Origin of the sequence: Natrinema sp. 74 (assembly GCF_046097095.1) — an archaeon.
Lineage (GTDB): Archaea > Halobacteriota > Halobacteria > Halobacteriales > Natrialbaceae > Natrinema.
In genome coordinates this window covers 1,897,885-2,127,035 of record NZ_CP175698.1, presented here as the reverse complement: position 1 = coordinate 2,127,035, position 229,151 = coordinate 1,897,885, and the positions used below count along the sequence as shown (strand labels likewise).

Annotated in this window: 201 protein-coding genes, 3 tRNA genes, 3 rRNA genes and 6 pseudogenes (2 of these 213 only partly in view); 112 read left to right on the top strand and 101 right to left on the bottom strand. The window is 64.6% G+C overall.

Annotation, left to right across the window (positions count from 1 at the left end):
• From ACJ70B_RS10515 to ACJ70B_RS10505, 3 genes are all read left to right on the top strand, one after another.
• Window positions 1–487 carry the final stretch of an ATP synthase subunit A gene (locus ACJ70B_RS10515; protein WP_408956938.1) on the top strand. 1,277 nt of this gene lie to the left of the window's left edge, so only the last 487 of its 1,764 coding nucleotides appear in the window; its start codon lies off the left edge, out of view; the stop codon is at window positions 485–487.
• Between the two features lie 2 nt (window positions 488–489).
• A complete protein-coding gene (locus ACJ70B_RS10510; RefSeq protein WP_408956937.1) occupies window positions 490–1,905 on the top strand; it encodes an ATP synthase subunit B in 1,416 nt (471 codons plus the stop codon).
• 147 nt (window positions 1,906–2,052) lie between these two features.
• On the top strand, window positions 2,053–3,666 hold the full coding sequence (locus ACJ70B_RS10505; RefSeq protein ID WP_408956936.1) for a class I adenylate-forming enzyme family protein: 1,614 nt from the start codon (window positions 2,053–2,055) through the stop codon (window positions 3,664–3,666).
• A 22-nt stretch (window positions 3,667–3,688) separates the two neighbouring features.
• Here the strand turns inward: ACJ70B_RS10505 and ACJ70B_RS10500 are convergent, their stop codons facing one another.
• Window positions 3,689–3,976 carry a hypothetical protein gene (locus ACJ70B_RS10500; protein ID WP_408956935.1) on the bottom strand — a complete coding sequence of 96 codons (288 nt, stop codon included), beginning with the start codon at window positions 3,974–3,976 and terminating at the stop codon, window positions 3,689–3,691.
• A 64-nt stretch (window positions 3,977–4,040) separates the two neighbouring features.
• On the opposite strand from ACJ70B_RS10500, the gene ACJ70B_RS10495 reads away from it, so the two are divergent.
• The 3 genes from ACJ70B_RS10495 (at window position 4,041) to ACJ70B_RS10485 (ending at window position 5,516) form a co-directional block, all read left to right on the top strand.
• Window positions 4,041–4,244, top strand: a complete 204-nt coding sequence (locus ACJ70B_RS10495; RefSeq protein ID WP_408956934.1) for a zinc ribbon domain-containing protein — start codon at window positions 4,041–4,043, stop codon at window positions 4,242–4,244.
• 102 nt (window positions 4,245–4,346) lie between these two features.
• Window positions 4,347–5,063, top strand: a complete 717-nt coding sequence (locus ACJ70B_RS10490) for a V-type ATP synthase subunit D (protein WP_408956933.1) — start codon at window positions 4,347–4,349, stop codon at window positions 5,061–5,063.
• 33 nt (window positions 5,064–5,096) lie between these two features.
• Window positions 5,097–5,516, top strand: coding sequence for a DUF6276 family protein (locus ACJ70B_RS10485; protein WP_408956932.1), 420 nt, complete (start codon window positions 5,097–5,099; stop codon window positions 5,514–5,516).
• Window positions 5,517–5,566: 50 nt separating this feature from the next.
• Here the strand turns inward: ACJ70B_RS10485 and ACJ70B_RS10480 are convergent, their stop codons facing one another.
• The 3 genes from ACJ70B_RS10480 to pan2 all read right to left on the bottom strand — a co-directional run bounded on the left by ACJ70B_RS10480 (window position 5,567) and on the right by pan2 (window position 8,168).
• Entirely contained in the window at window positions 5,567–5,965 is a 399-nt protein-coding gene (locus ACJ70B_RS10480) for a DUF5811 family protein (protein ID WP_408956931.1), read from the bottom strand.
• Window positions 5,966–6,025: 60 nt separating this feature from the next.
• Window positions 6,026–6,505: a pyruvoyl-dependent arginine decarboxylase gene (locus ACJ70B_RS10475; RefSeq protein WP_408956930.1), complete on the bottom strand. Its 480-nt coding sequence runs from the start codon at window positions 6,503–6,505 to the stop codon at window positions 6,026–6,028.
• Between the two features lie 430 nt (window positions 6,506–6,935).
• Entirely contained in the window at window positions 6,936–8,168 is a 1,233-nt protein-coding gene (gene pan2 / locus ACJ70B_RS10470; protein ID WP_408956929.1) for a proteasome-activating nucleotidase Pan2, read from the bottom strand.
• 702 nt (window positions 8,169–8,870) lie between these two features.
• On the opposite strand from pan2, the gene ACJ70B_RS10465 reads away from it, so the two are divergent.
• From ACJ70B_RS10465 to ACJ70B_RS10435, 7 genes are all read left to right on the top strand, one after another.
• The gene (locus ACJ70B_RS10465) at window positions 8,871–10,244 is read left to right on the top strand and encodes a diaminobutyrate--2-oxoglutarate transaminase (RefSeq protein WP_408956928.1); all 1,374 of its coding nucleotides are present in this window, start codon (window positions 8,871–8,873) and stop codon (window positions 10,242–10,244) included.
• A complete protein-coding gene (locus ACJ70B_RS10460; RefSeq protein WP_408956927.1) occupies window positions 10,241–11,725 on the top strand; it encodes a pyridoxal phosphate-dependent decarboxylase family protein in 1,485 nt (494 codons plus the stop codon). Before ACJ70B_RS10465 ends, ACJ70B_RS10460 begins: the two co-directional genes overlap by 4 nt.
• Window positions 11,722–13,536: an IucA/IucC family protein gene (locus ACJ70B_RS10455; RefSeq protein ID WP_408956926.1), complete on the top strand. Its 1,815-nt coding sequence runs from the start codon at window positions 11,722–11,724 to the stop codon at window positions 13,534–13,536. The genes ACJ70B_RS10460 and ACJ70B_RS10455 overlap by 4 nt, the downstream gene beginning before the upstream one ends.
• The gene (locus tag ACJ70B_RS10450) at window positions 13,533–14,189 is read left to right on the top strand and encodes a GNAT family N-acetyltransferase (protein WP_408956925.1); all 657 of its coding nucleotides are present in this window, start codon (window positions 13,533–13,535) and stop codon (window positions 14,187–14,189) included. Before ACJ70B_RS10455 ends, ACJ70B_RS10450 begins: the two co-directional genes overlap by 4 nt.
• A complete protein-coding gene (locus tag ACJ70B_RS10445) occupies window positions 14,182–15,552 on the top strand; it encodes a lysine N(6)-hydroxylase/L-ornithine N(5)-oxygenase family protein (RefSeq protein WP_408956924.1) in 1,371 nt (456 codons plus the stop codon). The genes ACJ70B_RS10450 and ACJ70B_RS10445 overlap by 8 nt, the downstream gene beginning before the upstream one ends.
• Window positions 15,553–15,554: 2 nt before the next feature.
• On the top strand, window positions 15,555–17,396 hold the full coding sequence (locus tag ACJ70B_RS10440; protein ID WP_408956923.1) for an IucA/IucC family protein: 1,842 nt from the start codon (window positions 15,555–15,557) through the stop codon (window positions 17,394–17,396).
• A 197-nt stretch (window positions 17,397–17,593) separates the two neighbouring features.
• Window positions 17,594–18,826 (top strand): MBL fold metallo-hydrolase, encoded by a 1,233-nt coding sequence (locus tag ACJ70B_RS10435; RefSeq protein ID WP_408956922.1) that lies wholly within the window; start codon window positions 17,594–17,596, stop codon window positions 18,824–18,826.
• Window positions 18,827–18,969: 143 nt separating this feature from the next.
• On the opposite strand, the gene ACJ70B_RS10430 is transcribed toward ACJ70B_RS10435, so the two are convergent.
• From ACJ70B_RS10430 to ACJ70B_RS10420, 3 genes are read right to left on the bottom strand one after another with little or no spacing between them, the layout of a single operon-like run.
• Entirely contained in the window at window positions 18,970–19,599 is a 630-nt protein-coding gene (locus ACJ70B_RS10430; RefSeq protein WP_408956921.1) for an HPP family protein, read from the bottom strand.
• A 6-nt stretch (window positions 19,600–19,605) separates the two neighbouring features.
• A complete protein-coding gene (locus ACJ70B_RS10425; RefSeq protein ID WP_408956920.1) occupies window positions 19,606–20,061 on the bottom strand; it encodes a hypothetical protein in 456 nt (151 codons plus the stop codon).
• 2 nt (window positions 20,062–20,063) lie between these two features.
• Window positions 20,064–22,553, bottom strand: a complete 2,490-nt coding sequence (locus ACJ70B_RS10420) for a molybdopterin-dependent oxidoreductase (RefSeq protein WP_408956919.1) — start codon at window positions 22,551–22,553, stop codon at window positions 20,064–20,066.
• 385 nt (window positions 22,554–22,938) lie between these two features.
• On the opposite strand from ACJ70B_RS10420, the gene ACJ70B_RS10415 reads away from it, so the two are divergent.
• The gene (locus tag ACJ70B_RS10415; RefSeq protein WP_408956918.1) at window positions 22,939–23,379 is read left to right on the top strand and encodes a hypothetical protein; all 441 of its coding nucleotides are present in this window, start codon (window positions 22,939–22,941) and stop codon (window positions 23,377–23,379) included.
• A gap of 140 nt (window positions 23,380–23,519) precedes the next feature.
• Window positions 23,520–23,948, top strand: a complete 429-nt coding sequence (locus ACJ70B_RS10410) for a PKD domain-containing protein (RefSeq protein WP_408960101.1) — start codon at window positions 23,520–23,522, stop codon at window positions 23,946–23,948.
• A gap of 189 nt (window positions 23,949–24,137) precedes the next feature.
• Here ACJ70B_RS10410 and ACJ70B_RS10405 read toward each other — a convergent pair whose 3' ends face one another.
• Entirely contained in the window at window positions 24,138–25,445 is a 1,308-nt protein-coding gene (locus ACJ70B_RS10405) for a hypothetical protein (protein ID WP_408956917.1), read from the bottom strand.
• A 228-nt stretch (window positions 25,446–25,673) separates the two neighbouring features.
• Between ACJ70B_RS10405 and ACJ70B_RS10400 the strand changes: the two genes are divergently transcribed.
• From ACJ70B_RS10400 to ACJ70B_RS10370, 7 genes are all read left to right on the top strand, one after another.
• A complete protein-coding gene (locus ACJ70B_RS10400) occupies window positions 25,674–26,768 on the top strand; it encodes a double zinc ribbon domain-containing protein (protein WP_408956916.1) in 1,095 nt (364 codons plus the stop codon).
• 176 nt (window positions 26,769–26,944) lie between these two features.
• On the top strand, window positions 26,945–28,150 hold the full coding sequence (locus ACJ70B_RS10395) for a vWA domain-containing protein (protein ID WP_408956915.1): 1,206 nt from the start codon (window positions 26,945–26,947) through the stop codon (window positions 28,148–28,150).
• Between the two features lie 44 nt (window positions 28,151–28,194).
• The gene (locus tag ACJ70B_RS10390; RefSeq protein WP_408956914.1) at window positions 28,195–29,469 is read left to right on the top strand and encodes a serine/threonine protein kinase; all 1,275 of its coding nucleotides are present in this window, start codon (window positions 28,195–28,197) and stop codon (window positions 29,467–29,469) included.
• Window positions 29,466–31,163 carry a protein phosphatase 2C domain-containing protein gene (locus tag ACJ70B_RS10385; RefSeq protein ID WP_408956913.1) on the top strand — a complete coding sequence of 566 codons (1,698 nt, stop codon included), beginning with the start codon at window positions 29,466–29,468 and terminating at the stop codon, window positions 31,161–31,163. The genes ACJ70B_RS10390 and ACJ70B_RS10385 overlap by 4 nt, the downstream gene beginning before the upstream one ends.
• A gap of 17 nt (window positions 31,164–31,180) precedes the next feature.
• Window positions 31,181–32,392: a protein kinase domain-containing protein gene (locus ACJ70B_RS10380; protein WP_408956912.1), complete on the top strand. Its 1,212-nt coding sequence runs from the start codon at window positions 31,181–31,183 to the stop codon at window positions 32,390–32,392.
• A 331-nt stretch (window positions 32,393–32,723) separates the two neighbouring features.
• Entirely contained in the window at window positions 32,724–33,350 is a 627-nt protein-coding gene (locus ACJ70B_RS10375; RefSeq protein WP_408956911.1) for a DUF308 domain-containing protein, read from the top strand.
• 10 nt (window positions 33,351–33,360) lie between these two features.
• A complete protein-coding gene (locus ACJ70B_RS10370) occupies window positions 33,361–33,486 on the top strand; it encodes a hypothetical protein (RefSeq protein ID WP_408956910.1) in 126 nt (41 codons plus the stop codon).
• A 5-nt stretch (window positions 33,487–33,491) separates the two neighbouring features.
• On the opposite strand, the gene ACJ70B_RS10365 is transcribed toward ACJ70B_RS10370, so the two are convergent.
• Complete coding sequence (locus ACJ70B_RS10365; protein ID WP_408956909.1) at window positions 33,492–34,412, bottom strand: LLM class oxidoreductase; 921 nt, start codon at window positions 34,410–34,412, stop codon at window positions 33,492–33,494.
• A 143-nt stretch (window positions 34,413–34,555) separates the two neighbouring features.
• Window positions 34,556–36,529, bottom strand: a complete 1,974-nt coding sequence (locus ACJ70B_RS10360; RefSeq protein ID WP_408956908.1) for an aconitate hydratase — start codon at window positions 36,527–36,529, stop codon at window positions 34,556–34,558.
• 259 nt (window positions 36,530–36,788) lie between these two features.
• Between ACJ70B_RS10360 and ACJ70B_RS10355 the strand changes: the two genes are divergently transcribed.
• From ACJ70B_RS10355 to ACJ70B_RS10325, 7 genes are all read left to right on the top strand, one after another.
• Complete coding sequence (locus ACJ70B_RS10355; RefSeq protein ID WP_408956907.1) at window positions 36,789–37,271, top strand: deoxyuridine 5'-triphosphate nucleotidohydrolase; 483 nt, start codon at window positions 36,789–36,791, stop codon at window positions 37,269–37,271.
• A gap of 68 nt (window positions 37,272–37,339) precedes the next feature.
• Window positions 37,340–37,894, top strand: a complete 555-nt coding sequence (locus tag ACJ70B_RS10350; RefSeq protein ID WP_408956906.1) for a metal-dependent hydrolase — start codon at window positions 37,340–37,342, stop codon at window positions 37,892–37,894.
• Window positions 37,895–37,982: 88 nt separating this feature from the next.
• Window positions 37,983–38,447: a copper resistance protein CopD gene (locus ACJ70B_RS10345; RefSeq protein ID WP_408956905.1), complete on the top strand. Its 465-nt coding sequence runs from the start codon at window positions 37,983–37,985 to the stop codon at window positions 38,445–38,447.
• 91 nt (window positions 38,448–38,538) lie between these two features.
• Window positions 38,539–38,973 (top strand): hypothetical protein, encoded by a 435-nt coding sequence (locus tag ACJ70B_RS10340; protein ID WP_408956904.1) that lies wholly within the window; start codon window positions 38,539–38,541, stop codon window positions 38,971–38,973.
• A gap of 79 nt (window positions 38,974–39,052) precedes the next feature.
• A complete protein-coding gene (locus ACJ70B_RS10335; protein WP_408956903.1) occupies window positions 39,053–41,038 on the top strand; it encodes an ATP-binding protein in 1,986 nt (661 codons plus the stop codon).
• 69 nt (window positions 41,039–41,107) lie between these two features.
• Window positions 41,108–42,007 carry a phosphogluconate dehydrogenase (NAD(+)-dependent, decarboxylating) gene (gene gnd, locus ACJ70B_RS10330; protein ID WP_408956902.1) on the top strand — a complete coding sequence of 300 codons (900 nt, stop codon included), beginning with the start codon at window positions 41,108–41,110 and terminating at the stop codon, window positions 42,005–42,007.
• A 165-nt stretch (window positions 42,008–42,172) separates the two neighbouring features.
• On the top strand, window positions 42,173–42,478 hold the full coding sequence (locus ACJ70B_RS10325; protein ID WP_408956901.1) for a HalOD1 output domain-containing protein: 306 nt from the start codon (window positions 42,173–42,175) through the stop codon (window positions 42,476–42,478).
• Window positions 42,479–42,884: 406 nt separating this feature from the next.
• Here ACJ70B_RS10325 and ACJ70B_RS10320 read toward each other — a convergent pair whose 3' ends face one another.
• The gene (locus ACJ70B_RS10320; protein WP_408956900.1) at window positions 42,885–43,973 is read right to left on the bottom strand and encodes an NADH:flavin oxidoreductase; all 1,089 of its coding nucleotides are present in this window, start codon (window positions 43,971–43,973) and stop codon (window positions 42,885–42,887) included.
• Window positions 43,974–44,373: 400 nt separating this feature from the next.
• Between ACJ70B_RS10320 and ACJ70B_RS10315 the strand changes: the two genes are divergently transcribed.
• Complete coding sequence (locus tag ACJ70B_RS10315; protein WP_408956899.1) at window positions 44,374–45,105, top strand: DUF2270 domain-containing protein; 732 nt, start codon at window positions 44,374–44,376, stop codon at window positions 45,103–45,105.
• 69 nt (window positions 45,106–45,174) lie between these two features.
• On the opposite strand, the gene ACJ70B_RS10310 is transcribed toward ACJ70B_RS10315, so the two are convergent.
• The gene (locus ACJ70B_RS10310; protein ID WP_408956898.1) at window positions 45,175–45,381 is read right to left on the bottom strand and encodes a helix-turn-helix transcriptional regulator; all 207 of its coding nucleotides are present in this window, start codon (window positions 45,379–45,381) and stop codon (window positions 45,175–45,177) included.
• A gap of 12 nt (window positions 45,382–45,393) precedes the next feature.
• A complete protein-coding gene (locus ACJ70B_RS10305) occupies window positions 45,394–45,792 on the bottom strand; it encodes a hypothetical protein (RefSeq protein WP_408956897.1) in 399 nt (132 codons plus the stop codon).
• A gap of 414 nt (window positions 45,793–46,206) precedes the next feature.
• On the opposite strand from ACJ70B_RS10305, the gene ACJ70B_RS10300 reads away from it, so the two are divergent.
• A complete protein-coding gene (locus tag ACJ70B_RS10300; protein WP_408956896.1) occupies window positions 46,207–47,634 on the top strand; it encodes an HNH endonuclease in 1,428 nt (475 codons plus the stop codon).
• Between the two features lie 596 nt (window positions 47,635–48,230).
• Here ACJ70B_RS10300 and ACJ70B_RS10295 read toward each other — a convergent pair.
• Both ACJ70B_RS10295 and ACJ70B_RS10290 read right to left on the bottom strand, forming a co-directional pair.
• A complete protein-coding gene (locus tag ACJ70B_RS10295; protein WP_408956895.1) occupies window positions 48,231–49,475 on the bottom strand; it encodes a hypothetical protein in 1,245 nt (414 codons plus the stop codon).
• A 55-nt stretch (window positions 49,476–49,530) separates the two neighbouring features.
• Window positions 49,531–49,725 (bottom strand): hypothetical protein, encoded by a 195-nt coding sequence (locus ACJ70B_RS10290; RefSeq protein ID WP_408956894.1) that lies wholly within the window; start codon window positions 49,723–49,725, stop codon window positions 49,531–49,533.
• Between the two features lie 124 nt (window positions 49,726–49,849).
• On the opposite strand from ACJ70B_RS10290, the gene ACJ70B_RS10285 reads away from it, so the two are divergent.
• Window positions 49,850–50,236: a DCC1-like thiol-disulfide oxidoreductase family protein gene (locus ACJ70B_RS10285; protein ID WP_408956893.1), complete on the top strand. Its 387-nt coding sequence runs from the start codon at window positions 49,850–49,852 to the stop codon at window positions 50,234–50,236.
• A gap of 7 nt (window positions 50,237–50,243) precedes the next feature.
• Here ACJ70B_RS10285 and ACJ70B_RS10280 read toward each other — a convergent pair whose 3' ends face one another.
• The 7 genes from ACJ70B_RS10280 to ACJ70B_RS10250 form a co-directional block, all read right to left on the bottom strand.
• Window positions 50,244–51,704, bottom strand: coding sequence for a lipase maturation factor family protein (locus tag ACJ70B_RS10280; RefSeq protein ID WP_408956892.1), 1,461 nt, complete (start codon window positions 51,702–51,704; stop codon window positions 50,244–50,246).
• A gap of 87 nt (window positions 51,705–51,791) precedes the next feature.
• Window positions 51,792–53,030 carry a CynX/NimT family MFS transporter gene (locus ACJ70B_RS10275; RefSeq protein ID WP_408956891.1) on the bottom strand — a complete coding sequence of 413 codons (1,239 nt, stop codon included), beginning with the start codon at window positions 53,028–53,030 and terminating at the stop codon, window positions 51,792–51,794.
• A 136-nt stretch (window positions 53,031–53,166) separates the two neighbouring features.
• On the bottom strand, window positions 53,167–55,320 hold the full coding sequence (locus tag ACJ70B_RS10270) for a PAS domain S-box protein (RefSeq protein ID WP_408956890.1): 2,154 nt from the start codon (window positions 55,318–55,320) through the stop codon (window positions 53,167–53,169).
• A 198-nt stretch (window positions 55,321–55,518) separates the two neighbouring features.
• A complete protein-coding gene (locus tag ACJ70B_RS10265; protein ID WP_408956889.1) occupies window positions 55,519–58,041 on the bottom strand; it encodes a heavy metal translocating P-type ATPase in 2,523 nt (840 codons plus the stop codon).
• Between the two features lie 90 nt (window positions 58,042–58,131).
• A complete protein-coding gene (locus tag ACJ70B_RS10260) occupies window positions 58,132–59,259 on the bottom strand; it encodes a GNAT family N-acetyltransferase (RefSeq protein ID WP_408956888.1) in 1,128 nt (375 codons plus the stop codon).
• A gap of 211 nt (window positions 59,260–59,470) precedes the next feature.
• Window positions 59,471–60,685: a PQQ-binding-like beta-propeller repeat protein gene (locus ACJ70B_RS10255; RefSeq protein WP_408956887.1), complete on the bottom strand. Its 1,215-nt coding sequence runs from the start codon at window positions 60,683–60,685 to the stop codon at window positions 59,471–59,473.
• Between the two features lie 81 nt (window positions 60,686–60,766).
• Window positions 60,767–62,167, bottom strand: a complete 1,401-nt coding sequence (locus ACJ70B_RS10250) for a WD40/YVTN/BNR-like repeat-containing protein (RefSeq protein ID WP_408956886.1) — start codon at window positions 62,165–62,167, stop codon at window positions 60,767–60,769.
• A 204-nt stretch (window positions 62,168–62,371) separates the two neighbouring features.
• Between ACJ70B_RS10250 and ACJ70B_RS10245 the strand changes: the two genes are divergently transcribed.
• A complete protein-coding gene (locus ACJ70B_RS10245; RefSeq protein WP_408956885.1) occupies window positions 62,372–62,794 on the top strand; it encodes a DoxX family protein in 423 nt (140 codons plus the stop codon).
• 194 nt (window positions 62,795–62,988) lie between these two features.
• Here ACJ70B_RS10245 and ACJ70B_RS10240 read toward each other — a convergent pair whose 3' ends face one another.
• The 6 genes and pseudogenes from ACJ70B_RS10240 to ACJ70B_RS10215 form a co-directional block, all read right to left on the bottom strand.
• The gene (locus ACJ70B_RS10240; RefSeq protein ID WP_408956884.1) at window positions 62,989–63,660 is read right to left on the bottom strand and encodes a hypothetical protein; all 672 of its coding nucleotides are present in this window, start codon (window positions 63,658–63,660) and stop codon (window positions 62,989–62,991) included.
• Between the two features lie 166 nt (window positions 63,661–63,826).
• Window positions 63,827–64,429 (bottom strand): annotated as a pseudogene (locus ACJ70B_RS10235) (DUF4157 domain-containing protein); the annotation flags it as partial.
• A gap of 240 nt (window positions 64,430–64,669) precedes the next feature.
• Window positions 64,670–65,659 (bottom strand): hypothetical protein, encoded by a 990-nt coding sequence (locus ACJ70B_RS10230; protein ID WP_408956883.1) that lies wholly within the window; start codon window positions 65,657–65,659, stop codon window positions 64,670–64,672.
• Between the two features lie 655 nt (window positions 65,660–66,314).
• A pseudogene (locus tag ACJ70B_RS10225) lies at window positions 66,315–66,933 on the bottom strand (DUF4157 domain-containing protein); the annotation flags it as partial.
• An 11-nt stretch (window positions 66,934–66,944) separates the two neighbouring features.
• A complete protein-coding gene (locus ACJ70B_RS10220) occupies window positions 66,945–67,865 on the bottom strand; it encodes a hypothetical protein (protein WP_408956882.1) in 921 nt (306 codons plus the stop codon).
• Window positions 67,866–68,567: 702 nt separating this feature from the next.
• Window positions 68,568–69,239 (bottom strand): annotated as a pseudogene (locus ACJ70B_RS10215) (DUF4157 domain-containing protein); the annotation flags it as partial.
• Between the two features lie 226 nt (window positions 69,240–69,465).
• Here ACJ70B_RS10215 and ACJ70B_RS10210 point away from each other — a divergent pair.
• The 8 genes from ACJ70B_RS10210 to ACJ70B_RS10175 all read left to right on the top strand — a co-directional run bounded on the left by ACJ70B_RS10210 (window position 69,466) and on the right by ACJ70B_RS10175 (window position 80,027).
• Window positions 69,466–71,910: an ATP-binding protein gene (locus ACJ70B_RS10210; protein WP_408956881.1), complete on the top strand. Its 2,445-nt coding sequence runs from the start codon at window positions 69,466–69,468 to the stop codon at window positions 71,908–71,910.
• A gap of 108 nt (window positions 71,911–72,018) precedes the next feature.
• Entirely contained in the window at window positions 72,019–72,486 is a 468-nt protein-coding gene (locus ACJ70B_RS10205; protein WP_408956880.1) for a bifunctional nuclease family protein, read from the top strand.
• Window positions 72,487–72,771 (top strand): phosphoribosyl-ATP diphosphatase, encoded by a 285-nt coding sequence (gene hisE / locus ACJ70B_RS10200; protein ID WP_408956879.1) that lies wholly within the window; start codon window positions 72,487–72,489, stop codon window positions 72,769–72,771. It begins immediately after the preceding gene.
• A gap of 143 nt (window positions 72,772–72,914) precedes the next feature.
• Window positions 72,915–75,137: a DUF4129 domain-containing protein gene (locus ACJ70B_RS10195; protein ID WP_408956878.1), complete on the top strand. Its 2,223-nt coding sequence runs from the start codon at window positions 72,915–72,917 to the stop codon at window positions 75,135–75,137.
• Complete coding sequence (locus tag ACJ70B_RS10190) at window positions 75,134–75,970, top strand: hypothetical protein (protein ID WP_408956877.1); 837 nt, start codon at window positions 75,134–75,136, stop codon at window positions 75,968–75,970. Before ACJ70B_RS10195 ends, ACJ70B_RS10190 begins: the two co-directional genes overlap by 4 nt.
• Window positions 75,967–77,427 (top strand): DUF58 domain-containing protein, encoded by a 1,461-nt coding sequence (locus tag ACJ70B_RS10185; RefSeq protein WP_408956876.1) that lies wholly within the window; start codon window positions 75,967–75,969, stop codon window positions 77,425–77,427. Before ACJ70B_RS10190 ends, ACJ70B_RS10185 begins: the two co-directional genes overlap by 4 nt.
• A complete protein-coding gene (locus ACJ70B_RS10180) occupies window positions 77,428–78,879 on the top strand; it encodes a hypothetical protein (protein WP_408956875.1) in 1,452 nt (483 codons plus the stop codon). It abuts the gene before it with no gap.
• A 62-nt stretch (window positions 78,880–78,941) separates the two neighbouring features.
• Window positions 78,942–80,027, top strand: coding sequence for an AAA family ATPase (locus ACJ70B_RS10175; RefSeq protein WP_408956874.1), 1,086 nt, complete (start codon window positions 78,942–78,944; stop codon window positions 80,025–80,027).
• A gap of 15 nt (window positions 80,028–80,042) precedes the next feature.
• Here the strand turns inward: ACJ70B_RS10175 and ACJ70B_RS10170 are convergent, their stop codons facing one another.
• Both ACJ70B_RS10170 and ACJ70B_RS10165 read right to left on the bottom strand, forming a co-directional pair.
• Window positions 80,043–80,165: a hypothetical protein gene (locus ACJ70B_RS10170; protein WP_408956873.1), complete on the bottom strand. Its 123-nt coding sequence runs from the start codon at window positions 80,163–80,165 to the stop codon at window positions 80,043–80,045.
• 110 nt (window positions 80,166–80,275) lie between these two features.
• Window positions 80,276–80,647 (bottom strand): DUF5518 domain-containing protein, encoded by a 372-nt coding sequence (locus ACJ70B_RS10165; protein ID WP_408956872.1) that lies wholly within the window; start codon window positions 80,645–80,647, stop codon window positions 80,276–80,278.
• Window positions 80,648–80,729: 82 nt separating this feature from the next.
• On the opposite strand from ACJ70B_RS10165, the gene ACJ70B_RS10160 reads away from it, so the two are divergent.
• On the top strand, window positions 80,730–81,713 hold the full coding sequence (locus tag ACJ70B_RS10160; RefSeq protein WP_408956871.1) for an NOG1 family protein: 984 nt from the start codon (window positions 80,730–80,732) through the stop codon (window positions 81,711–81,713).
• A gap of 23 nt (window positions 81,714–81,736) precedes the next feature.
• On the opposite strand, the gene ACJ70B_RS10155 is transcribed toward ACJ70B_RS10160, so the two are convergent.
• Window positions 81,737–82,189: an archaeal flagellar protein G gene (locus ACJ70B_RS10155; protein ID WP_408956870.1), complete on the bottom strand. Its 453-nt coding sequence runs from the start codon at window positions 82,187–82,189 to the stop codon at window positions 81,737–81,739.
• Between the two features lie 94 nt (window positions 82,190–82,283).
• The gene (locus ACJ70B_RS10150) at window positions 82,284–83,573 is read right to left on the bottom strand and encodes a TIGR00341 family protein (protein ID WP_408956869.1); all 1,290 of its coding nucleotides are present in this window, start codon (window positions 83,571–83,573) and stop codon (window positions 82,284–82,286) included.
• Between the two features lie 129 nt (window positions 83,574–83,702).
• Here ACJ70B_RS10150 and ACJ70B_RS10145 point away from each other — a divergent pair, with 129 nt between their 5' ends.
• Both ACJ70B_RS10145 and engB read left to right on the top strand, forming a co-directional pair.
• Entirely contained in the window at window positions 83,703–84,176 is a 474-nt protein-coding gene (locus tag ACJ70B_RS10145; RefSeq protein WP_408956868.1) for a hypothetical protein, read from the top strand.
• Between the two features lie 99 nt (window positions 84,177–84,275).
• The gene (engB, locus tag ACJ70B_RS10140; protein ID WP_408956867.1) at window positions 84,276–84,893 is read left to right on the top strand and encodes a GTP-binding protein EngB; all 618 of its coding nucleotides are present in this window, start codon (window positions 84,276–84,278) and stop codon (window positions 84,891–84,893) included.
• Between the two features lie 249 nt (window positions 84,894–85,142).
• On the opposite strand, the gene ddh is transcribed toward engB, so the two are convergent.
• Window positions 85,143–86,072, bottom strand: a complete 930-nt coding sequence (ddh, locus tag ACJ70B_RS10135; RefSeq protein WP_408956866.1) for a D-2-hydroxyacid dehydrogenase — start codon at window positions 86,070–86,072, stop codon at window positions 85,143–85,145.
• A gap of 146 nt (window positions 86,073–86,218) precedes the next feature.
• Window positions 86,219–87,619: an NUDIX domain-containing protein gene (locus tag ACJ70B_RS10130; RefSeq protein WP_408956865.1), complete on the bottom strand. Its 1,401-nt coding sequence runs from the start codon at window positions 87,617–87,619 to the stop codon at window positions 86,219–86,221.
• A 61-nt stretch (window positions 87,620–87,680) separates the two neighbouring features.
• Here ACJ70B_RS10130 and ACJ70B_RS10125 point away from each other — a divergent pair, with 61 nt between their 5' ends.
• The 8 genes and pseudogenes from ACJ70B_RS10125 (at window position 87,681) to ACJ70B_RS10090 (ending at window position 95,965) form a co-directional block, all read left to right on the top strand.
• Window positions 87,681–88,181, top strand: a complete 501-nt coding sequence (locus ACJ70B_RS10125; RefSeq protein WP_408956864.1) for a metallophosphoesterase family protein — start codon at window positions 87,681–87,683, stop codon at window positions 88,179–88,181.
• A gap of 71 nt (window positions 88,182–88,252) precedes the next feature.
• Window positions 88,253–88,798: a ribbon-helix-helix protein, CopG family gene (locus ACJ70B_RS10120; RefSeq protein WP_408956863.1), complete on the top strand. Its 546-nt coding sequence runs from the start codon at window positions 88,253–88,255 to the stop codon at window positions 88,796–88,798.
• A 117-nt stretch (window positions 88,799–88,915) separates the two neighbouring features.
• Window positions 88,916–90,121: an Nramp family divalent metal transporter gene (locus tag ACJ70B_RS10115; protein WP_408956862.1), complete on the top strand. Its 1,206-nt coding sequence runs from the start codon at window positions 88,916–88,918 to the stop codon at window positions 90,119–90,121.
• Window positions 90,122–90,171: 50 nt separating this feature from the next.
• A complete protein-coding gene (locus ACJ70B_RS10110; RefSeq protein ID WP_408956861.1) occupies window positions 90,172–92,202 on the top strand; it encodes a hydantoinase/oxoprolinase family protein in 2,031 nt (676 codons plus the stop codon).
• Window positions 92,199–93,791, top strand: coding sequence for a hydantoinase B/oxoprolinase family protein (locus ACJ70B_RS10105; protein WP_408956860.1), 1,593 nt, complete (start codon window positions 92,199–92,201; stop codon window positions 93,789–93,791). The genes ACJ70B_RS10110 and ACJ70B_RS10105 overlap by 4 nt, the downstream gene beginning before the upstream one ends.
• 15 nt (window positions 93,792–93,806) lie before the next feature.
• Window positions 93,807–93,962, top strand: a pseudogene (locus tag ACJ70B_RS10100) (maleate cis-trans isomerase); the annotation flags it as partial.
• A gap of 144 nt (window positions 93,963–94,106) precedes the next feature.
• Complete coding sequence (locus tag ACJ70B_RS10095; protein ID WP_408956859.1) at window positions 94,107–94,877, top strand: coenzyme F420-0:L-glutamate ligase; 771 nt, start codon at window positions 94,107–94,109, stop codon at window positions 94,875–94,877.
• Window positions 94,874–95,965, top strand: a complete 1,092-nt coding sequence (locus tag ACJ70B_RS10090) for a 5,10-methylenetetrahydromethanopterin reductase (RefSeq protein WP_408956858.1) — start codon at window positions 94,874–94,876, stop codon at window positions 95,963–95,965. The genes ACJ70B_RS10095 and ACJ70B_RS10090 overlap by 4 nt, the downstream gene beginning before the upstream one ends.
• An 18-nt stretch (window positions 95,966–95,983) precedes the next feature.
• Here ACJ70B_RS10090 and ACJ70B_RS10085 read toward each other — a convergent pair whose 3' ends face one another.
• The gene (locus tag ACJ70B_RS10085; protein WP_408956857.1) at window positions 95,984–96,178 is read right to left on the bottom strand and encodes a hypothetical protein; all 195 of its coding nucleotides are present in this window, start codon (window positions 96,176–96,178) and stop codon (window positions 95,984–95,986) included.
• A gap of 86 nt (window positions 96,179–96,264) precedes the next feature.
• Between ACJ70B_RS10085 and ACJ70B_RS10080 the strand changes: the two genes are divergently transcribed.
• From ACJ70B_RS10080 to yciH, 6 genes are all read left to right on the top strand, one after another.
• Window positions 96,265–96,477 carry a hypothetical protein gene (locus tag ACJ70B_RS10080; protein ID WP_408956856.1) on the top strand — a complete coding sequence of 71 codons (213 nt, stop codon included), beginning with the start codon at window positions 96,265–96,267 and terminating at the stop codon, window positions 96,475–96,477.
• A 95-nt stretch (window positions 96,478–96,572) separates the two neighbouring features.
• Window positions 96,573–96,767, top strand: coding sequence for a cold-shock protein (locus tag ACJ70B_RS10075; RefSeq protein WP_049991716.1), 195 nt, complete (start codon window positions 96,573–96,575; stop codon window positions 96,765–96,767).
• Window positions 96,768–96,991: 224 nt separating this feature from the next.
• On the top strand, window positions 96,992–97,972 hold the full coding sequence (locus tag ACJ70B_RS10070; protein WP_408956855.1) for an AAA family ATPase: 981 nt from the start codon (window positions 96,992–96,994) through the stop codon (window positions 97,970–97,972).
• Window positions 97,969–99,027 carry a DUF58 domain-containing protein gene (locus tag ACJ70B_RS10065; protein ID WP_408956854.1) on the top strand — a complete coding sequence of 353 codons (1,059 nt, stop codon included), beginning with the start codon at window positions 97,969–97,971 and terminating at the stop codon, window positions 99,025–99,027. The genes ACJ70B_RS10070 and ACJ70B_RS10065 overlap by 4 nt, the downstream gene beginning before the upstream one ends.
• A complete protein-coding gene (locus tag ACJ70B_RS10060; protein WP_408956853.1) occupies window positions 99,024–101,327 on the top strand; it encodes a DUF3488 and transglutaminase-like domain-containing protein in 2,304 nt (767 codons plus the stop codon). Before ACJ70B_RS10065 ends, ACJ70B_RS10060 begins: the two co-directional genes overlap by 4 nt.
• Window positions 101,328–101,469: 142 nt before the next feature.
• Window positions 101,470–101,763, top strand: a complete 294-nt coding sequence (gene yciH / locus ACJ70B_RS10055; RefSeq protein ID WP_006183677.1) for a stress response translation initiation inhibitor YciH — start codon at window positions 101,470–101,472, stop codon at window positions 101,761–101,763.
• 147 nt (window positions 101,764–101,910) lie between these two features.
• Here yciH and ACJ70B_RS10050 read toward each other — a convergent pair whose 3' ends face one another.
• From ACJ70B_RS10050 to ACJ70B_RS10020, 7 genes are all read right to left on the bottom strand, one after another.
• Window positions 101,911–102,285: a rhodanese-like domain-containing protein gene (locus ACJ70B_RS10050; protein ID WP_408956852.1), complete on the bottom strand. Its 375-nt coding sequence runs from the start codon at window positions 102,283–102,285 to the stop codon at window positions 101,911–101,913.
• A gap of 89 nt (window positions 102,286–102,374) precedes the next feature.
• Window positions 102,375–102,959 carry an NUDIX hydrolase gene (locus ACJ70B_RS10045; protein WP_408956851.1) on the bottom strand — a complete coding sequence of 195 codons (585 nt, stop codon included), beginning with the start codon at window positions 102,957–102,959 and terminating at the stop codon, window positions 102,375–102,377.
• 233 nt (window positions 102,960–103,192) lie between these two features.
• Window positions 103,193–103,612, bottom strand: a complete 420-nt coding sequence (locus ACJ70B_RS10040) for a DUF5809 family protein (RefSeq protein ID WP_408956850.1) — start codon at window positions 103,610–103,612, stop codon at window positions 103,193–103,195.
• A 24-nt stretch (window positions 103,613–103,636) separates the two neighbouring features.
• A complete protein-coding gene (locus tag ACJ70B_RS10035; RefSeq protein ID WP_408956849.1) occupies window positions 103,637–104,074 on the bottom strand; it encodes a DUF5810 domain-containing protein in 438 nt (145 codons plus the stop codon).
• 43 nt (window positions 104,075–104,117) lie between these two features.
• A complete protein-coding gene (gene rimI / locus ACJ70B_RS10030; RefSeq protein WP_408960100.1) occupies window positions 104,118–104,585 on the bottom strand; it encodes a ribosomal protein S18-alanine N-acetyltransferase in 468 nt (155 codons plus the stop codon).
• Between the two features lie 115 nt (window positions 104,586–104,700).
• On the bottom strand, window positions 104,701–104,832 hold the full coding sequence (locus tag ACJ70B_RS10025; protein WP_408956848.1) for a hypothetical protein: 132 nt from the start codon (window positions 104,830–104,832) through the stop codon (window positions 104,701–104,703).
• A gap of 5 nt (window positions 104,833–104,837) precedes the next feature.
• On the bottom strand, window positions 104,838–105,332 hold the full coding sequence (locus ACJ70B_RS10020) for a ferritin-like domain-containing protein (RefSeq protein ID WP_408956847.1): 495 nt from the start codon (window positions 105,330–105,332) through the stop codon (window positions 104,838–104,840).
• 847 nt (window positions 105,333–106,179) lie between these two features.
• Between ACJ70B_RS10020 and ACJ70B_RS10015 the strand changes: the two genes are divergently transcribed.
• The 3 genes from ACJ70B_RS10015 (at window position 106,180) to ACJ70B_RS10005 (ending at window position 107,206) form a co-directional block, all read left to right on the top strand.
• Window positions 106,180–106,320, top strand: coding sequence for a hypothetical protein (locus tag ACJ70B_RS10015; protein WP_408956846.1), 141 nt, complete (start codon window positions 106,180–106,182; stop codon window positions 106,318–106,320).
• Window positions 106,321–106,376: 56 nt separating this feature from the next.
• Window positions 106,377–107,072: a hypothetical protein gene (locus tag ACJ70B_RS10010; RefSeq protein ID WP_408956845.1), complete on the top strand. Its 696-nt coding sequence runs from the start codon at window positions 106,377–106,379 to the stop codon at window positions 107,070–107,072.
• A gap of 60 nt (window positions 107,073–107,132) precedes the next feature.
• Window positions 107,133–107,206, top strand: a tRNA-Lys gene (locus ACJ70B_RS10005).
• Window positions 107,207–107,457: 251 nt separating this feature from the next.
• Here ACJ70B_RS10005 and ACJ70B_RS10000 read toward each other — a convergent pair.
• The 5 genes from ACJ70B_RS10000 to ACJ70B_RS09980 all read right to left on the bottom strand — a co-directional run bounded on the left by ACJ70B_RS10000 (window position 107,458) and on the right by ACJ70B_RS09980 (window position 112,759).
• Window positions 107,458–107,533 (bottom strand) — tRNA-Cys (locus tag ACJ70B_RS10000).
• A 144-nt stretch (window positions 107,534–107,677) separates the two neighbouring features.
• Window positions 107,678–107,799 (bottom strand): 5S ribosomal RNA (gene rrf, locus ACJ70B_RS09995).
• 127 nt (window positions 107,800–107,926) lie between these two features.
• Window positions 107,927–110,847 (bottom strand): 23S ribosomal RNA (locus tag ACJ70B_RS09990).
• 230 nt (window positions 110,848–111,077) lie between these two features.
• A tRNA-Ala gene (locus tag ACJ70B_RS09985) sits at window positions 111,078–111,149 on the bottom strand.
• Between the two features lie 135 nt (window positions 111,150–111,284).
• Window positions 111,285–112,759 (bottom strand): 16S ribosomal RNA (locus ACJ70B_RS09980).
• The 16S, 23S and 5S rRNA genes sit together here with 2 tRNA genes alongside, the layout of an rRNA operon.
• Window positions 112,760–113,651: 892 nt before the next feature.
• Here ACJ70B_RS09980 and ACJ70B_RS09975 point away from each other — a divergent pair.
• Both ACJ70B_RS09975 and ACJ70B_RS09970 read left to right on the top strand, forming a co-directional pair.
• Window positions 113,652–114,029: a helix-turn-helix domain-containing protein gene (locus ACJ70B_RS09975; RefSeq protein ID WP_408956844.1), complete on the top strand. Its 378-nt coding sequence runs from the start codon at window positions 113,652–113,654 to the stop codon at window positions 114,027–114,029.
• Window positions 114,026–114,322 (top strand): hypothetical protein, encoded by a 297-nt coding sequence (locus tag ACJ70B_RS09970; protein ID WP_408956843.1) that lies wholly within the window; start codon window positions 114,026–114,028, stop codon window positions 114,320–114,322. Before ACJ70B_RS09975 ends, ACJ70B_RS09970 begins: the two co-directional genes overlap by 4 nt.
• Window positions 114,323–114,476: 154 nt before the next feature.
• Here the strand turns inward: ACJ70B_RS09970 and lpdA are convergent, their stop codons facing one another.
• From lpdA to ACJ70B_RS09920, 10 genes are all read right to left on the bottom strand, one after another.
• Window positions 114,477–115,940 (bottom strand): dihydrolipoyl dehydrogenase, encoded by a 1,464-nt coding sequence (lpdA, locus tag ACJ70B_RS09965; protein WP_408956842.1) that lies wholly within the window; start codon window positions 115,938–115,940, stop codon window positions 114,477–114,479.
• Window positions 115,941–116,066: 126 nt separating this feature from the next.
• Window positions 116,067–118,268, bottom strand: a complete 2,202-nt coding sequence (locus tag ACJ70B_RS09960) for a phage tail protein (protein ID WP_408956841.1) — start codon at window positions 118,266–118,268, stop codon at window positions 116,067–116,069.
• Between the two features lie 3 nt (window positions 118,269–118,271).
• Window positions 118,272–120,233 carry a putative baseplate assembly protein gene (locus ACJ70B_RS09955; protein WP_408960099.1) on the bottom strand — a complete coding sequence of 654 codons (1,962 nt, stop codon included), beginning with the start codon at window positions 120,231–120,233 and terminating at the stop codon, window positions 118,272–118,274.
• Window positions 120,234–120,281: 48 nt separating this feature from the next.
• On the bottom strand, window positions 120,282–123,569 hold the full coding sequence (locus tag ACJ70B_RS09950; RefSeq protein WP_408956840.1) for a putative baseplate assembly protein: 3,288 nt from the start codon (window positions 123,567–123,569) through the stop codon (window positions 120,282–120,284).
• Entirely contained in the window at window positions 123,566–123,964 is a 399-nt protein-coding gene (locus ACJ70B_RS09945; protein WP_408956839.1) for a GPW/gp25 family protein, read from the bottom strand. Before ACJ70B_RS09945 ends, ACJ70B_RS09950 begins: the two co-directional genes overlap by 4 nt.
• 2 nt (window positions 123,965–123,966) lie before the next feature.
• Window positions 123,967–124,257 carry a PAAR domain-containing protein gene (locus ACJ70B_RS09940; RefSeq protein WP_408956838.1) on the bottom strand — a complete coding sequence of 97 codons (291 nt, stop codon included), beginning with the start codon at window positions 124,255–124,257 and terminating at the stop codon, window positions 123,967–123,969.
• A 7-nt stretch (window positions 124,258–124,264) separates the two neighbouring features.
• Window positions 124,265–125,002: a phage baseplate assembly protein V gene (locus tag ACJ70B_RS09935; protein ID WP_408956837.1), complete on the bottom strand. Its 738-nt coding sequence runs from the start codon at window positions 125,000–125,002 to the stop codon at window positions 124,265–124,267.
• Window positions 124,999–126,027 carry a phage late control D family protein gene (locus ACJ70B_RS09930; protein ID WP_408956836.1) on the bottom strand — a complete coding sequence of 343 codons (1,029 nt, stop codon included), beginning with the start codon at window positions 126,025–126,027 and terminating at the stop codon, window positions 124,999–125,001. Before ACJ70B_RS09930 ends, ACJ70B_RS09935 begins: the two co-directional genes overlap by 4 nt.
• Window positions 126,028–126,029: 2 nt before the next feature.
• Window positions 126,030–126,707 (bottom strand): LysM peptidoglycan-binding domain-containing protein, encoded by a 678-nt coding sequence (locus tag ACJ70B_RS09925; RefSeq protein ID WP_408956835.1) that lies wholly within the window; start codon window positions 126,705–126,707, stop codon window positions 126,030–126,032.
• Window positions 126,708–127,109 (bottom strand): hypothetical protein, encoded by a 402-nt coding sequence (locus tag ACJ70B_RS09920; protein WP_408956834.1) that lies wholly within the window; start codon window positions 127,107–127,109, stop codon window positions 126,708–126,710.
• A gap of 2,498 nt (window positions 127,110–129,607) precedes the next feature.
• On the opposite strand from ACJ70B_RS09920, the pseudogene ACJ70B_RS09915 reads away from it, so the two are divergent.
• Window positions 129,608–129,697, top strand: a pseudogene (locus ACJ70B_RS09915) (5-formyltetrahydrofolate cyclo-ligase); the annotation flags it as partial.
• Window positions 129,698–131,595: 1,898 nt separating this feature from the next.
• Here the strand turns inward: ACJ70B_RS09915 and ACJ70B_RS09910 are convergent.
• From ACJ70B_RS09910 to ACJ70B_RS09880, 7 genes and pseudogenes are all read right to left on the bottom strand, one after another.
• Window positions 131,596–132,660 carry a hypothetical protein gene (locus ACJ70B_RS09910; RefSeq protein ID WP_408956833.1) on the bottom strand — a complete coding sequence of 355 codons (1,065 nt, stop codon included), beginning with the start codon at window positions 132,658–132,660 and terminating at the stop codon, window positions 131,596–131,598.
• A gap of 318 nt (window positions 132,661–132,978) precedes the next feature.
• Window positions 132,979–133,428: a phage tail protein gene (locus ACJ70B_RS09905; RefSeq protein WP_408956832.1), complete on the bottom strand. Its 450-nt coding sequence runs from the start codon at window positions 133,426–133,428 to the stop codon at window positions 132,979–132,981.
• 45 nt (window positions 133,429–133,473) lie between these two features.
• On the bottom strand, window positions 133,474–133,719 hold the full coding sequence (locus tag ACJ70B_RS09900; RefSeq protein ID WP_408956831.1) for a DUF6760 family protein: 246 nt from the start codon (window positions 133,717–133,719) through the stop codon (window positions 133,474–133,476).
• A 5-nt stretch (window positions 133,720–133,724) separates the two neighbouring features.
• Window positions 133,725–134,285 (bottom strand): hypothetical protein, encoded by a 561-nt coding sequence (locus tag ACJ70B_RS09895; RefSeq protein ID WP_408956830.1) that lies wholly within the window; start codon window positions 134,283–134,285, stop codon window positions 133,725–133,727.
• A complete protein-coding gene (locus ACJ70B_RS09890) occupies window positions 134,282–134,443 on the bottom strand; it encodes a hypothetical protein (RefSeq protein WP_408956829.1) in 162 nt (53 codons plus the stop codon). Before ACJ70B_RS09890 ends, ACJ70B_RS09895 begins: the two co-directional genes overlap by 4 nt.
• Window positions 134,440–134,898, bottom strand: coding sequence for a phage tail protein (locus tag ACJ70B_RS09885; protein WP_408956828.1), 459 nt, complete (start codon window positions 134,896–134,898; stop codon window positions 134,440–134,442). The genes ACJ70B_RS09890 and ACJ70B_RS09885 overlap by 4 nt, the downstream gene beginning before the upstream one ends.
• Before the next feature lie 50 nt (window positions 134,899–134,948).
• Window positions 134,949–136,688: pseudogene (locus tag ACJ70B_RS09880) on the bottom strand (phage tail sheath family protein).
• A gap of 304 nt (window positions 136,689–136,992) precedes the next feature.
• Here ACJ70B_RS09880 and ACJ70B_RS09875 point away from each other — a divergent pair.
• Window positions 136,993–138,237, top strand: a complete 1,245-nt coding sequence (locus ACJ70B_RS09875; RefSeq protein WP_408956827.1) for a hypothetical protein — start codon at window positions 136,993–136,995, stop codon at window positions 138,235–138,237.
• A gap of 49 nt (window positions 138,238–138,286) precedes the next feature.
• On the opposite strand, the gene ACJ70B_RS09870 is transcribed toward ACJ70B_RS09875, so the two are convergent.
• The 4 genes from ACJ70B_RS09870 to lipA form a co-directional block, all read right to left on the bottom strand.
• Window positions 138,287–139,927: a 2-oxo acid dehydrogenase subunit E2 gene (locus ACJ70B_RS09870; protein WP_408956826.1), complete on the bottom strand. Its 1,641-nt coding sequence runs from the start codon at window positions 139,925–139,927 to the stop codon at window positions 138,287–138,289.
• A gap of 1 nt (window position 139,928) precedes the next feature.
• Window positions 139,929–140,924, bottom strand: a complete 996-nt coding sequence (locus ACJ70B_RS09865) for an alpha-ketoacid dehydrogenase subunit beta (protein ID WP_408956825.1) — start codon at window positions 140,922–140,924, stop codon at window positions 139,929–139,931.
• A 6-nt stretch (window positions 140,925–140,930) separates the two neighbouring features.
• The gene (pdhA, locus tag ACJ70B_RS09860) at window positions 140,931–142,037 is read right to left on the bottom strand and encodes a pyruvate dehydrogenase (acetyl-transferring) E1 component subunit alpha (protein WP_408956824.1); all 1,107 of its coding nucleotides are present in this window, start codon (window positions 142,035–142,037) and stop codon (window positions 140,931–140,933) included.
• 213 nt (window positions 142,038–142,250) lie between these two features.
• Window positions 142,251–143,234: a lipoyl synthase gene (lipA, locus tag ACJ70B_RS09855; RefSeq protein WP_408956823.1), complete on the bottom strand. Its 984-nt coding sequence runs from the start codon at window positions 143,232–143,234 to the stop codon at window positions 142,251–142,253.
• 191 nt (window positions 143,235–143,425) lie between these two features.
• Here lipA and ACJ70B_RS09850 point away from each other — a divergent pair, with 191 nt between their 5' ends.
• The 3 genes from ACJ70B_RS09850 (at window position 143,426) to ACJ70B_RS09840 (ending at window position 147,035) form a co-directional block, all read left to right on the top strand.
• On the top strand, window positions 143,426–143,941 hold the full coding sequence (locus ACJ70B_RS09850; protein ID WP_408956822.1) for a PH domain-containing protein: 516 nt from the start codon (window positions 143,426–143,428) through the stop codon (window positions 143,939–143,941).
• A 57-nt stretch (window positions 143,942–143,998) separates the two neighbouring features.
• Window positions 143,999–144,598, top strand: a complete 600-nt coding sequence (locus ACJ70B_RS09845) for a hypothetical protein (RefSeq protein ID WP_408956821.1) — start codon at window positions 143,999–144,001, stop codon at window positions 144,596–144,598.
• A gap of 79 nt (window positions 144,599–144,677) precedes the next feature.
• On the top strand, window positions 144,678–147,035 hold the full coding sequence (locus ACJ70B_RS09840; protein ID WP_408956820.1) for a DEAD/DEAH box helicase: 2,358 nt from the start codon (window positions 144,678–144,680) through the stop codon (window positions 147,033–147,035).
• Window positions 147,036–147,260: 225 nt separating this feature from the next.
• Here the strand turns inward: ACJ70B_RS09840 and ACJ70B_RS09835 are convergent, their stop codons facing one another.
• From ACJ70B_RS09835 to ACJ70B_RS09825, 3 genes are all read right to left on the bottom strand, one after another.
• The gene (locus ACJ70B_RS09835) at window positions 147,261–148,088 is read right to left on the bottom strand and encodes a DUF6498-containing protein (RefSeq protein ID WP_408956819.1); all 828 of its coding nucleotides are present in this window, start codon (window positions 148,086–148,088) and stop codon (window positions 147,261–147,263) included.
• A gap of 323 nt (window positions 148,089–148,411) precedes the next feature.
• Window positions 148,412–149,062 (bottom strand): HAD family hydrolase, encoded by a 651-nt coding sequence (locus ACJ70B_RS09830; protein ID WP_408956818.1) that lies wholly within the window; start codon window positions 149,060–149,062, stop codon window positions 148,412–148,414.
• Between the two features lie 51 nt (window positions 149,063–149,113).
• Window positions 149,114–149,740 (bottom strand): DJ-1/PfpI family protein, encoded by a 627-nt coding sequence (locus ACJ70B_RS09825; RefSeq protein WP_408956817.1) that lies wholly within the window; start codon window positions 149,738–149,740, stop codon window positions 149,114–149,116.
• Window positions 149,741–150,048: 308 nt separating this feature from the next.
• Between ACJ70B_RS09825 and ACJ70B_RS09820 the strand changes: the two genes are divergently transcribed.
• The 7 genes from ACJ70B_RS09820 to endA all read left to right on the top strand — a co-directional run bounded on the left by ACJ70B_RS09820 (window position 150,049) and on the right by endA (window position 155,803).
• Window positions 150,049–150,591, top strand: coding sequence for a hypothetical protein (locus ACJ70B_RS09820; protein WP_408956816.1), 543 nt, complete (start codon window positions 150,049–150,051; stop codon window positions 150,589–150,591).
• A 10-nt stretch (window positions 150,592–150,601) separates the two neighbouring features.
• Window positions 150,602–150,976 (top strand): hypothetical protein, encoded by a 375-nt coding sequence (locus ACJ70B_RS09815; RefSeq protein WP_408956815.1) that lies wholly within the window; start codon window positions 150,602–150,604, stop codon window positions 150,974–150,976.
• A 142-nt stretch (window positions 150,977–151,118) separates the two neighbouring features.
• Window positions 151,119–152,264, top strand: coding sequence for a hypothetical protein (locus ACJ70B_RS09810; protein WP_408956814.1), 1,146 nt, complete (start codon window positions 151,119–151,121; stop codon window positions 152,262–152,264).
• Window positions 152,265–152,460: 196 nt separating this feature from the next.
• On the top strand, window positions 152,461–153,180 hold the full coding sequence (locus ACJ70B_RS09805) for a hypothetical protein (protein ID WP_408956813.1): 720 nt from the start codon (window positions 152,461–152,463) through the stop codon (window positions 153,178–153,180).
• A gap of 108 nt (window positions 153,181–153,288) precedes the next feature.
• Window positions 153,289–153,519, top strand: coding sequence for an Lrp/AsnC ligand binding domain-containing protein (locus ACJ70B_RS09800; protein WP_408956812.1), 231 nt, complete (start codon window positions 153,289–153,291; stop codon window positions 153,517–153,519).
• Between the two features lie 166 nt (window positions 153,520–153,685).
• Window positions 153,686–154,456, top strand: a complete 771-nt coding sequence (locus tag ACJ70B_RS09795) for a DUF91 domain-containing protein (RefSeq protein WP_408956811.1) — start codon at window positions 153,686–153,688, stop codon at window positions 154,454–154,456.
• 279 nt (window positions 154,457–154,735) lie between these two features.
• Window positions 154,736–155,803: a tRNA-intron lyase gene (endA, locus tag ACJ70B_RS09790; RefSeq protein WP_408956810.1), complete on the top strand. Its 1,068-nt coding sequence runs from the start codon at window positions 154,736–154,738 to the stop codon at window positions 155,801–155,803.
• Between the two features lie 20 nt (window positions 155,804–155,823).
• On the opposite strand, the gene ACJ70B_RS09785 is transcribed toward endA, so the two are convergent.
• On the bottom strand, window positions 155,824–156,750 hold the full coding sequence (locus ACJ70B_RS09785) for an ornithine cyclodeaminase family protein (protein ID WP_408956809.1): 927 nt from the start codon (window positions 156,748–156,750) through the stop codon (window positions 155,824–155,826).
• Window positions 156,751–157,030: 280 nt separating this feature from the next.
• On the opposite strand from ACJ70B_RS09785, the gene ACJ70B_RS09780 reads away from it, so the two are divergent.
• From ACJ70B_RS09780 to pheT, 4 genes are all read left to right on the top strand, one after another.
• A complete protein-coding gene (locus ACJ70B_RS09780; RefSeq protein ID WP_408956808.1) occupies window positions 157,031–158,662 on the top strand; it encodes a tryptophan--tRNA ligase in 1,632 nt (543 codons plus the stop codon).
• Between the two features lie 138 nt (window positions 158,663–158,800).
• A complete protein-coding gene (locus ACJ70B_RS09775; RefSeq protein WP_408956807.1) occupies window positions 158,801–160,111 on the top strand; it encodes a hypothetical protein in 1,311 nt (436 codons plus the stop codon).
• 287 nt (window positions 160,112–160,398) lie between these two features.
• The gene (locus ACJ70B_RS09770) at window positions 160,399–161,925 is read left to right on the top strand and encodes a phenylalanine--tRNA ligase subunit alpha (protein WP_408956806.1); all 1,527 of its coding nucleotides are present in this window, start codon (window positions 160,399–160,401) and stop codon (window positions 161,923–161,925) included.
• Window positions 161,925–163,637 carry a phenylalanine--tRNA ligase subunit beta gene (pheT, locus tag ACJ70B_RS09765; protein WP_408956805.1) on the top strand — a complete coding sequence of 571 codons (1,713 nt, stop codon included), beginning with the start codon at window positions 161,925–161,927 and terminating at the stop codon, window positions 163,635–163,637. Before ACJ70B_RS09770 ends, pheT begins: the two co-directional genes overlap by 1 nt.
• A 232-nt stretch (window positions 163,638–163,869) precedes the next feature.
• On the opposite strand, the gene ACJ70B_RS09760 is transcribed toward pheT, so the two are convergent.
• Window positions 163,870–164,067: a hypothetical protein gene (locus ACJ70B_RS09760; protein ID WP_004215684.1), complete on the bottom strand. Its 198-nt coding sequence runs from the start codon at window positions 164,065–164,067 to the stop codon at window positions 163,870–163,872.
• Between the two features lie 238 nt (window positions 164,068–164,305).
• Here ACJ70B_RS09760 and ACJ70B_RS09755 point away from each other — a divergent pair, with 238 nt between their 5' ends.
• From ACJ70B_RS09755 to pheA, 3 genes are all read left to right on the top strand, one after another.
• Entirely contained in the window at window positions 164,306–164,614 is a 309-nt protein-coding gene (locus ACJ70B_RS09755) for a non-histone chromosomal MC1 family protein (RefSeq protein ID WP_408956804.1), read from the top strand.
• A gap of 475 nt (window positions 164,615–165,089) precedes the next feature.
• On the top strand, window positions 165,090–166,394 hold the full coding sequence (locus ACJ70B_RS09750; RefSeq protein ID WP_408956803.1) for an MFS transporter: 1,305 nt from the start codon (window positions 165,090–165,092) through the stop codon (window positions 166,392–166,394).
• Between the two features lie 84 nt (window positions 166,395–166,478).
• Window positions 166,479–167,294 carry a prephenate dehydratase gene (gene pheA / locus ACJ70B_RS09745; RefSeq protein ID WP_408956802.1) on the top strand — a complete coding sequence of 272 codons (816 nt, stop codon included), beginning with the start codon at window positions 166,479–166,481 and terminating at the stop codon, window positions 167,292–167,294.
• A gap of 25 nt (window positions 167,295–167,319) precedes the next feature.
• On the opposite strand, the gene ACJ70B_RS09740 is transcribed toward pheA, so the two are convergent.
• Complete coding sequence (locus ACJ70B_RS09740; RefSeq protein ID WP_408956801.1) at window positions 167,320–167,484, bottom strand: hypothetical protein; 165 nt, start codon at window positions 167,482–167,484, stop codon at window positions 167,320–167,322.
• A 187-nt stretch (window positions 167,485–167,671) separates the two neighbouring features.
• Here ACJ70B_RS09740 and ACJ70B_RS09735 point away from each other — a divergent pair, with 187 nt between their 5' ends.
• Window positions 167,672–168,130: a peroxiredoxin gene (locus ACJ70B_RS09735; protein WP_408956800.1), complete on the top strand. Its 459-nt coding sequence runs from the start codon at window positions 167,672–167,674 to the stop codon at window positions 168,128–168,130.
• A gap of 62 nt (window positions 168,131–168,192) precedes the next feature.
• Complete coding sequence (locus ACJ70B_RS09730; RefSeq protein ID WP_408956799.1) at window positions 168,193–168,615, top strand: Hsp20/alpha crystallin family protein; 423 nt, start codon at window positions 168,193–168,195, stop codon at window positions 168,613–168,615.
• A gap of 71 nt (window positions 168,616–168,686) precedes the next feature.
• Here the strand turns inward: ACJ70B_RS09730 and ACJ70B_RS09725 are convergent, their stop codons facing one another.
• Window positions 168,687–169,457, bottom strand: a complete 771-nt coding sequence (locus ACJ70B_RS09725; protein WP_408956798.1) for an SDR family NAD(P)-dependent oxidoreductase — start codon at window positions 169,455–169,457, stop codon at window positions 168,687–168,689.
• A gap of 253 nt (window positions 169,458–169,710) precedes the next feature.
• Here ACJ70B_RS09725 and leuS point away from each other — a divergent pair, with 253 nt between their 5' ends.
• From leuS to ACJ70B_RS09700, 5 genes are all read left to right on the top strand, one after another.
• Window positions 169,711–172,359 carry a leucine--tRNA ligase gene (gene leuS, locus ACJ70B_RS09720; RefSeq protein ID WP_408956797.1) on the top strand — a complete coding sequence of 883 codons (2,649 nt, stop codon included), beginning with the start codon at window positions 169,711–169,713 and terminating at the stop codon, window positions 172,357–172,359.
• Between the two features lie 752 nt (window positions 172,360–173,111).
• Window positions 173,112–175,364, top strand: a complete 2,253-nt coding sequence (locus ACJ70B_RS09715; RefSeq protein ID WP_408956796.1) for a methyl-accepting chemotaxis protein — start codon at window positions 173,112–173,114, stop codon at window positions 175,362–175,364.
• Window positions 175,361–176,125, top strand: coding sequence for a bacteriorhodopsin (locus ACJ70B_RS09710; protein ID WP_408956795.1), 765 nt, complete (start codon window positions 175,361–175,363; stop codon window positions 176,123–176,125). Before ACJ70B_RS09715 ends, ACJ70B_RS09710 begins: the two co-directional genes overlap by 4 nt.
• Before the next feature lie 135 nt (window positions 176,126–176,260).
• Window positions 176,261–177,034: a YqjF family protein gene (locus ACJ70B_RS09705; protein ID WP_408956794.1), complete on the top strand. Its 774-nt coding sequence runs from the start codon at window positions 176,261–176,263 to the stop codon at window positions 177,032–177,034.
• 228 nt (window positions 177,035–177,262) lie between these two features.
• On the top strand, window positions 177,263–178,708 hold the full coding sequence (locus tag ACJ70B_RS09700; RefSeq protein WP_408956793.1) for a sugar porter family MFS transporter: 1,446 nt from the start codon (window positions 177,263–177,265) through the stop codon (window positions 178,706–178,708).
• An 87-nt stretch (window positions 178,709–178,795) separates the two neighbouring features.
• On the opposite strand, the gene ACJ70B_RS09695 is transcribed toward ACJ70B_RS09700, so the two are convergent.
• The 3 genes from ACJ70B_RS09695 to thsA all read right to left on the bottom strand — a co-directional run bounded on the left by ACJ70B_RS09695 (window position 178,796) and on the right by thsA (window position 182,763).
• Window positions 178,796–179,788, bottom strand: a complete 993-nt coding sequence (locus ACJ70B_RS09695; protein WP_408956792.1) for an ornithine cyclodeaminase family protein — start codon at window positions 179,786–179,788, stop codon at window positions 178,796–178,798.
• 133 nt (window positions 179,789–179,921) lie between these two features.
• Window positions 179,922–180,695: a class I SAM-dependent methyltransferase gene (locus ACJ70B_RS09690; protein ID WP_408956791.1), complete on the bottom strand. Its 774-nt coding sequence runs from the start codon at window positions 180,693–180,695 to the stop codon at window positions 179,922–179,924.
• A 403-nt stretch (window positions 180,696–181,098) separates the two neighbouring features.
• Window positions 181,099–182,763, bottom strand: a complete 1,665-nt coding sequence (thsA, locus tag ACJ70B_RS09685) for a thermosome subunit alpha (RefSeq protein WP_408960098.1) — start codon at window positions 182,761–182,763, stop codon at window positions 181,099–181,101.
• Window positions 182,764–183,281: 518 nt separating this feature from the next.
• Between thsA and ACJ70B_RS09680 the strand changes: the two genes are divergently transcribed.
• On the top strand, window positions 183,282–184,514 hold the full coding sequence (locus ACJ70B_RS09680; RefSeq protein ID WP_408956790.1) for a polysaccharide deacetylase family protein: 1,233 nt from the start codon (window positions 183,282–183,284) through the stop codon (window positions 184,512–184,514).
• Window positions 184,515–184,594: 80 nt separating this feature from the next.
• Here ACJ70B_RS09680 and ACJ70B_RS09675 read toward each other — a convergent pair whose 3' ends face one another.
• A complete protein-coding gene (locus ACJ70B_RS09675; protein WP_408956789.1) occupies window positions 184,595–185,152 on the bottom strand; it encodes a KH domain-containing protein in 558 nt (185 codons plus the stop codon).
• A 33-nt stretch (window positions 185,153–185,185) separates the two neighbouring features.
• On the opposite strand from ACJ70B_RS09675, the gene ACJ70B_RS09670 reads away from it, so the two are divergent.
• The 3 genes from ACJ70B_RS09670 (at window position 185,186) to ACJ70B_RS09660 (ending at window position 187,034) form a co-directional block, all read left to right on the top strand.
• On the top strand, window positions 185,186–185,551 hold the full coding sequence (locus ACJ70B_RS09670) for a hypothetical protein (RefSeq protein WP_408956788.1): 366 nt from the start codon (window positions 185,186–185,188) through the stop codon (window positions 185,549–185,551).
• 9 nt (window positions 185,552–185,560) lie between these two features.
• On the top strand, window positions 185,561–185,983 hold the full coding sequence (locus tag ACJ70B_RS09665) for a hypothetical protein (RefSeq protein WP_408956787.1): 423 nt from the start codon (window positions 185,561–185,563) through the stop codon (window positions 185,981–185,983).
• 73 nt (window positions 185,984–186,056) lie between these two features.
• Window positions 186,057–187,034 carry a hypothetical protein gene (locus ACJ70B_RS09660; RefSeq protein ID WP_408956786.1) on the top strand — a complete coding sequence of 326 codons (978 nt, stop codon included), beginning with the start codon at window positions 186,057–186,059 and terminating at the stop codon, window positions 187,032–187,034.
• A 354-nt stretch (window positions 187,035–187,388) separates the two neighbouring features.
• Here the strand turns inward: ACJ70B_RS09660 and ACJ70B_RS09655 are convergent, their stop codons facing one another.
• From ACJ70B_RS09655 to rio1, 3 genes are all read right to left on the bottom strand, one after another.
• On the bottom strand, window positions 187,389–187,889 hold the full coding sequence (locus tag ACJ70B_RS09655) for a metallophosphoesterase (protein WP_408956785.1): 501 nt from the start codon (window positions 187,887–187,889) through the stop codon (window positions 187,389–187,391).
• 73 nt (window positions 187,890–187,962) lie between these two features.
• A complete protein-coding gene (locus ACJ70B_RS09650; protein ID WP_408956784.1) occupies window positions 187,963–189,201 on the bottom strand; it encodes a tryptophan--tRNA ligase in 1,239 nt (412 codons plus the stop codon).
• Window positions 189,202–189,417: 216 nt separating this feature from the next.
• On the bottom strand, window positions 189,418–190,287 hold the full coding sequence (rio1, locus tag ACJ70B_RS09645; RefSeq protein ID WP_408956783.1) for a serine/threonine-protein kinase Rio1: 870 nt from the start codon (window positions 190,285–190,287) through the stop codon (window positions 189,418–189,420).
• A 171-nt stretch (window positions 190,288–190,458) separates the two neighbouring features.
• On the opposite strand from rio1, the gene ACJ70B_RS09640 reads away from it, so the two are divergent.
• The 4 genes from ACJ70B_RS09640 (at window position 190,459) to ligA (ending at window position 194,939) form a co-directional block, all read left to right on the top strand.
• Window positions 190,459–190,839: a 2Fe-2S iron-sulfur cluster-binding protein gene (locus ACJ70B_RS09640; RefSeq protein ID WP_408956782.1), complete on the top strand. Its 381-nt coding sequence runs from the start codon at window positions 190,459–190,461 to the stop codon at window positions 190,837–190,839.
• A gap of 60 nt (window positions 190,840–190,899) precedes the next feature.
• Window positions 190,900–192,354 carry a selenium-binding protein SBP56-related protein gene (locus tag ACJ70B_RS09635; RefSeq protein ID WP_408956781.1) on the top strand — a complete coding sequence of 485 codons (1,455 nt, stop codon included), beginning with the start codon at window positions 190,900–190,902 and terminating at the stop codon, window positions 192,352–192,354.
• Between the two features lie 16 nt (window positions 192,355–192,370).
• Entirely contained in the window at window positions 192,371–192,760 is a 390-nt protein-coding gene (locus tag ACJ70B_RS09630; protein ID WP_408956780.1) for a 2Fe-2S iron-sulfur cluster-binding protein, read from the top strand.
• A gap of 94 nt (window positions 192,761–192,854) precedes the next feature.
• The gene (gene ligA, locus ACJ70B_RS09625; protein ID WP_408956779.1) at window positions 192,855–194,939 is read left to right on the top strand and encodes an NAD-dependent DNA ligase LigA; all 2,085 of its coding nucleotides are present in this window, start codon (window positions 192,855–192,857) and stop codon (window positions 194,937–194,939) included.
• 16 nt (window positions 194,940–194,955) lie between these two features.
• Here ligA and ACJ70B_RS09620 read toward each other — a convergent pair whose 3' ends face one another.
• The 5 genes from ACJ70B_RS09620 to ACJ70B_RS09600 form a co-directional block, all read right to left on the bottom strand.
• Window positions 194,956–195,144 (bottom strand): multidrug transporter, encoded by a 189-nt coding sequence (locus tag ACJ70B_RS09620; RefSeq protein ID WP_408956778.1) that lies wholly within the window; start codon window positions 195,142–195,144, stop codon window positions 194,956–194,958.
• 58 nt (window positions 195,145–195,202) lie between these two features.
• Window positions 195,203–196,189 carry an ArsA family ATPase gene (locus tag ACJ70B_RS09615; protein WP_408956777.1) on the bottom strand — a complete coding sequence of 329 codons (987 nt, stop codon included), beginning with the start codon at window positions 196,187–196,189 and terminating at the stop codon, window positions 195,203–195,205.
• Between the two features lie 78 nt (window positions 196,190–196,267).
• A complete protein-coding gene (locus ACJ70B_RS09610) occupies window positions 196,268–197,218 on the bottom strand; it encodes an ABC transporter permease (RefSeq protein ID WP_408956776.1) in 951 nt (316 codons plus the stop codon).
• Complete coding sequence (locus ACJ70B_RS09605; protein WP_408956775.1) at window positions 197,215–198,147, bottom strand: ATP-binding cassette domain-containing protein; 933 nt, start codon at window positions 198,145–198,147, stop codon at window positions 197,215–197,217. Before ACJ70B_RS09605 ends, ACJ70B_RS09610 begins: the two co-directional genes overlap by 4 nt.
• Before the next feature lie 122 nt (window positions 198,148–198,269).
• Window positions 198,270–198,539: a hypothetical protein gene (locus tag ACJ70B_RS09600; protein ID WP_408956774.1), complete on the bottom strand. Its 270-nt coding sequence runs from the start codon at window positions 198,537–198,539 to the stop codon at window positions 198,270–198,272.
• 135 nt (window positions 198,540–198,674) lie between these two features.
• Between ACJ70B_RS09600 and ACJ70B_RS09595 the strand changes: the two genes are divergently transcribed.
• Together ACJ70B_RS09595 and ACJ70B_RS09590 are read left to right on the top strand one after the other, a co-directional pair.
• Window positions 198,675–199,415, top strand: a complete 741-nt coding sequence (locus tag ACJ70B_RS09595) for a hypothetical protein (protein ID WP_408956773.1) — start codon at window positions 198,675–198,677, stop codon at window positions 199,413–199,415.
• Window positions 199,416–199,441: 26 nt separating this feature from the next.
• On the top strand, window positions 199,442–201,199 hold the full coding sequence (locus ACJ70B_RS09590) for an excinuclease ABC subunit C (RefSeq protein ID WP_408956772.1): 1,758 nt from the start codon (window positions 199,442–199,444) through the stop codon (window positions 201,197–201,199).
• A gap of 178 nt (window positions 201,200–201,377) precedes the next feature.
• Here ACJ70B_RS09590 and ACJ70B_RS09585 read toward each other — a convergent pair whose 3' ends face one another.
• Window positions 201,378–202,031 (bottom strand): ribonuclease HI family protein, encoded by a 654-nt coding sequence (locus ACJ70B_RS09585; protein ID WP_408956771.1) that lies wholly within the window; start codon window positions 202,029–202,031, stop codon window positions 201,378–201,380.
• 450 nt (window positions 202,032–202,481) lie between these two features.
• Here ACJ70B_RS09585 and ACJ70B_RS09580 point away from each other — a divergent pair, with 450 nt between their 5' ends.
• From ACJ70B_RS09580 to ACJ70B_RS09560, 5 genes are all read left to right on the top strand, one after another.
• Window positions 202,482–202,778 (top strand): translation initiation factor, encoded by a 297-nt coding sequence (locus ACJ70B_RS09580; protein ID WP_408956770.1) that lies wholly within the window; start codon window positions 202,482–202,484, stop codon window positions 202,776–202,778.
• A 114-nt stretch (window positions 202,779–202,892) separates the two neighbouring features.
• Window positions 202,893–203,369, top strand: a complete 477-nt coding sequence (locus tag ACJ70B_RS09575; protein ID WP_408956769.1) for an N-acetyltransferase family protein — start codon at window positions 202,893–202,895, stop codon at window positions 203,367–203,369.
• A gap of 133 nt (window positions 203,370–203,502) precedes the next feature.
• Window positions 203,503–204,030, top strand: coding sequence for an N-acetyltransferase family protein (locus ACJ70B_RS09570; RefSeq protein ID WP_408956768.1), 528 nt, complete (start codon window positions 203,503–203,505; stop codon window positions 204,028–204,030).
• A 95-nt stretch (window positions 204,031–204,125) separates the two neighbouring features.
• Window positions 204,126–205,448 (top strand): NrfD/PsrC family molybdoenzyme membrane anchor subunit, encoded by a 1,323-nt coding sequence (gene nrfD, locus ACJ70B_RS09565; RefSeq protein WP_408960097.1) that lies wholly within the window; start codon window positions 204,126–204,128, stop codon window positions 205,446–205,448.
• Between the two features lie 189 nt (window positions 205,449–205,637).
• Window positions 205,638–206,864: a putative manganese transporter gene (locus ACJ70B_RS09560; protein ID WP_408956767.1), complete on the top strand. Its 1,227-nt coding sequence runs from the start codon at window positions 205,638–205,640 to the stop codon at window positions 206,862–206,864.
• Between the two features lie 3 nt (window positions 206,865–206,867).
• Here ACJ70B_RS09560 and ACJ70B_RS09555 read toward each other — a convergent pair whose 3' ends face one another.
• The 6 genes from ACJ70B_RS09555 to ACJ70B_RS09530 all read right to left on the bottom strand — a co-directional run bounded on the left by ACJ70B_RS09555 (window position 206,868) and on the right by ACJ70B_RS09530 (window position 214,739).
• Complete coding sequence (locus tag ACJ70B_RS09555; RefSeq protein ID WP_408956766.1) at window positions 206,868–208,067, bottom strand: PQQ-binding-like beta-propeller repeat protein; 1,200 nt, start codon at window positions 208,065–208,067, stop codon at window positions 206,868–206,870.
• 75 nt (window positions 208,068–208,142) lie between these two features.
• Window positions 208,143–208,967 carry an Imm49 family immunity protein gene (locus tag ACJ70B_RS09550; RefSeq protein WP_408956765.1) on the bottom strand — a complete coding sequence of 275 codons (825 nt, stop codon included), beginning with the start codon at window positions 208,965–208,967 and terminating at the stop codon, window positions 208,143–208,145.
• Window positions 208,968–209,392: 425 nt separating this feature from the next.
• The gene (locus ACJ70B_RS09545; protein WP_408956764.1) at window positions 209,393–210,217 is read right to left on the bottom strand and encodes an Imm49 family immunity protein; all 825 of its coding nucleotides are present in this window, start codon (window positions 210,215–210,217) and stop codon (window positions 209,393–209,395) included.
• A 519-nt stretch (window positions 210,218–210,736) separates the two neighbouring features.
• Window positions 210,737–212,800, bottom strand: a complete 2,064-nt coding sequence (gene uvrB, locus ACJ70B_RS09540; protein ID WP_408956763.1) for an excinuclease ABC subunit UvrB — start codon at window positions 212,798–212,800, stop codon at window positions 210,737–210,739.
• A gap of 122 nt (window positions 212,801–212,922) precedes the next feature.
• On the bottom strand, window positions 212,923–214,278 hold the full coding sequence (locus ACJ70B_RS09535) for a sodium/calcium exchanger protein (protein ID WP_408956762.1): 1,356 nt from the start codon (window positions 214,276–214,278) through the stop codon (window positions 212,923–212,925).
• A 266-nt stretch (window positions 214,279–214,544) separates the two neighbouring features.
• Window positions 214,545–214,739, bottom strand: coding sequence for an HVO_2922 family protein (locus ACJ70B_RS09530; RefSeq protein ID WP_408956761.1), 195 nt, complete (start codon window positions 214,737–214,739; stop codon window positions 214,545–214,547).
• Between the two features lie 187 nt (window positions 214,740–214,926).
• Here ACJ70B_RS09530 and ACJ70B_RS09525 point away from each other — a divergent pair, with 187 nt between their 5' ends.
• A complete protein-coding gene (locus ACJ70B_RS09525) occupies window positions 214,927–215,196 on the top strand; it encodes a hypothetical protein (protein WP_408956760.1) in 270 nt (89 codons plus the stop codon).
• Between the two features lie 32 nt (window positions 215,197–215,228).
• Here the strand turns inward: ACJ70B_RS09525 and ACJ70B_RS09520 are convergent, their stop codons facing one another.
• The 4 genes from ACJ70B_RS09520 to ACJ70B_RS09505 form a co-directional block, all read right to left on the bottom strand.
• Window positions 215,229–215,645 carry a DUF2267 domain-containing protein gene (locus tag ACJ70B_RS09520; RefSeq protein WP_408956759.1) on the bottom strand — a complete coding sequence of 139 codons (417 nt, stop codon included), beginning with the start codon at window positions 215,643–215,645 and terminating at the stop codon, window positions 215,229–215,231.
• Window positions 215,646–215,718: 73 nt separating this feature from the next.
• Window positions 215,719–216,117 carry a DUF2267 domain-containing protein gene (locus ACJ70B_RS09515; RefSeq protein ID WP_408956758.1) on the bottom strand — a complete coding sequence of 133 codons (399 nt, stop codon included), beginning with the start codon at window positions 216,115–216,117 and terminating at the stop codon, window positions 215,719–215,721.
• Window positions 216,118–216,243: 126 nt separating this feature from the next.
• A complete protein-coding gene (locus ACJ70B_RS09510; protein ID WP_408956757.1) occupies window positions 216,244–218,106 on the bottom strand; it encodes a multicopper oxidase family protein in 1,863 nt (620 codons plus the stop codon).
• Window positions 218,107–218,591: 485 nt separating this feature from the next.
• On the bottom strand, window positions 218,592–219,722 hold the full coding sequence (locus ACJ70B_RS09505; protein WP_408956756.1) for an ORC1-type DNA replication protein: 1,131 nt from the start codon (window positions 219,720–219,722) through the stop codon (window positions 218,592–218,594).
• 132 nt (window positions 219,723–219,854) lie between these two features.
• Here ACJ70B_RS09505 and ACJ70B_RS09500 point away from each other — a divergent pair, with 132 nt between their 5' ends.
• Window positions 219,855–220,178 carry a hypothetical protein gene (locus ACJ70B_RS09500; RefSeq protein ID WP_408956755.1) on the top strand — a complete coding sequence of 108 codons (324 nt, stop codon included), beginning with the start codon at window positions 219,855–219,857 and terminating at the stop codon, window positions 220,176–220,178.
• Window positions 220,179–220,210: 32 nt separating this feature from the next.
• Here the strand turns inward: ACJ70B_RS09500 and ACJ70B_RS09495 are convergent, their stop codons facing one another.
• Window positions 220,211–220,378: a hypothetical protein gene (locus tag ACJ70B_RS09495; RefSeq protein WP_408956754.1), complete on the bottom strand. Its 168-nt coding sequence runs from the start codon at window positions 220,376–220,378 to the stop codon at window positions 220,211–220,213.
• A gap of 64 nt (window positions 220,379–220,442) precedes the next feature.
• Window positions 220,443–222,500, bottom strand: coding sequence for a MutS-related protein (locus ACJ70B_RS09490; RefSeq protein WP_408956753.1), 2,058 nt, complete (start codon window positions 222,498–222,500; stop codon window positions 220,443–220,445).
• Between the two features lie 152 nt (window positions 222,501–222,652).
• On the opposite strand from ACJ70B_RS09490, the gene ACJ70B_RS09485 reads away from it, so the two are divergent.
• The 5 genes from ACJ70B_RS09485 to ACJ70B_RS09465 all read left to right on the top strand — a co-directional run bounded on the left by ACJ70B_RS09485 (window position 222,653) and on the right by ACJ70B_RS09465 (window position 228,091).
• Entirely contained in the window at window positions 222,653–223,531 is an 879-nt protein-coding gene (locus ACJ70B_RS09485) for a hypothetical protein (protein ID WP_408956752.1), read from the top strand.
• Window positions 223,532–223,608: 77 nt separating this feature from the next.
• Complete coding sequence (locus tag ACJ70B_RS09480; protein ID WP_408956751.1) at window positions 223,609–225,189, top strand: SagB/ThcOx family dehydrogenase; 1,581 nt, start codon at window positions 223,609–223,611, stop codon at window positions 225,187–225,189.
• Window positions 225,190–225,395: 206 nt separating this feature from the next.
• The gene (locus ACJ70B_RS09475; RefSeq protein WP_408956750.1) at window positions 225,396–226,355 is read left to right on the top strand and encodes a DUF368 domain-containing protein; all 960 of its coding nucleotides are present in this window, start codon (window positions 225,396–225,398) and stop codon (window positions 226,353–226,355) included.
• Between the two features lie 111 nt (window positions 226,356–226,466).
• A complete protein-coding gene (locus ACJ70B_RS09470) occupies window positions 226,467–226,796 on the top strand; it encodes a hypothetical protein (RefSeq protein WP_408956749.1) in 330 nt (109 codons plus the stop codon).
• 185 nt (window positions 226,797–226,981) lie between these two features.
• The gene (locus ACJ70B_RS09465) at window positions 226,982–228,091 is read left to right on the top strand and encodes a glutamate-cysteine ligase family protein (RefSeq protein ID WP_408956748.1); all 1,110 of its coding nucleotides are present in this window, start codon (window positions 226,982–226,984) and stop codon (window positions 228,089–228,091) included.
• 1 nt (window position 228,092) lies between these two features.
• Here ACJ70B_RS09465 and ACJ70B_RS09460 read toward each other — a convergent pair whose 3' ends face one another.
• Complete coding sequence (locus ACJ70B_RS09460) at window positions 228,093–228,662, bottom strand: DUF6789 family protein (RefSeq protein WP_408956747.1); 570 nt, start codon at window positions 228,660–228,662, stop codon at window positions 228,093–228,095.
• 264 nt (window positions 228,663–228,926) lie between these two features.
• On the opposite strand from ACJ70B_RS09460, the gene larE reads away from it, so the two are divergent.
• A protein-coding gene (larE, locus tag ACJ70B_RS09455) for an ATP-dependent sacrificial sulfur transferase LarE (RefSeq protein ID WP_408956746.1) crosses the window boundary here: on the top strand, window positions 228,927–229,151 show its 5' portion. The gene runs 630 nt beyond the window's last position; 225 of the gene's 855 nt are visible here — the first part of the coding sequence; the start codon lies at window positions 228,927–228,929; its stop codon lies beyond the right edge, outside the window.

Sequence of the window (229,151 nt, the reverse complement as noted above, 5' to 3'; positions counted from 1 at the left end):
GCGTCGGCACTTCCCCTCGATCAACTGGAACGAGTCCTACTCGCTGTACAAGGACCAGCTCGACCCGTGGTGGGAGTCGAACGTCGCCGGCGACTGGGCGGAGACCCGCCAGTGGGCGGTCGACGTCTTAGACGAGGAAGACGAGCTCCAGGAGATCGTCCAGCTCGTCGGGAAGGACGCGCTGCCGGAAGACCAGCAGCTCACGCTCGAGGTCGCCCGCTTCCTGCGTGAGGCGTGGCTCCAGCAGAACGCGCTCCACGACGTCGACACCTACTGCGAACCCGAGAAGACCTACCGGATGCTCGAGGCGATCAAGACGTTCAACGACGAGGCCTTCGAGGCGCTCGAGGCCGGCGTCCCGGTCGAGGAGATCCAGGACGTCGACGCCGCACCGCGTCTCAACCGGATGGGCACCGCCGAGGAGTGGGACGAGTTCATCGACGAGATCGAAAGCGACCTCGAAACGCAACTGCGCGCACTGTACTAACAATGAAAGAGTACCAGACTATCACGGAAATCAGCGGTCCGCTGGTGTTCGCCGAGGTCGACGAACCGGTCGGCTACGACGAGATCGTCGAGATCGAGACACCACAGGGCGACACCCTCCGCGGACAGGTGCTTGAATCGAGCGAAGGGATCGTCTCGATCCAGGTGTTCGAAGGGACGGGCGGGATCGACCGCAACGCCTCCGTTCGCTTCCTGGGCGAGACGATGAAGATGCCCGTCACCGAGGACCTCCTTGGGCGGGTGCTCGACGGTTCCGGGAATCCGATCGACGGCGGCCCGGAGATTGTCCCCGACGAGCGCCGCGACATCGTCGGCGAAGCGATCAACCCCTACTCCCGGGAGTATCCCGAGGAGTTCATCCAGACCGGCGTGTCGGCCATCGACGGCATGAACACGCTGGTTCGGGGCCAGAAGCTGCCGATCTTCTCCGGCTCCGGGCTGCCCCACAACGAGCTCGCGCTCCAGATCGCCCGGCAGGCGACCGTGCCCGAAGAAGAGGAAGGCGAGGGCGAAGGCTCTGAGTTCGCGGTCATCTTCGGCGCAATGGGGATCACGGCCGAAGAGGCAAACGAGTTCATGGACGACTTCGAGCGCACCGGTGCACTCGAGCGCTCGGTCGTCTTCATGAACCTCGCGGACGACCCCGCAGTCGAGCGACAGGTCACCCCGCGACTCGCCCTGACGACGGCCGAATATCTGGCCTTCGAGCAGGACTACCACGTGCTGGTCATCCTGACGGACATGACCAACTACTGTGAGGCGCTGCGCGAGATCGGTGCCGCACGTGAGGAGGTCCCGGGACGGCGTGGCTATCCCGGGTACATGTACACCGACCTGGCACAGCTCTACGAGCGCGCGGGTCGAATCGAGGGCAAGGAAGGGTCGGTCACGCAGATTCCGATCCTGACGATGCCCGGTGATGACGACACGCACCCGATTCCGGACCTGACCGGCTACATTACCGAGGGCCAGATCATGATGGATCGGGACCTCAACAGTCAGGGGATCGAGCCGCCGGTCAACGTCCTCCCCAGCCTCTCCCGGCTGATGGACGACGGGATCGGCGAGGGCCTGACCCGCGAGGACCACGGCGACGTCTCCGACCAGATGTACGCCGCCTACGCAGAAGGTGAGGACCTGCGCGACCTCGTGAACATCGTCGGTCGCGAAGCGCTCTCCGAGCGCGACAACAAGTTCCTCGACTTCGCCGATCGCTTCGAGACGGAGTTCGTCCAGCAGGGCTATGACACCAACCGCTCGATCGAAGAGACGCTCGAGATCGGCTGGGACCTGCTCTCGAACCTGCCGAAGACGGAGCTCAACCGGATCGACGAGGAACTCATCGAAGAACACTATCGCGAAGACGAGTCCGAAGCCGTCGAAGTCGAAGCCGAATAACGTCGCCGAGCTTTTTCTCGCCGCGGTTCAGCGCTAAGGTAAGCCATCCGTCTCGGCGGATACGGGGAGATCGGTTCGTCCGGCGAACTGTCAGCGTGTGCAACCGATGGAAACTATCGTATACGCCGTCGGTGGAGTATGGTATGTATGCACAAGCCACTGCTAGTCCCGGAGTTCTTAGACCGGGCGCGAACGCACTACGGCGACGACGAGGCGGTCGTCGCCACCACGGGCGAACGGTTCACGTACGACGAACTCGGCGACCGCGCCGATCGGTTTTCGGCAGCGCTCGAGCAACGAGGCATCGAGAAGGGCGACCGCGTGGCCGTGCTCGACCCGAATACGCACTACCACCTCGAGGCGGCCTACGGAATCATGCAACTCGGTGCGATCCACACGCCGCTGAACTACCGACTCACGCCCGACGACTTCGAGTACATCTTGTCGGACGCAGGCGTCGACGCGATTTACGCCGACTACGACTTCGCTGACAGGATCGAGGCGATCCGCAACGAGGTACCGACGGAGATGTTCGTGACGAACGACGCCGATGCGGTCGACGGAGATTGGGAGGACTTCGACGCCGTGCTTGAAGAGGCCGGCACCGACTACGACCGGCCGGCGATGGCCGAGGACGAGATCATCACGATCAACTACACCTCGGGGACGACCGGCGACCCGAAGGGGGTCTGTCGAACGCACCGCTGCGAGACGATCCACGCCTATCTGCTGGTCGGCCATCAGGAGATTACCGACGACGATGTCTACCTCTGGACGCTGCCAATGTTCCACGCGAATGGCTGGGGACACATTTTCGCGGTGACCGGAATCGGGGCGACACACGTCTGTACGCGCGGCGTCGACGCGGGGGATATCTTCGAGGCCGTCCGCGAGGAGGACGTGTCGTACATGTGTGGCGCGCCGACGGTGCTGAACATGCTGGTCGACTACTACGAAGAACACGAACCCGAGACGACCGGTGAGAGAGATGTTCAATTGGCGACCGCCGGTAGCGCGCCGCCGGAGGCGACCATCCGGACCGTCGAGGACGAGTTCGGCTGGTACCTGAAACACGTCTACGGCGCGACCGAGACCGGCCCGCTGATCACCACGTCCGACGCCCGCCGACACTTCGATGACGACAGCGACGACCGGTTTCGGATCAAGAAGCGCCAGGGGCTGGCCTTCCTCGGGACCGAAATTCGCGTTGTCGACGAGGACGGCGAGGACGTCCCCCGCGACGACGAGACTATCGGCGAGGTCGTCGTTCGGGGCAACCAGATCATGGAGAAGTACTGGGAGAAACCCGAGGCGACCGAAGAAGCGTTCACCGACCGCGTCGAGGGCTACTACCACACGGGCGATCTGGCGACGATCGACGAAAACGGCATGATCGCGATTCAGGACCGCAAGAAGGACATTATCATCTCCGGCGGGGAGAACATCTCGAGTATCGAACTCGAGGACACGCTGTTCGACCACCCCGAGGTGTCGGACGTGGCGGTGATCCCCGCGCCGAGCGACGAGTGGGGCGAGACGCCGAAGGCGTTCGTCGTCCCGGCCAGCGGCGATCCCGACGACCCGGGCGTGACCGAGGGCGACCTCGAGGCGTTCACCCGCGACAACCTGGCGAGCTACAAGGCCGTCCACCGAGTCGAATTCGTCGACGAACTGCCGACGACAGCGACGGGCAAGGTCCAGAAGTACGAACTCCGCCAAGAGGAGTGGGAGGACGAAGAGCGACTGGTCGGGCAGGGGTGATCCGGCGGTCCAGCAAGTCTCTTCAGAACCCGCGTCGTTCGTCCCTTTCGTCGCCGTCATTGCTCTCTTCGGTCGTCGACCGCCGGGCATCCCAGCCGAACTCGTCATGTCGGTCGCCGCGGCCGGATTCGTCCAACGGAGCGGTCGAACGCGACGATCCGCGGCCGCCACGTTCTTTCGCGATTCGCTCCGCCTCCGCGCGATCGACCACGGTCGGGTTCGACGTCTCCTCGCTGATCGCCGCCCAGAGTATCAGCGGGATCACGAGCGCTATCGCGACGAGGAAGACGAAACCGACGGTGGCGGACATGGCTCGGGAACGATTTGACGGCCCGAACAGAAAAGTTTTCTGTATTGACACGAAAGACTACCGTATGAGAGACGACGAACACGGCTGTCCGAAGTGTGGCAACACGGAGACGGAGATCGACGAGATCGCGACGACGGGAGGCGGGTTGTCGAAAATGTTCGACATCCAGAACCGGCGTTTCCACGTCGTGAGTTGTACGAGCTGTGGCTACTCGGAGCTCTACAAGGGTCAGTCGTCGGGCGACATGGTCGATCTGTTCCTCGGCTAGAGCCAAGTTGCTTCGACGGACTCGATTGCCACCACAACGGGCGTACGCAGCGCGCGGAAACTGTAAACAGTTATCCGACTGGGGGCGCTAGCCCCCCACAAGATGGCCAACGACGTCAAGCCCACCCGCAAGAACTTGATGGCGATCGAAGATCGCATCGAGCTCTCCGAGCGGGGACACGGGACGCTCGAGAAGAAACGCGACGGGCTGATCATGGAATTTATGGACATTCTGGACAAGGCCCAGGACGTCCGCGGTGATCTGGCCGACGACTACGAGGACGCCCAACAGAAGATCAACATGGCTCGGGCGATGGAAGGCGACGTCGCGGTCCGCGGTGCCGCAGCGGCGCTGCAGGAACACCCCGAAATCACCACCGAGTCCAAGAACATCATGGGCGTCGTCGTCCCCCAGATCGAATCCTCGCGCGTCTCGAAGAGCTTAGATCAGCGCGGCTACGGGATCATGGGTACCTCCGCGCGTATCGACGAAGCTGCCGAGGCCTACGAGGACCTCTTAGAGAGCATCATCCTCGCCGCCGAGGTCGAGACGGCGATGAAAAAGATGCTCCGCGAGATCGAGACCACCAAGCGTCGCGTCAACGCCTTGGAGTTCAAGCTGCTGCCGGAACTCTACGAGAACCAAGAGTACATCGAGCAGAAACTCGAGGAACAGGAGCGCGAGGAAACGTTCCGCCTGAAGAAGATCAAGGAGAAAAAAGAAGCCGAAGAGAAAGCGGAACGCGAGACCGACACGGAGCCGGAAGACGAGTCGGAAGACGAGACCGAACTCGAGCACGCGACCGCGGACGACGACTGATCGATCGCAGCGCCCACCACGGCCGAACGAACCATGGCCTGTTCCGAGTGCGGTACGTCGACGATTTCGTTTTCTCTCCCCGACGAGTACCGCGAGTACGCGCCGTCGGCGGCCGCGGTCGTCACCGTCTGTCCTCGCTGTCTGACTCTCGAACCGGCCGCGGAGTCAGAGACAGTTCCGAACGAGGCCACCGCAAGCGAGCGCCCGGCGTTCGACCGAATCAGCGACGCGTTTCCAACTCAGCCCGAGCGCGCGGTCCCACTCGCGCTCGCAATCGGCCTATGTACGTCGCTGGCGACGAACCGCACTGAAATCGAACTCCTGCTCAGGGAGGTCGAACGCGTCGGTACCGACCCGCTGCTCGTCCTCGATCGACTCATCGCCGACCCGTCAGTGGAGCCGGCGATCGACCTTAAGCGCAGGCGCCATCAGCTCGAGCAACTGTTGTACTAACGGGTCGATCGCGGACTCGAGTGAATCCGAAGCGGAAAACGGTCTGTTTGTTACTTACCGGTCGGCCGGACGCCGTCGCTGACGGCCTGTTTCACCTGCAAAGCGGCGCTCGCCGCCAGTCCGCGAGCGACTTCGTCGCGTTCGTCGGCGGTGATGACCTCCTCGGAGGCACCGCCTTCCTCTAAATCCGGCGTGAAGCCGGCGCTGACGGCGTGGCCGACGGGCGGGCGGACGGCGACGGTGACCTGTGGCCCGGTCATGCCGCTCGAGACGTCCGCGTCGACGACGTATTCGCTGGGGAGGAACTCACGCGTGCGGGCGGCGATTCTGGAGACGTCGCGATGGAGCAACCGCTTCTGTGCGCTCGAAAGATCCGGAACGTCCGCCGCGGCGCGCTGCCCAGCACCAGTCTCGCCCGGTAGCCCTGCGTACGGCGTATTTCCGTTCATGAGAAGTGTGTGCCCGGAGCAATGGGTCCCCGGGTGAAAAGGGTTCGCATTCGGGAGATCCTAGATAATCGGCTCGCTGTCGCCGTAGACGGCGAGGACGACAGCGGTCGTGTGCCGTCCAGACTCGGCTTGCCGGCTCTCGACGGCGACCCGCGGCTCGGCGAACTCCCAGTCGCGCAGTTCTTGGCCGGCGGCCAGTCCCTCGCGGACGCGGCGCTCGACGTCGGCGCGGTCCATCTCACCGGCCGTCTCGTAGAACAGTCCTGGGCCGTCGTCGGCCGACTGGGACCACGCGAGCGCTGCACTGGCGCGACCCGGACCGGCGGTGGTGGCCCGCGCTTCGACGACCGTCAGGCGCTCGCCGGCGGGGCCGAGATCCGGCGCGGTGCCGACGGCCTCGACGTCGACGCCTGCGGGGATCACGGACGAGACGGAGACGAGGTTGTAGTTCTCGACGCCGGCTTCGGCGAGTGCGGCGTCGTAGGAAGCCATCGCCGTGGGGGCCGATGCCGTCCCCCAGACGACGCGGATCAGACTCATATCCGTCCTCGGGGACGAACGGCGTAAGGCGTTGCGATCCGGGATCGAATCGAGAAACAGCGTTCAGTGGCCGCGACGCTACGGAAGAGGTTGCTCTTCCGAGCATCGCGGACACTACGCGTCCGCTCAGCGGAGGCGGACAGGCTATTACCCAATACGTACCGCGAGTGAGTGCAGCGAACGAGCGGGCCGACGACCGATGTAAGCGAGAGCGCAGTACGACGTGCCGCGGGCAACGAGTGAACGGAGAGAGGAGTGCTGTTACTCAATTTTTGCCGAGGGTGCGCCTTCGGCGCACCCGCGGTTCGAAGGGCGCTTCGTGCCTTTCATCATCAAACGAGAGCTTCGATCTCACGGACCTCGTGAATCTCCGATTCGCTCAGTCACGAGAGAGCGAAGCTCTCTCGAACGACAGCACAAAACTTCGTGCTTACTGGTAGAAGTAGCCTGCCGACGAAACCACGTCGCTCGAGTCGTCGTTTTCGATCTTTGCTAAGGCTTCGGTGAAGTCCGAATGGGCGACCTCGTCGCGATCGTTTCGGATGGCGAACATGCCCGCCTCGGTGGCGAGGCTCTCGATGTCGGCCCCAGAGTAGCCGTCGGTGTCGTCGGCCAGCGCGGCGAAGTCGACGCCGTCGGCGATGTTCATGTTGCGAGTGTGGATCTCGAGGATCTGCTCGCGACCGGATTCATCGGGTTCGGGCACCTCGATGAGGCGGTCGAAGCGGCCGGGTCGGAGGATGGCGCGGTCGAGCATATCGAAGCGGTTGGTAGCGGCGATGATCCGAATTTCGCCGCGGGCCTCGAAGCCGTCCATCTCGGAGAGCAGTTGCATCATCGTCCGCTGGACCTCGGCGTCGCCGGAGGTCTTCGACTCGGTGCGGCGGGTGGCGATGGCGTCGATCTCGTCGATGAAGATGATGGCGGGTTCGCGCTCGCGGGCCATCTCGAAGAGGTCGCGGACGAGCCGCGAGCCTTCGCCGATGAACTTGCGGACGAGCTCGGAGCCGGCCATCTTGATGAAGGTGGCGTCAGTTTCGTTGGCGACGGCTTTCGCGAGCATCGTCTTGCCCGTTCCCGGTGGGCCGTACAGCAACACGCCACTCGGCGGGTCGATGCCAACTTCGTCGAATAGTTCGGGCTCGGCGAGGGGTTGTTCGACGGCCTCGCGGACTTCGCGGACCTGCTCGTCGATCCCGCCGATGTCGGGGTAGGCGACTTCGGGCTTCTCGGTAATCTCCATCGACTGGGCGCGTGCGTCGGTCTCGGCGTCAAGGATCGTCTGGATTGCAAAGGAGTCGTTGACGGCGACGCGGTCGCCGGGTTCGACGCGGTCGACCATCCGGGACGAGACCTCCGTAAGCACCTCCTGGTTGTTGCCGTGTTGTTTGACGATGACTTCCTCGTCTGCGAGCACATCTTCGACCGTGGCGATGTACAGCGAGGAGCTCTTCAGCGTCTCGTTTTCGCGCTCGACGCGGTCGACTTTCTCCTGCAGACGCGTTCGGCGGTCCTCGGCGTCGTCGAGTTGGGCCGAGAGCTGCTCGTTGACGTCGACGAGTTCCTCGTAGTGCCCGCGAAGCGCCTCGAGCCGCTCGTCGTCTGGGAGATCGGGGTCGATATCGCGGTGAGGTCGGTCGGGGATAGACGGGCTTCGAGACATCCTGATGTACGCCGTTAAGATATCGACAGTAAATGTGCCTTTGGGTCGCGGAGGGATTTCGGACGCCATATCAGTCGAGCGACCGTTCAGGGGAAACGGGAATCGATGCCACTAGCACGCGTTGAGAGTGGCGATACGAAATGGCTCGAGTGATATAGTCGTCCCCTGACACTCGTCCCGTCGATCGAACGTGCTCCGAGTACCGTCTCCGCGTTATGGGGTGAGACGAGCCGGCGTGTATCGATCGGATCGACCGACTGCGTGCCGGTAGCAACGAACGGAGACGAGGGAGCCAGCAGAACCGCCGGCACAAAGCCGGAACCGTCGGCGAGAGCAGTGGAAGTCCTCCGGAGCGACGAGACGGCCCGCAAGACGACTGGCAAGTCAATTAGTCCGGTGCGTCGAGTCCCATCGAGGTGTTCCCCGTCGACCTCGAGCGATCGCTCGAATGCTGATCTCTCACGGTGTAACCGGGCTCCGGGACCCACATATTATTTTAGGTTGGCCTAAATAGTTAGCGTTGGAGGAACGACTGCTACTATCTCACTGTCACCGCGAGCGTCGACCTCGTGTTTTAGGCTGGCCTAAAAATCGACGGCTTTATGTTGCTTTAGGTGAGCCTAAAACCTGCATGCGGCGATCAAATACGCGAGCATCCGACGACCGTGTAGCGGTTCCGACTCGTCGTGGAGGTGGAGCGCAATGAGCTATCTCGAGCAGGACGCCAGCGCCATCCTCTCCCAGCAAGCCGGGCGCGAATCGAACGCGCGAACGTACCCCCGCCGTCTCCCACTGGCCATCCAAGAGGCACAGGGAGTCACCGTGACGGACGTGGACGGGAACGAATACTACGATTGTCTCGCCGGGGCGGGGACGCTCGCGCTCGGTCACAATCACCCGCAGGTCGTCGAAGCGATGGAGCACACGCTAGAAGCCGACCGACCGCTCCACACGCTCGACCTCACCACGCCCGCGAAAGAGCAGTTCGTCGATTCGCTGTTCGAGAGCCTCCCCGACGAGTTCAGCGAACGAGCGAAGATCCAATTTTGTAGCCCAGCCGGAACCGACGCCGTCGAAGCAGCCCTCAAACTCGTCAAGACGGCCACCGGGAATCGGAGCATCCTCGGATTCCAGGGTGCCTACCACGGGATGACGAGCGGAGCGCTCTCGCTGATGGGCGATACCGGTGCCAAAGAGCCAATTTCGGGGCTGATGAACGACGTCCACCACCTTCCCTTCCCGTACGACTATCGGTGTCCGTTCGGCGTCGGCGGCGAGGCCGGCCATCAGATCGGAAGCGACTACGTCGAGAACCTCCTCGATGACGACGAAAGCGGAATCACCGACCCCGCCGGGATGATTCTCGAGCCCGTACAGGGGGAAGGTGGAGCGATCCCCGCACCCGATGCGTGGCTTCAAGAGATCCGTCGTCTCACGCGCGAACGCGATATTCCGCTCATCTTAGACGAGATTCAGGCGGGCCTCGGGCGGACCGGCGAGACGTACGCCTTCGAGCACGCCGGAATAACACCCGACGTAGTCACGCTCTCGAAAGCCGTCGGCGGTGGGCTCCCGCTCGCCGTCGTCGTCTACGACGAGGATCTCGACGTCTGGGAGCCGGGCGCGCATGCGGGAACGTTCCGCGGAAATCAGCTTGCGATGGCGGCCGGCGAAGCGACCATCGACTACGTACTCGAGCACGATCTCGATGACCACGCCGCCGACGTGGGCGCACAACTCCGAGAGCACCTCGAAGCAACAGCCGAGCGGTTCGATCCGATCGGCGACGTCCGAGGGCGGGGGCTGATGCTGGGCGTCGAGTTCGTCGACACCGACGCCGACTGGCAGGGGCCGGGTCCGCACGCTCCGGATGGCGATTTCGCAGCGGCAGTTCAGACCGAGTGTTTCGACCGCGGCCTCATCGTCGAACTCGGCGGTCGCAAGAGCGCAACCGCCCGGTTCCTCCCGCCACTGATCGTCTCCGAGTCACAGATCGACGAGATCGCCGCCATCTTCGAAGCGGCCGTCACCGCCGTCACCGAGACAGACACGGAACCGGCCGAGGTGGCCGCATGACCGGGGATGACCTGTTTCTCGGCTCCGAGGCGGGTGCTACCGCGTATCGGGAGGCCATGCAATTGGCGACCGACGCCGTCGTGAACGACTTCGCCGACGCTGAGAACCCCTACTCCGGACGATCGCCGGAAGCGCTCGCCGAGGACTTCGATGAGCCCGTCATCCCCGAAACCGGGACGGGCCTCGAGGCCGCGATCGACGAGGCCGCCACGAGGGTCCTCGCCCACTCCGTCGGGACCTCGAACCCGCAGTGTGCGGCACACCTCCAGTGTCCGCCGATGATCCCGGGGCTCGCCGCAGAGGCGATGCTCACCGCGGCGAACCAGTCGCTCGACTCCTTCGATCAGGCGCCCGCCGCGACCGTCCTCGAAGAGGAGGTCGTCGATGCGCTCTGTGACCTGTTCGACCTTCCGGCCGCCTCGGACGGCGTCTTCACGAGTGGTGGGACGCAGTCGAACTTCCAGGCGCTGCTGTTGGCCCGCGATCGGTACTGTCGTCGGCGGTTCGGCCGTGACGTGCAGTCGGGCGGACTTCCGCCAGCGGCTGAGTCGCTTCGTCTTCTCTGTTCGGAGGACGCCCACTTCACGGGCGAGCAGGCGGCCCATCACCTCGGACTCGGTGAAGACGCGGTCGTCACCGTTCCGACCGACGAGGACCGACGGATGGACACGGACGCGCTCGACGCGATACTCGCCGACCTCGAGACCGGCGACGCGAACCCCTTCGCGCTCGTCGGAACCGCCGGAACCACGGACTTCGGCAGCATCGATCCGCTGGACGAACTCGCCGACCGGGCAGCCGAGTACGACCTCTGGTACCACGTCGACGCCGCATACGGCGGTGCCCTCGCGCTGACCGGCTACGACGACGTACTAGGCGGTATCGAGCGCGCCGACTCCGTCGGCGTGGACTTCCACAAGCTGTTCTATCAACCGATCAGTTGCGGCGCGTTCCTGCTGGGCGACGGGGACGATTTCGAGTGGATGGCGCGCAACGCCGCCTACCTCAATCCGGCGGACCACGACGAAACCGGCGTTCCGAACCTCGTTGCGAAGTCCGTCCAGACGACGCGCCGGTTCGACGCGCTGAAACCATACGTCGCGTTCCGCGCCATCGGTCGCGAGGGAATGGCTGCTCTCGTCGAGGAAACCCTGGATCTGGCTCGAGACGCCGCATCGCTCATCGAGGGGGCGACCGACTTCGAACTGTTACACGAGCCGACGCTGAACGCGATCGTCTTCCGCTATCGTCCGCGCGAGGCGATGGACGAACGGGCCGTGAGTCGGTTGAACGCGGACGTTCGAGAACGGTTGCTCCGCGACGGGCGCGCCGTCGTCGCCAGGACGGACGTCGCGGGCGTGACCAGCCTGAAGTTCACGTTACTGAATCCGACCGCGACGCTCGACGACGTCGCGTCGATGTTAGACGTCGTCCGCGACTGCGGCGCGGCGGTCGCCCGGGAGCAGGAGGTGGTCACATGACGCTGGCGTTCGACGGCCACACGGACCGGGACGTCGGTCCCGATGAGCGGGCCGACGAAGCCACCGTACACGCGTTCCTCAACTGCTACCTCCGCGAGACCGGCGACTACACGGTCTCCGACGACCCCGTTGCAGACGTCACACCCGGTCCCGACGGCCTGCTTCGGACGCGGCTTCCCGAACAGGGGATCGACGTCCTGGCACCCCTCGAGTACCGGTCGCCGACCGAGCGCCATCTGTTCGACACGCCCGTTCGGTATCGGCTTCCCGACGGGGTGGTCCAGCGGGCCGACGCCGCGACGCTCGCCTCGCTCGTGGTGAAAGACCTCTCGCTGGAGCGAGCGGACGGCTCCGTTCCGGACGAACTCCTCGAGCGGGTCCTCCGGAGCAAACGAAACGTCGAGATCTTCGTCCGGGCGCGTGAACGTGACGAAGCGCGGCTCTACGACGAGCAACTGTCGTTTCGCGATGCGGAGCAGGCGCTCGTCTTCGGCCACCACCGCCATCCGACGCCCAAGAGCCGTCAGGGTATCGCCGCCCGGAACCGGGAAACGTACGCACCGGAGCTCCGCGGGTCGTTCCCGCTCCACTACTTCCGCGCCGATCCCGACCTCGTCGCGTCGGACTCGGTCCTCGATCGGCGCGCCACGACCTGGGTGAAAGACGCCCTCCGCGACGACGACAGCGTGTCCGCGTCGTTCGTCGAAGAACATGTCGACGACGGGGACGCCCTGCTGCCGGTCCATCCCTGGCAGGCGGAGTACCTCCTCGACCAGCCACACATCCGGCGACACCTCGGAGACGGGATCGAATACCTCGGCGGCGTCGGGCGGGAGTTCTATCCGACGACCTCGGTCCGAACGCTCTACGCACCCGACGCCCCGTTCATGGTGAAATCGTCGTTACACGTGAAGATCACCAACTCCGTGCGGACGAACAAACGCCCGGAACTCGACCGCGGCGTGGCCGTCGCGGAACTCCTCGACACCGCGTTCGGCGACGAACTCGCCGACGCGTTCCCGAACTTCGACATCGTTCGCGACCCCGCCTTCCTCGCGCTCGACGTCGGCGACGAACGCGAGTCCGGATTGGAAACGATTCTCCGAGCCAACCCCTTCCGCGGCGATCTGGCAGAGCGGTCGACGCCCCTGGTATCGCTCTGTCAGGACGCTATCGCGGGGCAGTCCCGTCTCGGTCGTCTCGTCACGACCATCGCCGAACGCGAGGGACGTGACACCGACGCGGTCAGCGAAGCGTGGTTCCGCAAGTATCTGCAAATCGCGATTCGCCCGGTGCTGTGGCTCTATCTCGTCCAGGGCGTCGGTGTAGAGGCGCACCAACAGAACTCCGTGCTCACACTCGACGAGGACGGGTACCCGAGCGAGTTCCGCTATCGTGACAATCAGGGGTTCTACTTCCCCGAATCGCAGTATTCCGACGTCGACGCCTATCTCCCGGGCGTCGGCGAACGCGCCGATACCGTCTGTGCCGATGCCATCGCCGACGAGCGGCTCCGCTACTACGTCGTCCTGAACAACGCGCTCGACGTCATCAACGCCTTCGGGAGCGCCGGACTCGTCGACGAGCGTCGCCTATTGGCGCTCCTCCGCGAAGAACTCGAGCGGGCCCGCGATCGCTACGACCGGCCCTCGTCGGACTTTCTCGCCCCGCTGTTGGAGTCGCCGACCGTTCCCTGTAAAGCCAACCTGCTGACGCGCTTCCGAGGACTGGACGAACTAGAGAACGACCTCGAGAACCAATCCGTCTACGCGGATGTAAAGAATCCGCTCGTCACCGAACTCGATCTATGACCGGACCCGACGCGACCATCGCGACCGACTACGACTATCAGACCTACGATCAGACCATCGAGAGAACCGTCTCGCTCCGGCAGGCGACGCTCGACCGCGACCTCGGTCGGCTCCACGCCTGGCTGGCGAGCGACCACGTGAAACCGTACTGGGAGCTTGACCTGCCGTTGCCGGCGTTTCGCGATCGCTTCGCCGGGAAGGTCGCAGACGACCATCTGACGCCCTACGTCGGGTGTCTGGACCACGTTCCGATGAGCTACTGGGAGTGTTACTGGGCGGCCGAGGACGACGTCGCGAACCACTACGACGCCGAGCCGACCGACCAGGGCGTGCACCTGCTTATCGGACCGCCGGCGTACCTGGGCCAGGGCTACGCGGTACCGCTGTTGCGAGCCGTGGTCGGAATGCAGTTTCGCCACCCGGAGACGGACCGCATCGTCGCGGAACCGGACGCTCGCAACGAGCGCGTCATCCACGTCTTCGAACAGTGCGGGTTCGAACCGCGCCGAGAGTTCCGCTTCGACGAGGCCGAGAAGGACGCCGTACTGCTGATCTGCGAGCGAGAGCGGTTCGAGACCGACGTGCTCGCTGATAGGACCGTCACACCGCAGTCGGGGGCGGACGACGGCGACGAGGTGAGCGCCGATGGCTAACTCAGACGGCGTCTACGACGTTGTCGGCGTCGGATTGGGGCCGTTCAATCTCGGTCTCGCAGCCCTGTTAGACGACGTCGAGGAATCCGTCGATGCCGCGTTCCTCGAGCGAGAGCCCGAGTTCAACTGGCACGAGGGCATGCTGCTCGAGGGAACGACCCTCGAGGTGCCGTTTCTCGCCGATCTCGTGTCGCTTGCGGACCCGACGAACCCACACAGCTATCTCAACTACCTGCGGGAGACGGGGCGCATCTACGAGTTTTACTTCTACGAGACGTTCCAGACGCCCCGCCGCGAGTACAACGACTATCTGCGGTGGGTCTGCGAGAACCTCGACAGCTGTCGGTTCAGTCGCGAGGTTCACGCAGTCCGGTGGGACGAGGAGCGCGACCACTACGTCGTCACGGCCCACAACCCCGAAACCGGCGACCGGTTCGAGTACCGAAGCGAGAACGTCGCGCTCGGGATTGGGTCGCGGCCCCAGATCCCGGAGCCGCTCCGGGGACAGCCGGACGAGGACGTCTTCCACACGGCACGGTATCGCTCCAACCGCGATCGCGTACTGGACGCCGAGTCGGTCACCGTCGTGGGCTCGGGACAGAGCGCCGCCGAGGTGTTTCAGGACCTGCTGGAACGCCGTCCAGAGGGAGGCTATCGACTGGACTGGGTGACGCGCTCGGACGGGTTCTTCCCGATGGAGTACTCCAAACTGGGGCTGCAACACTTCACGCCCGAGTACGAGCAGTACGTCTACGACCTCCCCCAAGCGGTGAAAGACGATCTCATCCCGAACCAAGAGCTGCTCTACAAAGGAGTCGATCCGGAAACGAGCGCGGACATCTACGACCTCCTCTATCGGCGCTCGATCGGCGACCGCGATCCCGATATCGGTCTCTTCGCGATGACGGAGGTGCGAGACATTGCCGACGTGGGCGACGCGTATGCCCTCGACTGCCACCAGTGGCAGGCAGAGGAATCGTTCGTACACGAGAGCGAAGTCGTCGTCCTCGGGACCGGATACGAGCGCCCGATTCCGGACTTCCTCGAGCCCCTCAAGGAAGCGATCAACTGGGACGACGAGGGGCGGTTCGAGGTGACGCCGGACCACCGACTCGACATCGACGTGGCGGGGGACGTGTTTCTCCAGAACGCGGAACTCCACACCCACGGCGTCGGCGTCCCCGATCTCGGCCTCGGCTGCTATCGGAACACGACGTTCGTCAACCGCCTCGTCGGCCGCGAAGCCTACCCCGAAGACACCGACACGGTCTATCAGGACTTCGCAGTGGAGCAGTTCATCGAACACGCACCGTCCGCTTCCCGACAGCCCGGGAGCGAAGCGATCCCGACCGACGACGACTGATGATGAATCCGAACGACACGACGCGACAGCGCGCACTGGACAGCGAAACGTGGGAGACGGTCGAACGCCGCCTCCTCACGAAGATGCTCGAAGAGTTCACGTACGAAGAGATACTCACACCGCGGGCGGTCGATGACGACGGCGAGCGCACTACCTACCGCTTCGATCTCGGCGAGACGTCGTACCGATTCGAGGCCGCGGAGCGGCTGCTGGACAGCCTCCACGTCTACGGCGACACCGTCGAACGCCGCGACGGGAGCGACGACTGGACCGCGTTCACGGATCCGCTCGCACTCGTTCGCAACCTCGGCGAAACCACCGATCTCGACGGGCTGACCGAAGGGAACCTCGTTCGCGAGTACAAGCGGACGCTTCTCGCCGACGCCCACGTCGAGGCTCGCAAGCGACACCGCGACGACGTCGATCTGCTCGAGCTCGATTACGCCGAACTCGAGGGCGAGATGGAAGGCCACCCCTGGATCACGTACAATAAAGGCCGCCTCGGTTGGGGGTACGACGACTACCGACAGTTTGCGCCCGAACAGAAAACCCCCGTGGCGCTCTCGTGGGTCGCCGTCCGCAGGGAAACGGCGACCTTCGTCGCTACCGAGGACGTCGACCACGACTCGCTCGTCCGGCGCGAGCTCGGGTCCCGGTATGGGGAGTTCCGCGACCGGCTGACCGAACAGGGCCTCGATCCGGACGACTACTACTTCCTGCCGGTCCACGACTGGCAGTGGGAGAACAGTATCGTCCCGCTGTTTCCCGATCACATCGCGGCCGAGGACATCGTGCCACTCGGAGAGGGGCCGGACGAGTACCTGCCACAACAGTCGGTACGTACCTTCGTCAACGTCGACGACGAGGAGAAACACCACGTCAAAGTCCCGATGCGGATCCTCAATACGCTGGTCTGGCGCGGTCTCCCCGGAGAACGGACCGAGATCGCTCCTGTCATCACCGAGTACATAAAGGGCATCTACGAGCAAGACGCGTTCCTGCAAGCACAGGGACTCGTCCTTCCCGGGGAGATCGCAGGGATCAACTACGACCACTCGGATTTCACCGACATCGAGGGCTCGCCCTACCAGTACCACGAACTGCTCGGCGCTGTCTGGCGAGAGTCCATCTACACGTTTCTGGACGACGACGAGGAGGCGGTCACGCTCTCCTCGCTGATGCACGTCGACGGCGAGGGCGAGCCATACATCTCGCAACTCGTCGCGGAGTCGGGGCTCACGCTCGACGAATGGCTCGCGGAGTTTTTCGAAACCGTGTTGCCGCCGCTCTTGCACTTCCTCTATCGCTACGGCACGGTCTTCTCCCCGCACGGACAGAACACGATCCTGCTCGTTGAAGACGGAGTTCCCTCCCGCCTCGCGATCAAGGACTTCGCCGACGACGTGAACGTAAGCGACCGCCCGCTTCCCGAACTGGACGGGCTCTCCGACGAGTTGCGTGACGTGCTCCGAAGGGAACCCCCGGAAGGGCTCTGTCAGTTCATCTTCTCCGGGCTGTTCGTCTGTGTGCTCCGATACGTCGCGGACCTCCTCGTCGAGCACGAGGGGTACTCCGAAGCGCAGTTCTGGACCCACGCTCGAGAGACGATACTCGCGTACCAATCGCAGTTCCCCGAACTGGAAGAGCGGTTCGAGCTCTTCGACCTGCTTCAGCCCGAGTTCACGAAGCTCAGTCTCAATCGGAACCGAATCTTCGAGTACGGCTACGACGACGCGCCCGGTCGTCCCCACGCCTCCGAGCATGGCACGGTGACGAACCCCCTCTACGAGGTCGCAACCGATCCAGTGGAGTACGCGAATCGGCCGAATCCCGCCGACGACTAGGGGGTCCGACACAGACTCGCTCTCCTGTCTTCAGGGAGGGGCGCTGAAATCCATTGTCGGAATACGACCTAGCGGGTTTCAGAGCGAGTGGTCCCACCGCCGATACCGTATTCAATCGGTTCGACATCATCGGGTGCTCGCACCCGGGTATCGGGTAAACCGACGAAGAAAAGCGGATGGCGAGTATAACGCCGGTAATGGATATTCAGTTTCTCGGCGGCGCCCGCGAAATCGGCCGCAGTGCCGTTCTCGTGGACGATTCTCTCCTCCTCGATTTCGGGATGTTGACGGGCACCCCTCCGCAGTTTCCGGTCGAGACACCGACCCCCGACGCGGTCGTCGTGTCGCACGGACATCTCGATCACGTCGGGACGATACCGTCCCTGCTTTCCGGTGACTCGCGGCCGCCGATCCACTGGACGCCGCCGACGTACGAGCTGACGCTGACGCTCGCGCGGGACACGCTCAAATTACACGGGGGATCATACAACTGTCCGTTCACCGAGACCGATCTCAAGCGCGTCACGCAGGTGTCGAAAACGCACGGGTATCGGGAATCCTTCGAAGCGGCCGGCTACGACGTGACGTTTTACAACGCGGGACACATCCCCGGAAGCGCCCACGTGCTCGTCGACGATGGGGACACGCGCTTGCTCTATACGGGTGACTTCCACACTGACGATCAGCGGCTGGTCTCGGGGACCACTGCACGACCCGACGCTGACGTCGTCATCTGCGAGAGCACCTACTCCGACGTCGAGCATACAGACCGGTCCGTGGTGGAAGAGCGATTCGCCGAGAGCGTCGAGACGACGCTCTGGGAGGGCGGCACGGTCGTCGTCCCTGCGTTCGCGATCGGACGGACCCAGGAGCTAATGCTCGTCTGTGACGCCTACGACATCCCGTGTTACGTCGACGGGATGGGAAAGCGGGTGACCGAGATGCTTCGACAGTATCCCGCGTTCGTTCGCGACGAGGACGCATTTCGACGGGCGAAATCCCACGCGCGGTTCGTCACCGGTCGTAACGGTCAACGAAAGCGAATCGCCGACCAGAAGGCAGCGATCATCACCACCAGCGGAATGCTGTCCGGCGGCCCCGCTATGACCTATATCCCGGAAATTCGGGCGAATCCGATGAACAAGATCACCATGACCGGCCATCAGGTCGAAGGGACACCCGGTCGTGACCTCGTGGAGACGGGCAGCGCCGAGATCGACGGCCAAACGATGCCGGTCAGCGCACAGATCGAGCAGTATGATTTCTCTGCGCACGCTGACCGAGACGGGCTTCTCGAGTTCCTCGGCTCGTACGAGGACAGCACGATTCTGATAAACCACGGAGACCGGTGTGAGCGATTCGCGTCTGGGCTCCGAGAAGAGGGGATCGAGGCTACGACACCGCGGCTGGGCTCTGTACATAGCGTTTGACTCCCGATACGTTCGGTCCATCGGCTCGCAGAGTTCGTCTCTATCGACGACGTCGTTCTCGAGCGTGATCGCGGGACGTCGCCGCGAACCGTCCGCAGACCCTCCGACTCGAGTCCCGGCTACCGATTGAGAGAGCGCATGGCTCAATCGGATTCAGTCGAGTCCGGACGGGAGGAGTTGGGTTTCCACAGGGGATAGTCAAGGCCGGCCGCTCGGTTGATGAGGAGTGCTTGCAGCGTCAGCAAGACGACGGCCAACAGTAACACGCCGAGCGCGACGGGGCGGGTGAGTAGTCCGAGGCTGACCATGAGAGTGGTGGCTCCGGCCGGCGGGTGCGGGACGTGCAGCCAGACCATGACTCCGGCGGTGAGCGCTAAGGACAGCGCAGCGGCTCCCACTCTGGCACCCGAAATCCCCCCGGGGAGCGCCGGGCCGGCACCCAGCAAGCCGAACGCGGCTAGAGGGAACCAGCCTGCCAAGATACCGATGAGGTGTCCGTAGACGGTGTTTCGCGGAGAGGCGGCGTTCTCGAGCGGTGTGTGAAAAAACAGGAACGCAGTCGGGCCCAGTGACGGGAAGATGAACGGCTCTCTCGTCGCTAGAGCGGCCGCCCCCATGAGGGACATCGAAATCAGCCCGTTGACGAAGGCGAAAGCGCCGAGTACAACCGTGTGGTCGTGGTGGGCTTCGAGGGTCGACAGATCGAAGCGCCGGGCCAACCCGATCACGATATCGGACGTCCGGTTACCGATGGAGTCGCGAGAGCGATCCATTTCGATCTATCCGACAACCAGCGCCTGCGGAGCGTCCGTGCTCAGTTGGGTGCGCAACCAGGATAGCTGCGTCTCGGTCTGATCGTCGCAGGCGGTAACCGTCTCGATCAGCTCTTCGTCGGGCACTGCTCGAGCGGCTTGGCCGACCAGCGTCCACGTGATATCCACGAGGCTGGCGAGCATGTACAGATCCTGTAGGTCGCGTAATAATCCGGCCGGTCCCGATCGGGGTTCGGATATCCCTTCGGGGTGCAATCGTTCGGGCTCTTCGGGGTTATCTTTGCCGTAGCGACGCGCCAGCGGAGTGAGCTGCTCGACGTGAGCGTCGCATTGCTCGGCGAAGTTCTGACAGCGGTAATGTATCCCTGCGTCCGAAGTGTGTTCGTCGGCCACCTTGCGGAACGAATCGGCGAGAGTTCGTTCGGCTTCGTGCAGCATATCCAGATAGACCGGTAGGTGCATGCTCAATCCCCTCCGTTCTCCGTTTCGGGCTGTGCCTTTTGCTCTGCTTCGGGTTGTTCTCCGTCCTCCGCTTCGGGCTGTGCCTCTTGCTCCGTGTCGGACTGCTCTTCGTCCTCCGTTTCGGGTGGAGGGCCGACGAAGGGTGGATCGCCACGGGATCGGTCAGGCTGCGTCTCTTCGTCTTCACGTCCGGGACCGACTCGCTCGACGCGAGCGCCGCACACTTTGAACTGCGGCTGTTTCGATACCGGGTCCCACGCGGTGAGAGTCAACTCGTTTGCCGTGCCGTCACCACCGCCGTAATGGAACGGCACGAACACCGTGCCGTCTCGGCTGGAGGTCACCCTCGCAGGGACCTCGATGCTTCCCCGTGGTGTGCTCACCCGTATTTGGTCGCCCTCGGTGATGTCGAGTCGCTCCGCGTCGGTGGCAGAGAGCTCCGCCCACGGGTCCGGTGCCGCGTCGTGTAACTGTTGAGCGCGGCCGGTCTTGGTGCGCGTGTGGAACTGGTAGACGGTGCGTCCAGTGGTCAGACGGAACGGATACTCTGAGTCCGGCGCGCCCGGCGGATCGGTGTAGTGAATCGCCTTGAGGATAGCGCGGCCGTCGGGATTCCGAGCGCGGAATTCGGTCTCCGTAACGGTGGCTCCGGTAGCCAAATCGTGTCCGTAGGTTTCGCAGTAGTCGGGGTGGGTACCGAACTCCGCGTCGGTGTAGAGTCGCTCGGTGCCTTCCGGGTCGTCTTCGGTACACGGCCACTGAACTCCGTCTGAATCGCGCAGCATGTCGTAGCTCATGCCGCTGTAGTCACACAGCCGCCCCTCACTGGCTTTCTTCCACTCGTCGAAGGCTTCCTCGGGGGTCGACCACCACGGTAGCGGCCGGCCTGACTGCGTCTCGAATCCCATCCGATCGGCGTAGTCGAGCCAGATGTCCAGATCGCTCCGGGCCTGTCCGGGCGGTTCGACCGCTTGCTCGGCCAGATGCACCGTACGGTCGACATTAGTGGCACAGCCAGTCTTTTCTCCCCACAGTGCCGCGGGTAGCACCACGTCGGCTAACTCGGTGGTTTCGGTGCGGTAGCCGTCGTTGACCACCACGAAGCACTGGTCGCCGGAGAGGATGCGCCGAACTCGGCTCAGTTCGGGCAGGGACACCGCGGGATTAGTCCCGGCGATCCACAAGAATCCGATCGAGCCTTCCTCGGCATACCGGAAAATCTGCATCGCGTGGGTGGGTGACGACCAGTGCGGGATCATGTCTCGCTCGACGTCCCACAGCTCGGCGAGTTCGGCGACGTGTTCGGGATTGTCCCAATTGCGAAAGCCGGTCAGTTTTCCGTCGGCCCCCGTTTCTCGGTTGTTCTGGGCGGTTGGCTGTCCGTTCATCTGCAAAATGCCAGCACCGGGTCGACCGATCGCGCCGCGCAGCAGGTGGAGGTTATTGACCCCACAGGAAGCCGCGGTGGCCTGATGCGACTGGTAGAACCCTTGCAACACTGTCGATAACGGTCGCTCGGCAGTCCCGAACAACTCGGCTGCATCCCGTATGTCCTGTGCGTCGAGTTCACAGATCTCCGCGACTCGGTCCGGCGGATACTCGTCCACGACAGCGCGCAGGTCATCGAATCCGATGGTATGCTGATGCACGTAGTCTTCGTTTATCCAGCCGTGCTCGATGAGTTGCTGCGTTAGTCCGTTCATCAGCGCCTGGTTGGTACCCGGTCGGATGGGGAGATGCACGGTGGCCTCCTCGGCTACCTCCGTACGGCGTGGGTCTACGCACACGAGCGCCGGCGGATCGTCGCCGTGCAATCGGTCCAACATCCGCGCCCATAGCACGGTCTGGGTCTCGGCCACATTGTGGCCGAAACAAAAGAGCGCGTCAGTGTGTTCGATGTCGCTGTAACTGGCGGGCTGTCCATCCGTTCCGAAGCTTTCCATGAACGCCGACGCGGCCGTCGCGGTACAAAGCCGGGTGTTGCCGTCCATATGCGGCGTCCCCAGCCCGGCTTTGCCGATCACCGCGAGCGTGTAGTACTCTTCGGCGGTGAGTTGGCCGGACGTGTAGAACCCGTGCGAGAGCGGCCCGCGCTCGTCGAGCAACTGCTGTGAGTGCTCGACGATCGTATTCATCGCCGTGTCCCAGTCGACAGCCTCTAACTCACCGGCGTCGTTACGGACTAACGGTTCGGTCAGCCGGTCGGTCTTCTCGCCTTGCCACCCGTAGAGACCCTTCGGGCCCAGCCGTCCCTTACTGACTCGGTCGGTTTCGCGGCCGCGTACCCCGACCATCTCGCCGTCGGACACCGCGATGTCGATGCCACAGCCGTTACTACAGAGGAGGCAGACCGACGATACCCACTGGTCCACGTCGCTTTCCTCCACGGCATCCGACTGTAGGTAGGAGTCGACTCGAGACGGCCATTCTGATCCGGCATCATGCGGGGTTCGCGGGCCCCAGACGTCCTCGATTCTATCGTTATCGGACATCGAGATCACTCCGGGCAGCGCCACACCGCGTCTCGTCGTGGTGGACGTTTGCGTTCATCAGGTTTCGAATCCTCCTACGATCGGTATGCGGAACGTCGGTTTAGTAGCCGACCCTTGGTGAGACGGGGCGGTCTGGAGCGATCGAAACCGATCTCGACGGCGTGGATTTCGAGCGGGACTGTGCTCGTTTCGCGAGGCCGATGTGGGCAACGGTGTCTCGATCACGGCGATCGGTGACCAGCATTCGCGGCAGAGCCGTGCGACGACGGTGTCGACGCGAGCGCGCCTCGACGTGACCGAGTGGCTCTGGTCCGAGTGTAGCAGGCGGACGGCGGTCGGCAGGTTCAACGCGGACGGTTTTGCCTCGAGCCGGAGTAGCGTTCCCGTGACCGATATCGATTCGAACGCCGACTCCGACGCCGGTACGGACGTCGATCCCGACGATCTCTCGCTGAGCGACGCCGAACGGGACGCGCTCCACGAACTGCAGTTGGGAATCGAGCACGTCCACCGGGCCTACGGCTCCTTGCTCGAGTTCCACCACGAACTCGGTCATGCGATGGACCGGATGAGCGACGCCGAGGCGCGACTCCGAGAGGCCGACCACGAGGAGTGGGCGACCGAACTCCGGGACGACCACCTTCCGACCGGCGCGATCAGCGATCAGTGGACGTTCGAACTCGTCGAGGAGTTCTCGACCGAGTTTCTCGAGGAGGTCGATACGTTCGAGGCGAGCGTCAGAGCGGAGTTGGCCGACGGCGTCGATCACGTGACCGAGCGCCGGCAGAAGCGTCGAGTTCGTGAGCGCGCCGAGACCGACGAGTGACCGGCCAACCCCGCGCTCGAGCGTTTCCGCAACGCACTGGCGCGGACGGCTGCGGTCCCTGCAGTAGACGGGGGGCCGGCTATTCGTGTGAGTTTCTAACGTAACTTGTGACACAAGATAACGGCGTGTCCAGACGGCGGATGCTCGCGCTGACAGGTGCCGCGACGTCGACGGCGTTCGTCGCCGGCTTCGCTGACACCGATACTGGCGATAGCGACGGCGTAGAGATCGAGCCCGACACGCAGATCGAGTTCTACGGGCAAACGTCCGGTTGGATCGGCATCGCGCCCGACGCGATCGCCGACGAGCGGAACCCGACGCTGATCCTTCAGGAGGGAGAATCCTACGAGATCGGCTGGACACGGGGCGACGGTGCACAACACAACATCGCGATCCAAAACGAAAACGACGAGGTCGTCGACGATCTCGCGACCGAAGTCGTCACCGACCCCGAAGATCAGTGGCTCGAGTTCGAGGCCAGTAGCGAGATGGTCTCGTATCTCTGTGAAGTTCACCCGACGTCGATGGTCGGCGATATACAGGTCGAAGGTGGCGGCGACAACGCCTGACGTCCGGTCGAAACTACAGCCCATCCTTTTTGACGAACCGACGCTATCACCGTGTCGGCTACTCAGCGATCGTGCTCGGCTGTGCGATCCGGACGTCACCTGTAGAACGTGGTCGTCGCGGCTTCCCGAATACCGACACCGCGCTACGATCTACAGATCCGGACGATCGCCGGGCGAGGTTTCGACCGCTCAGAGCTCACCGCCACAGAACGGACAGAAGTTGTAGACGCCGTCGGACGGGATCTCTTTGTCGCAGTCTGGACACCGGTCGACGGGCGTTTCGTCGGCGACGTACTGATCGAAATCGTCGACGAAGATCTGCGTGTCGGAGCCGGTTCCGTCGGGACTCGAGCCAGCGGTCTCGTCGGGGCTCGAGTCAGCGGCCTCGCCGGCGTTTTCGGCCGGTTCGGAGGCGTCCGCGCTGTCGTTTTCTCCGGACTCTGGCACGTCCGTGCCGGTGTGGTCAGGTTCCTCGCTCGCTGGTCGGTCGTCTCGCTCCGTCGCGTCCGCACTGTCGGCGGCTCGATCGCCGGTCGACTGCGACGCCGCAGTGTCGGTCGACGACCCCGAATCGTCGTCGGGACTCGCATGTCCGCCCCGGGCGGCCTGCGTTCCCGGGCTAGACGGAACGACTGCGTTCGAGGGTCGGTGACGGTCGGGCCGGGCCGATCCGCTGGACGACCGGTCCGATTCCGACGACGCTCGGCCGGCGCTCGTTCCGGCGGGCTGTCGACCGGACGGCTCCGATCGGTTCCAAAGTGGGTGGTCGAACCGCGAAAGTCGGGGTCGAGGAATCGACCAGTCGGGGACCTTCCACTGCGATCGCACGCCGGAAAGCGACCCGATGCCGTAGAGCGTCGCGACGAGCAGCGGGACGGCGATCACGGCGGTTCGTACTATCGGGGACCCCGTTCCGGCCACGACTCCCTCGAGCGTCCGCCCGATCGGTCGATTCGGACCGAGCGCTCCGTTGGCGAGGTCGACGAGCGTCACGACGGCGGGGAGCGCCGTGAGGGAGCCGACCACCAGACTCGCCGGCCCGCGGTCTTCGCGAAGCGAATCGAGTGCGATCGTTCGGTACGCCAACGCGTGCGCCGCGATCGCGACGGGAACCAAGAGCCACGATGGGAGCCACAACGCGCCGGTGTTCCAGACCGCGTACCCAATCGGAGCGACGACCCCGATCACCGGCACGAGCAACAGGGGCAGCGGACTGACGTCGTCAAATCGGGTAGCGACGTAGCGACGATAGCCGGCGACGAGGAGTCCAGCACCGGTGGCGAGCGCCAGCAGCGCCCCGAACGCGAGGATGGCCGGCCCGAGATCCACGACCGCGTGACCGCCACCCGCGGCCGCGACCGCGGCCCGCAAGGCGACGAAGCCGATGTCGGCGAGGGCCAGCGTAAGAACCGTCGTCAGTGCCGCGACTGGGACCGCGACCAGCTCTATAAGAGCGAGGGTCGCGTGATCGGTCCCCGCTCGGCTCGAGAGGCGCATGGTTGTCCGGATATATCCTGTCTGACGTAAATAAGTAGTGTTCGTCGGCATCGGCCCGACAGCGGTCGATTGCCGCTGGCCTCGACCGGATCAAGTATGGCATTTTGCTGACTGATTGGCCGAAATCCGGCCAGCGACAGCCGCGGAACGGGTCACGACAGACAGATTAGAATACGCCAGATCTGGCATACTTTTTTCTATTATGACTGAGAAAGTGCGCTGAATACCATGGCAGAACAGATCGAATTCAGCTGCGTCTCGTGTGAAACGACGTTCGATCCGACACCGAACGGCGGCTTCTGTCCGAGTTGTGACACGCCTCATCCGGACTACGAAGCGCCGGCCGACGACAGCGCCCCGGAAGACGGTGACGGCGACGAAGCCGAGACCATAGACGAAAGCGGCGACGGCGGCGACGAGTCGGCCGAGTCGGAACACGACGAGGGCGAGGCGGACGAAGCCGCCGACGAAGACGACCCTGTCGTCGAGGACGCCGAAGACGAGGCGGCGGACGACTCCGGCGGCGGAGACGCCGACGCTACAGCGGACGACGCGGCCGACGACGAAACAGGAGGAGACGGAGAAAACGCGGGGGAAACCGACGCCGACGACGAACGCGAGGGCGACGAGTCGGCGACGGTCGAGTGTCAGTCGTGCGAATCGTCGGTCAACGCCGATGCGTCGTTCTGTCCGAACTGCGGCGAGGAACTCGAGGACGACACCGAGGACGAACCGGTGGAACTCGAGGCCTGTCCGGACTGCGGGAACTCGGTCGACGAGGAATCGTTCTGTCCGAACTGCGGGACGGATCTGGACGCGGTTCGTGAGGCCGGTGGGGCCGACGACGATGCGGCAGAGAAAGAAGACGAGAGCAGCGTAGACGACGCCGAAGCCGACGATGCCGAAGCCGATGACGCCGAAGCCGACGACGCCGAGGTTGACGATGCCGAGGTCGACGATGCGGGCGAAGACGAGGTGGACGAAGACGATGCCGACGAAGACGACGCCGACGACGTGCCGACGGAGGTCACCCTCGAGATCGACGGCGAGTCGTACACGTTCGGCGACGGCGACGTGTTCGGCCGGCGGGACGAGGCGTGGCTCGCCGACCTCGTCGCGGCCAGTGGCGGCCGCGAGGAAGCGCGCTATCTCTCGAGCGAGCACCTCGAGTTCGCGGTCGAGGACGACGGCGTCTACGTGACGGACGTCAGTACGAACGGGACGGCGCTCAACGGCACTGCCATGGACGGCTCCGAGGCGAAACTCGAGGACGGCGATACGCTGACGCTCGCCGACCGCGCGGAGCTCACCGTGACACTGTAACCCGGAGATGCGATCGCCCGCAGCGGGCGGCACGCGGCAGTTCGACTCGACCGATCGGGACGGCGAGACGCCGGCTTTTATCCCTGCATCGCTTCCGCCGGAATTCGTGTCATTTCTGAGTAAATATTGGCGAAAAAGTTATCAGATCATCCTGAGACATACGAGCAGTTACCGCAATGACGACCGACCTCTCAGTCGAACTCAATCGGCCGTACGTACCGGAAAACGGTGGCGGAATTAGCTGCGAGCTAACGATCGAACCGGACGATGTACAACGCGACGAGCCAGCCGAGCGACACATCGCGCTCTGTATCGATAGTAGCGGTTCAATGTCCTACAAGAAGATGGACCAGGTCCGGGACGCGACGAACCTCGTCTTCGGCCTGCTGAACGACCAGGACTATCTGAGTATCGTCACGTTCGACACCGAAATCGACGTCATCATGGAGGCGACCCGATGGGGCGATATCGAGCGAAGCGAGGCCGAGGCGAAGCTCGACGATATCGAAACGCGGGGCGGGACCGACATCTACGCGGGCCTCGAGGAGGCACGAAAGTCCCTGCGCGGCCTCGACGAGGGCGAAGGAATCGCAAAGCGGATCCTGTTGCTCTCGGACGGACGCGACATTCGACTCGAGGAGCCGGACTTCGAGCCGCTGGCGAAGGCGACCGCCGACGGCGGGACCTCGATCTACTCCGCCGGGATCGGCTCGAACTACGACAAGGGGATTATTCGCACGCTTGGCGAACACTCCCAGGGTCAGTGGGCCCACGTCGAGAACCCGACGGACATCCGGTCCTTCTTCGGCGACGTCGTCCAGGAGGCGTCGACGGTCGTCGCGAACAACCCCGAACTGGTGATCGACCTCGAGGAGGGTTGCGAGGTCGGCGACGTCTACCGTCGGCTCCCGCAGGTTCAGGCGGTCGACGTCGAGTACGCGGGCGGCCGCGCGATCGTCGGGCTCCCGGACCTGCTCGACCGCGAGAAACAGCAACTCGTCCTGACGATGGACGCTCCGGCGGGCGACCTCGAGACGACGGCGGCGATCGCGGACGTGGAACTGCAGGCCGGGTCGGCCTCGGCGACGACTGACATCTCGGTGACGTACACCGACGATGAGTCGAAGCTGGCGACCCAGAACGAGGGCGTCACCCTCAGCTATCACGAGACCGATCTCCGCACTCGCATCGCCCACGCCGAGGACGACGACTTAGACGACGTCAAGGACCTGATCGACGAGACCGAGGTCATCACCGGCGAGACGGAGATCACGGACGCGCTCCGGGAGAACGTGACTCGGATCGAGGAGGGCGACGAAGAGGAGGTCCGCGAGGTACAGGAGGACACGACGGTCGTCTACGACGCCGGTCGGTTCGACTGATCGCGGACGATCTTCAGCGGACGCTGTGAATATATCAGCTATCAATGAGTATGTCAGAGCCAACAGTCGGTGACGAACTCGCCGGCCGGTACGAGATCCGCGAACAGCTCGGGCGAGGCGGGTTCGGCGTCGTCTGGAGTGCCGACGACGCCGAAACGGGTCGCCCGGTCGCACTGAAACACCCCAATTACAACGGCAGCGCGCCGGACGACCTCGTCGACAAATACTTCGAACGAGAGACGGACGTCCTGGAGGACATTCGCGATGCGGGCGGTCACCCGAACATCATGGGATACCACGGGACAGAGCGCGGGTTCGGGATGCCGGTCCTCGTCGTCGAGGCGATCGACGGCGAGGAGCTCGGCACCGTCGTCCGGAACGACGATCCGATCACCGACGACGACGAGGTCCGCGAGATCGGCATTGGGGTCTGCGATGCGCTATCCTTCCTTCACGATCACGACCTCATCTACCGGGATTTAAAGCCCGACAACGTCATGATCGACGGGACCGGGACGCCGAAAATCATCGACTTCACCACGGCCAAGGGCTTCGTCCCCGAGCGCGGCGGGGCCGAGTTCACGACGGGCGAGGCCTCGAGCAGCGCGGCCGGGGAGCCGAACGCGGACTCGACCGTTCCGGGTGAGTTCAAGCCGCCGGAACTGAATCAGGGCTCGGAGCAGCGCCAAGGCCCGTGGAGCGACGTCTACTCGATCGGGAAGATTCTCTGCTTTCTCAAGGTCGGCTGGGTACCCGACGACGACGGCGTCGCGCCGTCGGACTTCGGCATCGAGACGGCACCATACATGGACGAGATCATCGAGCGCTCGACCCGCCACGACACCGTCGACCGCTATCCCAACGCGTCCGTGCTCAAACGGTCGCTCGAGGAGCGCGACGCGACGATGCCGACGCAGGCGTCAGTCCGTTGGCTCGGTCGCGACGAGCGGTGGACGATCAGCCCGGGCGACACGATCGGCCGGAAGACGGCGGACGGACCGCGGCCCTCGATCATGCTCGCGGACGACCGCCACAAGGCGCTGTCGGCGGTCCACTGCCGGTTCGACACCGACGAGGCCGGCAACTGGCGCGTGATCGACACCAGCCTCAACGGCACCTACATCAGCAAACACGACGAGCGGGAGTGGCACCTCCTGCTTTCGGAAACCGGACAGGAGCGCCAGCGCCGACGCGGCGAGTCGGTCCCCGACGATCTCGAGGCCGAAAGCGCCCTCGAGTCGGGGGATACCATCGCGTTGGTCAGTCCCTCGTATCCGGAACGGTTCTACGTTCAGTTCGACCACCAACCCGCGGAATGACTATGGAATACGCGAGCACCATCGATATCGGCGCGCGAAAGCAACGACGCGACGGAATCAACGAAGACGCGATCGCGACGGCAGTCTTCGAGAACCATCATCGGCAGACCGACCGGCCAGTCGGAATCTTCGTCCTTGGCGACGGGGTCGGCGGCGAGGCCTGTGGCGACGTGGCCGCCTTCCTGGCGACGACTGTGGTCAGAAAGCGACTCACGGACGAACTCCTCGGCCCCGGAACGGACCTTCCGGAGGAGTTCGACATCGACTCCTACGAGCCGACGCCGCCGACGGTCGACGCCGCCGACGGGTCGGACGGGGCCGTCTCCGAAGAGCGAATCCGGGCCGCGATTCAGGACGGCATCGACGCCGCCCAGCGACACGTCCAGGAGTTCGCCCGGACCATCGGGGGCCGTCCGGCGACGACGCTCGTCGTCGGCGTCTATATCGACGGCTCTCTCCACTACGGCTGGGTCGGCGACAGCCGAATTTACGTCATCAACGAGCGCCACGAGGAAACCAGACAGCTCACGCGCGATCACGCCGTCACGAACGACCTACTCGAGCGCGGCGAGATCGACGACGAGGTGTACGCTCGTATCCACCCCGACGCGACGGCGATCACGAACGCCGTCGGGGGCTCTGCACACGGCCAGCCGAGCGTCGACGTCGAGTTCGGTTCCGCGGAGATCTACCGCGACGATATCGTCCTGTTCACCAGCGACGGGTTGATCGACGCGTTCCCGGACACTCGCTCGCTTCGGCAGGCCTACCAAGGGGCGACGGATTTGGACGCCGTCCGCGAGGAGATCCGCGAGTCTCTGGTGACGGACGACGAGCTCAGAGAGATTGTTCTCGAGGCCGAGGATCTTCACGACGCCGTCGAACGGCTCGTCTCCTTCGCCAACGAGCGCGGCGGCAAAGATAATCTCTCGGTCACGCTCGCCCGAGATCCCGGCACGACGCCTTCGCCGGACGCGCCGCCGCTCCGAGGCGATGTCGACTCCCAGGAGCTGACCGATCGGGAAACGGTCATCGAGCCGGCCGGAAGTGACGATGACACAGGGGCGGAGCCGGAATCGGAGGGCGGCGCGGATTCGGCGGACACCGAACGTGAGTCGACCGAGTCGGACGGCTCGAATGCCGACGGATCGAGCAACGCGCCGAGAGAGGGCGGCACCGCGAAGGTCGTTTCGGCCGGTGAGGGCGACCCGCCGTCGGCGGCGGTCACGATCGCAGGCGACGAAACCATCTTCGAGATCGTCGACGGCGTCACCATCGGCCGGACGACGGACGACCGCGACCGGAACCCGAACATCGGCCTCGTCGTCGACGACGACGACGATCCCGTCGAGTCCACACACGCCAGACTGGAGTTCGACGACGGCGGCTGGCGCATTCGCGACGTCAGCGCCGTCGGGACGTTCGTCGAGGAGACCGACGGGGAGTGGGCGGTGCTTCTCTCGAGCGAGGGAGCGGCGCTGCACCGAGAGCACGGGTTCGATCCGACTGCCGCCGCCGACGGCGAGCTCGCCGAAACGTCTCGATTACAGGACGGAACGGCGTTTACGCTCGAGGACCCGCGGAAGGAGGACCCGATCACGTTCCGGTTTTTCTCGTCGGTCGACCACGCCCGGAACCGGACACGCTGGAGCGACCCGACCGACGGGAGGCCCTTCGGCGGGTTCCGGACGTAGTCGCGGAGCCCGACGGAATGACGGGTGACGCACGTCCCGGAACGGTCATCGACGATCGGTTTCGACTCGAGGAGCGAATCGACACCGGCGGACTCGCGACGGTCTGGCGGGCGAGCGACCGCGAGCGAGAGCGACCGGTCGCGCTCAAGTGCGAACCCGACGGTGCGAGCGAGCGAGAGCGGGTCCGAGCGCACTTCCGGGGAGAATTGCGGTGGTTCCGTCGGTTCGAGGGCGGACCGGTCCCGGGGTCGCTCGTCCGCTTCATCGACGGGTCGGTCGGCGAGGGGACGGCGTATATCGCGACGGAACTGATCGGCGGCGGCTCGGTCGCCGATCGCTTCGACCGCGAGGATCGGGACTCCTCGCTCGAGGCCATTCGCGAGATCGGCGGCCCCGTCTGTCGGACCCTCGCGTTCCTCCATCACAACGGCGTCGTCCACCTCGATCTAAAGCCGAGCAACGTCCTCGTTCGCCACACCGGACGGCCCGCAGTGATCGATCTGAACGCCGCGGTGTCGACCGAGGCGGAGCCCGACGTACGCTTCGGTACGGACCCGTTCAAAGCGCCCGAACTGACGCGGCCGGACGCCAGCGAGGCACCGATCGGGCCGCGAGCCGACGTCTACGCGCTCGGCGCGTTCCTCTCCGCGCTCCTGACTGGATCGGCGACGGCCGCATCGAGTGTGACACGGGCAGTCACCGAACTGCGAGCGCACGACGCGGAGCCACCGGCCGCCCTCGCGGCCCTCGTCCGACGAGCGACCGCGCCGGACCCACACGATCGGTTCGACGACGCTGGTGATCTATACGACGCCCTCGTCCCGGTCCTCGAGGCGTCGGAACAGACGGCCCGCCTCGTCCACGACCCGTCCGGTCGGGCCGTTCGCGTTCGCCCCGGCGACACCGTCGGCCGCTGGGCGGTAGACCGCCGGGTTCCGACGATCGTCCTTCCCGACGAGGAGCAGTTTCTCGATCCGGACCACGCCGTCCTTGAGCACGACGGGACGGCCTGGCACCTGCGAGACCGGAGCCTCAACGGCACCTACGTCCGGAGAGACGCCGACTGGGAGTATCTCCTCTCTCGAGACGGACGCAAACGCCGACGCAGCGCCGATGCGCCGCTTCCCCGCCCCGAACCGCCGACGTCGACCCGGCTCTCGGACGGCGACCGGATCGCACCCGTTTCCCCCGACTACGGCTGTCGGTTGACGTTCCGAACCGAACGGTGATCGAGCCGGCCCGCGTCGGTAGTTCCGACGCAGTCCTCGAAGCGAGATCTCCCCCTGCGGTCGACTGCTGCCGCGTGAGGGCGACTATTACCACCCTCCGATACTCCGCCAGTAAAGCACGGAACCGGAGCCGCCGTTCGTCGGCTTCGAACAGACCGTTCATATGTTGTGATCGAGATCCCATATCGAATTCAGACAGTGATTGACTCGAGTACCGGTCCGACGCTGCCGACATCGCGGGTACAAACATCCGGTTGAATGTTGTAATTTCAACGTTTCTCAACGTCTCATACAACAGATTTATCTGCGGAAGCGACCACTGTGCAAGGTAATGGGGGGTCGTTACGCACGGACGCAGTCGGCCGGCGATATCGACGTATCACAGCCAAACCGAAGCACAGTGACCGAAGACGAACTCTTCGAACTGCTGTCGAACCGGCGGCGACGCCATATCCTGCGCGTGCTTATGCGCGAAGGCGAGCGAGTCGATATCGGCGACCTCTCACAGGAGATCGCCGCTCGCGAGGACGATATCGCGTTCGATGAGGTTGCGAGTGCCGATCGAAAACGGGTGTACACGGCCCTCCAGCAGTCGCATCTGCCGAAGATGGATAAAATCGGCGTCATCGAATTCGATCGCGACCGCGGCGCGGTCGAAGCGACGCCGACGCTCGAGGACGTCGAGATCTACATCGATATCGTTCGCGGGCGCGAGATGCCCTGGAGCGATTACTACCTGGGACTGACGGGGATGACCGGCCTGTTGGTGGTCGCGTCGGCACTCGAAGTAGTGCCGTTCGTCGGTCCTCCGTCGCCCGCGTGGGCTGTCTTCGTCATCGTTACCTTCGGCAGTTCTGCCCTCGCCCACCGCTTTTACGCGCGGCGGAACCGACTCGGGATCGCAAACGATCCGCCGGCCGTGGAACTCGAGTACCGCGGACATCCGAGCGACGACTAATGCACGCTCTATGAAACGAACGAGACGCGGAACACTGGCGCTGATGGCGGGGGCAAGTAGCGTCATCGCCGCCGACACGAGCGGGTTCTCGAGCGCGGTCAGTGCCCGCGTCGAGGGTATCTGGGACCGGTCGTGACGGGGTTACAGCCGGTCGATGACCGCATCGGCGAACGTCGACAGCGCCTGCGCCGGCTCGTCGCTTTGTAGGCCGACGATGACGTGATCGACGCCCAGCGCCTCGAGGTCGCGGAAGTACTCACGGAACCACTCGAGGCCGGCGCGATAGCCGAGATGCAGCGGTTCCGGTTCCGCATCGGGGTCGTCGGCCAGTTCGACGCGGACGGCCATCGCGTAGGGTTTCTCGGCCGCCGCGTCGCGCCAGTCGGCCACGTAGTTCTCGAGCGTGCGCTCGGGCAGGTGATAGAACAGCCAGCCGTCGCCGTGCTCGGCGATCCACTCGCGGGACTGGCGGGCGTGGCCGGTTGGCAACAGCGGGATCGTCTCTGCCGTCGGTTTCGGGACCACGTCGAGGTCGCCCTCGAGCGATCCCCACCGCCCCTCGAGTTCCGGGAAGTCCTCGCGCCAGACCGTCCGGAGGGCCTCGACCGCGTCACGAAACAGCGCGCCGCGCTCGTCGCGGTCGACGTCGAAGGCGGGGTACTCGGGGTCGCGGTCGCCGGAGGCGACGCCGAGGACGAGCCGGCCGTCCGAGAGCCGGTCGACGGTCGCGGCCGACTTCGCGACGTGGATCGGGTGACGGAGCGTGAGGACGATACTCGCGGTGCCGAGCGCAATCTCGTCAGTGTGAGCCGCGACGTGGGAGAGCCACGGCCAGGGGTCGAACGTCTGGCCGGCATCGCCGAATTTGGGCCAGTAGGTCGGCACATCCCGCGCCCAGAGGCCGTCGAAGCCGACCGACTCGGCGTGGGCCGCAAGCCGTAACTCGTCGTCGATCGACGGCGTCGAGCGGGTGGCTCCCGTCAGCGGGAACCCGGTGCCAAACGTCATTCCGTCGCCCGAAAACAGTCGCCGATACCCGGGATTCTCGTGTCCGTCGGCCATTCGATCGTGCTACCGGTCGCTCGGCCATGACGGTGACGGTGTCTGTTCGACCGTCTCCGCCGCGGTCGAGTCGACACCGTCGCTCGTCGGCGAATCGAAAAAACGGACAATCGAAGTGAGAGTCGTCGGTGGTCTCGAGCCGATTAGTCGTCGGCGGGTGCAGCGCCGGCGCCGTCCTCGGCCTGCTCTTTCGTCCACGAGAGCTTGCCGCCGGCCGCGAGGATGGCGCGCTCGCGCTCGGAGGCGTCGAGCGTCGCCGTGTACTCTTCGTCGCCGTTGATGCGGACGGTGAACTCCTCCTGTCCGCTGGTGACGGCGTCGTAGACGTCGTCGACGATCTCGACGTCGTCGCCCTGATCGATGTTCTCGTAGGTGTCTTCGTCGATCGTCAGCGGGACGATCCCGAAGTTAAAGAGGTTCGCGCGGTGGATCCGGGCGAAGCTCTGTGCGAGGACGCCCTCGATGCCGAGATACATCGGACAGAGGGCGGCGTGCTCACGAGAGGAGCCCTGCCCGTAGTTCTCGCCGGCGACGAGGAAGCCACCGTCGGCCTCGAGCGCGCGATCGGCGAAGGTTTCGTCGACGCGGCTCAGGGTGAACTCGCTGAGCTTGGGGACGTTCGACCGGTACATCAGGATGTCCTGGGTCGCGGGGATGATGTGGTCGGTCGTGATGTTGTCCTCCATCTTCAGCAGGGCCTCGCCCTCGACGTCGGTGCCGAGCTGGTCTTTCAGCGGCACGTCGCCGATGTTGGGGCCCTTGATGAGTTCGTCGTCGACGGCCTCGTCGGGGCTGATGAGGTCCGTCTTGGAGCCGTCGTACTCGTCGGGGAGCTCGACTCCGGGGGCCTCGAGGTCGCCGAGTTCGTCGGCGAGGTCTCGCGGATCGACGATTTCGCCCTTGATCGACGCGGCGGCGGCGACCTCCGGCGAGCAGAGGTAGACGTTGTCGTCTTCGATGCCCGAGCGGCCCTCGAAGTTGCGGTTGAACGTCCGCAGCGAGACGGAGTCCGAGGAGGGGACGTGACCGATGCCGATACAGGCACCGCAGGTCGCCTCGGAGAAGTTGACGCCGGCGGCCATCATTTCGGCGACCCAGCCCTCGCGGGCGAGCATCTCGGAAGCCTGCTTTGAGCCGGGGGCGACGATGGTGTCGGTCTCCATCGAGGTTTCGCGGCCCTCGAGCATCTTGGCGACGGGGAGGATGTCCTCGTAGCCGCCGTTGGTACAGGAGCCGACGATGACTTGTTCGACGGACTGGCCGGCGACTTCGCTGACAGGAACGACCTTGTCCGGCATCGAAGGCTGGGCGATCAGCGGCTCGAGGTCGGAGAGGTCGACGACGATCTCGTCGTCGTAGTCGGCGTCGTCGTCGGGCTGGAGCTCCTCGTACTCGTCGCCGCGGCCGACGCGCTGGAGGTAGTCCTCGGTCTGCTCGTCGGTCGGGAAGATCGACGTCGTCGCACCGAGTTCCGTGCCCATGTTGGTGATCGTCATCCGCTCGGGCGCGGTCAGGGTCTCGACGCCAGGCCCGGTGTACTCGAGGATCTTGCCGACGCCGCCCTTGACGGAGAGGCGACGCAGGAGCTCGAGGATGACGTCTTTCGCGGTGGCCCACTCGGGGAGTTCGCCCTCGAGGCGGACGTTGACGACTTCGGGCATCTCGATGTAGTACGGTGCGCCGCCCATGGCGACGGTGACGTCGATCCCGCCAGCGCCGATAGCGAGTTCGCCGAGACCGCCGGGCGTGGGCGTGTGGCTGTCGGATCCCAGCAGGGTCTTGCCGGGGGCCGCGAAGTTCTCGCGGTGGACGTTGTGGCAGATGCCGTTACCGGGACGAGAGAAGTGAGCGCCGTATTTACCGGCCGCAGAGCGGAGGAAACGGTGGTCGTCAGTGTTTTTGAAGTCGAACTGATAGGTCTGGTGGTCACAGTACTGTGCTGCGATCTCGGTCTGAACCTCGTCCAGTCCCATCGCTTCGAACTGGAGCCAGACCATCGTACCGGTCGTGTCCTGAGTGAGTACCTGATCGATCTCGATCCCGATCTCCTCGCCGGTCTCGAGGTCGCCCTCGACGAGGTGGTCGTCGAGAATCTTCTCGGTGAGAGTCTGTCCCATAGCATCCCGAACTCGGCCTTCCGTCGTGATAAATCCAGCGTGTTTCTGTGAGTTAGAACCGCCCGAAACCGTCCGTAACGAGACGGTTCGTGAAAATATTGCCGGTCTGGCGACCGTTCATCGACCGGAGCGCGGTCGGACATCGCATTCCGCGAACCGTCGATTCGATCGCGGTTTGCCGACGCATGACGGCTGGTAGCGAGTCGCCGACCCGTCGTGAACGGACACGCTTTTGCCGTCGCCGCGGCCTTGGCACCACATGTTCCGTTCCGGTGCCTTCGTCGCCGACCACGTCTCGCCGACGACCGACGCACAGGTCCAGCCAAACGGCGTAGACCTCACCGCCGATGTCGTCTTCGAGCAGCTCGAACCGGGCTACATCGGCCGAGACGGTAAGCAGATTGGTGATCGCATCGCCCGCCCGCTCGAGGAGCTCGAGGAGGCAGACCCCGATACCTACTACCTGCCGGAGGGGGCCTACGTCGTTCGCTACGGCGAACGGATCGCGATTCCGGAGGGCCACATCGGCTTTGTCTACCCGCGCTCGTCGCTCATGCGCAACTCCTGTATGCTCAACACGGCGGTCTGGGACGCCGGCTACGAGGGACGCGGCGAGGGACTGTTACAGGTCCACCACGACATCCAACTCGAGCGCGGTGCCAGAATCGCGCAACTGGTCTTCGCCGAGGCCGATCACGAGGACGTCTACGAGGGCAGCTATCAGGGCGAGAACCTCGAGTAACCGAGCGTATCGACCGCCGGGTTGCACATTGTTTTGTCGCTCCTTCTCCTACGCTCGAGCGAGTCCCGATGATGGCGACCACCCACGTGTTCACCGGGCTGGCAGTCGTCGCGCCGATTGCCTATTTCGTCCCCGAGTTCGCGGTCGTACTCGGGGTCGGTGCGATACTGGGCGGGCTCGCTCCCGATTTCGATCTCGTCTTCGCCCACCGACGAACGCTGCACTTTCCGGTCGCCGGCCTCGCGGTCGCCGTTCCCGCAGTCGCGGTCACTGCGGCTGCCCCCTCGAGTCTGACCGTCGGGCTCGCGGCCTTCGCCGTTGTGGCCTGGCTGCACGCGGCCAGCGACGCGATCGGCGGGGGGCTGGAGATGGACCCGTGGAACGACCGCACCGAGCGCGCGGTCTACGATCACGTCCGCCGCCGGTGGATCCGACCGCGGCGGTGGATCCGCTACGACGGTGCGCCCGAGGACGCCGCCGTTGCGGGCACGCTCGCGGTGCCAGCGCTGGTCGTCTTCGAGGGCTGGCTCGCCGCCGCGATCACCGGCGGACTAGTTGTCTCGCTGGTCTACGCGCTGCTCCGACGGCGACTGATCGCGTGGACGCCCGACTGGCTCGAGTAATCGATTCACAGCGAACGGGTCTCGGGCGACGACTGTCACGTGATGCGAAGTCGGAACGCTGATACGCGCGGTGGTCGAGCGACCCCGTATGGTCGACGCGCTCGTCGCTCGAACGACACATCTGGTCTTCGCTGCTCTCTGGGCCGGCAGCGTCTGCTTTGTCGCCGCCGTCGTCCTGCCGCTGGCCCGCGACGGAGCGTTCAATACGACCCGGCCGCTCGAGGTCATCTCGGGGAGACTCACGACGATCTCGCGCGTGAGTTCGCTCGTTCTCTTTCTGTCCGGAAGTTATCTGGCCGGCACTATCTATACAGCCGAGAAGCTCTTTGGATCGACGAGTGGGCGGCTGGTGCTTGCGATGGTCGCACTCTGGCTCGTCCTAACCGGACTCGTCGAGATCGGTGCAAAGCGGTTCGAGACGGGGCTCACCGGGAAGAAAATCCGCGAACCCGCTCGCGAGGCACTGCCGGTGTTCCGGGCGGCGGCGTTGGTCGCGATCGGCCTACTCGTCGTCGCCGGCCTACTGTCGGCCCACGTCGGTCAGCTCCTCTGAGACGAGCGCCGATTAGATTCCCAATGTGAACGTGTCGGAAATGAACATTCTTGCGAAAGATACTTAGTCAGTTACTATAAGGTAGTGGCTAATGATCAGGGGTAAAGACATGGCCATCTCGCTGCTCGCAGTGGGAACGGCCGCCGTGGCCGGCTATGTCCTGCAGTCGGAGCAGTCGACGTCTCGCCTATCACGATCGAAAGCGAACCTCGGCGCGCGTCTCATCGGGCCAGAAGCCGTGCCGAACGACGCGACCGTCGTCGACGCCTCCGCACAGCGCCTCGGAGAGATTCCCGGCGCGCGGCGGGCGCTCGACCGGGCGGTCCGCAACGGCGCACGGAACGAGTGGGAACACGTCACGCTCGAGCGCGACGGTGCCTGGTCCGTCGTCGACCGCATTCGAGAATCGCTTCCATACTACGATGCCGACGACGGCGCGTACAACGGCGTCTACGTTCGATACGACGAGCGGATCGTCATCCTCGACGCGATCGGCTGGGCGCGTCTCGAGGAGCCGATTCGGTAGGAACGGCCGCAATCACGTCGCTATCCTGGATAATCCGCCATAACATTAATTTCGAACGACTTCCTCGGTTGGTCCGACGGTGACTCGAATCGGACGGGCAGTCGTCTTCGTCAGCGACGACCCGACGCCGCCGCGGGTCCTCGAAGACGCGTTCGACGTGGAGGTGCTCCGAGACCGCGCGGCGGTCGTCGACCGGGTCGACACGACCGCCGTTAGTGGTATCGTCGTCGACGGGACCGACGCCGACCGCATCGAGACCGTAGCCGCGATCCGCGAGGCGGCTCCCGCGGTGCCCATCATCTATGCGACGGCGACACCGGACGGTGCCGTCGCGGCCGCAGCGACGCGAGCAGGGGCGACCGAGTACTTCGCGGATACGACGGACGAGACGCTCGCCGATCGTCTCGCGGCCGTCTCGGCCACCGAGCGGACGGCCACACGGCCCGTCGCGACCGAGGTCGTACGCGGCGATCCAACGGACCGGAACGCCGACGACGCGGCCGTCGATGTCGGCCCGTCCGGCGGCGAGCGGTCCGACGGCCCCGGCGGCGCACCCGTTTGGAGCCGCCACGTCGACGTCGTTGCCGAGTTACTCGAGACGACGCAGGCGTTGTTCTCCTGTGAATCGCAGGCGGACGTTGCGACGGTCATCGTCGACGCCGCCGAGCGCGTCCTCGGGTTCGATGTCGTTACCGTCCGTCTCTACGATCCCGGGACCGAAGCGGTGGTTCTGACGGCCGCCTCCGACGCCGTCAGCGAACTGTTCGACGAGCGGAAACGCGTCGGACTCCACGAGAGCAAGATGGGCGAAGCGTTCCGACGAGGTGAGCCGATCGTCTTCGAGGACGTCGCGATCGAATCGCCCTACGACTACGGGACGCTCAGTGGCGCGATGAGCATCCCGCTTGGCGACCACGGCCTTCTCAACGTCGGTTCGCCGGAAAGCAACGCGTTCGACGAGCACCACGTCCAGCTCGCGCAGCTACTGACCGCGAGCGCCACCGCGGCGCTCGAGCGAGCCGACCGCCGCGAGGACCTCCTCCGACACGAACAGGTTCTCGAGACCGTCGAGGGAATGGTGTACGCGACCGACGAGGACGCGCGCTTTTCGCTCGTCACGGATCCGCTCGCCGAGCGGTTGGGATACGACCGCGAGGAACTACTCGGCGAACACGTCTCGATGGTCTTCGGCGAGCAAGCACACGACCGCGCGATCGAGCACGTCGACCGGTTGCTCGCTGACTCGGAACGGGACAGCGCCCCGTTCGAAGCCACCTATATCACCGCCGACGGTGACCGATTTCCGGTCGAGATCGAGTGTTCGCTTCTCCCGCGCAGCGAGCGCGAGATTGAAGCCGAGGCGTTCGGCGGGACGGTCAGCGTCGTCAGGGACATCACCCAACGCAAGGAGCGCGAGCAGTACCTGCAAGTGCTGAACCGCGTCCTCCGACACAACCTGCGCAACGACCTCACGGTCGTCATCGGCTACGCCGAACTCCTCTGTGAACGACTCGAGGACCGGGATCTTGCGGCCGCCGCGAGCACCCTTCAACAGACCGCGACCGACCTCGCCGCCACCAGCGAGAAGACGCGCGCGATCCAGTACGCCCTCGAGCGCGACGACGAACTGGAGCCGGTCGACGTCACCGCGGTCGTCGAGGAGACCGTCGCCGACTGCGACGCCGACGGGGCTATGATCTCCGTCTCGACGACGGGATCCCACCGAGCCCTTGCCGACCCCGGCCTCGAGCTCATCGTCGAGAACTTGCTCGAGAACGCGATCCGACACGCGAAACCGGAGCCGACCGTCGAGGTGTCGGTCGCACGCGACGGCGATCTGATTCGGCTCGCCGTCGCCGACGACGGGCCCGGCATCCCGCCCGCCGAGATCGACGTCGTCACCGGCGAGAGCGACATCACGCAACTGACCCACAGCAGCGGCCTCGGGCTCTGGCTCGTCCGCTGGATGGTCGATAGCTACGACGGCACCGTCTCGTTCTCTCGGTCGGCCGCCGGCGGCAGCCGCGTCGAGGTCGTGCTCGAGGCCGCACCGGCGAACGCGTAACGCACCTGCCTTCGGCGTTCCCATCGCGGAACCGCAACCACTACCACACCGGCCGGCCGACGCCTACCCATGCAACTGGGCCTGATCGGACTCGGGCGGATGGGACAGATCGTCGTCGAGCGAACTCTCGCGGCGGGCCACGAGGTCGTCGCCTTCGACCTGGACGAGGATGCCGTCGCGACGGCGGCCGACGCCGGTGCCGAGCCGGCCGACTCGATCGGTGACTTCGTCGACCGACTCGGTGCGGACAAACGCATCTGGCTGATGGTTCCCGCCGGCGAGGCAGTCGACGTTACACTCGAGGAACTCGAGTCGTTCCTCGACGGCGACGATATTGTCGTCGACGGCGGCAACTCCTACTTCGAGGACTCCGTCCGTCGGGCCGAGTCCTGTCCCGCGGCCTACCTCGACTGTGGTACCTCCGGCGGCCCCGCCGGTGCCGAACTCGGCTTCTCGCTGATGGTCGGCGGTCCACAATGGGCCTACGACGAACTCGAGCCGGTCTTCGACGCCGTCGCGACCGGCCCCGACGGCCACGAACGAATGGGGGCTGCAGGCTCGGGCCACTACGTCAAGATGATCCACAACGGCGTCGAGTACGCCCTGATGCAGACCTACGGCGAGGGCTTCGAACTGCTTCACGAGGGGCGATACGATCTTGACCTCGAGAACGTGGCCTCGGTCTGGAACAACGGCGCGGTCATCCGCTCGTGGCTGCTCGAGCTCTGCGAAGAGGCCTTCCGCGAGGAGGGAACCGATCTCGGGACCGTCGCCGACCGCGTCGAAGGCGGGTCGACGGGTACCTGGACCGTCCAGGAGGGGCTCGAACAGGAGGTTCCCCTACCGCTGATCTACACGGCACTCGCAGAGCGGTTCGGCTCGCGGGCCGACGACGGCCGATTTTCGCGACGGCTCGCGAACCGACTTCGGTACGGCTTCGGCCGCCACGAGGTCCCACGACGCGAGTGAGCGCTTGATCGAATACCGTAACGCGTATATCCACCATCGGAATACTCGGCGTCAGTCGCGGTGTTTCGTCCGCGTAAGTCGGCGTGCTGAACCGTTCTTTTCTCCGAACGCACACGGTTGAAATATTGGAACATCTTCTTTACTCCCGGCCGCCCACCGGCAGTTATGAACTCGTTCGAGTCAACATCGGTCGCGGCCGACGGATCGCTCAGTATGACCATTATCGACCTTGTCGCCCGCACCGACGACGCCGACCCGGTCGCGCTTGACCCGCTGTACAATGCGATCGATCCTGACCTCCTTGACTCGCTCCCCGATTCGGACGGCTTTACCAGCCTCGAGTTTTCGTATCACGGCTATACCGTCACGGTCGAGGACGGGGCCGACGGCGTCGAAGTGACACTCGCGGATGCGGCGGTTTCGACCGACGGCGCGGGCACCGACCTCGTCGACACTAGCTCGTCGACGTAACCCGACCGCGGGAATCGCCAACGGCTACTCGGAAACGGAACCTGTTGTGTGTTCGTTGACACTATCGTAGCCACTGAACGTCACTGCACACGTGTCGGGGTGAGCAGCCCCGAAGGGACTGCGAGCGCTGCTGACACTTCTCTCTAACGAAGCGAGCGGGAAACGTCAGGAATGGTTCGAATCCCTCCGCGCCCGTGCAGCGACGGTGTGACGAGCGAACTGGCACGGCGGATTTGACGGAGAAAGCGGCGGGAAACGGGCCGTTCCTCGGTGAGTACATCGCCGCGGTGAACGCGTCGGTATCGGCCGGGGTTCCGGCCACCTGCGCCGTGAGTGTCGCGCGACGGTCAGTGACGGAGTTGTCCCGTGCTTACGAGCAGGGAGCTCGACCGGCGGTCGTTCGTCGTCAGTCGTCAGCGGGTGATTCGGCCGGAATCTCGCTGCTGTTGAGTGTCGCCTCCGGTAGTAGCGTGTCCTCGAAGTCGAACTCGGTCAACTCCTCGCCGGCCGCAACGCGGGTGGGCCAGTCGGGGTTGGCCAGCGCACTCCGAGCTACCGTGATGAGGTCGGCACCCGATTCGATAGCATCGCGGGCGTCTGCGGGGTCACCCAATCCACCGTTCGCGAGGATCCGTGTCTCTGCATGGTCAGCGGCCAGTTCTGCCAGCGTCTGGTCCGTCTCCGGAAACGCCGCCGTCGTAATGTCCGGGTCAGTGACGTGGACGTAGTCGCCGTCGTCGAGCGTCGAGAGATAGCTCTCCGCTTCGTCGGCGTTCCAGCGGTGGTCCTCGTCATTGACCTTCGTTTGCGAGAGGCGGATACCCACGACGAAGTCGTCCGGCGTCGCCTCGATGACGGCATTGAGGACCTCCGTCGGGAACCGGGCGCGGGCCGCAGGTGAGCCACCGTACGCGTCGGTGCGGTCGTTGAGGTGGCGTGAGAGGAACGTGTCGAGCAGATAGCCGTTCGCACCGTGTATCTCGACACCGTCGAAGCCAGCGTCGGCGGCGCGCTCGGCCGCCGCGACGAACGACTCACGAACGTCGTCGAGTTCGTCCGTCGTCAGCTTCCGGGGCGTCGAGAACGGGCCGTCCCCGCCGTACAGTGGGAGCTGTTCGCCCTTGGGCGTGACCGGCGAGGGTGCAACTGGCTCACCGCTCTCGGCCTGCGTGAGCGGGCCAGCGTGCATGAGCTGGGCGATAATCGGTGATCCGGCGGCGTGGACAGCCTCAGTAACCGTCTCCCACTCGGCAGCCTGCTCGTCAGTTGCGAGACCGGGTTGATTGTCGTAGCCCTGTCCGCGGACCTCGGGGTACGTGCCTTCGGTAATGAGGAGGGAAAAGCCTCCTTCGGCGAATTTCGCGTAATAGCGAGCCATCTCGGTCGTCGCCGTCCCGTCGGCGTTCGCAGAGGTTCTCGTCATCGGTGCCAGTCCGACACGGGAATTGAGTCGAAGTTCACCGAGCGACGTGTCGTCGAAGAGTGAAACAGACATCAGCGGTTGTAACGGGGGACGCCATATAACTGGCCGGCGGATTGGCATGGCGTATGCACAAAACGTGTGGTAATACCAAACACCACGATCAGCCGACGCGCTCATTGGACGGAACGGCGCTCAAGTCACCGTACGTTCCTGGCCGTCCCTCCGCGACGAGCATAATATTGTTCCATTCAGGATTTTCTGGATGGTGAAAGTCACACTCGATAGATATTCCTCGAGTCGGCGGCGTCGTGCTCTAGCAGCCACTGAAACGAGTTATACACTAATCGTAGTGCCGTCCAGCGATCAGTTATGCAGTGACGTTCGCTACTCTCGGCCAGAAGTTCCGACCCCCGTTGGAGAAAGTATGGTGCGATCGTTGGATGATTATGCACGCGCCACGTAGAACAGCGCGATGAGTGAGAACTCGAGCAACGATGTCGAGACACCCGGCCGAGAATCCCGGGATATCGACGCGACTGACGAGGACCATCGGGAAGTCGGACGAGGCCTCCTTGACGAGGAGATGGGGCCCAGCGGAGCGATGGCCCACCTCTACCGCGGCGAGATCCATCGCATGCGGTTCTGGCGCGAGCGACTCGATCGTACGACCAACTGGGCCGTCATCGTCTTGGCGGCCATTCTCACCTGGGCGTTCTCGAGCGAGTCGAACCCCCACTACGTCCTGTTGGCGGGAGCGGCCGTCCTCGGCGTCTTTCTGGTCATCGAGGCGCGACGGTATCGGGGCTACGACATCTGGCGATCGCGCATGCGGACGTTACAGAAGAACGTCTTCGCGTACGGGCTCGATCCGTCCCAGGGGCTCGAGGACAGAGACTGGCGGGCGAAGCTGAGCAAGGACTACCGCCAGCCCCGGCTCAAGATCTCACGGACGGAGGCCCTCGCTCACCGACTCCGGCGCGTCTATCTGCCGCTGCTGAGCGTCTTGCTCGGCGCGTGGGTCCTGCGCGTGACGGCGTTTGCGGACACGCCGTGGCCGGCCAGTGCGGCGATCGGTCTGATCCCGGGAACGATAGTCACGGCGCTCGTCGTCCTGGGCTACGGGGGACTGCTCCTCGTCGCGCTCAACCGAGAGACGTGGCACGCCGAGACGGAACTCATGACCGAGGACCTCCGCGAACGGTAGCGGAATCGCCTCGGTCGATCGGACCGGTGTTGGTTGCTCGATTCCGACTGCATGTCGGTCGACTCGAGACTATGCCGCTTCGTCGGGGTCGTACGTGAAGATATCCTCGATTCGACAGTCGAAGAAGGTCGCCAGTTCGAACGCCAACCCCAGACTCGGATCGTAGCGCCCTCGCTCGATGGAGTTGATCGTCTGCCGTGTGACGCCCACTTCATCCGCGAGTTCTCCCTGCGTGAGGTCTGCTTTGGCGCGCCAGACCGTGAGATTGTTCTCCATGGATTGGTGCGGTCAGAACTGCCGCTTGTACCATAGTCTCGTGACGACGACCGTGAGGGTTCCGAAGAGCCACAGCGCGGCGACGACTCCGTAAGGGTCGACGGGAAGTTGGGACACTCCGGATTCCTGAATTCCACCGATCGTGAGCAGAAATAGCAGCCAGTACACCGTCCAGAACGCGATGTACCCCGAACGGTAGTGAATTTGCAGGCTCCGCTCGTCGAACTGCCTAGTGCTTTTATCGTGTTGATACCAGCCAAACGCCGTGGCCGAGATGAATCCACCGCCAAGCAAGACCACAGTGCTCGCGCCCGACTCTAACCCCAACCGGCCGTAAAGCGCAGCCATCGAAACAACCATCCCAACCAGTGCGACCGCAACGATCGCGTACCGTTTGACCGTTGACACCATATGTAAAGTTACTACGACAATATGTATTAATTACGTTACGGATTGGAAAAGTTCGATGCCAATAGGTCGTTGGGCAGTGACGGATATTGACGCCGGAGAGTTCGGGTCGAGGAGACCATCCGTCGGGCATACACGAGTTACCTCAGTAGGTCACCACGGCGCTCGAGCGATAGTTCCTATCGCGGTCTCGAGATGGACTCTCGTAGTCATATGCTCATCAAATACACGGCGAACCAGGCGGAATCTATCGTCTCTCCGACCGTGGCCGCTCGTTTCTCGAGGGTGATTTCGATGCCAACGAGCTAGAGAGACATAGCTCAACGGACGGTGATCTCGGATCGAATCGAGTGCCGCGGCGATGGCACTTGGTTTATAACTATCTCGGCATAACAGGTCGGATAGTAACTAGCAGCGATGGGACAAGGGAAACGCAACATAGCGGTCCGTTTTTTCGGCGGAGCGGGGAACTATACGGATGTACTCGCGGAGTTGTGTCAGTACGTTCTCACCGAGAACCCGACCGAAGCGGCGGTGTTCGAGTGGCTCACATCGAATACACGGGCGACGAGCGATGACGGAATTCAGGATCGAATCGGCTTTCTCGAGTCGATCGAGCTACTCGAACTCGAGTCGGATCGCGTTCGGCTCACACAGCAAGGGATCGAGTGGCTGGCAGAAACAGATCCGGAGTATCTCTACGGGCTGCTCGCGAGCAATGTCCACGGGTTCGATACGATACTGCAGACACTGCTCGACGGTCCGAAGACTGACGCTGAATTGGGGGCCGTGATTACATCCGAACACGCCGAGTTCGACTGGAACGATTCCGCCGGCCCTGCCCAGCACCGAGGGTGGTTGCAGAGTCTCGGCTACATCGAACGATCTAACGGCGTGAACGCGCTCACGAACGATGGACAGGAACTGGCTCGGCGACGATCGGCCGAGTATCCGTACTTCGAGCGGGACGAATTTTACACGCAGACCGAACTCGAGGAAGAACTCGGAACCAACTTCGGCGCATACATCAAGGGCATCAATCCCCGGACGGACGAGAACGGTAACCTCGACTTCGTCGTCATCAAGGCTCGAGAGGACGGGCCGTATAGCGATGAGTTCGGGAAGGAGCAGTTCACCTACATCGGTGAAGGGCTGCCAGAGAAGGGTGACCAACGCCGGACAGCCGCGAACGGGGCGCTTCTCGACCAGGCTGACCGATCGACCGCTCCGGTATACTTCTTCTATCAGCCGGTAGACAGAGACGACCTCCGGTACGAGGGAATGGTCGACATCGTCGACGCCGAATACGTCTCGCATGGCGGACGGATGGTCTACAAGTTCACGATGGAACGCCTCGAGATAGAGCCAGCGCAGTTCGAAGCGTTCTCGGAATCGGTGTCCGACATCGATGCCGACGAACCGTCACTCACCGACGACGAGGAGGAGTTCACCGAGGTCCAGCGACGAATTCGCTCGAGTGCGTTCCCGAAAACAGTCAAGTCCGTTTACGACTCTCGGTGTGCGATCTGCGGAAACGCACGGGAATCGCCGGACGGAACGATCGATATTGAGGCTGCACATATCTATCCGAAACGAGAGAACGGCCGTGACAACGTCCAGAACGGACTTGCCCTCTGTCGACTCCATCACTGGGCGTTCGACACCGGCTGGCTCGCTGTCAGCGACGACTACCGAATTTTGGTCGCCGACCGACCTGATCTCGAGGGCTACGAAGAATTTGCAGCGCTCGAGAACGAACCGCTGACGCTCCCCGCAGACCAAGACCACCACCCCCACGCGACGTTTCTCGCGGCGCACCGGGAACGGCATGGGTTCGATCCGTAACACCAGTGACCGCTGAGCCCGATTTGATGACCAACGACGGCGCTGCAGGGGCCATATTACCGCTATCGTGCGCGAACGGGCAGATGATGCGGTCGTTATAGGGGAAGATCGGTCGTTGCGACCGACCTCGTCGAACTGGATGATTCCAAGCGCCTCGAGCATCGTCAGTTCTTCACGTCGCAGCCGACGAGTCGCGCGGTCCCGCAGATGCTCGCTGGTTCCTCGTGGTTCTCCGTGACGGGGACCTCGATCGACTGGGCTGCTGGATCTGGGACGACGTGGCATTCGTATCCTCGTGGGCGTTATCGTACCGCCGGATCGTGCCATCGTCCAGGATTGCTGGGCCCGACACGAGTGTGCCGTCGTGGAGCGGATACCGCCACCCCGACGGGTGCGCCTCGTCATCCGTCCGGCGAATCGAGATTCGAACCAGCGTTCCGTTGTCAGAGACGTGCGATCGACTGTCCCCGTCGAGGCCGTCGGCCGTCGGTACTATCCGCTACTATATCGGGTCGAGAACCAACGATAAACGGGAGATAGTCGCTCGAGCAACGGAGAGCGCGGCTGATCGTCCCTCGGAGACCGAACCAACGAGCCTACACTGGTTCACGAAGCGCCCAAACGTCCTCGAGCGGCTCGAGCCGGTGTGGTTCGCTCCCGCGGTCGGTCAGGAGCCCGGTGTGATAGAGCATCGCCTTCAGTTGAAACACCGTCGGCGAGTGATACACCGATCCGTCCTCGAGCGCCGAGTGCCGGAGGTCGCCGTCGTCGGTCAGGACGCGACTGCGGATGCCGTCGTCACCTCGAACGAACAGTTCGACGGTGAACGAGGGGTGAAGTTCGTGCAGGTACACGACGAGGTCCACGAGCGACGGCTCGGCAATGTCGTCGTCGTGCATAGCCTGTAGCTCCGTCACCAGCAGTTCGGTTGCCGGATAGGCACAGATCACCCGGCGAGCCAACTGCCCCCACGCGGGCGCGAGGTCGACGAACCGTTTCGGCGATCGGTACCAGCTCTCGAATTCCTCGAGTGCCCCCGTGACGGACCCGTACCGACTCCGCGCGAATCGGACGACCTCCCGTCCGAGCCCCGTCAGGTCGACCCCCCGCGGCCCGTCCTCGATCAGCCCCAAAAACGCGGCACCCTGTCGAGCGTCGTCTACCGCGCTCACGACCTTGTACTCGGACAGCAGGGCCGCCGTCTCCCCGTCCGCGTAGTGGGCCAGGGGATAGCCGAGGTAGTTCTTCGGATGGTTCAACCCGAACGAGCTGTCCGCGACGCCCTGTGTGCCGGCCTGGAATCGCAGCGCCGTCGCCTCGGTCGTCGTCCGATTACCGACCACGCGGGGCACCTCGAGGGGCTCGACGGTCCCCGCGGAATCGACGCCAAGGACGCCGACGTTCAGCTCCCGTGCGAGCGTCCGGTCGGTCTCGGAGATCGCGGCCGCCGGCGCGGCGAGATAGGCCGCGTTGGCCTCATTAAGCCGATCGTACGCCTGAACGATGCCGCGTCGGGTGTCGACGCCGCCACTGGCGTATCCTTTCGCCTCGATGGCGATCAGCGGCGGCTCGTCGCCGAGTCGCTCGACGGCAAGCAGGTCAGACTCGAGGGTCCGAACGCCGACGAGATCGGGATAGCCGCCGCCGATCCGGACGTGGTTGAATGGCGAGAGACGGTCTCTGACCTCGGGATCGACGGGCTGGCCGGGGAGCCATTCGGCCTGTGAGAACTGCGTGTCGGCCACCGCGTAGGCCGTCGACTCATCGTCGTCCGGGAAGAGTCGCCGTTTGGTGTGGGCCAGCACCTGCGGTTCGGAAAGCGACCGGGCCGCGCTGCTCATGGCTCAGCATCGGACAGCGGTGACAATAATGTTCTGGCGACGGTCGGCCGAGCGGTCACTCCTCGCCGACCGCGAACGCCCCCGACTCGAGTTCCCTCCCGATTCCGGCGAAAACGGCACCCGTTCCGAGCAGCGCGAGGCCGACACCGCCCCACCACGGGGCCGAGCCGTACTCGACGAGCGTCACCAGCCAGAGCGCACCGACCAGCACCACGCCTCCGGCGACGATCATCCGGACGAACCGCTCCATACGGCTCGGTTGGGCATCCCGGGCCAAGTATCTCGGCACTCGAGTCGGTCACCATCCGCCGCCTCGCTCTCAGCAGAGCGCAACCGAGAACAAGCGTTTGTGTCTCGAGTTCGTTCACGGTACTATGACAGCGCCGACGCTCGTTTACGACGACGACTGCGGCTTCTGTACGTGGTGGGCGGAGTACTTCGACAAGCGGACTGACGTCCGAATCGTCGGCTTTGCCGACCTCACGGACGACCTGCGCGAGCGCCTGCCCGCCGATTACGAGGACTGTGCGCACTTGGTGACCGACGACGGCGTATATTCCTGTGGCGCGTCGATCGAGCAGGCGTTCGTCCGGACCGACCTCGCCGAACCGGCAGACGAGGTCGTCGCGTTCCTCCGGCAGTTCGACGACTACCAGCGCCTCCGCGAGCGCTCGTACCGCTGGGTCGCAGACCGTCGCGACACGTGGGGCGAGTTCGTTTCGCGGACGCCGCCGGCGCGCGAGAAGTCGGACGACGGCTGAGGCGTCCTCAGCTGAGCCGCGGCTGGCGACCCCGTAGCTCCTCGAGCGAGACCGGCTGTACGTACGTCCCGACACGTTCACGCTCCCACCAGCGGCCGGTTTCGGCGCGCTCCTCGGGCGTCGTGTACCGATAGCGATAGCGCACCGCGCGGACGCGGGCCGGCGGCTCGCCGTCGAACGGATCTGCGGCGAGCAGTGAGCGCGTCTCCGCGTCGGCCTCGAGCAGTTTCGCCAGCAGTCGGAGGAACCACGGCTGTCGGCGCGGGCTCGGCGACATGGCGGCGAACCAGAGCTGCCAGTCGAGCCGGAGGTGGTAGGGGGCGACCTGCGGCGGCCGGCGCTCAGGATCCGTCGGCTTTCCCTTGAACCGATACGCCTGCCACGCCGTGTCCGCCGTCACGTCCTCGTCGGTCGTCCCCTCGACGACGATCTCGTAGCGGTCCCGCGTGATCGAGCCGAAGGCACCGTAGGTGTTGACGAGGTGGAGGGGATCGAACGCGGTGTTCATGATCTGGCGCTCCGAGAGGGTGTTTCGCACCGGCCGGACGCTCAGTGCGATGACGAGGAGGGCAACGAGCGCCGCCAGCACCTCGAGGAAGAACGGCGTCGGTGCCACCGCGGGCACCGAAATCGGGAGCACGGCGGTGAGGACGCCGTCGCTGACCGTCGGGATCGCCAGCACGATCGTCAGCGCGTTCAGCCAGGCGAAGTTGCCCGTCACTAGCAGCCACCCCTGAAAGCCGATCGTCGCGAGGCCGGCCAGCGCCGAGATCGGTTGGGGCGCGAAGTAGAGGAACGGAACCAGCAACTCGAGGACGTGATTTCCGAAGGTCTCGACTTGATGGAACCGGTCCGACAAGTGGTGTGCATACCAGCTCACCGGGTTCGGGATCGGCTGGGTCTCGTAGTGGTAGTCCATGCAAGTCAGGTCGCGCCAGCAGTCGTCCCCGCGGAGCTTGATCAGCCCCGCGCCGAACATGTTGCGAAAGAGCACCCACTGCAACAGAACGATGACGACGAACGGCGGCGCGACCGACCCCGCACCCAGAAAGATCGCGAGAAATCCCGTCTCGAGCAGCATCGACTCCCAGCCGTAGCCGTAGAACGTCTGGCCGGCGTTGACAAAGGACTGATAGAGCGCCCACAGCGTCGCCCAGAGGGCCATCGAGGCCGGCGTCGCCAGCCCCGTCGGCAGCCAGTAGGGGAGCCCGACCAGCGCCAGCGCCGATAGCCCGACGCCGGTCCAGGCCGCGATCCCGATCGCGCGGTCGCTCGGGACGAAATAGAAGAGGCTCGGCCGCTCGCGAAACGACGCGCCCTCGACGTACCACTCGAGGGGGAGCAGTCCGTCCTCTCCCGCCAGCGGCCGAAACTGGTTTGCCGCGACGAGAAAGGCGAGCAGATAGAGCAGCGCGAGCCCCCGCTGGAAGCCGAGGCGGGCGAGCCAATAGCCCTCTCCGGACCACATACGCGACCGTACTTTCGCGGCTCGGAAAGGCGTGCCGTGTGCGCACACCGTCGGCTCGAGCGCGTCGCGTTCATCCACCGCGCACCGTCAGGAACCGCCGTACCGATACCGCAACATGCCCCCGGCAACCGCAGCGACGAGCCCGCCTGAGGCCAGGACGAGGAGCCCAGGCGCGTACGATCCGGTCAGATCGTACAGCGTCCCGACCAGCACCGGGCCGAGGAAGCCGCCGATCTCGCCGACGGCGAAGATGAACGCGACTGCCGTGCCGGTCAGCCGCGTGCCGATCCCCTCGAGGTCCGGCGGGATCGCCCGGACGAGCGGCGAGAGGCCGCCGAACCCGAATCCGGTGACGACGATGCTACCGAGCAACAGGAGGCCGATATCGCTCGCGAGCACCCCGGATATGCCGAGGCCGGCGATGAGACCACAACCCATCAGTGCCGCTCGACGCGCGCCGAGGCGGTCGGCCACCGCGGGGACGGCCAGCACGCCGACGACGTTAGCCGCGACGAGCAGGCTCGTGGTCCGTCCGGCTCGGTCTGCAGAGAACCCGCGGGCCTCGAGCAACGTCGGGAGCCATCCCTGCATGCCGTGGGCGATCAGGAGGTACATCGTGCCGACGACGACGACGAGTTGCAGTTCGCGGTGGGTGAGAACGAGTTTCAGGTCCTGCCGAATCGCGGCGAGCGTCGGCGACGAGTCGTCCACGTTGGTGCCGTTGGCCGCGCGGTTACGGGCGTCGATCTCCAGCCGCTGAGCGACGACGAGCCACAGCAGGCCGTAGCCGACCGCAACGACGCCGCTCCAGAAGAACAGGGTGCGCCAGCCGCCAAGCAGCGGCCCCAAGATCGGGCGACCGATGGCGAAGGCGCTCGCCGTCCCCGTCGACGCACCGACGAGGTAGATCGAGGACGGAAAGCCGGTCTCGTCGGGCGGAAACAGCACCGAGACGAGTTTCGGCAGGCCGAACGTGACGGCCGTCGCGCCGACACCGATCAGCAGCGTCGCCGCGAGCAACGACGGAAACCCGTCGGCGAAGCTCCGGCCGGCCTGCGCGACGCCGTAGATCACCACGCCGGCCGCGAGGCTCCGTCCCGGTCCGACCCGGTCGACGACCGTCCCGGTAACCAGCGCGATCGGAATGTACGTCAGCGGGACCGCCCCGGCGACCACGCCCGCCTGCGTCCCCGAGAGGCCAAGATCCGCGATAATCGTCGAGAGATACGCCGGCAGCGAGAACCAGATAAACATCAGACAGGTGTAGCCGACCGTTCCCACGGTGACGGCTCCGTACGCGCGACGACGATCCATCTGTTCGGTCATTCGATCGTAGCTGTGACACACCGACTCGAGTACTTTGATGTAGCGGTACGACTCCCCGCTGTCCGCGTCACTCCGTGTCCGGTACGGTCGTCACCCTCCGGCGGCCGACGACCACGCCCGGCCGGCTCGAGACCGATCAAGCGTCGATATCGACGCCGTCGATTTCGATGCGGGCACCGCCGTCGGCGCTCGTCGTCGCACGGACGTCCCACCCGTGAGCGTCCGCGATTCGTTTGACGATGGCGAGCCCGAGCCCGGTCTCGCTCCCACCCATCGAGTGGGCCGGTTGCAAGCGACTACCGTCTCCGTCGCCGGGAAACCCGTATCCATCGTCCTCGACGTAAAACCCGTCTTCGAGCGCGCCGACGCGGACGGTGACGTCTGTCCCACCGTGCTCGACCGCGTTCCGAAACAGGTTCTCGAAGAGGTGTCGAAGCCGCTGTGGATCGGCAGTGACCGTCGGCGGCTCCGCCACGCGGAGGGTGGCCGAAGCGGTATCGACGCCGTCCCAACAGTCCGTCGCGAGCGTTTGGAGGTCGACCGACACCGTCTCCCCGATCGTTCGCCCGTCTCGAGCGAGCGTCAGCGTCCGTTCGACGATCTGGTGAATCCGCTCGAGAGCGACGGCCACGTCCTCGAGGTGGGGGTTGGTACACTCCGACCGAGCCAACTCGAGGTAGCTCTGAGCGATATTGAGCGGGTTGCGGAGGTCGTGGCTGACGATACTCGTGAACTCGTCGAGCCGTTCGTTTTTGCGCTCCAGTTCCGCCTCGCGCTCTTTGTGTTCGGTGATATCGGTCGAAACGGCACAGACGGCGTACGGATCGCCGTTGTCATCGAAGATCGGGTTTTTACGCGTCAGATACGTTCGCCTGCCGTTTACGGTCGGGATCTCTTCTTCGACCTCGAGCGGCTCTCCCGTGTCGAGCACCCGCTGGTCGTCCGTTTGGTACTCAGCAGCGATATCGTCCGGGAGAATATCTTTGTCGGTCATCCCGACCACCGGCTCCGTTTCGAGGCCCAACCGCTCGCGACAGGTGTCGTTCATCAGCAGAAACTGTCCCGTCGCGTCCTTCATGAGGATTATCGCCGAGACCGTATTGAGAACCGCCTGTAGCTGGCGCGTCGTTTCGCGCAGTTCGCGTTCTCTCTCCTTGTGCTCGGAGATGTCCGTATAGATCGCGTATCCGTTTTGCGTTCCGTCCTCGCTGGACAACAGGACGACGTTGAGAACGAATTCCTGGGGACCGTCGGCAGTTCGTCGCGTCACTTCTGTGTGAGCGCGTCCGTTTTCGAGGATCTCCTTGTTAATGCGCGCCGCTTCGCGACGGTGCGTCTCCGGGACGATGAGGTCGTCTAAATTCTCTCCGACGATCTCCCCGGCGTCGTACCCGAACGTCTCCTCGAAGGCTCGGTTTACCTGATCGACGGTCGGGCCGGTATCGTCGATCTCACCGTAGACGACCGGGTTTTGGAGATTTTCGAAGAGAGCGGTGAACTGGTCGCGTTCCCACTCGAGGTCCCGTTCGCACTGCTTTCGGGCCGTGATATCGGTCGAACTGACGACGATACCGTCGATCTCGGGCGGGTTCGTCACGGCAGATTCGACCCATTGGTACGAGCCGTCCTCGCGCCGATGCCGGTACTCGCCCTCGATGACCGCCCCGCTGGTTTCGGTCGCCCGGTCGATCAGCGACCGGGCGCGGTCGCGGTCGTCCGGATGGATCGCAGCGAAGAGACACGCACCGCGAGGGGGATCGAACTCGTCACCGAGCAGCCGCTTCATCCCAGGGGTGGCGAACTGACAGCCACCGTCCTCGTCGAGCACGGCGAGCCGTTCGGTCGGCTGCTCGAGTAGCGTCCGGAACCGATCGTCACGCGTCTCGTTGGCGTCCCGTGTCCGGTGTCGGTCAACGATGGCGGAGACTCGTTCGGCGAGCAGTTCGGGCCGATCGGATCGCGATCCACGCGGGACGTAGTCGGTCACGTCGGCGGCGATCACCTCTCTGACGATCGCATCGTCGGCGTCGGCCGTATACAGAATAAACGGCAGGTCCCCGTGGGTCTCGCGGACAGTCTCGAGAAACGTGAGCCCGTTTCGATCGGGAAGGTCGTACTCGGAGACGAGACAATCGACGTTAGTAACAGCGAGACGATCCAGCCCGTCACCGACGCTGGTCGCAGTTTCGACGGACCCCTCACCCACATCCTCGTTCAGAACGGTGGAAAGTCCCGACGCGGCCGTCGGATCTTCGGCAACGAATAACACGGTCGTCTCCTCGCTGTCCATAGTCGGATCTCCAGTATGGTATCCCGCATATGGTATAAGGGCTGTGGCGGATCGGTTCGGAGATGCGCAGACGCGGCGTCGAATGCAGCACTCAGCGATCGCCGACCGAACTACTGGTTGCTCGTCTCACGGTGACGGCCCGGCGTATTGGGAGGAGACGACGAACTCGTATCGGAAACGGCAGCCGCTGTCGGTCGGTCAGTCCTCGAGCAGTGATCGTTCCGCGTTCCCGACGATGAGCAGGGAGCCGACCGCGACGGCGACGGTCGTCACCAGCGGATTTACGATTCCGAGCGCGGCCGATGGGATGGCGATCGCGTTGTAGGCGAACGAGAGCCCGACGTTCTGCCGGAGGCGCTTGCGGGCCGTCGTCGCCAGCGCGAACGCTCGCTCGACCGCGGCCAGATCGTCGTCTGCGATCGCAATGTCGGCCGCGTCGGCGGCGAGTGCGGTGCCACTGCCCAGCGAGATGCCCAGGTCGGCCGCCGCGAGTGCGGGCGCGTCGTTCGTTCCGTCGCCGACCATCGCGACGCGGGTATCGGTTCGCATCCGCCTAATGGCCGCCGTCTTCGCGTCGGGCGAGACGCCCGCGAAGACGTGATCGACGCCCGGATGCTCCGCGAAGGCCTCGGAGGACGCCCCCTCGTCGCCGGTCAGTACCACGACGTCGACGCCGTCGTCATCCAGCGCCGCGATCGTCTCGTCCCACCCCTTTCGGGGGTCGTCGCCGACGACCACGAGCCCCTCCGCCTCGCCGTCCCGGCCGACGACGACCGGGAGCCGACCGGCCGCTCGAGCGCGCTCGAGTCGCGCCGTGAGAGCGTCGCTGAGCGCCCACTCGCGCTCCCGGAAGAGGTCGGGGTGGCCGACCAGCACCGTCCGGCCGTCGACGGTCCCCTCGACGCCGGTCGCGTGAGTGTGGAAGTCCGTGACTTCCGTCTCGGGGAGAGCGGTGGACCCGCCGTCCGCTCGCGTCTCCGTGTCCGCGTCACCGCCACCGCTACCGCCACCGTCGAACGCCGCGGCGATCGCCGCCGCGGCCGGGTGGGCCGCACGCCGCTCTAAGGCGGCCGCGGCCGCGAGCAGGTCGTCGGGCGCGTCTGCCTCGCGGACGGTCATCTCGCCGGTGGTGAGCGTGCCGGTCTTGTCGAAAACGACGGTGTCGACAGCGCGCAGGCGCTCGAATATCGTCTCATCGAAGACGACGATCCCCCGATCGAGAGCCGCCTGAAGGCTCGCGGCGACGGTGTACGGCGTCGCAAAGCCAAGCGCCCACGGGCTGACGACCATGATCGCCATGCAGGCCGCCAGGGCGGTCGCCACCGGACTAGCGCCGAGGAGGAACGACCCCGCGCCGACGGCGACCGCGGTGGCGAGGACGATCGGGACGAGCGTCGCGGCGAGCTCGTTGGCCCGCCGCGTGACGCCGTGGTCAGCACTCTGGACGTTCCAGACGACCTGTGTGAGTCGCTCGATGCTGCTCGTCGTCCGCTCGCCGACGTCGACGACTGCCGCATCGGTGGTGACGACCGACCCACCGACCACCGCGTCGCCCACGCGTTTCGTGACCGGCAGCGACTCGCCCGTGACGACGGCCTCGTCGACCGCACACTCGCCCTCAGCGAGGGTCCCGTCGACGGGGATGCGCTCGCCCTCGCGAACGAGCACCCGATCGCCCGACTCGAGGTCGGCGACGGGGAGTTCGGTCGTCGAGCCGTCCGACGCGTACAGCCGAGCCGTGTCGACCTGCGAGACGGTGAGGTCGGTCAGCCGGTCGGCCGCGCGGCGCTTGACCGTCGACTCGTAGTAGATCGCCCCCATCACGAGCGCGGCGACGAGGATCGTCAGGTCGAAGTAGACATCGGTCCGGCCGAGAGTAGAGACGATCGCGGCGTAGACGTAGGCGCTACAGATCGTCAGCGCTGCGAGCAGGTCCGTCGTTGGCCGTCGCAGCTTCAGGCTGACGTACGCACCCCGGAGCAGCGGGCCGCCGGTCAGGTAGACGATCGCGCCCGTTAGCACGACGAACAGCGGGAGATACAGCGAGCCGCTGAAGCCGGTAAACGCACCCTCGAAGTGCGCGATCGCACCCCAGTCGGTAAACGAGGTGAGATACATCGGGTAAAACACCGCCACGAACGGCAACAGGAGAAACGAGCCGAAGACGACGCCCACCACGTACCGCATCTCGAGCATATCGTCGGCGCGGCGCTTTCGCAGGCCGGACATCTCGCGAGAGCGGCGCGTGCCGCCGGTCTCGTCGTCGGCAGTGGCCTCCTCTCGCAGATAGGCCGTGTAACCGACGGTGCTCAACGCGTCCTCGAGGTCGGCCGGCGAGACCCGCTCCGGATCGTGATCGACCCGAACCGTCTCCGTGACGTAGCTCGCTTCGGCGTTGGTCACGCCGTCGCGACCCTCGGCGACCGACTCGAGAAACGCCTCGCAAGTCGCCGAGTGCATGCCGTCGATCCGGAGGAAGGTGCCGGTCATCCCGTCCGGCTCGTCGCGCCGATCGTCCGTCCGGTCGACGGTGTTTCCCACACCATCGTCTCGAGCATCAGCGTCGCTATCGCCGTCGCTCGCGCCGTACTCGGCTGCGATGTCGCGACAGCCGGGCGAACAGAAGCCGTCCGAGCCCGGGTCATCGGCGGACGCCGAGAGCAGCGTTTCACATAGCCGACAGCGCTCGCGCCGGTCGCTCTCCGTGCGTCGATCGCTCACGGTCGTCGCTCCGGGTTCGACGGCAATAACAGTGACCGATCCGATCGCACGGAGGACATCGCGTCGGCACGGCGACCCCGTTCCGGCCAGTCACGTCGTGTCCAGATCGAGCCGCGAAAACGACCACGCCTCGACCGAACTCAACTCGAGGCCCAGCTCGTCGCCGAGGTCGCGTGCGAGCAGCGTCCGCGCGGTCGGCCGCAGCAGCGCCGACAGCGGCAAGCGCGTATCCGGATAGAACCGGTACCGGAGCGGGGCCGGCAGCGTCTCCCCAAACGCCTCGACGTAGCCGCGGTCCGCGTGATCGTCGAGCGCGGCCACGAGCAGGCGCTCTATCGCCGCTCCCTCCTCAAGCGTCCGCGGAAGGGTCTCGACGATCCGCGCGTACTCGTCGGTGCTCGAGGTAACGAGCGCGGCGACGGGCTCGCCGTCCCGCTGGGCGACGTAGGCCGCGTACGTCCGAGCGGGGTTCGCGAACCGCCAGCGGTAGAACGCGGCGGTGCGGTTCGTGTGAACCGCGTCGGGGATCGAGCGTCGGTAGACCGTCTCGAGAACGTCGGCCGGCGGCGTCTCGTAGCGCTCGATCTCGAGGTCGCCGTCGGAGCCGACAAGCAGTCTATCGCCGGCCCGGTGGGAGGTCGCGATCGCGCCCTCGAGAGCGTCCGCGAGCGCGGCGATCCGCCGGCCGTCGGCCGCTCGTGGGTCGGTAGCGGGCGACGACGAGTCGGCGTCGGTTCGATCCCCGAGTGCGCCGATGGGGTTTTGCGGGCGGTAGTAGGCCGGCACCGTCCCGATCTCCTGCCAGCCGTGCGCGAGGTTGCCGGGTTTCGAGTGCTCGTTGGGGAAGTTGAAGAAAAACGACGGCTCGCCGGTGCGGTAGCGCTCGATGGCGTGGTCGTTCATCCGGCCGAACAGACCTCGGCCGCGATGGTCGGCGTGGACCATCGTATCACAGGGCTGGAACGCGGTCCGAACGACGCCGCTGAGCCGCATCTCCTGGGCGAAAAACGACCTGAAACCGACCGGCTCGCCGTCGACGGTCGCGACGACGATCGGGACGTGGTCGGCGAACGGGTTCTCGCGAAACTTCCAGCGAAACCAGTCGGCACTTCTCTCGCGGCCGAACACGGTCTTGTACAGCGATAAGAACGTCGCTCGATCGGCGGGCTCGAACGCGCGGACGGTCCGTCGCGTCGCCGCTCGTGGTGACGTACTCATAGTTGAGGCCGTTTCACGCCCGGCTGCGAGGTGAACTCGAGCGACCCGCAGCGTGGCTGTGACGGGTGGACCTTCGCTCGAGACGGGAATACCAGTTGGCCCTGAATACGCCGATTTCGACAGATCCGTGGACTGTTTCCGGAATCCGACTGTAAGCGATCGATTCTAGCACGACCTCATCGATTCGTTCTCGAAACGACTCCGAAACGGTTCACTGGTGTTCGAGTAACGCGTAGAGATCACCGGGAGCCGTCGACGCGTATACGACTCCATCGAAGACGACCGGCCCGTGCGTGATCCCGGCCCTCGTATAGTCGCCGAAGTCGACGGCTCGAGTCGCGAACTGCCACCGGACGGTGCCGTCCCCCACATCGAGTGCGAACAACTTCCCTGACGGACCTCGAGATGGTTCGCCCACGTAGACGACCTCGTCGGCGACGACCGGCGCACCGAGTTCGTACGCATCGACGGTCTGACGCCACTCGAGCCGACCAGTCGCGGCGTCGAGGGCGACGACGGTCCCGTCGTCCCCGGCCGCAAAGACAGTCATCTCGGTGGCTGCGATTGGTCGACGGATCGGAACGTCTATCTCGTTTGTTTGCTGCCAGACTGTCGATCCGTCCGCGGTGTCGACCGCGCGAACCGTCCGGTCACACGAACCGAGGAACAGCCGATCGTTCGCGACGGCGGGTGCAGACCGCCAGCAGTCGACGTCCTGATTCGCTCGCCAGCGTTTCTCGCCCGTCTCGGCCGAGATCGCGTAGAGCGTATTCGTCTTGTCGACGGCGTACACTGTGCCGTCGGAAACCGCCGGCGTCGTTTCGATTCGTCCCTCGGTCTCGAACCGCCATCGTTCGTCGCCCGTGGCAGCATCGATGCCGTACAACACGGTGTTACTGCCGGGCACGTAGACGGTATCCGCCGCCACAGTCGGTGCCGAAAGGATTCCGCCGCCACGGTTCGGTCGGAACGCCCACCGTTCGTCACCGGTCGCAGCGCTCCGAGCCTCGAGTCCGTTCCCGGTGACGTATACCGTCCCATCGACGACTGACGGGCTACCGCTCGACTCGAACCACTCCCCGCGTATCCGCTCTCCCGTACGACCGTCGAAGACGGCTCCGCCCGCGTACACGCGGCCGTCGCTGACGGCGATCCTCGAGTCGGCCTCGGAACAGGCGCTGTACCGCCAGGCCGTCTCGACGCCGGTTTTCGGCCCCTGTGCGTCCGGGTTGTAGCCGGAGTTCGCCGCGTCGTACCGGTACATCGGCCACGCTTCCGTTCCGTCGAGAGAGACATCCGAAGAATACTGAAATCGTCCGTCCGAACACGATCCGTTCGTGCTGCGTCCCGAGAGGCAGCCAGAGATACTCATCGTCCCGATGCCGACGGCACCGGTGAGAAACTGCCACCGTGAGTGGAGAGACATCTATCTAACAACCTGTTTATCAGTTTAAACTTTTTCTAGTCCGTATATTCGGATTATAGGGATAGCTACGCTTGCCCGTGTTCATCGCCGCTCGAGGACGGTCCCCTCGTTGCCAACCGCGACCGCCCGGTCGCCGGCGGACCTAATCGACACGGCCAGCAGCGACGCCGACGCGTCCGCGTCCGCCTGCGTCCACTCGGCCGCGTCGGTCCGCTCGTAGATCTCCCCGTCGGCGCTGCAGGCGAGCGTCTCGCCCTCGCGGCGGGCCAGCCCCGGCAGCGCGCCGTCGGCGACCCGCTCCGGCGTCCACGTCCCGCCGCCGTATCGGTGGACGACGCCGTCGTCCGCGCTCACCAGACAGTCCTGGCGGCCCAGCGTCGCGACGGCCTCAAGCGTCCCGTCGGCACCGACCGGCCCTATCTCCTCGAAGGAGCGGCCGCCGTCGGTCGTCTCGAAGACGCCGTCGTTCGTATCACAACAGTAGCCGATCGACGCGTCCGCGAGAGCGATCGCACTCAGGCTCGAACCGCCGCCGGGTTTGACCGGGTCCTCCCACGAGGGCTCGCCGTCGCGGTACCGCCCGCGACAGACCGCGCCGGAGCCGTTGATCAAAAGAACCGTCTCGTCACCGCTCGCGCCGCAGACGGCGATTCCCAGCCAGTTGTCGGTGATCCCCGCCGGTGCCGTGTAGTCGGTGTGGCGACCGCTCTCGGCCTCGAGCCTGGCCAGCGCACCGCCGTCGCCGGCGATCCAGACGGCGTCGCCGTCGGCCGTCGCGTCGACCCCGCGGAGGTCGGCCCCCGCGGCGGCCGGCCCGTCCTCGAGCGCGACCGTCCAGTCGGTTCCGTCATCGGCGGGAGCCGCGGCGAGTACCAGTCCGCCGTCGCCCGTCGCGTAGACCGACCCTGCTTCGGTCACGCAGACGTCGCGAAGGGTCGCCCCGACGGAAATGTCGACAACCTCCCAGTGACGGGGGCGTTCGTCGTCGGTCATTCGATCGGTCGACGATTCACCGTCGTTCTGCGGATCGGCATCGCGACGGTCTCCCGTCGAATCGGCCGTCGCGCCGCTGAATGCAGTATCGGGCCCGCCTGTTGGCCGGGTGTCGGTAGCGTCCCCCGCTTTCGCGTCGGCCCCGGTCTCGGCCCACTCGAGCGATTCGGGCTCCGACCTCGCCCCTCGAGCGGCCGATGCATCCGTCGTCTCCCTCGCTGCATCCGTCGTCTCGTCCGTCGAGGGTGACTCGGTCGGCTGGGCCGTAGCGCGAGTCCCCTCGTCTTGATCCGCCGCCGGTTCTCGCAAGTAGAGTACGATCGGCGGCACGACGTAAGACGCCAGCGCGAGGACGACGAACCAGCGGTGAACGATCGTCAGCGTTCCGAACGCGGTCAGGCCGGCGGTCGCGACCGCGTGGACCCACGTCTTCGTGTACCGACGAAAGAACGGGACGAAGCCCTCGTCGGACCGCGAATCGGTAGTCATCGGTCGGTGCTCGCAGTTGGTCACCCTATCCGACTCGAGAGCAAAAGCGTACTGCAGGCACGAGTTGCTCCCCCCGCCGACGCCGCGAACGTCGCGATCGTGTCGTGGATCGATATGCGCGAAGCCTCTTGGTGCTACCCCAGATCGGCCAAATCGTACCATTATCTACTAATTATTAATCAAGAGATGGATTCGACAGTGAGTATGGTCGCATTGATCGGTCAGGTGGTGGAATCGTACGAAGAAGAGCTCTACTCAGCGGTTCGTATTTTCGTCGGACTCTTGTTCATGCAACACGGTGTTCAGAAACTGTTCGGTCTCTTCGGTGGGGTCGATGGAAGCGGAGGGACCGTCTCGCTGGTCAGTCTGTACGGCGTCGCTGGCATCCTCGAGTTAGTCGGCGGGTTCCTTATCGCCGTTGGCATGTTGACCCGTCTCGTCGCACTCCTGACGGCTGGTGAGATGATCGCCGCCCAATTCATGACACACATTCCAGACGGGCTCATCCCGATTCAGAACGGGGGCGAACTCGGGTTGCTCTATCTCGCCGTGTTTCTCGTCCTCATCGTGTGCGGGAGCGGACAGTACAGCATCGAACACCTGCTGTTTGACCGCGAAGTTGTCTGACCAACATTCGACTACCTGACATGGGATTTAGACGGCTCCGGGCACGCCTCGAACCGGTCACCGTTGGACGCGTTTGACGGTTGGACTGCTAACAACCACCGAAAATCACGGCATAGCCGATCACACCACGGCTGCTTCAGGAAAAGCGAGGTTCTCTGTCCGTGCTCGTGTTGCAATCATCGCAGCCTCCGACATCAGAAGAGGTTCAACAACGGCGCGAAGATGCCGGCGTTGAACGTATCTTCGGCGCGATAGCCCTCGATATTGGCGTTGTAGTTGTGATAGTCTGGGACGTACTCGCGGTTCATACACCGAACCATCATATGGTCGGTACCAGGTCCGAGAACGCGGTATTCGTTGGGCGGTTCCTCACCGCGGGCGAGGTAACTATCTCGGATCTGACAGCGAAGGTGATAGACCAGAAAGTCCTGAAACTGATCCCTGTCGAGGTCGATAACCACGTGCTCGAGGCGCGTATCCGGTTTTCGGTCCGGATACGGGTTATCGCTCCAGACGAGTCGGTCGTCGTTGATATCGGCGTAGTACATCACGTGGACACCGGAAGTGGCGTCGATCTCGTTCCCGTCTTCGGAGAGGTAAACGTCAAGTTTGTGTTCGCGGTACTCGTTCATCGCCGCACCGGCTGGAACGGGATCTGGGTTCGGCTGCGCGATGGTAGCGTCGTATGCACCAGCCAGCTGGCGATAGTAGTGATGGAAGTAGCGCTTTAGGTCCTCTTCGGACAGACTCGCAACTGTCTCTTTGACCTGTTCAATTCGGTCACTTCGCAGATACCACGGAGCTGTGTCGTGCTCGGTATTCTGCGCGACGTACCACTTGGCGTAATCCCGTGCTTGGTCGACCATCTCGTCTCCGTCACCCGTTCGATTATCGGGATCGTCTGAGTAGCCGTCTTGTCCATGCCCTTGAATGTTACCTTTGAAACCAACTGAGACAGTATGTTGAACAGAGTTGTTGTCAAATATTCTTACTCCGAGACCCCTTTTTCCTCACCGATGATTTTTCCGTTCATTACTTATTCTCCTCAAAACGACTTGATCCAGTTTCCTGCACTCCGTCGAGAGTAGATTCGGATTTAATTCCAAGGATCTCGAGGACGCGGTCACGATTATCATAGATCGCTTGGAGGGCAGCACCGGACAGCGAGCCGAGTATCTCGCCGAGGGGAAGGCCGGATTTCTTGCCAGCTTCGGTCATGGTCATTTTGAGTGCTTCGCCGGTTCCAGCATCGCCCGCTTTCTGGAAGATGTTCCCCTCGAGCGCGGTCGACAAGTCGTTGACTTTCGCTTGCAACTGTTGCTGATTCTCCGCCAGTGCGTAGAGGCGCTCGTCGATCCCGGACAGGTCGCCGAGATCAGTCAGCGACACTCCGGGGTCCTCATTATTTCCGAAGACCAGCTCTTTCAGCGACGACAACCGCCCTTGGGGTGACCGCTGGACGTGAACCTCCGTCGTTCCCAGCCGCTGGATGCCCAACTCTCCGCCTGCCAGTACTCGCTGTGCCGTCTCCTCGGCCTCCCGCTCGAGTGCAGGATCTGGATCGATCTCGAGGCCGAGATCGTCTTGAGGTAGCATCGAGACTCCACCACCTGTTCGCTGTCTGATGTGAGCGAGGACGACGCCGAGTCGCGCTCGTCGGAAAACCGCCGTGAACGTGACGAATATCGTCTCATCGATCTATTACTCGCAGTGTTTCAACCCACACATATTAGTGTTTACTGTTATATTCGAACAAAATTTATCGATAGCTACTGCGTTGATCCGATATCACCGCACTGCCATACGAGACTATACGAGCGAGTTAGCTCCCTCACCGAACTGAACAGGGCCAACCGAGATGTCTCGAGAGAGCCGTTAGAAGTACCCGTAACCGTCGATGTCGGCCTCGGTATCGAAGTACTCAGGATACATTTCGAAGTGTTTATACTTAATTGTATAATGGTGAATGCCAGTCCCAAGAATTCGGTAGGCTGCCGGCGGTTCCACTCCCATTCCAATATAGGTATCCCGAACCTGACAGAGCAGGTGATGCACAAGGAACGCCCGAAAAATCTCGGGCGAATCGCTCATAGCCGTCGGAATCATCTCGATTACCGTATCAGGTGGTTGCCGATGAGCATCCTCGCCCCCGACTGTGCGAGCTGGTTTATTTTCCCGGTGATACATGTAGTACGGCTCCGAGATACCTTCGATTCCAAACCGGCGGAAGCGTTCAGAAGGCGTGGCACTTATAGATTGGTCGTCCATCTCCTTACTTCCGTCACCCCCGAAGAATCCACTGAGGCGGTCGGTGAGCGTCCTAAACACGCCCGCGTTCTGTAATCGGCCAACAACGGCCGTTGCGAACTCCTCAGCACCATCGGCGATGTCCTCGTGATACCCACGCACGTCCTCGATTGTCGTCTCGAGGTGAACGTCTTGCTTATAGACCACGCCCTGCTCGTGAGGGACTGCCTCCTCAAGTTCGATCGGACGGGCTACCGTGTCATCGCCGTAGCTTCTGAACTGGTTGATGAGCGTTCCAAAGTACTGCCTAATCTCCTCATCGTCCATCTCGCGAACGGTCGCTAGCGTCGCAGCGATTCGGTCAGGATTTCGCCGCGGTAGGAGCGTGTCGTACTCACGATCGCGATAAACATGCCACTTGGCGTACTTCTGAACCTGTGCGACCATCTCATCTTCGTGGATAGTTCGCTTCTCGGGATCATCCGGGTAGCCATCCTGCACGTGGTATGCAATTTCCCAACTACCTTTCTTGATCGATATCTCATGTATGATTCCGTTATTATCTGTGACATCTACACCAATTCCATTTTCATTTTCGCCGATAATTACCGCATCCATTATTCTCTCACCCCTGTCGGGTCGGTCTCTGCACTAGTTGCTCTATCCTCCATACTTTCACTACCATTGGACCTGAAATACGACTTAATAACAGACACAATGTCCGAACCCCTTTGTTTGAGGGCTTTAACGAGACCGTCGCCGGCTTTCTGAAGGGCGAATGCTAGTATCATCGCACCGGCAACCTTCGGGGCAGTCGTCCAGAGGAAATCGAGGGTGTGGCCGCCGCCGTTGGCGAGTACATCGCCCGCCACGCTCTGGAGGTCGCGAGGATTGGCCATCGTTCTGGCCGCACTGATGATCAAGTCAGTACTCCCGCCAGCGATGTCCGCGATCAGTGATCTGGCCTCCTCGAGACTCGTCGGCACTGCCTCCACTGCATCGTCCGCGGTATTCGGCATGCTTTCGGCCGCTGCAACCGTCGCGGAAGCTTTCAATGCTTCCTGAGCACCTGCCTCAGCCAATGCTGTCCCACCGCCGTCTCCGAGTTGCCCACCAAGCTGGTCGATGAGTCGCTGCTGGTTCTGGATCAGCGTCGCGATCGTCTCCCCGAGGTCGCCATTGTCGAAGCCCTCGAACATCGGACCGCCTTCGTCAGTTCCACTGCCACCTCCCTGGGACGTACTACTCCCGAACAGTGACCCGAACCCGAATCCAAGCCGCTGGACGTGAACCTCGGTTTGAGCCAGCCGCTGGATGCCCAACTCTCCGCCTGCCAGTACTCGCTGTGCCGTCTCCTCGGCCTCCCGTTCGAGTGCAGGATCTGGATCGATCTCGAGGCCGAGATCGTCTTGAGGTAGCATCGACACCGCCCCGCCCGTTTGCTGTCTCACGTGTGCCAGTTCGTGGGCGAGAACGTGTTGGCCCTCAGGCGAGGACGGATCGTACTCGCCGGAATTAAACGCAACGTGATTCCCGACGGTAAACGCCCGCGCGTTGATCTGCTGGCAGGCTTGAGCGGCTTTCGGCCCGGTATGAATGCGGACATCACCCAGCGAGTCACCCATGCGATCTTCCATCGTCCGCTGGATCGACGTATCCAATGAGCGGCCACGCGAGGAAATTACATCGCGGACCGAATCGGGAACTTTCGTCTCACCGGCTGGGCTCGCCTCTCGGCCAGCCGTCGAGCTACGCTGAAGTGATTCCGGAATACGTCGCCCGGCTTCCCGGCGTTCACTGAGAGGGCGATTGCCGACCGTCGGACCGGAGACCGGTCCGGATCCCTCTCTCACGCGCTGAAGCAGCTCCGCCGACGAGTCCATCGCATCCATCGGTTTCGGGGTCAGTAGTAGACGTAGCCGTCGATATCAGCCTCGGTATCGAAGTATTCCGGATACATCTCGAAGTGCTTGTATTTGAGCGTATACTTGTGAATACCGGTACCGAGCATCCGGTATGGGACCGGCGGTTCCACTCCCATTCCGATGTAGGTGTCCCGAATCTGACAGAGTAGGTGGTGGACGAGGAACGCCCGGAATATCTCGAGCGAATCGATCACGGCCGTCGGGATCATTTCGATTACAGTATCGGGTTCGCGATCGTGATTCGCGACTCGCCCAACTGTTCGGTCGGGCTGGTCGTCCCGATGGTACATGTAGTACGGCTCGGAGATGTGGTCTGGTCCGAACTGGCGGAAGTGATCGGAGGATGAAAACTCCGTCGGCTGGCTATCCGTGTCGGCACTCCCGTCGTTCCCGAGGAGTTCGCTGAGTCGATCACCAAGCGTTCCAAACACACCCGCCTCCTGTAATCGACCGATGACAGCCGTTGCGAAGTCATCGACACCAGCAGCAATCTCCTCGTGATACCCGCGAACATCCTCGATCGTCGCATCGAGATACACATCCTGCTTGTAGATTACCGTCTGGTTGTGCGGAACGGCATCCTCGAGTTCGATCGGCCGCTCGACCGTGTCGTCGCCGTAGCTTTTGAATTGCTGGACGAGTGTGCCGAAGTGACGCTCGAATTCACCATCGTCCATCTCCCGAATGGTTGCTAACGTCGCGGCGATGCGGTCAGGATTTCGCTGCGGCGGGAGCGTGTCGTACTCGTGCTCACGGTAGACGTGCCACTTGGAGTATTCTCGAGCCTGTGAGACCATCTCGTCTTCTCGATTCGTCCGTTTTGATGGGTCGTCCGGATAGCCGTCTTGTTCATGTGCGTATATTTTTCCGTTTTTCTTGTGCATCTCAACTTGATGCATAACACCATTGTTGTCCGTTACTTTAGTTCCGATGTCTTTCTCGTCTTCTCCGATAATAGTTGAGTCCATACTATCTTCTTAGAATTTGCCACCGCCAAGTCCAGTCTGTTCTTCCGTTCTACTCTTTTTATCGCTTGAACCAAGGGTAGATTTGACCTTGGAGACCATGTCCGAGCCACCTCCTTTGAGGGCCTTGATGAGACCGCCACCGGTCTTCTGGACGGCGTAGGCGAGGACGACAGCAGCAGCGACCTTCGGCGCATTCGTCCACATGAACTGAAGGGTTTCGCCCCCTCCTTGAGCGATAACGTCACCCGCAACGCTCTGAAGTCGCTGGGGATCGCTCATCGTTTTGATCGCATTGATTATCAGGTTGGCGCTCCCACCAGCAATATCCGCGATGAGCGACTCGGCCTCCGAGAGGTTCGTCGGCAGTGCTTCAATCGCATCACCTGGACTGCCCGGCATAGCCTCGGCCGCTGTCGCTCCAGCGGTGACTTTCAACGCTTCTTGGGCACCCGCCTCGGCTACCCCCGACTGACCGCCCTCAACCATCTGACCCCCGATGTGCTCGATGAGCCGCTGTTGGTTCTGAATCAGCGTTGCGATCGTCTCGCCGAGATTCCCGTCATCGAACCCGCTGAAATTCAACTCAGTGCCGGCGGTGTCGCCGCCACTCGAGGACCCGGAACCACCACTTCCGAACAGCGAACCCAGACCCAGCCGTTGGACATGTACGCCCGTCGTACTCATCCGCTGAATCCCCAACTCGCCACCCTGCATCACCCGCTGAGCAGTCTCCTCGGCCTCACGTTCCAACTGCGGATCCGGATCGATCTCGAGCCCCAAATCCTCCTGGGGAAGCATCGACACCGCGCCGCCGGTCTGCTGGCGAACGTGTGCTAACTCGTGAGCCAGCACGTGTTGGCCTTCCGGCGACGATGGATCGTACTCGCCGGAATTAAACGCAACGTGATTCCCGACGGTAAACGCCCGCGCGTTGATCTGCTGGCAGGCTTGAGCGGCTTTCGGCCCGGTGTGTATCCGCACGTCTCCAAGCGAGTCGCCCATTCGGTCTTCCATCGCGCGCTGAATCGAAGTATCCAGTGAGCGGCCAGACGAGGAAATGACGTTCCGAACCGACTCAGGCACCTGCGTCTCGCCGGCCGGACGAGTATCGGTCGCGGCGGCCGTGCTTCGCTGCAGCGAGTTCGAGGCGTGTCGGTCAGGCGTCTGCTGGTGGTTAGGTCGCGGCTCGCTGGTCGCCGAGTCAGTATCGGCTTGGAGCCGCTGAAGCAACGCTTGTGTTGACCCGAGCGAGCCCGGTGTAGTGGGGGTCCCGGACGAGCCTGCAGTCGTCTCGTCGTCGCGCATCCGCTGGAACGAAGCAGACGTATCCAGCGATTGCGACTGACGGACGGATAGCGGGGCTGACGAGTCGGAATTCGAATCCGACTCGTCGGAAAACCGCCGTGATCGTGACGAATATCGTCCCATCGCTCTGATGCCCACATTCTTCATCCCCTACTAATAGCATTTTCTATTTATCAAGTAGCTAAATTTTATCAACCGCCGCTGTCACGAGTCACGTAACAGCGACATGTCGTACAAGACAACACGAACACATCTACTCGACGAACTCGAGCGGATCGAGGTGATTCTCGAGGCATACGGAGAAACGATCGAACCGGCGTCTTCCAGAACGAATTCTAGGGCTCCTTCCCGACGCGAAGAAGCATACGAACCGCTGACCGTTTCGCATGGACTGCCCGCTGCTGCGACAGAGCGTCTCGCCGATCATGCAGCACGGATCGACCAACGCTGCCGCGAGACGCCCGAGGATGTTGTGCTGCGACTGCGGATTCTACGGGACCGATTCGATCTCTCACGAGCACAACTCGACGTGTTCTTGCTTGCACTCGCTCCAGATATCGATACCAGCTACGAGGACGTATTCCAGACGCTTCACGACGATTCGAACGTCACACATCCGACAGTTGGACTGATCGCCGATCTCTTCTCTCAGACCGACGAGCAGCGCCTCGCCGCTACCGCGCTCGTAGGCTCGAGTTCACAACTCCGCCAACATGGCCTGATAACGCTCTCGGATCCCGTCGGCAACAGTCGGTCTCACCGCCACCGCCTCGTGACCGTCGACCCCCGACTCGTCTCGTACCTCGAGGGGCACGTCGATCTCGATCCGGCGCTGGATGACGGTGCCACGCTCGACGCGACCGACGGGACGCTCGAGGCGTTGCGACTCGATGGTCACGTTCGTGAGCGCCTCGAGTCGGTGGCTGCCACCAGTGCGACCGGCGGTCGGTACTATGTCTACGGCCCGGACGGCAGCGAGCGCGACAACGCGATCGAGGCGGTGACCGATGGGCGGCTGCTTCGGGCCTCGTTGCCGGCCGTCCTCGAGGCCGACACGCTCGAGCGGCTGCACCGGGAGGCACTCTTGCAAGACTGCCCGCTCCAACTGACCGACGCCGACGCGGTCCGCGAACGCGAGACCGAGCACACGCTCGAGGAGGTGGTCGATCGGTTCGCCGACCTCGAGGCACCGCTGTTCGTGACCGGAACGGAGGCCTGGCGGCCGACGGGGACCGACGAGAGCCTCGACGCGATCATCGAGTTCCCGCGGCCGTCGGTCGATCTCCGGCTGTCGTTCTGGGAGGGGCACGCCGACGAACTGCCCGACGACGTCGACCCGGCGGCGCTAGCGGGCACGTTCGATCTGACACAGGGGCAACTCGAGGCGGCGCTGGCGACGGCCCGATCGGTGGCCGACGGCGACGCGCTCGAAGCCGAAGACGTCTACGAGGGCTGTCGCGCCCAGTCAGACGACGGCCTCGACGACCTCGCGCAGCGGATCGAACCCGCAAGCGACTGGGACGATATCCAACTGCGTGAGAAGACCGCCCGCGAACTCCGACTGGTCCGCGATCACATCACGGAACAGGCGCACATCGACAGCGAGTGGGGCTTCGCCGACGGAGATGCCCGTGACGGCGGTGTCGTTGCCCTGTTTAAGGGACCGTCGGGGACGGGGAAGACGATGGCCGCCGAGGTGATGGCGAACGATATCGGGATGGCGCTGTACAAGATCGACCTCTCGAGCGTCGTCTCGAAGTACATCGGCGAGACCGAGGAGAACTTAGAACGGATCTTCCGGGCCGCCGAACAGTCCAACGCCGTCTTGCTGTTCGACGAAGCGGACTCGGTCTTCGGGGATCGGGCCGAGGTCAACGACGCGACCGACCGCTACGCCAACGCCGAAGTCAACTACCTCCTCCAGCGCATCGAGCGCTACGACGGCGTCGTCGTCATGACGACGAACTACGCCTCGAACATCGACGACGCGTTCGAGCGGCGGATCGACCACTCGGTGTGGTTTCCGAAACCCGACGCGCCGGTCCGCGAAGCCATCTGGCGGGCGGCCGTCCCCGACGACGCGCCGACCGGCGATATCGCGTACGATCTCCTCCGGGAGGTCGAGCTCACAGGCGGCGAAATTACGAAGGTCGTCCGAACGGCGGCGGTCATGGCCCGCCGCGACGGGCGTATCGAGATGCGACACGTCGTCCACGCGATCGAAGACGAAGTCAGCTCCCGACAGCTCTATCCCGTAGAGACGAGCGAGTATCGCCATCACCTCCGGAGTGTCGAGGTCGAACCCGAATTGGACGATGAGCCGACGTTCGACGAGCGGACGGGCGATCGCTCGCCCGAAGAGGTGGTCCGCCTGTTTTTCGACCTGCTCGCAGACGGCGACGGCGAGCGCGCACACGAACTCTATCATTCCCGAACGCTCGCCGACGAGTTTTCGTACAAAGAACAGCTGATTCTCTCCCGCGGCGAGCTGTCGATCGTCGGTGATATTGAACGCGTTCGAGACGACGATGATCGCGTCGAACTCCGGATCGATCGGTCGTTCAACGGCGATCGGACGGCACAGACTTACGAGTTGCGACCCGACGAGGACGCGTGGCGAATATTCAACGTCGACCGCGCCCGGCGAGACGATGTCGTCGTCGACCGCTGAGCCGACTCGGCCGTCGGTCGTCGGCCCTCGGCGACGGCCCAGTCGCGGTCGTCGCTGCATGCATTCGCGACCGGACATGTTTTCCCCTTCCTCCCCAACGGTAGGGGTATGCAGGCATCCATCGACGCGGTTCGCGTCGCAGGGACGCCCCAGGGCCCGGTTCCCGTGGTCGTCCTCGCTGTCGAGGGAGAGGACGACGTCGTGCCGATCTTCATCGGATTCAACGAGGCGACCAGCATCGCACGAGGGCTCGAGGCCGAAGATATCGGGCGGCCGCTGACTCACGACCTTCTGCTCGACGTGACGGAGGAACTCGGGAGTCGGATCGACCGCGTCGTCGTCAACGAAATCGAGGAGCGCGACGGCGGTCAGGGTGGGACCTACATCGCGGACATCCACCTCGAGACGCCCCGTGGCGAGACGGTCATCGACGCGCGACCGAGCGATTCGCTCGCGTTGGCCGCTCGGACGAACGCGCCGATCGAGATCACCGAAGACGTCTTCGAGGACAGCCGAGACGACAGCGAGAAGTTCGACGAACTCGAAGACATCCGCAACGTATCCGGTGACTTATAGATGGACGACGTACTCGAGGACCTGTTTGCCGTCATCGAAGACCGAAAGGAAACGCTGCCCGAGGACTCCTACACCGCCTCGCTGTTTACCCACGAGAAAGGCGAGAACGCGGTGCTCGAGAAACTCGGCGAGGAGACGACCGAACTCGTACTTGCCGCGAAAGACGACGACGGCGAGGAGATCGCCCACGAGAGCGCCGATATCGTCTATCACCTGCTCGTCTTGCTCTCGCTGAAAGACGTAGAGCTCGCGGAACTCGAGGCCGAACTCGAAGCGCGGCGCTGAGCGGACGAAACGCGCGACGGTTCGATGGCGTCGGACACGGACCCGCACTCGGTGGAGAACGTGTACCTTCATTGCGGGGAAGCACCCACATTCATTCGAGTACCAACAGGTCGGTGCGCCGACCGAAACGGAAGTGAACGGATGTGTCCGACGACGCCACTTCAGACGACGCCAGCGCGGCCGATTATCGACAGCTCTCGTTCGTCGCGCTCGCGGCCGTCGCGCTCGTGTTGGCGGCCGCATTCGCGCCCGGAGCCGCGGTATCGCCCGGCTCGGATTCCGGGGGCGACGGCGGCGGCTCGGGGCCGACTCTCGAGCCCGATCCGTCCGGCGGTTCAGGGGGTGGCGACGGACCAAACGGAGAGTTCGACTGGCGGCGGTTGCTCGAGTTGCTCAACATCGACGGGGACGACGGTGGCGGGGATACGACCGACACCGAGACGGAACCGGCGTGTGTCATCACTCTGAACCGAACGCCGGTGCCCGGTAGGCAGGTGACGGCGACGGTCCGTTACGAGGCCGAACCGCTCGCCGACGCACCGGTGTGGTTCGACGACCGACGCGTCGGGCGGACCGACGAGTACGGCCGGGTGACCGGCGACGTCCCGTACGTCGAGGAGCTCACCATCCGCGTCGGCGCGGAGAGCGACGTGACATGTCGGGCCGGAGCGAGCACGACCAGCGGAGCGAGCACCGCCGACGCCGGTGTAAGCGAGCGGGCGATCGAGACGGCAGCGGCGAGTGTCTCGACGGCGACGCTCGCGGCGACACGGGCCGCAGACGGCATGACGGTGGCCCAGACGGCTGCCGACGGCGGGGCCGAGACCGGAAACGCGACCGGATCGTACGCGGTCACCGGCGACGTCGAACTCGAGGTCCGCGGCGAACCCTACCCCGGCGAGTCGATCACCGTCGAGGCGGCCGTCGAGGGAGTGCCGATGCGCGAGGCGGCCGTCTCCGTCGACGGCGCGACGGTCGGTCGGACGGACGGCGACGGGACGGCGACGGTAACCGTTCCCGACGACGGGTCCAAGACGATCACTCTCGAGGTGGCTCGCGGCGACTTCTCGGGGACGAAGACGGTCGACGTGCTCTTGCTCGAGGCGCGACTCCGGCCCGCCGGGCTCGCGCCGATCCCCGGTAGTCCCGGTGCCGTCGAGGCCGTGATCGACGGCGAGTCGATCGCGAACGCCACCGTCACCGTCGGCGGCGCACGCGCTGGAACGACGGATTCCGACGGGCGATTTCCCCTCGCGTTGCCGCTCGACCCGACGACGACGGTGACGGTCAGCACGGGCGATCGGACCGCGAATCAGACCGCGAGCGTGACCCTCCTCGGGGTCTATGGCGGCCCCGCAGCTGTGACGGGGCTCGTCGTCATCGGGCTGGCGGCGGTCGCCTACCGCACGCACGGCCGCCGCGGGCCGGTCGCCGTCCTCGGAGCCACGGCGGCGCTTCTGGCGGTGCTCGTCGTCGAGGCGTTCTACGGACCGCGGGCCGGGCTCGCGGCGTTCGCTATCGTCGCTCTGTTCGGGCTCGGAATCGCGCTCGGACGGTCCGACGGCGAGCGCCTCCGCGACCGCGAGCGCCCCGCAGTCCGCGAGGCGCTGGACCGGTTCGCGACGTGGATCGTCGACCGCACGATGCGGGTCGTCGACCGCCTCGAGGCGCTGCTCGAGCGGACGCGGGCGCTCGCGGCTGCCGTTCGCGCGTGGACGGAATCGCTTCCGCGATCGGCGAGTGGACTCTGGACGCGGTTCGCGGGCTGGCTGCGGACGGTTCCGGCGGGCGTTCGATCGCGGCTCCGACACGCGTTCGTCGCTGTACGGACGCTGCCGCTCAGGGGAGGAGCGATCGGGCTCGGGGCCATCGTCCTGCTCGGTGGCGGATACGCGGTCGACGGCTTCCGCGGGGCCGCCCTCGTCGCGGGCGGCCTCGCCGCGGCCGGGATGCTCCGACGCCGCTCGGACGAGACGAGGCCGACGGATGCGGCCGGAGACCCCGACGACGACGGATCAACGGCGCGGCAGTCGACAGCGCCGACGAGAGCGCGGGAGCGACGACGCTCGTTCCGCGAACTGTGGCGCGCGTTCGCACGCCGGGTCGCGCCGGGGCGCTGGCGAACGCGCACGCCCGGCGAGATCGAGCGACGCGCCCTCTCGAAGGGATATCCCCGAGAGCCGGTGCGCGAGCTGACGACGCTGTTTCGCGAGGTCGAGTACGGCGGCCGGTCGCGCTCGAGCGAGCGTCGCGATCGGGCGGCCGCGGCCTACGACGAGATCGAAGCGGAGCGCGAGCGGGAACCGACGGCGGAGTCGTCGGAACCCGAATCGGCGTCCGTGGCGGACGAGGAGGGGGACGCATGAACCGGCGGCGCGAGACGGTCGTCGCTCTGGTCGGCCTGCTCTTCGTCGCGCTCGGAAGCTACCTCGGACTCGTCCGGTCCGGCGGCTTCGAGGGGGCCGGCGGGCTCGTCGCCCTGCTCGTACTCGTCGCGCTGGGTCTCGGATTCCGGACGATCCGCGGCTCGCTCGATGGGGCCGCCGGCGGGCCGGCGGTTCCCTGGGCGGCCGACGAGCCGTTCGCGAACCCCGCACCTGAGCGGACTGACAGCGAGCCCCCGCTGTCGAGCGACGAACTCGCCGGATTGATCGAGACGGCCGGTGAGCGCGCCCGGGACAGCGGAAGCGTCGACGATGGTCTCGAGGCGGTCCGCCCCGCGCTCCGAGCGGCGCTGATCGACGCACTCGAGCAAGGCGGCCGGTCGCGGTCGGACGTCGAGGCGGCGCTCGCGGACGGGAACTGGACCGACGACCGGGTCGCCGCGAGCGTACTCGCTGCCGAAGTGGAGCCGCCGAACCAGTCGTTTCGCGAGCGGGTGCGTGCGTGGCTCTCGCCCGAACAGATCGTCAGAGAGCGCGCACGGCGGGCCACGAACGCGGTCGCGGCGGCCGCCGACGAGGCGCTGCCGACGGTGCCGGGCCAGACGGCCCCGCGAACCGTCCCGGTCGTCCAGCCTCCTCTCGAGGACCTCCGCCGGGGCGCGGACGGCCGATTCCAGCGCGCCGTCGACCCCCGCGTGACCGCCCGCGGGCCACAGCCACACCGGCCACGGTTCGGTGACGAACTCGAGTCGGAAACCGACGGGCGAGACGAGCAGGACGGAGACGGCGAGAACGCGGGGGTGACCGGCGCGTGAGCCGCCGACAGTTGCGCTGGCGCGGTGCCGTCGCGGCGACGGTCGCGCTCGCGCTCGTCGGACTACTCAACAGAACGCCGGCCCTGCTGGTAGGCGCGGTCGTCCCGCTTGCGTTCATTGCCTACGGCTCGCTGTCTCGCGTCGCGGTGCCGGACGGCCTCGTCGCGACCAGAACGGTGTCGCCGACGCCCGCACCGCCTGGCCAGCCCGTCACCGTCACCCTCGAGGTGACCAACGACTCCGACCGGACGCTGACCGACGTTCGGCTCGCCGACGGGGTTCCAGCCGAACTGGCCGTCCTCGAGGGATCGCCGCGGGCGGGGACGACGCTCGAGCCCGGCGAGAGCCACAGCATGACGTACCTCGTGGTGGCACGCCGCGGAGAGTACGACTTCGATCCGCCGCAGTGTCGACTCCGCGGGCTCGGAGCGAGCGCGGTCGCGACGGTGTCACTGCCGGTGGCGGGCGATCGGTCGCTCGTCTGCCGGCTCGACGCAGACGCGCCGCCGATCGAATCGGACGGCAACGGCCACACCGGCGGGCTCACGACCGACGACCCCGGCGAAGGCGTCTCGTTTCACTCGACCCGGGAGTACCGCCCCGGCGACCCCGCCGATCGGATCGACTGGCGACACTACGCGAAACGCGGGACGCTCGCGACGGTCAACTACGAGCGGCAGGTGTCGGCGACCGTCGTCTTAGTGGTCGACGCGCGCGCGGCGAATCGCGTCGTCGCCGGCCGCGGGCGGCCGACCGGCGTCGACCTCGAGGCCTACGCCGCGACGCGGGCGCTGACCGACCTGCTCGAGTCGGGCCACGACGTGGGCGTCGCCGTGATCGGGCTCGACGGCCCCGGCCCAGCGGGCTGTCACTGGCTCGAACCGGCGAGCGGGCGCGAGCAACGGATTCGCGGGCTCGAACACCTCCGGCACGCGGCCGACGGCGACTCGTCGACAGGGGGCGACGCGAAACGGATCCAGACGCAGGCGACCGTCCGGCGGACGAACGCACAGGTCCGCAAGGTGCTCGAACTCGCCCCGCCGAACGCACAGCTCGCGCTGTTTACCGCCGCGCTCGACGACCTTCCCGTCGACGCGGTCGAGACCTGGCGAGGTGCGGGGCTCCCGGTGGCCGTCTGCTCGCCCGATATCGTCCCCGAAAATACCGTCAGCGGCCAGTATGAGCAGACGCGGCGGCGGACCCGACTGGCGCGCTGTCAGGCCGCCGGCGCTCGCACGGTCGACTGGCGACGCGGGACGCCGCTGGCGCTGGTCATCGAACGCGCTTTCGCCGCCGACACGCAACTCTCGAATACGCGGCTGCTTGGCGGCGGTGGCTCGAACGGCGGTGGATCGAGCGGCGGCGGAGCGGACACGGACGGGGCCCGAGCGGGGAGTGAGCCGGGCAACAGGAAGCCCCCGGCCGGTTCGCGGACGCGACAGGGAGGTGGCGACTAGATGTCGTTGGCCGGCCCCCGGCTCGATCGACCGTCCGCGATCGGTGACGAGGGCAGACCGCGGGCGACGAGCCTCTGGATCGCCACGCTGGCCGCCGTCGTCGCCGTCGGACTCGTTGGCGTCGCGATCGGCGAGTCGTCGCTGCTGCCGACACTCGGCCTGATCGTCGGACTGACCGTCGCGGGCGTGGGTCTGCTCGAGCGCGACGGGTTCGTCGATCAGTTCGTCGCCCACGCGTTCCTGTTGACGTTCGGCGCGGCGTTCGCACTGGTCGTTCTCCTAGCCCCGTTCGTCGCCGGACCGGGGCTCGCGGTGAGCGGCTGTGCGCTGGCGCTCGCCGGCATCGGTGCCGCCTGGGCAGATATCGACGGCGAGACGCTGCGACCCGCCGCGACGGGGAGCGTGATCGGATACGTCTCGATGCTGTGTTCGGCCGTGGCGGTGATCGTGCTGATCGGATTGGGCTATCTCGCGACGGCGGTGTTGACCGGGATCACCGCCGTCTCGAGTCCGGTTGGATCGCTCGCCGGGTTCCTCGTTGTCACGGCCGGAACAGCCGGCGTCGGCCGGCTGTCGCTGCGCTGGCTCCCGGTCTCGGAGCTGGCACCCCAAGACCGACGCCCGGCGGTCGAGCGCCGGGTCGCGTCCCTGCGACGGTGCCTGACGGTGACGATGTCGGGGGCGGTCGTCGCGCTCGTCGCCGTTTCGGTCCTCGTACTCGGGGGTGCAACGGCGGAGCTATCGACCCGCCGACCGGCGCTCGCGGGCGGGTTCGAGGCGCTGTCGTCGCCGATCGTCGTCTGGCCGATCGTTGCGCTCGGTGCGCTGAGCGCCGGCGGCGGTGCGTTCGCACTCGTCCTGCGGCGGCTCACGCAAGAGGCCGACGCCGAGACGACGCGTCGCACCGCCGCAGTCGTCGCCGGGTTCGGCCTGTCACTGCCGTTCCTGCTCGGATCGGTGCTCCTGATCGGGACGGTCGGGCTCGTCCTCGGTCCGCTTCGCCTCGGAGCCGCACTGCTGATCCTCCTACTGCTCGGTCCGCTGGCGACGGCGGTCACGTTCGGCGGCGGCGTCGTCTGTATCGCGCTGGGACTGCTTCCGTCGCGGGCGACCGGCCCCGCGATCGCCGCGGGCGGGCTCGTCATCGCCGCGATCGGCGTCGGCGGTGTGAGCGCACCGCTCGCGTTCGGCTGTATCGCCGCCGCGGTCCTCGTCTGGGACTGCTCGACGTTCGGGCTCGGGGTGACGGCCGAACTCGGCCACCTGCCCGAGACCCGTCGGCTCGAGCTATTTCACGGGGCGATCGCCGTCGGCATCGGGATCGCCGCCGTGGCAGTCGCGACCGGGCTCGAGGCCCTGCGGACGACCGCCGTCGCGGGCGGTGACGCGGCCGGCGCTGCGCTCGTCGTCGCGCTGGGCGCGTTCCTCCTGTCGGTTCCGCTGCGCGGCTAGGTGAGGTCACGCCGCGCATGCGAGAGGGGAGACTTCTTTGTCAGCTAGCGACACTGTCGTGTATGGACGAGACGAACGCGACGCTCGGCGACGCCGAAAACACCGTCCGACGCGTCGTCGAACGTATCGAGGAGGCGGCGGTCGTCGACCGCGAAGTTCTCCACACCGTGCTCTCCGCCGTGCTCGCCCGCGGCCACGTCTTGCTCGAGGACGTGCCGGGAACGGGGAAGACGGTCACCGCGCGCGTGATCGCCGAGTCGCTGGGCCTCAAGTTCAAGCGGCTCCAGTTCACGCCCGACCTGCTGCCCTCGGACGTGACCGGATCGATGATCTACGACGAGCAAGCCGGCGCGTTCGAGTTCGCCGAGGGACCGGTGTTCACGAACGTCGTCTTGGCCGACGAGATCAACCGCGCGCCGCCGAAGACACAGGCCGCGCTGCTCGAGGCCATGGAGGAAGGGCAGGTCAGCGTCGACGGCACGACCCACGAGCTACCCGAGCCGTTCGTGGTCGTTGCGACCCAGAATCCGATCGAACAGGAAGGGACGTTCCGCCTGCCCGAGGCCCAGCGCGACCGCTTCAGCGTCAAGACCTCGCTGGGCTACCCTGACCGCGACGGCGAGCTCGGACTGCTCGAGCGGCGGGCGAACCGACGGTCGCTCTCGCCGAGCGTCGACTCGGTCGCGAGCGCGCGGACGGTCCGCACGCTTCAGGACATGACGGAAGACGTCACCGTCGACGAGAAGGTCCGCGGCTACATCGTCGACCTCGCACGGAAGACGCGGGCCGACCGGCGGGCTGACACCGGCGTCTCGCCGCGGGGCGTCCAGCGCGTGTTCGAAGCCGCTCGCGCCGCGGCGCTGATCGACGGCCGCTCGTACGTGACCCCGGACGACGTCAAGCGCCTCGCCCGGCCGACGATGGCCCACCGGATCGTCCGCACCACCGAGGCGACCGTCGAGGGCGTCGAGGCGAGCGCCGTCGTCCGCCACGCGGTCAACGCCGTGGACGTGCCTGCGGTCGCACCGGAAAGCGACGAGCCCGACACGGACCCCGAGCCCGGGACGGACGCCGATGCCGAACTCGAGGATGCCTCCGGCGGCGGAACCGAGCCCGAAGCCGACTCCGCGCCGTCGCGCAACCGGTGAGCGACCGAACCAAGGTCAGCGCTTTGCGACGGGCGTCCACTCGCGGTCCGTCGCCCCGACGTATCGGGAGTCGGGACGGACCAGCCCGTTGTCCTCGCGTTGCTCGAGACAGTGGGCCATCCACCTGTCGGTCCGCATTGCGGTCGACCAGTTCCTCGACGTGACGGACTCGAGTCGCGGATCGAAGACGGAAGGCGACACGACGGATGGAGGATCAGAGCCGGCCGTTGTAATGGTTCGGACAGGAGTCACTCACTGACCGCGGCACCGACCGCGCCGGCGACCGCGCTTTCTATGGCCATTACGATCGAAATCACGACGGCGAGCAGGAAGATGCCGATACCGGCCGCGCCCGTGATGGCACCGCCGAGCGGGCCGAGCGCGAGGCCGGCGACGCCGACGGCGACACCGATGAGGAGGCCGCCGATAATTCCGCCGAGCGAACCGGCGAGCAGGCCGTGCCAGAAGCCGCTGCCGAGCCCGCCGCCGGCCATGTAGCCCGCGACGAAACCGCCGAGCAGTCCGGCCGCGAGCTGGCCGATACCCGGGAGGACCAGCCCGACGATCCCGAGGACGGTCGCGACGACGAACCCGACGAAGACGGCGCGCCAGTCTGTCATACGAGACCGTAGGACGGCGGCGGACATAAGCTCGCGGCGGCCAACGGACGCGCTTTTATGGTCACGCGTTCTATCCGTGGACATGATTTTCGAAGACCTTCCGACGACGCCCACGTCGGAAGAGCTGATCGACAAGGCGTTTTCGCGGGCGGCGCGGGCCGGCAAGGCCAAGGGCGGCCTCGAGGCCCAGCAGTCGATGCTCCAGACGGCAGCCAACATCATCTCCGACAACTTAGAGAACGTGGTGACGGCGTGGCCGGACTTCGAGTACGACGCTCACCCCTTCTACTACGAGTTGGCGGACGCGATCGTCGACGTCGACCGGCTCCGTCAGAGCCTCTCGGAGGTGATGTGGGCCAGCCGGAAGGCCCGCGAGATCCACGAGGAGTACCAGCCGCGACTGCGCAAGACCGACGTGGACACCGCGCGAAAGCACCGCAAACAGGCATTCGCCCGCTTAGCCGACATCGTCGAGCAGATCGACGACGAACTGCTGTATATCAACGAGTCGCGCAACGACCTGCGGGACCTGCCCGACATCAACCCCGACGAGCCGACGATCGTCGTCGCCGGCTACCCGAACGTCGGGAAATCGTCGTTCGTCAACGGCGTCACTAGCGCGCGCGGCGAAACCGCCTCGTACCCGTTCACCACGAAGGGGATCGGCCTGGGGCACTTCGAGCGAGATCACCTCCGTTACCAGATCGTCGACACACCCGGCCTGCTCGACCGCCCGCCAGAGGAGCGAAACGAGATCGAATCCCAGGCCGTCAGCGCGGTCGAACACCTCGCAGACTGCATGCTCGTGATGGTCGACCCCACCGGAGAGTGCGGCTACCCGATCGGCTCGCAACTCGAGCTCCGCGACTCCATCGCGGCCCAGTTCGAGGACGTGCCCGTGCTGACGGTCGCGAACAAGGCCGACCGCTTCGACCCAGCCGAACTGGATGATGCCGTCGCGGCCGATTACACCATGAGCGTCGAGACCGACGAGAACGTCGAGGAGGTGCTCGAGGCGGCCGTCGAGGCGATCGATTACGAACCCGAGTTACCGTTCGACGGGTAATCGCGGCCGAAAGACGAGCGCCGTCAGCCGGCGTCGAACACCAGCTGATCCCGTGCGCCGTGAATCGTGACGAGCGCCCGATGCTCGCCGGCCGCGAGCGATCGATCGACCGTCACCTCGAGCACCGTCCCGACTCGCCACTCGTCACCGGACGTGAGGACGCGCGTCGAGCGTGCGCTCGACTCGACGTACGTCCCGTCGAGGACGACCTCGAGTGCGGCCGGCTCGAGCGTCTCGCCGCCGATGTTCTTGACGTACAGCGTGACCTTCCCATCGGTGTCATCGTACGTCGCACCCGACGCGGGGTCGTTGATGACGTCGACCTCCGCGTCGATCGTCGCGACCGTCCGGTCGGCCTCGTCGGCGGTCGACTGAGCGAACAGCGAGGACTGCGTGACGATCGTGCCGGCGAACATGGCCGCGGCGCTCACCGCGGCGATGAACAGCAGCGTCTGGGCGACGGCGGCTCGGACCATTCTCCGTGTTCGAAAGCCAGCGTCAGGAAACGGGATATGCCTACCGGCCGGTCGGCGGTGAACTCCCCGCGGCGCTGTCCCACATCATCCCCGCTCAGTCGAGGACGACGACGTACCTGACCTCGACAGTCACGGACTGGTCGGCGTGGCGGTTGATCCGCTTGCTCAGGATATCCGCCAGCCTCGGGACCGACTCGTCCGACGGCCCACCGATCGTCACGACGACCGTCTCGGGGCTCCGAAACGGATAGTCGTCGCCCATCACGACCTCGAACTCGAGCAACTGGAACTCTTCGTACTGCCCCTGCGTGAGCGTCGCCTCAATTTCTTCGCGAGCGTCCTGTTCGAAGTTGCTCGCCTCGTAGGAGGCGTAGGTGATACCGCCGAGGAACACCGCGAAAATGAGAACGATGGCGACGAGCCCGACGATTCGCTGACGGAGGCGCTGTTCGGTCTCGCCCATTCGGAACAGGTTCTCCGGCCGGTAACCGGCGTACCACAGCGTCAGAAGACCGGCGAGGTTCACCGACAGCAGGTTGACGAGGACGAGGACCGTCGCGCCGATGGCGGCCGCGGGCTGGCCCCACGCGAGGGTGATCCCCGCCACGCCGGCGGGCGGAATTAGCGCCGCCGCGATCATCACGCCGACGAGCGCGACGGAGGTTCCCGTCGCGATGCTCACGACCCCCGCGACGCCCGCGCCGAGTGCGATCACCAGCGAGAGCAGGTCGGGAGCGAGGCGCTCCGAGATCTCGCCGACGTTCGACAACACCAGGCCCGGCGGGACGATGTTCGTCATTCGAACGAGCACGGCGAACACCGCGGCGGCCCCGATCGCGAGGACGACGCCGATTATCTGGAAGGTAACGCTCTCGGCGAACAGCTCCTCGTCGTCGATCACCGTCCCGACGCTTGCACCCAGTGCCGGCCCGATCAGCGGTGCGATCACCATCGACCCGACGACGACCGCCGGCGAGTCGAGCAACAGCCCGGCCGTCGCGACGATCGCACTGATGATCGTCATCACCGCATAGACAGGAAACGTCGGCGTCAGATCCTCCGCTTCGGCCTGCAACTCGTGGCGCGAGATGCGCTCGGACTCGACATCGCCGGTCTCGTACTCCTTGCGCAACGACTGAAACCGCCGGGAGACGACCGTCTCCGCGTCGACGACGACCGTGTACGCGTCTTCGTCGACCCCCACGTCCTGTAGCTCGTCGAGCACTGGCTCCACGGCCGCATCGGGCAGCGGGAAGTAGACGACCGCCGTGTACTCCCGGCTGCTGTCCTCGTCTGTCAGGACGTAATCGACCCCCCGATCGTCGAGCGCCCCGAGGATCGTCTCTCGCTTACCCGTGGGAACCGTCAGCTGTACGAGCCGCACAGTACGACGTGAAACACCGGGGGGTCATAATTCCGCGGCATTCCGTCCCACGCAAGGGGTCGCAGTAAGACACAGCTAGGTATTACCAACCTTCGCAACATACTTATTCCAACCCGGTGGATTACACGTATGAAGCGCCGGGTTGCATCGCTGTTAGGCATCGTCATGCTTGGACTCAGCGGTGCCTATCTCGCCGTCTTCGGCTGGAGCGTCCTCGTCGGACCGCTGGCCGGTGCCTTCCTCGTCGGGTTCGTTCTCGCGGCAATCCTCATGATCGTCGGCGGATTCGTCGATTCGGTCACCGTCGGAGGTCGAGATGTCCCGTGGAACGTCTTCGTCGGAATCGGTGACGTCGTCCTTGCAGCCGTCGTCACGCTCTCGGCGGTTCGATCCGCGGTCGTCACCGCCGACACCGAATCGCGACTCTTCGCCGCGGCGACGCTCGTCGGCTGTACGTCGCTGGCCTGGCTGGGCGTCCAGACCGCTCGAAACAGCCGCCACGTCGATTTCGAGGGGACGCCCTCGAGCCGTCGCCTCGCCGGCATCGCCCTCCTCGTCGCGGTCTCGTTCGGGATCGGGCTGTTCGTCGCGACGGGCGTGTAACGTGGTCTCGCCTCGGTCGACGCAGTCCGGCCTCGAGTCGCCACTCGCAGGTCGAACGGTTACAATGCGTATAAAGGCCGGAGCGCCCTACGGGCGTCTATGTTCGATACCCGCCCGAACCGGGAGGCCGAAGTCGCCCTCGTCGGCCGCTCGAACGTGGGGAAATCCACGCTCATGCGCGAACTGACCGGCCACAGCTTCGACACCGGGGGGAAACCCGGCGTCACCCGCTCGCCCAACCACTACGACTGGGCTCCCGAGGACTTTGTCATCACCGATCTCCCCGGTTTCGGCTTCATGAGCGGCGTCGACGAGGACCACCGCGAGCAGATCAAGACCGACATCGTCCGGTATCTCGAGGAGTACGCCGACACCGTTCTCGTGGCAATCCTCGTCGTCGACGGCAAGAGTGTCGTCGACATCATCGACCGCCACTCCGGCCCCGACGAGATCCCCTACGACGTCGAGATGTTCCACTTCCTGCGCGACCTCGAGGTTCCCACGGTCGTCGCCGTCAACAAGATGGACAAAGTCGACGACCGCGACGAGCGACTGAACGAACTCTGCGACCGGCTCGGTCTCTACCCGCCGTGGAAGCAGTGGCAAGAGACCATCGCCCCCATCAGCGCCAAACAGGGTCGCATCACGGCCCTCAACGAGGCCGTTCGGAGCCACCTCCACGAGCAGAATCGGGACGATCTGTTCAAGTTCTTCTAGCCAACCTTTTGCGCTGCGGGCGCGGCTCCGCCGCGCCCTCGGCAAAACGTTGATGAAAAGCACTCCTCCTTCCCCTCCACTGCGTTTCGGGTCAGTCGTCGGCCCGCTCGCTCGCCCTTCGGGCTCGCTCGCGGTGAATATGTGGCGAGCGCCTGCCCTCCCCCGGGTTACACGGCTCTCGTGGTACTCGAGCCGTGCGCCCGGCCACCGACCTGTGGCCGACTGGCTCAGACGAGGTGATCGACCGGCTCAGACGACCCTGTTTTTCAATTCGTCGTCGCGCTCGAGTCGGTCGACGTTTTCGTGGACGATCTCGCCGACGTCTCGGAAGTAATCGCGGGTGTAGGCCGCGCAATGGGGCGAAATAATGACCTCGTCCATCCCCCACAGCGGCGAGTCCTCGGGCAGGGGCTCCTCCTCGAAGACGTCCAGGGCCGCGCCGGCGAGGGCGTCGGCCTCGAGCGCCGCGATCAGCGCCTGCTCGTCGACGACCGGTCCTCGAGCGACGTTCACGAAGTAGGCGTCGTCGCGCATGGCCGCGAACGCCTCGGCGTCGAAGAGATGATGAGTCTCGTCGGTCAGCGGCACGGTGACGATCACGAACTCGGCGTCGGAAATGGCCTCGAGCAGCCGGTCGCTCGCGTAGATTTCGTCGAATCCCGGAACGGGATCACCGGAGCGGCGGACGCCGGTCACGCGGAGCCCGAGCGCGCCCAGCGTCTCGGCGACGCCGCGGCCGAGGGTGCCGGTGCCGACGACGCAGGCCGTCGACCCGGGTACGGTAAAGGCCTCGTCCCACTCCGGGCGGTCCCATCGCCGCTCTTGCTGGTTCGCGACGTAATCGTGCAACCGCCGGGCGAACATGAGGAGATAGCCCGCGACGGTCTCGCCGACGCTGCGACCGTGGATTCCCGTGCTGTTCGTGAGAATTACGCCGCGGTCCGCGAGTGCGTCGAACGGAAACCGGTCGACGCCCGCCTGAATCGAGTGAATCCAGTCCAGTTCGAGAAACGCCGCGCGGTGCTCGAGGGTGACGACCGCGTCACAGGCGGCGATTCCGTCGTCGCCGATCACTGCGACCTCGATCGGCACGTCGGCGAGGTACTCGGCGAGTTCCTCGGACGGAAACACCGCATCGACGGACTCGTGAATTCCGAGTCGCTCGAGTTCGAATGCCATGGATGGCGCTACGGCCGAATCGAGGTTGAAGGTTTGCACCTCGGACGGCGGGTTCGGCTCTGAGTACGAAAGGTGGCGGCTCGGGAAAGATCCTCGTCACAAGGGGCTCGGAGGGGGTAACTCTTCGTCACGGCCGCCGTCTGTGCCTACTCCCTCGAGGGATTTCGGTCTGTCGTTTCCCGACCCGCCGCGCCGCCGTCGCGCCACGCCTCGAGCCCACGCAACTCCGCGGCCACGGCCTCGATCCCGTCTGGCTCGAGGACTCCGCGCTCGGTGACGACATCGGTCACGCAGTCGGCTGGCGACACATCGAACGTCGGATTCAGGGTGTCGATCGCGGCGTCGCCGTCGTAGACCGCGGTCCGGTCGCCCGACTCGAGGTTTACCTCCTCGCGGGTCGAGACCTTGTCCGTCGCGGCCACGACTGAAACCGGGATCCCCTCGCGGTCGGCAGCGATCGCGACCGCTCGCGTGCCGGTCTTGTTCACGACGGAGCCGTCGGGAAGGATGGTGTCCGCGCCGACGACGACGCGGTCGATCTCCTCGCGGGCGAGGACGTGCGCGACCGCCGCGTCGGTGTGGACCGTCACGGCACCGTCGATCGTCTCGGCCAGTTCCTCGGCGACGGCGACCCCCTCGCGGGCCGGCCGCGATTCAGCGACGAAGACGCGCGAGGGCGCACCCTCCCGAATCGCCTCGAGCACGGTCCCCGACCGCGAGAGCGTGGCGACGCTCCCCGAGAGGCGTTCGGCGGCGTTCCGGGCGGCGTCCTCGTCGGCCGACAGCGCGCGGTCGATCCCCGACAGCGACGACTCGAGAACCGCGGGTGCGCCGGTCTCCGCGTTCCCGTCCCTGTCGGCCTCGGTCATCGCCCGATTTACCCGATTGCGGAGGACGGCCATCGACGGCCGCGCCTCGAGTAAGCGACCGGCGAGTGCCGCGAGTTCGTCCCGCTCGCCCTCCGGGTCGGGACCGAACTTCGCACGCTCGGCGACGAGCAACCCCGCTCGGTCGCGCAGTACCTCGAGCGCGCGCACGGAGAGAGACGCGGCCCCGTGTTCGTCGTCGGCCGCGATCGACCGGACCGCAGGTGCGACGCGTTCGTAGGCCGTCCACAGTTTGGGCACCGTCTCGCGGTCGTCGCCGACGCCCTCGAGGATCGTCGTCGGGGCGACCCACGCGAACGCGTCGTGTTCCTCGCTCAACGTCACATCGCGGGTCTCGCAGTCGAACAGATAGGGATGGACGACCCACTCGCGCTCGAGCTCGGTGTCTTCGAACTCGACGGGGCGTCCGGATCGGACGAGCGAGACGTCGGCGGCCTCGAGCCCCGTTTCCTCGCGGATCTCCGCGAGAACCTGTTCGTCCGGCCGGCCTTCGGCGAAGCCGGAGACGCCGCCCCACCGGCCCGCGTAGGTCCCGACCGCGTCGCTGCGACACAACAGGAGGATCTCGCCGCGGTTCCGGAGGAACGCGGTGACGACGTGACTCGCGTCCGTGCCGTCGTTCCCGCGCTCGTCGCGGTCCGCATCGAATCCGTCGCTCATGTGTATGGGAACGAGCGCGCGGAGGGAATCGCTTTCGGGAGTGGACGGCGTAGAACCGTCCATGCCACGAGTCGCGATCGTCTCCGACACGCACGTTCCCTCCCGCGAGAGCGAGGTCCCCGACTGGGTCGTCGACGAACTCGCGCGGGCCGATCACGCGATCCACGCGGGCGACTTCGACTCGAAGCGCGCTCGCGATCGGATCGCCTCGCTCGCAAACGGCGATCTGACCGCCGTCCGCGGTAACACCGATCCGCCGACGATCGACGCGCCACGCGCCGAAACGCTCGCGGTCGGCGGCGTGACGTTCGTCGTGACACACGGCTCGGGCTCGCCGGTCGGCTGGGATGAGCGGGTCGCGGAAACGGCCCGGGCCGAAGTACCGGACGGCGAGGCGGTCGCCGTCGCGGGCCACACCCACGAGGTCGTCGACACGACCATCGACGGCGTTCGGATTCTCAACCCGGGCAGCGCGACCGGCGCGGCACCCGCCGACCGCGCGACGATGTACGTCGCGACCGTCGCGGACGGTACCCTCGACGTCGAGTTACGGACCGAATAAGATCGGTCGTCTAACCGAGTCGGTCGGCCGAGTGCGTGAACTATACCCGTCTCGGGCACCCCTGCGTTACCATGACACAGCGCGTGACGGTATCGCTCGACGACGATTCGACGACGGCGCTCGAGACGCTCGTCGCGGAGACGGGGAACGGACAGAGCGAGGTGGTGCGCCGCGCCCTGACGTTCTACGCGGCGAACTTCGAGGCGGCAAGCGGGAAGCCAAGCGACAATCTCGAACAGTATTATCGAATGCTCTCGTCGGGAGAACACGTCCTGCTGGACGTCGACTTCCTGCACGCCTTCCTCGAGTACTGCTACGATAGCGGCGATCCTGACCCGGCGTTCGTCGAGGCGGCCGACCGCGTCTCTGACTATCACGCCCACGAGTACGCGACCCGATTCGAGGAAGTCGGCGATCTCCTCGAGTGGCTGTCGTTCTGTGGCTTCCTTGACGTCCGACGGGAGGGCGAGGGCGTCTACCATCTCGTCTTTCCCTCGGAAGCCGTTCGGTGGTTCATGACACGGTTCATCGAGCGAAGCACCGTCGAATTACCGACGGATATCGGGATCGAGCAAGGCGTATCGAAGGTAATCGTGACCGAACAGGCGGCGGACTGACACGTTCATACGTCTTCATACGTCGTCATAACGGTTCGCCGCTGTCTACTGACCGTGTGTGCACTTCTTAACAACCCTTTTGGATGGATCGAAGAGTGTTGTATGTGAATACGCATCATGGGTGTTATCGAGCGGTTGAAAGCGATCGGCCCGGGAGCGCTCGTCGCGGCGGCGTTCGTCGGTCCAGGAACGGTAACGACTGCAAGTGTGATCGGCGCTGAATACGCGTATCTGCTCGTGTGGACGATCGCGTTCTCGATTCTCGCGACGATCGTGCTCCAGGAGATGAGTGCGCGGTTAGGGCTGATCACGCAGCAAGGGCTGGGGGAAGCGTTTCGAAACGAGTTCGAAAACCCGATTCCGCGGACGATTTCCGTCGCACTCGTCGTGAGCGCGATCGGGATCGGGACGGCGGCGTTCCAGACGGGCAACATCGTCGGCGGTGCCGCCGGCCTGTCGGCGATCACCGGTATCAGCGAGAACGTCTGGGGACCGGTTATGGGCCTCGTCGCCGCCGGACTGCTGTGGACGGGGAACTACAAACTGATCGAGCGGGTCTTCATCGGCCTCGTCGGGATCATGGGTGCGGCGTTCCTGCTCAACGCCGTCATGGTCCGGCCGGACGTCGGCTCGCTGGCGAGCGGACTCGTTCCGACGGTGCCCGACGGCTCGGCCTATCTCATCGCCGGCCTCGTCGGGACCACCGTCGTCGGCTACAACCTGTTCTTGCACGCAAGCACCGTCCAGGAACGGTGGGACGGCGCGGACGATCTCGCCGAATGTCGCACCGACACGATCGGGATGGTCGTCGTCGGCGGCCTCATCACGACGGCGATCGTCGTGACCGCCGCCGCGGTGTTCCCGAAGGGAACGTCGATCGATAACGTCGGCGCGATGGCCGACCAGCTAGAGCCCGTCTTCGGCGGTTACGCGCTCACGTTCTTCTCGGTCGGTCTGTTCGCGGCCGGCTTTACGAGCTCGATGAGCGCGCCGCTCGCCGGTGCCTACGCCACTGCCGGTGCGCTCGGCTGGGAACGCGATCTGACCGCAACGCGGTTTCGGGCGATCTGGATGACGATCCTCGGCATCGGCATCGTCTTTTCGGCACTCGACTTCAACCCTATTCAGGTGATCGTCTTCGCACAGGTAGCCAACGGCCTCTTGCTCCCGATTCTGGCCGTCTTCCTCATCTACGCGATGAACAACGACGAGTTGCTGGGCGATCACACGAACACGACGCTCCAGAACGTCCTCGGCGGAATCGTCACGCTCGTCGTGGTCGGGATCGGCCTCCGAACGCTCTACAACGTACTCTTGGTCTGACGACGATCTTCATGACAGGTTCAAACGAACACGACGCGAATTCGGATGCAATGGCACGCGACGACTCGAGCGACGGCGACGCGACCCGCATCGGGGTCGACGTCGGCGGGACCTTCACCGACGTGGCGCTGTCCGTCGACGACCGCCTCGTCACCGCGAAAGTGCCGTCGACGGAACCACAGCACGTCGGCGTCCTCGAGGGCATCGAGAAGGCCTGCGAGCGCGCCGATATCGAGCCCGGCGAGATCGACGGCTTCGCACACGCGATGACCGTCTCGGTCAACGCCCTCCTCGAGCGCGACGGCGCGGAGACCGCGCTCGTGACCACCGACGGGTTCCGCGACGTCCTCGAGATCGGCCGGCAGGATCGCCCCGATCTGTACGACCTCGAGGCCGAGAAACCCGAGCCACTAGTCCCCCGAGAGCGGCGCTTCGAGGTCGACGAGCGGACGACCGAAGACGGCGTCGAGCGACCGGTCGACGTCTCGGAAGTCTGCGAACTGGCGGCGACGCTGCGCGAGCGCGACGTTGAGGCGGTCGCGGTCTCGCTGCTACACGCCTACGCCGACCCCGAAAACGAGCGGATCGTCGCTGAGACGCTGCGCGAGGAACTGGACGTGCCCGTCTCGGCCTCCCACGAGGTGCTCGCGGAGTTCCGCGAGTTCGAGCGCACATCGACGACGGCGGTCGACGCCTATGTCCGACCCGCGATCGACCGCTACGTGGGCCAGTTGGTCGACGAAGCGAGCGACGCGGGGATCCCGGCCCCGCAGATCATGCAGGCAAACGGCGGAATCGCCGACCCCGAGACGGTCCGCGAACACGCCGTGACGACGACCCTGTCGGGACCCGCCGCCGGCGTCGTCGGTGCCGCGGCGACCGTCGACGACGACGACGTCGCGGGACTCGTGACCTTCGACATGGGCGGGACCTCGAGCGACGTGAGCCTCGTCCGGGACGGACGAGCCGAGCGGACGACCGACGCCGAGATCGACGGCCTGCCGATCCGGACGCCGATGGTCGACGTCAACACCGTCGGCGCTGGCGGCGGATCGATCGCCTGGGTCGACGCCGGCGGCGCGCTCCGGGTCGGCCCGGAGTCATCGGGGTCCCAGCCCGGTCCCGCCTGCTACGGCCGCGGGGGGACCGACCCCACCGTCACGGACGCCAACGTCGTGCTGGGCTACATCGGCCCCGAGACCGCGCTTGGCGGTGAGATGACCCTCGATGTCGAGGCGGCCCGCGACGCGCTCGGCCGACTGGCCGACGAGGCCGGCCTCGAGGGGCCGCTCGAGGCGGCCCGCGGCGTCTACCGCGTGGCGAACGCGACGATGACGCGGACGATCCGCTCCGTGACCGTCGAGCGGGGCCACGACCCCCGCGAGTTCGCGCTCGTGGCCTTTGGCGGCGCGGGCCCGATGCACGCCGCGGCGCTTGCCGATTCGCTGTCGGTCGATCGCGTCGTCGTGCCGCGTCCGGGCGGGGTCCTCTCGGCGTTCGGCCTGCTCGCGGCCGACGAGAGCTACGACGCCGTGCGGACGGTGGGCGTCGACCTCGACGGCGCAGACCGGGCGACGCTCGAGGAAGTCTACGACGGGCTCGTGGCCGACGTGCTCACAGCTGCGTCAGACCGGGACGCGGCGCGCGTCGAGCGGGCCGCCGACTGTCGGTATGCGGGCCAGAGCTTCGAACTCACCGTCCCCGTCGACGAGACGTTCGACGCGGCGGCGGTCGAATCGCGATTCCACGACGCCCACGAGCGGACCTACGGGTACGCGATGGACGAATCGATCGAGGTCGTCAATCTCCGTACGACGGCGACGGTGCCGGGCACGGAACCGGAGATGAGCCACGACGGCGGCGGCGACGCCGTCGTCGGGACCCGGACCGCTCACTTCCCCGACGCCGGCGCGCGGGAGACGACGGTCTACGACTGGGACCGACTCGAGACGGGCGCGTCGGTCGCGGGCCCGGCGGTGCTCGAACAGGCAGAGAGTACGACGGTCGTCCCGCCGACCTGGGCGGGCGAGATTCTCGCCGACGGGACGCTCGTCATGACGCGAACGGAGACGGACCGATGACGACTTCGACAACAGACATGACAGACGGCATCGACCCGGTGACCCTCGAGGTACTGCGAAACCAGTTAGAAAGCATCGCCGAGGAGATGGGCCAGACCCTGATCTGCGGGGCCTACTCGCCGAATATCAAGGAGCGCCGCGACTGTTCGACGGCGCTGTTCGACGCCGACGGGCGGATGATCGCTCAAGCCGAACACATTCCGGTTCACCTCGGCGCGATGCCGGCGGCTGTCGAGGCCGTACGCGAGCACGACCCGCGGCCGGGCGACGTGTTCGTGCTCAACGATCCCTTCACCGGCGGAACGCACCTGCCGGACGTGACGATGGTCTCGCCGATCGCTCCCGACGACGAGATCGTCGGATACGCAGTTTCTCGCGCCCACCACGCCGACGTCGGCGGGATGACCCCCGGCAGCATGCCAGCGGGCGCACAGGAGATCTACCAGGAGGGACTGCGACTCCCGCCAACCCGCCTCGTCGAGGGCGGTGAGCCGCGGGAGGACGTGCGGTCGCTCGTGCTCGCGAACGTCCGCAATCCGGGCGAACGCCGCGCCGACCTCCGCGCACAGCAGGCGGCAAACGAACGCGCCGAGGAACGACTCGCCGCGCTCTTCGAGGAACACGGCCGCGACACCGTCCTCACCGGGTTCGACGCCGTGATCGACTACTCGCGCGAACGGATCACCGACGAAATCGCGGCACTGCCAGACGGCGCGTACGAGGCCACCGACGTCCTCGAGGGCGACGGGGTGACCGACGACGACATCCCGATCAGTGTCACGGTGACGGTCGACGGCGAGACGATCGACGTCGATTTCTCTGGTACCGCGGCCCAGCTCGAGGGGAACCTGAACGCCCCGCTCGCGGTCGCGACGAGCGCCGTCTACTTCGTCGTGCGCTGTATCACCGATCCGGAGATCCCGCCGAATCAGGGCTGTTACGAACCGGTCGACGTCAGCGCGCCGACGGGATCACTGCTCAATCCGACCGTGCCAGCGGCGGTCGTCGGCGGGAACGTCGAGACCAGCCAGCGCGTCACCGACGTCGTCTTCACCGCGCTCGCACAGGCCGCGCCGGACCGCGTGACCGCACAGGGCCAGGGGACGATGAACAACCTCACGATCGGCGCTCGCGACGGCTCGTTCGCCTATTACGAGACGATCGGCGGCGGCTTCGGCGCTCGCGCCGACCGCGACGGCATGGACGGCGTCCAGGTCGGCATGACCAACACGCTCAACACGCCCGTCGAATCCCTCGAGACCGAGTACCCGCTTCGGGTCGAGCGCTACGCGCTCCGCGACAGCAGCGGCGGCCGCGGGCGGTTCCGCGGGGGGCTGGGCCTCGAGCGCTCGGTCACCGTCGAGAAAGCGTCGACGGTGTCGCTACTGACCGAACGCCGCCGCCACGCGCCGAAAGGCATCGCCGGCGGCGAGAACGGTGCGACCGGCGAGAACCTGATCGACGGCGAGCCGGCACCGGCGAAGACGACCGTCGACGTCGACGCCGGCACGACGGTCACCGTCAAAACGCCCGGCGGCGGCGGCCACGGTGAACCGCCGGCGGACGACGGCGAGGAGTGCGGTGACTGACGACGGTCGCGGCCGCTGGGACTGGTCGTCCCGTCGTCGAATACGACGGCCGAACCGGAGTTCCGAACACACCTCCCGGACTCCGTCACCGTCCACGGCGCGCGGATGGCCCTCGAGTCGGTCGGATCGGCGGTTTCGAACGCGACTTCGACGGACCGGGGGCGCTGTTCGAGCGCGACCGTCAGTGATCGGCCGACGGCTGTAATCGGGGATTCCGGCCGCGGACGATCCGATACCCGGAGACTCGAGTCGAGAATCGCCGACTCCATTCTCCGGTGACGGTGCCCTTTTGACGCCGCTGGTCCACCCTCCGGTATGGAACTCAACGGCGTGGCGGACCTGCCCGAAGTCCGCCCCGGCGACGACATCGCCGACCTCGTCGCGGATCGGGCCGCCCTCGAGCCGGGCGACGTGCTCACCGTCGCGAGCACGATCGTCTCGAAGGCGGAGGGTCGGACGGCGGACCTGGAAGACTACCCCGTCAGCGGCCGGGCCGAAGAGATCGCTGACCGGATCGAAGAGATCGCCGGCGAGGAGAAGGACCCGCGATTCGCGCAGGCGATCCTCGAGGAGAGCACGGAGCTGTTGATCGACGCCCCGTTCCTGCTGGCGGAGACCCGCTTTGGCCATATCTGTCCGAACGCGGGGATCGACCGCTCGAACGTGCCGGACCACGATCTGCTACTCCTGCCGAAGCGGCCCGACGAGAGCGCCGAACGGATTCGCGCAGGCCTCGAGGAGCGCGGCATCGAGGACGTGGCGGTTATCGTCACGGACACCTGCGGTCGCCCGTTCCGCCACGGACAGACCGGGGTGGCGATCGGCTGGGCCGGGCTGCCCGCGAGCCGCGACTGGCGCGGCGAACTGGATCGAAACGGCCACGAACTCGGCGTCACCGTCCAGTCGGTGGTCGACGAACTCGCCGCCGCGGCGAACCTCGTGACCGGCGAGGGAGCCGGTGGCACGCCGGCCGTCGTCGTCCGCGACTGGGAGTTCGGCGATCACGAAGGCAGTAACGAGCTCTTTCGATCCGTCGAGGACGACCTCGTTCGACAAGCACTGCGGGAGTGGAGGCTCGACGGATGACGGGCGAGGACCGAGCGGAGCGACCTGCGAGCCGCGACGGCGGCCCGATTCGGGCCATCGAGCTTACCCCCGAACATCCGCCCAAGCAACTCGCCGATCTCGCGGTGCTGGCCGAGGACGAGGGGTTCGATATCGCGTTCGCGAGTAGCCACTACTTCAACCGCGACCCGTTCGTAGTACTGTCGCGGATGGCCGACGCGACCGACGACCTGCGGCTGGGACCGGGTGTCGTCAACCCCTACGAGACCCATCCCGTGAAACTGGCCGCGCAAACGGCGACGATCGACGAGGTCAGCGACGGGCGCGCGGTCTTCGGCGTCGGCGCGGGCGATCGCTCCTCGCTTTCTAATCTGGGGGTCGAGCGCGACCGCCCGCTGCGGCGCGTCCTCGAGACGTTCGGCGTCGCTCGCGACCTCTGGGACGGGGAGACAGTCACCCACGAAGGGACCTTCACCGCGCGGGATGCCTCGCTCAATCTCGACCCACCCTCGGAGCGGATTCCGGTCTACGTCGGCGCGCAGGGGCCACACATGCTCCGAATGAGCGCGAAGCACGCCGACGGAGTCTTGATCAACGCCGCTCATCCGAAGGATCTGGAGTGGGCGGCGGGACAGCTCGAGCAGGGGCTGGCCGAACGACCCGACGAACGCGAGACACAACCCGCCTCGGCTACTCCGAGCGGGGAGCGCAGCGACCCGCGAGACGGCACGTTCGAGTCGTTGGCCTTCGCGAGCGTCAGCGTCGCTGGCGACGAGACCGAAGCGCGCGAGGCGGCCCGGCCACCGGTCGCCTTCATCGTCGGCGGGGCCGCGGAACCGGTTCTCGAGCGCCACGATATCGACCGTGAAGCGGCGGCTGCGGTGAGCGACGCATTGGAGCAAGGAGATCTCCCCGAGGCCTTCGGTCGCGTCACGCCGGCGATGATCGACGCTTTCTGTATCGCGGGGACGACCGAGACCGTCGCGGAGCGTTTCGAAGCGGCGCTGTCCTACGTCGACGGCATCGTCGTCGGGTCGCCGCTGGGGCCGGACCTCGAGGACGCGATCGAACGGGCGAGCGAGGCGTTAAAGCGCGCGACCGAGCCGTAGACGGGCGCGGAAAACGCCTCAGGCCGAGGTGAAGAGGCTACCGACCGCACCTAGGGTGAGAACGCCGAAGACGGCCATCGAAAAGGCGACGAGGAGCGCACCCATCAGGATGAGAAGCGGTGCGAGTCCCGCGCCCATCGCCACGTCGCCGAAAAGGCTGGTCATTTCGGTGAGGTTGTCCACGATAATGTTCAGCGGTGTCACGGTGGTCATAGACGGGGGTTGTGACCGGTCCTACTTGGCCGTGCCGGTCCCACGTCGGCGGAGCGATTAAGCCGTCGCCGTCCGTATGCCAGTTCGTGACTGACGATGCGACGCTCTCCGATTTTGCCGCGGTCGGCGAGGAGGAGCGAGACGGCGACGACGCCGACGAGAGCCCAGCGACGGCCGCCGACGCGGCGATCTCGACGTACGCATGGGGCGAGTACGCGTGCGACCGATGTGACGGGCCGACCGAACAGGTCTGGCGGAACGACGGCGACTTCGTCTGCCCGACCTGCAAAGAGTGGTAAACCGCCACTGCCGCCGGTAACAACGCGCTTCTCGGCGCATCTCGGCGGGCGGCCCCCGAAGCTTTATATCTTCGTCGCGGTTTTGTTGACCTGCAATGGCGAAAGGTACGGTCGCATTCTTCAACGACACTGGCGGTTACGGTTTCATCGAGACTGACGACGCGGACGAGGACGTGTTCTTCCACATGGAAGACATCGGCGGCCCCGACCTCGAGGAGGGCCAGGAACTGGAGTTCGAAATCGTCGAAGCCGAGAAAGGGCCACGCGCGACCAACGTCGAGCGGCTCTAGACGGTCGATTCCGACAGGAGGTATCGTTCTCAGATCGCTCCTCGAAGAGCGGCGGCACTCGAGTATGACGCGGGAGTGACTCGCGTACGACCGTCGATCGGGAGGGGACTGCGATGTATCGATCGCAGAATAGATGTTATGTATGACACAAAACATATGGTCCACAGCGACTGATATCCTCGTACGACTGAGAAGTCTGCGCCCCCGCCGATACCTTCGAGAGTATGACTAACGCCAACCCGACAGCAGACGCAGATGTCAATTCGACGCCCGACGGCGATGCCCTCCAGATAGCCGCGGTCGAGCAGCTCTGTGCCGACATCGAGGCGAACGTCTCGCGCGTGATCGTCGGTCACGAAGACGTCATTGAACACGTCATCACCGCCGTCCTCGGACGCGGTCACGTCCTCTTAGACGACGTACCCGGCGTCGGTAAGACCATGCTCGCGCGCTCGATCGCCAGATCCGTCGACTGCACGTTCAGCCGCGTCCAGTTTACGCCAGACCTGCTCCCGACCGACGTCACCGGCGTCAACGTCTTCAACCAGAAGACCCGCGAATTCGAGTTCCAGTCCGGGCCGGTCTTCGGCAACATCGTGCTAGGCGACGAGATCAACCGCGCGCCGCCGAAAACCCAAGCCGCGCTGCTCGAGGCCATGGAGGAAGGCCAGGTCACCGTCGACGGGACGACGCGCGAACTCCCCACGCCGTTTACCGTCATCGCGACACAGAACGCAGTCGAACCGAACCAGACCTACGAGCTGCCCTTCGCCGAGGTCGACCGGTTCATGAAAAAGCTCCATCTGGGCTATCCCGACCCCGACGAGGAGGCCGAACTGCTCGGCCGGACGGTCGGCGACCACCCCATCGAGTCACTCGAGGCGGTGACCGACCGCGAGACGCTCGTTGCCGCCCGCGAGACCGTCTCGACGGTTCAGGTCGCAGAGCCGGTCCGACAGTACGCGACGCGACTGGCGGCCTACACCCGCGAGAACGCCCACATCGGCGTCAGCCCCCGCGGGACGATCTCGCTGCTACGGGCCGCACAGGCCCGCGCCGTCACCGACGGCCGCGAGTACGTGATCCCAGACGACCTTCAGATCGAAGCGCCCGTCGTGCTGAGCCACCGAATCAAGACGGCCGGGCACGATCGGGACGGCGCGGCGGTCGTCGAGGACGCCCTCGAGCGCGTGCCCGTCGAATGAACGCGCGACTCACGCTTCGCGGCTGGACCGCCGTCGGCGTGATCGCCGCCGCCGTCGCGATGAGCTGGTGGGCCGGTCCGCGGGCGTTGAACGCCGTCGTCGTCCCGCTCGCCGTCGTCTTGCTCGCCGGCCTCCTCGCTGTCGGCCGGGCCGACCGGCCGCGGATCGACCGCCGTCCCGTCCGCGAGGGATTCATCGGCGAACGGCGGCGGATTGAGGTCACGATCGAAAGCGACGGGACCGTCGCCGCGGCCGTTCGCGATACGGTCGACGACGGACTCTCGGCGGCCGAGGAGCCAGTCACCGAGACCACCCTGGAGGGCGAGGAGACGTTCGCGTACGACGTGCGACTCGAGGAGCGAGGCGAGCGCCGTATCGGCCCCCTATCGATCACGGTCAGCGACGTGCTCGGGCTCGTCGAACGGCGCTTCGAGTACGAGGAACCGACGGCCGTCCTCGTCTATCCGCGCGTTCGCGATCTGAGTCGCGGTCCCACAGCCGATCTCCGGACGCTGACCGGCGTCGCGGATCGGCGCGACACCGAGGAGTTCGACCACCTCCGAGAGTATCGCCGCGGTGACGCCCTACGCGACGTCCACTGGAAGAGCGCGGCCAAGCGCCCCGATGACGAACTGACCGTCGTAGAGTACGACGACGAAGCCGACGCCGGGGACGTCACGGTCGCCGCCGAGTGCGTCACCGACCGCGACGACGAGATGGCATCGGCCGCCGCCAGCGTCGTGACCGCCCTGCTCGAGGTGGGCGCGACAGTCGGGGTCGCCGTTCCCGACGGAACGTACCCGCCGGGGTCGGGGCGATCACACCACCGCGACCTTCTGGGGCTGCTCGCCGTCGCCGAATTCGGCTCGCTTCCGGAGCACACCCGTCGGGACGCGGACGTGCTGGTTCGAACCGACGCGGACGGAACGACGATCGCCGTCGACGGCCGCGAGCTCCCCTTCGACCGACTCCGTGGCGGCCTGAACGGCGAGCCCGAGACGCATCGAAACGGACCTGATCGCGACGCCGAGGGTGGGACGGAGGTGCACGCGTGAGCGCTGACTCGGCAAGGGACGCCGGCGAGCGAACGATCGCGGTCGACGCGGACGGCTCCCTCGAGGGCGACGCCCTCCGCCGACTGGCGCTCGGTTGCATACTCGTCCTGACGGCTTCGTACGTGAGCGTCCTCTACGAGGTGACCAGGATCGTCGGCGGGAGCACAGCGCTACTCGTGATCGTCGGTGGGATGCTCCTCGGGGCGACGGCGGTCGCGCGAGCGGTTCGCCCGCGGACCGCCATAGCCATCGCGCTGTCCGCCACCGTGGCCGGATTCGCCTACTACCTCACGTCTGCCGGCGTCGAACTCGGAGTCGTCCTCACGTCGATGGACGCCATCGTCTCCGACACCGTCGCGCTCGCGACCGGTCTGCCGCTGCTCCGAATGGTTCAGGCCGGCGTCTGGACGCTCGGATTTGCACCGACTCCCGTCTTCCTCTCGTGGTATCTCGCCCTCCGTGGCCGCTACGGCTCGAGCGCCCTCCTGGGTGGCGGGGCGCTTGGCTTTCTCGTCCTGACCGGCGATGCCGGCATGCTCGTCACGTTAGCCGGCACCCTCGCCGGCATCGGGGCCGTCGCGTTCGGCGACCTCGAGAACCGGGGCGGCTCGATCGCACAGGCGGACCTACTAGCCGCCGTCTTCGCGCTGGCCATCGTCCTCTCGCTGACCGTCACGGCCGTCCCCGGGGAGCCGGCCGGACCGACCCACCTCGTTCAGGGCGAAGACGGCACGCTCGAAGCGACGCTTGACACCGCGCCCCAGCGGTCGGGGATCAGCGGCCAGGTCGACCTCTCGCCGGAGGTTCGATTTACGGTCGAATCCGAGACGCCATCGTACTGGCGAACCGGCGTCTACGATCGGTTCACCGGGGACGAATGGATCCGGACCGGACAGAGCAGCCGGTACGACGGTCGGATGGACGCCCCGCCCGGTGACTACGAGACCGTCGAATACACCGTCACCGCCCAGACGAAACTGGGTATCATGCCCGTCGCGCCACAGCCGCTGGCACTCGGTGACGACGCCGCTAGGCGGGCCTTGCTCTCTACCCACGGCCAACCGCGGCCGGACGTGCCACTCGAGAAGGGAGATAGCTACACCGTCGAGAGCGCGGTCATCGATCCCGCTCCGAGCGAGCTCCGGGCCGCTGGAACCGACTACCCCGACGAGATCACCGACCGCTACCTCCAGACGCCGGAGGGAACCTCGAGCGCGTTCCGCCGGCGCACCGCCGAGATCACGGCCGGCGCTACCACACCCTACGAGGCCGCGGTCGCGATCGAAGACCACCTCGAGTCGACGAAAACGTACTCGCTGGACGTCTCACAGCCACCCGGCAACGTCGCCGAGGGGTTCTTGCTCGAGATGGACGCCGGCTACTGCGTCTACTTCGCGACGACGATGACCCAGATGCTCCGCGAAGAGGGGATCCCGGCCCGCTACGTCACCGGCTACACGAGCGGCCAGCAGATCGACGACGACAAATATCTCGTCCGCGGGCTCGACGCTCACGCCTGGGTCGAGGTCTACTTCCCCGACCACGGTTGGGTGCGGTTCGATCCGACGCCCGGCGAGTCGCGCAACGCGGTTCACACGGATCGCCTCCAGCAAGCCCGCATGAACGGCAACGAGGCGGCCGACATCGAAGAAAGCGAAGACGATCCGATTCGCGATGAACGCGACGCGGTACCCAACGACACTCCCGTGACAGACCCAAGTGCGCCAAACGAGAGCCCGTCGAACCCCGGAACACCGAACGAAACGCCGCAATCGGGGAACCAGACGACCGATCCGAACGTCTCCACGTCGGACCTCGGCGGACCGGGCGAGCGCAATGGCGACGATCGCAGTGCGTGGGTCCCCGGGTTCGTCACGATCACGCGCGAAACGGCCGCGCTCGGGCTCGTCTTGCTCGTCGGTCTCGCCGCCGCCGCGCGCCGAACCGGTGCGACCGGGCGCGCTCGTCGCGAAATCGGCATCTACTGGCACGGCTCCCGCGGCGATCCCGACCGAGACGCCGAGCGCGCCTTCCGTCGGCTCGAGCGACTCCTAGCACGCCAGTTCCGGCCGCGGCGTCGCTCGGAGTCGGCGCGTGCGTATCTGGCGGCGCTCTCGGAGACGGCCGACGAGGACGACGGTGAGCCGCTCGATCCGCGAACCGAACGAGTCCTCGAATGCTACGAACGGGCGATTTACGGCGACGGCGTCGACCGGACAGCGGCCGACGAGGCGATCGCGGTCGTCGACGATCTCGCCAGAGAGTACCTTCCGCTATTCGGTCGCCAGCGGAAGTCGTAGCCGACTCCGCGGAGTTGCAGGACGTGAGCGCGGACGCTACCGTTCGCCAGTCGGTACACTTCCGATTTACTTAAAAAGAACCGCGCGAGGGCATGCGGGTCCCGATAGTGTTTAATATGCCCGTTTCATAGCTACGAACGTAATGTCGGAAGTCTGCTCGACGTGCGGGCTGCCCCAGGAACTCTGCGTCTGCGAGGACGTGGCCAAGGGCCAACAGCAACTCAACATCCGCATTGACGAGCGCAGATACGGTAAAGAGGTAACGATCGTCGAAGGATTCGATCCGAAGGACGTCGATCTCGACAGTCTCTCGTCGGATCTCAAGTCCAAGTTCGCCTGTGGTGGCACCGTCGAGGACGACCAGATCGAACTCCAAGGCAACCACACCGGCCGCATCGAGGAGTTCCTTCGGGACCGCGGCTTCAACGTCGCCTAATGCCCGCGATGCTCTGAGACGACTTCCGAACCCGCGACCGAGCCGCTCGACCACCGCTTTTTCGATGCCACTGCCAACTAGTCGCGTCGCTAACGTTCACACAGGTATACGAACCGACAGCACACGAGAACGGTGGCCGATCCGCAATCAGAACGGCGACTCGCGCTCGGCCGATTCGCCGCCCGCCGACTCGTCCCCGTCGTCGCGAACCAGTCCGAATTTCATGCCGTATTTCTCGAGGCCGCCGTCCATGCTCTCGACGCGGGCGTCCGCGGTCCCTTCGTAGGAGCCGATAAGCTGTGCAGCCTGAACGCTCGCTTTGCCGTGGGGACAGACGGTGACGATGCGGTCGGCATCATCGAGTTCGTCGACTCGGTTCGTGAGTTCGTGGAAGGGAATGTTCTCGCTGCCGGGAATGTGGCTGTGCGCGAAGTTGCGCTCGTCCCGAATGTCGACGATGCGAACGTCGGCGTCGTCCTCGAGGAGTTCGTTGACCTCGTCGGTTGAGATTTCGCCGTCCATCACCGGCGCGTTAGGCGGCGGGCCGAATAAGGGTACGGGTCGGGACGCGACAGCCGTGGGAGCAGAGCCCGGTTCGGTTTCCACCGGGACTACAAGAGGCCGTCTTCTTTCGCCAGCAACAGCCCCGACAGCGTTGCGTCGTTCGTCGGTCCCTCGCGTACCTGCTCGAGCGCCGCGTCGACCGGCACCGTCGTCACCTCGAGGAACTCGTTGGTGTCGAGTTCGCGCTCTCCGAGCTCGAGCCCCTCGGCGTAGACGATGGCGCGGTCGTGGCGCAGGACGCCCGTCGCGACGGCGTACGCTTCGAGGAGCGCGGTGCTCGTCGGTCGAAAGCCGGTCTCCTCCTCGAGTTCGCGGGCCGCAGCCTGCGTGTAGGACTCGCCGTCCTCAACGATTCCCGCGGGGAGCTCGAGATGCGTCTCGCGGATCGTCGGACGGTACTGCTCGACGAACAGGAGGCGGTCGCCGTCCGCGGACTCGGCATCGCCGTCGGTCTCCTCGAGGACGTCGGCATCGATCCGCGCGACGACGACGACGGCCGGCGGCAAGTCGGCCCAGTAGTAGCGTTTCTCGCTCCCGTCGGGCTGTTCGAGCAAGTCGTACCCGCCGTCGTACCAGCCGGTCTCGTACTCGGTCCGCTCTTCGAGGAGCGTCCACTCGTCGGAGACTGTCATGACGAACGCTGCATCCGCGAGCGGGTAATAGGTGACGTTTCGGCCCCTTGCAGCGAACGTGAACGTGCGCTCGGGCGTGATCGATCGGCGGTTCGATACCGCGACTCCCGAGAGCGACGGCCGGCAACGAATCGACCCACGGAACTCGTCGGCGTCGGCGAGCCGTCACGACCGTAGTGGCAGAACCGATCGGGCGAGGGGTATCGGCCTACCGACCGCCTCGTTCGAGGGAGTTACGACTGGTCGACGAGGGGTCGGTACAGCCGTCCGAACACCTGTCGGCGGAGCGTCGCGATCGCCGCATCTTCCTCGTTTTGAAACGTCGCCGCGACGGCCTCGCCGTCAGGACCGGCATGCCAGACAACGCGGTCGACGTTCTCGCTTCCCACCGTCGTCACCTCGGCGTCGACGGACTCACACCACTCCTCGAACTCCTCGCGATCCCCGACGTGGACCTCGAGCAAGCCCGCGAAGAGCGCGTCTCGAGCGGTTTCGACGACGTCTCCGGTGACCCGCTCGTCGTACTCTGCGCGGTCGAACGCCATGGCCTTCGCGACTTCGCGGACGACCGTCTGCGCCGCGGGGCCGACCTCCTCGTAGCGCTCGCGTGCCGCCTCGGTCGACGACGGCGAGAGCGTTCCAACCGTGTGCATACCGACCGATCGACCGACGGACAGTTACGCGTTTTCGTTCGTCTCGGCGTCGCCGTCGCCGTCAGATTCTGAACCCTCGTCCGCGTCGGCCTCGCTTGCGCCCTGCATCTCTCGGGTCAGTTCAGCGGCTTCCTGGAGCACCTCCTCGGTCTCGGCGGTCATCGAGCCGCGACCCGGTCGGCGGCTCTGGCGGGCGATTCCCCCCTCGAGCGAATCAGGACGACCTGGCTCGTGGCCATGGTGGTGGCCGGCTGTGTCGAAATCCGGTGTCTCGATTTCGTCTGCGTGTGCGCTGACGATTTCGCCGAGTTCCTCGGGACTGCAGTCGCTCCAGTCGGGCGCGTGCTCCTCAAGCCACATGCGGTGGTCCTCGCGTCCGAGCGAAGCGGTGATCGCGAGATGGTTCGCGAGATGAACCGCATCAGCCTCTTCGGCGTCACAGACCGGACAGGTATATCCCATAGGTGAGCGTACGGGTCCAGCCGGTAAAGCGTCCCGCCAGCGCCTACCCGAGTTTCCGAATCATCACGATCGCGTCCTCGCCGTCGCCGTAGTAACCGGGTACCCGCCGGAGCGGTTCGAAGCCGAACTCGCGGTAGAGCCGTTTCGCCCCGTCGTTCGACCGCCGGACCTCGAGTTTGACCGTCTCGGCACCGCGGGCGGCGAGGACGCCAAGCGAACGCGAGAGAAGCGCAGAGCCGATGCCCGCGCCGCGGTGGTCCGCGTGGACGGCAATGTCCTTGACGTGGCCGAGCGAGCGGCCGATCTGCTGGGTGACGTCGGCGATGATGTACCCCGCGATCTCGCCGTCGATCTGGGCGACGAGGAACCCCGGATTGCCGAGAAACCGCTCAAAAGCGTCGTACGGCCAGGGCTGAGAGAAAGAGTCGTTCTCGATGCGAACGACCGCGAGGAGATCCGCACGCTCTGCGGGCCTGATCGACACCTCGTCGCCGTCCTCGTAAGCGCGCATCGTCACACGAGGGGGTAATGCACCGAGCGATAAAAGCCGTACCGTCCCGGCAGCCACCCTCGCGAGCGGGCAGTGATGTCGACTCGATCGGTGAATGCAGCCCGCACGTCACGTCTCACTCGTCGACATCGCTCTCCTCGGCGTCACTCTCCTCGTCGCCGTTCTCGTCGACGTCTGTCGTCGGCTCTTCATCTTGCGTTCCGCCATACTGCGTCTGGTCGTCCTCAGTCTCCGAATCGTCGGCCATGCAAATCACTCGGCCGGGATTGCGTCGATCTCGAAATCTTCGGTCAGCCCCTTCAGCTTGTCAAGGGCGTCCTGTTCTTCACGGAGGTTCTGCTCGAGACGGTCGGCGGCCTCGTCCATCCCGAGTTGATCGGCGAGCGGAATTAGGTTCCCGTAGGCGGCGATTTCGTAATGCTCAGTCTTCTCGGCGGCCGCCATATTGTGGTAATCCATTACCTCCTGGGATGGATCCATCGACGTGAACTCCTCGTACTCCTCAAGGAGTCCTTCGATCCCTTCGCATTCCTCTTTTTCCGGCGGTTCGCCGAACTCGTCGAAGACCTCCTCTAGCCGGTCGATCTGGTCCTGCGTCTCCTCGCGGTGCTCCGCGAACGCCTGAGAGATCTCCTCGCGATCGGTATTTCGCTCGAGTTCCTCGAGCGCGTCGAGTAGCTGATGCTCCGCGTGGTAAATATCCTCGAGGCCGTGCTCGAACAGGTCCTGAATAGTGTCCATGCTCATGGTGTGACCAGTCGGTCGTTCACCTGCCGAGCGAAAAAGCCACGAGCCTGCGACGGCAGGCGCTGGCACGGCCGCCGAGACCGTTACTCCGCCGAGAGGTCGTCTAGTTCGAGCCGGAGGCGAACGCTGTCAGGTTCCTTGCGATTGGTAGTCGCGTTCACGACGGCGACCGACTTCCGTTCGAACGCCACAGATAGCGTTCTTCTCTCCGGTCGACGTGATCCAGCAGTGGTGCTTGCTCGTCATCGATCGGACATGCTATCTCGAGTCTCGCGGTACGATTGCTTCTGCCGCCAGTTGTCCCGAACGACACGACTATCATCGAACGTTCCTCGAGACCGGGCCGATGACCGGTGGATTCGTGACCACGCGATCAGCTCCGAGCGCACGCTTTCCCGGCAATTATTGCTGCATCGGTCTCGGACCCATCAGCCGTGTTTCGGTACCGGCCAATGGAACCCATCAAGCACACCAACTGGTATCCAAGTTTACGACAGTCGACTGATTCAATTCGATGCGGATCTTATCGAAATGCACTCTCGCTCTTCGTATGATGGTGCTACCAGATGCTGAGAGCCCTGCGCGGTACGTGCCGTCGTTCATCCGTTCGAACGAATGGACCGAAAACTTGCTGAAAATAACACTCAACCCATTTGGCTACCCCACTGGCGGTAGTCACGTGACGCACTTGAGTTCGATGCACAACAGTGTGTTACCCACACACAGGATACGGCGGCTACAATGGATTTCCGTCAGCGATAGCGGCATAATACTCTGCTAAGACTGAACACGGGTATCGCTTGCAGCCGAAGCGGTACTTATGGCGATCGGGTCCGAAACGGTGTCCATGACAGATGCAGCCGAATGTAAGCCGGAGCCGGTCGAGCAGGAAGCGGAGGAGCGTGACGACGCCCACCTCGACGATATCGAAGAAGGGGCCGGCTGTACGGAGATCTGGGAACACCTCGCCGAGAAACGAGAGGAGTAATACATCTATTTCGTCTCGGCAACGGTCTTTTTACGGCGAGCCTCCTACTGATATTCATGACCGATAACCGGCCCGGCGATCGTTCGAACCGCCGCGGCGAGAACGGTCGATCGATCCCGACGGACCGCGAATCTCCCGTCGGCGCACCTGTGATCCGGGGCGACGAATCGGTCGCCGGAACTCGCGCTCGCGAGGCCGTCCAGTTCGATCCCGACGACCCAGACAGCCTCGCCGACGCCGCCGAAACCGTCCGACAGTTCGCCGGCGGTAAAAGCGGCGACGACCACCTCTACATGCTCCGCGGTGCGGCCGCCTGTGCAGCCCTTGTCCGCGGTGAAGGCTCCTACAAAGCCGCCGCAGAACGCGCCGGCGGAGAGGCCACTGTCTCGTTCATTCGAAAATGGGCCCGCGTCCATGACCTCCCGCGATCGGTTCGCAAACAAGTCGCACTCGGCCAAATCGCGCCGACCGCTGCCAAGCATATCGCCCGCGTCGCCGGCGAAGCCCGACTCCTCCTCGCATGGGCTACCCTTGACGGCGATCTCACCGTTCGCGAGGTCCGTAGCGTCGCTAGCGCTATCAACGACGACATCCCCCTCGATCAAGCCCTCGCAGACCACGACATCACCCTCGGCCGGCTCGAGGTCACTCTCTCGCCGGATACCTACCGCGACCTGCGGCGGCGCGCATCCATCGAAGGCGTCGATCCTGGTCTAATTATCGCCGACGCCCTCGAGCAGTACTTCGAATGAGCTAGTGCGGCAGCGGAGAAAGAAACGTTTAACCGCCACTCGCCGAAAAGGGTAACTACAGGGCCGGTAGCTCAGTTTGGCAGAGCGTCTGGCTTTTAACCAGACGGTCGCGTGTTCAAATCGCGCCCGGCCCGCTTTCTCTTGACGAACCATTTACGAATTAATATCAGCGGAAAAGCGATAGCTGACCGCAGTATACGACGTGACTGTGTGAACAGCAATGTTCGAAAATTACGTGCTCGATTCGGTCAGTAAGGCCGATCGAACGATGTTCGACGACTGGACCAGCTGAACTTCGGACACTCGGTTCTAGATATCGACGCTTTTCGTTTTGTTCGCTAAAGCAACCGCGAACGTTGCGACTCGACGAATAGGAGTGTGAGGAAGCCAAGGGCCGGATTTGAACCGGCGGTGGGCGGCTCTGCAGGCCGCTGCGTTCGGCCGGACTCTGCCACCTTGGCGCGTTCTATCGTTATGACTGCGGTCGTTTAAGCATAGCGGTACGACACGGTCTATGGTGGGCTCTTACACTGCCAATAAATGCAGAAAACCCCCATAACACCGGGCAGCGGTGCTATGGGGGTAATGTGGAATGAAGTATGAGTGGATGGCGGCGAAACGGGGTTCCCAGAGGCTCGCGCACTCCAGTACTGGCCGTAACGCAGACAGGCTTATCTTCCGTGTTCGGGATGGGTACGGGAGGAACCCTGCCGCTATGGCCGCCTTAACGCCGATTCACGGAATCGAACCGCGATCATGCCAATATCGGTGGTGTGTTGACCGTAGTGTATGTGTAGTCCAGTTTGCGTCCGGACCCGTTCTCGCGTCACGGATCCAATGCGATGTAGTGTATGAGTGTGTGGCTCGATCGGTTAGTGCTCGCGGGCTCAACGCCTCGTTGCCTTGGCGCGTACACCCCGAGTCTATTGAACTCGTCTTCTACGAGTGATCTCGATGGTATCTCTTTTTCAGGTGGGTTTCGAGCTTAGATGCGTTCAGCTCTTACCCCGTGGTGCGTGGCTGCCCAGCACGTGCTCTCTCGAACAGCTGGTACACCAGTGGCACCCATTCGTAGTTCCTCTCGTACTATACGAACGTTCCCGTCAGATACCGTTACACCCCCAATAGATAGCAGCCGACCTGTCTCACGACGGTCTAAACCCAGCTCACGACCTCCTTTAATAGGCGAACAACCTCACCCTTGCCCGCTTCTGCACGGGCAGGATGGAGGGAACCGACATCGAGGTAGCAAGCCACTCGGTCGATATGTGCTCTTGCGAGTGACGACTCTGTTATCCCTAAGGTAGCTTTTCTGTCAGCAATCGCCCGCATCAAGCAGGCTGATTGGTTCGCTAGACCACGCTTTCGCGTCAGCGTCCGTCGTTGTGCCGGACACTGTCAGACTTCCTTATGCTCTTGCGCTCTTTCCCGCGTCTCCGACACGGGTGAGGAAATCTTGGGGCGCGCCCGATATCTTTTCAGGCGCGTACCGCCCCAGTCAAACTGCCCGGCTACCAGTGTCCTCCGCCAGGAGTGAGAGTCGCAGTCACCATCGGGTAGTATTTCAATGCTGCCTCGGTGGCCCGCTAGCGCGGGTACCTGTGTAACGGCTCCTACCTATGCTGCACAATGGCGACCACGTCTCAGTGACAGCCTGCAGTAAAGCTCTATAGGGTCTTCGCTTCCCCTTGGGGGTCTCCAGACTCCGCACTGGAACGTACAGTTCACCGGGCCCAACGTTGGGACAGTGACGCTCTCGTTGATCCATTCATGCAAGCCGCTACTGAAGCGGCAAGGTACTACGCTACCTTAAGAGGGTCATAGTTACCCCCGCCGTTAACAGGTCCTTCGTCCCCTTGTACGGGGTGTTCAGATACCTGCACTGGGCAGGATTCAGTGACCGTACGAGTCCTTGCGGATTTGCGGTCACCTATGTTGTTACTAGACAGTCGGAGCGTCCGAGTCACTGCGACCTGCCTCTTCGCGAGGCAGGCATCCCTTATTGCGAACGTACGGGACTAACTTGCCGAATTCCCTAACGTCGGTTACTCCCGACAGACCTTGGCTTTCGCCGCCACGAGTACCTGTGTCGGATCTCGGTACGGACAGTGTGCTTGCCTTTTCACGGGCTCTAGGTTGACCTCTCTTGCGCTATCCAGCCATTCGATCGCTTCGTGCCATTACGGCTTCCACGAGCTTCGACTGTTCGACCGGGCGAAAGCCCGGTAGAGGCGGCCCCAAAGCGTCGGCTTTGAGTGCACACTGGCATAGGAATATTAACCTATTTCCCTGTTGTCTGCTTCGACTTACGGGCAGACTTAGGACCGGCTAACCCTCAGCTGATCAGCATTGCTGAGGAACCCTTACTCGTTCGGCCGTCGGGGTTCTAACCCGACTAACGCTGCTACTATGACCAGGATTTTCGTTACTGAACGGTCCACACGAGCTCTCGCCCGCGCTTCCATCCGAACAGAACGCCAACCTACAGGATCATCCTTTGACGGATGCCGCTAGGTCTCGGTGGTGGATTTGAGCCCCGATCATTTTGGGCGCCTCAAACCTCGGCCGGTAAGCTGTTACGCTTTTCTTAGAGGGTAGCTGCTTCTAAGCTCACCTCCCGGCTGTCTAGGGCTTGAGACCACCTTCGATCGCACTTAATCCACACTTGGGGACCTTAACCCAGCTCTGGGTTGTCTCCCTCACGGTACACAGGCTTACCCCGCGCACCGAACTCCCTGCGTCAAACGGCGTTCGTAAGTTTGGAGTTGGACAGGGGGGCGCACTCCTCTCGGAGTGCGGTCCCCCAATCCGTCGCTCTACCTCACGAACTACCTCGGCAGAGGTGATGCTTCGACATCTTTCGGTTGGAACCAGCTGTTTCCGGACTCGATGGGCCTTTCACCCCTACACAAAGGTCACGAGAGGGTATTGTAGGACACCAACTCTAACAGGCCTCCACGTGCCTTTCGGCACGCTTCACCTTGCCCTTGCGTAGATCGTCCGGTTTCGGGTTGTACCCGTTTGACTCCCCGCGCTTGAACACGGCGGCCCTCATGCAAAGCACTGCGGCCATGTCGGTTTCCCTACGCCTTCCCCGATGATCGGGTTAGACTCGTCAAACAGGCACACTCCCTGGTTCGTTTTTCAAAACGTACGACGGAACTTCGGCTTCCTCACCGTTCTACTAGTAGCTCGCGCTACGGTCGTTTTGGAGAGGACCTTGTAAGCCCCGTCGCTCAATCGCCAACTGATTTCACGCCCTATTGCACCTCCCTTCGTGGGGTGCTTTTCAGCGTTCGCTCACGCTACTTGTTCGCTATCGGTCTTGAGGAGTGTTTAGTCTTCGCGGTCGATGCCCGCGAGATTCACGAGGGATATCCAACCCCCGCTACTCTGGAGCTGACGCACAACGTACTTGGATACGGTACGGGACTATCACCCTGTTTCGTGCTCCATTCCAGGAGACTTCGCGTAATCGTTCTGTTGCTGAGAGTCAGTCCGAACACCACATTGCCCGTGAAGGCTTCGGTTTGGACTGTATCGCGTTCTTTCGCCAATACTAACGACATCGCGTTTGCTTTCTTTTCCTGTCGGTACTAAGATGTTTCAATTCCCGACGTTCCCCATTGCGCGAAGCAATTGCGGTGGGGATTCCCATTCGGAGATCCTATGTTCTTCGCCTCCGTGCGGCTCCCATAGGCTTATCGCAGCTTGGCACGTCCTTCTTCAGCTCTCAAGCCGAGCGATCCACCAGCTGGCACAGTAGCCACGTTCATCGGATCGGCAGTTGCACGAGGTGCAACTACGTAGTGACCCGGGAACGGGTCCAGTGGACGCCTGGACTACACGTACACACGGTCTCATTTGCAGCGCTTGGAGACTGCCAAGCGTGCATTAACCCTTCCCACCCACGTTTGCACGGGGTGGTGCATCGGTTTTCGTTCGGATTCAATCCTCGGACCCTGACCCACTTAAGGGGCACGATCCGTGATTTCCTCCGAGTGATGGACCCACAGGGATTCGAACCCTGGGCATCCTCCTTGCAAAGGAGGCACTCTACCACTGAGCTATGGGCCCACGCCCGCCGGATGGCGGGCAGGGAGTGAAGTGTTAGCCTTGGTAGTTCAAAGGTGCCCGATCGGCCGGTCGGACGAGTGCGGTCGACCGAACGTGGACGGTGGTGGGCTGGGGCGTCGCCCCAGTCCCGGTCTGTGGAGGTGATCCAGCCGCAGATTCCCCTACGGCTACCTTGTTACGACTTAAGCCCCCTTGCGGAGCCCAGATTCGACCGACGTTGCGCCGGCCTCATCCGGACCCCACTCGGGTGCTTTGACGGGCGGTGTGTGCAAGGAGCAGGGACGTATTCACCGCCGTCTTCTGAACGGCGATTACTACCGAATCCAGCTTCATGAGGACGGGTTTCAGTCCTCAATCCGAACTACGACCAAGTTTCGGAGATTAGCGTCCCCTTTCGGGGTTGCATCCCACTGTCTTGGCCATTGTAGCCCGCGTGTCGCCCAGCACATTCGGGGCATACTGACCTACCGTTGCCCGTTCCTTCCTCCAGTTTGGCACTGGCAGTCCTCCTAATGTACCCAACCACCACAAGGGTGTTGCTGGCAATTAGGAGTGCGGGTCTCGCTCGTTGCCTGACTTAACAGGACGCCTCACGGTACGAGCTGACGGCGGCCATGCACCTCCTCTCAATGGCTCCAGTAAGGTCATCAACCTGACCTTCACAGCACATTGTCGATGCTGGTGAGATGTCCGGCGTTGAGTCCAATTAAACCGCAGGCTCCTCCGGTTGTAGTGCTCCCCCGCCAATTCCTTTAAGTTTCATCCTTGCGGACGTACTTCCCAGGCGGTCTGCTTCACGGCTTCCCTACGGCACAGCACTGGCTCGTAGCCAGTGCCACACCTAGCAGACATCGTTTACAGCTCGGACTACCCGGGTATCTAATCCGGTTCGTGACCCGAGCTTTCGTCCCTCACCGTCGGATCCGTCTTTCCAGAGCGCTTTCGCCACCGGTGGTCCGTCCAGGATTACGGGATTTCACTCCTACCCCGGACGTACCCTCTGGATCTTCCGGTCCCAAGCCACGCAGTTTCTACCGGACGCCCGCGCGTTGAGCGCGCGGATTTCCCGGTGGACTTGCGTGGCCAGCTACGGACGCTTTAGGCCCAATAAGAGCGGTCATCACTTGTGCTGCCGGTATTACCGCGGCGGCTGGCACCGGTCTTGCCCAGCACTTATTCTACGACCACCTTACGGTCGTGAAAAGCGAGGACTATATGCCCTCGCACTTGGAGTCCCCTTATCGCACTCGCGTGCAGTGTAAAGGTTTCGCGCCTGCTGCGCCCCGTAGGGCCCGGAATCTTGTCTCAGATTCCGTCTCCGGGCTCTTGCTCTCACAACCCGTACCGATTATGGGCACGGTGGGCCGTTACCCCACCGTCTACCTAATCGGCCGCAGCCACATCCTATGGCGCCGGGGCGTTTCGCGTTCACGCCAGTTCCAGGCTGTGAACGGTATTCCGAATTAGCCTCAGTTTCCCGAGGTTATTCGGATCCATAGGGTAGTTTGGCCACGTGTTACTGAGCTATCTGCTACGAGTCTAAGCTCGTGCAACTAGCATGGCTAAATCGGACTCCAATAGCAATGACCTCCGGCAGGATCAACCGGAATGCTCTTCCCCGGCAGAGCCGGGGAGGTTGGCGGTGAATGTAGGTACACACTCACACTTTGCTATGGTCCACGTTCGGTGACACGCAGTCGGTCGCGATGACCGGTCGGGCGTCACCGAACTACCAAGGCTAACATCAGATCCCATCTGTACGGCGGACCGCAGGGGTGAGATCCTCATTTCCTTCGGACGTGTTTGTAGGCCATCGGGAGTATATAACCCCTTCGAACCCACCCGTCCGAGCACGAGATGACGGCTCGAGTTGAACGAGCCGTCGATCACGCGTTCGTCGCGTTTACATCCGAATGCCCTCGTACACTTAAGGGCGTCGGATCATCTCCGCGCCGGAAACCGCATCCGGCACGGAGATTCGTGATCCGAACTGAACGCCCAGGCACGTATAAGGGCGTTGGATGGCGGCGGCCGGCGATGCCGACCACAACACATCTTCGTCGAAATGCCCGTATACGGATAAGGCCGTCGAATGAACCGACGGGGTGTCCAAGGGTGGATGGAATGCCTACCTCCGTGCCGGAGAACGGCCGGAGGGAACGTGGCGGCGTGCGCCACGTCGTTCGCATTAGTATGGAATGCCGGGTTACTATATAAGGCCGTCGTCTCAGACTGTCATCGGAACCCGATACCATGGCACGGTTTTCCACGTAAAGAGGTGGAAGATGACACTAATAAAGGAGTTATCTCGCTCAAGCGGCGATAGCGATCACACAGAATGTCACGCGGGCGGAGGTCGGCCAGTCATCCCACCCTCGAAGGTACGGTCGGACCGGATGATACCCGCGCGCGTCGCACTCGAGTGCACACGCGCAAGAAGGTGTCGGGTTTCGGGGGACGCATCGATGCCGATAAACCACGTGCGTCATAAAGGGCAGACGAATGGTCCGGGACCCGTTCGCTTCGGAGTCGACGCCGTCCGCGGAGGAAATCTGCTCTGCACTGGACGATCCCGACTGCCGTGAAATCATTCGGAAGCTCGAGGAACCGATGACGGCGTCCGAGTTAACGAAGGAATGTGAGATCCCGCAGTCGACGCTGTACCGAAAGCTCGAATTACTAACCGAGTCGACCCTGCTCGAGGAGTCGACTGAGATTCGCCAGGACGGACACCACGCGAGCAAGTATTCGATTGCGTTCGATGAGATCACGCTCGCACTAGATGAGGATCGGTCGCTGGCGGTCCAGATTGAACGCCCGGCCCGGACAGCAGACGAGCGGCTCGCGGAGCTCTGGTCGGAGGTGCGAAAGGAGACATGAACCCGTTCCCTGCTAGCCCGACGGAAACGATGCTCGCACTGGCGGTCGTCAAGACGCTCGTCCTCATCGTCGGGAGCGTCATCACCTACTTCGCGTTCAAAGCGTACCGTCGAACACGACAGCCGGCACTGGGCTATCTCACGGCCGGGTTCGGCCTCGTCACGCTCGGGTTGGTGCTCGCCGGGATGCTGTACGAACTGCTCGGCGTCGATCTCGCGACAGGGATTCTGCTCGAGAGTTGTCTCGTGCTCCTCGGATTCTTGGTTATCGCCTACTCGCTGTACGTACAGTAACAGACACGGGGATTCGGTCTGTCTCTGCTGATTCGGTCGCCGCCCCCGTCTCCGGCGCTTTCTTGAACGGCAGCTTCGGCCCGCTTTCGCAAGCCCACGTACAGCGGTGCGTTCGGTCGGGCGGCCACTGGGTCCTGTGGTGAGTCGAGGAGGGTTACCGGTTCAGCGTGTGGATCGCGTGGCCGAGTGCGTTCTCGGCGGCCTCCATCACCGACTCCGAGAGTGTCGGATGGGCGTGGACGGTCGCAGCGACGTCCTCGAGTGTAGCACCGAGTTCGATCGCAAGTCCGAGTTCGGCGATCAGTTCCGACGCTTCGGGGCCAACGATCGACGCACCCAGTAGGTACCCGTCCGCCTCGTCGGCGACGACTTTGACGAAGCCGTCATCGCAGCCGGTCGTCAGCGCGCGACCGCTGGCTCGGAAGGGGAACGTCCCCGTTGCAGTTTCGAAGCCCGCCTCCTCGGCCTCGGCTTCGGTCATGCCGACGGTGGCAATCTCTGGATCGGTGAAGACGACGGCCGGGATCGCCTGCTGGTCGAGGGCCGCGGGATCGCCCGCGATCACCTCGGCGGCGGTCTTCCCTTCGGCGCTGCCCTTGTGGGCGAGCATCGGTTCGCCGGCGACGTCGCCCACGGCAAAGACGTGTTCGACGTTCGTGCGCGCTCGAGAGTCGGTGTCGATGAATCCACGATCGTTGGTCTCGATGCCGGCCTCTTCGAGGGAGAGGGAGTCGGAGACCGGTTCGCGACCGACGGCCACGAGCACTGCTTCGGTCTCGAGGTCGAGGGATTCGTCCGCGACCGCGTCCGCCCCACCGTCGACGGCCGGCCGTTCGGCCGGTTCGGCGACGACGCGGATTCCGTCCTCGTCGCGGCCGTGCCAGTCCGACGCGGTGTAGCCGAACTCGAACTCGATTCCGAGGTCACCCGCTCGCGCCTTCACGGGCCGTTTGAGATCATCGTCGTACCCCGGAAGGATCGAGTCGAGCATCTCGAGGACGGTCACGTCGGTCCCCAGTTTGGCGAAGACGCTCGCGAGTTCCATCCCAATGTAGCCGGCACCGACGACGACCAGCGAGTCGGGGACAGACTCGAGGGCCAACGCCTGCCTCGAGTCCAATACCGGTTCGTCCGAAAAGTCGAAACCGGGGATTTCGATCGGCCGAGATCCGGTCGCGACGATGGCGTGCTCGAATTCGAGCGTCTCGGAGCCCTGTCCCTCGCCGCTGTGGGAGACCCGAACGGTGTGCTCATCCGCGAAGCGAGCAGTCCCCTCGAGTAGAGAGACGCCGTTCGCCTTACAGAGTTTTTCGACCCCGCTCGTGAGTTGCTCGACGACGCTGTCTTTCCAGTCCATCATGCCGGCGAGGTCGATCGCCGGGTCAGCGTGAATGCCCATCTCCTCGGCGGTGGCGGCCTCGTGGGCGACGTCCGTCGCGGTGATCAGCGCTTTCGACGGGATACAGCCGTAGTTCAGGCAGGTCCCGCCGTAGGCGTCTTTTTCGACGAGTGTGACGTCCAAATCGAGCTGTCCGGCGCGAATCGCGGCCACGTAACCGGCGGGGCCCGCGCCGATAACCAGTACGTCCGTCCCGGTAGTGACGTCTCCGACGACCATTGTACGAACAAAAGCGCCGAAGGATAGTGTAGGTATTCCCTGATGGCGGTATCCGAGAACCGAATAGGACCGCGGATGGTGCGGTTGCAGGATGCAGCGACGTGAGAGACACGGCGTAAGCCGGCGTCACTGCGGCCGCTCTTGATCGACCAGCACGGTATCCTCGCCGAGCGTCGTTTCGCCAAGAGAGAACTCACGAGCTGTGAGCCGGCTGTTGACCCCCAGGAACGTATCTTCATTGAGCGTCAGCGTGTCGTCGAGTTCGACGACGTCAGCGGCGACGTGAGCCGGTTTCTCCGAGGAGACGATCGTCTCGATCGCGCCCCGCGTGTCGTCGGTATCGAACGGACCACAGAACACGGCAAACGACTGGGGGCCCGACTCGAGGAGGGGATACTGGCGGCGGACCGCATCGCGGTCGACGCAGTCGAGGTCGCCCTCGGTGAGGAAGAACAGCCGATGTCCCGACGGCGTGTCGGCGACGAGTCCGTCACCGCCGTCCGATGTCGCCCTCGGTGTATTGGAATTGGACGCCGAGATGTCCGCATCGTGATCGCTATCTGGAAGTGCAGATCTCGATATCGACGGTTCCGAATCGGCGTGACGGAGGTACAACTCGAGCATCGCACGGAGTCCCGCTTTCGTCCCACGTCGCTTGTACAGTTCCGGCGCTCGGGAGAGCAGTTCCCGACGCGCATCCTCGGGCCACTCGCCGTCTGTCTCGACCGCGAGCCACCCCTCGAGCCACGAGAGGGCATCGCTCGGAACGGCATCGGGATCGAAGTAGCGTCCGAGCTGCTCGATTTCCGTCTCAACGTCTACGAAGACGGACTCGAAGACGGAAAGATATCGCTCCAGGAATTCGGCTGAGCGGTCGTCCTCCTGATAGAGCTCGGGCAGATAGCGAAGATACGACTGGCGCGGACAGAACGCCGTGACCGACTCCACTCGCGGGGACGACCGCGGGCTCCCATCGAGTTCGAGGTCGACGAACAGGTACCGACCGACGGCGTCCTCCAGAAAGACGTCGTCCGGATGTAGCGAATCGACGGTCGTCCAGTCGGCGTGGGCGTGTGCTGTGAGTTTGTCGGTTGCGGCGGTCTGCCACGTGTCTCCGTCAGAACGATGGAGGTCGGAATCCACCGACTGAAGGCGATCAGCGTCGGCGGTCGCAAGCTCCCACGCAGACGTCACGCCGTCCTCGTACAACGCGGCAGCGACATCGTCGGGGATCGCCTCGAGAGAGTCGATACCGGCGTTACGGGGCCTTGGCTGATCGGTCGCGAGATACCGAACTCGGACCTGCGTACTCGCGGTTAGCTGGGAGAGTTGTAGTGCAAGACGGTGCCACTCGGTCCCGTCCGTCCCGGAATCGTACCGGACGAGTGCGTCACCGACGTGTCGCTCCCGCCGGGAGTGGCGCGCGTACCGTCGTTTCTCTCGGAGGACGCGGCTCTGTCCGTTTGAGCCGGTGATGGCGTACAGTTCTCGACGATCGTCCGGCGTGGTGGGTCGTGCGACGAGAGTTTGACACGGCCGATCGAACCGGTGGCACTCACGGAACGATCCCGAGTCGGGGTCACGTTCGAACAGCGCCGAGCCCCCGTCGGGGAGTCGGCCGGCGACGAAGAGAGTATCGTCGATCACCGACAGCGCCGTCGGCGAGAACTCGCCGTCCGCCGCGACGAATTCGGCGCTCGCGATAGGGAACTGGGCGTCGACGGGGTCGTCCATGCCGCCGAACGACCGGAGAAGGGGGTCGCCACCGTTGCGGTCGAGGACGTATCCGCGGCCGTCGGTGCCGACGGTGAGATCGATCGGATCGACGAGCCACCAGTCGATCGTCAAGTCGGTCTCGTCGTCTCGTCCGACGGTCCGAACGCGCCCGGTGGCGTCGAGAACGTAGAGGATCCCGTCTGCGTGAGCGATTCGAATCGGATCGGTCGCATCGGTCTCGATCGTCCCGATGGTCCGCTGAAGACGGGGAGAGACAACAGTGATCGACCCGTCTGTACCGTCGACGAGGAAGGCTCGATCGTCGTCGACACAGAGTGCGCAGGGATCGTCAGCGCCGTCGTCGGAGCGCGTCCAGATCCGTTGGGTGAGATCCGCCGACGGGTCGTATCGATAGAGTGCGCCCGGCGAACGAAGCGTATACAGGTCACCGCTTGGATCCATCGCCACGTCGACGGCGTCGGTTTCGACCGTCGATTCGTCGATGGTGACCGTGGTCGCCAGTTCGATTCCCCCGTCGCGGACGCCGGTGTTGTAGCGGATCCAGCTCTCCCAGTCCGACGTGCTCGTCGTCGTTGCGTACGAAAAGTCCATGACTTAGTCACCTCGAGCGGACGAGTTCGGTCCGACCGACAAGGTCGTCGTCACGTCTTCGACGGCAAACAGCGCGGTGTCGTCGAGACGAACGATGCCATCGTCGACCGTTGCTCCACCGTGGGCGGTGATCGTGACATCGTTTACGCGATCGATCACGTCAAGTTCGGCGATCTGATCGACCAGTTCGGAACGGCGTAAGGTGCGGCCGAACGGCCACCCGTCGCCCCCGTATCCCGTAAGGGGATGGACGTACTCCTCGATAGCAGTCCGAACCGCGACATCGTGACCGCTGCCGGTGTATCGATCCCGAGCGCGGCCGGTGACCGAGATCTCGAGGCCGACGTACTGTGGGCCGATCACGTCCACGTGATCGCCGAGTAGTTTCCGTTCTGTGACGTGCTGGCGGACGGCGCACAAGAACCCCTCGCTCGGCTCTGGCGTCCCCACGTCCGGCGGTGCGAAAGGGACGACGACGACGGTGATCTGACCGTCGTCGACGAGGACGTTCGTCCGGCCGATCCTGAGTCCGGGCGTGTGAGCGGCGACGTACCGATAATCGTCGGCGGTGATCGCCCGATACGGGATTCGACGGTCTCGTCGCACGCGATCGAGTGCGGTTTCGATCGTCTCTCCGTCAGTGCCACCGGTCGCAGCGCCGTTTGGTGTCACCTCGATGTCGGCTCCGTCGACCGATCCCTCGATCGAACGGTTGGAATCGGCGAGCCGCCAGGCCGCCGTCGCCGGGACGTTCCCTTCCGAGCCACCGCCGGCGACGTAGTCGGCGGTGATGGTGGCATCGGCCGAAGGAACGCGACCGCTGACGCCATCGCCGAACGTCACGGTTCCCGCCTCTCGATCGAGGACGAAGTGGGTATCGTCGGGACCGGAGGCATCGAAATCGGAGACTGAACGCCACCGCTGTCCATCGACGAACACCGTCGCCGAGAGCACCGGCGACCGCTCGAAGGCGTAGGTCTGTCCATCGAGCGCCGGTGCCTCCTCGAGTCGCCCGACCTGTGTCAAGGCCTCGTCGGAGATGGATACTCGGTGGCTAACCCGGACGACGTTCGGTCCGATCGCGTCGATCTGTGGCGGAATCTCGTGGCCGGTCGTCTCAAGGCGACATCGGAGCCAGACGCGGTCCGACGACCGAACATCTGCCGGCGGTTCGAGACCGGACACGGCGGAGCGAGTCGATCGATCGTCAGGTCGTTCCAGTTCGATCGGTCCGCCCCGATAGAAGGCGTTCGTCCTGTCGGCCACGACGTCGAGTCGTCGCCACGTCTCGTCGTCCGGGCGGCGATACTCCCAGCCCAGTTCGACGGACGGGACAAACGACGGCTCGATCGCGCCGTGGGTCGACGGCTCCGGAAGATTATCGTCGTGATAGCTGACGGTCAGCGTGAGCGGTCGGCCGTGGGCAAACGGATCGTCGTCGAATCCCAGATAAACGGCGTCGCCGGCGGTCGGGTCGTCGCCGAACGCTCGATAAAACATATCGTCTGTCTGATTCGCATGTGTGTTGTCGGTCGGTCCGGTGTCGGTCGCCGTGAGCACACGCTCGAGCGTCGCCGCCGTCAGGGAGACCGAATGATCGGTTTCGAACCGGTCGGTCGTATCCGTACTGGTGACAGAACATCGCGTTCCAGCTGGAATACGAGCCCACGCGGCATCGTCCGGGAGTGCCAGTCGGAGCCGCGCCGACGCCGGCGTCGGCGGCCGTCGACGCTCATCCATCAACGCGAGATACTTCTCACGATGGTCGTCGGTGATCCTGTCGAGTTGATAGACGTACGTCTCCGTCAGCCAGGCCAGTACCTCGAGAATCGTGATACCTGGGTCGTGCGGATTGACGTCGGTCCAGTCCTCGGCATAGGCCGGGATCAGTTTCGTGGCTTCGGTCAGAAGCTCCTCGTACGACCGGTCGTCGAGTTCCGGAACGTCAATTCCCACGTCGGACACCTCCGGAGCGTCGGTGGTCACGGCGACACGCCCGTCGGATGGGGTCGATCACGGGTGATCCTCACCTCGCATCGCGACGGTCACCTCGTGGACGCCGCTACAGACGAGTGCGTCGGGCGGAAGTGCCGGTGTCCCCCCACGGTCGACCAGCGACTGTAACTCACCGCCGACGTCGATCGTCGCATCGAGTTCGAGTACGTCGGTGACGTGGTCTGTCTCGCCGACGACCTCGGTCAAGGCATCGACCGACGGCGAGCGACCGAACGACCAGCCTTCACCTTCGTTCCCCTCGAGAGGGTGGAGAAACTCGTCGAGTCGGCGTTCGAGGTCCCCTTTGACCAGCGACACGCTCGTGCTGTCGGGGGAGTACACCGTCGCAGTGACCGACACCGCGGCGTATTTTGGCCCGCGGACGACGATGCCGGCGGTCTCAGATGCGACGAGCGATGCGGGAGCACGTTCGCGGACCGCGTCGCGAACGCGTTGCTTGAGTTCCATCGACGGCACCGGTTTCTCCCGCCGTGCGTGGGGGACGATCAGCAGAGTTACACCGTCAGTGGCGTCTGCGGCCTGCCCCGGATCGCATTTGACCATCGCCAGCTCCCGAAATTCGGCGGTGGCGACTCGCTCGTAATCGGTCGGAGTGACTGCACGGCCTCGATGCCTGAGCTGATTCGTGGTCCGTGAAACGAGCGCGTCCATGGACTCGGCGTCGGCCCCGCCGTCGGCAGGCTTCGGGTTGAAAACGTCCTCGACGAGCGAAATAGAACTTTTCAGATCGGTGACCGTGTCGGCCGCGACGTTTCCGTCACGACCACCACCGGTCGTGTACGTCACCATCACGTTCCCCTGCCCAGCCGGCGGGATTCGCCCCCTGTTACCGTCTCCAAAACGGACAGTCCCATCTATACGGTCGACGGCGTAATGGCGATCCGCCGGCTCCGACTCCAGAAAATCAGAGACCCGGTCCCACCGAACCCAAAACGCCGTCACATCGCCGCCCGCATCGGTGACGTGCCGAACGTCGTCGGGCCGCTCTGCGAGGAGATCGCGTCTGTCGCTGGTAGAAAGCGTCGAACACTCGTCGATCCACACGTCGACATCGATAACGGGCGCGTGCGCACACGCGAACGACTGATTGTGCGAGCCGTCGCTCGAGCCGAGCACTTCGTCCTCGATCGTTCGGGTGTTGTAGGCCCACTGCGTGTTCGGATAGAGACCATCAAGGGTCGGTGGGGTCGTCGTCCGTTCACGCGGGCGTCCGGCGTCGGCCGTCGACCGAGTCTGCTGCGAGGCGGCCCTCGAGGGCCGATCGAACTCGTCTTGCGTGACGCGGACTCGGATCCAGTGGCGCTGTCGACCGAACAGTTCGAAGGCATCCGTCGGTTCGGGAAACGTCACTCTGACGATACCCCGCTCGGTCAGCCCGCCGGTCCGGTCTTGAACGGTGAGTTTCGACCACTCGTCGGCATCGGGATCTTCGCAGTATTCCCACCGCATGCCGGGGTCGAACGAGCGAGGATAGGTGGCGTCCTCGATCGGAACGAAAAACGTCAGCGGCCCGTTTCGGAGCGTTGCGTCGAAACCGAGGTACAGCGTCTGTGCTTCGTCGGGGAGTCCAGCGAACGGCGAAATCGGCGTCTCCTGCGCCGAGAGATCACCGCTAACGGCGGCGTTGTTTCGCGTTCGGACGGTCTCGAATGGTTGCATCCCGCGGTCGTACTGGATCGATACGTCGCCGAACTGCGGTGGGTCCGGCGAGTCGACGAGCGACCCTCGCGTCCCGGCATCAGTAACACCGAACGACGGGTGACCGTAGTTTCCGCTTATGAGGCGAGCACGAACCCAGACGTTTTCGTGGCCGGACACCGCGGTCGGTTCCACATCGTCGGGGACAGCGAACCGGACGTGCCCGGGAGTCCGTAGCGCATCCGTCTCGTCTTCTAGCACGGTCAGCCGGCTCCAACCGCTGCCCGACCAGTACTCCCAGGAGAGCTCCGGCGGGCCGCCGAGTACCCCCACACCCATGGCGGACGACGACTCGGCATCGCCATCAGCGGTATCGGCCCCCTCGAGACTATCGGCATCGATCACATCGTCACCGCCGGTTTCGTCGGGTTCGGCAGGCGGATCGAACCGAACCTCGACGATACCACCTCGCTTAGTAAACGCCTCCTCGGAAGCGAGATAGAACGTCGCGGGCGGTTGCGGCAGGCGGCCGAACGGCCGGATGTCTCCCTCGTCGACCGAGAGCGGAACGTCGTTCGACAGGAGGACATCCGGATCGAGTCCCCCATCGTGGGTATCTCGGCCGACGCTGGCCGAGATCGACTCGAGACGCGTCGAGAACGACTCGGGATCGGGCTCGTCGGCGACGAGCCGACACCGGAGCCAGCGGCTCTCGACGCCGTCGACGGTGTGTCGAACGGGCGTCCCCGGCAGTCGAAACCGTCCTTCGATCTGATTACCGTCGCTCGGTCGTGAGGCCTCAGACCGAAGCCGTTCCTGAAGCGTCTCGAGTCCGACATCGTCTGCGGTGGGTTCGTCGTCGGTCCGGCGCTCGAGTCGGTGCCAGCCCTCCGTGCCGTCGTCCTCGCCGTAGTACTCCCAGACGATGTCGGGCGTCTCGAGTCCGACATCGTCTGCGGTGGGTTCGTCGTCGGTCCGGCGCTCGAGTCGGTGCCAGCCCTCCGTGCCGTCGTCCTCGCCGTAGTACTCCCAGACGATGTCGGTGTCGAAGACGGTGCTCTCGGCGGTCGTTTGAGCCGTGATCGTGATCGGCGATCCCGCCTCGAGAGTGAGGAGGTCGTCGTGGGCGAGATAGAGAACGTGTTCCTGTACGTTCTCGCCGGAGAACAGTTCGATCGGCTCGTCGGTGGTGCGAACGTCACCGTGGTCCACGATGCGGTCGGCGGCCGGGTCGACGGCGATCACGTCCGTCAGCGATGCGCTGGTCGCCTCGAACCCGTCGCTTTGCGGAATTTCGAAGATTCGGGTCGATCCGTCCGCCGCTTCCGCGACCGCCTGCGTCCCGCCGAGAATCGAGACGTTGCGATCGATGTCGGTCGACACCTGAAACGTCAACGGCAGTCGAGCGGCCTGTGGCGGTCGTCTGTCGAATCCCAATGCATCTAAGAACGCGATTCGGTGTTTCGCCGGAACATCGTTCAACCGCCGGAGAACGTCAGCTCCGAGCCGTGAAAAGATTCGTAACAGGGCAGTCGCGTTGTCGTCCGTCGTCGGCTCCCAGGAGTCGGTGTACTGATCCGTGCGGTCAAGTAGTTCGTCGTACAGCGCTTCCTGATCCCTATTATCGACTACCGGGCGGTTACTCATCCGTCACCCTCCGTGATATAGAACGGATACACCATATTCGAGAGGCTATTCGTCGTCCGGACCTGATACTCGATCTCGATAAGCACTTTGTTCGGATCCTCCTCGTCCGTTCGCGCATCGACGGTTTCGACGTCGATGCGCGGTTCCCACTGCACGAGTGCCTCGTGAACGCTGCTCTCGATGAGATTCAGCGTCGCCGGCGTGGCGGCCGAGAACACGTGATCGTGGATATCACAGCCGAAGTCCGGGCGCATTACTCGTTCGCCTTTAGCAGTGCCGAGGATGATGCGGATCGACTCTCGAACGTCGTCCTCGGCGTCGGACGTTCGCACCGATCCGCGAGCGTCCGGTTCCACCGGAAACGACCAGCCCGTGCCGAGAAACTCGTCCGACATAGTCAACCGATGAGGACCGTCGAGCACCCGCTCGTGATCGTGTTCGGCGGGCCGCTCTCGACGATCGTATCGCCCATTCGCGCGGCAGGCATCTTGTTGATCAAGACGCTCGTACTTCCCTTGGTCACCGTCCCGCCGACGTGGGGGACGGTTCCGGTGACGAGCGGACACGTATGGACGTCCGACAGCGCTCGCCACGCGGGCCGCTTGCCGATCAAAACGTTCGGGCTCGAGGTTCCAGTAAGCGGTGTGCCGTGTGCCGTCTGATCGCCGAGTCTCGCTGCAGGATTCATCTATTGTTTAATTTAATGTAATCAGACTACCTTTAACTTTTACCATTCCAGTTCCGTCGACGGTGATCATCGAGCCGGAAACAGAGAGTTTGGCCTTGCTGTCGACGCTGACCGGGCCTTTGCCCTTTATCTTGACACCTTTCTTGCCGGAGATTTCCACCGACTTTCCGTCGAGGGAGATCGTCGACGACGAGAGAGAGATCTCAGATTTTGCGTCGATCGCGACCGATCCGCTGTTCGAATCGAGCGTAATGCTGTTGTCGTTGGCGTCGTCCCGGATCTGGATCGTCTCTCCCTTGCCCGAATCGTCTATCACGATCTCGTTACCGCCGGCCGTCTGAAGCGTGATGCTTCCATCGTCGGCGTCGTCGAACGCGAGCACGTGATCGCTCCGAGAGCGAACCTCCCGAACGTCGTTTTTCCCCTCGCTGTTCGTCTGCGGGGGCTTTTGTTTCCCGTTCCACAGCGATCCGATGACAAACGGTTCGTGAATATCACCGTTCTCGAAGGCGACCAGTACCTCGTCGTCGATCTCCGGTAGGAAGTACGTCCCGTACTTGTCGCCCGTCATTTCGGTCGCGATCCGGGCCCAGTGGCTTTCGTCGTCGGCATCGCGCCAGGGGAATCGAAGCTTCACCCGGCCGAGATCCTTCGGATCCTCGTTGTCCGTCACGATCCCGACGGCGACGCCGCGAATGCTGCCGTCGTCCGTGCCTCCGTCGTCGATGAATCCGGATGGTCTCACGACGATACCTCCGTCACTTCGAACGACGTCCGATAGCCGGCACTTCCCATCCGATGGGTCGCATCCGTCACGTAGTAGTCCGACGAGAAGCGCGATCCCACCTCCTCGAGTCGGATGACGTTTCCGGCCCGAATCTCGGGCGTTCCGTCGGCCTCACCGTGGCCGGTAATAACGCCGTCGGAGAATCGATTCAACTTCGTTTCTGCGACTCGTTCCGCTTCGTCCCGTGACATGGTTTGAGCTCTGAAGACCTCTTTGTACGTTGCGTTCGTGCTGCCTGCAGTGACGACGAGTTCCGCTTTCTGCTGTTCGTCCCAGCTCCGAACTTCGACCTGATCGACCTGTGTTTGCCGCGTGATCTCGGCATAGAAATCGTGGAGCGCCTCGCCGTACCACAGTTCGGCGACCGGCTCGTCGCCCGCCGCTTTCGCAGACCGGGGACGAAACCGGACGGTATCCCGTTCGGCGTAGAATTCGAATCCGTAGGTCTCGGCCAACTGTTGTAAGAACCGGTAATCGCTTTGGCCGTCCTGGATCAGCTTTTCGCGTTTGATCGACGCATCAGAGACGTCGACCGTCGAAAACGGATACGACGAGAGCACGTCCTCGACGGCCGTTCCGACCGTCGTCTCCGACCACGAGTCCGACCCCGTCCCCTGCATGAGCTCCCAGAGCAGGCCGTAGCCGGAGACCGTCACCGACGGCCCTCGATCGGTCGTGAACTCGGCGTTAATCGAGCGAATCGAGCCGGTTAACAGCGGCGTCAGCGTTCCGTCACCGCCGTATCCCATCGCGATTTTGACGTCGGTTCCGACCGCAAAATCGTCCCAAGAGAGCCCGCTGAATTCGCCGAGTTCCTCGTCGAACGGGAAATTCAGCGTGAACGAAAACCGGTCTGCGCCGTCGAGAGTCGTCTCGACGACGAGATCCGCGATCCGGCCGCCCGGTTCCTGAAACTTCGTATCGCCGACATCGACTTTGAACCGCGGTGAATAGCGCGGGTGAATGTTCGTTCCGGTACTCATGGCTATAGCGGGGGTAACTCGAGTCTGTCGCCCGCCTCAATCGAACGGGGGTCCTCGATATCGTTGTGATCTGCGATGGTTCGCCAATGAGACGAGTCGCCGTACTCCTCGGCTGCGATCAGCCAGAGGGTGTCGCCGTCCGTGACCGTCCAGACCTTCGTCTTGTCCGTCGACTCGGGCGAGACCTCCGATTTGTGATAGTCGGCCGTCTTGTACTCCATGAATACGACGTCCGCCCGTGCGCGAATGGGGACACCGCTTGGCAGGAACTTCGTGAACTGCTTGTTCGCACGCTGGAGTAACGCGGTGAAGTCAATTCCGTCGCCCCAGACAAACCGACAGACTGGCGGCGCGTGTAACTCACCGTCCACCGAGAGGAGCGTATCGATGTGTTTCGTATACCGCTCGCGGACGTCGACTTTCTCCGTAGGGGGCGAGCCGTTCGAATCCAGTTCATCGGTCGTGTCGAAAAACAGCTCCATCGAGAGCGTCTCCGCGTTCCCGTCGACGAACTGCATTATCGATGCTCCCGACCCGGTCGCTTTCAGTTCGCCGTAGTTGACGCTCTTTTCGAGGGTATAGGCGGTGGGATTGAACTTACACTCGATCGTCTCGCCCTTCTGTTTCCCGTTTAAAATCATGATCTGGGCTTTCTCGAGTTTGCCGCCGCGACCGCTCATCTACAGCCCCCTCCGTTCGCGCTCGATCCGGATCTTTCGCTCGAGTTCCCGGTAGAGCCGCTGGACGGTGCGGTCGACGTCGGCGTCGAACCGCGGGTCAGTCCCGGTGGGAACGTCGACGCTATCGAGAGACCGGCGGTGACGATGGCCTGAATCGGACGCGGACTCGGAGCCTACCCGCGATCGGTGCGTCGACGGTTGGTCGGAGTGTTCGACCGGCGGTCGCCGGTCGTCATGACCGGCCGACGGGCCGCCATGTCCCCATCCGCTTCCCGAGACACCGTCCGGACGAGACCCAGAGTGGAGCTGATCATCGCCTCGCTCGACTTGGTCCGACACTCGGCGATCCGCCGTCCAACTCTGTCCCTGTCGTCGCTCGCGCTCGGAATCGCGCGCTCCCATCCCCGATACGCGAGACGGGGTGGACGACGCGGTTGCCGAACGCTGTGGCCCCGTGGCTTTGGCAGGTGATCCGCCCTGATCGGTTGGCGGAGCGTCCGCCGTTGATGCGTGTCGGTACGTCAGCGACGGCCGGCCTGACGCTGTACTTGTTGGCATCCCGTTTGCACCCGTAAGATTGTCTGTTAGTTCAGCAGTATTAGTTGTTGGTTTATGTTGATCGTCGCCGCTCGGTGTCGGATGTGAGCCAGCAAAAGCGGACGACGCCGTTTTCGATCCATCGACTCGAGCTTGGCGCGAACGCGGTGAGGCCTCGGCATGGCCGGAGCCGCCCCGCGACCGATCCGCCGATCGGGCAGCCGCGAGATCGGGCGACGACCGCCGGCGAACGCGGTGACCAGAGCGATACCGACGGTTTTCAGCACCGTTCGTACCCCCCGAGCGAGATCCTGTCGGCGCAGACATGGCAGAATCTGAGCCAGTGGTAGCGGGATCACCGTCGCTCCCGTCGACGGACACCACGACGCGGTCCCGATCAAAGCCAGTGGAACCGCCGACGGAGTCACGGTGTGTCCGCAGCGGAGCGTCCCGACTTGCCACTGACAGCGATCGACCGGCGGTCGGCTCGACTCCCAGCGATCGTCGGGCTGACTGGGCTGCGGTTTCGTCCGCCAGGCTCGAGGTGTCGAGCGGCGACTGAAACGAGGAATCGTCGTGATCGGCTCCGGTCGCGGTGCGGAGAACCGACAGCCGCGTCCGCGATACCGATATCCGCTGATTCGGAGTCCAGGACCGGTTCGTCGGTGATGCATCCATCTCGTCCGTCGAAACGGCGTCTGCTTCCGCCGTCTCGGTCGCGCCGTCCACCCGGCGTTGGAGCAAGCGACGGTCGGTCAGCGGGCCGCCTCGAGCGCTCTCAGGTCCGCGTTCCGAAGCGAGACGGTGAATCGCAATCGTATCGATCGGTCTTGGACCGGCGTCCGTCGACCGCGCCAGCGGTCCGTCGTTGCGCCTGTCTCGTTGCTGGTTTCGTGATATCGTCTCGGACTCGGTTAGCTCGGAGCTCGAGGTGTCGAGGACGGAACGACGGCCGGCAGGGGAGCGTTGTCTCGGCTTCGCTGCCGCAGTCGTAGACGGTGAGAAACCGCTAGTATCGAACGCCCCGCCGGACTGGACTGTGCGTGCCGATGGCTGAGAACGCGGGTCGGGTAACTCTGTCACCGTTGATAGTCGGAGCTGGTGCTCTCTCGGACGTGGCCGTCCAGCATCGAGGGAAGGCGACCACGCCGTCTCAGCGGCCGGTCGGCCGGACGTGACGGTGAGTTTGCCGTCGGGCGTCTCGTCCTTCGTGGTGAGTGACGACCGTGCCGAGACGGTTGTCCCGTCACCCCGGTACCTCGGCGACGACCGGCTACTCGACAGCGTGGGGTGTGCATCGGTCGTCGGTTCGGAGACCGTAATCGTCTGCTGTCGCCCAGCGACTCGGACGTGGCCGTCACCGGATCGTATCTCGGATACCGCGTCGAGGCCAGCCGCGTTCGATCGCTCGTATCGCGCCGAGTGGGGAACCCACGCGTCCACGTCGGAGGTCGTCTCTCCGGGTTCAGGGTTCGACCGATGAGTAGGGGTCGTCCCGGCCGCTGGTCGCGTCCCCCATGCTACCGGGACGCGTAGCTTCGAGTTCGATGCGGTCCCGGCGTGTTCGGAACTGCGATCCGACGGTCCGTCACCGGCGGTTCGAAACGGACTCGTGGAACGCGTATGCGTAGAGCGGCGCTCGAAGCGGCCGTTCGCGGACCGTGACGCCGACGGAGACGGGTGTGTAGCGATCCCGAGAAGCCTCAACGGGCGCTGCCCCACCCCGTCGACATCGATGTGGTCCACCGCCACCGACGACGGCTCGGCGGTCGTCGCTGCTGACCGCATTCGAGTCGGTCCGGCCGATCTGGACGCCTCCGTCTCGAGCGTCTCTGATCCGCCTGTTGGCGAGCCGGCAGCGACAGCAGTCTCTCTGGACCGACGAGGTGCCGGTCGGTCCGCGGTGCTCGTCGACAGCGGAATGCGAGATCGCACAGTACGGGTTGGTAGTCTCGGTTCGCCGCGGGGCGCTCGCACCGCGAGAGCCGTCTCGGACGAGCGGCGATTGACGATGCGGGTCGAACGGCGGTTGGAGCGGTTTCGGGTCTTCGATTGACTCCGGTATCGGTCATCGGCGGACCCGGAATCAGCGCTTGCCATGCTGTCATTTCGACCGGCGATTTGAGATGTCAACAGAGCGTGCCCCTGACTGTCAATCCCTGACTGTGAGACGTCAGAAGCAGTGATCGATGTCCTACCTTCGAGACCGCGTCGACCAGCGATCAGGTCAGGACTCGAGAAAGCGCGGACAGCCGACCTCGGGGTGGAGTTTGCCGATCTAAATAGCGTGTTATCGGCACCGGGTTCGGTCTGAGTCTCGCCGACTACAGTGGGATGAGCCGCGACCGAGGAGCTGCTACCGGATGCGAACGCGGGCGTGGTTCCGCGAGCGCGTCTGGAACGATCTCGAGGCGAGCGGCGAGGCTCGATTCCCGTTCCCGCCACACGGCCGGACTCTGACCGTCGCTGACCGACGGTGAACGCCGAGTCGGTGGAGACCCGACGACCGGCTGCCGGCGATCGCGACCGAAGTCGTGTACGAGCGGCCTGGCCGTCGTCGGCGAGACGGTGCAGCGACTCGTCGTACGGGTGATCGTCGGTGGTGTCAATCCGACGAGGGCCGGCGGCGCTGCGTCTCCGATTGCGCTGTCGAACAAGGTCACTGTGTGCTCGATCGCCGGAGGAGACGTGACTGCCACCGGTAGCCGCGGTGTCGACCGACTGCCGGACGGTCGATCCCTCACTACGAACACCGTCTTGGACCACCGTCCGCCGCTGTGTCTCCCGTTCGTCGGGCGGACGAGATACAGCCGGTGCGGTTCGATCGGGTCGCTGCAGCGTCAGTGTCTCGAGCCGTTCGTACGGCCGTCGCTCAGCGGTTTCGTCACCGACAGAAGGGGTTGTCTCCCTTCGTGTCGCCCCTGTGGCTGCAGCGATCGTTCGTTGTGGCTCCGTCCGACCGAGCAGACCCGTTCCAGCAATACGAGATCGTTTCAATACCGAGCCAGTGCTGGCGACCTTGACGTCGGTTCGGCGAAGGGGCAACCCAGTCTGGACGTCCCGCTCACGGCCCAGTTCTTCGGTGCTCGCCGCAGTGGTGCCAGGCGCGCGAGGACGGTCACCGGCCGTGACGCTGACTCCGGTTCCGACAGTGTGTCGATTCGGCCGGCCACTTTGGATCGCGGAGCCACCGGCCGTCGACAGCGATAGACGGCGTCGGGACTCGTCCGGCCCATCGGCCGATGTGTCGCTCCAGGGTGACTGGCCGATCGGCCGACTGGCGGCAACCGACGACGGTGTCGTCCGTTCGGGCGATCTGCCAGCGCTCGCGTAGCGGCCGACGACGAGGTCCGAATCGATGGTGGCCGCTCCGTCTGTGATAGTCGAGTCCGATCCCATCTCGACCGTTCGGAAACGACGGTCCAGACGACGTGCTGCGGTCTCGTTCGTCGAGCGGGATCGATCGCGTGACTGGCGTGAGGCCGTGTCGGAGGCGTATGCCAAGTCAGCGCGCGGGCGAACACCATCTTGAGAACGCACACTCCCTCGGCTCGAAGTGTCGATGACTCGCCGTCGGGCCGCCGGTTGTGCGTCGGTTTCTCGACCGTGAGCCGCAGGTGCCTCGGAACTCGAGAAATGTGGCTGGGCGGGATGGTTGGTACGGCCGATCGATCGGACCGTCCGCCTCGCCGTCAAGCGGGCTGTCGATTCGGATACCGTCACGAGCGATTCATCGGACGACTCGGAACGATCCGAACGACTGGACGCGGTGAGATATGTAAACGGGCTGCTATAATCGTCTGCTCGTGTAAAGGGAGAGGGCGAAACGATCGAGACCGCCGATTCGGTCGCCGGTTCGGCGTCGTGAGCAGCTTCGAGAGGCGAAAGAAACGACAGCGTGATCGGACTCCGTTTCTGTGCGATTCGGACGCCAAATCCCCCGATCAGTCGATCGGGAGCCAATGTCGTGATCGTCGTTACACTGGATTGAAGACGAGCGGCTGGCGAGCGCTTGTTCGTCATCGCTATCGCCGACGATTCGTCCGTCTCCCGCTGCCGAGTCACGCCAATCTCCCGTACGGCTGGCTCACGTTCGTCGTCGTTACGATTCCCGATCACGATCCCTGTATCCCCTGTGTATCGTTGTCAACGGCCGATTCGCCGGCAGTGTCTGCTCGTGTCCACTGGTACACGCTCGTATGGCCATATTATAACAGCATTACTTAATGTTTTTGAGTGTATCGGGAGAAAGTTATGTCCAAACCGTGTTCTCGAAAGCGGCGATGCGATGGAATGAATCGCCGTAACGATCACAGTAGGAAACAGTCGGTTACCAGGGTACGGTCGGCGACTAGTCCTGTGGCGATGGATCGGTACCTAACCCGACAGGTGATGGCATCTCGGCTCGAGCGGGATCGCGGCCCGGTGCATCACTACTCCCTCGAAGAACGAACTTGTCACCGGTCCGCGTGTACACGATCGGATGCTCGCCGCCCTGCTTGAGCGTGTATCCAAGCGGCAGGTCCATCGCCGCTTCGTTTGGCTCGAGCAGGAACGCCCCCGGAACCTCGAAGGCTCGGCACTGGCCGGGCTCGAGCGCGACGCCTCCGTCGAACTGATAGAGATCGCGTTTCGTATCCCGAATCTTCGCCCGTGTCAGTTCGATGGGGGCGACCCCCTCGTTTTTCAACAGTAACTCGCGGGCATCGCCTGATTCCGTACTCAAGACTGTGACGATACGGAGATCCGTACGGTCGCTGATTGTAGATTCATAACGGTTGTAGACGAGCACCGTCGCGACCAGCCACAGGAACGCGGCGAGGACGACCGTCTGAAGAACCGTCAGTGTAACATCGACCCACGGAAGCCACGCAAGCAACGCGAGAACGCCGGTGCTGCCGAGGACGGCACCGACGAAACCGACGATTCCTGCCAGCGTACGTGTCTGAAGTAGTTTGACCTGCGCGTATCCGCTCTTGATGAGCACCGACTGCAGTGTGGACGTTGAATCGTCGCCCGTATCCGATTCACGTTGCCGGCGAAGCGCAAGCACGGTCGCAATCGGCCACGCGATGACGGGACCGACAAGGACGAAAACGGGCGTGACGATGCCACCGGCGGTAGCGATGCCAAGTCCGACCGCGACGGCGACACCACAGACCGCGCCCGTGACGATCGCCCGCGCCCAGATAGACAGCTGGTTCCACTGCCCGGTGAGTGTGTCCTCGTACCGACGGTACAGCAGATAGCCGACGACCACGGTCGCGGTGAGAGCAAATACCGCGCTGAACAGAACGAGCCACGGCAAAACGACCCAGTCCGTAACAGGAACGAACACCCGAGGGACGTATTCGACGAGTTCCGTAACGACGGCCACTGCAGTGACGATCACAGCGAAAAGCAACGCCCCGATCATCAGTCGGCCGCCCGCTGAGAAGAGTTTCCGGACGAGAGTTTTCGCTTTCGATATAATGCGTATCATTCCATCGAGTCACCCCGACTCGAACCGCTGTCGAGCGGTGATTCACTGCTTCCGCCACCTACCTGAACCGATGCGGTATCGGTCGAACCCCCACTATTACACATGGTGTCTTAGATGATATTTTCCGTTCTTATTAAAACACAAGGTATTGAGACGATGAAATTGGAGGTAGATAGGAGCGAAAGCGACAGCCCTGTCTGCAAAGACGGATGATGACCGGCGGAACTGCGCCGGGAAGCGATTACGTACCAGTTACTCTGGCATTCCGGACATCTTCGAGAACCGCTTGTACGAGAGTTCGATCGTTTCGATCGCCATCCCTCGTTCGTTGCTCATCAAGTCCGGTCCGGACCACTTCGTCGGGTACGCGTCTTTGAACTCCCATCCCCATTGGCTCTGTCCCTGAAAGCCCTTTTTGACCTTGACGACGATGTTTTTCCGGGTGATCGTTCCGCTCATGACCGACTGGATCCACTGCCAGAAGGTCGTGTTCTTCGTCAGGCCACGCCGGAGGACGAGGTTCGCATGAGCGAACTGGCCGGGCAGCTGATGGACGTGATCGTTGACGCCACCCTCGCGATACTGAACTGTTTCCAGTTCCATCGTTATGCCGGAGACTTCGGCGAATCCGGCGACGGTTTCGCCATCAACCTCGACATCAAAGTTGTACTGTGCGTAGGGGTCGTTTTTGCGTGATTCCATTGCAGTCGTGTGCTCTCGACGGTAGCTGGAAGCCAGCCACCGGGGTTACTCTGAATCCGGCGGATTACGGAGCACGATACCACCGCCGGCATTGTCACGTCCGCGGCCGCCACGGGGACGGCCGCGCGATCGATCGGACGCCGAATCGTTCATGCGATCGTTGATCTCGCTGATCTCCGTACACCAGCGCTGTCGTTCCCAGTGGGGCATGTTCAACACCGCCTCGTGGCTCCACCCGAAGTGGTAGGCGACGAACGCCACCTCTTCGTAGAGACGGTCCGGGTCATACAACCGGACTACTCCGCTGGGTTTCCCGGTTCTGCCTCCTCGCTATCGTTCGGTTCGGTGCTGGCCGTACGCATATCGCTACCTTCGAATCCGGCCGCTCCGTTTGTGCCGAGCCCACCGATGTCGCCACCGGCACCGACGCCCTCGGTGTCGATACCGGCCGAACCAATACCGCCGTTCGTCTGGTCGGTCGTCACGTGCGTACCGCTCTCCGCATCGACCTCGAAGACTTCACCGCAGTCGGGGCAGGCCGTTTCGACGGCGTTTGCACCCTGGTTGTTGACTCGCTCGTACAGTACCTGTAGATACTCGAGGTCCGTGACGAACAGCGATTCGATGACGTTCGGATCGACCGTCTCGAGGTCGCCCAGTTCGGTCACGACACGAGATAGGAGGACGATCGTCAGGTACGATGAGTTCGACTGGACGCGCGGATTTTGAAGCGGTTCAATCTCGTCTGCCGCGGTCGCAAGCCGCATGCGGCCCTCCTTGTGGAGGGTGCCGTCGTCGTCGACGTACCCTTGTGGGAGAGTGAACTCGAACTCGGTCTGGAGCGTTCCACCGGTCATGATCGCTGCTCCGTCTTACAGGCGACGACGACGCGATCGGCAAAGGGTGCCGACTCGCCGGTATGGAGGACGCCCTCGTCGTCGACGCGCCAGTCCGGGTCGAACCGGTGGCGGGGAACGGAAAACGCGTCCGTGGAGTTGGTCGCCGACGGAGTCATACGTTCTTCCGTTCCATCTCGTCAAACGTGACGATGTACTCTTCGGTGGCGAGATTCCCCTGTCCACCGCCACCGTGGGAGTTGAGCGTCGGCGGTCGGTACTCCTTGATCCACGCCTTCGTGAACTCGAATCGAAGGACCGAGTCGCCGACTTCGTTCATGATGATAACGGCGATGTTCTTTCGACCGCCACTGTCCATCTTCCCCTGATCGACGGCTTTCCGCCACTCGTAGAGTTTCTCGTTTTTCTCGTTTGCACCGCGGACGAGAACGAGATCGTCGTACTGGGTATCGCCCCAGAGCTTTCGGTTGTGCGATGGGTCGTTCCCTTCGCGGTATTCGACCTGTTCGGTCCGCATCGCTGGAAGTTCGACCTCGACGAAGCCGGGGATACCGACACCGTCGAGTTCGACCTTGAATTCGGTCTGTCGGAGAGGTCCGTGTGAGTCTGGCATTGTCGTATGAATCTGTTATGAGTTGCTTATCGGCTATCGTGTGCGGCGGTCTACGTGTCGCCGGTATCCTGGCTGATTCTGAAGACGACGAACTCGGCCGGTTTGACCGGCGCGATACCGATTTCGACGATGAGACGGCCGTTATCGATGTCGTCCTGAGTCATCGTCTCCTCGCCGCATTTGACGTAGAACGCCTCGTCGGCGGTGCTTCCCTGAAGGCCGCCGTCGCGCCAGACCGTCGTCAGGAAGTTCTCAGCCGACTGGCGGACGCGAGCCCAGAGATCCTCATCGTTGGGTTCGAAGACCGCCCACTGGGTCCCTTCGTCGATCGATTGCTCGATGTAGAGGAACAGTCGACGAACGTTCACGTATTTCCAAGACGGATCGCTCGAGGTCGTCCGCGCACCCCAGAGGCGGATTCCGCGACCCTGGAAGCTCCGAATACAGTTGACCCCCTTCGGATTCAGGACGTCCTGCTCTCCTTTCGTAATATTGTGTTGAACGCCGAGAATGCCTCGAACGACCTCGTTTGCGGGGGCCTTGTGCACGCCGTGTTCCGCGTCGCTTCGCGCGAAGATTCCAGCGATATAGCCGCCCGGTGGAACGAGCTTCTTCCGATTGGTGAAGGGGTCCTTCGCCTCGACCCACGGATAGTAGTACGCGGCGTACGAAGAGTCGACCGGCGTCTCGATATCCGAGACCGCACCCGCGTTCTGGGGGGCCTGCAGGATCGCGAATCGCTCACCCATGTTCTCACAGTGAGCGACGACTGCATCGGTCAGCCCTTCGATATCGTTCTCATCAGGGATGCACATGATCGAGATACCGTCGAGTTCCCTGAACGCCGCAAGGCCGGTCCGCATCCCTGGTTTGTTGACACCCTCGTAGTCGCTGAGCGTCACCTCCTCGTTTTCGGGCTTCGACGAGAGATCGGAGACAACATCGACTTCGACCTCCGTCTCGCCCGAACGGATCGACTCGAGTTCCGCCTGCAGATCTTCCTGGGACTGCGAAGCGTCGACATCGAGCGATTTGGCGATCCCCTGAAGCGCAGTATAGTCGCGATCCTCGAGATCCTCGGGGATGTAGGCCGCGGTCTCCGACTCGGCATCGAGCTGGATCAGACCGCCGTCGGAGTACTCCTCGGGGACGCCACGAGACAGCCAAGAGAGTCCGTTGGCGGGGCGTCCCGCGCCCTGTTGGTCAAGATCGACGAGCACAGAGCCCGGAATCTGTTTCTCGTAGAACTGGCTCGATTCCGGATCGGCCGACATGTCCTCGTAGACTTCTTCCACGTCGGGAGCCGGATCGGGCTGGTCGGAAGCGGGCTTGCTGACCGCTTCGATATCGCACGACCAGTATCGCAGCGTCAGTTTGAAATACTCGTTCTCACCGTCTTCGTACAGCGGCCCGTCTTCGACGATCGCGGCGATAGAGCTTCACCAGTTGCCCGGGCCAGTTGCTTCGACGTTGATAACGTCGTTTCGCTCCTCGTCAACGAGCGTCGTCGTCGCGACCTCGGTCGGATCGGCAGCCGCAACACGACCGACGTAACAGCGGCTCCCACCGTTTTTGAAGAAACCGTCGACGGCCACGTCGAGATCCGACGACTGCGGACTCGAGCCGAACGTCCGTTTGAACTCGGAAAAACTCGTGACGAGCTTCGGTTCGACCGGGCCGCGTTCCGTTTCGCCGAGGAACCCGGCAGTGCTGGTGCTAACTCCTTCGACAGATTTCGTTCCGCTGTCGACCTCTTCTACGTAAACGCCTGGTGATAGGTACTCTGGCATTGATGGCACCCTCAAATCGCTTCTGCAGCGATACTGGATTCAGATCCTAATGTTATAAAACCTATTGATTCGGGATAACTGAAATTAACGAAGTCTTATTACATTGTAGCAGATAGGACTGTATTGTTTCGAGGAAAGGATAGAGAAGAAGGGGAGTAGAGAGCGAGAGGGCATGCGAGAAACGGTGGTAACAAGAGGGAACGAAGCCCTTCTGGACGGACCGTCCGGCGGGCACAAACACCGTTCCCGCGAAATGAGCATAACTAAATGTATTACCGAGACAATAAAGAGCACTCACGACGCCATGGGACGGGATTCGAACCGACGTAACGGGGAACGGGGCGATCTGTCGCAGTTTCGGAAGAATCGATTCTTCAGCGGGAAACTGATGACGCCTCGCGATATGGAAGCGGAACAGGAGTACCACGCCGAGCGGTTACACACGCTCTCCCGGTTCGTGGTCGGGAGCGGAATCGTCCACGGACTCACGGTGCGATCGATCGACGACACGGACGACGGACTCGAGGTGACGATCGAGCCGGGGGTGGCACTGGACGGGCACGGACGCCCTATCGTCGTCGAACAGGTGACGACGAAGTCACTGCCGGCGCCCACAGCGGACGAGCTATCGCTCTACGTTCGGTACGACGAAGTTTCGCTGGAAACTGTCCCGGTCCCGAACACGGACGATGCGATTGACGAGGAATCGACGTCGAACCGGACCGTCGAAGTCTTCGAGTTGACATACCAAGAGACGACAGAAACGGACCGAAGGCAAGGGCCGGACATCGATATCCCGTCCGTCGACACGGATTGCGATGTGGACCAGATTAGTCGGAAGCTTCTCGAGCAGTATCACGACCAGCATCGGACATCGGATCGATCCAATTCGGACGCGGGGGTGTTTCTCGGTACGTACGAGCGCACGCCGGACGGCGTCTGGACCGAAGCGGCGGAGCCGACGGCACGAGAGTTCGTCTACGATCACGACCTCCTCTTCGGGACGATCATCGACCATATCACGGACACCGACAATCCGCATCGGACACCTGTCGAGCAGGAACCGCCGGACATTCCGGACGACATCGGGGAGATAACCGATCGACTCGACGCACTGGAGGGAGAACTGGGACGCGTCAGACGGGACCAGACCGCACTACGACGGTACGTCATGCGAAAGACGCTCAAAGACAGGGCGCGGTTCTTCGCCGAGTTGGCCGACCGTCTTGATCCACGGACGAGCGAAGGCGGTCGACTCGCTCGCGAAATCGCCGCGATCACCCAGATCGACGGCGACGAGCTCTACACCGACGAGGACGCGTACCGCCGCCATCTGCGGGAGGTACTCGAGCACCTGATCGACCTCGGCGACCGGCTCGAGGGCGCAGCGACCGATGCGAGTCTCGAGCGATATCTCAAATCGGTCTCCGAGCTACAGACGACCCTCGAGAACGACGGCTCCGTCCTCGAACTGGCCGAGGCACAGGACCAGGTGTGCGAAGCCGCGGACTCGCTCGAGGTGCTCGTGGGCATCGTTCCGGACGAGTGACAGCCGTCGCGTCGGGTCAGGCCCACGATAGAAATCGATCGGCCCGGTATCACTCGAGCAGTAGTAAGGTCGGATTCTCGAGATATTGCATGACGGTGTTCGTAAACCGCGCGCCGACGGCACCGTCGATCAGCCGGTGGTCGAACGACAGCGATAGCGTCAGCACCGAGCGCGGTTCGATCGATTCGTCGCCGTTCTCGTCGGTCACTACGCGCGGCTTGCGCTTGATTTCGCCAATCGCGAGGATTCCCGCTTCGGGGTAGTTGATGATCGGCGTGGCGTACTCGCCGCCGATGCCGCCGACGTTCGTGACCGTGAACGTCGATCCCCGAAGCTCGTCGGGGCCGATCGTTCGGTCGCGGGCCTTCTGGACGAGTTCGTTCATCTCCGAGGAGAGCTGCAAGAGACCCTTCCGGTCGGCGTCCTCGAGGACTGGCACCAGCAGCCCGACATCGGTCGCGGTCGCGATACCGATGTTGTAGTAGTCGCGGTAGACGATCTCGTCGTTGTCCTCGTCTAAGACTGCGTTCATCTCGGGAAACTCCTTCAAGGCGGCCACGACGGCCTTCACGATGAAGGGCATGTACGTCAGCCGGATCCCACGCTCTGTGGCGCGTGGCTCGAGTTCCTCGCGCAGATCGACGAGTTCGGTCACGTCGACCTCGTCGTGATGGGTGACATGAGGCGCGCTGTACACAGATTCGACCATCGCATCGGCGATCGTCTTGCGGACGCCGCGGAACGGTTCGCGGCGTTCGCGCTCACCGTCGGCGAACTGCGTCCTCTCCGTTTTAGCCCGCTCACCGGCCTCAATCGCCTCTCTGTCCGCGTCCTGTGCCCGCCGCTGTGTTTCAGCGTACGCCCGAACGGCCTCGGGCGTGACGAACGCCTCGCCGTCGCGCTCTTCCGTCGCGGGGACGGCATCGATGTCAACGTCTGCTTCCTCGGCGATTCGCCGAGTCGCAGGCGCGGCCAGCGTCCGTTCGCGGTCCGCGGATTCGGGCCGTGATCGCGTCTCGGCCCGCGGGGAACTCGAGGGGGACGTCTCGGCACTCGAGTCCGTGGCGGTATCGGAACCGATGACGGCCTCGCTCGAGTCGCGAGAGCCGGAGTCGGCCCCACTGGGCTCATCGCCGGGACTCTGCGGCTGGGTCTGCCCTGCCACGTCGTCGCCCCCGCCGCCCGCCGCGGCCCGAACGTCGGCCGCAGTGATTCGACCGCCGGGACCGCTGCCCTCGATTTTCGAGAGATCGATCCCCCGCTCGCGAGCCCTCCGCCGGACGCGAGGGGGTGCGAAGACCCGGTCGTCGGGCGGTGCGACCGCCTCGGTGTCGGCCCCGGTCGCGCCGGGACTGACGGACGATTCGTCGCCCTCTCCGGTCGATTCGCTGGGCTCCGCTTCACTCTCGCTCGCGGCGTCGCCGCTCGTCTCCGAGGTGCGCGGTGCCTCGCCTTCGACGTCGAACGAGATGATCACCGTTCCGACGGGGACCACCTCGCCCTCCTCGACGTGCAGTTCGCGCACCGTCCCGTCGACGGGTGCGGGCACTTCCACGAGCGCCTTGTCGGTCTCGACCTCGGCGACCGGCTGGTCCTCCGAGACCGCGTCGCCTTCGGCGACCAACCACGTGACCAGTTCGCCCTCGGCGACACCCTCGCCGACGTCCGGGAGTTCGAACTCTCTGACCATCTTAGAACCCCACTGCGTTCCGAATACCGTCCTCGATGCGGGCCGCCTCGGGCAGGTAGTAGTCCTCGAGCGCGTACAGCGGGAACGGGGTGTCAAAGCCCGTGATCCGTTCAACCGGCGCTTCCTGGTACAGCAGCGCCTCCTCCTGGAGGGTTGCGGTGATCTCTGCGCCCAGCCCGCCCGTCTTGGGAGCCTCGTGGACGACAGCGGCGCGACCCGTTTTCGTGAACGAGTCGACAATCGTCTCCTCGTCTAACGGCGACACCGTCCGCAGATCGACCACCTCAACGTCGATCCCCTCCTCGGCCACGTTCTCGGCAGCCTCGAGCGTCGGCCGGGTCATCGCACCCCATGTATAGACCGAGATATCGCTTCCCTCGCGGCGAACGGCCGCTTCGCCGATCGGCACCTCGTACGACTCCTCGGGCACCTCCTCGCGGAACGCTCGGTAGATGAGTTTCGGCTCGAGGAAGATCACCGGATCGGGGCTTCGAATCGCGCTGGTGAGCAGCCCCTTAGTGTCGTACGGTGTGGAGGGCACGACGACCGTCAGCCCGGGCTGGTGGACGAACATTGCCTCCGACGACTCGGAGTGGTGCTCGGGCGCGCGGATGCCGCCGCCGTAGGGAGCGCGGACGACCAGTGGACACGTGAATCGTCCGCGCGAGCGCGTCCGCAGGCGCGCGGCGTGCGAAACAATCTGATCAAAGCCGGGATAGATGAAGCCCATGAACTGGATCTCGGGCACCGGCCGCATTCCGTAGGCAGCCATCCCGACTGCCGTGCCGACGATCCCCGACTCGGCGAGCGGGGTATCGATTACCCGGTTCTCGCCGAACTCGTCGTACAGCCCCTCGGTCGCGCGGAAGACGCCGCCGTTCCGGCCGACGTCCTCGCCCATGACGACGACGTCTTCGTCGCGTTCCATTTCGGTGTGGAGTCCGTCCTGTACCGCCTGTACCAGCGTGAGACTCTCAGAGGGTGATTCTGCTGCCATGGGGTATCACTCCAGAAGCGCGTCATCGCCGTGGTCCTCGCGGATCGATTCGAAGTACTCGAGTTGACGCTGCAGTCGTCGGGGCATCCCCTCGTAGACGTGGGCGAAGATTTCCGCCGGATCGGGGCGCTCGGACGACTCCGCGGTCTCGATGGCGTCGGCGACATCCTCCTCGATTCGCTCCTCGATCGCGTCGACCCGCTCGTCGTCGAGCATCCCGTTCGAGCGGAGATAGGTCTCGAGGCGGGGGATGGGGTCTTTCCCCTTCCAGCGTTCGACTTCCTCATCGTCCCGGTAAACGGAGGGATCGTCCGCGGTCGTATGCGCGCCAAAGCGGTACTGGACGGCCTCGATCAGCGTCGGCCGCAGTTCGCCGGGGCCGGGATCTTTCGCCTTCTCGACGGCCTCGCGGGTAACTTTATATACCGCGAGCGGGTCCATGCCGTCGACCTGAACCCCGTCGAAGCCGTAGGCGGTGGCCTTCTGGGCCAGCGTGGCGCTCGCGGTCTGGCGCTCACGCGGGACCGAGATGGCCCACTGGTTGTTGTTACAGACGAAGACGTTCGGCGTATCGAAGACGCCCGCGAAGTTCAACCCCTCGTGGAAGTCACCCTCCGAAGTCGCGCCGTCGCCGAAGTAGCAGACGAAGGCCTTCTCCTCGCCCTTGAGCTTCGAGGCCCAGGCCGCACCCGTCGCGTGGGGGATCTGAGTCGCGATCGGCACAGCGACGGAAAAGACGTTGACGTCCTCGGGCACGTAGTTGCCCCGCTCGTGACCCATCCAATAGAGCAGGGTACGCTCGAGAGAGAGGCCCCGAACGAGCCCGACGCCGTGCTCGCGGTAGCTGGGGAAGACCCAGTCCTCCTCGGCCAGCGCGTGGGCGCTGCCGACCTGTGCGCCCTCCTGACCCGAAAGCGGCGGATAGGTCCCCATGCGCCCTTGGCGCTGGAGGCTGACGGCCCGCTCGTCGAAGCGACGCACGAGTCGCATCTGCTCGTACATCTCGACGAGTTCGTCCTCGGTGAGGTCGGGCACGTCGGCGCCCTCGCGGACCCGACCGGCGTCATCGAGCACCTGTACTTGCTCGTCGGGATCGCGCTGTAACGTACTCACGGGGAGACCCACCTGTACATACCCTAATAAACTATCGCTCAGGATAAAGGAGTTTCCCAAGATATTTTACTGTTTGAGAGATTCGCGCTGATCGGCTGGAGAAACAACGCTCGAGTCGGGGCAGTAGTGAACAAGATCGGACAAAGGTGGCCGGTTTCTGTCGGTCATCGAATGCGCGCCGACAGCACAGGTGGTGCGTTCGCCGCGGGCTCGTCAGGACTCGGTCTGCCGAGGCACGGGTCGGCGCGCGTCGGCCCTCGCCGCCTCGACGCTCTTGCCCTCGCGAAGGACGGCGTCGACGAACAGTTCGCCGGCCTTGTACGACGAGCGAACCATCGGCCCGCTGGCGCAGTACAGAAACTCTAACTCCGCCTCGGCGACGCGTCGCCACGTCTCGTACTTGTGCGGGTGATCGTAGCGTTGCACCTCGAGGTGATCCCGTGAAGGGCGCAGGTACTGCCCCAGCGTGACGATGTCGACGCCGCGCTCGCGCAGGTCCGCGAGGGTTCGGTAGACCTCGTGGTCGTACTCGCCGTGACCGAGCATGATCGAGGTCTTCGTGTAGATGTCCGATTCGCGCTCGACCTGCTCGAGCACCGAGAGACTCTGTTCGTAGCCGGCGCGGCGATCTCGGACGGGAAACTGCAGGCGCTCGACGGTCTCGACGTTGTGGGCGATTACGTCTGGCCCGGCGTCGATTATCTTCTGGACGAGGTGCTCCTCGCCCCGAAAGTCGGGGATGAGGACCTCGACGAGGATGCCTGGATGGCGGGCCTTGATCTTGCGGATCGTCTCGGCGAAGTGGCCCGCGCCCTGATCGGGGAGGTCGTCGCGGTCGACGCTCGTGAGGACGACGTAGTCGAGGCCGATCTCGGCGACGGCGCTCGCAACGTTTTCGGGCTCGTCCGGATCGAGAGACTCCATCCCGCCGGTTTGCACGTCACAGAAGTTACAAGCGCGGGAGCAGCGATCGCCCAGCAGCATGAAGGTGGCCGTCCCGCCACCGGTTTCGGTGTCGGATTCCCCGCTTTCGCCGGGATCGGTCCGTCCCGACCAGCACTCGCCGAGGTTCGGACAATTGGCCTCCTCACAGACGGTGTGAAGGTCGTGTTCGCGCAGCGTCTCCCGGATGCCGGCGAACTCCCGCCCCGACGGGGGCCGACTCTTCAGCCAATCGGGCTTTCGCGCGCGGCTCATAGTCGTGTATCAGGCCGTGCGGTGAAAAACCGTGTTGGTCCAACCGCCTTCCCACCGTCGCCGCAGAGTTGAAAGGGCTACGGGGAAGGGGTCGAGACGAACCGCCAATACGCCTGATTCTCCGGGAAGCGGGGATTAACCACTCCGTTACCCCGATAGCTTTACGGGCGGGTACGGAATAGGCGGGCCCGATGGCCTTCGGCTCGACGCCCGACTGGTTCCACATCGGCGACGACGAGAGCGTCGTCTGGGAGAGCCGCCCCCATCCGATCACGATGGGGAGCAGACTGCCGGTGGGAATCGGGGTCGCGATCGCCGGAATCCTCGTCGCCGGCTGGAGCGGGACCGGCGGTGTCGGCCTCTTGACGCTGCTTGGCGTCCTCGTCGCGGTCGGCGGTGTGACCGTCGTGATCGGTCGTTACCTCGTCTGGACGAACACCCGCTACGTCATCACCACCTCGGAACTCTACAAGAAGCGCGGAATCGTCTCGAGAGATGTCACCCAGTTTCGCCTCGAGCGAGTGCAAAACACCAGTCTCAGTCAGAGCGGAATCGGTCGCCTGCTTGGCTACGGTGACCTGACGGTCTACACTGCCGGGTCAGGCGATCCGGAGCTGACATTCGAACGCGTTCCCCAGCCAGAACGGGCCAGCAGCCGGCTCAGCGATCAACTCGAGAACGTCGCACCCGACCGGTCAACCGTCTGATGAGAGAACGGGCGGCCACAAGATACATTGGATCAAGTGTGATTCGGGACCGATACAATGGCCACAAACCGCTCCACATCCGATCAGATCCCGGTATCACGCCGCTCGAGTCTCGCGGCGAGCGTTGGGGCCGGCGTCCTCGCCGTCACGGTCGGCTATCTCGTGACCTACCTGCTGGTCAGCGGTGAGGTCCGTGATGTCTTCGGTGACGACGTTGCGACGTGGAAGGGGGTCGCCTGGTATTTCTACGAGGCCCATCTGGTCGACATCCAGGCCAGCAGCCAAGTCGGCTCACTTGGCGGGACGAGCACCCTCGACCTCATCGCCCAGTCGGAAAGCGCGGGCGCGGGCCTGCTCTACGTGCTTCCCCCGCTCGTGTTGCTCGCGGCCGGCGGACTACTGGCAGTGCGGTGGAACGCGACCGATCTCGGCGAGGCCGTCGTCGTCGGCGCGCCGGTAGCAATCGGCTACGGCGCGGTCGTGGGCCTCGGTGCGGTCATCACCGAGGCGAGCGCTCGAGGGTCCGCGTTCGGGATCGAAGTGACCGCCTCAACTAGCCCGGAACTCCTTCCTGCCGTCGTCCTCGGCGGTGTGTTGTACCCGCTCGTGTTCGCCACCGCCGGCGCGGTCCTCGCGGCCGCGCTCGCGATGCGGTGAGTGCGGTCGACGAGCGCACGACGAATGCGGTGCGACTCGAAGGAAACGCCTTTGACCCGGCACCCCCCGTTTCCGTGTGATGGAGGTCGCCGAGGTTCTCCCCGAATTCGCCGACGCTTTTGCCTTCGAGGAGTTCAACCGGATGCAACGCGAGGCCGTGCCCGCGTTGCTCGAGACCGAGGAGAACGTGGTCGCGAGTGCACCGACGGCGTCAGGGAAGACGGCGCTGGCGGAGCTGGCGATCTGCAAGGCGCTGGGAGACGGCGGGACGGCGCTGTTTATCGCCCCGATGCGAGCGCTGACCAACGAGAAGGAAGACGACTGGGACCGTTTCGAGAGCCTAGATTACTCGGTCTACGTCGTCACCGGCGAGCGCGACCTGAACCCGCGGCGCGCACGCCGGGCGGACATCCTCGTGATGACTCCCGAGAAACTCGACTCGGCGACCCGGAAACACGACTCGAGACGCTACGACTTCGTCACCGATATCGACGTCTGCGTCATCGACGAGGTCCACCTGCTGGACGCCGACCGCCGGGGCTCGGTGCTTGAGGTGACGATTTCCCGGCTGCGCCGGCTCTGTGAGCCTCGCATCGTCGCGCTGTCGGCGACGATGCCCAACGTCGACGACGTGGCGGCGTGGCTCGACGCGCCCGCGGCGAACACCTTCGAGTTCGGCGAGGAGTACCGTCCGGTCGAACTCAACGCGGGCGTCAAGACCTACACGCACGGGGAAAACTCCTTTGCGGACAAGTACCGCCGACTCTATCGGGCACTCGATCTCGCGGAGCCCCACCTACGAGAGGACGGCCAGTCACTAGTGTTCGTCTCCTCTCGGCAGGACACCGTTCAGGCGGCCAAGAAGGCCCGCGACGAGATCGCCGAGCGCGATATCCCGATGGGAGTCCGCGGCGACTACGATTTTCATACGGAATCGAAGGAACTCGAGAACGACACGCTGCGAAACTCGGTGTTAGACGGCGTCGCCTTCCACCACGCTGGCCTTTCGAAAAACGACCGCGACCTCGTCGAGGAGTGGTTCAAAGACGGCCACGTCGAACTGCTCTTCTCGACCTCGACGCTGGCCTGGGGTGTCAACCTCCCCGCCCGCTGCGTGGTGATCCGCGACACGAAGCTCCACGACCCGCTCGAGGGCGAAGTCGACATGAGCCCCCTCGACGTGCTCCAGATGCTCGGCCGGGCCGGCCGGCCGGGCTACGACGACGTCGGCTACGGCTGGGTCGTCTGCGACACGGCCGAGGCCGACAAGTACCGCCGGCTGCTCCGCGACGGCAAGGAGATCGAGTCCCGCCTCGCCGAGAGCCTCGAGACGCATCTCAACGCCGAGATCGCGATGGGGACCATCACCGATCTCGAGGACGTGATGGACTGGCTCGAGACGACCTTCTACTACGTCCGCGGCCAGTCCAAGCCCGACGACTACGACTTCCCGAACCTGCGCCAGCGGGTCCGGGACTGCCTCGAGGGGCTGGTCGACCGCGGCTTCGTCGAGACCGGCGAAGACCTCTCGATCGAGGCCACACCGCGGGGCGTCTTGACCTCCAAGTACTACCTTCGCCTCGACACCGCGGCCCGCTTTGCGGCGCTGTGCGACCGCATCGCAGAGGGGAGCGACGAACTCGCGACCGGTGATGTCCTCGAGGCAGTGGCGACCGCCGAAGAGTTCGACTCGGTCTCGGCCCGGCAGGACGAACGCGACGCGATCGACGCGGTACTGGTCGGCGAGACCACGGACGACCTCGACCCAGGCGAGCGGAAGGTGCTCGCGATCCTCCGTGGCGCGGCCAGCGGCTCGACGCCCGCGGAGTTGCGCAGCGATGCTTGGGTCATCCGGCAGAACGCGACGCGGCTCCTCTCTGCGCTCGGGGCCTTCCTCGACCGGTTCGTCGGTCCCCACGCCGCAAACCTCGCACGGCGGGTCGAGGCCCGTATCGAGAACGGCGTCGCCGAAGACGCGGTCGGACTGACCGCTATCGACGGCGTCGGTCCGGGCCGGGCGAGCAAACTCGCAAAGGAGGGACTGTCAACCCCCGGCGATGTCGTCGGTGCGGGCGTCCGGGGTCTCGTCGACGCCGGACTCTCCGAGGGCGTCGCCGAGCGCGTCTCCAAGGGGGCACAATCGCTGCCCTCGATCGACCTCGAGTGGGGACAGTTCCCCGATTCGATCGCGACGGGCGAGAACGAGGCCTGCGAGGTCACCGTGCGAAACGTCGGCGAGCCGGCCCGTGCCGGTATCCGCGTGACGGTAAACGGCGTGGAGATGACGAGTACAAACACCTACCTCCGCGACACCGAGACCCTCCCGGTCGGCGTCTTCGGTGCCGACGCGGACGAACTCGAGTTTACCGTCAGCGTGGCCTTCCCCGAGGAGCCGCTGTTGCCGATCGAGGCGAGTCGCACGGTCGACGTTCGATAACGGCCGCGAGACGGTCCCACGCCGTTCGTTCGATTCGATAGGCGCTATGTCTTTGCACCTCTACTGTCGACAGTTTTGTAATGGAGATCGAGTTGCGAGTGGTCAGACGGCAACGTTCGTGAGCCAGTCGTGCGAGCGAATTGGTGAATACCATGCTATACTTCACATCCTTGCGACGACCGTCTCGAAACACAACATGACCAAAACTGGATCTTGATCCAGTGATTATCCTATGGTGGTATCGGATATCACTTCAGGTGTGAGCCAGTGAATGAGGCCGTCAGGACTCGCCGGTCGTCCTGCCTGGAAGGACGCCCACTCCATAGTGAATTTTCCAAACAAAACAACGGTGACAACCCAGATCTTAGTGACTGTTGCAATACCATAGTCACGTAGAAGGGGGAGCACCACAACCGGCAATGAGATAGTTGTAAACACTTCTAAAAAGCACCAGAATAAGCCAATGCGAAACGGAATCTCTGCTATCATCGGGGCTGAAAAACGCTCGCACCGTCGGTTGCTGAAGAATTCGCGACAAACAACGAGAAATCGGATCCCAAACAGAAACACAGCCAGGCCAAGAGCTTCAATAGTAAAATGCCTCTTAATTGCGTGCAGGTTTTGATCTATTGGAACACCGCTAGATTCTGCAGTATTATAATGGAATCCGGGGTCCGAATGTACGAAAAACAAGTCTCCTGAAAAAAGCCAGAAGAAAAGCCCGAAGAGGAAAAACCCGGCAGCATATTGGACATTCAGAGAATAGATTGGGGGAAGCCAATTGACTGGCTGGAATGGACCGGAGCGGCTGGTTACGAACGGCACACGTACCGTCACCAAATCGATCATTCTCTCGTCCGGACGTGGCGCTTTCTGCGCAAAGAGAACTAATACAGCATAAAAGAATGTAAACAAGCCGATTTCAATCCAGTACACGTACAAGGCTTGGGGTAAGCGCCAATCCAAAACTTCAAGTCCCAGAAATGGGAGCAAATTAGCAACGAAAATAAGGAGCAATGTCGTTCGGGCGTATGAATTACCTTTAGCGGCCATCGTACTACGAACCTATGTGTTCAAACTATATGAACAAAGTTCATCTTGGTAAACCAACATATATAAATGGCGCTTTAGTACCCAGAATGTGTTGCTGGAGGTAGAAAATGTCGCTGCTGAATATCGGTCGATAGAGAGAGTTACGGGATTGGGTTTGGTTCTAAGACAGCATTTGAGCGCCTCCTTGCGAGTATTACAGGTATTTCTAGAAGTAGCCCACGTCAACAGCCCCGCGGTCCCAACATCGTAATACTACGTAAAGAACCACCACCGAGAGGGGCACTTACCAAACCCCACCCATACCGTCACCCAACGCCAACCTATCAACGTATCGACTTCATCACTTGCTCTCGAAGCTCGGCCGGCGAGTCCACGACCGTATCCGCCGACGAACGATCGATATCGCCGTGGGCGTCGAGTCGGTAGGCGACGACGATCGTCCCCGCTCGAGCGGCCGCCTCAATCCCGTTTTCGGAGTCCTCGACGACCACGCACTCGTCTGTCGGAACGCCGATCTCGTCGGCCGCGTGCTCGAAGACGTCGGGGGCCGGCTTGCTCGCAGCGTCGATGTCGTCGGCGCTGATGACCCGGTCGAACTCGCCCTCGAGGTCGAACCGCTCGATGACCATCCCGATCCAGTCGTGGGGCGACGAGGAGACCAGCGCCGTCGTGACGCCGCGATCCTCGAGGTCGGCCAGCAGGTCGTCGAGTCCGTCGAGCGCGGCGGCGCGCTCGGTGTAAATCTCCTCGGCGGCCGCGTTGAACCGCCGGATCCACTCCTCGCGGGAGATGGCGGTTCCGTACTCGGCCTCGAGGTAGTCGTAGATCTCGCGGAAGTTCATCCCGCTCGTCTCGGCGAGGTCGACATCCTCGTCGGGCACGGTCTCGGGGAGGATCTCCTCGCGCTGGAAGTCGACCCAGTAGTCCTCGCTATCGACGAGCACACCGTCCATATCGAACAGCACAGCAGGCATGTGCCTCCGGCTATTCGACCGCCGCGTATAGCCGTTTGGCACGACCGACGATTACGCGACGACCTCGCCGCGCCGTTCGTGTTCCATCTCCGTCGCGACCGCCTCGGCCACGTCCGCGCCGAACTCCCGCTCGAGTAGCCACAGCGCCAGATCGATCCCCGAGGTGACCCCGCCGGCGGTGAGGATATCGCCGTCGTCGACGACGCGCGCGGTGGCCAGGTCCGCGCCGGCGGCTTCGAGGTCGTCCCTCGCGACGGCGTGAGTGGTCGCCAGACGGTTCTCGAGCAGTCCCGCCTCGGCGAGTACCATCGCGCCGGTACAGACGGAGGCGACCGTCGCGCCCGCGGCGTGGCGCTCCTCGACCGCGGCGGGCAGCGGGCTATCCTCGACGGCGGCCCGGACGCCGTCGTCCTCGCTGGTCCACCCGCCACCGGGAACGAGCAGGAGATCGGGTTCGCCGAGCGTCCCCTCCGATTCGACGCGGAGGCCGTGACTCGCCGTCACGAGGGCGTCGGTCTGTTCTTCGAGAGGGCCGTCGGTCTGTTTCCCGAGAGAGACCAGGCGCGTCTCGAGGGATGCTCCGGCCTGAGCGCCGTTCTCGAGGACCTCGTAGGGACCGATCGCGTCGAGTTCGTCGAAACCGTCGAACAGCACGATTTCAGCGGTCATATCGACCATATCGCGGTTATCGACGGCGGTACCGAAAGCCGTTGTGTAGGCGCTGCGTTTGTCCGGGCCGGGCCGGCCCGGACGCGATCGATCTGCCCCGACGAGTCGCGTGCGAGGCACGCGTGGCGTCGAGCACGCTCGATACTCCGACGTGATCGTGTCGCCTCGGCCACCACCCTTCGCGGGCCGCGTCGACCCGCAGTAAACCGACCGCAAACGCGTTCAACGGTCCGTCAAACGGCGTTAAACGAGCGCAAACCGAGGTCACGACAGCACCCCTTCAAGTCTATCCGACGATCCAGGATCAGCTGCGAGCTATGAAACGAACGACGCTGATCGCAGCTGCGTGTGCGCTGCTGGTCGTCACGACCGGCTTCGCCGCCGCAGCTCCCGGCAACGCACCCGCAACCGTCGACGCGAACTCGAGCGACGCCGAACAGCACGCAACCAACCACGACGCGCGACAGGCGAACGACAGCGAGCCGCGAAACGAGAGCCGACCTGCCGCCGGCGCTGCCGAGAACCAGGGCGAGCGAGGACCGGCTGTCGACCTCCCCGCACAAGTGCCCGACGCGGTCTCGGACCGCATTCCGGAGAACCCCGTTGACCGCGTTCCCGCGGACCTCCCTACGCAGGTCCCCGACCACGTCTCCGAGATCCACGACCGGATCTCGTCGTTCCTCGAGGGCGACCTGACCGACTCACTCGGTGACGCCGTCAGCGAGGTCGTGCCGGGCGGTCAGGGTGACGAAAGCGCCGACGACCACTCGGACGACGGAACTCAACAGTCCGCGGCGAGCGGCGACGCGGAAGCCGACGGAGCGGCCGAATCGCCCGAGACAGACGGTCAGACCGCGTAACCGACGACCGATGCCTGCACCCGCTTCGCCGATGCCGATCGGCCTCGGTGACCGGCTGCTTGCGTTCATCGTGAGCCTGCTGGTCGGCGGCGTCGCCCTCCATGCCGGTACGCACGTCGTCGCCGAGACCCGCGACTACGCCCACGCGGTCCTGACCGCGCTGTGTGGCGCGTTGGTCTGGGCGCTCCTCGAGCCGATCCCGCTACTCGGGGGCGCGCTGGCAATCGTCGCGTGGGTCGCAGTGCTCGAGTGGCGCTACCGGCTCGGCTGGCCGCGGTCGGCCGTGGTCGGCGTCGCCGCCTGGGCGGCCGCGGTCGTCGTCCTCGCGGCCCTCGAACTGATCGGCATCGGCCCGGTCTCGGCACTCGGCGTGCCGGGTGCCTGAATCGTAGTCCCGCTGGCGTTTTGGTCCACCTCCAGTCCCCGCTGGCGTTCCCATAATCCGTTGTTTCGGAACGACCGAACGCGTCGGGAAACCTGGCTTTCGTTTTCGCATGGTTTAACCGATGGCACGAGCATCGGGCGATATGAACGTTCGCGCCGGCATGGCGGTCGCGATCGCCGCGGCACTGCTCGTCGGCGCGGGGCCAATCGGGGCCGCAAACGGCGCTTCGGCGGCTCCCGCGCGTTCGGGCTCGTCCCCGTTTACGCTCCAGCAAGACCAGATCGACGCGGACGAGGTCCGAATGGACGTCGCGCTCCGGCCGAACGGCACCGCCGAGTGGACGGTCGAGTTCTGGATGCACCTCGACGACAACGAGAGTACGACGGCGTTCGCGTCGCTACGAGACGACATCCGAGACGATCCGGCCAACCATACGCGGGCGTTCGCCGATCGGATGCGAGAGACTGTCTCGACGGCGAGCAACGCGACGGGCCGTGAGATGTCGGTCGGCGGCTTCGACGTCGGTGCCAAGCGCCAGTCGTTTGCTCGCGAGTACGGCGTCGTCAGGTACACCTTCCGCTGGCAGGGCTTCGCCGCCGTCGAGGGCGACGACCTGCGTGCTGGCGACGCACTCGAGGGGATCTATCTCGACGACGGGACGCGATTGCTAATCGCGTGGCCCGACGGCTACGAGCGCACGGCGGTCACCCCGGAGCCAGACGAGGACCGCGACCGGGCCGTGATCTGGCGCGGCAGTGAGACCGACTTCGTTTCCGGGGAACCTCGCGTCGTCGTCACCGCTGTGGGATCGGGGCCGCCGACGGCAGCTCTCGCGGCGGTTACGGTCGTTCTGCTCGGCGGTGCCGCCGCAGGCTGGTGGTATTACACCCGTCGAGCGGATCGAGTCGACGATGGTAGCGCCGGTCCTGAGCCGGCTCCCGACGCTGAGTCCCCCCGCGTCGATAGCGCTGAAACCGAATTGCCACCGTCTGCGACGACGGACGCCGAGCAGGCGGACGCGACCGCAACCGATGATGCACCGGACCCGGAACTGCTCAGCAACGAAGAGCAGGTCCTCCGCCTCCTCAGGGAGCGCGGCGGCCGGCTGAAACAGCAGACCGTCGTCGAGGAACTCGACTGGACCGACGCGAAAACGAGCAAGGTGGTCAGCGGGCTCCGCGAGGCGGGAAAACTCGAGTCGTTCCGGCTCGGCCGGGAAAACGTCCTCTCGCTGCCCGATGGCGACGACGAGCTCGTCGCTGATACCGGAGATGATAGCGCGGAGTGACCGAAACCGCGGCCACGGCGGCCCGAATCGGCGACCCGAATCGGCGGCCGGGACCGGCGGCCGGGACCGGCGGCGTCAGATTCGCCGAAACCGACCGACGGCAACGGATCGAAAACGACGTTGAATCGCGTTAACCGTCGCCGAATCCAAGTCATCGCCTCGAGTAGCCACCACCGACCGAATACGACAGCCACCAATGAACCGAACCACGTCGATCACGCTTGCAGTGTTGCTCGTCGCCGCGGCGGTCGCGGTGCCCCTCGCCGCGGCGACCGTCGTCTCGAGCGAGGCCACGCAGTCTGACGCCGATGCCGCCGGAAATGAGTCGATAAAGCCCGGCGCGCAGTTCGTCGCGGCGGTCGGCGTCCAGAACGCCGACATCAGCGGCGACCTCTCGGAACGGACCTACAGCGTCAGAATCGCGAACGCGGAGACGAACGAGACGAAAGCGGCCATCGTCGACGACCGACTCGCGGCGACCAGTGCCCGCCTCGAGCGTCTCGAGACGCGACTCGAGGCGCTCAACGAGTCCCGCATGGCCGGCGAGATCGACGAGGGCCGCTACCGCGCGGAGGTCGCGATGACCGTCGCACGGATCGGAGCCGTCGAGCGCCAGGCCGCTGCCCTCGAGCGCACCGCGGCAGAGCTACCCGACCGCGTGCTTGCCGACCGCGGCGTCGATCTCGAGTCGATTCGATCGCTACGCGATCGCGCCGGGAGACTCGGCGGACCGGAGACCGCGGCGATCGCTCGCTCCGTCGCCGGCACCGGCGTCGATCAGTCGGTCGGGCGCGACCCCGGCGATCATCCCGCCGAGTGGAATCGGCGCGGCGGTCCCGCTTCGAGCGACGGGAACGAGACGGTTGCGGGCTCGAGCCACGGCGGGGCCACCGGCTCGGGTTCCGACGCCGAATAGCGAAACCACTGAGTCACTGTATCCAATCGCACGACGGTCGTGCGTTCGCTTCGACGACCATGAGACGCCACTCTCGTTTTTTGGCCCTTGGTATCGAAGCGTCGAGAAATGGTCTACGCGTACACGACGGTCGACGCCGCAACCGGCACGTCCGAAGCGGTCTGCGAGGCGCTCGCAGACGTCGAGAATATCGTCGACGCGCACATCATCGCGGGCGATTTCGACGTGATGATCGAACTGAAAGGCGAGACGCCCCACGACGTACTCGAGACGATAACGACGTCAGTCCGACCGCTCGAGGGCGTCGGGACGACGCGAACGTATATCGCCATCGACTGATGCATCGGCAAGCCGGTCGCGGACGATCGCAACGGTGAGATGGATCGGTGCCACGGGTCGCGATCGGTCCAGCAATGTGACCGCGTGTCTACCGTTCGTAGGCGGCGGTCTCCGTCGCGGCCGGGCCGTCCGCGAGTTTAAGTACGAAAACGAGGCCAACGGCCCTATGATCGACGACGCGATCCGCGTACTCGCGGGCGACTGCACCGTCATCGCCGAAAACGCCGACCGAGAGGAGTACCGCGGCCGAGTGACGACCATCGTCAAACCCGACAACACCGTGTTGGTCCACGACGCCGACGGCTACCAGCCCGTCGCGTGGCTCACCCGCGCCGACAGCGTCTCGAGCGACCGCACAGGCGATTTCACCCTCGTCGCGAAGAAAGACACCCAGACGCTGCGGATCGCCGCCCACGACCAGGACGGGTTCGCTCACTACCCCACCTCCGCGGCCGGCACGCCCGTCGGCGACTGTCCGGACTGCGGCGGCGCGCTCGTGCGCTCGAGCGACGTCACCTGCGTCTCCTGTGGCGACCGCTACGGCGTGCCGGCGGACGCGATGATCCGCGACGACCGATGTGACTGCGGGCTCCCCAAGATGCGCGTCGAGCGCGGGCTGGCGTTCAGCATCTGTCTCGACCGGGGCTGTGAGTCCCTCGACGCGGCGGTCAAGGAGGCCTTCGACCGCGAGTGGGACTGTCCAGAACAGGGCTGCGACGGCGAACTCCGGATTCTCCGGCGCGGCGGCCTCATCGCCGGCTGCGAGCACTACCCCGACTGTGAGGTCGGCTTTGCCGTCCCCGCCGGCGTCATCGACGGCGAGTGCGCCTGCGGGCTGCCCACCTTCGAGACCGCCAGCGGGATTCGCTGTCTCGACGCGACCTGCGACCGCGCGCTAGACGGGACCCTCGAAGCCGACTCCGCGGCCGACGACTAACGGACCGCTCGAGACCGACCAACCACCGTGCGATAGCCGCCCGATCAGCCGCCGCCGCGGGCGGGACTGAAAGGGGCTGGCGGTCTCGGCGAAGCACGACGACGCAAGCTACTACAGGGAGCGAGTGAAACGAGCGACCGAAGCGCACAGCGAGGCGCGCAATCCGAGACCGGCAGGGGCTTTCGAGGGCGTTGCCGAAGTCGCCGCTACGGAAACAAACGCTCGAGCGAAGCGGAATCGATCCGCAGCCACTTAGTGCCGGCCGGCCAACAGCCGGCTATGTCACTCGAGGGGCGGTTCGACGACGGCGTCGTCCGCGTCGGCGGCGACGCGCGCCAGCGGTATCACGACTCGCGGGGCTATGGCTACCCGCTCTCTGGAAACGAGATCGCCCTCGCGCCCGTCGAAGCGGCCCACCTGCTGTATCGGGGAGACCTCGAGGCAGTCATCGGACGCGACGGCGAGCGACTCGCGTTCCGGGAGTTCGTGGCTCGCGAGCCCGGTGAGAACTTCGGCGTGCGATTTCTGGTCTACGCGGATCTGCGCGAGCGCGGCTTCTACCTCTCGCCGGCCGCGGAGCCGTGGCTCTCGGAGCCGCCGGGCGGCGAGGCCGACTTCGCGGTGTTTCCGCGCGGAAAGGGTCCCGGCGACGGCGAAATCGCCTACGCGTTGCGGGTGATCGGCGAGCGGACCGACGTACCGGCTGCCGAACTCCACGAGGGCGTGCTTGCAGTCGTCGACGAAGAGAGCGAGATCACTTACTTCGAAGTGGAGCGCCGGGATCCGACGGGCACCTCGAGAAACGACGCCGCGCTCCCCGAACACTGCGAGGCCGACCTGCTGGCCGATCGGGTCGTCGTCTGGGAGCCGCCGCTCGAGCTCTACGAGAAGTCGTTCTACGGCCAGCCCCTCGAGGGCCGGGAGTACGACGAGCCGACGCTACAGTGTTCCTTACTCGAGGCGGCCTATCTCGCCGAGCGAGGGGCGCTCGCGCTCGAGGCCGAAGCGGTCCGCGAGCGAGGCCACGAGGTTGAGGGCGAACGGTTCGAGCGACGGCTGACGGTCTACACCGAACTGCGCGAGCGCGGCGTCGTCCCCAAAACGGGGTACAAGTTCGGCGCGGACTTCCGGACGTATGCGGACGTGGAGTCCGTCGAGAACCTCGGCCACTCCGAACTGCTCGTTCGCGTCCACCCGGCCGGGTACGTCTTCGAGCCGCGCGACCTCGCACTCGACGTGCGACTCGCCCACGGCGTCCGGAAGACGATGGCGTTCGCGCTCGTAGACGGTGGCCCCGACGGCACCGGGGAAATCGAGTGGTGGTCGCTCGAGCGGCTAACCCCATAATTCGGGGGTCACGAAACGCCTTACGCAAATCGTTCGATAAATTCCCGACCGAGCACGACCTCCGTTCCCGCCAGCCCGACCGAGCAAAAGAGCGTGATATCGTCCTCGCGCCCTCGACCGAGGGTCGGATCCTCGAGCACCTCGGCGAGTTCGACCAGCCGCTCGCGATCTGCGCCGGCGGCGACGTACGGCCGGTCGTAGGCGTCAACCTGCGGGAGCGAATCGGTCGCGATGGCGTCGGCGCGGTCGACGACCGCGAGGGGGAGCTCGTGAGCGTCGCGGAATCGCGGGCCGATCGTCGTGACGTGCGTGCCGGCCTCGAGCCAGTCGGGATCGAAAACGGGGTCCTCGCTGTCGGTCGCACAGACGAGCGCGTCGGCCTCGCGGACGACCGATTTGGGATCGTCGACCGCGCGAACGGGCGGCTCGACCTCACTGTTTGCGGTCTCGGCGAAGGAGTCGCGGCTCTCCGCGGTCGGGCTGTAGACGAGCACCGCCTCGAAATCACGGGCCACGCACGCGGCTCCGACCTGTGCTCGAGCCTGAAATCCCGCGCCGAGGATTCCGAGCGTCTCGCTGTCCTCGCGAGCGAGACAGTCGATCGCGACGCCGCCGATGCCGCCCGTCCGGAGTCCGCCGACGGCATGGCCCGCAATGAGGCCCTCGAACGCTCCGGTCGTCGCGTCGAAGACCGCCACGAGTTCCGTATGATCGTCGCCGCTCCCGTGGGTCTCGTAGACCCGGAAGCCGGTCGCGTTGGTCGGCCCGGTCGCCGATCCGGCGGTGAACACCAACTCGCCTTCGCCGGCGTCGACGCGCCAGCGCGGCGGGGCCTCGAGCGTGCCGGCGGCTCGTTCGGCGAACGCATCGCGCATGGCCTCGACGACCTGTTCGTAGTCGAACTGCGAGTAGATATCGCCGTCAGTCACCATCGGAATCTCGGTCATGGTCGCTGCATCGGCCGGCCGGACCATAACAGGGACGGCGCGGGGACCGCTCGATCGGCCCCGTTACGACTCGTTGGTATCGCCTACATGATGGCCCCGGTAACCAGTCGGGATGTTCATCTCGAGGGCGAACGCCCGTCGTTCGCCGGGCTCGTACTCCCGTCTAGTTCGCGCATCGGCTCCCGATTCGGGCCGTCGCGATGGCGACGCTCGCAGACCGAAGATTTCGGCGACAGCGAAGCCGAAGGCTTTTGCGCGCTGGCGCGGCAAAACACACTCAATGACCGGAGACGACCCACTCGAGGAATCCGAATCAGGGGAACCGCTACCCGACGGCGGTGAGGGAGCCGCCGGATCGCGATCCTCGTCGGAATTTCGCACCGACGGCGGGGCTGCAGGCGCAGACGATGTGGCGCTTGACCCCTGGGGTTCCTCTTCCGTCTCCGACTACCGCAAGCTATTCGAGGAGTTCGGTATCGAGGAGTTCGACGAGGCCCTTGCGGAGGTGCCAAATCCCCACTATCTGATGCGTCGCGGGGTCATCTTCGGCCACCGCGACTACCGACCAGTCGCCGAGGCGCTGCGAAACGACGAACCCGCGGCGGTCCTCTCGGGATTCATGCCCACTGGCGACCCCCACATCGGTCACAAGCTGGTCTTCGACGAAATCATCTGGCACCAGCAACAGGGGGCCGACGCCTACGCGCTGATCGCCGACCTCGAGGCCAACTCGGCCCGCGGCATGAGCTGGGACGAGATCGACGAGCACGCCCGCGACTATCTGCTCTCCTTGCTCGCGCTGGGCTTTGACCCCGAAGACGGCACGCTCTATCGCCAGTCGACCAACCGCGAACTACAGGATCTGGCGTTCGAACTCGGCGCGGAAGCCAACTTCTCGGAGTTGCAGGCGATCTACGGCTTCGACGGCGAGACCGACGTCTCGCACATGCAGTCGGTCGTCACCCAGATGGCAGACATCCTCTACCCGCAACTCGAGGAGTCAAAGCCGACGGTCATCCCCGTCGGCCCGGACCAGGACCCCCACGTCCGGCTGGCCCGCGATCTCGCAGAGCGAATGCGCTTTTTCAAGGTCTCGAAGGCCTACGCCAGCTTCGAACTCGAGCCCGCGGAACGCGATCTGGTCGCCGACTGCTACGAGCGGCTCGACCCCGCCGACGTCGACGACGACAGCCTCCGCTGTGTCCACGTAGCCGAGGCGCTCGAAGAGACACCGCTGTCCGACCTCGACGCCGACGCCGACACGCTGCGTTCGGTTTTGACGAAACTCGAGGAGGGCGGCATGGAACCGGTCCGACCACGCACCCGCTTTTTCGATCGGCGAGCCAGCGACGAGGCCTTCGACGCGCTGATCGACGCCATCGACGGCGAAAAGCGGGTCTACGAGGGCCACGTCGATGCCTTCGAGATCGACCGCGCCGAGGCCGAGGAACTCGCTCGCGAGATCGAGGTCGACAACGGCGGCTACGGGTTTCAGCCGCCCTCGTCGATCTACCACCGCTTCATGACCGGGCTGACGGGCGGGAAAATGTCCTCGTCGATTCCGGCCAGCCATATCTCGCTGCTGGATGATCCCGCAGACGGCTACGACAAGGTGAAGGCGGCGACCACCGGCGGCCGTGAGACCGCCGAGGAACAGCGCGAGAAGGGCGGAAAAGCCGACGAGTGCCCCGTCTACGAACTCTATGCCTACCTGCTGGCCGGCGACGACGACGAGTTTGCCAAACGTGTCTACGACGAGTGCGTCGGCGGCGAACGGCTCTGTGGCGACTGCAAGGAGCAAGCGGCACAGTTGATGCGGGAGTTCCTCGAAGAACACCAAGAGAAACGCGAGGAAGTCGAAGAGTTGCTCGAGCAGGCGGACATCGAACTCGAGTCGCCACGGCGTCGCTAAAACGGCCGTCCGGCTTCGGGCGGACCGCCAGCGTCGCTGGTCCGGTACGCGTCCCGATGCTTCTTTCGAGTGCGAGCGCGGATACGTTTTGGTGTCTGACGAAGATATATGGGCGCGTCCGTGGAACGAGCGGTATCGATGGCTCGGCCCCTCCACGAGTCGAACGACCTGTTGGTCCCCGCAGACGTCCTCGGCACGTTCGGCGTCACGCCGGCGGACATCGGGCGAGAGTCCGACGATGATACCCTTAAGACAGCACTCGGCGACGCGCTCGCGACGGGCGTCGACCGAACGACGGTGCTCCGGAGAACGATCACGCGGAGCGATCGCGGGCTCGCCTGCTCGGCCCGATATTCGGCGGCCGATCTCGAGTCCGAACTGACCGCCGTCTTCGAGGCGATTGGCTGGTCGCTCGCAGTCACGCACACGCAGGACGGACTGGAACTCGCCGCGACGGATTCCCGCGGCCGCCGCCGCGACCCGTCGGTTTCGTATCCCGAGACGCCGCTCGGAAGCGACAACCTCCCCGCCGTTTTGTGGGCGGTCAACGACGGCGTCTTGGCGGAGACCGATGCTCAGTTCGTCCTCCTGTCGTCGGGCATCGATCGGTGGCGGGCCGCGCTGGTCAAGGCGGGCGAACTCGAACGGCTTCGCGATCGCTACGGGCCGCGAATCGAAGCCGCCGAGCGACCGCTGCTCCCCGAGCACGGCCTCGAGGCGTACGTGCCGGCGGCGGACAACGGGACGACCGGGCGGACCGATTGCGGTGCAAGCGGGGGGACAGAACCGTGGCCGCCGTGGGCACTCGAGCCGGATCCTGCGCGACCGGCGTCGTCGAGCGCGGCCGTCGCGTCGCTCATCGACGAAGCGGAGCCGGCGATGCAAGCCAGGCCAGACGCGGAGTCGGCGGCCGGCGAGGGATCGCGTGATGCGACCGTCGCGTCATCGCCGACGGCAGATACGGGAGCGTCGTCAACGTCGGCTCCCTCGAGCAAGGTCGACGGCTACGAACTACGGGGGGCACTGGACGTCTCACGAACACGCGCCGGCGACGCTGAATCGACCGGAAGCGAGACGATCGAACGCGGTGCACGATCGTCCGCCGACGCGAGCACCGACGAGTTCGGGACGCTTTCGGGCACCAGTTCGACCGCTCGCGTCGCGAACGACGCGTTCGGAACGGATCTCGAGAGCCGGCCCGAAGGAGACCGCTACCGTGCGGTCGGCGCGGCGCTGGATGCGGGCGGCACCGTCTCCGTTCGAGGGCTGCTCGAGGACGACGACTTCCTGCCGGAGCTCCCGGCCGCCGAGCCCGACGAGGTTCGCATCGAGTTCGCCGACAGATGCGATCCCGTTTCAGGCCCCGACGCGGCGATAGCCGCCGAGGGCTCCGAGTTCGAGTGGGTCGATACCGGATCGCTCAAGCCGACGCGCGTTTCGAACGGGTAGCGCCACGTAGCGACGTGGTGCCGAGTACCACAATGCTTTTGAGCCGGTCGCGAGTTGGCACGTGTATGGCGCTTGACTCCCGTACGCGTGCCGGCGTCGACAGCCAGCCACAGCGACCGCAAACGGGATTCGACTTTTTCTTCGCCCGGTGACGCGGGCCGGTGGATCCGCACGCGCCCATATCGGGCGGCCGCGGCGAAACCGACTGTTCGATGCACCCGCCAGGGGTCATCCCGGGCGGTATCGGAACCGCTAACTGACCGACACGCAGCCATACGAACAAGCGAATGCAACTTCCCGAACATCAGGTCGCGGTCGTAGAAGCCGCGAGTGCGGACGAGGCAACGTCCGTCGACGCCCTCGCCGCGGCGACCGACCTCCCCCCGGAGACCGTCACCGGGGCCGTCTTCGAACTCGAGGACGAGGGGCTGGTCGCTGTCAGCGAACGCGTTGACGAAACGGTCGTCCTGACCGACGAGGGACGTGACTACGTCGACGAGAAACTGCCCGAGATCCGACTCTACGAGGCCGCCCTCGAGGCGGGTGCCGACGCCGACCCCGTCTCGATGGGACAGGTCATCGGCGCGTCGGGCCTCGAGGGGGGCGCGGTCGACATCGCGCTCTCGAACTACGCGCGCAAGGGCTACGGCGCGATCGATAGCGGCGAACTCACGGCCGATCCGGACGCGGACCCCGACGCCGACGCGGAGGCGAACGCGCTCGCCGAACTGGCCGACGTCGACGACGCGCCGGTCGACGGCGTCGACGTGGACGAAGCGACTCTCGAGGGACTGGAACGGCGCGGCCTGCTCGAGCGCCGCGAGTCGACGGTCCGCGAGGTGACTCTGACCGAACGCGCCGTCACGGAGCTGATGGCGGGGATCGAGACCGCCGAAACGGTCGGGCAGGTCACGCCCGAACTGCTCACCAGCGGCGAGTGGGCGGACGTCGACTTCGCGGAGTACAACGTCGAGGCCGACGCCGAGCGCTTCGAGGGCGGTAAGGGCCACATCCTGCGCCAGACCGCCGAGCGGGTCAAGGACGTCCTCGTCGGGATGGGCTTCCAGGAGATGGAAGGCCCACACGTCGACGCGGACTTCTGGATCAACGACTGCCTGTTCATGCCCCAGGACCACCCGGCGCGGACGCACTGGGACCGGTTCGCCCTCGAGCAGCCGACCCATATCGACGACCTCCCCAAGGACCTCGTCGAGCGCGTCGAGCGTGCACACAAGGAGGGCGTCGGCCCGGACGGCGAGGGCTATCACTCGCCGTGGGACGAAGACTTCGCGCGTGCACTTGCGCTTCGCGGCCACACCACCTCGCTGTCGACGCGCTACCTCTCCGGCGAGGAGATCGGCGACCTCGAGCCGCCACAGCGCTATTTCAGCGTCGAGAAGGTGTATCGGAACGACACGCTCGATCCGACGCACTTACTCGAGTTCTTCCAGATCGAGGGCTGGGTGATGGCCGAGGACCTCTCGGTGCGCGATCTGATGGGCACCTTCGAAGAGTTCTACGCCCAGTTCGGCATCACAGATATCGAGTTCAAGCCCCACTACAACCCCTACACCGAGCCGAGCTTCGAACTGTTCGGCACCCACCCGACGACCGGCGAACTCGTCGAGATCGGCAACTCGGGGATCTTCCGCGAGGAGATGCTCGAGCCCCTCGGCGTCGAGTGTGACGTGATGGCGTGGGGACTCGCCTTAGAGCGACTGCTCATGCTGATGTACGGCTTCGAGGACATCCGGGACATCCACGGGACGCTGTGTGACCTGGAACTACTGCGCGAGACGGAGGTGACCTACTGATGCCCACGGTCGACATCGACCCCGACGAACTGCGCGAACTGACCGGCCACGACGAGAAAGGCGACGAGGAGCTCACGGAGGACCTGTTCGGCCTCGGCCTCGAGTTCGAGGGCCGAACCGAGGAGGGGACCTTCGAACTCGAGTTCGCGCCCGACCGGCTCGACCGGCTCTCCGTCGAGGGGGTCGCGCGCTCGCTTCGCTACCAGTACGGCGACGCACGCGGGATCCACGTCCCCTCGCCGAACTCGCCGGACTGGACGATCGCAGTCGACGAGTCGGTGCCCGACGAGCGACCCTACGTCACGGGCGCGGTGATCCGCGACGTGGAACTGGACGAAGACGGGCTGGACTCGCTCATCCAGTTACAAGAGAAGCTCCACGCGACGATGGGGCGAAAGCGCGCGAAGGGTGCGATCGGGATCCACGATCTGACGATGCTCAAAGGAAGTCCCGCCACCGAGGGGAACCCGACGATCGAGTACGTCGGTCTCGAGCCCGACGAGGACCGCTTCGTCCCCCTCGATTCGGACGCCGAGATGACGCCCGCTGAGGTGCTCGAGACCCATCAAACGGGCCAGACCTACGCCGATCTGGTCAGCGACTACGAGCGATATCCGGCGATCTACGACGACCTCGGGCTGTTCTCGTTCCCGCCGGTCATCAACGGTCGCCGCACCGAGGTCTCGACGGACTCACGAGACCTGTTCGTCGAGATGACGGGCACCGATCAGTGGACGATCGACAAGATGTGCAACATCGTCTGCTACGCGCTCGCCGCGCGCGGAGCCACCATCGAGGAGGTACGTGTCGACTACGCGGATCGTGAAATCGTCCGCCCGGATTTCTCGACGAAGACGAAGACGGTCGCCCACGACCGCATCGAGACCATCCTCGGCATCGGGCTCGACCCCGACGAGGTGATCGACCTCGCCGAGCGCTCGGGGCTCGAGGCCGAACGCGAGGAGAACGACGACGGCGATCTCGTCTACGAAGTCACCATCCCGCCCTACCGCGTCGACGTTCTCCACCCGCTAGACGTCATCGACGACCTCGGGCGCGCCTACGGCTTCAACGACCTCGAACCGCGTTATCCCGACGTGGGGACCGTCGGCGGCCGCCACGAGCGCTCCCGGCTCGAGCGAGCGACCCGCGAGCAACTCGTCGGGCTGGGCTTTGAGGACCTGCTGAACTTCCACATGATCAGCGAGGGCGAAAACTACGACCGGCTCGATATCTCGCCGGGCGAGGACGTCTACGGTGCGGGTGAGCCGGCGACGATTAAAGAGCCCTACAGCGAGGACTTCACCATGCTTCGGACGTGGGTCATGCCCTCGCTGTTGATGGTCTTAGAGCGAAACACCCACCGCGCGTACCCACAGAATCTCGCCGAGATCGGCTTCGCCGCCGAGGTCAACGAGTCGGAGAACACGGGCGTCGCGGAAGGCCGTCGCGTCGGGGCCGTCCTCGCCCATCACGATGCGGGCTATGAGGACGCCAAGGCCCGGCTACAGGCGTTGGCGCGCAACTTCGACGTCGACCTCGAGACGCCGCCGACCGACCACCCGACCTTCATTTCGGGTCGAACCGCCGCCGTCGTCATCGACGGCGATGAAGTCGGCGTCATCGGCGAGATCCACCCGAAGGTGCTCGTCGAACACGATCTCGAGGTGCCGGTGTCGGCCTTCGAGTTCGACCTCGCGGCGCTGCAGTAAGCGCTCGAGCAGCTTTTTTGCGGTAGTTGTTCGTCTCGTACCGCGAGCGACCGAATGCGCGGCGCTACGCGCCGCGGTAAGACGAGCGGCCGACGGCCGCGAGTCAGGGAGCGAGCGGGCCGACGACTGACGTGAAGTGACGCGAAGCGTCACGGAACGGAAAGAGGAGTGCTTTTAATCGAATTTTTGCCGAGGGGCGGCTTTGCCGCGCCCGCAGTGCAAAACTTTGTTGTTAGAATTCGTGTTCGACGTCGTCTTCGTCGGCCTTCTGGATGATGATCTTTCCGTCCCGGACCCGGACGAAGACCTCGTCGCCGATATCCATGCCCGCGACTGCGAGTTCATCCTCGTGGAGATTGAGGTGGACGTTGTGGTAGTTACCGTCTTCGTCTTTCGCACCGCTTGGACTCAGCTTCTTTTTCCGTACCATCGCGGGATTCTATTCCGAACTTCGCCGTAGGATATACTTAAGTGTTTTCGACGACACAACGACAGTGCTCGTTTCACGGCCGTCGAAGTGACAATTACGCCACGGCGAACGGACGGACCGTGTGGATACTGCGGAGAAGTGGCGTCCGCGATGTACTTAAAGATACTGCCGCAGTCGGTCGATTTACGGGGATATCTTTATGTCGGACCGTGCGTTGAATTGACACGGAGGCGAAATCATGGTACGCGAAGACGGCAAACGAAACTTTGCGCTGCGTGAATCGGGCGGTGACGAATCGAGCGTCTTCTCGGGGAACACACCCCGACAGGCGGCACTCAAGGCGGCCAGACGACTCGAGCCGGGCTCGAGCGAGGCAGAAGCCGAACGCGTGGAACTCAAGTTGCGAGAGAAGGGGACGGACAAGGTCCACATTTACGATGGCTGGGCTTGGGAGGAGACCGCGCCGAGCGACAAGCCGGACTGGATGCCCGACGAGATCACGGAAGCGAACGTCTCGAAGAAGGGAATCGACCATCTGGACGAGTAAGTCGCTGTCATTTTCTCCGAACCGCGATCGGCCCGAGAGGGTGACGTTCGACCGGTAACAGCGTGATACCGCGTACCGGTAAGCAACTCTCGTGTCAGACCCATCGTCGAGAGCGAACTGCAGCGGGTCGGTCGACACTTGATCGGACTAACGACAACGGCCGACCGGTGTGGACATTCGGGATATACATTCGCCGGTTTAGACGCCTGTTCAGAAAATAAGGCAGGTAATAGTAGACGTATTATTGGTAATAGTGCCCTGCAATCCAGGACTGGCTAATAATTAACCTTATGCGCCGATCGCTGTTCTCCCGATATTGTATGTTGAAAGGCGCAAAGCGGAACGAGAGTATAGAAGACATAACACTACCAATCAAGGGAGATTTGAGCATCTATTGTCGAAATCCGCCCCATCCAACCGAGATGTTTCATTTCGCAGTCGGTGGCTTCGAAGGGGGTGAACGGGCGTGATCGAGATGACCAAGTGGCGGACGCTGGTGCTGGCGACAATCGGGTTCAACTTCTCGTTTCTGATCTGGTTCTCCTTCGCCCCGTTCACCGGGCCGATGGCCGAGGAGTTCGGGCTCTCGCTCGCGGAGATCGGCATTCTCGCGAGCGCGGCGATCTGGCTCGCGCCGTTCGGTCGTATCCTGACCGGCTGGCTCTCCGACCGCTGGGGCGCGCCGACCGTGTTCGCCATCGTGCTCACGTACGTTGGCGTTTTCTCGATGGCGTCGGCGTTCGCCCGGTCCTACGCCGTCTTCTTCGTCGAGCGACTGATCGTCGCGACGGCGGGAATCACATTCGTCATCGGCATCCAGCACGTCTCCGAGTGGTTCGAGGAAGACGAACTCGGCACCGCCGAGGGAATCTACGCCGGCGTCGGCAACGCCGGCGCTGCAGGCGGCGCATTGATCCTCCCGCGCGTGTTCGGCGAGGGCTGGAGCGGACCGCTCTTCGAGACCAACTGGCGGGCGGCGTTCTTCTACACGGGCGTCGTTTCGATCCTGCTCGCGATCGTCTACTACTCCGTCGGCGAGGCCGCCAAATCCGAGCAACGCCGACAGGCGACCGCCGAGAGCGCGACGTTCAAACAGTGGATCTACACCGCCACCCGCTATGGGACCGTCGTCCTCGCGCTCGCGTACGTGATGAGCTTCGGCCTCGAGCTCTCGATGAACGGGTGGCTGGCAACCTACTACCGAGAAGGGTTCAATACGGACAACCTCGTGCTGGCGAGTACGTTTGCCGCGACATTCTCGGTCGCAGCCGGCCTGTTGCGCCCGATCGGCGGCTACATGAGTGACCGGCTCGCCCGCAACGAGACGAACATCTTGCCGGTGTTTACGGGCCGCTACCGCGAACAGTGGACGTTCGTGACGCTGTGTTTCATCGTCCTCGCGATGATCGGAATGAGCCTCGCGGGGCTGACCGGCGAGGTGTTGTTAGCCGTCGGTGCCGGCTTCGTCGTCGGAATGAGCTGTGCGTTCGCCGAAGGGGCAATCTTCGCGCAGGTGCCCGCGATGTTCCCCAACAGTTCGGGGAGCGTCGCCGGGGTCGTCGGCGGCGTCGGCACCGTCGGCGGAATCGTCTACCCGCTGGTCTACACCGCCCCACTGATGCCGACGCTCCACACCGGCTACGCCGTCGTCGCGGCGACGATGATCCCCATCGTGTTACTGTGCGCGTGGGTCTTCCAGCCCCACGTCGCGGCCCGCGCGACCGACGACGGCTTCGTCGCTACGACCGAGTCCGGAGCCGGACTGCCGACCGACGATTGACGGCTCCCGATCGGATTGGCGTCAAGACACCGCGTCCCACAGAACCCGACGGTCTTTTGACCCATAGCCTGCTATCGGCGGACAATGGCTGCAGTCACGCTCGGTCCCGAAGGAACCTACTCTCACAGAGCGACGAGCGCGATCGCCGACGACGGCGAGATCGACTTCCGACAGTCGGTCACGGCGATCGTCGACGCCGTCGCGAGCGGCGCGTACGATCGGGGCGTCATCCCCATCGAAAACAGCATCGAGGGCAGCGTCACGGAGAGCCTCGACGCGCTCGCCGACTACGACATCGCGGTCGTCCGCGAGATCGTCACCCCGATCAGACACGCCTTACTCGCCCGGGGACCGGAGTTCGACACCGTTGCCAGCCACTCGCAGGCGCTTGCGCAGTGTCGATCCTATCTCGATCGCGAGTATCCCGACACGACGCTCGAGGCCGTCGCGAGCACCGCCCAGGGCGTCGAGTTCGCACAGGACGACCCCTCGGTCGCGGGCATCGGCCACCCGGCCCTCGGCGGCGAGGGCGACCTCGAGGTGCTGGCCGAGGACATCCAGGATCAGGACTCGAACGCGACGCGCTTCTTCGCGATCGCGCCCGCCGACGAACGCTCGACGGGCGGCGGCAAGACTTCGCTCGTGGTCTACCCGAACGCGAACTACCCCGGATTGCTACTCGAGTTGCTCGAGCCGTTCGCGGATCGCGACATCAATCTAACTCGCGTTGAATCGCGTCCGAGCGGCCAACGATTGGGAGATTACATCTTCCACGTCGACTTCGAGGCCGGGCTCTACGAGTCGCGAACGCAGGAGGCAATCGGTGAGCTCGAAGAGCTTGCGGCGAACGGTTGGGTCCGGCGGCTGGGATCGTACGACACCGAACACGTCGTCAGCTAGCGGACGGCCGAGAACGAAACCGCACTCAGTCGCGCGTCGGTTCGCGGTCGAGACGGACCCACGACCGGATTCGGTCGGCGGAGACGGCCGCGCCGAGTCCGAGTCCGGCGACGAACGTCAGCAACGCCGGCCCAAGGATCCACAGGAGGTCGGGATGTTCTGTACCGGTATGAAGCACGATGTCTTCCATACGAAAAGGTAGACAGAAGATCAGATATAAGACGACCGACGGAGGCAGGACTGACCGTTACCGGCACCGAACAGGCGGTCAGTCCGAAACGGACGCCAGTAATCGTCTACGCCTGTGACCGAGGGTTCGAGGAGGGGATGCCACGATGGACCAAAAACTGTTTTCGGCGTCCCGCGGTACGGCGAGTATGTCACTCGACGCCGGCGACGACGCGCCGACCGTGACCGCACCGAATCAGGACGGCGAGGACGTCAGCCTCGCGTTCGAGGAACCGACGGTGCTGTACTTCTACCCGAAAGACGACACGCCCGGCTGTACCGTCGAGGCGAATCAGTTCCAGCGCGAACGCGAGACCTACCGGGACGCCGGCGTCGACGTGTACGGCGTTTCGGTGGACAACGTCGACAGTCACCGCTCCTTTTGCGAGTCGGAAGGCCTCGAGTTCGATCTGCTCGCGGACCCCGACGGCGAGATCGCCGACGCGTTCGACGTCGAACGACGCGAGAGCGGCGTGACCGCGCGAACGACGTTCCTGCTGGCCGACGGCGAGGTACAGACGGTCTACGAGGGCGTCGACCCCGATGGGCACGCGCGAGAAGTCTTGCTCGATGCCCTCGACGACGGGTTGGTGACCCTCCCCGAGTAGCACCCCCTTCTGTCGTCGCACTGCGGGCAGAATTTATCCCCTTCGGGATCCTACATACTGTCATGCGACGCAATCCGTTCGACGAAATCGAGGAGATGCTCGACCGCGTGAGCCGACAGGTCGAGGAGGGAATGAGCGCCGGCGGCCTCCAGGTACCCGGGTCGGTGCCGGTCGACGTCGCCGATACGGACGAGGAGTACGTCGTCACCGCCGATCTACCGGGCTACGAGACCGACGATATCGACCTGACGCTCTCGGAGGGCTCGTTGCGCCTCGAGGCCAACCGCACGGACGAAGAAGAGCACGTCGAGGGCCGATACCTGCGGCGCGAGCGGACGAAAACGTCCGCGAGCCGGCGAATCCGCTTGCCCGAACCGGTCGACGAGGAGGCGGTGGCCGCGGGCTTCGAGAACGGCGTGCTGACGGTTCGGCTCCCGAAGAAAACGAGTGACGACGATGACGCGCGACACATCGACATCGAATAGCGCTATCGGCGACGGCGACCACCGGAATCGAAGCCGGTTCTCGCCGCCGTTCGCGACCGGTTGCGAAGCGTTTAGTACCACGCGCCGCCCGACGAGACGTTGATATCCTGCCCCGTCACGTGTCTCGAGTCCGAACTCGCAAGGTGGACGGCCAGTTCGGCGACTTCCTTGGGCGGGACCAACTCGTCGATCATGAGGCTCTCGAGGACCTCTCCCTCGACCGCCTCGACGGGGACGCCTGCCTCCTCGGCCTGTCGCTCGAAGACGCCCCGAATGCGATCTCCCTCGACGGGACCAGGACAGATCGCGTTGACGGTGACGCCGTCGTTACCGAACTCGGCAGCCATCGCGCGGGTCACACCGATCAGGCCCATCTTCGAGGCGGCGTAGGGCGTCCGGTTGGCGTAGGGGCGCTTGCCGCCGATCGAGGAGATGTTGACGACGCTGCCCCGGTCGGACTCGCGCAGGTGCGGCAGTGCTTCGCGCGTGACGCGGGCGACGCCGACGACGTTCACGTCTAAGGTCTCGAGCCACTCGTCGTCGGTCGTCCCCTCGAGCGGCGCGGTGGGGCCGGCGATCCCCGCGTTGTTCACGAGACAGTCCAGTCCGCCGAAGGTCTCGACAGTCTCGTCGATCGCGTCGGCGACCGAGTCGGGATCGGTCACGTCGGTCTCGGCCGTCAGCGTCCGATCGGGCGCGTCGATGCTCTCTGCGGTCTCGTAGATCCCGTCGCTGCGGGCTGCAAGGGTGACGTTCGCCCCTTCGTTCGCGAACGCGACGGCTATTTCGCGGCCCAGTCCCTGACTCGCGCCAGTGACGAATACAGTGACATCTGCTACCATGGGACGAGATGGGACGAGCCGCAGATAAAAACGCTCGGCTACCGGCATCGGGCGACGGCGGTCGCTCGGTCGGCGGCTCGAGACACTCGACGAGCGCGTCGGGACGGCACTTCCGGATCCTATCAACGAGTTCGCCCGCGCATTCGAGCCCGGATCGGCCGCCTGCGCGTCGGTCTCGAGGAGCGATCGTCGATCTGACGGGTAGTGATGGAAAGGTATAGGGCGGCGTCCCCGCCTAGAGGTATATAAGCAAATGAGCGACGCGGGATACGACCACGCGGCGGTCGAACGGCGCTGGCAGGAGGCGTGGGAGGAGTCGAACGTCTACCGGACGCCCGACGGCGTCGACGATCCGACGTACGTCCTCGGGATGTATCCGTATCCGTCGGGCAAGCTCCACATGGGTCACGTCCGCAACTACACGATTACGGACGCGTACGCCCGCTATCGCCGGATGCAAGGCGACGACGTCCTCCACCCGATGGGATGGGACGCGTTCGGTCTTCCCGCCGAAAACGCGGCCAAAGAACGCGATACGAACCCGCGTGACTGGACGTTCGACTGCATCGAGACGATGAAGGGCCAGATGGAAGCGATGGGCTTTGGCTACGACTGGGAGCGGGAAGTCACCACGTGCACGCCCGACTACTACCAGTGGAACCAGTGGCTCTTCGAGCGCTTCTACGAGGAAGACCTCGTCGAGCGCCGCGACGCCGAGGTCAACTGGTGTCCTCACTGCGAGACCGTCTTGGCCGACGAACAGGTCGAGGGCGAGGCCGAACTCTGCTGGCGCTGTGACACGCCCGTCGAACAGCGCGAACTCGACCAGTGGTTCCTGAAAATCACCGAGTACGCCGACGAGCTGCTCGAGGCGATCGACGACCTCGAGGGGTGGCCAAACTCGGTCCGACAGATGCAGCGCAACTGGATCGGCCGCCAGTACGGTAGCGAGGTCGACTTCGAGGTCGAGGGCCACGGCCCCGTGACGGCGTTTACGACCCGCCTCGACACCATCTACGGCGCGACGTTCTTCGCACTCGCGCCTGACCACCCGATCAGCGAGGAACTGGCCGCGGAGGACGACGAAATTCACGAGTTCGTCCACCACGAGGCCGATCCGGAGGGCGACGAACCGAACGGCGTCGAGACGGGCCTGACCGCGACCAACCCCGCGACCGGCGAGGAGATCCCCGTCTACGTCGCCGACTTCGTCCTCTCTGACGTCGGGACGGGCGCGCTGATGGCCGTCCCCGGACACGACGAGCGCGACCACGCGTTCGCCAAAAAGCACGACATCGACATCGAGCCCGTCATCGCACCCAAACCCGAAGACGGAGAAGACCCCGAGGCACCCGACGTCGAGGCGGGGGCCTACACCGACGACGGCGTCCTGATCGACTCCGGGGAGTACAGTGGCCTCAACAGCGAGAGCGCCCGCGAACGGCTCACCGAGGACCTCGAGAGCGCCGAGGAAGCCACGCAGTACCAACTGCGCGATTGGGGTATCTCCCGGCAGCGCTACTGGGGTACGCCGATTCCAGTGATCCACTGCGAGGAGTGCGGTCCCGTCACGGTCCCCGAGGACGACCTGCCCGTCGAACTGCCGGCGTTCATCAACACAACCGGGAACCCGCTCGACGCCGCCGAGGAGTGGAAGCAGACGACCTGTCCGGAGTGTGGCGGCGACGCGACCCGCGAGACCGACACGATGGACACCTTCGTCGACTCCTCGTGGTACTTCCTGCGGTACATCTCACCGGGTCTCGAGGACGCCCCCTTCGACCGAGAGCGGGCCAACGACTGGATGCCGGTCGATCAGTACGTCGGCGGCATCGAACACGCCGTGATGCACCTGCTGTACTCTCGGTTCTTCACGAAGGTGCTGGCCGACCACGAAGGGCTCGAGCACCGCGAACCCTTCTCCAATCTGCTCGCTCAGGGGATGGTCCAGCTCGAGGGCGAGAAGATGTCCAAGTCGAAGGGCAACGTCGTCTCGCCCCAGCGGATCGTCGAGGAGTACGGAGCCGACACGGCGCGGCTGTTCATGATGCAGGCCGCCCAGCCCGAACGTGACTTCGACTGGAGCGAGGAAGGGGTGCGCTCGACGTACGCCTTCCTCGATCGACTGAAGGGGATGGTCGAAGCGTTCGCGGCGGGGGAGTACGACGGCGACGACGACGCGATCGCAAGCTACGTCGACGCGGAGATCGACGCGACGATCGCCATCGCCGGCGAGGAGTACGACGATCTGACGTTCAACAAGGCCCTGCGCGAGACTCAAGATCTGGTCCGGACGCTGCGCCAATACGCCGACTACACCGAACCCCACGCCGAGACCTACGAGCGTGGGCTGTCGACCGTCGTCCGACTGCTCGCACCGGTCACACCGCACCTGACCGAGGAGCTATACGACGACTTAGGCGGCGACGGCTTCGTCGCCGAGGCCGACTGGCCGTCCGCCGAGATCGATCGCGACCGCGTCGCCAAGCGCCGTCGACTGGTCGAGAACACGCGCGAGGACATCCGCGACATCGTCGAGGTCGCGGGGATCGAGGATCCGACGGCGATCGACATCGTCGTCGCCCCCGACTGGAAGTACGACGCACTCGAGATCGCCGTCGAGAGCGACGCCGACAACCTGATCGGCGAACTGATGCAAGAAGCGCACATCCGCGAGCAAGGCGACGCCGCGGCCGACTATGGGCAAGATCTGCAGGCCGAACGCGAGGCGCTGTCGACGACGCTCGATCCCGACGAAGAGCACACAGCCCTCGAGTCGGCTGCGTGGTTGATCGAGCGCGAATTCGAGGCACCCGTGTCCGTCGTCCGGGCCGACGAGGCCGACGCGGACGCGCTCGCGAACGCCGAACCCGGCCGGCCGGCGATCGAAATCGACGACTGACGGTCGCGCAGCGCTCACCTTCGTCGCTATAGGAGCGACTGAACGTCATTGCACAGCTGATCGCACGACGGCGTTGTGATCAGTGTATAAACCGTTTCGGTTGTACTATCGTCTCGCTCGATCGGGTTCCCGTCGAGAGACGCAGCTAGCCGACGTGGTTCTCCGGCGGCAAAACCGACACCAGTCGTGGATGTCGAGATCAGTGTCGAAACGGCTGGCAGCTAGTCGTGATTATACTACGCAATTATATACATGAGATAAAGCGGTCAACGACGTTTGCTCGTCGGCCGGTCAGCTTGGATGTCGAACTTGCCTCGCCCGTTTGAGACTGAGCAGTCGGAATCGAGTACGTCGATCGAAGCCGCACTGAAGGGGACTCGAACCCGTAACTGTGAGTTGGACGCTCCCACGCGTCGTGGGTAGGTAATTGGGGGGAGGAGGGGTACACACATTCTAATTGAATGCGTTACACATTATCGGGGAGTAGCAGCGACCAATCGATCGCTCGACGGAAGACACCGGTCACGGAGATACCGAACGCGGGAGTACCGACGAACGCGAAATTTACGTTCATCAGACATGACATTCCGTATAATCATACCGCATTGTGACTGTCTGTGTGCGGCACCAGAAGTCGGTTGTGAATGACTGTCTTCCTTGACAATCAATTTTACCGATACATTCAATTGGATGGAGGGACAGCAATCGAGAAGGTAGGAAGCAGCACCGCGCTGCTCGAACCGTGTGACAATATGGCACTCGAGGACAATATCCCGGACCAATTCAGAGACACGTATAGTGTGAAGATCGGAGTGATTTTCCTGTTAATTGCCGCGATGACGATCGTTGTCGGCGCACTCCTTTTCGGCCACGTCTCCGGCACCGTCGGCCCGGCGGCGGGAGATCACTTCAGCGACCGGACCGACGACCGCAGCGACGTCGCCGGGGTCTGGCTGGAGACCACTGGCGAGACGGCGGCCGGGCTCGCCGCTGACCCGACCGTTCAAGGGGGAACGGCCGACCAGATCGAAACCGAACTCACGGCAACCCAGGCCGCTCGCGGAAATCGGATCGCGGCGATACACTATCTCGACGCGGACGGGAGCGTACTTGCGAGCAGCACCGACGGGGCCGTCGGCAAGAACTTCTTCGAAACGGCCGGCGTCGAAGGGGCGACGAACGGGCCAAGCGCCACCCATCAGGGAGTGGCGACCAACGGCTCAGTCCTCTCGTTTGTGACCAGCGTCGACCGCGATGACGGCAGCCAGCGGTACGTGGCCGTCTCCGCGCCCGTCGACGCGTTTGCGTCCGTCCTCGAGACCGAGGGCGCGCGAACGGTCGTCACCGACGCCGACGACGAGACGATCACGGCGGTCGGCGACGAAGCGTCGGTCGGCGACGCCGCGGTCCTCGCCGCCGTTTCGCCGTCCAACGAGGGCGTCGTCACGGGTCTTCCAGACGGAACCGACACGGAATACGCGGCGACGGAGTCGACGATCGACGTCGGCGAGACGTCGCTGACGGTGACGACCTACGACACCGCCGCAGCCGTCTACGCGCCGCGAAACACCGCGTCGGCGTCGCTGGTCGCCTTGATTCTCGTCTTCTTCCTCCATCTCGGCCTCGTCGCGGTCGTTCTCGGCGGCAACATCTCGCTGAACCTCCGCCAGCTCGCGAACAAGGCCGAACGGATCGGTAACGGCGATCTCGCGGTCGACCTCGAGACCGACCGGATCGACGAGGTCGGGACCCTCTATGGCTCGTTCGCGTCGATGCGAGATTCGCTAAAAGAGACGCTCACCGACCTCGAAGAGCAGCGCAAACGCGCCCGCGAGGCCCAACAGCGGACCGAGAAACGCAACCGCGAACTCGAGGCCGAGGCCGAACGCTACAGCGACGTCATGGCGGCGTGTGCCGACGGCGACCTAGAACAGCGCCTCGAGCCTGAAACGGACCACGACGCGATGGTCTCGATCTCTGAGGCGTTCAACGAAATGATCGCCGACCTCGAGTCGGCGATCGGCCAGGTCAAAACGATCTCCGCGGACGTCGCCCGGACGAGCACCGAGGTCCAGAGCAGTTCCGACGAGATCCGTCGGGCGAGCCAGGAGGTCAGTACCTCAGTGCAGGAGATTTCGGACGGCTCCGCAAAACAGGCAGAGGACCTCTCGACGGCGACGACCGAGGTCAAAGAGATGTCCGCGACCGTCGAGGAGGTCGCGGCCGCGACGAGTTCGATCGCAGAGCAGTCCAGTCAGGTCGACGAACTGGCCACCGAGGGCCGGCAGGCGGTCGAGGAGACGACCGCGGAGATGCACGCGGCCAGCGATCAGACGGAAGCCGTCGCCGAGACCATCCGATCGCTCGACCGGGAGGCCGAACAGATCCAAGAGATCGTCGAGTTGATCGACGAGATCGCCGGCCAGACGAACATGCTCGCGCTGAACGCGGCCATCGAATCCGCACGGTCGGAGAGCGCCTCAAGCGAGAGCGGCGGGTTCCAGGCCGTCGCCGACGAGGTCAAGGAACTCGCAGCCCAGACACAGGAGGCAGTCGAGGACGTCGAACTCATGATCGAGTCGATCCAGGAGCAGGCGACCGAGAGCGCAACGCAAATTCAACAGGCAGAAGCGACGATCGGCTCTGCGACCGGTCGGGTCGACGATCTCTCGATGAAGCTAGATCGGATCGCGACGGAGATCGAACAGGTGGCCGCCGGCGTCGAGGAGATCGACCAGGCGACCGACGAACAGGCCGACTCCGCCGAGGAGTTGGCGACGATCGTCCAGGACGTCGCAAGCGTCGCCGACGAGACGACGTCACAGGCCCAGCAGGTCGCCGCGGCCGCCGAAGAGACGACCGCGACGATCAGCGACGTGTCGACCGAAGCGACACGGCTCGACGAACGGGCGGCGGCTCTCGCCGACGCCGTCGACGAGTTCTCCGTCTCGTTGGGGACCGATCCGACTACGACCGCGGCGGGGCAGGGAGGTGAGAGCCAATGATCTCCGAACTACAGCTCTACCGGTTCACCTTTTACGTGCTGGCCGCTGCGACCGTCGGCTTCCTCGTCTGGGTCGGCCGGATGCCCGCCGGTAAACGCCGATACTACCTCCCGATTCCGGCACTCTGCGCAACGCTTGCGCTCGCGTACTTCGGGATGTCGATCGAATTACTGCGGATCACGACGGTCGACGGCCATCCGACTCCGATGAGTCGCTACGTCGACTACATCATCATAACGCCGGTCACGATCAGCACCGCCGGTCTGGTCGCCGGGGCGACCAGACGGCAACTGGCGGTAACGAACGCCCTCAGTCTGATCTGGATCGGATCGACGGCCGCCGGGTACTTCCTCGCGCCGCCGTTGGATTCGGTGGCGAGTCTCATCACGATCGTCAGTCTCGTGGTGCTTATCTATATGATGGTATGGCCGATCACGAAACAGTCCGTCGAGCAAAGCGGCGAACGGGTCCTCCTCTACGGGAAGCTCCGAAACCTGCTCATCTTGCTCTGGGTGCTCTACCTGGTCTTTGGGTTCGCCACGCGACAGAATCTGGGGCTGCTCGACGCGTTTACCGGCATCTTCTTCGGCGCGTATCTGGACGTGCTCACCCGCATCGGATTCGGCGTGCTGGTACTCCGGGCGACCGACGCGACCGGCCAACTGATCGAGCAGATCGAATCGGACGGGTCGGACGGTGACGGCTCGAGCGGCGTCACCCTCGAGAAATCGGACGACGCCGCGGTCGATCCGGCCGACTAACGCCACCGTCACGTCCTCGAGTGCGACGCCGCGGTCGATTCCGGCGACCGAACCACCACCGGATCTAACAGCAGGCTATCTGATTTATACGGCAGTCCGTCGTACGAGTGGCTACAGTATCTGTTGGTTCCGAGGATGAACGCACAACGTACGGACCCGTTTCGATGGCGGTTCGCGGGGAAGTCGGCGTGGAAAACACCACATATCGCCTCGATGACGTGGCGCGATGGACTGTTCGCTCACTGGCCGGTCGAGCCCGACGAGCTTCGACCGCACGTCCCCGGACGATTGCGCCTCGAGACCCGGGATGGGCGCGCCTGGCTGAGCGTGCTCCCGTTCGTGCTCACGAACGTCGGGATTCGCGGGACGCCGTCGATCACCAGACTGGCGTTTCCAGAACTCGTCGTCCGAACGTACGTCCGCTATCGGGACGAGTCGGGCCTGCTTTATTTTAGTATCGACGTCGGCAGTTCACTGGTCGCGACGGCCGTCGGCCGAACGACCGGCTTGCCCGTGTACGATGCGGCCATGCGAGTCAGCGCGACAGAAGAAAATCACGTCACGTTTACCAGCGACCGGCAGGGGCCGTCGACAGCGGGTGACCGTCCCGCCCGATTTGCCGCGACATACCGGCCCGACGGCGACGCGTTCACTGCCGAACCGGGGACGCTCGAGTACTGGCTGACGGCGCGCCGTCGGTTCTACGCGCCCGAATCGAAGGGTATCCTGACAGGCGAGATCGCACACGATCCGTGGCCGCTTCAGCCGGCGGCGGTCACGATCCACGAAAACACACTGTTCGAAGCGAACGGATTGCCGACGCCGATCGGTGAGCCGGTCTTCCAGTACGCCGACGAACTGTCGATGACTGGCTCGATTCCACGCCGTGTCGGCCGTGTCGGAACGTGATCGACTGCGACAGAGGTCTCAGCGTTTCGGCGTGGAGACGGCGGCTATAGTAAACGATATACACACTGATCGCAATGCCGTCTAGCGATCAGTACGTACAGCGACGTTCAGTGGCTACTATAGCTACAGCGCGCCCGCTGTGGGTACCAGCTTGTCGGCCGTCGGACTCCTTCCGAAACGCGGATCGTTACATTTGTTAACTACAATGTGGATTAATGATTATAGGCGATGACAACACCAATCACACAGTCAGCGCCCGACGACGACGACCGAAATTCGTTTATCTACGTCGTTGCGGCGTTGGCCGCACTCAACGGGTTACTGTTCGGGTTCGACACTGGCGTCATCTCCGGCGCGATGTTGTACATTCGAAAGACGTTCGAGTTGGCGACGCTGTTCGGCCACTCGGTAAACGCCGCGTACGTCGAGGGAATCATCGTCAGCGGGGCGATGGTCGGCGCGGTCATCGGTGCAGCCCTCGCCGGTCGGCTCGCGGACCGACTCGGTCGACGGCGACTCATCCTCGTCGGTGCCGTCGTTTTCTTCGTCGGATCGCTCATCATGGCGATCGCACCGACTGTCGAAATACTGATCGTCGGCCGAATCGTCGACGGAATCGGCGTCGGATTCGCGTCGGTCGTCGGCCCGCTGTACATCTCGGAGATTTCACCGCCAAAAATCCGGGGATCGCTGGTCTCGCTGAACCAGCTGACGATCACTAGCGGCATCCTCATCGCGTACCTCGTCAACTACGCGTTTTCCAGCGGCGGCGAGTGGCGCTGGATGCTCGGTCTCGGAATGCTCCCCGCAGCCGTCCTGTTCGCCGGAATGCTGTTCATGCCGGAGAGCCCCCGCTGGCTCTACGAACAGGGACGCGTTAGCGACGCCCGCGAGGTACTGTCGAAAACGCGCCTCGAGAGCCAGATCGACGCGGAACTGAGCGAAATCAAGGAGACGGTCCGAACCGAATCCGGTACCTTCCGTGACCTGTTCCAGCCGTGGGTGCGCCCGATGCTGGTCGTCGGCATCGGTCTCGCGGCGTTCCAGCAGGTCACCGGTATCAACACGGTCATGTACTACGCGCCGACGATCCTCGAGTCGACCGGCTTTGCGGACACCGCGTCGATCCTCGCGACCGTCGGTATCGGTGCCGTCAACGTTGTCATGACCGTCGTCGCCGTCCTACTGATCGACCGTACCGGTCGCCGTCCTCTGTTGCTCACGGGACTGGCCGGGATGGCCGGCATGCTCGGTGTCCTCGGGGTCGCGTTCTATCTGCCCGGCCTCTCGGGCGGTCTCGGCTTGATCGCGACCGGGAGCCTGATGCTGTACGTCGCGTTCTTCGCGATCGGTCTTGGACCGGTCTTCTGGCTGCTGATCTCCGAAATCTATCCGATGGAGATCCGCGGCACAGCGATGGGCGTCGTCACGGTCATCAACTGGGGCGGCAATCTGATCGTCTCGCTGACGTTCCTCCGGTTGGTCGACGTCTTCGGACAGTCCGGAACGTTCTGGCTGTACGGCGTCCTCTCGGTCATCGCGCTGGTGTTCTGTTATCAACTCGTTCCCGAAACCAAAGGGCGGTCGCTCGAGGAAATCGAAGCCGACCTGCGCGAAACGGCGTTCGGACGCGATACGGACGACCATCCCGATGTCGCAAAAACGGACGATTAGCGCGATAGTACTCGTATTTCGCCGATCCAGCCGTCGATCGCTCGACCGAGACAGGTCGCCGTATGACGGCCGGCGAAGAGCCAGTGATTACCGCCCGGTATCGATCATCCCGAAGTCGTAGCCGGCGTCGTTTTCGCGGGCGGTTTCGTAGACGATACGGGCCGTCGCGACGTCCTGAATCGCGAGTCCAGTCGAATCGAAGACCGTGATGCCCGTCTCCTCGGTTCGACCCTCCTTCCCACCGACGACGAGCTCCCCGATTTCGCCGTGGATGTCAGCATCCGTAATGTCCCCCTTGCCGTAGGGGACGTTGATCTCGCCCGAATGCGTACACTGCTCGTAATCGTCGATCACGATCCGCGCCGCCCGCAGTAACTCGTCGCTTAGTTCGTGTTTCCCCGCAGCATCGGCCCCGATCGCGTTGATATGTGTCTGCTCACCGACGGCCTCGAGTCCCACGATCGGGTCCTCGACCGGCGTCACGGTCGAGAGTACGTCGCAACTCCCCGCTTCGGAAATCGAGCCGCCGCGAACGTCGAACCGGTCCTCGTAGGTCTCGACGAACCGCCGGACGCGCTCGTCGTCGGGGTCCGAGACGACGACCTCCTCGATCGGTCGGACCTCGCTGATCGCCTCGAGTTGCGTATAGGACTGGACGCCGGCCCCGACGAGGCCCAGACTCGAGGCGTCGTCGACGGCCAGGTAGTCGGTGGCGACGGCCGCCGCTGCGCCGGTCCGCTTCATCGTGAGCGTCGTCCCGTCCATGATCGCAAGCGGGAACGCGGTCTCGGGATCGGAGTAGATCATCGTCCCGAGGACCGTCGGCAGGTCGTGGTCTGCGGGGTTGTCGGGGTGGACGTTGACCCACTTCAGCCCGGCGGCGTCCCAGTCGCCGGTATCGAGGTAGGCCGGCATCGACCGGAAGTCGCCGTTGTACTGCGGCAGATCGATATAGGACTTGGCGGGCATCTGCGTATCCCCGCGCTCGAAGGCCGCGAAGGCCGACTCGACGGCGTCGATGACGTCGGCGAGCGCGGCGTGCTCGTCGACATCGTCACTGTCTAGAAGGAGCGTGTTCATAGTGGCAAATATCGCGGGAAGCTACTTAATTGGTCCCGAAACGCGACAAGAGACGCGATCTGGGAGCCGGACCGTGCCTCAACCCAGCCGCTTCGTCCGGCGGAGGACCGACCCGAACAGGCGCGAGCGGCCGTCAGCCCGTCGCGCGGAACAGCACAACTGGCGTCCGGTACGATTCCAACCGCTCTCCGTCGTCGTCGGGCACGTGCCGGAATTCGAACGCCTTCTCGAGCGCCGCCGGGGCATCCGCCAGCACCCCTCTGATCTCCCGACGACGGTCGTCCGGCACGTCCATCCGGTCGAGCCAGGCGTCGACCTCGAGCCGACGGCTCGTCTCGCGGTCAGCCTCGACCGTCAGCCCGGTGTCTGCGAACAGTTCGAGCCAGTGCGCTCGAGAGTAGGTCTCGACGTGGCCCGGATCGCGCAGTCGCTCGAGTCGGTTGACGTACGCGGCCAACTCGGGATCGGCGGGGACACAGAGGTCCTCGAGCGCGACGACGCCGCCCGGCGCGAGGACGCGCTCGACCTCCGACAGAAACGCCGCTGGGTCGGGAAAGTGGTGCGCCGCGAACCGACAGGTGACGGCATCGAACCGATTCGCGGCGAACGGCAGCCGTTCGGCGTCGACCGCCACGCCCTCGACGCGAGGGTACTCGGTCGTCGCCGTCCGGACCATCTCCGGAGAGAGGTCCGCCGCGACGACTCGCGAGACGCCGGCGTCGGCGAGTGCACCAGCGACGTGGCCCGCACCCGTCGCCATGTCGAGTGCACACGTCGCGTCACTACACCAGTCGACGAGTCGCTCGAGGTCCGCGCCCCGCTTGAGTACGTCACCCGTTAGATAGCCGTCCGTCGCGCCGCCGAAGGCGTTCGCCACGTCGCGTTTCCTGTCGGTATCGTTCGTCACGACTAGTTCTTATGAAGAAAACAACATGAACGTTGCGTGGGGACGGCTCTTGAGCCTCGAACGATCGGCTTCTCGATGACTCGAATCAGAAACAGTGAACGCGGCCGTACGGTGTCGATCGGGACGAACCACGAGAGGACAGGATTCGGAAGTGACGACGAAAGAGGGAACGACGAAATGGGCCGACTGCAGTAGGTGGCTTGAGCGGACGATCGCTCGTTGAGCACGCACCCGAGTCAATCATCGGCAAGTGAGCGGTTCGGAGAACCCGAACGACGCCGTTCACCGAGCGCGGCACCGCGTGCCGCGCTCGGGCCGACGAGCGACCATCGGGAGCGAGGAGTGCTTTTGATCGAAATTTTGCTGAGGCCAGCTTCGCTGGCCCGTAGGGCAAAATTTCGTTTTACATCATGCCGCCCATGCCACCGCCCATACCGCCCATGCCGCCGCCCATGCCACCGGGGCCGCCGGCGGGCATGTCGTCGTCATCGTCGTCATGGGAGACCGCGAGGTCGCCCGCGGCGATGACGTCGTCGATGCGCAACAGCATGACGGCCGCCTCGGTGGCGGATTCGATGGCCTGAGTCTTGACGCGCAGCGGCTCGTAGACGCCCTCATCTTCCATGTCGATGGTGTCGCCAGTGTAGGCGTCGAGGCCGGCGGCCGTGTCGCCACCGTCGTGACCGCTGCGGAGTTCGACGAGCGAGTCGATGGGGTCCAGCCCCGCGTTCTCGGCCAGTGTGCGCGGGATGACCTCGAGCGCGTCGGCGAAGGCCTCGACGGCGAGCTGTTCGCGGCCGCCGACGGAGTCGGCGTAGTCCCGAAGCGCGAGCGAGACGTCGATCTCGGGTGCGCCGCCGCCGGCGAGCACTTTACCGTCCTCGATGGTCGTTCGGACGACACCGAGCGAGTCCTCGATGGCGCGGTCGACCTCGTCGATAACGTGCTCGGTGCCGCCCCGGAGGATCAGGGTGACGGCCTGAGCGTCGTCGACGTCCTCGACGAAGATGCGCTGGTCGCCGGCGATCTCCTTCTGGGCGACGCTGCCGGCAGTGCCCAGATCGTCCTCGGAGAGGTCGTCGACCGTCGAGACGGGCGTGGCACCGGTCGATCGGGCCAGCTGGGACTGGTCGCTGGACTTGACGCGGCGGACCGCGATGATACCCTCCTGTGCGAGGTAGTGCTGGGCCATGTCGTCGATGCCGCCGTCGACGAAGACGGCGTCGGCACCGACGTCGGCGATCGTCTCGGCCATCTCGCGCAGCTGGGCCTCTTCCTGTTCGAGGAACTGCTCGAGCTGGTCGGGATCGGTGACGTTGACCTCGGCGTCGATCTCGGTCTCCTTGATCTCTAAGTCGCCGTCGATGATCGCGATGTCGGCGTCCTCGGCGAAGTACGGCATGTTCTCGGAGACGCGCTCCTTGTCGACGATGACGCCCTCGACGAGCTCGGAGTTCTCGATCGAGCCGCCGACGACCTTCTCGACTTTGATGTTGTCCGTGTCGACGCCGTCGTCGTCGGCGACCGTCTGGACGGCCTCGACGACGAGTCCAGAGAGCAGGTCCTTGGCGTTCTCCGCGCCCTTGCCGGTCATCGCCGTCGCGGCGATCTGCTCTAAGATCTCCGTGTCGTCCTCGGCGACGTCGATGGCGATCTCCTCGAGAGCCTCGGTCGCTTCCTCGGCGGCCTCGCGGTACCCCTGGGCGAGGGTGGTCGCGTGGATGTCCTGATCGAGGAGGTCCTCGGCCTGGCTGAGGAGCTCACCGGCGACGACGACGGCGCTCGTGGTGCCGTCGCCGACCTCGTCTTCCTGAGTCTCCGCGACTTCGACGATCATGTCGGCCGCGGGGTGGTCGATCTCCATCTCCGAGAGCAGCGTGACGCCGTCGTTCGTGACGATGACATTGCCCGAGGAGTCGACGAGCATCTTGTCCATCCCCTTCGGGCCGAGCGTCGTCCGGACCGACTCGGCGACGGCCTTCCCGGCCTGTACGTTCATCGACTGCGCATCTTTGCCGGAGGTTCGCTGGCTGTCCTCCGAAAGTACGATGAGGGGCTGGTTGCCCATCTGCTGTTGAGCCATAGTCACCCGAAGGATTGATTGTGATTCTATATAAACCTTTCGAGGGCAGCTAGATGCGACCCCGTGACGTGGGTTCAGTACGGTGGTTCCGAGAACGGATGTCCGCTGTATTTATATTCTCGTTTCGGTGTCGAACGATGTGAAACGACGATACGCCGCCAAATAGCGGTTTTATCGGAGGAATAGCGGATTGTAGGATACCACAGATCCGCTAATGACCTGTTTCCAGTACTGTCTGTGGTGAGCGAGTGATTTACTCCCTCCCCCTCTGCACCGATAGTACGCATCTGTTCGCCCCCTTCTCCGACGAGAACTCCGATGCGTTCCTGTAGAATCCCTGTGCTGCGTACGGCCCGCTACTGGCCAGTACTTGGATCACGTTGCGGTCGACCAAGCCCGAATCGACCGCACTATGATTATAATTCATACTAATATAAGCAGGAAACATTACCAATAGTGTCATAAGAATAATACTATCTCGCCTCAGAGAGGGTAGTGTCATAATGGTAACTCGAAGACAATATCTCGCGACGACGGGTGTCGCTTTGAGCGGAACGGCTGTCGTCTCCTCTGCAACTGCCGCTGAATACGAAGGAATGGTCGTTTTCACCTATGACGATGGTCCGATCGAAGACTACACGGAAACGTTCCAGGTCCATCAAGAACACGACGCCCCGGCGTGTTCCGCTGTCTGTCCGGGCTTGATGGAAGATTCTGACGACTTCTTGGACCCAAAACACGTTACGGAGATGGACGAATTCGGGTGGGAGTTCATGTCCCACACGCTCAAGCACCGGTCACTTGGGCACATCTACGTCGAGCGTGACCTGACGGAGGGCGACGACCGCCTCTACGTCGATCACCACCGGCATGGACGGTACAGCGGTGACCCAGTGGTGATTTTCGACGACCAGCGGAAAGTTACTGCGACAACTTCCGGGCGCGGTACCGACGATTACGGCCAATATATCGAACTCGAGAACCCGGTTGAAAAGAGTATAAATGCAACGAACGGGCTCGTCCGTCATACGGAAGAATTCATACGACACATCCTCGAAGAATCGAAATCTCGAATCGAAGAGTGGAGTGCGCCAGTAACGGGGTTCGTCTATCCGTTTGGACGGTCCGACGGGATCGCCAGCGACCTCGTCCCGGAGTACTACGATTCGGTGCCGAACTTCCAGAGTCGAAACGGCCTCAATCCGATCGACGGCCTCGAACCGACGCGTATCGTACGCAAGTACATTGAAACAGACAAGACGTCACTGGACGAGATCGACCAGTTCATGGCTGCTGTAGAGAGGAACGCCCTCGGTGTCGTCGGTGGACACAGTCAGTACGATGCGCTTCCCCCAGACTGGATCGATCGTACACTGGAGTTGGCCGCCGAGCACGATCTCCGAGTCGTCACGATGCAGGAAGCGTTGTCGGAATTGGGTGTACTCGACGGGAACGGCGGCGGAAACGGTACACCTGGCGAAGGGAACGGGAACGGAAACGCTAGTCCCGACGAAGGCGACGAGAACAAGCCTGTGATAACTCACCCTAACGACGCCGACGACAAAGCTGAGAACACTTCCCCTGGCGAAGGCACCAGAAACGAGACTGCGAACACCGACTCCGAAGATAACGACAAAATACCCGGCTTTGGAATTGCTAGCGGTGTCGCCACCACTGTCGGTAGTATGACACTCGTAAAACGGTGGCTCGATTCGAGTGCCGACGAAGAGACCTGACTATCTGCAGCAAGTCACGTCCACGTCACCATCCGTGAAGGAGATACTATAGCCCCTCGAGAAACCGAGGTCCAGCGCAGTCAGGACTGGCCGCCCGGGAACCGGTGGTACTCCATTCCCTGATGTTTCATCTCGTTGTGCTTCTCCTCGAGGAACGAATACACTGCGCCGTGTGGAGCCCCGTCTAAGAGCATCTCGGCGGCGCTGCGGACGGCGTCGACCTCCTGTGGTGCGCCGATGATCCCGAGCGTCGAGCCGTAGATGACGACGTCGGCCCCGGTCAGTTCCTCCATCAGCTCGCGGGTCCGGCCGCCCTCGCCGATGAGCCGGCCCTTCTTTCGTTTCATATCGTTTTTGTTGCGCGCGGCGGCGTCGATGTCGACGACGTCGAACAACATCATGTCGTCCTCGAGCAGCCGCATGGCGTCCTCGGGCGCGAAACCGCGGCCAATAGCGCGAACGATTTCGGGTGCTTTGAGCCCCAGTACGGGGTCGCCGACGGTCTCGACGGCGACGGAACCGTTCTCCGAGTCGATGTCGAGTCGCACTTCCGCTTCGGCCTCGATCTCGCGCATCGTCTCGCCGCCTTCGCCGATGAGAACGCCGATGCGGTCCTGCGGAATCTTCACGTGCTGCATACAGCCTGCTACTTGCCGAGTGAGGTTAAGCGCTTGGTCCTGTCTACGGCGCCGAGGGCACGAGCCGGCGAACAAGAGAAAATCGTCGCTCGGACGAGCGCTGCAAGTGCGAGCAGTAGTTGGGACATCGACTGGGACGAGTGGGTCTCACAGGGAAGCACGGACGTCTACTGGGAACCCGACGAGGAGGTTAGTTATAACGCGAAGGTCGGAAACGTCGAGTTCACACACGACGTGAACTGGTCGTCAGATTACGACCGTATCGGGGTGCGATCGAAAATCCGGATGGTGCCCGGGCGACAGCTCTGTAACGACGGTCTCGACGACTACTGCACCTCGAGCATCCAGGACGGGTACAGCAACAAGGAGGCGACCGTCTACCACGACTGGGACCAATGAGTGAACGAGGTGCCCCAGGACGACCTCATCGTTAGCACAGATCCGGAGGGGCAGATCAGCGATGTCACCTCCACGCGGGGGTATTCCCTCGGCCTCGATATCGCGAAAGAGCCGTCGCTTACGATCGGATTCAACAGTAGCGTTTCGTTCCCGGGCGCACAGTTGATCGATAAGACCTCCAAGACGACGAGGCGCTCGGAGCACGCCCTCGAGATGAACTCGGCGGACAGCACCTCGGCGAGCAACAACGCCGTGTTCGAGGTCGGAAGCATTGCCGCGTACCAAAAGGGGTGTGTCGCATCCCCGCCGCTGTACGAGCGAACCCTGCTCGAAATTGATGTCGACCTCGAGTGGCGGCTCAACGTCCCGGTCGGAGACTACGGTCACACGGAATCAACTACTAAGTCCTTCGGGTACGCTACTTGGTGTTGAGAACGATCACCCCGCTCGCGTAGCGACACCCCCACGCCCTCCAACTGATGACGGCTCGAGACATCTACTGGAGATGACAGGAACTAATCGAACGAGACGGTCGATCATCGTGGCGACCGGCTCGTTTGCGGTGATTGGATACGTTGGGACCGACTGGCTGTCTGACACCGACAGCACCGGTTCTGACGACTTTACTGCAGGAACGGTCCCCGACGGAAGCGATCCACTATTGTTGATCCGACCGAGACGCGGCCGGGACGCCAGTATCACAGCGGCGGTTGTAACCTCGTTGCTCGCGGCCACCTCGCTTGACAAGACCCCTGGGCTTCCGAGGGACGCGCTCGACGCCGGACGGGACGCGACGGACCTCCACAAGCTCGCTGTCGTCGGCTCGAACGGTTCCGGGGAGTCGGCAGTCGTCGCGTGGGCAGACTGGTCCAAAACCGAACTCCGTGAGCGCGTCTCCGCGTCCATCTCAGGGAAGCCCAAAACGGACGCATACGAGGGGCGAACCGTCTACCTCGCAGGGGACGCGGCCGGCGCCACGCTCGCCGACGGCGTCGTCACTCTCGGAACGGAACGGCAGGTGCGTTCCGTCATCGACGTGTGGCACGCCGACGCGGCGCCGGTCGACGACGCCGTACTACACCCCTTCGATCGCACCGATCGGACCGCCCCGGTGCGCTTTGCGACCACCGGCCTCGCCTTTCACGACGATCGCACTGGGCCGCGCACTGACGAGTACGCTCCCGTCGTGAATACCGCAGTCGACGCGGTTGTCGATGGTACCGATGCGACCGTCACGATAACGTACGAGGTCGAGTCCATCGATGCGACCGATCGGCTCGCCAACGCGATCAAGCGCGACCTCGGTCTAACGCCGCCCGAAGGTCCCGTCGAGCCGGCACTCCCGCGAGGAATCCGTAGCGATCTCGCGGTCACGACCGACCCGGCAGTGGTGACCGTCGACTACAGCGCCGCCGCGGATTCGGTGGCGGGATACGTTTCCGACGTGCTGACGACACTCGCGGCGGTCACGGGCGATCAATGACCGTTCGCCAGGTGAACCCACGGCGGGACCCACGACGTCCGCCATCGAACTGCATCGAGCGGACCGCCCCGTCGCTCGCGCGTTCGTGCCACGGCGATGGGAACGTGGCCGCGGAGATAACCGTTATCCGAGTCGGAGCGTTCGCTGCACGAGCGTCGTCCCGTGGATTTTTACGAGTTATCGGGGAACAGCAATACCAATACAGATCGGGATTCTCTCGGATACGCACGACAACGTCGAGGCGACCGAACGAGCTACCGACCGCCTCGGCCCGCCCGTGATCCACTACTTCGAGGAGTTCGAACTCCACGGCGTGCTCGACAACAAAGCCGAAATTCGATAGTAGATGTCGATCTATTCGAATTCGTGGAACCGGACGGATTCTGTCTCGGTGTCCACGATAGCGACGGTTCGATCGGCCTCGGACTTCGGCAGGAAGTGAGCACCGGGGTTGAGCACCGTCGTCCGCCCCCTCTCCGAGCGTTCTCGTCGGTGGTGATGGCCGTAACAGACGTAATCGTACGTCTCGCCGGCCGCGATCGCTTCGACTTCCGCGAGACTCTCGCCGTGGAGCACGGCGAAGGAGAGACCGTCGAACTCGAGGTCGGCGAACCGGCCGTGGAGTCGGCTTTCCTCGCCAAGCGAGTCGAACGCGGCCTGCAGATTGGCGGCGTCGCCGTCGTTGTTTCCGAGGACGCCGTGGAGTTCGAAGTCCTCAAAGTAGGGGACAAGTAGCGGCGCGACGAAGTCGCCGCAGTGGACGACGGTCTCGACGCCTTCCTCGCGAAAGAGTTCGACCGCCCGTTCGGTGGCTGCGGCGTTGTCGTGCGTGTCCGAGATGATGCCGACGTTCATACGCGTTCGCGCGGGAGCGAGCCACTAAGGCGTTCGGGGAACAGTGGTGCAGAGCCACTAGACGATCGAACGGCTATCGATCGAGGCCCGTCGGCACGCCGGCCCGCTCGAGCGCCCGCTGCCGTTCATGATCGGTGAGCCGATAGGGATCGAGCGCATCCGCGAGCGAATCCAGTTCTCCGCGTCGGCGCTGGTGGTCGGCGAGGAACTCGGTGATCCGGTCGATTGCGAGATCCTTCAGTTCGCCGCTGAGCAGGTCGCCCGCCCGGTAGTCGGCGGCGATGCGCTCGAGTGCGTCGTCGTCCGGTTCGAAGAAAAAGCGGAGATACTGGAAGGGAACGTCGACGGTCGGATCGCCGCCCTCTTCGCGGTGGTCCTCGAGCGTCGCTCGGCCGCCGGTGTAGGCGTGGGTTCGAATCGTCTCGGCGACCGTTTCGGGATCGTCCGTGAGTTCGATCGACGGCGCATCGCCGGAAGAACTCATTTTGCCGGGGCCTGCGAGGCTCGGAAGGAAGTGCCCGAGCAGTGCGCCCGGCTTCTCTACCGGTAGCGCCTCTTTGGCGGCGACGTCGCGACAGACGCGGACGTGAGGGTCCTGGTCGACGGCGATGGGGACGAGCGTCGGCTGCCGGCCGCCGACGAGTTGCGGGAGCAGGAGGTGGGTCGCCTGCACGGCGGGATAGAACTGGAGGCCGACGGTGTCCTGTGTGCCGTAGACGGCCTCGATGGTCGCCGGCGTGAGGTGTTTCGCGAGGGAAACCGCGATCGGGTAAACCACGTCCGCGTCGGCGGTGTCGACGACGATCCGCGTCCGGTCGGGATCGAAGCCGACGGCGAGGATATCGCGCAGATTCTTGCGGGTGTGCTCGCCGATCGATTCGAACGACTGGTCCTTCGCGAGGAACTTCTCGTCGTCGGAGAGTGGGACGTACACCGTCGCGCCCGTTGCTCGCTGAAAGCGCTTCGCGAGGTACAGCGGGAGGACGTGACCCAGATGCATCGGTCCCGAAGGGCCGCGACCGGTGACGATCGCGTGCGGATCGCCGGCCGCGGCGGCCTCGAGATAGTCGTCGACATCCCGGCCCGCGTAGAATGTCCGCCGCCTGAGCAGCGGGTGGTCGGGGAAGCGTTCGATCTGCTCGTCGGTGAGCGGCGCTGCGCCGAAGCGCTCGAGCAGTTTCTCGTAGTCGATCTCGCCGTCGACGGCGTAGGGCGTGACGGTGAACTCGTCGACGGCCGCGGCCTCCGCAGTGGAGGCGTCGGCGTTCGTCTCGCTGTCGGTGCTGTTCGGTGTGTCGGATGGTGCCGGCATCTAGTCTGTGAGTGTGGCTGGGGCGGTCGGAGCGCGATTCGAGAACTCGAGCGGAGGGAGCGCCCACCGCCGCGACCGCCGGGTTAGGCCGCGTCGCCCGCAGCGACGGAACTGTCCGCTCTCGAGGGGGCCTGCCAGCACCAGTGCCACTCGAGAGCGGTCGTCATCGGCGTATCCTATTAGCGCGCTGATAATGAGCGTTTCGGAGACGGCGACTCAGTCTCGAGACGGATCCGGCTCCGGGCTCGTGACGAACTCGAGGAGGTCGTCCTCGGTCACGTCGAGCCCCTGCCGGGAGAAGAAGCTCGCGACGTTCCGACAGTCCCGCTCGAGAAAGTCGCGGCTGTTGGGGTGGTGGACGGTGACGGCCTGTCCGAGGTCGATGAGCACGAGTTGGCCCTCGTCGAAGACGACGTTGTACTCGCTGAGATCGCCGTGGATCAGCCCCGCCGAGTAGAGCCGACGCATGTACTCGCGCATGACCTCGTAGGCGGTCTCGGGGTTCTCGATCTGAACCTCGCCGAGTCGCTTCGCGCGGCCCTCGGCGTTGCCGATATACTCCATCACGAGCACGTTGCGCTCGGACGCGATCGGCTCCGGGACGCGGACGCCGGCTTTCTTCGCGCGGCGGAGGTTGGCGAGTTCCTTCTTGGTCCAGGCGAGGACGACGTCTTTCTTCTTGCCGCCAAGCCCCTCGAAGCGGGGGTCGCCCTCGAGGTAGTCGCGCATCTGCCGGAAGTTCGAGGCGTTGATCCGGTAGACCTTGACCGCGACCTCGCGGTCGTCGCCCAGCGCGTGGTAGACGTTGGCCTCTTTGCCCGTCGAGAGCGGGCCGCCGAAGGCCTCGACGTAGCCGTCCTGGACGAGTTTGTACAGCGCCGCGAACGTCGCGTCGTCGAACACCGACTGCTCGACTTTGAACTGGTCGGCGTCCTTGATGCGCTCTTGAAACTGGTTGAACTCGCGGTCGCGCTTGCGGGCGATCCTGTCCGCTTCAGTATCCGAGACGTCGATCTCCTCCCATTCATCGCCCGGGGTGTCGACCTCCTCTAAGTCGACCAGTCCGTACTCCGTTCCCTGTTCCATCTATTCGCGTCTATGGGTCGGGCGCGGGTAAAGACTGGGTATCGTTCGATCGACCCCGACGGAAGCGACCACGCGAGCGGTCAGGTCCACTCTTTTTGCCCGTTCGAACCCAAGATCGGCTATGAACAGCGTAGACGACTACAGGCCGGTGACAGCGGCGACGAGCAACCGATGACGCGCCACGACGTGACCCTCGAGTGGACCGACGGTTCGACGCAGACGATCGAGGTTGCCAAAGACGAGACGGTCCTCGAGTCGGCCCAACGGGCCGGTGCTCGGCTACCCTACGACTGCCGGAAGGGGACCTGTATCACCTGTGTCGGTCGACTGATCGGACGCGAGGGCGGAGAGAGCAGGCCCGACGAGGACGAGACAGACCGCCCGCTCGACGCCGCGGACGCGTTCACCTATCGGCGGCCGCCGCAGGCGCTGACCGACGGCGAGCGGGAAGCCGGCTACGTCCTGCTGTGTATCGCCTCGCCGCAAACCGACTGTCGCCTCGAGGTCGGGCCGAGAGTCCGCTCGGAAGTCGGCGATAGTCCCTGGGCGTAGCTCTCGTCCGGTTTCGTCGCCCCGACCAGATTTATCTACTCGTTCGTGGTCGTGGAACCCATGAGCGGAGCTAGCACACCAGACGATGTCGAACCAGGCCACGACCATGAACAGCACCACGACCACGAGGGACCGGGCTACGCGACGCCGCAGGCTGCGATCGAGGAAGGTGGTCGAGAGAAACTGGCCTACGTGATGAGCCTCTACGTCGGCACGGACATCGATGCGTCGGACTTCGTGGCGGTCGTCGACCTCGATCCCGACTCCGAGACCTACTGCGAGATCGTCGACCGCGTCGAACTACCGAACCGCGGGGACGAACTCCACCACTTCGGGTGGAACGCCTGTTCGTCGTCGTGTCACGTCGAAGGGCTCGAGCGCCGCCATCTGATCGTTCCCGGACAGCGCTCCTCGCGGATCCACGTGATCGACGCGAAAGACCGGCGAAACCCCGAACTCGAGAGGGTGATCGAACCCGAGGAGGTCTACGAGTACGACCTCTCGGCCCCTCACACGGTTCACTGCATCCCCGACGGGGAGATTCTGATCAGTATGCTCGGGGATGCCGACGGCGAGCTTCCGGGAGGGTTCCTCGAACTGAACGACGACTTCGAGATCGAGGGCCGGTGGGAGCCGCCGGGCGAGATCGAGATGAACTACGACTACTGGTATCAGCCCCGTCAGAACGTGATGGTCTCGAGCGAGTGGGCCGCGCCGAAGACCTACTATCCGGGCTTCGACCTCGAGGACGTCGAGGCGGGCGAGTACGGCCAGCAAATCCACTTCTGGGACTGGGAAGACGGCACCGTCGAGCAGACGATCGACCTCAGCGAGGAGGGGCTGATTCCCCTCGAGGTGCGCTTTCTCCACACGCCCGAATCGACCCACGGGTTCGTCGGGGCCGCGCTGTCGTCGAATATCTTTCACTTCTGGCGAGACGAGGGCGCGGCGCCACGCGCCGCGGATGAAGCGAGCGGCGATGAGCCGCGAGCCGCGGGCAAGTACCGCGCCGAGAAGGTCATCGACTTCGAGAGCCGGGAGCACGACGACTGGGACATGCCGGTTCCCGCACTTCCGACGGACATCCTGATCTCGATGGACGACCGGTATCTGTTCGGGTCGAACTGGCTTCACGGCGAGGTCTGGATGTACGACATCTCGGACCCGTCGAACCCGCGGCGGGCCGACTCGCTGTCGGTCGGCGGCACCTTCGGCGAGGTGCAGGAGGTCCAGGGCCGCGAACTGAGCGCCGGCCCGCAGATGATCCAGCTCTCGCTGGACGGCGAACGCCTCTACTGGACCACCTCGCTGTTCTCCTCGTGGGACGAGCAGTTCTACCCCGAAGAGGGCGAACGGGGCTCGGTGATGCTGAAAGCCGACGTCGATCCCCGGAGGGGCACCCTCGAGTTAGACGAGGACTTCCTGGTTGACTGGGGCGACTGTCCCGACGGACCGGCCCGCGCCCACGAAATCCGGTGGCCCGACGGCGATTGCACGAGCGACGTCTGGCAGTGATCGGCCCCGCAAACGGATGACGAGCCACGACGTGACCCTCGAGTGGCCCGACGGCCGGACGCGGACCGTCGAGGTCGGCGAGGACGAAACGATCCTCGGAGCCGCCGAATGCGACGGGGCCGTGCTCCCGTACGGCTGCCGGACGGGTGCCTGTGGGACCTGTGCCGGACGGCTGCTCGAGGTCGAGGGGACGCGGCCGTCGGACGGCGAGTGCGCCGCCAACGGAGACGCCGACCGGCCCGGCGCGGGCGACGCCGTCGCGTACGGCCGTCTCCCGCGGGCGCTGAAGGACCGACATCGGGCGGCCGGCTACGTGCTCCTGTGTATCGCCTCCCCGCGGGCCGACTGTCGGATCGCGGTCGGCTCGAGCGTCCACGCGGAACTTGTGGACAACCCGTGGAAGTGATCCGTCTCGAGGCGAGCCGAAACGGGTCGAGGCGGACCGGTCGACCGGACTGCGGTCAGTAACGTTAACGGGGGCGGACGGCAACCCTCGAGCAATGTCTGTCGCCGACGAGAACGCGGACGAAGACAACCCCTACCTTCGGGATCCGCCGACCGACTTCGACCCGGTCGAGGCGCTCTCCGAGGACGAGGCCGAACGACAGGTCGAACTGCTCCGCGAGGCGATCCGCGAGCACGACCGCCGGTACTACGTCGAGAGCGAGCCGATCATCGCCGATCGGACCTACGACGCGCTCTTCGCCCGCCTGCGCGACCTCGAGGATGCCTTCGATCTCTCCCACCCCGACAGCCCGACGCGAGCCGTCGGCGGCGAGCCGATAGAGGAGTTCGAGACGGTCGAGCACGAGGAACCGATGCTCTCGATCGACCAGAGCGGCGACGCCGAGGACGTCCGGGAGTTCGGCGACCGCGTGCACCGTGAGGTCGGCGACGTCGACTACGTCTGCGAACCCAAGTTCGACGGCGTCTCGATGGAGTTCGTCTACGAGGACGGATCACTCGAGCGCGCGGTTACCCGGGGCGACGGCCGCGAAGGCGACGACGTGACCGCCAACGCGCGCACTATCGGCTCCGTCCCCCAGCGACTCCACGGTGACTCCCCCGACTTCCTCGCGGTTCGGGGCGAGGTCTACATGCCGAAAGACGCCTTTCAGGAACACAACCGCGAGCGCATCGAGCGCGGCGAAGAGCCCTTTGCAAACCCCCGGAACGCCACTGCGGGGACGATCCGCCAACTCGACCCCTCGGTCGTCGCTGAGCGCCCGCTCGAGGTCTTCTTCTTCGACGTGCTCGCGGCCAGCGAACTCGAGGACACCCACCGCGCGGAACTCGAGCGCTTTCCCGACTGGGGGCTACGGGTTACCGACCACGTCGAACTCGCCGCCGACATCGACGAGGCCATCGATTACCGCGACCGCATGCTCGAGGCCCGCGACGACCTCGCCTACGAGATCGACGGCGTCGTAATCAAGGTCGATTCGCGCGAAGCCCGCGAGGAACTCGGCCGGACCGCCCGTCACGACCGCTACGCCTACGCCTACAAGTTCCCGGCCCGTGCGGAGGTTACGCGGATCGCCGACGTGGCGGTCCAAGTCGGCCGAACCGGCAGACTGACCCCCGTCGCCTTGCTCGAGCCCGTCGACGTCGGTGGCGTCACCGTCTCGCGGGCGAGTCTCCACAATCCCGAGGAAATCGCCGAGAAGAACGTCAACGTCGGGGACACCGTCCGCGTCCAACGCGCGGGCGACGTGATCCCCTACGTCGAGGAGGTCGTCGAGAAAGGCAGCGAGGGCCACTACGAACTGCCCGATCGCTGTCCCGTCTGCGGAAGTCCCGTCGAGCGCGACGGCCCGATCGCGTTCTGTACCGGCGGGCTGGGCTGTGACGCGCAACTTCGACGCTCGATCGAGTACTACGCGAGCGACGACGGACTCGACCTCGAGGGGCTGGGCGAGCAGAGCGTCCGCCAACTGGTCGACGCCGGCTTGCTCGAGACGATCGCGGACCTCTACGACCTCGGCGCCGACGATCTGACGGAGCTCGAGGGCTGGGGTGCAACCAGCGCCGAGAACCTCCTGGCCGAAATCGAGGGGAGCCGCGAGCCCCCGCTTGCCGACTTCGTCTCGGCGCTTGGCATCCCTCACGTCGGCCCAGCGACGGCCCGCGAACTCGCCCGCGAGTTCGGCACCTTCGTAGCGTTCCGCGACGCCGCCGAGGCCGAACCTGAGCGGCTCGAGGGCGTCGACGAGATCGGCGAGACCGTCGCCGAAACGATCCACGACTTTTTCACGAGCGAGGCCAACGCCGCCGTCGTCGACGACGTACTCGAGCACGTCTCGCCAGAGGAGGCCGAGACCGACGCCGGTGGCGACGAACTCGACGGACTCACGTTCGTCTTCACCGGCTCGCTCGAGGGGCTGACCAGAGGCGAGGCGCAGGACCTCGTCGAGACCCACGGCGCGAACGCGACGGGAAGCGTCTCGGGGAACACGGACTACCTCGTCGCTGGCGAGAATCCGGGCGCGACGAAGCGAGACGACGCGCAGGAGGCGGACGTCCCCATCCTCGACGGCGGCGAGTTTCGCTCGCTACTCGCCGAGCGGGGGATCGACCTCGAGTGATCGATCCCGGTCTTGCTCAGTCGCGACGGGAGAGAAACGCGATGAGCGCGATGGCGGCGGCGACAACGCCGATAATCGTCGGGACGAGTTGTCCTGAACCCCACTCCCAACCCAGGAACTGCGTGCCGACGAACGCGACGAGCGCGACGGCCACACCGATCGCCGTCAGCAGCGGTGACGAGTTTCTACCGTACGAGCGCGTCATAGCTGACTGTTGTCACCGATACATCATAAGAGCAGCGACAACTGTCGCCGACTGCCACTCACGTCGGTAGGCGCTCGGCGATCACGGCGAGCGACTCGCGACCCTGCACTTCCCCTTCGAGATCGGGCAGGGTCGCCACCGCGAGGTCGGGAAACGTCTCCCGAATCTCCGCCAGCCGCTCTTCGTGGCGCGCTTGCTGTGACCGACAGCGCGGACAGCCCTCGTGAGGATCCTCGAGCACCCGATTGACGACCAGTCGCTCGACGGACACGCCGGCCTCGCGGAGTCGGCCGACGAGTCGTTCCGTCTCCGCGATCGCCATCGACTCCGGAATTAGGACGACGCGAAACTCGGTCCGGCCGGGGTCGGTGAGCAGGTCGCGGGCGCGCTCGAGACGCGCCCGAAACGTCTCGAGACTCTCGTCCTCGTCGTCGCTATTCCCAGTCATCATCGACATCGGTCCGAACACCGCCGTTCGGGCCGCGTTGCCGATCCGCCTCGCCTGGCCGCGCAGTGACTGGGCCGTCTCGAGGGCCAGCCCCATCGCTTCGGGCATGTCGAACAGTCGCAGGGTGTGGCCCGTCGGCGCGGTGTCGAAGACGACGGTGTCCCACCGTCCGGCGTCGACGTACTCGACGAGCAGATCCAGCGCCGCGATCTCGTCACTGCCGGCCGGCGCGCCCGCGGCGAAGAAGCGCTCGATCTCCTCGTCGGACAGCGAAATACCGGCGCTGCGGAGGTCAGCGGCCAGCGCTCGTGCCAGTTTCTCGTAGCGTTCCTTGCGCGCTTCGGGGTCGATTTCGACGGCCCACAGGCCGCCCGCGCCGTCGGCGTCTCCCTCGAGCCCCGGCAGTGGTTCGGCGTCCTCGAGTCGCGTCGGGTCCGAACCGAGGTCAGCCTCGAAGGAGTCGGCCAGCGAGTGGGCCGGGTCGGTGGAGACGACCAGCGTCTCTCGGCCGGCGGCGGCCAGCGAGAGGCCGGTCGCCGCCGCACAGGTCGTCTTGCCGACGCCGCCTTTCCCGCCGTAGAAGATGCAGTCGGTCACGACAGGCCGTACTACGGGCGGTGACGTAAACGAATGCCCCAATGCGATACGAGAGAGCGTCGAGAGTGTCGTTCCGGTTTAGATGTCGACGCGGTCGAACCGGTAGAGCGCGATGGCGAGCGGGACGACGATCCAGAACAGCAGGATGAGCAGCGAGAACCAATCCTCCAGATAGAACGGGAGTCCGTTGGGGAAAGCGTCCGGATTGAAGCTCGTTCCGATCCTGTCGCTCGAGAGGCCGCTGAACAGCGTGATCGTATTCTGGTATGCGTTACCCGGATCGATCATGTTGATGAACTGCGCCCAGTCGGGCAGCCGCTGTCGCTGTACCTGTTGCCCGGCGAAGGTCGTCGTGTACGAGACGCCGTCAATGTATCCCCGACTCATCAGAAGTCCGAGCGCCGTCGTGATCGAGTTCCAGACGATATAAAAGAGGACGAAAACGCCGAACATCGCCGCGCCGGCCATCGTCGTCGAGCGGGTGAGCGACGAGAGCGAGACGGCGATGCTCATGTACGCGAGGCCGTACAGGATCGTCATCGCGAGGAACGCGACGTAGGCGGGGAACGAAAACTCGGACACCGCGAACGCGACGGCGACCATCGCGATGAGAAAGCCGATGATCAGCGACAGCGAGAGCACGGCCGTTCGGCCGAGCAACTTCCCAAAGAGGACGTCCTTCCGAGAGTGGGGTAACGACAGCAAGACCTTGATGCTACCGCGTTCGCGTTCGCCGGCGATGGACTTCCAGCCAAGTGCAAGCGCGATTAACGGGATTATCAGCTTCCCCACCTGGCTGACCAGCGCGATGAAGCTGATCGTCGTCAGGTTGTCCGTGTTCACCCAGTAAAGAAAGCCCGCCAGCGCAGCCATCAGCACGAAGAAAAACGCACTCAACCCCCAGAACAGCCACGACCGAATCGCGTCCTGAAAGTCCTTCTTCGCGACCGCGCGGACGCTCCCGGGGTTGACCGAACTCGAGGCGGAACCGCTCGCCGAATCGGCCGCAGTTCCGGGTTCGGTGCTCATCGCGCGTGCACCCCCGTCCGTCCGCCGGTCGTGTAGGACTGGAAGACATCCTCAAGCGACGCCTCGGTCGTCTCGAAGTCCCGTACCTCGATACCGTGGTCCTCGAGTGCCGAGAGGACGGCCGTCTTCGAGCCGTCGACCTCGGCGACGAGCGTCGGCGGGTTTTGGCCCTCGACGGTGGCGTTGCTGACGTCGGGCAGCGAGCGGACCGTCTGGAGGGCGTCGTTGCCGAGCCGGTCGACGGTGACGCGCAGCGTCGTGCCGCCCTCGACGGAGTCGCGCAGCCCTTCGACGGAGTCGACGGCAACCATCTCGCCGTCACGAAGGATGCCGACGCGGTCACAGACCGCCTCGACTTGCTCCATGATGTGACTCGAGAAGAAGACGGTCGCGCCCCGTTCGTTCTCCTCGCGGACGAGCTCGCGCATCTCACGGGCCCCGTTGGGGTCGAGGCCGGTGGAGGGCTCGTCTAAGATGAGCAGGTCGGGCTCGCCGACCAGCGCCATCGCGAGCATGAGTCGCTGGGACATCCCCTTCGAGTAGCCGCCGGCTTTCCTGTCGATGGCGTCCACGAGGCCGACGCGCTCGAGCAACGCCTCGGGGTCGTCGTCGGCGTTTTTCGACTCGATCGCAAACTCGAGGTGCTGGCGGGCGGTCAGCCGGTCGTAGGTCTCGACGCCTTCGGGGAGGACGCCGGTCCGCTGGCGGATCGCTCGGCTCTGGCGCTGGGCGTCCATGCCGAGGACGGAGACCGAGCCGGCGGTCGGGCGGGCGAAATCCAGCACGACGTTGATCGTCGTCGATTTCCCTGCGCCGTTAGGGCCGAGGAAGCCGAACACCTCGCCGTTCCGGACTTGGAAGGAAAGGTCGTCGAGTGCGAGGGTCTGACCGAAGGACTTGGTCAGGTCGTCGACTGCGATAGCTGGCATGTCCGTACGGACACGGCGTTACCAGATAAGGTTTTTGACACCCGTATTACGCCTGAAACCATCGATTTAGCCACGCTCAAGCCCTCGCAAATCGTTTCAGTCGATTGACGACTAGGGCGAGCCTAAATCGGATCGTCGGGCTCGTATCGGTCGGTAACCCGGTCGACTTCCGTCGCGTATCGCTCGCGGGTCTCGTCATCGGGGACTTGCTCGAGTTCGGCTTCGGGGATTTCGATGGCGGCGGTGACCTCGGGGCCGGTCCGCAGCGCCGTCGAGGACCGTTGGCGCTGCTGGAACCGCGAGCCGTCCGGCGTCGCGTAGACCAGCGTTACGAAATCTCGATCGCCCAGTTCTCGTTCGACGAGCCAGCACTGCACCGTCGAGTCACTCATACGCGGCGAGTTGGCGGTCGATGACCGAGAATGTACCGCGTTCGATCGGGTGTATCGGCGGTGAAGGCTGACCCTACACACGCGAACGAGCACCGGCGTACTTGGCGGTCGGCGTCGGACGGACGACGAGCACCGATGGCCGAGACTCGAGCCGACCGTGCCGGCCGGTGGAGCGACAACGTCGAGCAGTTGTGTACCGACGGAGAGACCGTCGAGCAGCGCGTCGACCTCGAGCGCGCGACGGTCGTCGTGACGACGCGCCGCGTGCTGGTGTTGACGCCGGGTCCGAGCGGGCGGACCTTCCGCGCGGTCGAACGGCCGAACGTCGGGACCGTGACCGTCGAAACGGTCCAGCGGCTGAGCCAGCTCTGTGGGGCGCTCGTCGCCGCCGTCGTCGGAATCGCGCTCGTCGAGACGGCGCGAGCCGTCAACTTCGCCGGGTTTGCACCGGCTCCCGACCTCGAGTCGCCGACCTCCCTCCCGGGCGTCAGCGCCATTACGAACGCCGTCAATGCCGCGCTCTCGGCGATCGAAACCGCGCTTCTGGTGCTCGACTGGGGCGTGCTGGCCGGCGGCGTCGCCGCGTTCGTCCTCGCGGTCGGCTTCGTCGCGCACTACGTGCGCTCGCGCTCGCGTCGACTCCGCATTCGGGTGACCGGCGGCAACGATATCGATCTCTCCGCGGCAGGGGCCGACCGCGGAGCCGATCTGGCCGCCGATCTCGAGGCCGCAATCCGTCCGGGGCCAGCGCCCGAGGCCGACGCCGACGTGACCGATGACGGCAGCGAGCGGCCGACGAACGAACGGTCGAGCGACGATCAGACGCGAAGCGACTGCCCCGGTTCGGAGTGGCTCGGCGACGAGGAGTCAGGCTGAAAGTCGTCGACTCCCTAGGCCCGTCGATGAACGCCGACGGGGTTCGCGACCGGGCCGGATCGCTGCCGCGAGAGCCCGGTGTCTATCAGTTTCAGGAGGGCGACACCACCCTCTACGTCGGAAAGGCGGTCGACCTGCGCGACCGGGTGCGGTCCTACGCCGATCCCCGCAGCGCGCGGATTCGCCGGATGGTCGATCGCGCCGACGGGATCGAGATCGCCGTTACCGACACCGAGACGCAGGCGCTGTTGCTCGAGGCGAACCTGATCAAGCGCCACCAGCCCCGCTACAACGTCCGGCTCAAGGACGACAAATCGTACCCGATGGTCCAGTTGACGAACCACGACGCGCCGCGGATCGAGGTCACGCGAGATCCGGACGAGTCCGCGACGGTCTTTGGCCCCTATACGAGCAAGCGCCGGGTCGAGACGGTCGTGAAAGCGCTGCGCGAGACCTACGGCGTTCGGGGCTGTTCGGACCACAAGTATTCGGGCCGCGATCGGCCCTGTCTCGACTACGAGATGGGGCTGTGTACCGCGCCCTGTACCCGCGAAATCGACCTCAAGAGCTACAGCGAGGACGTGACCGCCGTCGAACGCTTTCTCGAGGGCGAGACGGGAATTCTCGCGGACCCGCTGCGCCGGGGGATGGACGCCGCGGCACAGGAGCAAAACTTCGAGCGCGCGGCAAACCTGCGCGACCGACTCGAGACCGTGCAGGCCTTCCACGGCGAGGGCGGCGAGGCGGTCCAATCGGTCGGCGATGAGCGCGCCGTCGACGTCCTCGGTGTCGCTATCGAGGGCGAAGCTGCGACCGTCGCCCGCCTGCGCGCGGAGGACGGCAAACTGGTCGACCGGGATCGGCACACGCTCGAGGCACCTGGCTCCGCGGGGGCCGACGCCGACGACGAGGTGGACGGCGTGGCGAGCGTCCTCGCCGCGTTCATCGTCCAGTACTACGCCGAGCGCGAGTTACCTGACGCCCTGCTCCTGCCCGAACGCCACGGCGACGCGGAGGTTTCGGCGTGGCTCGAGGCCGCTGGCGTCGCGGTCCGCGTGCCGGGGGCGGGCCGGGAGGCCAAACTCGTCGATCTGGCGCTGAAAAACGCCCGGCGAAACGTCGGCCGGCGCGACGAGTGCGGCATGCTCGCCGACGCCCTCGAACTCGAGTCCGCCCGGCGGATCGAGGGCTTCGACGTAAGCCACGCCCAGGGGAAGTCGGCGGTCGGCAGCGACGTCACCTTCGTCGACGGCAGCGCCGAGAAGGCCGACTATCGGCGGAAGAAGCTCACCGACCAGAACGACGACTACGACAACATGCACGCCTTACTCGAGTGGCGCGCTCGCCGCGCCGTCGAGGACCGCGACGACCGGCCTGACCCCGATCTGCTGTTGATCGACGGCGGCAAGGGGCAACTCGAGGCGGCCCGCGACGCGCTCGCCGAAGTCGGCTGGGACGTGCCGGCGGTCGCGCTGGCGAAAGCCGAGGAGCGCGTGATTACGCCCGACCGGGAATTTTCGTGGCCCAGCGACGCGCCCCACCTCCACCTCCTCCAGCGGGTGCGCGACGAGGCCCACCGCTTTGCCGTCCAGTACCATCAGACCGTCCGCGACGAGGTCAAGACGGTGTTAGACGACGTACAGGGAGTCGGCCCCGAGACCCGAAAGCGGCTGTTAGGGCGCTTCGGCAGCGTCGAAAACGTCCGCGAAGCGAGCCTCGAGGACCTTCGCAGCGTCGACGGAATCGGCGAGAAGACGGCGGAGACGATCAAGTCGCGGCTCTAGAAGGGGAGACGACAGCAGGTGCGGTGTCCGCACAGGAAAGCGAGTAGCGCAGAGACTGTCGCTAGTCTCGGTGACCGTCGGGAGCGATGTGTCGAATACGGAGAGCGTAGCCAGCATGTGGTGTCTATCAGCTACCGTGGACAGAGCCGGAAGTTCGCGTTGCGAGGGCGCGACTCCACTATCCGGGTCCGAGGGCCGCGATATCGGCCCCCACTGTCGCCAGTGCGTCGGCGGGGTTCGGATCGCTGTCGGCCAGATGCGTGTACCGATGGTCCGAGACGCTCGACAGTGCCGCCGCAACGGCCTCGCTGTACGTCTCGACGCCCGGTTCCGTCGGGTCGTCGCCACCCCAGACGTCTCGGATGACCGTCATCGAATCGATGCGCACGTCCAGTCTGCGTGGCTCGTAGCGAGCCAGTAGTTCGGAGAGCCCGAGTTGGAGGGCGACGTACTCGGCGGTGTTGTTTCCCGTCCGGGAGCCGACGGGGCGGCCGAGACGGGCGAGTTCGTCCTCCGTGGCGTCCATGATGACAGCGCCCGCACCCGCGGGACCGGGGTTGCCGCGTGAACTTCCGTCGACGTAGAGGACGAACGTGTCGCTCGTCGCCTCGGGGACGGGTGGCCGGGTGAGTTCCGACGCCGGCAGACTCTCGAGCGCGCGATGCAACTCGGCCGGGCTGGTCGTGGGGTCGAACAGACCGCCGTACCCGGGGACAGCGTCGTCGATGGCGTCGATCGCGGCCGCCACCTCGTAGCCGACGCCCGCGAGTACCTCGTCGACGAGCGTGGCGAGCGGCGAGAGGTGTTCGACCGGGAGAGGATCGTCAGTCACGCTATGTGCCCCTTCAGGCGTCGGTTTCGGGCTCTCGCGCCCTCGCTCACGGATGCTCTCGTCGGCTGGTCGCACCACTGCATAGCGGTCCTCGGTGGTCGAGCGGGATAATCTCTTCAGGTGGTGCCGGTGACGGGCCGTTCTGGATCGGGCGGCCCTCGAGAGCCGCGGGACTGTACAAACGGCCTGCCGGATCGGGCGGCTGTCCACAGCAGAACCGGTCAGTCGTTTGGAGCGGAAAACCGGTGTCTCGGGACCTGACGTCACTCCCCGGTCGTCTCGTGCAACGTATCTGTCTCGAATGCCGAGCAGTGCTCGAGTGCGATAGCCGTCGATTCGAAGGAGTATCTCTGACGCATTCGGCTATTAGCGAGCGTCCGCTACTGAACGCCCGTCGCGGGTTGCAAGCGCAAGGACAGGGCTATGCGGTAGACGGAACCACGTGAAGGCATGGCAGACGACGACGACCTCGACGACCTCCTCGACGAACTGGACAGTCAGGGGGACCTCGAGACCTCCCAACAGGTACTGTCGCTTCGAACGGAGAGCCGGCGCTACGACAAGCCAGTGACGATCATCGAGGGGTTCGACCTGCCGAAATCGGAGCTCGAATCGACCGCGTCGGACCTCAAGAGTTCGCTGGGAACCGGCGGAACGGTCGACGAGGGCCGGATCGAACTCCAAGGCGACCACCGCGACCGAGTGCCGGACCTGCTTCGCGATCGCGGGTTCGACGTTCGCGAGTGAGCCGCGGCGGAGGACGCTGACCGTCGTACTCACGGACTCGAGCGAGAGACACTCCGTCGGAGCGCCACCATCGTGGCAGCGAGCTATTTAAGCACTACATCACAAGTACGGAACATGCACGTCCGATCCGCGACGAACGACGATTTCGAGGGGATCACGGCTGTCGCCCGCGAGACGTGGCACGACACCTACGACGAACTCGCGGCCGACGTGATCGACCGGACGGTCGACGCCTGGTACACCGACGACTCGATGCCGCTCGAGGCACCGGGAACCGTCGTTCTCGTCGCTGAAGTAGCGGGCGAGATCGTCGGCTTCACCCACGCGGTCGTCCAGGGCGAGACGGCCGACATCCTCCGGATGTACGTCCACCCGGACCACCAGAGCGAGGGGATCGGCTCCGAACTCCACGAACGGCTGATAGCCGAGATCGGAGCGCAGGAGGCCGAGCGGGTCCGGTCGTTCGACTTCGCGTTCAACGACGCCAGCCGCCGGTTCTACGAGGGACTCGGCTTCGAACAGACCGACGAAGGAGAGGTCGAGATCGACGGCGAGTTCTACCCCGAAGCGGTCTACACGCTCGAACTGTAGGACCGGTTTCGTCCCGGGGAGACCCGCTCGAGTGCGGTAGCGGCCGGGCTGCGACGCCGGGTGTGTTCCCTGCCCGACGACACCTTACACAGTGAGGTAGTACCACTTTGGTACTTGCTATCGTAGGCCCGGTATGGAGATCAGACCGGCAACCCGCGGCGACCACGAGCAGATCAGAGCCGTTGCCCGCGAGACGTGGCACGACACCTACGACGAACTCGACGCGGAGACCATCGACGAGACCATCGACGAGTGGTACGGCGACGACTTCCTCGAGACGGCGCTCTCGAAGCCCGGCACCGCGTTCATCGTCGCCGAAGTAGACAGCGCGGAGCGCGACTCCGCGAGCGGTCGGACTACGTCCGACGACGGCGAGATCGTCGGCTTCGCCCACGGCGTCGTCACCGCGGAGGAAGGCGACGTACTCCGACTGTCCGTTCATCCGGACCACCAGGGCGAGGGGACCGGCACGGCGCTGTACGAACGGCTGCGAGAAGACCTGCGAGACTTCAATATGAAGCGGATGCGCGCGATCGACCTCGCCTCGAACGAGGGCGGCAGGGAGTTCTACGAAGCCCACGGCTTCGAACCGACCGACGAAGACGAAGTCGAGATCGGCGGTGAGCAGCACCGCGAGGTGGTGTACACGCTCGAGCTGTGACCCGCCCGGCGATCCGCAGTGCTCGAGGGGACTCGTAGCTTGCACATGCACCGCACGGAGGAAAGGAGGGCCATACCGTGCACTACTGTGACACAATGGGGACGAAAACGCCGAGCGAGGCCGACATCCTGCGGCCGGTCGGAACGACCTCGAGAACGTACTTCATCATGGTCGCTATCGCCGGGCTGGCGTTGCTTGCCTTCCTCGTCGGCTGGGCCTACCAACTCGAGGAGGGGCTGGTCGTCACCGGCCTCGGTGACTGGGGGAGTGGCGGCGGCGTCACATGGGGGGTCTACATCGGCGCGTTCATCTGGTGGGTCGGCATCGCCCACGGGGGGATCATCCTCTCGGCCGCGGTTCGCCTGCTCGGTATGGATCGGTACATGCCGGTTGCGCGACTTGCGGAGTTGCTAACCATCAGCGGGCTGTCCGCGGCGGGCTTTTACATTATCGTCCACCTCGGCCGCCCGGACCGGATGGTCACGAGCGTCATCGGTCACTACCACATCACGGTCCACGCCTCGCCGCTCGTCTGGGACGTGACGGTCATCACGGCCTACTTCGTGCTGACGGCGACCTACCTCTCGCTGACCCTGCGCTACGACGTGAGCCGGCTGCGAGAGCAGCTGCCCGATCGGCTCGATCCGCTCTACAGGATGATGACGATCGGCTACACCGAGACGGAAGACCGGATCGTCGATCGGATGGTCTGGTGGCTCGCGCTGGCGATCATCATCATGGCTCCGCTCTTGCTCCACGGCGGCGTCATCCCGTGGCTGTTCGCCGTGTTACCGAACTATCCAACCTGGTTCGGCGGCGTTCAGGGGCCGCAGTTTCTCACCATCGCGCTGACCTCCGCCATCAGCGGCGTGATTATCCTCGCCTTCTCGTTCCGACACGCCTACGACTGGGACCACATCTTCACGGACGACATCTTCCGCGGATTGCTCCTGTGGCTCGGGTTCTTCTGTCTGCTCTTCCTCTGGCTCCAACTCCAGCAGAACATCACCGGACTCTTCAAGGCCCCGGTCGCGCTGACCCACGCCGCCGTCGCCAGAGCGACGAACCCCATTTACCTCACGTCGATGGCGCTGGTCTTCGTCACGCTGGCATACATTTTCGCCCAGGCGATTCGACCGACGCTGTTTACCAAGCGACGGGCTGTCATCTCCGGCCTCGCCGTCCTCACCGCGACGATCCTCGAGAAGGTGCTGTTCGTCGTCGAAGGGTTCCTGCACCCGACGTTCGATATCTACTCGGCCGTTCCGGGCGTCTACATCCCGAGTCTGATCGAAATCGCGTCGATCCTCGGGACGATCGGCATGGTCTGTCTGTTCTTCCTCACCATCGCCAAACTCGTCCCCGTGGTCGAACTCCACGCGATCGAACACCTCCGTGACGAGCACGAGCGCGAGTAACGCGAGCAACGCCGCGTCGTCGGACCGTTTTCGCACATTCGACAACGGCGTGGCGTAAGTCCGTCGGGCGCTCAAGACATGGGGTCGATGCCGATAGCCACCAGCAACTATTTACTCTATGGCGCTAATTCTATTTTTAGAGATGTCTAATCTTTGGTTCGCTAGTCCACACGCAGCGAGTGAGGCGCTATGAACGCGGTGCTGGACGTCTTCCTCGCGTCGCTCCGAGACGGGTACGTCCAGGTGAGCGCGTTCGTCGCGGTGACGGTGCTGGCGTTCGGCCTGCTCCAGTACCGGACCGACGGGGCCGTCATCGGCGCACTCGAGGACAACGAGCGGCTGCAGGTGCTGTTCGGCGGCCTGCTCGGACTGACGCCCGGCTGTGGCGGTGCGATCGTCGTCATGCCGCTGTACGTCCGCGGGACCGTCAGCTTCGGGACCGTCGTCGCGACGCTGGGCGCGACCGCGGGCGACTCCGCGTTCGTCATCCTCGCGCTCGCGCCCGAAGCCGCGCTGTACGCCTACGCCATCGCCTTCGTCGCGAGCGTCGCGACCGGCTACCTCGTCGACTCCGTCGGCCTCGGCGTTTCTCGCGTCGACGCCGCCGTCGCTCGGCTCACGCCCGCCGCCACGCCCGACGGCGGCACCGCCGTCGACGGCGGCATCGGACCGAATCCCGCCCACGACTACTGCGGCCCGGCCCCCACCCACGCCCACGAGTCCGGTCCAGATCGCTACTCTCGAGTGCTCACGCCGCTCTCCCACGGCGCACACGTCGCATGGTGGGTAACCGCCACCGCCGGCCTCGTCCTCGGGGTGCTCTACCTGCTTCGAGGCGGCCCCGAGGTCGCGCTCACGCTCGGCCCCAGCTTCGAGGGACTCTTCACCCTCGTCGGCATCGCCGGTGCGGTGCTCTCGCTGTACCTCTACGCCGTCGGCCGCCACTACGTCGGCGAAGGGGAGATCGCCCGCGCTCGAGACTCCTTCTCGTCGGTCTACGACGCGCTCACCCACGCGGCGATGGAGACCAGTTTCGTCACCGTCTGGGTGCTCGTGGCCTTCCTCGTCTACGAATACGCCGTCCTCTTTACGGGCGTGAACGTCGCCACCGTCGCCGCCGCGGCCGGCGTGCTGGCACCTATTGGCGGCGCGGTCGTCGGGGTGATCCCCGGCTGTGGCCCGCAGATCCTGCTGGCCAGCGTCTACGCCGAGGGCGGGCTGCCGTTTTCCGCGCTGACCGCCAACGCGATCTGTCAGGACGGCGACGCCCTGTTCCCGCTACTGGCCGTCGACGCCAAGGCCGCCATCGTCGCGACGGTCTACAACTTCCTGCCCGCCGTCGTCGTCGGCGTCGCACTCAACCTCCTGTGGGGGCCGGTATTCGGGATGGCGGAGTTCGGGTTCGGCGTGCTGTGATCATCACTCGAGCGCGACGAGCCGGCCTTCGTCGGTGCCGACGAAGACTGCCCCGTCGGCGACCGTCGGCGCAGTCCCGGTGGTTCCCTCGAGCGAGCGAGACCACAGGTCGGTGCCGGTCTCGACGTTCAGCGCGAACAGCTCCGGCCCGATCATGGTCACGTAGACGGCCGCGTCGGTGACGGCGGGTGCTGAGATTGCGTACTGTCCGAGCGAGCGGCCCCAGCCTGTGTCGTTCCCGTCGCGGTCGTGACCGACAGCGCCGACGAAGCCGAGGTCGGTTCCGTAGACGATCAGGTCCGGCGTCGCGGCCGGTGACGCGAGAACCTCACCCGTTATTCCGATTTGCCGACGAGAGCCGTCGTCTCTCGGGAGAACTTCGATCGTCGAAAAGGGAGCCAGAACTCCGCTTTCGGCGGCAGTCGGTGGCTGCATTCGGGTTCCGCCGTACTCCCACCGATCGGAGCCGTCTATCGCCTCAAGGGCGTACACCCGACCGTCCCAGCCATTCTGGGCACCGACGTAGACACCGGTGCCGTCGACGGCGGGGTAGTCATCGGCGTCAACGGCCAACGGGGTCGACCACAGTTCGTCACCGGTCGCGGCGTCGATCGCGTACGCGGTCGGCTCCTCGCTCGTCCCGACGTAGACGGTCCCATCGGCCGCGGTCGGTCCCGAAACGGGACCAGCCAGTTCGGCCGTCCACTCCAGTTTGCCATCGGTCGCGTTCAGGGCGACGAGTTCGCCCGTGTCAGTGCCGACGACGATCTGTCCGTCGACGAAACACGGACACTGCGCACGACCACCCTCGAGCGATTCGGTCCACTGTTCGTCACCCGACGCTGCATCGAGCGCGTGGACGGTCCCGTCGTCAGTCGCGGCGTAGACGGTCCCATCGACGACTGCGACCTGATCACCGATCGCACCGGAAAGCGTCGTCGACCAGCGTTCGGTAGGTTCGTCCGTCGGTGCCGTCGACGGGGAGTACCCGTCATTGCGTGCCGTTCGCTGGAACGATGGCCAGTCACCGTGTGCGGGCTCGACACTCGGCTCGACGGTATCTCGATCGTCGTCGCCGCCGGTACCGGCAGCCCTGTTCCACCCATCGTCGGACGTTTCATCAAGCAAATTCGCACAGCCGGCACCGACGCTCAGCGCCGCTACACTCGCGATCGACAGGTATCGGCGTCTCGAGTCGTTCATGCACCGTACAGTTCAGAAGAGAATAATAAATCCAGAGGAAAAGAGGCGCTGGACGAGGTCGGGACTAGTGGTTCACTATTCGCCGACGACTAATTCCTCTCGGAGGTAGTCGGGCCGCGGCAGTTCGATCTCACCGTCGATACCGTATTCGTCCAGCGCGTCAGGGAGATACGTACTGTCGATATCGACATCCATTCCACGATCGCGAGCGAGGAACCGATGAGCGGCGATAGGGCGGCTCATCAGCTCCATACGACTCGGCAGTTCGTCGACGCTAGCATCGTACTGTTCGAGCATCTGGTGGATCGCGTGTAGGAACTGCTCTTGGTCACTCTCGATGAGACCTCTCTGCATCTGGATATATCCTTCTGAGTGTTTGCCTCGATCGTCCGCTTCTACCACGGGGACGTATGCCTCGAGAGTGTCTCGAGCGGCTTCGGGGTCGTCTTCAACGAGATACGCGATGGTACAGGCTTTCCAGTAATATTCCCCAGTACCGCCGTACTCGGTCGGATAGTTGTCGCTGAGCGTCAGGACCTGCTGGGTCACAGTCTCGAGCAGGCGATGGTCGCCGGCCAATAGCGCGTTGTGCACCGCCGATAGTGCTCGAGTCCCACCTCTCGTCTGCGTACTTGGCGAGAGTTCCTCCCAGCGGGTGGTAAACAGGTGAAGGTACGACCGATCGGCGAGTGCTGCGCGCGCGAACCACTCGCGCGCTGCTTCGACGTTCCCTAAATGTAACTCGCACGATGCGATTTCGACTGCCTCGTACGACAACGCCTCGACGGCCGTTGTATACGATTCTCCATCTTCCCGTGAAGCATTGATCGCCCAATAGGAGTTGTCGACACTCCCCTTTTTCTCGTCACGCCGATCCTGTAGTTGTTGCTCGTCGTACATGTGTCTTAATTTGAGGGTCCCAGTTTGGCGTGTCGTACACGGTCGAATAACTGGCTCATATAATGATCCTTGCCTTGTGGGCCAGTAGAGTTTTCTGGCGAAATCGTGTTTCCATTTCGGTTATTGGTAACTCATAATCCTTCCCGATCGTATCCACTCTCCGGACCCCTTTCCATCGCTCTTTCAACGGCATCTTCCACGGAATCAGCGTTACCATATCGACTCTTGATGCCGGACGCAGCACCTTGCGTATCGAGGGTGTGAGCACCGTCCATTAATATTGACCTGCCCGCTAGTCATGGGATGATCGACTAGCGATTACTGTCGTACTCGTCGAGATTCTCTCGTAGTTTGTTATAGAGAATCGTGCCGTCGGCGATGTTTTCGAGAATCTTAGGACCGTTCTGGTCAAGGCCAGAGATCCGCTATTCGCCGACGACTAATTCCTCTCGAAGGTAGTCGGGCCGTGGCAGTTCGATCTCACCGTCGATACCGTACTCGTCGAGTGCGTCAGGGAGATACCTACTGTCGATATCGATAGCCATCACACGGTCACGAGCGAGGAGCAAGAGTGCACAGCCGACGCGGTTTATCGGCTCGAGCCGACTCGGGAGTTCGTCTATGATCGACCCGTGGTAGTCGACCATTTGCCGAAGTGCTTCCGATACCTGCTCCCGATCGTCCTCGATGAAGCCAGTGAACGATCGAACGAGCGCATCTGAGTGTGGGTCGAGATTCTCGTCGTCTAAGAGACCGTTGTATATATTCAGATACTCCGCAGCCGCTGTGTCATCGCGGTCGGCGAGTGTCGCGATTGTACAGGCTTTCCAGTACTGTTTGTCGGTCTCGGCGTAATTGTCGCGATACTCACCGTCGAGCGTCAGGACCTGTTCCGAAACGGCCGTAATCAGGTGGTGGTCGCCGGAAAGCAGTGCGTTCGTAATCGCTGACAGCGACCGCTTCCCTCCTTTCGTCTGTGCAACCGGTCCCAGATCATCCCACCGAGTGACCAACTGGTACAGATACGACCGCTCCGCGAGCGCCGCGCGTGCGAACCACTCTCGCGCTGCTTCGACGTTTCCTAATTGAAGCTCGCACGATCCAATTTCGACTGCCTTGTACGACAACGCCTCAACGGCCGTTGTATACGGTTCTCCATCATCCTGTGAAGCGTTGATCGCCCAGTAGGAGTTGTCGACACTCCCCTTTTTCTCGTCACGCCGATTTTGTAGTTGTTTCTCGTCATACATGGGTCTTAATTCTCAGGTCCTAGTTTCGTGTATCAGACGTTATCGAACAGATCGCTCATATAATATTCCCCGCCTCGCGGGCTAGTAGAGCTTTCTGGCGAAGTTGTATTACCATTTCAGTTATTGGTAACTCACAATCCTTCGCGATTATATCCGTCGTCTGGATCGTACCTGAGCGCACGGTTTCACTCGATCAACGGAGTCAGCATCACCGTACTTGCTCGAGATGTCAGACGCAACACTTTCCGTATCGGGGGTGTGACCACCGTCCATTCAGGAGTCTTGAGCCCACGCTTCTGTCATCTGCTTCGCTTCTTCATCTGCATCGATCGCGTCGTTACTCGTCGCAGGCGCTGTGCTCCTCGAGCAATGCCGAACACGGCTCGTACGTATCGTGGGCCGGTCTGCGATCTCGACTCGGCTAATCTACCGACTCGGAAGTACCTCGAGCCGGCGAAATCCGTGAAAGCGCTAAATTCTCGACGACCGGGGTCGACTCACGCAGAGAGTCGGTCTCGTTCAGAACTCCTCGGTCGGCGGCGCGATCCCCTCGTCCTCGCCGCCCTCGAGGTCGAACTCCTCTCTCACTTCTCGAATTCGATCCCGAATGTCGGCGGCCAGTTCGAACTCGAGGTTTCCGGCCGCCTCCTGCATCCGGTCCTCGAGGTCGTCGATGTATCGCGCGGCTTCGTCTTCGTCTGCGAGTTCTCGACCCGAGACCTCAGTGGTGTCGGTCTTGCTGCCCGGGAGGTTGGTCTCGCCGACTTCCTTCTCGATCGTCGTCGGTTCGTGGCCGTGTTCGTCGTTGAACGCCTGCTGGATCTCGCGGCGGCGCTGGGTCTCCTCAATGGCAGACTCCATGGCGCTCGAGGGCTCATCGGCGTAGAGGACGACCTCGCCGTTGACGTTTCGCGCGGCCCGGCCCATCGTCTGGACGAGCGTCGTCTCCGAGCGGAGAAATCCTTCCTGATCGGCGTCGAGAATCGCCACCAGCGAGACCTCGGGGATGTCCAGTCCCTCCCGCAAGAGGTTGATGCCGACGAGCACGTCGATCTCGCCCAGCCGCAGCGAGCGGATGATCTCGTGGCGCTCTAAGGTGTCCGTCTCGTCGTGCATGTAGGCCACGTCGACACCGGACTCCTCCAAGTACTCCGTGAGGTCCTCGGCCATCCGTTTGGTCAGCGTCGTCACGAGGGTGCGCTCGTCGCGTGCGATGCGCTCGTCGATGCGGTCCATCAGATCGTCGACCTGCCCGGTCGCGTCCGCGACCTCGACGTTCGGGTCGACGAGGTGGGTGGGGCGAACGATCTGTTCGACGATCTGTGCGCTCTCATCGCGCTCGTAATCGCTGGGCGTCGCGCTGACGTACAGCGTCTGATCGGTTTTCTCCTCGAACTCGTCGAAGGTGAGCGGCCGGTTGTCGTAGGCCGTCGGCAGCCGGAAGCCGTTCTCGACCAGCGAGTCCTTGCGAGACTTATCGCCGGCGTACTGGCCCCGGATCTGCGGGAGGGTGACGTGGGACTCGTCGACGACGGTCAGGAAGTCGTCGGGGAAGTAGTCCAGCAGGGTGTAGGGTGCGTCGCCCGACTCGCGATCCGAGAGATAGACCGAGTAGTTCTCGATCCCCGAACAGTAGCCCGTCTCCTGCATCATCTCGAGGTCGAACGTCGTCCGCTCCTCGATGCGCTGGGCGGCGATCATGTCGCCCGTGCGCTCGAAGTACGAGATCCGCGAGTCCAGATCGTCGCGGATCTCGTCCATTGCCTGCTCGAGTTTGGTTTCCGGGATCGAGTAGTGCTCTGCGGGGTGGACGAGGACGGCCTGCTGTTCGTTTTTGGTCTCGCCCTCGAGCGGATCGACCGTGACCATGCGGTCGATCTCGTCGCCCCAGAGTTCGACGCGGACGGCGTAGCGGCCGTACATCGGGTAGATCTCGATCGTGTCACCCCGAACGCGGAAGGTGCCCTGCGTGAAGTCGACGTCGTTGCGCTCGTAGTTCAGGTCCACGAGTTGGGCCAGTAGGTCGTCGCGGCCGATCTCCTGGCCGACCTCGAGTCGCAGCGACATGTCGACGTAGTTGCGCGGGTCGCCGAGGCCGTAGATCGCCGACACCGAAGCGACGACGATGACGTCTTCTCGCGTTAACAGCGAGCGGGTCGCGGAGTGGCGCAGCCGGTCGATCTCGTCGTTGATCGAGGCGTCCTTGTCGATGTAGGTGTCGGTCTGCTCGACGTAGGCCTCGGGCTGGTAGTAATCGTAGTAGGAGACGAAGTACTCGACGGCGTTGTTCGGGAAGAGGTCTCGAAACTCCTCGTAGAGCTGGGCTGCCAGCGTCTTGTTGTGTGCGATCACCAGCGTCGGCTTCTCGATCTCCTCGACGACCCACGAGACGGTGTTGGTCTTTCCCGAGCCGGTCACCCCAAGCAGGGTCTGCTTGTCCATCCCCTGGCGGAACCCCGCAGCCAACTGCTCGATCGCCTCGGGCTGATCGCCCGCGGGCTCGAAGGGCGCGTCGACCGTAAACGGCCGGTCGACATCGGGACGATCCGGCTGGAGGGGACCTCGAGAATCGGAGTCGCTCATTATCGGTATCAGGGCATCGAGCTACTTTACGCGCTCGCATTACGCGAGGCGGCGAAGCGGGCGGAGACGATGCGTCGCCGGACCGCGCTTCGAGAGTCGTCGGGTCGTCGGTGACCGGCGAGTCAGTCCGCGTGCTCCGCCTGAGACGGCCTGGTCTCTCGGCCGATCGCCGCCCGAGTGGTCGAGGCGGTCCGTTCGAGGAGTTCGCGGACGCTGTCGCGTCGCCGGAGGAACAGGCCGATGCCGAGCAGGACGTACACGGCAGTATAGCCGTAGAGTAAGGTTATGCTGAGATCAGTGACGGCCGGTTCGGTGTAGGCCTGAATGACGTAGAACTCCGCGAGGACCTGCGTGACGAACAGCCCGAGCAGCACGAGCGCCTCGCGGGCGCTGATCTCGAAGTTCAACAGGATAGCGATCGCGAAGAAGCTCTGGGCCGCGGTGATCCAGATTTCCGCGACCTGCTTCGAATCGAACGGGAGCGCTCCGATGCTCCCAGCGGAGATCGAATAGACGATCGCGAGCGTCCCGATGAGCAGCGTCCACTGATTGAGCTTCGAGGAGATGAGCGCGTTGAACCCGGCGGTCGTCCGCGCTTTGTTCACGAGATAGGCGACCACGATCAACTCGGGGCTCTCCGAAGCCAGCGGAGCGAGCCACTGAATCATAAAGAACTCGGGGATACCGTACTGGAGGCCCACCTGCTCGAGGCCCTCCGCGAACGGATGCACCGCAGTGAAGATGATCGCGCCCGAAAACGCGAACCCGACGAGGACGACCGACACCCGTCGGAGCGTGGGATACCGCTGGAAGTACGCGGGGACACCGGTGTGTTCTTCGGCTTCTTCGACGTCACCGCGGATGATCACGAGCAGATAGAGCAGATAGAGGCCGACGAGGAAGAGCGTGTCGACCACACCGATCCCGCCGCCGAGCGGGACGAAAAACGCGAACGCCGTCGCGACGAGGAGGAACACGATCTCCAGGGAGATGTCGCGGTCCAGCGTGACCACGTCCGCGAGGACCCCCGACCGCCGTTCGACCGCCGGATCGGACGTGCGCTTCGCACGGTAGATGCTGAACAGTGCGATTCCCGACCAGCCGATACCGATGAGGATTCGGTTCGCGCCAGTCATGTTCGCGACCGCGAGGTTTGCCGCCTCACTGGAGCCGGCACCGGCCTGCCAGGCGTACAACGCGTCGACGGCGTACTCGGGCGCCACGGCCAGGACCGCCAGCACCGCGATGGCGAACGCCCGCGGGACGTCTTTCTCTGCGGTTTCGGCCGCCCATGCGAGCAGGAACGCCGCGCCGAGGATCGCCGTTCCGGCGACGGCCACGACGAGACCGGCCGCGATGTTTTCGCTCGGATGGACGGTTCCGTAACCGCCATAGGAAACGAACGTTCCGATCCACGGAATCGTCAAGAGCAGCGCGACAGCGACGGCGACGAGTGGATGTCGTAATCGAGTAGACATGTGTTTAGTACTGGTCAGAACGCCCCATCATATAAGACACAAGATATGCTCTTCACGGGCGATTTTGTCTCTCTCAGGGCGTCGAACGGACGAAATTCCGTGCCTACCGACGTTTAGAGATATGCTCGATTCACCGACTAACTCGTCGGATTTCGGCAACAACGGGGATAGAGAGATGGATGTGCCGGTGCCGGACTCGAGAAACCGTCCGCGGCGTAGTCCCGGTCTAATAGCTTCGAATCCGTCTACCGGCTGTGCGGCCGCACTCAGCCCTCCGTCACGAACTGGACGTCCGCTCCGGCCGCGCTCCGTTTCACGCTGTCGATACCGCGTTTGACTCCCTGTTTGGACGCGTAGCCTTCGCCGCTATCCGCGATTATGTTCCCGTTCGTGGCGACGAGACGCCACCGCCATTCGCCCGCTCTATCCTGAAATATCTCGAACGTCGCCGAACTGGTCATTCACTAGCGAGCCAACGTCGTTCGCTACTAATAGCCTTCCCCCAACGACCTCGGCACCGGTGGTGGTCTCGAGCCGAGACCGCCGAAACGGTCGGCGGAAACGACGCGTCCGAGCCCGGTCGAGTCTCGGACGGACGTGGCTATTGCTCGCCCAACCGTTATGTCTCGACTCGTCTTGAGTCGGCGTATGACGGAGCAACTCCAGCAGGCGCGAGACGACCTCGAGGAGGCGGCGAAATCGGCCGGCGACGACGATATCCGCGAGGACATCCGCGAGACGACGGACGCGTTCGCCGACTACGTAATGGGCGAGACGCAGCCTGATCACGCCATCTTAGACGAGCGGCTCAACACGCTGCGCCAGGTCCGCGAGCGGGCGGACGGGAACACCGAAGCCAAGGTCGAATCGGCCATCGAGTCAGTCGAGGACTACCGCGAAGGCATCGAGCAGGCCTGACGCCGCGACCGCAGTTTCGACGGCCGAATCCGTCAGTACTCCCCCGGCGTTCGATCCGCCGTGTCAACGTCCGCGTTCGTCTCCGCGAGCAGATCCTCGAACCCGTAGTGTTCGAATTGGTCGACGACCGTCGCGCGGTCGCGCTCGTCGACCGCCTCGAGGAGCGTCCCCAGCACGGTCGTCGCCGCGTCCTGTCCGGTGATGGCGACGGTGTCCATGCGCTGGTCGACGCGGGAGACGAACTCCTCCTCGGAGAATTGCCGACCTGGCTCGCTCTCGGTGAGGTGCTGGCGGAGCTCGTTCGACAACTGCGCCGCGAGGTCCTCGGCCTCGTCGGCGCTCAGCCGCTCGCCGAGCGTCTCGAGGACCGCCCGCGTTGCATCGGCGGCCGCGGTCTCGTCGACGTCAGTGCGGTCGCTCACCGTCTCGAGCAGCGCTGATTGATCCATATCCGTGGCCACGCCGACGCAGAGCCTCACGGTTCGGGCGGCACGTGCCGGGGTCGCCCCGCCATCGACGCCGTTACTCTCCGGCACCGGGCCCCGACTCGGGGACGATCGCGTCGTAGCCGTACTCCTCGAGTCGCGCCCTGAGCGCGTCGGCTTCGTCCTCGCCGACGTGCTCGAGCAGCGTCCCGACGACGGCTCTCGAGAGCCGGTCTGGATCGTCGACGTCGGCGCGGTCGGTTCGCTCGGCGACGTGCGACCGGAACTCGTCGAGGGAGCGGTCGCGGCCAGACGCGCCTTCGGCGAGGTGGTCGCCGATCTCAGCGGGCAAATCGCCGTCGAGACGCTGCGAGCGGGTCTCGTCGAGCCGTTCACCGAGGGCGGACAGCACCGCCGCCGTCGCGTCACGTGCGTCGGCCTCGTCGGCGAGGTTCGCTTGCTGTTCGACGGACTGATAGAAGTCGTCGCGCTCCATAGCGGCCGTTGGACGATCCCGAATGTGATCGTTCGGCCGGCGACTGCCAAGTCGGCGAGGGCGTCACAAGACGGCGGTGTCTCTCGAGATCGGTCGCCGCTGAGTGGTGTGTAGGATTACGGCGGGTTACCGGCGTCCCAGGCTCCACCCACCGCCGGTACCGCGGTTCCACGTTTCACGGTCTCGGGCATCGCCGTCATCATCGCGGTCGCGGTCCCTGTCCCGATCGCGGTTTCTATTCCGGTCACGATTTCTGTTCCGGTCACGGTCCCTGTTTCGGCCGCGGTTTCTGTTTCGGCCGTTGCCAGCGACGACTTCGAACTGGCGCATCATCGCGTGTTCCTCGTGCTCGAGGACGTGGCAATGCCACGGATATTTGCCGGTGTAGTTCTCGAATTTGACGAGGATACGGACGGTCTCGTTCGGATCGACGCGGACGACGTCCTTCGGTCCGCGCTCGTTCGGTGCGGGCTCGTGAGTCCCGTCGGGACCGCGGCCGATGATCTCGAAGTTAACGAGGTGCAGGTGAATCGGATGAGAGTGATGGCCGGTGTTCTCGAGCTCCCAGATCTCGGTCGAGCCGAGCTGTGGCTGGGCGTACTCACCGCCCTCGTAGGAGGCCTTGCCGTTTAACACGTGGATGTCGGGTTCGCTCTGTTTCATCCGCATGCCGAGTGTCATCTGGCGGGTCTCGTTGACGGCGTGCTCGTCGTATCCGGGCCAGCCCGGGAGGTCGAGTTCGGTCGGATCGGCGCTGCGATCCGGCTCGCTGACCGAGTCGGCGACGCGGAACTGCATGAGCTCCGGCAGTTCGGGGAAGTGGTTGTCCCCGCCCATGGACATCCCGTCCATGCCATCGTCGCCGTGGCCGCCGTCGTGACCGCCGTGTGGTCCAGCGTACGGGAACGCGGCGTCGTTTGTCAACGTGAGCGTCTCGCCGGCGTACTCGGAGAAGTCGACGATGACCTCGGCGCGCTCGTACGGCGAGACGATCAACGACTCGAGGTCGCCCCCGTGGCCGATGGAGACGACCTCCTCTAAGAACCCGTGGTCGGGCGCGATCTGATGGATCGCCGGCGCGTCGTGGCCGTCCTCGTTTTCGAGTGCGAGAGCGAACGTCCGGCCGTTCGACTGGTTGACCAGCCGGAACCGGTAGCGGCGGGGCTCGACCTCCATGTACGGCCACACCGCGCCGTTGATAAATGCGGTGTCGCCCGCGAAGTTCGGGACGAACGAGTCGGGGTAATGGAGCGAGCCGTCCGCCTCGAACGAGCGGTCCTCGAGCATGATCGGCACGTCGTACTTGCCGGTCGGGAGGCCAAGTCGCTTCTCCTCCCAGCCCTCGATGATGTAGAAACCGTGAAGCCCGGCGTAGTTGTTGAGCCGGCTGACGCCGAGTGCATGGTCGTGATACGTCGCGGTCATGCGCTCTTGGCGGTTGGGAAGTTCGTGGACGTCCTTGGCGAACTGCGGACCCTCGGTCCCGTCGGGTGCCTCCCACGCGCGAGCCTGGCCGTCGCTGGGGCGCTCGACGTTAAGGCCGTGCTGGTGGATCGACGTCCGGACCTCCGGCACGGGGCCGTCGTAGCCGTCGTAGTCCTCGGGAGCCGTCCCGTGGATCATGTCGTCGACCTCCAAGAGGTGTTCCTCCGGGAGGGCACTGTTGTCGTACCGAACGTTAATCCGCTCGTAGCGGTGTGACTTGATAACCGGTCCGGGGACCTGTCCGTCGAAGCCCCACAGCGTCGTCGGCGGGAGATCTGGGTGAACCTTCGTCTCGATCTCCTTCATCGGGATCTCGTAGTAGTCCGCGCCTCGCCGCTTTCCGTCTGGCTCTCTAACCTCCGGGATCGGCATCGGCTGGACGAACTTCTCGAGATCCGGCGTGGATTCCGAGGCCGCCACGGTGTTAATTGGAAGTGTCCCCATCATCCCGAGGGCGGTCCCCACCTTCATAAACCGCCGTCGGTTTAACCCATCTTCTGTCATACAGCCCCACTCATTCGTCACCCATAATTAATCCTCTGATACACATACAATATTTCTGAGTAGTTTGGAGAAGTAACCGGCGCTCGATGCCGTACGAACGGAAATTGCCACCAGACAGAACCACTGTCTAGCCATAGATCGGGTGAAATCCCCTCTCGAATGGGGTCACGATTATGACACCGTCACTAATCCCCACTCGTATGATGAGAACAACATGTTTTGAATAGGGTCAGATGTTGGAACAAAAGGTAGTGCGGGCCCGGTCGACCGGCAGACACCGCCGCCGGCCCGCTAGTCCGTCGTCTGCCATCGGCGATGAACCCCACCTTCATATATCCACTGGCCGACCGCGGTATCTCGGCGACGATACCACTCTCAGAGCCACCGCGAGCGAGCCGGCGACGAACTCGAGACGGAGCGCTACGGAGCGCGTCTTACAGCGTGGAATACCGAGTCCGTCGAAGCCGGCAGCCGTCCCGAGAAAATCACTCGAGTCGGTCTAACACCGCGTCTTTCTCGTAGGACAGCGAGAGCGATCGCGAGCGGCCGCGCCCGTCGACATCGGCGTAATCGGCATCGATCAGGCTGAGCTGGTCGAGTTTGTTGACGATCTCGGAGTAGCGCGTATAGCCCAGATCGGTCCGGTCGTGGAAGACCTCGTAGACCTCGCCGGCCTGTTCGCCGTCGTGCTCGGCGATCACCTCGAGTAAGGCCCGCTCGGTGTCGGTCAGTCCCGAAAGCGACCGCGAGAGGTTGATATACTTGGATTTCTCGTAGGCCTCCTCGACGTCCTGGCGCTCGACGGTGGGGCTCGCCCGCATCTCGGCGTTGAGCCCGGCCCGCCGCAGTAGGTCGATACCGACGCGGAGATCGCCGCTATCGGCGGTGAGGTCGGCGACGTAATCCAAGGTACCTCGTGAGATAACGCCGTCGTGAAAGCCTCGTTCGACCCGTTCCTCGAGGATGTCGACGATCTCTGGCTGATCGTAGACGGGGAAGTAGACGTCCTCCGGACGGAAGACGCTCTGGACCCGCGAATCGAGTTCGTCGATCACGTCCAGTGCGGGATCCGACGAGACGACGACGACGCCGATCTTCGCGCCGGGGTACTCCTCGTGGGCCCGCAGTAGCGAATAGAGCGTGTCGGAGGCCTCGTTCTCGTAGAAGAGGTAGTTGACGTCGTCCAGGGCGACGACGAGGACCTTGTCTTCCTCGACGAGTTTCTCGGCGATCTGGCTGAACAGCTTCTTGAAGGAGATGCCCGAGGAAGGCGGTTCGTAGTCGAACGTGCCCTCGAACAGCCGCGAAAACACCGAATACCGAGTCGCGTTGACCTGACAGTTGACCCGAATCGTCCGGACCGCTCGCGTCTGGGCTCCCACTTCGTCGAACAGTTTCTGGATTGCCGTTGTCTTCCCGGTACCCGGTGGTCCCCGGACCATGACGTTCAGCGGCCGCGACCCCCGCACCGCCGGGCGCAGCGCGTACGTCAGACTCTGGGTCTGGCCCTCGCGGTGCTTGAACGTCTCGGGAACGTAGTCGATTTCGAAGACGTGCTCGTCTCTGAACACGGATTCGTCCCACGACAACATCCCCGCGTCGGGGTCGTCTCCCATCACTTTCACCCTGCTTCCGCAGCGTCTTAAGGCTTCGGCCGCCCGATCTCGCGTTCGAGCGGCCAACACACACGTTAGTGTTTGACACAGTCACAAGAATTAATACAGATTATATCAATTTAGGTCATAGCAATGACGGTACCGGAGCCTTCGGATTCGATTCCCGACTTCCTGCTCGAGCAGTTCGGCGACCTCTCTCCGGAACTCCTGCGGGACGTCGGCGACTACGCTCGGAAAGACACGTACATCGCACCCGATGGAATGCCGGACTCCATGAAAGAGTCGTTCGCGTTACAGGACGACGACACGCTCGCCGCAATCGCGGACTACGCCGACGAACTCGCCGTGTTCCTCGAGGAGCGCGACGCCGACTCGCTCGAGGCGATCACCGGCGGTCCGAACGACGAAGAGGAGAAGTGGGGCCACAAGAGGATTCTCGAGTGGCACGGCGGCTGAGCGCCGGGCGACCGCGGAAGTATCACACCGAGTCAGGCGGCCTCGACCTGCTCGAGCCACCGGTCGAGGTCGGCCGGGGCGATCCGGTCCCGGTGAGCGACACGGGCGTGTGCACGCGCGAGTCGCGCTGCTTCCTGCCCGGTATCGGAGCGCAGTCGGAAAGAACAGCCCTTCCTGTGACACTGAAACTCGTACGGCATGCGCTAATGGAGGGACCGAGCTAGGGTATGTGTTGTACTTGCATACCCCAGGAGGGAACCGCGGCTAGTCGAATTTCTCGAGCAGCCGATCGTAGAAGTGCGGTTCGGGCTCGCCGTCGGCCACAGCGGTCCCGCCGTTTGTCGCCGCCGCCCGCGACTCGTCGGCCAGTTTCTCGACGATCAACTCCGGCGTCGACCGCGCTAAGTGGTCTTTGACCGGCGAGCGATTTACCTCGAGTTTGCCGTCGACCAGCCCAACGGCCTCGATGCCGTCGACGGTCACGTCGAAGTCGGCCATCTCGCGGATCTCGCCCGCCAGATGGGAGACGAACACCGCCGTCGCGCCGTTGGCCGACAGCGCCTCCAAGATGCCGGCGATGATCTTCGCCGACGCCCCCGGCTCGGTGATGCTCTCGAGTTCGTCGACCAGTACGAGCGAGCCCTCGCCGCCTTCCGCGAGGTCGGCGAACTCGCGGACGGTCGACTCGAAGGCCCCGGCGTCGAGGGTCCCCTGCGTCTTGGCGTGGTAGTGCAGGTCGTCGAACCGACCCAGGCGCACCCGCTCGGCGGGGACCGGCAGCCCCATGTGAGCCAGCACGACCACGCTCGCGACCAGGTCAAGCATGGAGGTTTTCCCGCCGCTGTTGACCCCCGAGAGCAGCGCCACGCCGGAAACGGCGTAGTCGACGGGATCGATCGCCTCGAGTGGCTCGTCGAGCAGGGGCGAGCGGCCGCCCTCGACGTCGAAGCCGACGGTGTCGTCGCCGTCCGAAGCGCCACGCGCCTCACCGTCGGTGAACACGGGCATCGTACACTCGAATTCGCGGGCAAACCGGGCGATGGCGAGTTCGACGTCTAACTCGAGGGCGTCCCGGACGAGCTGGCGGGCCCCCTCGCGCTGGTCGGCCAGATCGGCCGCGAGCTCGCGTTTGAGGCGGCCGGCACGGCGCTCCTTGGCCGCGGTCAGTTCCTCGCGCAGTCGGCCGACGGCGTTCTCGTCGCGCTCGACGGGAAACGTCGGTTCGTCGCCGAACGCTCGTCGGGCGATCTCGGCCTCGCCCTGATCGAGGTCGAGTGCGTCAACGAGGTGGTCGCGAGCCGCCTCGACCGCGTCCGCGTACTCGTCGGCGAGTTCCCGCGAGAGCAGGGAATCGACGCCGGCCCCGCGCTCGACCAGCGAGAGCAAATCCGCGCCCTCGATCGTGACGTCCTGCTCGCGGATCGCCTCCCGGAGCCGGTCGTTGGCGACGTTCTCCGCGGTGCCGGCAGCCGCGTCGAGGTCGTCGACCGCCGCCGTCAGCCGGTCGAGTTCATCGTCGCCTGCGACCGTGCCGTCCTCGGCCAGCCGCGAGAGGCCGTCCTCGAGCGCCGCGAGATCACAGGGCGGCTCGAGGTCCGCGGCCTGGTGGACCGCGACGGCCGCCCGCAGTCGGTCCCGGTTGCGCGCGAAGAAGGCAAGCGAGCGCTCGGGGACGACCTCGGCCGGGGTCTCGAGCGCGTCTGGCCGGACCTGCACGTCGCCCTCGATGGTGACGCCCGCGAAGGACTCATCGAGCGCGATCACCGTCGAATACCCCCGCGCGAGTTCGGCCAGCCCCTGCGCGTCCTCGACGATCTCGACGGACAGCTCCGGAATCGCCTCGCGCGCCTCCGAGTAGCGCTCGGCGTCGGTCGTCGCCAGACACCGCTCGCGGACCGTCACGTCGCCCGGTTCTCGGAGGGGGTCGACCCCTTCGAGCGCCTCGAGCACCTCCGGACTCGGCTCGCGCTCGATGGCCTCGGCCGCGAAGGACTGGACCTCCTCGATGCGCGAGCGCCGCGGGCTCGGATAGATCGTCTCGAGACGCTGGGCAGCGTAGTCGGTGACGGTCCGCTCTTTGAGCAGGCCGAGCACCTGCTGGTAGACCTCCCGGGCGCGGTTGGTCGCCAGAAACCCGCCGGGATCGTCGTGCTCGAGCCGGATCGCCCCACGCGCGATCCGGGCAGCCCGGCCCTGCGTGATCCCCGGCGCGGTCGCGATTGCCGCCACGTCGCCCGCCCGGAGCGCGCGCTCCGGATCGTCGAGTTCGGACAGCGCTCGGGCCGTCTTCTCGCCGACGCCCGGGATCGACTCGAGGTCCATGTTCTCGAGCGGCGTAACAAACCGGAGCGAGAAAAAGTTCCCGCCCGGCGCGTTTCTAGTGTCACACGCTATCACTCCACTCACGGAATGAGCCCGACGGAAACGCGAACAGAAGCGGGAAATCGATCGAAAACGAACACGTCGGACGGGCCGTGCCTCAATTCACGATTGCCGCGGAGAACCACGAGCAGTCCGCCGAAATCGCTCGAGCGATCCTCGAAACCGCCGAGCGAGAGCCCGTCGAGATCGGCGTCGCCGGCATCGAACCGCTTCTCGTCGACTACGTCGATGCGGCGAGCGTCGCTCGGCTTCGAGAAGCGGGAGCACGCGTAGAGGACAGTACGCTGGTCGCGACAGTAGAAGCAACGCCCGAGACGGTGAACGCGGCGCTCGCGCTTTTCAGCGATAGTCTTCTCACCGCGCGGTTTGTCGACGACGCCGGTACGGCGATGTTCGAACGCAGCGACACCAACGCGGAGTCCTGTCGGGTGACACCATCTGAGTACGAACGACTCTGCGAGACGCTCCCGTTCGAATTGGCGACGGCACTCCGGCCGCTGGGCGAGAGCGCTCCTACGGAGCGATTCGGCTCCCTCGAGACGGACCAACTCGAGGCGTATTCGATTGAGAAGGCGTCACCATCGGCGTCGCTGTCGATCCCGTCGGCGCTCCAAGTGCTCCTCGAGCAGAGCGAGCGAGACGCCGAGACGATCGAACTAGTCGGATCGGGGCCACTGCTCGATCGGGTCGACGCCGAGAGCGTCGCGACGATCGTCGACGCAGGTGCGACGCGCGACGAATTCCGACTCGTCGGTACGGTTCCGGCAACGTCGGAGACGGTCGCTGCGGTCCTCGAACTGCTGACCGACGCGCTGTTTGAATTGGTCGTCCGTGACGAGATCGGGCAGCCACTGTTCGTTCGGGAGCAACCCGGGTTGGAGTACTGCTACCTGACCGCCTCAGCGTCCGATCGAGTGGTCGAAGCCCTCAATTCCGCGGCGATCGAGCCGGATCAGTACGCTCCTAAGTGACAGGGTCGGTTCCCCGCCGACTCGCGGCAGTACGATTTCGTACGAGCTTTTTTCGGCTCGACGTGGGAGCCCGAGACATGCCGACCGACGCGCTCGAGTACCACGAGCGGACGAAACACTCGCCGCGAAGCGTCCGCGAGGGCGCAAGCGGGCTGAACTTCGACAATAAGCCGACGCCATACAAGGAGTACACCGACCTGCCGACGTGGGAGCTCGCCGAACGGATCCGCCCGCCCCAGCAACCCGCGCTCGCGGCGATCGCCGAGCCGACGCCGGACGGTGATCCGACTCGAGACGGCCGACCGGACCTCGAGACCGTCACGACCTGCTGTTACTACGCGGCTGGAATCACGAAATCCATCGAACGGCGCGGCCGCACGCACCTGTTCCGCGCTGCGGCGACGACCGGGGCGCTGTACCACGTCGATCTCTACGTGGTCTGTGGTGCCCTCGAGGCTCGCGAGGATAGTGCGACGCAAGCGGAATCTGGCCTCGCGGCCGGCGTCTACCACTTCGACCCGCGAACCCTCTCGCTGGACGTCCTCCGCGAGGGCGACTACCGCGGCGCGCTCGCCGCGGCGACCGGGGACGCCGTCGTCGACGCGCCGCTGTCGATCGTCGCGACATCGACGTGGTGGCGCAACGCCTGGAAGTACGCGGATCGCACCTTCCGCCACGCCTTCTGGGATTCGGGGACGACGCTCGCGAATTTACTCGCGGTCGCCCACGCGCTGGACTACCGCGCCGAGGTCGTGACCGGCTTCGCGGATCGGCCCGTCGCCGACCTGCTCGGCGTCGATCCCGAACGCGAAGCGCCCCTCGCGATCGTTCCGATCGGCGCGAGCGATCCGCCCGACGAGACGCCCGCGGTCGAGTCCATTGATCCCGAGACGGACCCACTCTCGCCGAACGAGAAGCAGTTCCCGCTGATCCACGAGGCGTGGCAGGCCGGGACGCTCGAGGACGGCACCGACGCCGAGCGGTGGCGCATCGACTGTCCCGGCGGACCGATCGGTACCCGCGACCCCGGCGACGGCGAACGGGTCGCGCTCGAGCCAGTCGATCCCGAGACGGCCTCGAGCCGCCCGCTCGGCGAGACGATCCGCCGGCGCGGCTCCTGTCGCGAGTACGAGCGCGAGCCGATCAGTTTTCGCAAACTCTCGACGGTGCTCGACCGCGCGGTCCGCGGCGTGCCAATGGACGTTCGCCGACGGGGCGAACGAGACCGGTCCGCCGACGTCCCGCCGCTGTCGTTCGGCGACCCGTACCTGCTCGTCAACGGCGTCGACGGCCTCGAGTCCGGGACCTATCACTACCACCCGGCCGCGGGCGAACTCGAGCGGCTGCGCGCCGGTGAGTTCCGCAGCGAGGCGGGCCACCTCGCGCTGGACCAACGGCTGGCCGCCGACGCTGCGGGCTGCGTGTATTTTCTCTCCGACCTCGAGGCGGTCGTCGACGCGCTGGGCGACCGCGGCTATCGGATCGCCCAGCTCGAGGCGGCGCTGACGGCCGGTCGGCTGTACCTGGGGACGTACGCCCATCGCGATCTGGGCGGGACGGGGTTGACGTTCTACGACGACGTCGTCTCGGACTTCTTCGCGCCGCGTGCGGCCGGACAGACGCCGCTGTTCCTGTACACGATTGGACGGCCGGCCTGAGGACTCGAGCGGGGGCCGTCTTCACGCGACGGCCGACGACAGTGAGAGGCGATAGCACGCGCTGACGACGTCGTGCACTTTTATACGGCCGCACGTGGCTCCATCGAGCATGCAGCCAACACGGCGGCCCGCACCGTCGGGCACGAGGCGGTGGCATCGCATGCTGTCGACCCAGAACCCGAGTCGCGGACGCCGAGACCGAACGCATGGAGTATGAACGCACCGAGTCCGTGGGCGACCGCCTCGAGTTGCTCCGGGCCTACGGCTACGGGCTCTGTATGGGGACGGCCGACGCTCTGCCCGGCGTCTCCGGAGGCACCGTCGCACTCCTGCTTGGCTTCTACGGGCGGCTGATCGCCGCCGTGACGGCGTTTACGCCCCGACGAGCCGTCACCATCCTCGGGGGCTACCGGCCGGAGCGGCGGACGCGAGCCAGGGAGGCGCTGCTCGAATTAGATCTCGGATTCCTGCTCCCGCTCGGCGTTGGCATGGCCACCGCAATCGTGCTCATCGCCGACATCGTCTCGTCGCTGGCGGAGTCGCATCCGATCGCGATGTTCGGCTTCTTCGCCGGGTTGATCGCTGCCTCGGCGATCACGCTCGGCCGGAATCTCACCTTTACCACGCCCGAACACGCCGGAGCCGCGATCGCGGGTGCCGGACTCGCGCTGATGGTCGCCGCCGACCTCGTCACGCTGCCCGGAAGCGGTCCGGTCGTGATCGTCATCGCCGGCGCGATCGCGGTCAGCGCGATGATTCTGCCGGGGGTCTCCGGCTCGCTGATCCTGATCTTGCTCGGCCAGTACATCTTCCTCTCCAACGAACTGAGCGCGTTCGTCCACGCCGTCAGCGATCTGGTCGGCGGCGGCTCGCTCGCGGCCGTCATCGATCCGGGAACGACCGTCGTGTTGTTCGTCGCCGGCGGCGTCGTCGGACTGCTCTCTATCGCCCGCATCGTCCGCGCCGCGATGGCCCGCCGGCGCGAACTGACACTGGTCTTCCTCGTGAGCCTCATCGCCGGCTCGGTTCCGGCCCCGCTCACCAACATCAGTGAGTCGCATGCGTGGACGACGGAAACGATCGCACTGACCGCCGCATGGGCGGTCGTGGGTGCAATCGCGCTGTTCGGGCTCGAGTATCTCGTCGGCGGCTTCGAACCGGAGTGAGCCGCCAGAGTCGAGCCCAAGTGCCGAAACCGCCCGACGGCTTGCCCATGCTCTCGCGGTCGTCGCCTGCAGGCTGTAGTACTTTCCTCTCGATCCGACTAGCGACGCTCGATGAGCCACATCGACGCGGACGCAGACGAGATCAAATCCCTCGAGATCGGCGCTGTCAGCCAACTGTTCGACGGCGCGACGTTTCCGATGACTACCGACGAGGTGCTCGCTGACTTCGGCGACGTCGAAATCATCTACCCGCGCCGGTCGGACTCCCTCCAGGCGGTCCTTGAGCGATCGGGCCACGAGACCTACGAGAGCCGGAACGAACTCGAGTTGGCAATTCTAAACGGCGTCGGCCGGGACGCCGTGGGTCGGCCCCGGTACAGCGACCGCGGCGATAGCCCCCACGATACCGACGAACACGTCCGATCACAGCAGTCGTTCTGAGCGGGCGGTCCGGCCGCGCCGAACGGTAACACCGCGGTGTATCACCGTTCGCGAGTCACTGCCAACAGTGCGGCCAGTCACGTCGACAGCGCAGCGACGTAGCGGTCGCGCGATCGATCGAGGAGGACCGAGTCATCGAAACTGGCACCCCGGGCCGGTCGGCGGAAACTGACGAGCTCTCGAGCATGAACACGCGCATCGAAGTCGAGTACTGGGTCGTCGATAGCGACGGGACCCTCACCGGACCGGGGGCGCTCGCGGACATGTCCGACCGAACTAAACGGACGGCCGTCGAGCCGCTGCTCGAGATCCGGACGCCGCCCAGTGAGACCGTTTCGGAGCTTCGAACGGCGCTCGTCACGGAGCTCGAGGCGGTGCTCGCTCGAGCGGCGGAGCTGGACAGACACCTCGTACCGTTTGGCACGCCGATCAACGGCGACGCGATCGAGCGGCGACCCGGCGACCGAGATCGGATTTGGACGGACGCGATCGGCACGAACGCCGATTGCGCGACGTACTGCGCCGGGACGCACGTCCGCGTCGAGGAGCGCGACGTGACCGACCAGCTCAACGCGCTCATCGCGCTGGATCCGGCGCTTGCGCTGGTCAGCTCCGCACCGTATTTCCGGGGCGAACGGGTCGCCAACGGCGCTCGCGCGTACTGCTATCGAAAGAAGGGCCACGAGGCGTTCCCGAACCGCGGCCGGCCCTGGCGATACGTCGAAACCGTCGACGAGTGGCACCGACGGCTCGAGCACCGCTACGAGGAGTTCAAAGCGGCGGCCGTCGACGCCGGCGTCGACGGCGAGGCGGTCGAGGAACACGTCTCGATCGACGACGTGGTCTGGACGCCCGTCCGACTGCGGGAGTCGATGCCGACCGTCGAGTGGCGGTCGCCCGACGCCGCGTTGCCCAGCCAGCTACTCCGGTTGGCAGAGGACCTCCGGACGGTACTGGACCGACTCTCCGAGACCCCGGTTCGAATCGACGCCACGGGCGGCCATGACGGAACTGGAGGGCCGACCGCTCGTCCCGGTCACGTCACGAGCGACGAGATCGCCCTCCCCGCGTTCGAGACCGTCCGCGACCTCGCCGAGTCGGCGGTCCGCGACGGCCTCGAATCACCGGCGGTCGCCGGCTACCTCGAGCGAATGGGGTTCTCGATTCGAGACTACCACCCCATCACGGCCCGGATCGACGGCCGCCAGTACGTGACCCGAGCCGACGCTTGCGACCTGCGACTCGAGTACGCGAGGCGACTCGAGGAAGACGTCGCCGAACTGGCGCGGTCGTAATTCAGTTACCGCCCCGGTACTCGTACTCCCGTTCCGGATCCTCGACCCCTTCCGTCCGCGAGCCGACCCAAGCGCCGAGCGAGAGCCCGTAGACGAGGTGGCCGGCGTGAAAGAGCGCGAGTTCGTCGGCCTCGAGATGGATGTCGAGCAGGTCCTGTAACACCACCTGTACGCCGACGGCCGACAGGACCATACCGTAGACCGCCCCCCAGACGAGCCCGCGTTGTTCGGGCTCGATCGACTGCCCCGCGTCGTACAGCGAAAACAGCACGCCGAAGAGGGCACCGGCGCTGACGCCATAAAGGAGGTGGAAGGTGATAGCGGCGATCGAGTGCTGCTTCGGGTCGTCGCCGGCGACGTACTCCGACCAGAAGTTGGCCGACGGCGGTAGCGACCGCAGGATCGGCAGGCGGAACGCGGTCATGATCAGCGTCGCGACGAAGCCGCCCTGAATGCCGCGAAGCACCGCGTCGGCGACGTGTTCCTCGCGCGGGATGTTATCCGCGTCTTCGGTGTGGCCCTCCGTCTCAGTGATCGAACGCAACCGCGACAGGTGATCTGATACGGCCATGATGGTCTCGAGGGACCTACCACGGACACGGTCTTAACCGCCCGGCGCGCTGATTACGGCACTCGACGGGCCGGCGGCCGGAACGACCCGCTCGCGGAGACCGCAACGGCGTTCGTGACACGGAGACTGCGATCCGATCGGCGGGTTCGGCATCGGCCTCGAGAGCAGCGACGCGAGGGCGCAGCGATCGACCGGCGGACCCGTGTCGAACGGCTGACGGCTGGACGCAACGCGCTTTTGCCCGTCCGGTTCGAACCACGGGCCATGACACCGGTCGAGGCGAAACTCGAGGCCGCCCGCGACGACCTCGCGGCCCGCGACGGGGTCCTCGTGGCCTTCTCCGGCGGCGTCGACTCGAGCGTCGTGGCCGCGCTCGCCCACGATGCGCTCGGCGACGACGCGGTCGCCTGCACCGCCAAGAGCGAGACCCTCCCGGAGGCCGAACTCGAGGACGCCAAGCGCGTCGCCGACGAAATCGGCATCCGCCAC

Excerpts from the sequence above, each read along its gene's own strand:
- ACJ70B_RS10270 (WP_408956890.1), bottom strand. The coding sequence starts at position 55,320 with ATGGACAGCGAGGAGACGACCGTGTTATTCGTTGCCGAAGATCCGACG.
- ACJ70B_RS09550 (WP_408956765.1), bottom strand. The coding sequence starts at position 208,967 with ATGTACGACGAGCAACAACTACAGGATCGGCGTGACGAGAAAAAGGGG.
- ddh (WP_408956866.1), bottom strand. The coding sequence starts at position 86,072 with ATGGCATTCGAACTCGAGCGACTCGGAATTCACGAGTCCGTCGATGCG.
- ligA (WP_408956779.1), top strand. The coding sequence starts at position 192,855 with ATGTCTGTCGCCGACGAGAACGCGGACGAAGACAACCCCTACCTTCGG.
- ACJ70B_RS09555 (WP_408956766.1), bottom strand. The coding sequence starts at position 208,067 with ATGAACGACTCGAGACGCCGATACCTGTCGATCGCGAGTGTAGCGGCG.
- ACJ70B_RS09845 (WP_408956821.1), top strand. The coding sequence starts at position 143,999 with ATGGCCACAAACCGCTCCACATCCGATCAGATCCCGGTATCACGCCGC.
- lipA (WP_408956823.1), bottom strand. The coding sequence starts at position 143,234 with ATGAGCCGCGCGCGAAAGCCCGATTGGCTGAAGAGTCGGCCCCCGTCG.
- ACJ70B_RS09925 (WP_408956835.1), bottom strand. The coding sequence starts at position 126,707 with ATGAGCGGTCGCGGCGGCAAACTCGAGAAAGCCCAGATCATGATTTTA.
- ACJ70B_RS10245 (WP_408956885.1), top strand. The coding sequence starts at position 62,372 with ATGGTCGCATTGATCGGTCAGGTGGTGGAATCGTACGAAGAAGAGCTC.
- ACJ70B_RS10205 (WP_408956880.1), top strand. The coding sequence starts at position 72,019 with ATGCAGGCATCCATCGACGCGGTTCGCGTCGCAGGGACGCCCCAGGGC.
- ACJ70B_RS09755 (WP_408956804.1), top strand. The coding sequence starts at position 164,306 with ATGGTACGCGAAGACGGCAAACGAAACTTTGCGCTGCGTGAATCGGGC.
- ACJ70B_RS10370 (WP_408956910.1), top strand. The coding sequence starts at position 33,361 with ATGAAACGAACGAGACGCGGAACACTGGCGCTGATGGCGGGGGCAAGT.
- ACJ70B_RS10480 (WP_408956931.1), bottom strand. The coding sequence starts at position 5,965 with ATGAACGGAAATACGCCGTACGCAGGGCTACCGGGCGAGACTGGTGCT.
- ACJ70B_RS10145 (WP_408956868.1), top strand. The coding sequence starts at position 83,703 with ATGAAGCGCCGGGTTGCATCGCTGTTAGGCATCGTCATGCTTGGACTC.
- ACJ70B_RS10290 (WP_408956894.1), bottom strand. The coding sequence starts at position 49,725 with ATGGAGCGGTTCGTCCGGATGATCGTCGCCGGAGGCGTGGTGCTGGTC.
- ACJ70B_RS09940 (WP_408956838.1), bottom strand. The coding sequence starts at position 124,257 with ATGAATCCTGCAGCGAGACTCGGCGATCAGACGGCACACGGCACACCG.
- ACJ70B_RS10115 (WP_408956862.1), top strand. The coding sequence starts at position 88,916 with ATGGGTGTTATCGAGCGGTTGAAAGCGATCGGCCCGGGAGCGCTCGTC.
- hisE (WP_408956879.1), top strand. The coding sequence starts at position 72,487 with ATGGACGACGTACTCGAGGACCTGTTTGCCGTCATCGAAGACCGAAAG.
- ACJ70B_RS10495 (WP_408956934.1), top strand. The coding sequence starts at position 4,041 with ATGAGAGACGACGAACACGGCTGTCCGAAGTGTGGCAACACGGAGACG.
- ACJ70B_RS09630 (WP_408956780.1), top strand. The coding sequence starts at position 192,371 with ATGACGAGCCACGACGTGACCCTCGAGTGGCCCGACGGCCGGACGCGG.
- ACJ70B_RS09480 (WP_408956751.1), top strand. The coding sequence starts at position 223,609 with ATGCCGACCGACGCGCTCGAGTACCACGAGCGGACGAAACACTCGCCG.
- ACJ70B_RS10075 (WP_049991716.1), top strand. The coding sequence starts at position 96,573 with ATGGCGAAAGGTACGGTCGCATTCTTCAACGACACTGGCGGTTACGGT.
- ACJ70B_RS09820 (WP_408956816.1), top strand. The coding sequence starts at position 150,049 with ATGAAACGAACGACGCTGATCGCAGCTGCGTGTGCGCTGCTGGTCGTC.
- ACJ70B_RS09655 (WP_408956785.1), bottom strand. The coding sequence starts at position 187,889 with ATGAACGTCGGCATCATCTCGGACACGCACGACAACGCCGCAGCCACC.
- ACJ70B_RS10445 (WP_408956924.1), top strand. The coding sequence starts at position 14,182 with ATGGCTAACTCAGACGGCGTCTACGACGTTGTCGGCGTCGGATTGGGG.
- endA (WP_408956810.1), top strand. The coding sequence starts at position 154,736 with ATGTCACTCGAGGGGCGGTTCGACGACGGCGTCGTCCGCGTCGGCGGC.
- ACJ70B_RS09610 (WP_408956776.1), bottom strand. The coding sequence starts at position 197,218 with ATGAGCACCGAACCCGGAACTGCGGCCGATTCGGCGAGCGGTTCCGCC.
- ACJ70B_RS10180 (WP_408956875.1), top strand. The coding sequence starts at position 77,428 with ATGTCGTTGGCCGGCCCCCGGCTCGATCGACCGTCCGCGATCGGTGAC.
- pheA (WP_408956802.1), top strand. The coding sequence starts at position 166,479 with ATGGCTGCAGTCACGCTCGGTCCCGAAGGAACCTACTCTCACAGAGCG.
- ACJ70B_RS09800 (WP_408956812.1), top strand. The coding sequence starts at position 153,289 with ATGGTCTACGCGTACACGACGGTCGACGCCGCAACCGGCACGTCCGAA.
- ACJ70B_RS10250 (WP_408956886.1), bottom strand. The coding sequence starts at position 62,167 with ATGACTACCGATTCGCGGTCCGACGAGGGCTTCGTCCCGTTCTTTCGT.
- ACJ70B_RS10355 (WP_408956907.1), top strand. The coding sequence starts at position 36,789 with ATGTTCCGTTCCGGTGCCTTCGTCGCCGACCACGTCTCGCCGACGACC.
- ACJ70B_RS10020 (WP_408956847.1), bottom strand. The coding sequence starts at position 105,332 with ATGAGCATGGACACTATTCAGGACCTGTTCGAGCACGGCCTCGAGGAT.
- ACJ70B_RS10275 (WP_408956891.1), bottom strand. The coding sequence starts at position 53,030 with ATGACCGAACAGATGGATCGTCGTCGCGCGTACGGAGCCGTCACCGTG.
- ACJ70B_RS09775 (WP_408956807.1), top strand. The coding sequence starts at position 158,801 with ATGGCTCGGCCCCTCCACGAGTCGAACGACCTGTTGGTCCCCGCAGAC.
- ACJ70B_RS09570 (WP_408956768.1), top strand. The coding sequence starts at position 203,503 with ATGGAGATCAGACCGGCAACCCGCGGCGACCACGAGCAGATCAGAGCC.
- ACJ70B_RS10440 (WP_408956923.1), top strand. The coding sequence starts at position 15,555 with ATGAATCCGAACGACACGACGCGACAGCGCGCACTGGACAGCGAAACG.
- uvrB (WP_408956763.1), bottom strand. The coding sequence starts at position 212,800 with ATGAGCGACTCCGATTCTCGAGGTCCCCTCCAGCCGGATCGTCCCGAT.
- ACJ70B_RS09475 (WP_408956750.1), top strand. The coding sequence starts at position 225,396 with ATGGAGTATGAACGCACCGAGTCCGTGGGCGACCGCCTCGAGTTGCTC.
- ACJ70B_RS10050 (WP_408956852.1), bottom strand. The coding sequence starts at position 102,285 with ATGGACGGCGAAATCTCAACCGACGAGGTCAACGAACTCCTCGAGGAC.
- thsA (WP_408960098.1), bottom strand. The coding sequence starts at position 182,763 with ATGGGCAACCAGCCCCTCATCGTACTTTCGGAGGACAGCCAGCGAACC.
- ACJ70B_RS09960 (WP_408956841.1), bottom strand. The coding sequence starts at position 118,268 with ATGGACTTTTCGTACGCAACGACGACGAGCACGTCGGACTGGGAGAGC.
- ACJ70B_RS10230 (WP_408956883.1), bottom strand. The coding sequence starts at position 65,659 with ATGGATGCGGTAATTATCGGCGAAAATGAAAATGGAATTGGTGTAGAT.
- ACJ70B_RS09850 (WP_408956822.1), top strand. The coding sequence starts at position 143,426 with ATGGCCTTCGGCTCGACGCCCGACTGGTTCCACATCGGCGACGACGAG.
- ACJ70B_RS10435 (WP_408956922.1), top strand. The coding sequence starts at position 17,594 with ATGGATATTCAGTTTCTCGGCGGCGCCCGCGAAATCGGCCGCAGTGCC.
- ACJ70B_RS09910 (WP_408956833.1), bottom strand. The coding sequence starts at position 132,660 with ATGATCGGGGCGTTGCTTTTCGCTGTGATCGTCACTGCAGTGGCCGTC.
- rimI (WP_408960100.1), bottom strand. The coding sequence starts at position 104,585 with ATGCGCGCTTACGAGGACGGCGACGAGGTGTCGATCAGGCCCGCAGAG.
- ACJ70B_RS10395 (WP_408956915.1), top strand. The coding sequence starts at position 26,945 with ATGACGACCGACCTCTCAGTCGAACTCAATCGGCCGTACGTACCGGAA.
- ACJ70B_RS10500 (WP_408956935.1), bottom strand. The coding sequence starts at position 3,976 with ATGTCCGCCACCGTCGGTTTCGTCTTCCTCGTCGCGATAGCGCTCGTG.
- ACJ70B_RS10045 (WP_408956851.1), bottom strand. The coding sequence starts at position 102,959 with ATGACAGTCTCCGACGAGTGGACGCTCCTCGAAGAGCGGACCGAGTAC.
- ACJ70B_RS09650 (WP_408956784.1), bottom strand. The coding sequence starts at position 189,201 with ATGCCGGCACCATCCGACACACCGAACAGCACCGACAGCGAGACGAAC.
- ACJ70B_RS10410 (WP_408960101.1), top strand. The coding sequence starts at position 23,520 with ATGCTCGCGCTGACAGGTGCCGCGACGTCGACGGCGTTCGTCGCCGGC.
- ACJ70B_RS09620 (WP_408956778.1), bottom strand. The coding sequence starts at position 195,144 with ATGACGCGCTCGTACGGTAGAAACTCGTCACCGCTGCTGACGGCGATC.
- ACJ70B_RS10160 (WP_408956871.1), top strand. The coding sequence starts at position 80,730 with ATGATTTTCGAAGACCTTCCGACGACGCCCACGTCGGAAGAGCTGATC.
- ACJ70B_RS09470 (WP_408956749.1), top strand. The coding sequence starts at position 226,467 with ATGAGCCACATCGACGCGGACGCAGACGAGATCAAATCCCTCGAGATC.
- ACJ70B_RS10385 (WP_408956913.1), top strand. The coding sequence starts at position 29,466 with ATGACTATGGAATACGCGAGCACCATCGATATCGGCGCGCGAAAGCAA.
- rio1 (WP_408956783.1), bottom strand. The coding sequence starts at position 190,287 with ATGGAACAGGGAACGGAGTACGGACTGGTCGACTTAGAGGAGGTCGAC.
- ACJ70B_RS09750 (WP_408956803.1), top strand. The coding sequence starts at position 165,090 with ATGACCAAGTGGCGGACGCTGGTGCTGGCGACAATCGGGTTCAACTTC.
- ACJ70B_RS10040 (WP_408956850.1), bottom strand. The coding sequence starts at position 103,612 with ATGCACACGGTTGGAACGCTCTCGCCGTCGTCGACCGAGGCGGCACGC.
- ACJ70B_RS10455 (WP_408956926.1), top strand. The coding sequence starts at position 11,722 with ATGACGCTGGCGTTCGACGGCCACACGGACCGGGACGTCGGTCCCGAT.
- ACJ70B_RS09640 (WP_408956782.1), top strand. The coding sequence starts at position 190,459 with ATGACGCGCCACGACGTGACCCTCGAGTGGACCGACGGTTCGACGCAG.
- ACJ70B_RS09680 (WP_408956790.1), top strand. The coding sequence starts at position 183,282 with ATGGTAACTCGAAGACAATATCTCGCGACGACGGGTGTCGCTTTGAGC.
- ACJ70B_RS10425 (WP_408956920.1), bottom strand. The coding sequence starts at position 20,061 with ATGCACCTACCGGTCTATCTGGATATGCTGCACGAAGCCGAACGAACT.
- ACJ70B_RS09635 (WP_408956781.1), top strand. The coding sequence starts at position 190,900 with ATGAGCGGAGCTAGCACACCAGACGATGTCGAACCAGGCCACGACCAT.
- ACJ70B_RS10420 (WP_408956919.1), bottom strand. The coding sequence starts at position 22,553 with ATGTCCGATAACGATAGAATCGAGGACGTCTGGGGCCCGCGAACCCCG.
- ACJ70B_RS09700 (WP_408956793.1), top strand. The coding sequence starts at position 177,263 with ATGACAACACCAATCACACAGTCAGCGCCCGACGACGACGACCGAAAT.
- ACJ70B_RS10280 (WP_408956892.1), bottom strand. The coding sequence starts at position 51,704 with ATGTGGTCCGGAGAGGGCTATTGGCTCGCCCGCCTCGGCTTCCAGCGG.
- leuS (WP_408956797.1), top strand. The coding sequence starts at position 169,711 with ATGAGCGACGCGGGATACGACCACGCGGCGGTCGAACGGCGCTGGCAG.
- ACJ70B_RS09905 (WP_408956832.1), bottom strand. The coding sequence starts at position 133,428 with ATGGAATCACGCAAAAACGACCCCTACGCACAGTACAACTTTGATGTC.
- ACJ70B_RS09575 (WP_408956769.1), top strand. The coding sequence starts at position 202,893 with ATGCACGTCCGATCCGCGACGAACGACGATTTCGAGGGGATCACGGCT.
- ACJ70B_RS09810 (WP_408956814.1), top strand. The coding sequence starts at position 151,119 with ATGAACGTTCGCGCCGGCATGGCGGTCGCGATCGCCGCGGCACTGCTC.
- ACJ70B_RS09590 (WP_408956772.1), top strand. The coding sequence starts at position 199,442 with ATGAACGCCGACGGGGTTCGCGACCGGGCCGGATCGCTGCCGCGAGAG.
- ACJ70B_RS10460 (WP_408956927.1), top strand. The coding sequence starts at position 10,241 with ATGACCGGGGATGACCTGTTTCTCGGCTCCGAGGCGGGTGCTACCGCG.
- ACJ70B_RS10505 (WP_408956936.1), top strand. The coding sequence starts at position 2,053 with ATGCACAAGCCACTGCTAGTCCCGGAGTTCTTAGACCGGGCGCGAACG.
- ACJ70B_RS09535 (WP_408956762.1), bottom strand. The coding sequence starts at position 214,278 with ATGTCTACTCGATTACGACATCCACTCGTCGCCGTCGCTGTCGCGCTG.
- ACJ70B_RS09605 (WP_408956775.1), bottom strand. The coding sequence starts at position 198,147 with ATGCCAGCTATCGCAGTCGACGACCTGACCAAGTCCTTCGGTCAGACC.
- ACJ70B_RS09660 (WP_408956786.1), top strand. The coding sequence starts at position 186,057 with ATGACAGGAACTAATCGAACGAGACGGTCGATCATCGTGGCGACCGGC.
- ACJ70B_RS10285 (WP_408956893.1), top strand. The coding sequence starts at position 49,850 with ATGACAGCGCCGACGCTCGTTTACGACGACGACTGCGGCTTCTGTACG.
- ACJ70B_RS10170 (WP_408956873.1), bottom strand. The coding sequence starts at position 80,165 with ATGCGGACCGACAGGTGGATGGCCCACTGTCTCGAGCAACGCGAGGAC.
- ACJ70B_RS09735 (WP_408956800.1), top strand. The coding sequence starts at position 167,672 with ATGTCACTCGACGCCGGCGACGACGCGCCGACCGTGACCGCACCGAAT.
- ACJ70B_RS10085 (WP_408956857.1), bottom strand. The coding sequence starts at position 96,178 with ATGACCACCGTGACACCGCTGAACATTATCGTGGACAACCTCACCGAA.
- ACJ70B_RS09740 (WP_408956801.1), bottom strand. The coding sequence starts at position 167,484 with ATGGAAGACATCGTGCTTCATACCGGTACAGAACATCCCGACCTCCTG.
- ACJ70B_RS09460 (WP_408956747.1), bottom strand. The coding sequence starts at position 228,662 with ATGGCCGTATCAGATCACCTGTCGCGGTTGCGTTCGATCACTGAGACG.
- ACJ70B_RS09495 (WP_408956754.1), bottom strand. The coding sequence starts at position 220,378 with ATGCCGTACGAGTTTCAGTGTCACAGGAAGGGCTGTTCTTTCCGACTG.
- ACJ70B_RS10350 (WP_408956906.1), top strand. The coding sequence starts at position 37,340 with ATGATGGCGACCACCCACGTGTTCACCGGGCTGGCAGTCGTCGCGCCG.
- ACJ70B_RS09815 (WP_408956815.1), top strand. The coding sequence starts at position 150,602 with ATGCCTGCACCCGCTTCGCCGATGCCGATCGGCCTCGGTGACCGGCTG.
- ACJ70B_RS09890 (WP_408956829.1), bottom strand. The coding sequence starts at position 134,443 with ATGACTCCGTCGGCGACCAACTCCACGGACGCGTTTTCCGTTCCCCGC.
- ACJ70B_RS09580 (WP_408956770.1), top strand. The coding sequence starts at position 202,482 with ATGGCAGACGACGACGACCTCGACGACCTCCTCGACGAACTGGACAGT.
- ACJ70B_RS10375 (WP_408956911.1), top strand. The coding sequence starts at position 32,724 with ATGGGGGGTCGTTACGCACGGACGCAGTCGGCCGGCGATATCGACGTA.
- ACJ70B_RS10390 (WP_408956914.1), top strand. The coding sequence starts at position 28,195 with ATGAGTATGTCAGAGCCAACAGTCGGTGACGAACTCGCCGGCCGGTAC.
- ACJ70B_RS10220 (WP_408956882.1), bottom strand. The coding sequence starts at position 67,865 with ATGCATCAAGTTGAGATGCACAAGAAAAACGGAAAAATATACGCACAT.
- ACJ70B_RS09545 (WP_408956764.1), bottom strand. The coding sequence starts at position 210,217 with ATGTATGACGAGAAACAACTACAAAATCGGCGTGACGAGAAAAAGGGG.
- ACJ70B_RS10120 (WP_408956863.1), top strand. The coding sequence starts at position 88,253 with ATGACACAGCGCGTGACGGTATCGCTCGACGACGATTCGACGACGGCG.
- ACJ70B_RS10430 (WP_408956921.1), bottom strand. The coding sequence starts at position 19,599 with ATGGATCGCTCTCGCGACTCCATCGGTAACCGGACGTCCGATATCGTG.
- ACJ70B_RS10165 (WP_408956872.1), bottom strand. The coding sequence starts at position 80,647 with ATGACAGACTGGCGCGCCGTCTTCGTCGGGTTCGTCGTCGCGACCGTC.
- ACJ70B_RS09675 (WP_408956789.1), bottom strand. The coding sequence starts at position 185,152 with ATGCAGCACGTGAAGATTCCGCAGGACCGCATCGGCGTTCTCATCGGC.
- ACJ70B_RS09515 (WP_408956758.1), bottom strand. The coding sequence starts at position 216,117 with ATGGAGCGCGACGACTTCTATCAGTCCGTCGAACAGCAAGCGAACCTC.
- ACJ70B_RS09490 (WP_408956753.1), bottom strand. The coding sequence starts at position 222,500 with ATGGACCTCGAGTCGATCCCGGGCGTCGGCGAGAAGACGGCCCGAGCG.
- ACJ70B_RS10465 (WP_408956928.1), top strand. The coding sequence starts at position 8,871 with ATGAGCTATCTCGAGCAGGACGCCAGCGCCATCCTCTCCCAGCAAGCC.
- ACJ70B_RS09875 (WP_408956827.1), top strand. The coding sequence starts at position 136,993 with ATGGGACGGGATTCGAACCGACGTAACGGGGAACGGGGCGATCTGTCG.
- ACJ70B_RS10095 (WP_408956859.1), top strand. The coding sequence starts at position 94,107 with ATGGAACTCAACGGCGTGGCGGACCTGCCCGAAGTCCGCCCCGGCGAC.
- ACJ70B_RS09730 (WP_408956799.1), top strand. The coding sequence starts at position 168,193 with ATGCGACGCAATCCGTTCGACGAAATCGAGGAGATGCTCGACCGCGTG.
- ACJ70B_RS09725 (WP_408956798.1), bottom strand. The coding sequence starts at position 169,457 with ATGGTAGCAGATGTCACTGTATTCGTCACTGGCGCGAGTCAGGGACTG.
- ACJ70B_RS09885 (WP_408956828.1), bottom strand. The coding sequence starts at position 134,898 with ATGCCAGACTCACACGGACCTCTCCGACAGACCGAATTCAAGGTCGAA.
- ACJ70B_RS10125 (WP_408956864.1), top strand. The coding sequence starts at position 87,681 with ATGCCACGAGTCGCGATCGTCTCCGACACGCACGTTCCCTCCCGCGAG.
- ACJ70B_RS09600 (WP_408956774.1), bottom strand. The coding sequence starts at position 198,539 with ATGAGTGACTCGACGGTGCAGTGCTGGCTCGTCGAACGAGAACTGGGC.
- ACJ70B_RS10025 (WP_408956848.1), bottom strand. The coding sequence starts at position 104,832 with ATGGCCGACGATTCGGAGACTGAGGACGACCAGACGCAGTATGGCGGA.
- ACJ70B_RS10450 (WP_408956925.1), top strand. The coding sequence starts at position 13,533 with ATGACCGGACCCGACGCGACCATCGCGACCGACTACGACTATCAGACC.
- ACJ70B_RS10070 (WP_408956855.1), top strand. The coding sequence starts at position 96,992 with ATGACTAACGCCAACCCGACAGCAGACGCAGATGTCAATTCGACGCCC.
- ACJ70B_RS10130 (WP_408956865.1), bottom strand. The coding sequence starts at position 87,619 with ATGAGCGACGGATTCGATGCGGACCGCGACGAGCGCGGGAACGACGGC.
- ACJ70B_RS10490 (WP_408956933.1), top strand. The coding sequence starts at position 4,347 with ATGGCCAACGACGTCAAGCCCACCCGCAAGAACTTGATGGCGATCGAA.
- ACJ70B_RS10035 (WP_408956849.1), bottom strand. The coding sequence starts at position 104,074 with ATGGGATATACCTGTCCGGTCTGTGACGCCGAAGAGGCTGATGCGGTT.
- ACJ70B_RS10400 (WP_408956916.1), top strand. The coding sequence starts at position 25,674 with ATGGCAGAACAGATCGAATTCAGCTGCGTCTCGTGTGAAACGACGTTC.
- ACJ70B_RS10475 (WP_408956930.1), bottom strand. The coding sequence starts at position 6,505 with ATGAGTCTGATCCGCGTCGTCTGGGGGACGGCATCGGCCCCCACGGCG.
- ACJ70B_RS09500 (WP_408956755.1), top strand. The coding sequence starts at position 219,855 with ATGACGGTACCGGAGCCTTCGGATTCGATTCCCGACTTCCTGCTCGAG.
- ACJ70B_RS10015 (WP_408956846.1), top strand. The coding sequence starts at position 106,180 with ATGACAGATGCAGCCGAATGTAAGCCGGAGCCGGTCGAGCAGGAAGCG.
- ACJ70B_RS09760 (WP_004215684.1), bottom strand. The coding sequence starts at position 164,067 with ATGGTACGGAAAAAGAAGCTGAGTCCAAGCGGTGCGAAAGACGAAGAC.
- ACJ70B_RS10310 (WP_408956898.1), bottom strand. The coding sequence starts at position 45,381 with ATGGAGAACAATCTCACGGTCTGGCGCGCCAAAGCAGACCTCACGCAG.
- ACJ70B_RS10315 (WP_408956899.1), top strand. The coding sequence starts at position 44,374 with ATGAGTGAGAACTCGAGCAACGATGTCGAGACACCCGGCCGAGAATCC.
- ACJ70B_RS09560 (WP_408956767.1), top strand. The coding sequence starts at position 205,638 with ATGAACGCGGTGCTGGACGTCTTCCTCGCGTCGCTCCGAGACGGGTAC.
- ACJ70B_RS10345 (WP_408956905.1), top strand. The coding sequence starts at position 37,983 with ATGGTCGACGCGCTCGTCGCTCGAACGACACATCTGGTCTTCGCTGCT.
- ACJ70B_RS09970 (WP_408956843.1), top strand. The coding sequence starts at position 114,026 with ATGAACCCGTTCCCTGCTAGCCCGACGGAAACGATGCTCGCACTGGCG.
- ACJ70B_RS09715 (WP_408956796.1), top strand. The coding sequence starts at position 173,112 with ATGGCACTCGAGGACAATATCCCGGACCAATTCAGAGACACGTATAGT.
- nrfD (WP_408960097.1), top strand. The coding sequence starts at position 204,126 with ATGGGGACGAAAACGCCGAGCGAGGCCGACATCCTGCGGCCGGTCGGA.
- ACJ70B_RS09505 (WP_408956756.1), bottom strand. The coding sequence starts at position 219,722 with ATGGGAGACGACCCCGACGCGGGGATGTTGTCGTGGGACGAATCCGTG.
- ACJ70B_RS10190 (WP_408956877.1), top strand. The coding sequence starts at position 75,134 with ATGAACCGGCGGCGCGAGACGGTCGTCGCTCTGGTCGGCCTGCTCTTC.
- ACJ70B_RS09525 (WP_408956760.1), top strand. The coding sequence starts at position 214,927 with ATGACGGAGCAACTCCAGCAGGCGCGAGACGACCTCGAGGAGGCGGCG.
- ACJ70B_RS10320 (WP_408956900.1), bottom strand. The coding sequence starts at position 43,973 with ATGTCTGTTTCACTCTTCGACGACACGTCGCTCGGTGAACTTCGACTC.
- ACJ70B_RS09825 (WP_408956817.1), bottom strand. The coding sequence starts at position 149,740 with ATGGTCGATATGACCGCTGAAATCGTGCTGTTCGACGGTTTCGACGAA.
- ACJ70B_RS09950 (WP_408956840.1), bottom strand. The coding sequence starts at position 123,569 with ATGAGTAACCGCCCGGTAGTCGATAATAGGGATCAGGAAGCGCTGTAC.
- ACJ70B_RS10210 (WP_408956881.1), top strand. The coding sequence starts at position 69,466 with ATGTCGTACAAGACAACACGAACACATCTACTCGACGAACTCGAGCGG.
- ACJ70B_RS10300 (WP_408956896.1), top strand. The coding sequence starts at position 46,207 with ATGGGACAAGGGAAACGCAACATAGCGGTCCGTTTTTTCGGCGGAGCG.
- ACJ70B_RS09710 (WP_408956795.1), top strand. The coding sequence starts at position 175,361 with ATGATCTCCGAACTACAGCTCTACCGGTTCACCTTTTACGTGCTGGCC.
- gnd (WP_408956902.1), top strand. The coding sequence starts at position 41,108 with ATGCAACTGGGCCTGATCGGACTCGGGCGGATGGGACAGATCGTCGTC.
- ACJ70B_RS10010 (WP_408956845.1), top strand. The coding sequence starts at position 106,377 with ATGACCGATAACCGGCCCGGCGATCGTTCGAACCGCCGCGGCGAGAAC.
- ACJ70B_RS09840 (WP_408956820.1), top strand. The coding sequence starts at position 144,678 with ATGGAGGTCGCCGAGGTTCTCCCCGAATTCGCCGACGCTTTTGCCTTC.
- ACJ70B_RS09465 (WP_408956748.1), top strand. The coding sequence starts at position 226,982 with ATGAACACGCGCATCGAAGTCGAGTACTGGGTCGTCGATAGCGACGGG.
- ACJ70B_RS09835 (WP_408956819.1), bottom strand. The coding sequence starts at position 148,088 with ATGGCCGCTAAAGGTAATTCATACGCCCGAACGACATTGCTCCTTATT.
- ACJ70B_RS09770 (WP_408956806.1), top strand. The coding sequence starts at position 160,399 with ATGCAACTTCCCGAACATCAGGTCGCGGTCGTAGAAGCCGCGAGTGCG.
- ACJ70B_RS10405 (WP_408956917.1), bottom strand. The coding sequence starts at position 25,445 with ATGCGCCTCTCGAGCCGAGCGGGGACCGATCACGCGACCCTCGCTCTT.
- ACJ70B_RS09795 (WP_408956811.1), top strand. The coding sequence starts at position 153,686 with ATGATCGACGACGCGATCCGCGTACTCGCGGGCGACTGCACCGTCATC.
- ACJ70B_RS09510 (WP_408956757.1), bottom strand. The coding sequence starts at position 218,106 with ATGACAGAAGATGGGTTAAACCGACGGCGGTTTATGAAGGTGGGGACC.
- ACJ70B_RS10255 (WP_408956887.1), bottom strand. The coding sequence starts at position 60,685 with ATGTCTCTCCACTCACGGTGGCAGTTTCTCACCGGTGCCGTCGGCATC.
- ACJ70B_RS09895 (WP_408956830.1), bottom strand. The coding sequence starts at position 134,285 with ATGACCGGTGGAACGCTCCAGACCGAGTTCGAGTTCACTCTCCCACAA.
- ACJ70B_RS10365 (WP_408956909.1), bottom strand. The coding sequence starts at position 34,412 with ATGGCCGACGGACACGAGAATCCCGGGTATCGGCGACTGTTTTCGGGC.
- ACJ70B_RS10340 (WP_408956904.1), top strand. The coding sequence starts at position 38,539 with ATGATCAGGGGTAAAGACATGGCCATCTCGCTGCTCGCAGTGGGAACG.
- ACJ70B_RS09530 (WP_408956761.1), bottom strand. The coding sequence starts at position 214,739 with ATGACCAGTTCGGCGACGTTCGAGATATTTCAGGATAGAGCGGGCGAA.
- ACJ70B_RS10380 (WP_408956912.1), top strand. The coding sequence starts at position 31,181 with ATGACGGGTGACGCACGTCCCGGAACGGTCATCGACGATCGGTTTCGA.
- pheT (WP_408956805.1), top strand. The coding sequence starts at position 161,925 with ATGCCCACGGTCGACATCGACCCCGACGAACTGCGCGAACTGACCGGC.
- ACJ70B_RS09865 (WP_408956825.1), bottom strand. The coding sequence starts at position 140,924 with ATGGCAGCAGAATCACCCTCTGAGAGTCTCACGCTGGTACAGGCGGTA.
- pan2 (WP_408956929.1), bottom strand. The coding sequence starts at position 8,168 with ATGTCTCGAAGCCCGTCTATCCCCGACCGACCTCACCGCGATATCGAC.
- engB (WP_408956867.1), top strand. The coding sequence starts at position 84,276 with ATGTTCGATACCCGCCCGAACCGGGAGGCCGAAGTCGCCCTCGTCGGC.
- ACJ70B_RS09780 (WP_408956808.1), top strand. The coding sequence starts at position 157,031 with ATGACCGGAGACGACCCACTCGAGGAATCCGAATCAGGGGAACCGCTA.
- ACJ70B_RS10240 (WP_408956884.1), bottom strand. The coding sequence starts at position 63,660 with ATGGTCGACCAAGCACGGGATTACGCCAAGTGGTACGTCGCGCAGAAT.
- ACJ70B_RS10360 (WP_408956908.1), bottom strand. The coding sequence starts at position 36,529 with ATGGGACAGACTCTCACCGAGAAGATTCTCGACGACCACCTCGTCGAG.
- ACJ70B_RS09805 (WP_408956813.1), top strand. The coding sequence starts at position 152,461 with ATGAACCGAACCACGTCGATCACGCTTGCAGTGTTGCTCGTCGCCGCG.
- ACJ70B_RS10485 (WP_408956932.1), top strand. The coding sequence starts at position 5,097 with ATGGCCTGTTCCGAGTGCGGTACGTCGACGATTTCGTTTTCTCTCCCC.
- ACJ70B_RS10510 (WP_408956937.1), top strand. The coding sequence starts at position 490 with ATGAAAGAGTACCAGACTATCACGGAAATCAGCGGTCCGCTGGTGTTC.
- ACJ70B_RS10175 (WP_408956874.1), top strand. The coding sequence starts at position 78,942 with ATGGACGAGACGAACGCGACGCTCGGCGACGCCGAAAACACCGTCCGA.
- ACJ70B_RS09705 (WP_408956794.1), top strand. The coding sequence starts at position 176,261 with ATGAACGCACAACGTACGGACCCGTTTCGATGGCGGTTCGCGGGGAAG.
- ACJ70B_RS09945 (WP_408956839.1), bottom strand. The coding sequence starts at position 123,964 with ATGTCGGACGAGTTTCTCGGCACGGGCTGGTCGTTTCCGGTGGAACCG.
- ACJ70B_RS10295 (WP_408956895.1), bottom strand. The coding sequence starts at position 49,475 with ATGAGCAGCGCGGCCCGGTCGCTTTCCGAACCGCAGGTGCTGGCCCAC.
- ACJ70B_RS10260 (WP_408956888.1), bottom strand. The coding sequence starts at position 59,259 with ATGAGTACGTCACCACGAGCGGCGACGCGACGGACCGTCCGCGCGTTC.
- ACJ70B_RS10065 (WP_408956854.1), top strand. The coding sequence starts at position 97,969 with ATGAACGCGCGACTCACGCTTCGCGGCTGGACCGCCGTCGGCGTGATC.
- ACJ70B_RS09830 (WP_408956818.1), bottom strand. The coding sequence starts at position 149,062 with ATGCCTGCTGTGCTGTTCGATATGGACGGTGTGCTCGTCGATAGCGAG.
- ACJ70B_RS09595 (WP_408956773.1), top strand. The coding sequence starts at position 198,675 with ATGGCCGAGACTCGAGCCGACCGTGCCGGCCGGTGGAGCGACAACGTC.
- ACJ70B_RS10090 (WP_408956858.1), top strand. The coding sequence starts at position 94,874 with ATGACGGGCGAGGACCGAGCGGAGCGACCTGCGAGCCGCGACGGCGGC.
- ACJ70B_RS10105 (WP_408956860.1), top strand. The coding sequence starts at position 92,199 with ATGACGACTTCGACAACAGACATGACAGACGGCATCGACCCGGTGACC.
- ACJ70B_RS10110 (WP_408956861.1), top strand. The coding sequence starts at position 90,172 with ATGGCACGCGACGACTCGAGCGACGGCGACGCGACCCGCATCGGGGTC.
- ACJ70B_RS10325 (WP_408956901.1), top strand. The coding sequence starts at position 42,173 with ATGAACTCGTTCGAGTCAACATCGGTCGCGGCCGACGGATCGCTCAGT.
- ACJ70B_RS09695 (WP_408956792.1), bottom strand. The coding sequence starts at position 179,788 with ATGAACACGCTCCTTCTAGACAGTGACGATGTCGACGAGCACGCCGCG.
- ACJ70B_RS09870 (WP_408956826.1), bottom strand. The coding sequence starts at position 139,927 with ATGGTCAGAGAGTTCGAACTCCCGGACGTCGGCGAGGGTGTCGCCGAG.
- yciH (WP_006183677.1), top strand. The coding sequence starts at position 101,470 with ATGTCGGAAGTCTGCTCGACGTGCGGGCTGCCCCAGGAACTCTGCGTC.
- ACJ70B_RS10155 (WP_408956870.1), bottom strand. The coding sequence starts at position 82,189 with ATGGTCCGAGCCGCCGTCGCCCAGACGCTGCTGTTCATCGCCGCGGTG.
- lpdA (WP_408956842.1), bottom strand. The coding sequence starts at position 115,940 with ATGGTCGTCGGAGACGTCACTACCGGGACGGACGTACTGGTTATCGGC.
- ACJ70B_RS09520 (WP_408956759.1), bottom strand. The coding sequence starts at position 215,645 with ATGGATCAATCAGCGCTGCTCGAGACGGTGAGCGACCGCACTGACGTC.
- ACJ70B_RS10305 (WP_408956897.1), bottom strand. The coding sequence starts at position 45,792 with ATGGTGTCAACGGTCAAACGGTACGCGATCGTTGCGGTCGCACTGGTT.
- ACJ70B_RS09975 (WP_408956844.1), top strand. The coding sequence starts at position 113,652 with ATGGTCCGGGACCCGTTCGCTTCGGAGTCGACGCCGTCCGCGGAGGAA.
- ACJ70B_RS09930 (WP_408956836.1), bottom strand. The coding sequence starts at position 126,027 with ATGAGTACCGGAACGAACATTCACCCGCGCTATTCACCGCGGTTCAAA.
- ACJ70B_RS09785 (WP_408956809.1), bottom strand. The coding sequence starts at position 156,750 with ATGACCGAGATTCCGATGGTGACTGACGGCGATATCTACTCGCAGTTC.
- ACJ70B_RS09920 (WP_408956834.1), bottom strand. The coding sequence starts at position 127,109 with ATGGGAGCGCGCGATTCCGAGCGCGAGCGACGACAGGGACAGAGTTGG.